This window comes from Candidatus Arthromitus sp. SFB-rat-Yit (assembly GCF_000283555.1).
In the GTDB taxonomy this organism is placed as follows: Bacteria; Bacillota; Clostridia; order Clostridiales; family Clostridiaceae; genus Dwaynesavagella.
The window spans coordinates 57,672-288,357 of the sequence record NC_016012.1; the positions used below are offsets into that span (position 1 = coordinate 57,672).

The 230,686-nt window shown below is 28.3% G+C and carries 191 protein-coding genes, 3 tRNA genes, 12 rRNA genes, 1 other RNA gene and 1 pseudogene (2 of these 208 only partly in view); 171 read left to right on the forward strand and 37 right to left on the reverse strand.

What is annotated here, in order from left to right; genetic code table 11:
• Together RATSFB_RS00270 and rrf (RATSFB_RS00275) are read left to right on the forward strand one after the other, a co-directional pair.
• A 23S ribosomal RNA gene (locus tag RATSFB_RS00270) occupies positions 1-1,182 on the forward strand; it begins 1,712 nt to the left of the window's first position.
• Positions 1,183-1,239: 57 nt separating this feature from the next.
• A 5S ribosomal RNA gene (gene rrf, locus RATSFB_RS00275) occupies positions 1,240-1,356 on the forward strand.
• A gap of 25 nt (positions 1,357-1,381) precedes the next feature.
• On the opposite strand, the gene RATSFB_RS00280 is transcribed toward rrf (RATSFB_RS00275), so the two are convergent.
• Positions 1,382-2,734 (reverse strand): lipid II:glycine glycyltransferase FemX, encoded by a 1,353-nt coding sequence (locus tag RATSFB_RS00280; protein ID WP_014094066.1) that lies wholly within the window; start codon positions 2,732-2,734, stop codon positions 1,382-1,384.
• A 116-nt stretch (positions 2,735-2,850) separates the two neighbouring features.
• On the opposite strand from RATSFB_RS00280, the gene rsmI reads away from it, so the two are divergent.
• Positions 2,851-3,681 carry a 16S rRNA (cytidine(1402)-2'-O)-methyltransferase gene (gene rsmI / locus RATSFB_RS00285; protein ID WP_014094067.1) on the forward strand — a complete coding sequence of 277 codons (831 nt, stop codon included), beginning with the start codon at positions 2,851-2,853 and terminating at the stop codon, positions 3,679-3,681.
• A 21-nt stretch (positions 3,682-3,702) separates the two neighbouring features.
• Here the strand turns inward: rsmI and RATSFB_RS00290 are convergent, their stop codons facing one another.
• The 4 genes from RATSFB_RS00290 to RATSFB_RS00305 form a co-directional block, all read right to left on the reverse strand.
• Entirely contained in the window at positions 3,703-3,945 is a 243-nt protein-coding gene (locus RATSFB_RS00290) for an AbrB/MazE/SpoVT family DNA-binding domain-containing protein (RefSeq protein WP_014094068.1), read from the reverse strand.
• Between the two features lie 420 nt (positions 3,946-4,365).
• Positions 4,366-5,103 (reverse strand): M15 family metallopeptidase, encoded by a 738-nt coding sequence (locus RATSFB_RS00295; protein WP_014094069.1) that lies wholly within the window; start codon positions 5,101-5,103, stop codon positions 4,366-4,368.
• A gap of 76 nt (positions 5,104-5,179) precedes the next feature.
• Positions 5,180-6,181, reverse strand: a complete 1,002-nt coding sequence (locus RATSFB_RS00300) for an LCP family protein (protein WP_014094070.1) — start codon at positions 6,179-6,181, stop codon at positions 5,180-5,182.
• Between the two features lie 73 nt (positions 6,182-6,254).
• Positions 6,255-7,304 (reverse strand): acyltransferase family protein, encoded by a 1,050-nt coding sequence (locus tag RATSFB_RS00305; RefSeq protein ID WP_014094071.1) that lies wholly within the window; start codon positions 7,302-7,304, stop codon positions 6,255-6,257.
• 170 nt (positions 7,305-7,474) lie between these two features.
• On the opposite strand from RATSFB_RS00305, the gene RATSFB_RS00310 reads away from it, so the two are divergent.
• From RATSFB_RS00310 to RATSFB_RS00320, 3 genes are read left to right on the forward strand one after another with little or no spacing between them, the layout of a single operon-like run.
• Positions 7,475-8,590 (forward strand): glycosyltransferase, encoded by a 1,116-nt coding sequence (locus RATSFB_RS00310; protein ID WP_014094072.1) that lies wholly within the window; start codon positions 7,475-7,477, stop codon positions 8,588-8,590.
• Positions 8,591-8,618: 28 nt separating this feature from the next.
• Positions 8,619-9,728: a glycosyltransferase family 4 protein gene (locus RATSFB_RS00315; RefSeq protein WP_014094073.1), complete on the forward strand. Its 1,110-nt coding sequence runs from the start codon at positions 8,619-8,621 to the stop codon at positions 9,726-9,728.
• 1 nt (position 9,729) lies between these two features.
• Positions 9,730-11,127 carry a hypothetical protein gene (locus RATSFB_RS00320; RefSeq protein WP_014094074.1) on the forward strand — a complete coding sequence of 466 codons (1,398 nt, stop codon included), beginning with the start codon at positions 9,730-9,732 and terminating at the stop codon, positions 11,125-11,127.
• Between the two features lie 42 nt (positions 11,128-11,169).
• On the opposite strand, the gene RATSFB_RS00325 is transcribed toward RATSFB_RS00320, so the two are convergent.
• Positions 11,170-12,102 carry a DUF4214 domain-containing protein gene (locus RATSFB_RS00325; protein WP_014094075.1) on the reverse strand — a complete coding sequence of 311 codons (933 nt, stop codon included), beginning with the start codon at positions 12,100-12,102 and terminating at the stop codon, positions 11,170-11,172.
• Between the two features lie 20 nt (positions 12,103-12,122).
• Positions 12,123-13,112, reverse strand: coding sequence for an LCP family protein (locus RATSFB_RS00330; protein WP_014094076.1), 990 nt, complete (start codon positions 13,110-13,112; stop codon positions 12,123-12,125).
• Between the two features lie 196 nt (positions 13,113-13,308).
• Here RATSFB_RS00330 and RATSFB_RS00335 point away from each other — a divergent pair, with 196 nt between their 5' ends.
• The 9 genes from RATSFB_RS00335 (at position 13,309) to RATSFB_RS00375 (ending at position 21,227) form a co-directional block, all read left to right on the forward strand.
• Positions 13,309-14,145, forward strand: coding sequence for a YihY/virulence factor BrkB family protein (locus RATSFB_RS00335; protein ID WP_242821403.1), 837 nt, complete (start codon positions 13,309-13,311; stop codon positions 14,143-14,145).
• A gap of 7 nt (positions 14,146-14,152) precedes the next feature.
• A complete protein-coding gene (locus RATSFB_RS00340; RefSeq protein ID WP_014094078.1) occupies positions 14,153-15,268 on the forward strand; it encodes a glycosyltransferase in 1,116 nt (371 codons plus the stop codon).
• A 16-nt stretch (positions 15,269-15,284) separates the two neighbouring features.
• Positions 15,285-16,577: a lipopolysaccharide biosynthesis protein gene (locus tag RATSFB_RS00345; RefSeq protein ID WP_014094079.1), complete on the forward strand. Its 1,293-nt coding sequence runs from the start codon at positions 15,285-15,287 to the stop codon at positions 16,575-16,577.
• A gap of 76 nt (positions 16,578-16,653) precedes the next feature.
• Positions 16,654-17,331, forward strand: coding sequence for a sugar transferase (locus tag RATSFB_RS00350; RefSeq protein ID WP_173362850.1), 678 nt, complete (start codon positions 16,654-16,656; stop codon positions 17,329-17,331).
• A 21-nt stretch (positions 17,332-17,352) separates the two neighbouring features.
• Positions 17,353-18,384, forward strand: coding sequence for a mannose-1-phosphate guanylyltransferase (locus RATSFB_RS00355; protein WP_014094081.1), 1,032 nt, complete (start codon positions 17,353-17,355; stop codon positions 18,382-18,384).
• A gap of 61 nt (positions 18,385-18,445) precedes the next feature.
• A complete protein-coding gene (locus RATSFB_RS00360; protein ID WP_014094082.1) occupies positions 18,446-19,297 on the forward strand; it encodes a glycosyltransferase family 2 protein in 852 nt (283 codons plus the stop codon).
• Positions 19,298-19,314: 17 nt separating this feature from the next.
• Entirely contained in the window at positions 19,315-20,178 is an 864-nt protein-coding gene (galU, locus tag RATSFB_RS00365) for a UTP--glucose-1-phosphate uridylyltransferase GalU (RefSeq protein WP_014094083.1), read from the forward strand.
• A 4-nt stretch (positions 20,179-20,182) separates the two neighbouring features.
• Entirely contained in the window at positions 20,183-20,776 is a 594-nt protein-coding gene (locus tag RATSFB_RS00370; protein WP_014094084.1) for a cysteine hydrolase family protein, read from the forward strand.
• 106 nt (positions 20,777-20,882) lie between these two features.
• A complete protein-coding gene (locus RATSFB_RS00375) occupies positions 20,883-21,227 on the forward strand; it encodes a single-stranded DNA-binding protein (RefSeq protein ID WP_014094085.1) in 345 nt (114 codons plus the stop codon).
• 77 nt (positions 21,228-21,304) lie between these two features.
• Here RATSFB_RS00375 and RATSFB_RS00380 read toward each other — a convergent pair whose 3' ends face one another.
• Positions 21,305-22,519, reverse strand: a complete 1,215-nt coding sequence (locus tag RATSFB_RS00380) for an FprA family A-type flavoprotein (RefSeq protein ID WP_014094086.1) — start codon at positions 22,517-22,519, stop codon at positions 21,305-21,307.
• 241 nt (positions 22,520-22,760) lie between these two features.
• Between RATSFB_RS00380 and RATSFB_RS00385 the strand changes: the two genes are divergently transcribed.
• From RATSFB_RS00385 to RATSFB_RS00530, 30 genes are all read left to right on the forward strand, one after another.
• Positions 22,761-23,111, forward strand: a complete 351-nt coding sequence (locus RATSFB_RS00385) for a DUF6514 family protein (protein ID WP_014094087.1) — start codon at positions 22,761-22,763, stop codon at positions 23,109-23,111.
• Positions 23,112-23,132: 21 nt separating this feature from the next.
• A complete protein-coding gene (acpS, locus tag RATSFB_RS00390) occupies positions 23,133-23,501 on the forward strand; it encodes a holo-ACP synthase (RefSeq protein WP_014094088.1) in 369 nt (122 codons plus the stop codon).
• An 82-nt stretch (positions 23,502-23,583) separates the two neighbouring features.
• A complete protein-coding gene (locus RATSFB_RS00395) occupies positions 23,584-24,192 on the forward strand; it encodes a germination lipoprotein GerS-related protein (protein WP_014094089.1) in 609 nt (202 codons plus the stop codon).
• Positions 24,193-24,214: 22 nt separating this feature from the next.
• On the forward strand, positions 24,215-25,363 hold the full coding sequence (alr, locus tag RATSFB_RS00400) for an alanine racemase (RefSeq protein WP_014094090.1): 1,149 nt from the start codon (positions 24,215-24,217) through the stop codon (positions 25,361-25,363).
• Between the two features lie 133 nt (positions 25,364-25,496).
• Complete coding sequence (locus RATSFB_RS00405; protein ID WP_014094091.1) at positions 25,497-25,784, forward strand: hypothetical protein; 288 nt, start codon at positions 25,497-25,499, stop codon at positions 25,782-25,784.
• Entirely contained in the window at positions 25,741-26,103 is a 363-nt protein-coding gene (locus tag RATSFB_RS00410) for a type II toxin-antitoxin system PemK/MazF family toxin (protein ID WP_014094092.1), read from the forward strand. Before RATSFB_RS00405 ends, RATSFB_RS00410 begins: the two co-directional genes overlap by 44 nt.
• Positions 26,104-26,167: 64 nt before the next feature.
• A complete protein-coding gene (locus RATSFB_RS00415) occupies positions 26,168-28,870 on the forward strand; it encodes an alpha-N-acetylglucosaminidase TIM-barrel domain-containing protein (protein ID WP_044035448.1) in 2,703 nt (900 codons plus the stop codon).
• 192 nt (positions 28,871-29,062) lie between these two features.
• Complete coding sequence (gene ftsE / locus RATSFB_RS00420; protein ID WP_014094094.1) at positions 29,063-29,740, forward strand: cell division ATP-binding protein FtsE; 678 nt, start codon at positions 29,063-29,065, stop codon at positions 29,738-29,740.
• Positions 29,740-30,630, forward strand: a complete 891-nt coding sequence (ftsX, locus tag RATSFB_RS00425) for a permease-like cell division protein FtsX (protein WP_014094095.1) — start codon at positions 29,740-29,742, stop codon at positions 30,628-30,630. The genes ftsE and ftsX overlap by 1 nt, the downstream gene beginning before the upstream one ends.
• A 78-nt stretch (positions 30,631-30,708) precedes the next feature.
• Complete coding sequence (locus tag RATSFB_RS00430; protein WP_014094096.1) at positions 30,709-32,019, forward strand: S41 family peptidase; 1,311 nt, start codon at positions 30,709-30,711, stop codon at positions 32,017-32,019.
• On the forward strand, positions 32,016-32,657 hold the full coding sequence (locus RATSFB_RS00435; protein ID WP_014094097.1) for a hypothetical protein: 642 nt from the start codon (positions 32,016-32,018) through the stop codon (positions 32,655-32,657). The genes RATSFB_RS00430 and RATSFB_RS00435 overlap by 4 nt, the downstream gene beginning before the upstream one ends.
• 10 nt (positions 32,658-32,667) lie before the next feature.
• Positions 32,668-34,650, forward strand: a complete 1,983-nt coding sequence (gene uvrB / locus RATSFB_RS00440; protein ID WP_014094098.1) for an excinuclease ABC subunit UvrB — start codon at positions 32,668-32,670, stop codon at positions 34,648-34,650.
• An 8-nt stretch (positions 34,651-34,658) separates the two neighbouring features.
• The gene (gene uvrA, locus RATSFB_RS00445) at positions 34,659-37,475 is read left to right on the forward strand and encodes an excinuclease ABC subunit UvrA (RefSeq protein WP_014094099.1); all 2,817 of its coding nucleotides are present in this window, start codon (positions 34,659-34,661) and stop codon (positions 37,473-37,475) included.
• A gap of 159 nt (positions 37,476-37,634) precedes the next feature.
• Positions 37,635-38,843, forward strand: coding sequence for an FtsW/RodA/SpoVE family cell cycle protein (locus RATSFB_RS00450; RefSeq protein WP_014094100.1), 1,209 nt, complete (start codon positions 37,635-37,637; stop codon positions 38,841-38,843).
• Complete coding sequence (locus RATSFB_RS00455) at positions 38,843-40,249, forward strand: peptidoglycan D,D-transpeptidase FtsI family protein (protein WP_014094101.1); 1,407 nt, start codon at positions 38,843-38,845, stop codon at positions 40,247-40,249. Before RATSFB_RS00450 ends, RATSFB_RS00455 begins: the two co-directional genes overlap by 1 nt.
• A gap of 26 nt (positions 40,250-40,275) precedes the next feature.
• Complete coding sequence (uvrC, locus tag RATSFB_RS00460) at positions 40,276-42,144, forward strand: excinuclease ABC subunit UvrC (RefSeq protein ID WP_044035450.1); 1,869 nt, start codon at positions 40,276-40,278, stop codon at positions 42,142-42,144.
• 19 nt (positions 42,145-42,163) lie between these two features.
• A complete protein-coding gene (gene murB, locus RATSFB_RS00465) occupies positions 42,164-43,084 on the forward strand; it encodes a UDP-N-acetylmuramate dehydrogenase (RefSeq protein WP_014094103.1) in 921 nt (306 codons plus the stop codon).
• 1 nt (position 43,085) lies between these two features.
• Entirely contained in the window at positions 43,086-43,949 is an 864-nt protein-coding gene (gene rapZ / locus RATSFB_RS00470; RefSeq protein WP_014094104.1) for an RNase adapter RapZ, read from the forward strand.
• A 30-nt stretch (positions 43,950-43,979) separates the two neighbouring features.
• Positions 43,980-44,972, forward strand: coding sequence for a gluconeogenesis factor YvcK family protein (locus RATSFB_RS00475; protein WP_014094105.1), 993 nt, complete (start codon positions 43,980-43,982; stop codon positions 44,970-44,972).
• 15 nt (positions 44,973-44,987) lie between these two features.
• Positions 44,988-45,890 carry a DNA-binding protein WhiA gene (gene whiA, locus RATSFB_RS00480; RefSeq protein WP_014094106.1) on the forward strand — a complete coding sequence of 301 codons (903 nt, stop codon included), beginning with the start codon at positions 44,988-44,990 and terminating at the stop codon, positions 45,888-45,890.
• Between the two features lie 33 nt (positions 45,891-45,923).
• Positions 45,924-46,802: a hypothetical protein gene (locus RATSFB_RS00485; RefSeq protein ID WP_014094107.1), complete on the forward strand. Its 879-nt coding sequence runs from the start codon at positions 45,924-45,926 to the stop codon at positions 46,800-46,802.
• Positions 46,803-46,915: 113 nt separating this feature from the next.
• Positions 46,916-48,757 carry an asparagine synthase (glutamine-hydrolyzing) gene (gene asnB, locus RATSFB_RS00490; protein ID WP_014094108.1) on the forward strand — a complete coding sequence of 614 codons (1,842 nt, stop codon included), beginning with the start codon at positions 46,916-46,918 and terminating at the stop codon, positions 48,755-48,757.
• A 101-nt stretch (positions 48,758-48,858) separates the two neighbouring features.
• Positions 48,859-52,407, forward strand: coding sequence for a DNA polymerase III subunit alpha (locus RATSFB_RS00495; RefSeq protein ID WP_014094109.1), 3,549 nt, complete (start codon positions 48,859-48,861; stop codon positions 52,405-52,407).
• Positions 52,408-52,435: 28 nt separating this feature from the next.
• Positions 52,436-53,395 carry a 6-phosphofructokinase gene (gene pfkA, locus RATSFB_RS00500; RefSeq protein WP_044035611.1) on the forward strand — a complete coding sequence of 320 codons (960 nt, stop codon included), beginning with the start codon at positions 52,436-52,438 and terminating at the stop codon, positions 53,393-53,395.
• 25 nt (positions 53,396-53,420) lie between these two features.
• Positions 53,421-54,842 carry a pyruvate kinase gene (gene pyk, locus RATSFB_RS00505; RefSeq protein WP_014094111.1) on the forward strand — a complete coding sequence of 474 codons (1,422 nt, stop codon included), beginning with the start codon at positions 53,421-53,423 and terminating at the stop codon, positions 54,840-54,842.
• Between the two features lie 182 nt (positions 54,843-55,024).
• Positions 55,025-56,395, forward strand: a complete 1,371-nt coding sequence (gene rlmD, locus RATSFB_RS00510) for a 23S rRNA (uracil(1939)-C(5))-methyltransferase RlmD (RefSeq protein WP_014094112.1) — start codon at positions 55,025-55,027, stop codon at positions 56,393-56,395.
• A 91-nt stretch (positions 56,396-56,486) separates the two neighbouring features.
• The gene (locus RATSFB_RS00515; RefSeq protein ID WP_014094113.1) at positions 56,487-56,837 is read left to right on the forward strand and encodes a hypothetical protein; all 351 of its coding nucleotides are present in this window, start codon (positions 56,487-56,489) and stop codon (positions 56,835-56,837) included.
• Positions 56,838-57,043: 206 nt separating this feature from the next.
• Positions 57,044-58,507, forward strand: coding sequence for a hypothetical protein (locus tag RATSFB_RS00520; RefSeq protein WP_014094114.1), 1,464 nt, complete (start codon positions 57,044-57,046; stop codon positions 58,505-58,507).
• A 69-nt stretch (positions 58,508-58,576) separates the two neighbouring features.
• Positions 58,577-59,290, forward strand: a complete 714-nt coding sequence (lepB, locus tag RATSFB_RS00525) for a signal peptidase I (protein ID WP_014094115.1) — start codon at positions 58,577-58,579, stop codon at positions 59,288-59,290.
• A gap of 85 nt (positions 59,291-59,375) precedes the next feature.
• Positions 59,376-61,454 carry a HelD family protein gene (locus tag RATSFB_RS00530; RefSeq protein ID WP_044035451.1) on the forward strand — a complete coding sequence of 693 codons (2,079 nt, stop codon included), beginning with the start codon at positions 59,376-59,378 and terminating at the stop codon, positions 61,452-61,454.
• Here RATSFB_RS00530 and RATSFB_RS00535 read toward each other — a convergent pair.
• Complete coding sequence (locus RATSFB_RS00535; protein WP_014094117.1) at positions 61,451-62,434, reverse strand: hypothetical protein; 984 nt, start codon at positions 62,432-62,434, stop codon at positions 61,451-61,453. The two genes, RATSFB_RS00530 and RATSFB_RS00535, sit on opposite strands and share 4 nt — an antisense overlap.
• Before the next feature lie 73 nt (positions 62,435-62,507).
• Positions 62,508-63,680 carry a cation diffusion facilitator family transporter gene (locus RATSFB_RS00540; RefSeq protein WP_014094118.1) on the reverse strand — a complete coding sequence of 391 codons (1,173 nt, stop codon included), beginning with the start codon at positions 63,678-63,680 and terminating at the stop codon, positions 62,508-62,510.
• A 147-nt stretch (positions 63,681-63,827) separates the two neighbouring features.
• On the opposite strand from RATSFB_RS00540, the gene RATSFB_RS00545 reads away from it, so the two are divergent.
• From RATSFB_RS00545 to RATSFB_RS00560, 4 genes are all read left to right on the forward strand, one after another.
• On the forward strand, positions 63,828-65,021 hold the full coding sequence (locus RATSFB_RS00545) for an aspartate kinase (RefSeq protein ID WP_014094119.1): 1,194 nt from the start codon (positions 63,828-63,830) through the stop codon (positions 65,019-65,021).
• A 14-nt stretch (positions 65,022-65,035) separates the two neighbouring features.
• A complete protein-coding gene (gene lysA, locus RATSFB_RS00550) occupies positions 65,036-66,316 on the forward strand; it encodes a diaminopimelate decarboxylase (RefSeq protein ID WP_014094120.1) in 1,281 nt (426 codons plus the stop codon).
• Positions 66,317-66,383: 67 nt separating this feature from the next.
• Positions 66,384-67,523: a hypothetical protein gene (locus tag RATSFB_RS00555; RefSeq protein ID WP_014094121.1), complete on the forward strand. Its 1,140-nt coding sequence runs from the start codon at positions 66,384-66,386 to the stop codon at positions 67,521-67,523.
• Between the two features lie 23 nt (positions 67,524-67,546).
• Complete coding sequence (locus RATSFB_RS00560) at positions 67,547-68,830, forward strand: M18 family aminopeptidase (protein WP_014094122.1); 1,284 nt, start codon at positions 67,547-67,549, stop codon at positions 68,828-68,830.
• Between the two features lie 9 nt (positions 68,831-68,839).
• Here the strand turns inward: RATSFB_RS00560 and ispF are convergent, their stop codons facing one another.
• Genes ispF through RATSFB_RS00575 form a run of 3 tightly spaced genes read right to left on the reverse strand, consistent with a single transcriptional unit; the run spans position 68,840 to position 71,053 of the window.
• Complete coding sequence (ispF, locus tag RATSFB_RS00565; RefSeq protein ID WP_014094123.1) at positions 68,840-69,325, reverse strand: 2-C-methyl-D-erythritol 2,4-cyclodiphosphate synthase; 486 nt, start codon at positions 69,323-69,325, stop codon at positions 68,840-68,842.
• A gap of 12 nt (positions 69,326-69,337) precedes the next feature.
• A complete protein-coding gene (locus RATSFB_RS00570) occupies positions 69,338-70,069 on the reverse strand; it encodes a pseudouridine synthase (protein WP_014094124.1) in 732 nt (243 codons plus the stop codon).
• A gap of 48 nt (positions 70,070-70,117) precedes the next feature.
• Complete coding sequence (locus RATSFB_RS00575) at positions 70,118-71,053, reverse strand: hypothetical protein (protein ID WP_014094125.1); 936 nt, start codon at positions 71,051-71,053, stop codon at positions 70,118-70,120.
• Positions 71,054-71,307: 254 nt separating this feature from the next.
• On the opposite strand from RATSFB_RS00575, the gene RATSFB_RS00580 reads away from it, so the two are divergent.
• On the forward strand, positions 71,308-72,060 hold the full coding sequence (locus RATSFB_RS00580; protein WP_044035456.1) for a DUF3298 and DUF4163 domain-containing protein: 753 nt from the start codon (positions 71,308-71,310) through the stop codon (positions 72,058-72,060).
• Positions 72,061-72,129: 69 nt separating this feature from the next.
• Positions 72,130-72,447, forward strand: a pseudogene (locus RATSFB_RS00585) (ArsC/Spx/MgsR family protein); the annotation flags it as partial.
• 18 nt (positions 72,448-72,465) lie between these two features.
• Here RATSFB_RS00585 and RATSFB_RS00590 read toward each other — a convergent pair.
• Both RATSFB_RS00590 and RATSFB_RS00595 read right to left on the reverse strand, forming a co-directional pair.
• Positions 72,466-73,095 (reverse strand): hypothetical protein, encoded by a 630-nt coding sequence (locus tag RATSFB_RS00590; RefSeq protein WP_014094128.1) that lies wholly within the window; start codon positions 73,093-73,095, stop codon positions 72,466-72,468.
• A gap of 113 nt (positions 73,096-73,208) precedes the next feature.
• Positions 73,209-73,568, reverse strand: coding sequence for a DUF1540 domain-containing protein (locus RATSFB_RS00595; protein WP_014094129.1), 360 nt, complete (start codon positions 73,566-73,568; stop codon positions 73,209-73,211).
• Between the two features lie 148 nt (positions 73,569-73,716).
• On the opposite strand from RATSFB_RS00595, the gene RATSFB_RS00600 reads away from it, so the two are divergent.
• The 11 genes from RATSFB_RS00600 to RATSFB_RS00645 all read left to right on the forward strand — a co-directional run bounded on the left by RATSFB_RS00600 (position 73,717) and on the right by RATSFB_RS00645 (position 83,925).
• Positions 73,717-74,565 (forward strand): YitT family protein, encoded by an 849-nt coding sequence (locus RATSFB_RS00600; RefSeq protein ID WP_014094130.1) that lies wholly within the window; start codon positions 73,717-73,719, stop codon positions 74,563-74,565.
• Positions 74,566-74,790: 225 nt separating this feature from the next.
• On the forward strand, positions 74,791-75,591 hold the full coding sequence (locus RATSFB_RS00605) for a DUF11 domain-containing protein (RefSeq protein ID WP_014094131.1): 801 nt from the start codon (positions 74,791-74,793) through the stop codon (positions 75,589-75,591).
• A 182-nt stretch (positions 75,592-75,773) separates the two neighbouring features.
• The gene (locus RATSFB_RS07375) at positions 75,774-75,938 is read left to right on the forward strand and encodes a hypothetical protein (RefSeq protein ID WP_173362852.1); all 165 of its coding nucleotides are present in this window, start codon (positions 75,774-75,776) and stop codon (positions 75,936-75,938) included.
• Between the two features lie 45 nt (positions 75,939-75,983).
• Positions 75,984-76,886 carry a hypothetical protein gene (locus RATSFB_RS00610; protein ID WP_014094132.1) on the forward strand — a complete coding sequence of 301 codons (903 nt, stop codon included), beginning with the start codon at positions 75,984-75,986 and terminating at the stop codon, positions 76,884-76,886.
• Between the two features lie 15 nt (positions 76,887-76,901).
• The gene (locus tag RATSFB_RS00615; protein ID WP_014094133.1) at positions 76,902-77,816 is read left to right on the forward strand and encodes a hypothetical protein; all 915 of its coding nucleotides are present in this window, start codon (positions 76,902-76,904) and stop codon (positions 77,814-77,816) included.
• Positions 77,817-77,890: 74 nt separating this feature from the next.
• Positions 77,891-78,910: a hypothetical protein gene (locus RATSFB_RS00620; RefSeq protein ID WP_044035458.1), complete on the forward strand. Its 1,020-nt coding sequence runs from the start codon at positions 77,891-77,893 to the stop codon at positions 78,908-78,910.
• Between the two features lie 185 nt (positions 78,911-79,095).
• Positions 79,096-80,415, forward strand: a complete 1,320-nt coding sequence (locus tag RATSFB_RS00625) for an efflux RND transporter periplasmic adaptor subunit (protein ID WP_014094135.1) — start codon at positions 79,096-79,098, stop codon at positions 80,413-80,415.
• Positions 80,412-81,071 (forward strand): ABC transporter ATP-binding protein, encoded by a 660-nt coding sequence (locus tag RATSFB_RS00630; RefSeq protein ID WP_014094136.1) that lies wholly within the window; start codon positions 80,412-80,414, stop codon positions 81,069-81,071. Before RATSFB_RS00625 ends, RATSFB_RS00630 begins: the two co-directional genes overlap by 4 nt.
• A 17-nt stretch (positions 81,072-81,088) precedes the next feature.
• Positions 81,089-82,267: an ABC transporter permease gene (locus RATSFB_RS00635; protein WP_014094137.1), complete on the forward strand. Its 1,179-nt coding sequence runs from the start codon at positions 81,089-81,091 to the stop codon at positions 82,265-82,267.
• A gap of 76 nt (positions 82,268-82,343) precedes the next feature.
• A complete protein-coding gene (locus tag RATSFB_RS00640; RefSeq protein WP_014094138.1) occupies positions 82,344-82,775 on the forward strand; it encodes a hypothetical protein in 432 nt (143 codons plus the stop codon).
• A 52-nt stretch (positions 82,776-82,827) separates the two neighbouring features.
• Positions 82,828-83,925, forward strand: coding sequence for a hypothetical protein (locus tag RATSFB_RS00645; RefSeq protein WP_014094139.1), 1,098 nt, complete (start codon positions 82,828-82,830; stop codon positions 83,923-83,925).
• 9 nt (positions 83,926-83,934) lie between these two features.
• Here the strand turns inward: RATSFB_RS00645 and RATSFB_RS00650 are convergent, their stop codons facing one another.
• Positions 83,935-84,357 carry a hypothetical protein gene (locus RATSFB_RS00650; protein ID WP_044035459.1) on the reverse strand — a complete coding sequence of 141 codons (423 nt, stop codon included), beginning with the start codon at positions 84,355-84,357 and terminating at the stop codon, positions 83,935-83,937.
• 211 nt (positions 84,358-84,568) lie between these two features.
• Here RATSFB_RS00650 and RATSFB_RS00655 point away from each other — a divergent pair.
• The 6 genes from RATSFB_RS00655 to RATSFB_RS00680 all read left to right on the forward strand — a co-directional run bounded on the left by RATSFB_RS00655 (position 84,569) and on the right by RATSFB_RS00680 (position 92,759).
• Positions 84,569-86,087 (forward strand): 16S ribosomal RNA (locus tag RATSFB_RS00655).
• A 184-nt stretch (positions 86,088-86,271) separates the two neighbouring features.
• Positions 86,272-89,165 (forward strand): 23S ribosomal RNA (locus RATSFB_RS00660).
• A gap of 57 nt (positions 89,166-89,222) precedes the next feature.
• Positions 89,223-89,339: ribosomal RNA gene (gene rrf / locus RATSFB_RS00665) — 5S ribosomal RNA — on the forward strand.
• A gap of 68 nt (positions 89,340-89,407) precedes the next feature.
• Positions 89,408-90,313, forward strand: a complete 906-nt coding sequence (locus RATSFB_RS00670; RefSeq protein ID WP_014094141.1) for a CPBP family glutamic-type intramembrane protease — start codon at positions 89,408-89,410, stop codon at positions 90,311-90,313.
• A gap of 255 nt (positions 90,314-90,568) precedes the next feature.
• Entirely contained in the window at positions 90,569-91,861 is a 1,293-nt protein-coding gene (locus RATSFB_RS00675; protein WP_014094142.1) for an alkaline phosphatase family protein, read from the forward strand.
• Position 91,862: 1 nt separating this feature from the next.
• Positions 91,863-92,759: a phosphatase PAP2 family protein gene (locus RATSFB_RS00680; RefSeq protein WP_014094143.1), complete on the forward strand. Its 897-nt coding sequence runs from the start codon at positions 91,863-91,865 to the stop codon at positions 92,757-92,759.
• A 32-nt stretch (positions 92,760-92,791) separates the two neighbouring features.
• On the opposite strand, the gene RATSFB_RS00685 is transcribed toward RATSFB_RS00680, so the two are convergent.
• From RATSFB_RS00685 to RATSFB_RS00695, 3 genes are read right to left on the reverse strand one after another with little or no spacing between them, the layout of a single operon-like run.
• A complete protein-coding gene (locus tag RATSFB_RS00685; protein ID WP_014094144.1) occupies positions 92,792-93,508 on the reverse strand; it encodes an amino acid ABC transporter ATP-binding protein in 717 nt (238 codons plus the stop codon).
• Positions 93,495-94,145 (reverse strand): amino acid ABC transporter permease, encoded by a 651-nt coding sequence (locus tag RATSFB_RS00690; protein WP_014094145.1) that lies wholly within the window; start codon positions 94,143-94,145, stop codon positions 93,495-93,497. The genes RATSFB_RS00685 and RATSFB_RS00690 overlap by 14 nt, the downstream gene beginning before the upstream one ends.
• Before the next feature lie 24 nt (positions 94,146-94,169).
• The gene (locus tag RATSFB_RS00695; protein ID WP_014094146.1) at positions 94,170-94,973 is read right to left on the reverse strand and encodes a transporter substrate-binding domain-containing protein; all 804 of its coding nucleotides are present in this window, start codon (positions 94,971-94,973) and stop codon (positions 94,170-94,172) included.
• Positions 94,974-95,141: 168 nt separating this feature from the next.
• Between RATSFB_RS00695 and RATSFB_RS00700 the strand changes: the two genes are divergently transcribed.
• Positions 95,142-95,825, forward strand: coding sequence for a hypothetical protein (locus RATSFB_RS00700; protein ID WP_014094147.1), 684 nt, complete (start codon positions 95,142-95,144; stop codon positions 95,823-95,825).
• Positions 95,826-95,854: 29 nt separating this feature from the next.
• Here the strand turns inward: RATSFB_RS00700 and cls are convergent, their stop codons facing one another.
• Entirely contained in the window at positions 95,855-97,321 is a 1,467-nt protein-coding gene (gene cls, locus RATSFB_RS00705; protein WP_014094148.1) for a cardiolipin synthase, read from the reverse strand.
• Between the two features lie 177 nt (positions 97,322-97,498).
• On the opposite strand from cls, the gene RATSFB_RS00710 reads away from it, so the two are divergent.
• Both RATSFB_RS00710 and RATSFB_RS00715 read left to right on the forward strand, forming a co-directional pair.
• Positions 97,499-97,753 carry a hypothetical protein gene (locus RATSFB_RS00710; protein ID WP_044035460.1) on the forward strand — a complete coding sequence of 85 codons (255 nt, stop codon included), beginning with the start codon at positions 97,499-97,501 and terminating at the stop codon, positions 97,751-97,753.
• 138 nt (positions 97,754-97,891) lie between these two features.
• Positions 97,892-101,758, forward strand: coding sequence for a glycoside hydrolase family 2 TIM barrel-domain containing protein (locus tag RATSFB_RS00715; RefSeq protein WP_014094149.1), 3,867 nt, complete (start codon positions 97,892-97,894; stop codon positions 101,756-101,758).
• 30 nt (positions 101,759-101,788) lie between these two features.
• Here the strand turns inward: RATSFB_RS00715 and RATSFB_RS00720 are convergent, their stop codons facing one another.
• The gene (locus RATSFB_RS00720; protein WP_371136978.1) at positions 101,789-102,346 is read right to left on the reverse strand and encodes a GNAT family N-acetyltransferase; all 558 of its coding nucleotides are present in this window, start codon (positions 102,344-102,346) and stop codon (positions 101,789-101,791) included.
• A 386-nt stretch (positions 102,347-102,732) separates the two neighbouring features.
• On the opposite strand from RATSFB_RS00720, the gene RATSFB_RS00725 reads away from it, so the two are divergent.
• The 17 genes from RATSFB_RS00725 (at position 102,733) to ssrA (ending at position 119,980) form a co-directional block, all read left to right on the forward strand.
• On the forward strand, positions 102,733-103,809 hold the full coding sequence (locus RATSFB_RS00725) for a BMP family lipoprotein (protein WP_014094151.1): 1,077 nt from the start codon (positions 102,733-102,735) through the stop codon (positions 103,807-103,809).
• Positions 103,810-103,893: 84 nt separating this feature from the next.
• Positions 103,894-105,408 carry an ABC transporter ATP-binding protein gene (locus RATSFB_RS00730; protein ID WP_014094152.1) on the forward strand — a complete coding sequence of 505 codons (1,515 nt, stop codon included), beginning with the start codon at positions 103,894-103,896 and terminating at the stop codon, positions 105,406-105,408.
• A complete protein-coding gene (locus tag RATSFB_RS00735) occupies positions 105,401-106,471 on the forward strand; it encodes an ABC transporter permease (RefSeq protein ID WP_014094153.1) in 1,071 nt (356 codons plus the stop codon). The genes RATSFB_RS00730 and RATSFB_RS00735 overlap by 8 nt, the downstream gene beginning before the upstream one ends.
• Before the next feature lie 44 nt (positions 106,472-106,515).
• Entirely contained in the window at positions 106,516-107,406 is an 891-nt protein-coding gene (locus RATSFB_RS00740) for an ABC transporter permease (protein ID WP_050982247.1), read from the forward strand.
• A 28-nt stretch (positions 107,407-107,434) separates the two neighbouring features.
• Positions 107,435-108,277, forward strand: a complete 843-nt coding sequence (locus tag RATSFB_RS00745; protein WP_014094155.1) for a hypothetical protein — start codon at positions 107,435-107,437, stop codon at positions 108,275-108,277.
• A 245-nt stretch (positions 108,278-108,522) separates the two neighbouring features.
• Positions 108,523-109,530: a type I glyceraldehyde-3-phosphate dehydrogenase gene (gap, locus tag RATSFB_RS00750; RefSeq protein ID WP_014094156.1), complete on the forward strand. Its 1,008-nt coding sequence runs from the start codon at positions 108,523-108,525 to the stop codon at positions 109,528-109,530.
• Positions 109,531-109,603: 73 nt separating this feature from the next.
• Complete coding sequence (locus tag RATSFB_RS00755; RefSeq protein WP_014094157.1) at positions 109,604-110,797, forward strand: phosphoglycerate kinase; 1,194 nt, start codon at positions 109,604-109,606, stop codon at positions 110,795-110,797.
• 17 nt (positions 110,798-110,814) lie between these two features.
• The gene (tpiA, locus tag RATSFB_RS00760; protein ID WP_044035464.1) at positions 110,815-111,561 is read left to right on the forward strand and encodes a triose-phosphate isomerase; all 747 of its coding nucleotides are present in this window, start codon (positions 110,815-110,817) and stop codon (positions 111,559-111,561) included.
• 13 nt (positions 111,562-111,574) lie between these two features.
• Positions 111,575-113,107, forward strand: coding sequence for a 2,3-bisphosphoglycerate-independent phosphoglycerate mutase (gpmI, locus tag RATSFB_RS00765; protein WP_014094159.1), 1,533 nt, complete (start codon positions 111,575-111,577; stop codon positions 113,105-113,107).
• 31 nt (positions 113,108-113,138) lie between these two features.
• Entirely contained in the window at positions 113,139-114,434 is a 1,296-nt protein-coding gene (gene eno, locus RATSFB_RS00770; RefSeq protein WP_014094160.1) for a phosphopyruvate hydratase, read from the forward strand.
• A gap of 219 nt (positions 114,435-114,653) precedes the next feature.
• Positions 114,654-115,490 (forward strand): shikimate dehydrogenase family protein, encoded by an 837-nt coding sequence (locus tag RATSFB_RS00775; protein WP_014094161.1) that lies wholly within the window; start codon positions 114,654-114,656, stop codon positions 115,488-115,490.
• On the forward strand, positions 115,491-115,922 hold the full coding sequence (gene aroQ, locus RATSFB_RS00780) for a type II 3-dehydroquinate dehydratase (RefSeq protein WP_014094162.1): 432 nt from the start codon (positions 115,491-115,493) through the stop codon (positions 115,920-115,922).
• Between the two features lie 9 nt (positions 115,923-115,931).
• The gene (locus RATSFB_RS00785; RefSeq protein ID WP_014094163.1) at positions 115,932-116,711 is read left to right on the forward strand and encodes a shikimate kinase; all 780 of its coding nucleotides are present in this window, start codon (positions 115,932-115,934) and stop codon (positions 116,709-116,711) included.
• A gap of 14 nt (positions 116,712-116,725) precedes the next feature.
• The gene (gene secG / locus RATSFB_RS00790) at positions 116,726-116,956 is read left to right on the forward strand and encodes a preprotein translocase subunit SecG (protein ID WP_014094164.1); all 231 of its coding nucleotides are present in this window, start codon (positions 116,726-116,728) and stop codon (positions 116,954-116,956) included.
• Positions 116,957-117,019: 63 nt separating this feature from the next.
• On the forward strand, positions 117,020-119,110 hold the full coding sequence (gene rnr / locus RATSFB_RS00795) for a ribonuclease R (RefSeq protein ID WP_014094165.1): 2,091 nt from the start codon (positions 117,020-117,022) through the stop codon (positions 119,108-119,110).
• Entirely contained in the window at positions 119,103-119,564 is a 462-nt protein-coding gene (smpB, locus tag RATSFB_RS00800; protein ID WP_014094166.1) for an SsrA-binding protein SmpB, read from the forward strand. Before rnr ends, smpB begins: the two co-directional genes overlap by 8 nt.
• Positions 119,565-119,620: 56 nt before the next feature.
• Positions 119,621-119,980, forward strand: a transfer-messenger RNA (tmRNA) gene (ssrA, locus tag RATSFB_RS07190).
• A 458-nt stretch (positions 119,981-120,438) separates the two neighbouring features.
• On the opposite strand, the gene RATSFB_RS00805 is transcribed toward ssrA, so the two are convergent.
• The 3 genes from RATSFB_RS00805 to RATSFB_RS07335 all read right to left on the reverse strand — a co-directional run bounded on the left by RATSFB_RS00805 (position 120,439) and on the right by RATSFB_RS07335 (position 122,036).
• The gene (locus RATSFB_RS00805; protein ID WP_014094167.1) at positions 120,439-121,224 is read right to left on the reverse strand and encodes a hypothetical protein; all 786 of its coding nucleotides are present in this window, start codon (positions 121,222-121,224) and stop codon (positions 120,439-120,441) included.
• A 5-nt stretch (positions 121,225-121,229) separates the two neighbouring features.
• Complete coding sequence (locus RATSFB_RS00810) at positions 121,230-121,565, reverse strand: PadR family transcriptional regulator (protein WP_014094168.1); 336 nt, start codon at positions 121,563-121,565, stop codon at positions 121,230-121,232.
• 276 nt (positions 121,566-121,841) lie between these two features.
• Positions 121,842-122,036 (reverse strand): hypothetical protein, encoded by a 195-nt coding sequence (locus RATSFB_RS07335; RefSeq protein WP_148267214.1) that lies wholly within the window; start codon positions 122,034-122,036, stop codon positions 121,842-121,844.
• Between the two features lie 342 nt (positions 122,037-122,378).
• Between RATSFB_RS07335 and RATSFB_RS07555 the strand changes: the two genes are divergently transcribed.
• The 12 genes from RATSFB_RS07555 (at position 122,379) to RATSFB_RS00865 (ending at position 140,405) form a co-directional block, all read left to right on the forward strand.
• Complete coding sequence (locus tag RATSFB_RS07555) at positions 122,379-122,558, forward strand: hypothetical protein (RefSeq protein ID WP_371136977.1); 180 nt, start codon at positions 122,379-122,381, stop codon at positions 122,556-122,558.
• Positions 122,555-123,208: a phage Gp37/Gp68 family protein gene (locus tag RATSFB_RS00815; RefSeq protein WP_014094170.1), complete on the forward strand. Its 654-nt coding sequence runs from the start codon at positions 122,555-122,557 to the stop codon at positions 123,206-123,208. Before RATSFB_RS07555 ends, RATSFB_RS00815 begins: the two co-directional genes overlap by 4 nt.
• A gap of 260 nt (positions 123,209-123,468) precedes the next feature.
• Entirely contained in the window at positions 123,469-129,285 is a 5,817-nt protein-coding gene (locus RATSFB_RS00820; protein WP_014094171.1) for a DUF4214 domain-containing protein, read from the forward strand.
• Positions 129,286-129,399: 114 nt separating this feature from the next.
• A complete protein-coding gene (locus tag RATSFB_RS00825) occupies positions 129,400-130,866 on the forward strand; it encodes an amino acid permease (protein ID WP_044035465.1) in 1,467 nt (488 codons plus the stop codon).
• A 395-nt stretch (positions 130,867-131,261) separates the two neighbouring features.
• The gene (locus tag RATSFB_RS00830; protein ID WP_014094173.1) at positions 131,262-131,753 is read left to right on the forward strand and encodes an acetyltransferase; all 492 of its coding nucleotides are present in this window, start codon (positions 131,262-131,264) and stop codon (positions 131,751-131,753) included.
• 69 nt (positions 131,754-131,822) lie between these two features.
• Positions 131,823-132,551, forward strand: a complete 729-nt coding sequence (locus tag RATSFB_RS00835; protein WP_014094174.1) for a DUF4097 family beta strand repeat-containing protein — start codon at positions 131,823-131,825, stop codon at positions 132,549-132,551.
• A 149-nt stretch (positions 132,552-132,700) separates the two neighbouring features.
• Positions 132,701-134,560 (forward strand): PTS mannitol transporter subunit IICBA, encoded by a 1,860-nt coding sequence (locus tag RATSFB_RS00840; RefSeq protein WP_014094175.1) that lies wholly within the window; start codon positions 132,701-132,703, stop codon positions 134,558-134,560.
• Between the two features lie 3 nt (positions 134,561-134,563).
• The gene (locus tag RATSFB_RS00845; protein WP_014094176.1) at positions 134,564-136,663 is read left to right on the forward strand and encodes a BglG family transcription antiterminator; all 2,100 of its coding nucleotides are present in this window, start codon (positions 134,564-134,566) and stop codon (positions 136,661-136,663) included.
• Between the two features lie 4 nt (positions 136,664-136,667).
• Positions 136,668-137,798, forward strand: coding sequence for a mannitol-1-phosphate 5-dehydrogenase (locus RATSFB_RS00850; protein WP_014094177.1), 1,131 nt, complete (start codon positions 136,668-136,670; stop codon positions 137,796-137,798).
• A gap of 93 nt (positions 137,799-137,891) precedes the next feature.
• A complete protein-coding gene (locus RATSFB_RS00855; protein WP_014094178.1) occupies positions 137,892-138,566 on the forward strand; it encodes an N-acetylmuramoyl-L-alanine amidase family protein in 675 nt (224 codons plus the stop codon).
• Between the two features lie 12 nt (positions 138,567-138,578).
• A complete protein-coding gene (locus RATSFB_RS00860; RefSeq protein ID WP_014094179.1) occupies positions 138,579-139,916 on the forward strand; it encodes an MATE family efflux transporter in 1,338 nt (445 codons plus the stop codon).
• Between the two features lie 204 nt (positions 139,917-140,120).
• The gene (locus tag RATSFB_RS00865; protein WP_014094180.1) at positions 140,121-140,405 is read left to right on the forward strand and encodes an ArsR/SmtB family transcription factor; all 285 of its coding nucleotides are present in this window, start codon (positions 140,121-140,123) and stop codon (positions 140,403-140,405) included.
• 209 nt (positions 140,406-140,614) lie between these two features.
• Here RATSFB_RS00865 and RATSFB_RS00870 read toward each other — a convergent pair whose 3' ends face one another.
• Both RATSFB_RS00870 and RATSFB_RS00875 read right to left on the reverse strand, forming a co-directional pair.
• Complete coding sequence (locus RATSFB_RS00870; RefSeq protein WP_014094181.1) at positions 140,615-141,289, reverse strand: hypothetical protein; 675 nt, start codon at positions 141,287-141,289, stop codon at positions 140,615-140,617.
• Between the two features lie 184 nt (positions 141,290-141,473).
• Positions 141,474-143,378, reverse strand: coding sequence for an NAD(+) synthase (locus RATSFB_RS00875; RefSeq protein ID WP_014094182.1), 1,905 nt, complete (start codon positions 143,376-143,378; stop codon positions 141,474-141,476).
• An 85-nt stretch (positions 143,379-143,463) separates the two neighbouring features.
• Here RATSFB_RS00875 and RATSFB_RS00880 point away from each other — a divergent pair, with 85 nt between their 5' ends.
• The 8 genes from RATSFB_RS00880 to RATSFB_RS00915 all read left to right on the forward strand — a co-directional run bounded on the left by RATSFB_RS00880 (position 143,464) and on the right by RATSFB_RS00915 (position 151,888).
• Entirely contained in the window at positions 143,464-144,159 is a 696-nt protein-coding gene (locus RATSFB_RS00880) for a uracil-DNA glycosylase (protein WP_014094183.1), read from the forward strand.
• A gap of 65 nt (positions 144,160-144,224) precedes the next feature.
• Positions 144,225-145,286 (forward strand): alanine racemase, encoded by a 1,062-nt coding sequence (locus RATSFB_RS00885; RefSeq protein ID WP_014094184.1) that lies wholly within the window; start codon positions 144,225-144,227, stop codon positions 145,284-145,286.
• Positions 145,287-145,291: 5 nt separating this feature from the next.
• Positions 145,292-145,906 (forward strand): hypothetical protein, encoded by a 615-nt coding sequence (locus RATSFB_RS00890; protein ID WP_044035466.1) that lies wholly within the window; start codon positions 145,292-145,294, stop codon positions 145,904-145,906.
• 65 nt (positions 145,907-145,971) lie between these two features.
• A complete protein-coding gene (gene dapF, locus RATSFB_RS00895; protein ID WP_014094186.1) occupies positions 145,972-146,805 on the forward strand; it encodes a diaminopimelate epimerase in 834 nt (277 codons plus the stop codon).
• The gene (locus tag RATSFB_RS00900; protein WP_014094187.1) at positions 146,805-147,527 is read left to right on the forward strand and encodes an SDR family NAD(P)-dependent oxidoreductase; all 723 of its coding nucleotides are present in this window, start codon (positions 146,805-146,807) and stop codon (positions 147,525-147,527) included. Before dapF ends, RATSFB_RS00900 begins: the two co-directional genes overlap by 1 nt.
• 75 nt (positions 147,528-147,602) lie before the next feature.
• Positions 147,603-148,307: a TraX family protein gene (locus RATSFB_RS00905; RefSeq protein ID WP_014094188.1), complete on the forward strand. Its 705-nt coding sequence runs from the start codon at positions 147,603-147,605 to the stop codon at positions 148,305-148,307.
• Positions 148,308-148,387: 80 nt separating this feature from the next.
• Positions 148,388-149,650, forward strand: coding sequence for an AAA family ATPase (locus RATSFB_RS00910; RefSeq protein ID WP_044035468.1), 1,263 nt, complete (start codon positions 148,388-148,390; stop codon positions 149,648-149,650).
• Between the two features lie 123 nt (positions 149,651-149,773).
• Complete coding sequence (locus RATSFB_RS00915; RefSeq protein ID WP_014094190.1) at positions 149,774-151,888, forward strand: hypothetical protein; 2,115 nt, start codon at positions 149,774-149,776, stop codon at positions 151,886-151,888.
• A gap of 30 nt (positions 151,889-151,918) precedes the next feature.
• Here RATSFB_RS00915 and RATSFB_RS00920 read toward each other — a convergent pair whose 3' ends face one another.
• Positions 151,919-153,286: an aldehyde dehydrogenase family protein gene (locus RATSFB_RS00920; RefSeq protein ID WP_014094191.1), complete on the reverse strand. Its 1,368-nt coding sequence runs from the start codon at positions 153,284-153,286 to the stop codon at positions 151,919-151,921.
• Positions 153,287-153,424: 138 nt separating this feature from the next.
• Between RATSFB_RS00920 and RATSFB_RS00925 the strand changes: the two genes are divergently transcribed.
• From RATSFB_RS00925 to RATSFB_RS00945, 5 genes are all read left to right on the forward strand, one after another.
• Positions 153,425-155,233: a glycoside hydrolase family 10 protein gene (locus RATSFB_RS00925; RefSeq protein WP_014094192.1), complete on the forward strand. Its 1,809-nt coding sequence runs from the start codon at positions 153,425-153,427 to the stop codon at positions 155,231-155,233.
• A 77-nt stretch (positions 155,234-155,310) separates the two neighbouring features.
• A complete protein-coding gene (gene nagB / locus RATSFB_RS00930) occupies positions 155,311-156,036 on the forward strand; it encodes a glucosamine-6-phosphate deaminase (RefSeq protein WP_014094193.1) in 726 nt (241 codons plus the stop codon).
• Positions 156,037-156,117: 81 nt separating this feature from the next.
• Positions 156,118-156,516, forward strand: coding sequence for a hypothetical protein (locus RATSFB_RS00935; protein ID WP_014094194.1), 399 nt, complete (start codon positions 156,118-156,120; stop codon positions 156,514-156,516).
• Between the two features lie 152 nt (positions 156,517-156,668).
• Positions 156,669-157,856: a hypothetical protein gene (locus RATSFB_RS00940; RefSeq protein WP_014094195.1), complete on the forward strand. Its 1,188-nt coding sequence runs from the start codon at positions 156,669-156,671 to the stop codon at positions 157,854-157,856.
• Between the two features lie 32 nt (positions 157,857-157,888).
• Positions 157,889-159,382: a beta-propeller domain-containing protein gene (locus RATSFB_RS00945; protein ID WP_014094196.1), complete on the forward strand. Its 1,494-nt coding sequence runs from the start codon at positions 157,889-157,891 to the stop codon at positions 159,380-159,382.
• 10 nt (positions 159,383-159,392) lie between these two features.
• Here RATSFB_RS00945 and speE read toward each other — a convergent pair whose 3' ends face one another.
• Positions 159,393-160,250 (reverse strand): polyamine aminopropyltransferase, encoded by an 858-nt coding sequence (gene speE, locus RATSFB_RS00950; protein WP_014094197.1) that lies wholly within the window; start codon positions 160,248-160,250, stop codon positions 159,393-159,395.
• A 12-nt stretch (positions 160,251-160,262) separates the two neighbouring features.
• Positions 160,263-160,667: an adenosylmethionine decarboxylase gene (speD, locus tag RATSFB_RS00955; protein ID WP_305803408.1), complete on the reverse strand. Its 405-nt coding sequence runs from the start codon at positions 160,665-160,667 to the stop codon at positions 160,263-160,265.
• Positions 160,668-160,974: 307 nt separating this feature from the next.
• On the opposite strand from speD, the gene RATSFB_RS00960 reads away from it, so the two are divergent.
• Both RATSFB_RS00960 and RATSFB_RS00965 read left to right on the forward strand, forming a co-directional pair.
• Positions 160,975-161,847, forward strand: coding sequence for a tRNA 2-thiocytidine(32) synthetase TtcA (locus RATSFB_RS00960; RefSeq protein WP_014094199.1), 873 nt, complete (start codon positions 160,975-160,977; stop codon positions 161,845-161,847).
• A 392-nt stretch (positions 161,848-162,239) separates the two neighbouring features.
• Positions 162,240-162,761, forward strand: a complete 522-nt coding sequence (locus RATSFB_RS00965) for a TetR/AcrR family transcriptional regulator (protein WP_014094200.1) — start codon at positions 162,240-162,242, stop codon at positions 162,759-162,761.
• Between the two features lie 12 nt (positions 162,762-162,773).
• Here the strand turns inward: RATSFB_RS00965 and RATSFB_RS00970 are convergent, their stop codons facing one another.
• Positions 162,774-163,361, reverse strand: a complete 588-nt coding sequence (locus RATSFB_RS00970) for a hypothetical protein (protein WP_014094201.1) — start codon at positions 163,359-163,361, stop codon at positions 162,774-162,776.
• A gap of 118 nt (positions 163,362-163,479) precedes the next feature.
• Between RATSFB_RS00970 and RATSFB_RS00975 the strand changes: the two genes are divergently transcribed.
• The 20 genes from RATSFB_RS00975 (at position 163,480) to lgt (ending at position 183,781) form a co-directional block, all read left to right on the forward strand.
• Positions 163,480-165,135, forward strand: a complete 1,656-nt coding sequence (locus RATSFB_RS00975; RefSeq protein ID WP_014094202.1) for a glutamine--tRNA ligase/YqeY domain fusion protein — start codon at positions 163,480-163,482, stop codon at positions 165,133-165,135.
• A 90-nt stretch (positions 165,136-165,225) separates the two neighbouring features.
• The gene (locus RATSFB_RS00980; protein ID WP_044035471.1) at positions 165,226-167,451 is read left to right on the forward strand and encodes an N-acetylmuramoyl-L-alanine amidase; all 2,226 of its coding nucleotides are present in this window, start codon (positions 165,226-165,228) and stop codon (positions 167,449-167,451) included.
• A 152-nt stretch (positions 167,452-167,603) separates the two neighbouring features.
• Positions 167,604-168,683: a LexA family protein gene (locus RATSFB_RS00985; protein ID WP_014094204.1), complete on the forward strand. Its 1,080-nt coding sequence runs from the start codon at positions 167,604-167,606 to the stop codon at positions 168,681-168,683.
• 76 nt (positions 168,684-168,759) lie between these two features.
• A complete protein-coding gene (locus tag RATSFB_RS07380) occupies positions 168,760-168,918 on the forward strand; it encodes a hypothetical protein (protein ID WP_173362853.1) in 159 nt (52 codons plus the stop codon).
• Positions 168,919-168,999: 81 nt separating this feature from the next.
• On the forward strand, positions 169,000-169,185 hold the full coding sequence (locus RATSFB_RS00990; RefSeq protein WP_044035472.1) for a DUF4250 domain-containing protein: 186 nt from the start codon (positions 169,000-169,002) through the stop codon (positions 169,183-169,185).
• 8 nt (positions 169,186-169,193) lie between these two features.
• A complete protein-coding gene (locus tag RATSFB_RS00995) occupies positions 169,194-171,422 on the forward strand; it encodes a heavy metal translocating P-type ATPase (RefSeq protein ID WP_014094206.1) in 2,229 nt (742 codons plus the stop codon).
• A gap of 17 nt (positions 171,423-171,439) precedes the next feature.
• Positions 171,440-171,967, forward strand: a complete 528-nt coding sequence (locus tag RATSFB_RS01000) for a thermonuclease family protein (protein WP_044035473.1) — start codon at positions 171,440-171,442, stop codon at positions 171,965-171,967.
• 15 nt (positions 171,968-171,982) lie between these two features.
• On the forward strand, positions 171,983-172,180 hold the full coding sequence (locus RATSFB_RS01005) for a heavy-metal-associated domain-containing protein (RefSeq protein WP_014094208.1): 198 nt from the start codon (positions 171,983-171,985) through the stop codon (positions 172,178-172,180).
• Positions 172,181-172,294: 114 nt separating this feature from the next.
• Positions 172,295-174,448 carry a hypothetical protein gene (locus RATSFB_RS01010; protein ID WP_014094209.1) on the forward strand — a complete coding sequence of 718 codons (2,154 nt, stop codon included), beginning with the start codon at positions 172,295-172,297 and terminating at the stop codon, positions 174,446-174,448.
• A 136-nt stretch (positions 174,449-174,584) separates the two neighbouring features.
• A complete protein-coding gene (locus RATSFB_RS01015) occupies positions 174,585-174,797 on the forward strand; it encodes a hypothetical protein (protein ID WP_044035474.1) in 213 nt (70 codons plus the stop codon).
• Positions 174,798-174,821: 24 nt separating this feature from the next.
• Positions 174,822-175,043 carry a hypothetical protein gene (locus RATSFB_RS01020; protein ID WP_044035475.1) on the forward strand — a complete coding sequence of 74 codons (222 nt, stop codon included), beginning with the start codon at positions 174,822-174,824 and terminating at the stop codon, positions 175,041-175,043.
• Positions 175,044-175,180: 137 nt separating this feature from the next.
• Positions 175,181-178,297 carry an isoleucine--tRNA ligase gene (gene ileS, locus RATSFB_RS01025; protein ID WP_014094210.1) on the forward strand — a complete coding sequence of 1,039 codons (3,117 nt, stop codon included), beginning with the start codon at positions 175,181-175,183 and terminating at the stop codon, positions 178,295-178,297.
• Positions 178,298-178,340: 43 nt separating this feature from the next.
• Positions 178,341-179,339: a LacI family DNA-binding transcriptional regulator gene (locus tag RATSFB_RS01030; protein WP_014094211.1), complete on the forward strand. Its 999-nt coding sequence runs from the start codon at positions 178,341-178,343 to the stop codon at positions 179,337-179,339.
• Between the two features lie 74 nt (positions 179,340-179,413).
• Positions 179,414-179,986: a nucleoside recognition domain-containing protein gene (locus tag RATSFB_RS01035; RefSeq protein WP_044035476.1), complete on the forward strand. Its 573-nt coding sequence runs from the start codon at positions 179,414-179,416 to the stop codon at positions 179,984-179,986.
• A 10-nt stretch (positions 179,987-179,996) separates the two neighbouring features.
• Entirely contained in the window at positions 179,997-180,521 is a 525-nt protein-coding gene (locus tag RATSFB_RS01040) for a spore maturation protein (protein WP_014094213.1), read from the forward strand.
• Positions 180,522-180,608: 87 nt separating this feature from the next.
• Positions 180,609-180,806: a hypothetical protein gene (locus RATSFB_RS01045; protein ID WP_044035477.1), complete on the forward strand. Its 198-nt coding sequence runs from the start codon at positions 180,609-180,611 to the stop codon at positions 180,804-180,806.
• Between the two features lie 2 nt (positions 180,807-180,808).
• Positions 180,809-181,441, forward strand: a complete 633-nt coding sequence (locus tag RATSFB_RS01050) for a hypothetical protein (RefSeq protein WP_014094214.1) — start codon at positions 180,809-180,811, stop codon at positions 181,439-181,441.
• Between the two features lie 19 nt (positions 181,442-181,460).
• On the forward strand, positions 181,461-181,586 hold the full coding sequence (locus RATSFB_RS07520; RefSeq protein WP_256359017.1) for a hypothetical protein: 126 nt from the start codon (positions 181,461-181,463) through the stop codon (positions 181,584-181,586).
• Positions 181,587-181,724: 138 nt separating this feature from the next.
• On the forward strand, positions 181,725-182,972 hold the full coding sequence (locus RATSFB_RS01055; protein WP_014094215.1) for an aminopeptidase P family protein: 1,248 nt from the start codon (positions 181,725-181,727) through the stop codon (positions 182,970-182,972).
• Positions 182,973-182,986: 14 nt separating this feature from the next.
• Complete coding sequence (gene lgt, locus RATSFB_RS01060; RefSeq protein WP_014094216.1) at positions 182,987-183,781, forward strand: prolipoprotein diacylglyceryl transferase; 795 nt, start codon at positions 182,987-182,989, stop codon at positions 183,779-183,781.
• A gap of 33 nt (positions 183,782-183,814) precedes the next feature.
• Here the strand turns inward: lgt and RATSFB_RS01065 are convergent, their stop codons facing one another.
• Both RATSFB_RS01065 and RATSFB_RS07155 read right to left on the reverse strand, forming a co-directional pair.
• Positions 183,815-184,432 (reverse strand): hypothetical protein, encoded by a 618-nt coding sequence (locus RATSFB_RS01065; protein WP_014094217.1) that lies wholly within the window; start codon positions 184,430-184,432, stop codon positions 183,815-183,817.
• A 115-nt stretch (positions 184,433-184,547) separates the two neighbouring features.
• Positions 184,548-185,411, reverse strand: a complete 864-nt coding sequence (locus RATSFB_RS07155) for a hypothetical protein (RefSeq protein WP_014094218.1) — start codon at positions 185,409-185,411, stop codon at positions 184,548-184,550.
• A gap of 192 nt (positions 185,412-185,603) precedes the next feature.
• Between RATSFB_RS07155 and RATSFB_RS01075 the strand changes: the two genes are divergently transcribed.
• The 9 genes from RATSFB_RS01075 (at position 185,604) to RATSFB_RS07385 (ending at position 194,367) form a co-directional block, all read left to right on the forward strand.
• Positions 185,604-186,725, forward strand: a complete 1,122-nt coding sequence (locus tag RATSFB_RS01075) for a 30S ribosomal protein S1 (protein ID WP_014094219.1) — start codon at positions 185,604-185,606, stop codon at positions 186,723-186,725.
• Between the two features lie 22 nt (positions 186,726-186,747).
• Positions 186,748-188,202 (forward strand): aminoacyl-histidine dipeptidase, encoded by a 1,455-nt coding sequence (locus RATSFB_RS01080; protein ID WP_014094220.1) that lies wholly within the window; start codon positions 186,748-186,750, stop codon positions 188,200-188,202.
• 37 nt (positions 188,203-188,239) lie between these two features.
• Entirely contained in the window at positions 188,240-189,040 is an 801-nt protein-coding gene (locus RATSFB_RS01085; RefSeq protein ID WP_014094221.1) for a rhomboid family intramembrane serine protease, read from the forward strand.
• Between the two features lie 84 nt (positions 189,041-189,124).
• On the forward strand, positions 189,125-189,592 hold the full coding sequence (locus RATSFB_RS01090; protein WP_014094222.1) for a TspO/MBR family protein: 468 nt from the start codon (positions 189,125-189,127) through the stop codon (positions 189,590-189,592).
• 30 nt (positions 189,593-189,622) lie between these two features.
• Entirely contained in the window at positions 189,623-190,780 is a 1,158-nt protein-coding gene (locus RATSFB_RS01095) for an amidohydrolase (protein ID WP_014094223.1), read from the forward strand.
• A gap of 74 nt (positions 190,781-190,854) precedes the next feature.
• Entirely contained in the window at positions 190,855-191,895 is a 1,041-nt protein-coding gene (locus tag RATSFB_RS01100) for an acyltransferase family protein (RefSeq protein ID WP_044035478.1), read from the forward strand.
• A gap of 343 nt (positions 191,896-192,238) precedes the next feature.
• Positions 192,239-192,400, forward strand: coding sequence for a hypothetical protein (locus tag RATSFB_RS07345; protein ID WP_158309317.1), 162 nt, complete (start codon positions 192,239-192,241; stop codon positions 192,398-192,400).
• A gap of 31 nt (positions 192,401-192,431) precedes the next feature.
• The gene (locus tag RATSFB_RS01105; protein WP_014094225.1) at positions 192,432-194,105 is read left to right on the forward strand and encodes a hypothetical protein; all 1,674 of its coding nucleotides are present in this window, start codon (positions 192,432-192,434) and stop codon (positions 194,103-194,105) included.
• Between the two features lie 97 nt (positions 194,106-194,202).
• Entirely contained in the window at positions 194,203-194,367 is a 165-nt protein-coding gene (locus RATSFB_RS07385) for a hypothetical protein (RefSeq protein ID WP_173362854.1), read from the forward strand.
• 35 nt (positions 194,368-194,402) lie between these two features.
• Here RATSFB_RS07385 and RATSFB_RS01110 read toward each other — a convergent pair whose 3' ends face one another.
• Positions 194,403-195,704, reverse strand: a complete 1,302-nt coding sequence (locus tag RATSFB_RS01110; protein WP_014094226.1) for a DNA recombination protein RmuC — start codon at positions 195,702-195,704, stop codon at positions 194,403-194,405.
• A gap of 49 nt (positions 195,705-195,753) precedes the next feature.
• On the opposite strand from RATSFB_RS01110, the gene polA reads away from it, so the two are divergent.
• The 8 genes from polA (at position 195,754) to RATSFB_RS01150 (ending at position 206,444) form a co-directional block, all read left to right on the forward strand.
• Positions 195,754-198,336, forward strand: coding sequence for a DNA polymerase I (polA, locus tag RATSFB_RS01115; RefSeq protein ID WP_014094227.1), 2,583 nt, complete (start codon positions 195,754-195,756; stop codon positions 198,334-198,336).
• Positions 198,337-198,349: 13 nt separating this feature from the next.
• On the forward strand, positions 198,350-198,943 hold the full coding sequence (gene coaE / locus RATSFB_RS01120; RefSeq protein WP_014094228.1) for a dephospho-CoA kinase: 594 nt from the start codon (positions 198,350-198,352) through the stop codon (positions 198,941-198,943).
• A 22-nt stretch (positions 198,944-198,965) separates the two neighbouring features.
• Positions 198,966-199,517: a lytic transglycosylase domain-containing protein gene (locus tag RATSFB_RS01125; RefSeq protein WP_014094229.1), complete on the forward strand. Its 552-nt coding sequence runs from the start codon at positions 198,966-198,968 to the stop codon at positions 199,515-199,517.
• A 58-nt stretch (positions 199,518-199,575) separates the two neighbouring features.
• Positions 199,576-199,663 (forward strand) — tRNA-Leu (locus RATSFB_RS01130).
• A 77-nt stretch (positions 199,664-199,740) separates the two neighbouring features.
• On the forward strand, positions 199,741-200,568 hold the full coding sequence (locus RATSFB_RS01135) for a class I mannose-6-phosphate isomerase (protein ID WP_014094230.1): 828 nt from the start codon (positions 199,741-199,743) through the stop codon (positions 200,566-200,568).
• A gap of 118 nt (positions 200,569-200,686) precedes the next feature.
• Positions 200,687-202,015, forward strand: coding sequence for a hypothetical protein (locus RATSFB_RS01140; RefSeq protein ID WP_014094231.1), 1,329 nt, complete (start codon positions 200,687-200,689; stop codon positions 202,013-202,015).
• Between the two features lie 3 nt (positions 202,016-202,018).
• On the forward strand, positions 202,019-204,745 hold the full coding sequence (locus tag RATSFB_RS01145; RefSeq protein ID WP_014094232.1) for a hypothetical protein: 2,727 nt from the start codon (positions 202,019-202,021) through the stop codon (positions 204,743-204,745).
• Between the two features lie 180 nt (positions 204,746-204,925).
• Positions 204,926-206,444, forward strand: a 16S ribosomal RNA gene (locus tag RATSFB_RS01150).
• Positions 206,445-206,508: 64 nt separating this feature from the next.
• Here RATSFB_RS01150 and RATSFB_RS01155 read toward each other — a convergent pair.
• Positions 206,509-206,583 (reverse strand) — tRNA-Asn (locus tag RATSFB_RS01155).
• 3 nt (positions 206,584-206,586) lie between these two features.
• Positions 206,587-206,703, reverse strand: a 5S ribosomal RNA gene (gene rrf, locus RATSFB_RS01160).
• Positions 206,704-206,820: 117 nt separating this feature from the next.
• Between rrf (RATSFB_RS01160) and RATSFB_RS01165 the strand changes: the two genes are divergently transcribed.
• The 12 genes from RATSFB_RS01165 (at position 206,821) to yedF (ending at position 220,706) form a co-directional block, all read left to right on the forward strand.
• Positions 206,821-209,714 (forward strand): 23S ribosomal RNA (locus RATSFB_RS01165).
• 57 nt (positions 209,715-209,771) lie between these two features.
• Positions 209,772-209,888 (forward strand): 5S ribosomal RNA (rrf, locus tag RATSFB_RS01170).
• Positions 209,889-209,891: 3 nt separating this feature from the next.
• Positions 209,892-209,966: transfer RNA gene (locus RATSFB_RS01175), tRNA-Asn, on the forward strand.
• Positions 209,967-210,048: 82 nt separating this feature from the next.
• Positions 210,049-211,567 (forward strand): 16S ribosomal RNA (locus tag RATSFB_RS01180).
• Between the two features lie 184 nt (positions 211,568-211,751).
• Positions 211,752-214,645 (forward strand): 23S ribosomal RNA (locus RATSFB_RS01185).
• Positions 214,646-214,702: 57 nt separating this feature from the next.
• A 5S ribosomal RNA gene (gene rrf / locus RATSFB_RS01190) occupies positions 214,703-214,819 on the forward strand.
• A 68-nt stretch (positions 214,820-214,887) separates the two neighbouring features.
• Positions 214,888-215,541 (forward strand): N-acetylmannosamine-6-phosphate 2-epimerase, encoded by a 654-nt coding sequence (locus RATSFB_RS01195; RefSeq protein WP_014094233.1) that lies wholly within the window; start codon positions 214,888-214,890, stop codon positions 215,539-215,541.
• 11 nt (positions 215,542-215,552) lie between these two features.
• Positions 215,553-216,386 carry a polysaccharide deacetylase family protein gene (locus tag RATSFB_RS01200; RefSeq protein WP_014094234.1) on the forward strand — a complete coding sequence of 278 codons (834 nt, stop codon included), beginning with the start codon at positions 215,553-215,555 and terminating at the stop codon, positions 216,384-216,386.
• Positions 216,387-216,469: 83 nt separating this feature from the next.
• Entirely contained in the window at positions 216,470-217,159 is a 690-nt protein-coding gene (locus RATSFB_RS01205) for a response regulator transcription factor (protein ID WP_014094235.1), read from the forward strand.
• Complete coding sequence (locus RATSFB_RS01210; protein WP_014094236.1) at positions 217,149-218,579, forward strand: HAMP domain-containing sensor histidine kinase; 1,431 nt, start codon at positions 217,149-217,151, stop codon at positions 218,577-218,579. The genes RATSFB_RS01205 and RATSFB_RS01210 overlap by 11 nt, the downstream gene beginning before the upstream one ends.
• Positions 218,580-218,592: 13 nt before the next feature.
• A complete protein-coding gene (locus RATSFB_RS01215) occupies positions 218,593-220,104 on the forward strand; it encodes a hypothetical protein (protein ID WP_014094237.1) in 1,512 nt (503 codons plus the stop codon).
• 23 nt (positions 220,105-220,127) lie between these two features.
• Positions 220,128-220,706, forward strand: a complete 579-nt coding sequence (gene yedF / locus RATSFB_RS01220; RefSeq protein ID WP_014094238.1) for a sulfurtransferase-like selenium metabolism protein YedF — start codon at positions 220,128-220,130, stop codon at positions 220,704-220,706.
• 35 nt (positions 220,707-220,741) lie between these two features.
• On the opposite strand, the gene RATSFB_RS01225 is transcribed toward yedF, so the two are convergent.
• A complete protein-coding gene (locus tag RATSFB_RS01225) occupies positions 220,742-221,356 on the reverse strand; it encodes a RusA family crossover junction endodeoxyribonuclease (protein ID WP_014094239.1) in 615 nt (204 codons plus the stop codon).
• Between the two features lie 128 nt (positions 221,357-221,484).
• Here RATSFB_RS01225 and tsaD point away from each other — a divergent pair, with 128 nt between their 5' ends.
• Genes tsaD through RATSFB_RS01240 form a run of 3 tightly spaced genes read left to right on the forward strand, consistent with a single transcriptional unit; the run spans position 221,485 to position 224,770 of the window.
• Entirely contained in the window at positions 221,485-222,489 is a 1,005-nt protein-coding gene (gene tsaD / locus RATSFB_RS01230) for a tRNA (adenosine(37)-N6)-threonylcarbamoyltransferase complex transferase subunit TsaD (protein WP_014094240.1), read from the forward strand.
• 17 nt (positions 222,490-222,506) lie between these two features.
• Positions 222,507-223,529 carry an alpha/beta hydrolase gene (locus RATSFB_RS01235; protein ID WP_014094241.1) on the forward strand — a complete coding sequence of 341 codons (1,023 nt, stop codon included), beginning with the start codon at positions 222,507-222,509 and terminating at the stop codon, positions 223,527-223,529.
• A gap of 14 nt (positions 223,530-223,543) precedes the next feature.
• Positions 223,544-224,770, forward strand: coding sequence for a S1C family serine protease (locus tag RATSFB_RS01240; protein ID WP_014094242.1), 1,227 nt, complete (start codon positions 223,544-223,546; stop codon positions 224,768-224,770).
• A 39-nt stretch (positions 224,771-224,809) separates the two neighbouring features.
• On the opposite strand, the gene RATSFB_RS01245 is transcribed toward RATSFB_RS01240, so the two are convergent.
• Positions 224,810-226,714: an ABC-F family ATP-binding cassette domain-containing protein gene (locus tag RATSFB_RS01245; RefSeq protein ID WP_014094243.1), complete on the reverse strand. Its 1,905-nt coding sequence runs from the start codon at positions 226,712-226,714 to the stop codon at positions 224,810-224,812.
• A gap of 176 nt (positions 226,715-226,890) precedes the next feature.
• On the opposite strand from RATSFB_RS01245, the gene RATSFB_RS01250 reads away from it, so the two are divergent.
• From RATSFB_RS01250 to RATSFB_RS01265, 4 genes are all read left to right on the forward strand, one after another.
• Complete coding sequence (locus RATSFB_RS01250; protein WP_014094244.1) at positions 226,891-227,559, forward strand: N-acetylmannosamine-6-phosphate 2-epimerase; 669 nt, start codon at positions 226,891-226,893, stop codon at positions 227,557-227,559.
• Positions 227,560-227,633: 74 nt separating this feature from the next.
• Positions 227,634-228,500, forward strand: coding sequence for an N-acetylneuraminate lyase (locus RATSFB_RS01255; protein WP_044035479.1), 867 nt, complete (start codon positions 227,634-227,636; stop codon positions 228,498-228,500).
• A 21-nt stretch (positions 228,501-228,521) separates the two neighbouring features.
• Entirely contained in the window at positions 228,522-229,979 is a 1,458-nt protein-coding gene (locus tag RATSFB_RS01260; RefSeq protein ID WP_014094246.1) for a sodium:solute symporter, read from the forward strand.
• A 109-nt stretch (positions 229,980-230,088) separates the two neighbouring features.
• A protein-coding gene (locus RATSFB_RS01265) for an ROK family protein (RefSeq protein WP_014094247.1) crosses the window boundary here: on the forward strand, positions 230,089-230,686 show its 5' portion. The gene runs 341 nt beyond the window's last position; the window shows 598 of its 939 coding nt (coding positions 1-598); the start codon lies at positions 230,089-230,091; its stop codon lies off the right edge, out of view.

Genomic DNA, 230,686 nt, shown 5'->3' on the forward strand with positions numbered 1-230,686 from the left:
AAGTTAGCGAGAAGGGGTGCCATAGAGATATGGTCGCAGAGAATAGGCCCAAGCAACTGTTTATCAAAAACACAGGTCTCTGCAAAAGCGAAAGCTTAAGTATAGGGGCTGACGCCTGCCCGGTGCTGGAAGGTTAAGGGGAGCTGTTATCGTAAGAGAAGCGGTGAACTTAAGCCCCAGTAAACGGCGGCCGTAACTATAACGGTCCTAAGGTAGCGAAATTCCTTGTCAGGTAAGTTCTGACCCGCACGAATGGCGTAATGACTTGGGCACTGTCTCAACTGCAAATCCGGCGAAATTGTAGTGCAAGTGAAGATGCTTGCTACCCGCGATTGGACGGAAAGACCCCGTAGAGCTTTACTGTAGTTTAGCATTGAGTTTTGGTAATATTTGTACAGGATAGGTGGGAGACTGGGAATCTAGATCGCCAGATTTAGAGGAGTCGATGTTGGGATACCACCCTGATATTACTGAAATTCTAACTGGAATCCATGAACTGGGTACAGGACACTGTTAGATGGGCAGTTTGACTGGGGCGGTCGCCTCCAAAAGAGTAACGGAGGCGTTCAAAGGTTTCTTCAGAAGGGATGGAAATCCTTCGTAGAGCGTAAAGGCATAAAGAAGCTTGACTGCGACACCTACAAGTGGAGCAGGTACGAAAGTAGGACTTAGTGATCCGGTGGTACCTCGTGGGAGGGCCATCGCTCAACGGATAAAAGCTACCTCGGGGATAACAGGCTGATCTCCCCCAAGAGTTCACATCGACGGGGAGGTTTGGCACCTCGATGTCGGCTCGTCGCATCCTGGGGCTGAAGTAGGTCCCAAGGGTTGGGCTGTTCGCCCATTAAAGCGGCACGCGAGCTGGGTTCAGAACGTCGTGAGACAGTTCGGTCCCTATCCGTCGCGGGCGCAGGAGATTTGAGAGGAGCTGTCCTTAGTACGAGAGGACCGGGATGGACTAACCAATGGTGAACCAGTTGTTCCGCCAGGAGCACGGCTGGGTAGCTAAGTTAGGAAGGGATAAACGCTGAAGGCATCTAAGCGTGAAGCCCACCTCAAGATAAGATCTCCCATAGCGTAAGCTAGTAAGACCCCTTGAAGAACACAAGGTTGATAGGTAAAAGGTGTAAGTATGGTAACATATTTAGCTGATTTATACTAATAGGTCGAGGGCTTGACCAAATACTTAGCAAGTTATTATTTATATACAATTTTGAGAGATTAAAATATTTCTCAGTATCTGGTGATTATAACGTGTAGGTAACACCCCTATCCATACCGAACAGGAAGGTTAAGCTACACTGTGCTGATGGTACTTTAGGGTTACCCCTATGGAAGAGTAAGTCATTGCCAGTTTGTTTCAGAAGTAAGAGCATCGCTCTTACTTCTTTTTGTTTTGGAATATAAAATTTCTTACATCTTTGAATTTTGGAAATATTTTTTTGAAAAATGTATATATATACTTATCTAAAATCAATGTATATTCACCTATAAATTCTACAAAATCACCATTAAACATTTTTTTAAATCTATATAATCCATATAGTGGATTATCTTCATTTAAATCTCCAGAAACACCTCTGAAATCGTATATAGAACAATTATTATCTATGCTATCTTTAATCATTTCGTATTGCATTAAGAAGTTTGGCATTGTATCTCTTAAAATATTGTGAGAGGCACCATATAAATACCAAGCTTTATTACCCCATGTTAAGTATATTGCTCCTGATAAGTATATTTCTTTGTTTTTGTATATGGAAATGGTGTTTAATTTGTTTTCAAGAGATGTTAATTGAAGTTCGTTATTTTTAATTTCTTTAGTCTTACTTTCTATTTTGGATTTAAGTTTAATAATTTTTTTCTCATCATTTTCACATTTTAGTGATTCTTGCAAATTATATAATTTTGAATGTGAATTATTTAAATTTAATTTACATTCATTTAATTTTTTATAGATATTTTTTTTATCAGCCTCATAAGAATATTTTACCAAATAAAGTTTACAGTAGGGATTTAAAGTTTTTAACATATTAAAAAAGTAATCTTTTTTTCTAACTATAAAATTATCACGCTTGCCTGTTATATCCATAAGCTCTTGAAAAATTTCAAGTTTATTTTCTTTTAATGTATCAAAAGTATAGCTTTCAACACTAAGTCCTCGTTCAATTCCAAGTTTTATGTTATATCTTGCTTTACTTGAAAATTTATTTAGGATATTTAGTTTAATTTCTTCATTTGTTTTATTTTCAGAGTTTGTATCCAGGTTTAGTCTAAATACAAAATTTGGTTGAATATTTTCAAAGTTTTTTGAGCTATTTTCAATATAACCAAGTTTTTTAAGATTTAATATTATATCTGCATTTTTTGTTACCTCATTAGTGTTTTCTTTAATGTGTATATCTGGATCTATTGTAATAAAAGCTATTTTATTTTTTTTAGCATATGAATTGAGATAAGAAGTAAATTCATCTAAAATTGAAAAGTTTGTATAATCACATATAAAACCACGAGGTATATATGCAATATTTTTATTTAATATTGGTAATTTTCTTATAAGCATAATACATGATAAAACAATATTATTTTTATTATCTAATCCTATTATTGATTTACTTGTCCACTCTTTTTTAAAACTTCCCCAATATGTAGTTTGAAAAATATGCCCTTTAGGAGAATTAAATGAAAATTTATTTAATTCTTCAGAGCTACCTTCTTTAAAGCTATAAGTCATTTAAGAACTCCTTCCAACTATACTCAGTTAATAGTATATAGTAAAAAAAAAACATTTTCAATAAAAGGGAATTATAATATAATCTTTATGAATTAATTTATATGAGAGGATTTTATATGGGTTTATATATAATAGGAACTCCAATAGGAAATATGAAAGATATTACTTATAGAGCTATAGAGATACTTAATGAATGTGATGTTATATTATGTGAAGATACAAGGTGTTCTCTTAAACTTTTAAATTATTATGGTATAAAGAAAAAGTTAATATCTTATCATAAGTTTAATGAATTTAAAATTTTAGATAGGATTATATTAGATATTAAATGTGGTAATAAATATGGAATTATAAGTGATGCGGGTATGCCTTGCATAAGTGATCCAGGTCAAATTCTCGTTAATAAATGTATAGAAGAAGGAATACATGTAGATGTTATACCGGGAGCTTGTGCGGTTATAAATGGGAAAATATTAAGTGGATTTTATAATGAGATGTTTACGTTTATAGGTTTTCTTCCAAAGGAATCTAAAAAGTTAAGAGATAAAATAAACTTAATTAAAAATATTAAAACAGTTCTTGTAATCTATGAATCGCCACATAGACTTATAAAGACTTTGAATATACTTGGAGATGAGTTTGGTAGGGAAACTTCTATATATATAGGAAGAGAATTGACAAAGATGTTTGAAGAGAATTTTAGAGGTACAATTGATGATTCAATAAAATATTTTTCAAATGACAAAATTAGGGGGGAATATGTAATTTGTATAGAAAATAATGAAAAGATTGAAGTCATAGAAGATATTCAAATAATAGAAGAGTTTATAAAAAATAGGAATCTAGGGATAACAAATAAAGATAATATAAATAAGATATGTAATGAATATGGTATAAAGAAAAATTATGTATATAAATTGGTTACAAAAGAAATCAACCTCACATAAATTTTAAAGTGAGGTTGTGTATCATACATTATTTATTTCTAATAAACAATTATTACATATATTTTTGTCCTTAAACGTAGTTATGTCTTTAGAGTTACCACAAAATACACACGCTGGTTCATATTTTTTAAGAATTATGTGATTTCTATCTACATATATTTCCAGTGAATCCTTCTCACCTATATCAAGTGTTCTTCTAAGTTCTATTGGAATAACAATACGTCCTAGTTCATCTACTTTTCTAACAACACCAGTTGATTTCATGTAAATCCTCCCAAACTAAATAATTTTTACCTATCAACTATAAACATAAATATACATTTTTTTAAAATAATTGTCAACATTTTACAATACAAAAAATGACAAAAAAAGACTATATCTTAAAGATATAGTCTTTTTAACATGATGAATGTTTAGATTTAACCTTAAAAGTTGTTCCTATAAAATTTTTGGAATGAGATATTGTAGATTCATCTAAAAATTCTTCAAATTCATTATCAACAACTATAGTTAAATCATTTACATTAACGATAATATCATTAGCATTTATTTGTTCATCCAGAACAATTGAAAAAGAAGGGCCTCCTCAGCCAAAGCCAGCCATATTAATCCGTATATATTTTTTAGATTTTTTTGATAATTGTGCTTTTAATAACTCACAAGTATCGTTAGAAATATTTATTTTCATTGCAATTCACCTCCCTTCATTTTAGTATTTATAATTTGAAGATATTCATTTATGCTGATATTAATTATAGGATAATTAGAATAATTAGCATCATCAAAATGCCACCATTCAGTATATATTGGTTTAAAACCATGTTTTATCATTATGTTTTTTAGGAGTTCTGCATTCTTTATTTGTATTTCAGATGCACCTATGTAACTCCTGTGAGCTCTATCTGAAAATTCGTCAAAACCAGTAGGCATATTTATTTCTATATCGTTTAAATCAGTCAGTGTAATATCAACAGCACATGCTCTATTATGATTAGATCCACCAGTATAGGGATTAGCTATATAGTTACTATTTGGAACTATATCCCATAATATTTTTTGTATATAAAAGGGTCTATATGCATCCCATATTTTTATTTTGTATCCAAGTGATTTGAATTCCTCTTGAGCATTTAATAATTTTTTAAGAGTATTTTCTTGTAGTATACATGCATCAGCATCATAAAGTACTGTATGTGTAAAATTATTTTTAGAGGCATATCTAATATCTAAACTCATGTCATGATGAAATGAATTCAATAGCTTAAGACCATTTATAGATACATCAAAATTATATAAAGATTCTGTTGTATTTTTAAAATTATTAATTGTAATCTTTTTATCAATTTGCGTTAATGAATCATATGTGTAATAAAGTCCTCCTCCTATAAGGAGAATACTAAATGATAGTATAAGTATAGACATTTTACCAATAAAATTCAATATTATCACCTACACATATTTTGCATAAAAAAAATAAAACTATGTAAATTACATAGCTTTATTTTTGATCTAATACATCATTGTAAATGTAATTTTTAAATTTATTTACAGTTGTTTCTTTATCGAAGGTTAGATACCAAATGCCGTCTATAATCCTACCCCCATCGTCATAATCTCCTTCAAATGGAATACGTGTTTGTTCTATTGTGTATTTGTTTAAAAGTAGATTAGCACCGAGTGAAAGTATTTTATTTAAAGATAAACTAGTTTCAATTGCATCTATATTCTTTTCTAATAACTTTGATAATTTTAATGGTGAAATAGATTGAGCTTTTTCAATCATTGCTAGTATTACTTTTCTTTGTCTTTCTGTTCTCTCGAAATCTCCATCACCAACATCTCTTATACGCGCATATGAAAGAGCTTGAATTCCAGAAACGGTTTGAACTCCAGACTCTTTTATTAAATGTTCTCCACTAATATTTAATAAACTTTGATTTTCCTGTATATATTTATTTAAATTATTTATTTCAGATTTTTTAATATCTAATTCAATTCCACCTAAATCATCTATAATAGTAGGTAAATTGAAAAAATCTACTGAAACATAATCTTCTACATTCATGTTAAAGGTATTGTTAATTGTTTTTAGAGATAATGCAGGTCCTCCATAAAAATATGCATGGTTTAATTTATCTTTTCCAATGCCATCTATGGTTATATAAATATCCCTCATAACAGATGTAAGTTTAATTTTTTTTCTTGATGTATCAATTGTAACAAGCATTATTGCATCAGATCTTGGTATTTCATTTTTATCCCTTCTATCTAATCCGAATACAGCAAAAGTTACGATTTTGTTATCTGAAAAATCTATATCTGTTGATGGATTGGATAATCCTATAGAATTTCTATCTAGTTGATTTTCTGGAGCAATTTTCGATAAAAGTTTTAAGCTCTTGCCTGTAAAAAATCCACCTACAAATAAAACAAAAACAATAATTAAGTATATTGATATACGGATCATCTTCTTAGTATCATTTGAAATATTATTAAACATTTGACTTACCTCTAATTAATCAATTAATTGTTAAAGTATATCACAAATAGATTAAAAATAAAAATTATATACTTTATATACCAAGTATAAATTTTCTTAATATCTTTGACTTCCTAAAAATTAATTTACTTATAATAATAGGAGAGAATCCAGCTAAGAATGATATTATAACTACAATATTATAATTTAAATTTAATAATTGAAGTAATAGTATTCTTACAAATATTTGAGCAAACCAAGATAACAAATATATGTCGAAACTGTATTTATTTAGAGTATTAAATACATTTGATATTAGCTTAATATCTCTAAATTTAAAAAATAATATACATATTGTATAGGAAACATATATTCCTAATAAACTTTTTAAAATAAATAAAATATTTGTTAAATATTTAGAAAATATATTCAATGAATTAAAATCAATGTTAAAATTCATTAAGAATATTATAAATGGTATCACTATAAATAGTTTATTTTTAAGTTTATTTATATTGATATTTAAAATTTTATCTCTGTAATTCATATACAAGGGGTGTATATATAAACCTATAAAGAAAAATATAGCATATTTTAATAAAGTAGATATACCTAAAATTTCTATATTGTATATATTGAGTATTGATGTAAAAAGTAGCAACGATAGAACTATGTATTTATTTATCTTTATTAATATTGGTGTAATTAAAAATATAAAAAATAGCACATATATAAACCAAAAAAATATTATAGGGTTGTTCCAAGGTAAAAATAATATATCTTTTATGATTTCTGATAATACTATAGGTCTTTCTGAAAATTTATTTAAAATAAGTTTTATGGGTATGGTTAAAGTGCTTATTATAAAGTATGGTATCATTAATCTCTTAAATTTAGAAAAGATAAATTCTTTATAACTTTTTAATGAATTTATTTTAAAGGCTTTATTTGCAAAAAAACCAGATATTATAAAAAAAAGTGGCATATGGAATGAATAAATAAGAGAATGAATGTAATTATATACTGGAATATTTATATCTTTGATGTATGGAAACGAATGACCTAGCACAACTAAAGTTATACCAATAGCTCTTAGATAATTGAATTCAGTTAGATTTTTATTTGATTGTTTTTCTGATATCATTAAAATGTCTCCTTTAAATTAATCACTTTAAACATAATGTTTATTTTAAACTAATTGGTTTATTTTTTGCATAAAATCATAAAAAATATTAGTATTTTTATGAAATTTAATTTATTTTTTATTATAATAGAGAATACTAGGATTAAATGGAAAAAAATAGGAGTGAATTTATGAATATTGCTTTAGTGCATGACTGGTTACCATTTATGGGAGGAGCTGAAAGAGTTATTACTAATTTTTTAGAATTATTCAAAAATGCTCCGATATATACAAGTGTTTATAATAAGGATAGGTTAGAGGGTATACTTAAGGATGCGAATATATATGGCTCCTTTCTGCAAAAATTCAGATCTGCACGTAAGGATCATAGAAAGTTTTTGCCATTAATGCCAACAGCGTTTGAAACATTTGATTTGAATAAATATGATGTCGTATTAAGTAGTAGCTCATCTTGTGCTAAAGGTATTGTAACAAATCCAAATACTTGCCATATTTGTTATTGTCATTCGCCTATGAGGTATGGATGGGAATTTTATTATGAATACATAGAAAATTCAGGTAAATTTAAAAGGTTCATTACAAAATATATAATGAACTATATGAGGATTTGGGATAATGTTTCGTCAGATAGGGTAGATTACTTTATTGCTAATTCTAAAAATGTAGCTAATAGAATTTGGAAACATTATAGACGAGATAGCGTTGTTATACATCCACCTGTAAGAAGTAGATTTTTTGAGGTGTGTGATAAAAAACAAGATTATTTTTTGATTGTATCAAGACTTCAAGAATATAAGAAGGTAGATTTAGCTATTGAAGTTTTTAATGAGCTTAATATGCCGTTAATAATTATAGGTGAGGGTCCGTTGAAAGAAAAATTAGTTAAGAAAGTTAAACATGATAATATAAAATTTCTAGGAAGGCAATCGGATGATGTTGTTAAAAAATATTATAGAGAGGCTAGAGCGTTTTTATTTCCAGGAGAAGAAGATTTTGGGATAACATCATTAGAGGCACAATGTAGTGGAACCCCAGTTATAGCATATGGAAAAGGAGGAGCTTTGGAAACTGTTGTTCATGAAAAAACAGGTTTGTTTTTTTATGATCAAACAATAAGTTCTCTAAAATCAGCTATAAATGAATTTTGTAAGATGGAATTTAATTCTGAAGAAATAAGGGTTCATGCCGAAAAATTTGATGAAGAAATTTTTAAGTTCAAGATAAGCAATTTTGTATATGATAAAGTAGAAGAATTTAAGAATAACAAAAAATGGATAGTTTTGTAAAAATATACATTAAATTGGGAGAAGACATATGATTTTATTTAATGCACTTCAAAAATCTATTAGTGCAGGTATTGGTAGATATAGCTTTGAATTATCTAAAGAGTTATATTTACAATTAAAAGATGACATTAAGATTATAGTACGAGAAGAGGATGTTAAAGATTATAGATTCGTTGACTCAAAATCCCTAATAATTTTCAGAAATATAAAAAACTCTAAAGATCGCAATTTATTTGAACAGATATATATACCGAAGCTTGTTTCTGAAAAATATAAAGGTAGTATAATACATTATCCAGACAGTATAGCTCCTTTATTTTTAAACAGTAGTAAAATAGTAATAACAGTACATGATTTAGCTTTTAAAATATTAACTGGTGTTTTTACTAATAAAACCTTGATTTGGAAAAATATTATGACCAATTTTTCAGTCAAAAAAGCTAATCGAATAATATCGATAACAAATTTTACAAAAAAAGAGTTGATTAAACATTACAGTGGTATAGATAAAAAAATAGATCTCGTTTACAATGGGTTTAATAGTTTGAGTAATAGTAATATATGCGATAAAAATATTTCTGATAAAATATTGAATTTAGGTACACAAAAATACATATTAACTGTCAGCACAATTTCCCCTCGAAAGAATATAGATACACTTATAAAAGCTTTTAATAAAATGGATGATATACAAAATATTAAATTAGTTATTGCTGGAGTTAATGGGTGGATGTATGAATATGTTCACAAATTAGTTTTAGAGTTAAATATTTCTGACAGAGTTATTTTTACGGGAAGAGTAAATGATGATGAGCTGAAATTTTTGTATAAAAATGCTAGTGTGTTTGTTTATCCATCTATTTATGAAGGATTTGGATTACCACCCCTTGAAGCTATGAGTTATGGGATTAGAACTATTGTTTCGGATGTAGAATGTCTTAGAGAGGTTTTAGGTGAATCGGTAGATTACTTTCCTTCAAAAGATTACATATATCTTTCCAAAATGTTAAATGAAATTTTAAAATTAAAGGATCAAAATAAATCTTATGATTATAGTTGTACGTTAAATAAATATTCATGGAGAAAATGTGCAAGTGATACAATTAAGGTGTATAATGAGGTTATGAAAGGGGTTTAAGATGTATTTTACGCTTATAGGAATAGTTGTTTTAATTATTACAGTATATTTGTTTTTATTTACAAGAACTAGAACGCTTTTCTATTTTACTTTTTTTATGTCAGCTTTTACAGCAACTAGCATGATAAATTTGACTAATTCAAGAAATTCTATACTTTGTTATTATATAGTTGGAAGTTTTTTTATTGTAAAGGTTATATATGAATTAATTATAAAGAGGTATACCTTAAAGAAGGTAAAGATATTAAATGGGTTATTTTATTTTATGGTATACGTTACTATATCGCTTGTATTACCAATTGTTTATTCAAAAAATACATTGGTATTTACACCTGATTCCCCATTTACATATATTTCATTTTCGATTCAAAATGTAACACAATATTTATATTTATTATTTGCATTTATTATATATATAGCAAGTTATATAGTGTTTACAAATGAAATTAAAGTTAATATGAAAAAAATAATTGATGTAACAGCTTTTACAATAATTATTTTAGGATTTTTACAATTTTTTACATATCATATATATTTTGATTTTTTATTTAGGACAAATTACGCTCATTTAGTACAGTATTTAGAAACTGGACTTACTCGTATCTCTTCTGTTACGAATGAGCCGTCTATGTTAGCGCTTTTCATAACTCCTATATGCGTTTATTATTTTGTAAATATAATAAATGGATTAAGAAAAAGGAAGTTATATAAATTTGATATAGCTATGTTTTTGATGATTATAATTACATCTTTATTAAATAGATCATCAAGTTTTTATTTAGCAATAGCTATAATATTTATTGTATTGATTATTGATTTATTGAAAGAGATTTTTAACAAGAAAAATAAAGAGTTCATACAGGAGGTATTAACTCTTAAAGTTTATAAATATGTAAAGAATAATAAGTTTAAAAGTATAATTTTAATTATTATTCTAATAGCTTTGTTATTTGTTTTGTTTAAGATAGTTGGGTATAGGTTTTTGATTTTAGCTCTTAAGTTATTGGGACTTGATGATTCGGGTAGTACAAGAATGGAATTATTTTCATATCATATGGGAATATTCTTGAAAAATTTATTTACAGGTGTTGGTTTCGGAACGTTACGTTCAAATGATTTATTATCTATGTGGTGTGCCCAAGTTGGCTTAATAGGTATGATTCCTATTATATATTATTTCACTTCAAGATTTATATATTTGTTTAGGAATAGAAATGAAGAAAATAATAGAAGTGTTTTTTATTTAATATTAACCAGTATAATAATTCTTGTAACATCTGTACCTGAGCCGTATTTTATTTATGTGTGGATATATATGGCATTGGGAGATAGTTTATATAACAAGAGAGATATTTCTAATAAAACTATAGACAAATTAAATCAGGAATTTAATAGTTAAAAAAATAGAAATGAGTTGAACTCATTTCTATTTTTTTATGCTCTAAAACTTTAAATTTAATTTATGAGATCTCTCTGATAATTCAGCTTCATTACATATTCTAAGTATTATTTGGGATTTAGCATCTTTATCATCCATTTTATCTTTTAAATCAATAAGCATATTTAACCAATAAGTATATCCGACTTGATCAGGATCTCTGTTAGCTATTATGGAATACATTGATGTTATAAATTCCTGATTAGATAGATTTCTATTTAAAAATTCTTTTTCATTTAAGATATTTAAAAGGAAATCACGAACAGAATATTCTTGTGAAATAAGTTTATTATACCAATAATTAAACCCATATTCTTCAGGAGTTCTTGAAAATGTTTTTTTATATACATCTGATATGAAAAGTTTAATATCATCATCACTATTAAATTCTTTAGTTTGTATATATGATATATTATTTTTAAATGGAATTTTATTTAATAGATTATCAACTAAAGTGGATCTTATATTTGGTAATCCAATAAATAGATCATTGTTTGTATTTATTATTTGTAGTGGTATTTTGCATTCTTTAAGGAGTTTTGCTTTTATCTTAATTAATTCACATTTTTCTACATTATTTTCTCCTGTGTTTATTCCTGTAAATGTTTCGAAGAATTTTAAAATCTTTGTATTATTATCGATATTTATAAAAGTACTACCAAATTCCACTTCATTATTTTTGAAATATTCACCTGGTTCTATATACAATATTTCTATTATGTTTGGGTTGAATTTAAATTCGAATGTAATGGTATACAACGAAGATATATTTTCTGAGTTTAATGAAATATAAAATTCTTTATTTATCTCTATAGTATTTATATTAGTTGTTAGCGTCAAAGTGTTTTCATTTTGTGCTGCATTAACTTTTACAGAATAGGTTAAAAATAACAGTGATATTGCTATGAAAAGATTTTTGTATATTTTCAAAATCATCCCAACCTTTTTAAAAATATTTACTTACAATTAGATTTATCTGAATCACCATATGGATGTATATCTTCAAATATATATTTTTGCATTATATCCCGAGTTTTTTCTTTATCATATTTTAAGTACCAAATATTATTAATTAAAGCACTATTGCAATCGCTATCCAGAGGAAAACGCATTTGTTCTATAGCGTTAATTTTATTAAAGACTATATTTTTTACTAAAGATAATGCTCTTGTTGTTGATATATTAGTTTCTATCAATTCAGGTCCCATATTTATAAATTTTAAATAATTATTATAAGGTATGGTTTTAGCTTTTTCATATAAAGATATGAGTATTTTTTGTTGTCTTTCGCTTCTTTCATAATCATCTCTTCCAACTTTTCTAATTCTCGCATAGGATAAAGTTTGTATACCATTTAATATTTGAAGACCATCATTTGTTATATAAGTTGGTTCCTTTGATTGAATGTGACTTATTTCTTGTATGCATTTATTTAAATAGGGTATTTCTTTAGATTTGATATCTATAGGTATTCCTCCAATCAAATCTATTATTTTTTGAACATTGTAGAAATTAATTGTTACATAATCTTTTATATTTAATCCATAATTTTTATTTAATGTTTTAATAGCAAGTTCATGCCCTCCAAAAGCATATGCATGGTTCAATTTATCATTTCCAAAACCATCAATTGATACTAAAGAATCTCTCATCAGAGAGTTTAATTTTATTTTTTTGTTTTGCTCATCTATTGTTATTATTGTTATTGAGTCTGATCTTTTAGGTTCATGTTCATATCTAAAATCTAAACCAAATAGAGCTATATTAGTAATTTTTTTATCGCTAAATTTATTTAAAATACTTTCTTCTATACCTAATAATTCATTATTAAATGAAACAATATTTTCTTTTTTAAGAAAAGTATTTTCGTAAAAATATGTAAAGTATCCTATAAAGCCGAGTAAAATCATGAAAACTAATAAGAATTTATATTTTAAGCTATACATATTAACACCCCGTAATTATTTATATAAGAAGTATTATGTTCAATAAATTTTATAAATATAATAAATAATATTATTAATAGTTATATAGAATTAAAATTTTATTTATTGTGGTATAATAAATATTCAGCATATCTTTATAGAAGTGGGTGAAATATTGAAAAAAATATTTAGGAAAATTATATTTTTTATATATATTTTGATAAAAAAAATGGATGATGATGAGTTAATAGCCCTTTCTTCGCAGTTATCATATAGTTTTGTTTTAGCTTTTTTCCCATTTTTGATTTTTTTGATGACAGTAATAGGATTTTTAAGATTAGATAGCCAACAAGTTTTAATATTTTTACAAACACTTCTGCCTGATGAAATTTACCTTTTAATTCACAATATTGTAAAATTTGTAATTGATTCAAGAGAAGGATCGTTATTATCTTTGAGCTTATTTTTAAGTATATGGTCTAGTTCGGCAGGCTTTAGAGCTATTATGAGAGGGCTTAATAAGGCTTATGATGTGGTTGATACAAGAAGTTATATTGTAAAGATAATACTTTCCATTATATATACTATAGGTCTTGTTTTATTGATTGTATTAATGTTAATACTAGTTGTATTTGGAGGTATAATTGGAGATTTATTTGTTAAATTCTTTGTTGATTATGTAGATGTCAATATAGTGTTGAAATCATGGTATTTAATTAGATATACGTTTATAATAACCTTAATGGTAACGGTTTTTGCCGTAATATATTATTATGTTCCAGTTGTTAAAGAAAAGAAACTTAGATGGGTGCTACCGGGAGCTATATTTACCACAATAGGATGGATAGTTATATCTATTGGATTTACATATTATGTAAACAATTTATATAATTTTTCAACTCTCTATGGTAGTATTGGAACAGTAATCGTTTTAATGATATGGCTTTTTTTAACGTCTATGATAATACTTTTAGGTGGAGAGATAAATGCTATACTAACTAATAAAAATTTGGAAATATTAAAGTTTAACAATACGAAAAAAATTTTAAATTAGTATAGGGGTGTCAAATCTGAAAAAGATTTTAATTTGTATTTATAATTTACAAGGTGGTGGAGCTGAAAGAGTTCTTATCAATTTATTGAATTCATTTGTAGATGAAAATTACGATGTAACACTTCTTGTTTTAAGAAAAGAAGGGATTTATTTAAATAAAATTCCAAGTAAAATCAAAGTTATATATGCATTTAAAACTTTATTTGGTAAGAAACTTGCAAACAAAGTTTTAGGTTTTTTAAGCTCGAAAATACTATATAAGATGTTTGTTAGAGAAAAATTTGATATTGAGATTTCATTTTTGGAAGGATTTGCAACTAAAGTTATAAGTGGATCGCTATCTAATAGCAAAAAAATAGCGTGGATTCATGCGGATTTTAGTAATTATCACTGGACAAATAAGATATTTTCTTATGAAAATGAAAAGAAGTTTTATAGTAAATTTGATAATATAGTTTGTGTTTCTAAGTTATGTGCTAAGTCTTTTACAGACAAATTTGGATTTAGAGATAAAATAAAAATCGTTTACAATTTATTAGATAAAAATTTAGAAAATTATACAAAATTTAAATTTAATAACGTATTTAATAAATATAAAACAACAAAAATAATATATGTTGGGAGAATTGAAAAAGAAAAGTCAGTAGGAAGGCTTATTGAATCTTTTGAGGAAATACTCTGTATGGGGTATAGTGATATAACTCTTTTCATTTTGGGAGATGGGTCATTGAAAAAATATTTAGAAGAGTATGTTTTTAAAAATAATTTAAGTAATAATATTAAGTTTATACCATTTAAAGAGGATGTTTATGATTATATATTATCGAGCGATTATGTAATAGTTCCATCATATTCTGAATCTTTTTCTTTAGTTTTAGCTGAATCATTATATTTAGGTAAAATATGTATAGCGACTGATACTGCTGGGGCTAGAGAAGTTTTAAAAAATGGGGAATATGGTATTATAGTTGATAATTCAAAAGAGGGGATTAAGTGTGGTATATTAAAGGTAATTAATAATCCAGAATTGAAAAACAGATATATTTCTAAAATGAATAAAGATAATTATGAGTTTAACAGGAAGAATGTACTTAATAAAATATTTGATATCATAAATTTTTAAACAAGGAATATTATAGATGAGTTTTGATTTTAAGAAGCTATTTGACAATAAGATTATAAAGAATTTTGTTATTGTATTTTTAGGAGATGGATTTTCATCCGTATTGACATTACTTAATTTAAGTATAATGATTAGAGTTTTGGGGTTAAATGTCAGCTCAAGTGTTAATTTAGTTATATCTTATGTATTGGTGTTTGATACAATATTTAATTTTCAGTCATTTAATTCAATAATTAAGTTTTTACCACAATATATAATATCAAATGATGTAAATAAGATTAAGCAATACATAAAACAGGGATTTATACTTGATATTGTAACAGCTATAATTTCATTTATATTTTGTAATTTATGTATAGCGATGGTATTTCGTATATTTAATTTAGATAAGAGTTTAATAAGATTGATTAATATATACTCATTTTCTATACTTTTTAATTTAACAGGTACTGGAATAGGTATAATTAGAGTATTTGATAAATTTAAGTATTCCACGTATATAAATGTGATTGTTAATTCGTTGAAATTTATTTTTTATGTATTATCGTTTTTTGTAAAGGTAGATATGTTATATTTTATATGGGTTGAACTCATATTTGGAATAGTTAATATGATTATGATATTAGCATTTACAAAATGGATACTTAATGTTACAAATATTAAATATATATTTAAAACTAAAGTTATATGGGATAAGGAATTTTTAAAATTTAATTTTTATTGTAATCTTATGACTACATTAGATGTTCCCATAAGTCACTTAACTCCCTTTATGATTAATAGATATATAGGTGTAGAATTTATAAGTGTTTATAAGCTTATTGAAAAAATAGGAGGAATTATTGCTAAAATTGCCTCTCCTTTAGTTAATATAATATACCCAGAAATAAGCACTAAAGTATCTGAAGGTAATATAAAAAGTTCTTTAAATTTAGTAAAAAAGTTATTTTTTTATATAATGTTATTTGGAGTAATAATTTTTATATTTTTAGGATTATCACATAAAATTTGGGTAAATATTCTAATATTAAATGGTGATAAATTTATAGTAAATATAATGTTTTATTTATCGTTTGTTATATTTAAATTTTCATTTGTAGGTATTTACCCTTTAGTTTTATCCTTGGGATGCATAAAATATAATGTGAATATTGTGTTGATTGCTAATTTAGTTTATTTGTTATGTATACCTATTTTGACAGGTTTATTTAATATAAATGGTATTATAATTGCACAGTTTATACAGGTTTCTCTTGTTATATTTATGCAGATTTTTATTATAAATAGAAAGTTAAAATTTAAGGTTTAATTTGCTTTGATAGACTACAAAAATATTATATGTTAAAATTATTTTATTAATTAAGGTATTAAATGGGGGATTGTATTTGGAAAATATATATTTATTAGATGTTAATATGGATACTCATTTTATACATATTTATAAAAAATATAAGAAGTCAATTGTTTATGAGATATTAAAGAGGTCTTTAGATATAGTTGTATCACTAATAGCTTTAATAATTTTATCTCCAATTTTTTTAGTTATAGCTATATTAATTAAATTAGATTCTAGAGGATCTGTTATATTTTCTCAGTTTAGGGTTGGTAAAAATGGTAGAATTTTTAAAATGTATAAATTTAGATCTATGGTTGAGAATGCAGAAGATATATTAAGGGAATTAAAAAATAAAAATGAAATGTCTGGTCCTATGTTTAAAATAAAACATGATCCAAGAGTTACGAAGATAGGTAGATTTATAAGGAAAACTAGCTTAGATGAATTGCCACAACTTATAAATGTTTTAAAAGGAGATATGTCATTAGTTGGACCAAGACCCAATTTACCAATAGAAGTTAAGGAATTTGAAAAATGGATGCTTGATAAGCTTGTTATTAGACCAGGATTAACATGTTTTTGGCAGACTATGGGGAGAAATACGATTGATTTTGTTGAATGGATGAAGTTAGATATTAAATATGTTCAAGAAAGAAATTTATTTTTAGACATAATTTTAATAATAAAGACGTTTAAAGTATTATTTGGGGATAAAACTGCAAGTTAATATAGGAGATGTTTAAAATATATGTTATGTGCTATTATAATGGCTGGTGGAAAAGGTACTCGATTTTGGCCACTATCCACAGAAGAAAAACCTAAACAATTTTTAAATCTTTTAGGTAATAGGACTATGATAAAAATGACATATGATAGAATAAGTAAGATTTTACCTAAAGATAGAATTTTTATTTCTACTACTTCAAAATATAAAGGTTTAGTTTTAGAACAGTTAAAGGATATTTCACCCCAAAATATAATAGTTGAACCTGAATCACGTAATACATCCGCATGTATTTGTTTATCTAACTTGTATGTAAAAAAGAAGTTTAATAATTGTAATGTTATAGTGTTACCTTCGGATCATTTAATAAATGATGAAAAAGTATTTGTAGATACTGTGTTAGAGGCTGATAAATTTTTATATAGTAATGATAAAAGTATTATTACCTTTGGAATTAAACCTGATAGACCAGAAACAGGGTATGGATATATAAATTATGATTTGGACAGTTCACTTAAGATAAATAAAGTTATTTCGTTTGTAGAAAAACCAAATTATACTACAGCTTTGAAATATTTGAATGAAGGGAATTATTACTGGAATAGTGGTATTTTTGTTTGGAATGTAAATTTGATTTTGAATTTAATAGACAAATATTTAAATAATACATATAAAGTTTTGAGTCCTATTTTAGAGCTTTCAGATTATGAATGTGAAAAATTTATAAATGAAAATTATAGATTAACAGATAATATTTCAATTGATTATGGTGTTATGGAAAAATATAGTAATATCTCTGTTATTGAAGGGGATTTTGGTTGGGATGATGTTGGAAGTTGGTCCAGTATTGATCGGTATAATAAGAAAGATTTAGATGGAAATATATTAAATTCATCAGGTGTTTTGATGAAATCTAATAATAATACTGTATTGATAAAAAAGAAGATTCTATTAAATAATGTTAGTGATTTAATAATTGTAGAAACGGATGAGTATATAGTAGTTTCATCTAAAGAACATGCTCAGGATATAAATCTTGCACGAGACTATATGTGATTTTAAGGGGGTTAGTTATTAAAATAATAATTACCCTTTTTTATTTTAAGGAGTGTATATTATGAAATTTTCTTTAATAATGGCTACATTAGGTAGAGTTGATGAGATAAAGGTGTTTTTAGATTCATTAGATCTACAAAATTACAAAGATTTTGAACTTATTATAGTAGATCAAAATGATGAAAATATTTTGGGAAATATGATATCGTTGTATAAGGAAAAGTTTTATATAAATCATATAAGAATAAAGGAGAAAGGATTATCTTTAGCAAGAAACATAGGTATTAAATATGCTACGGGAGATATTATTGCATTTCCGGATGATGACTGTATATATAGTTTGGGTATACTTAACTATATAAATAATTTTTTTAATAAAAATGAACACATAAATTTTCTTACTTTTAGATTAAGAGATAGAAGTACTGGTGAAGATGCAAATTTAAGATGGTATGATAGGGATATTGAAATAACTGATAAAAACATTTTCAGAACAGTTATAAGCCCGTCTATATTTGTGAAATTTAAAAATATAGATGATATATTTTTTGATGAAAATCTTGGTGTTGGAAGAAGGTATGGATCTGGTGAAGAAAGTGATATGGTTTTAGAGTTATTACATAGAGGTTATAAAGGTATGTTTCTAAATAATTTTATAGTATACCATCCTAATAAAAATGATTCTATTAATAAAACATATTCATATGGACTTGGGTATGGAGCTACATTAAAGAAACATGTTAAGTTGCGTAGAGGGAATGTTTTGATTTTTGATTATTTAATTAGAGATTCTATTTTAAAACCTATTTTTGGTATGGCTATTAGTGTGGTAAAATTCAATAGTGAGGGGTTTGTTTTGTATAAGGAGCGAATGAAATCAAGAATTAAGGGTTATTTAGAATATAAAATTTAATTAAGGAGTTATGTTATATGTCATTAATCAAAAAAGCTGTAATTCCAGTTGCGGGTTTTGGTACAAGATTTCTACCTGCAACAAAATCTATACCTAAAGAGATGATGCCAATTTTAGATAAACCAACTATACATTATATAGTACAAGAGGCAATTGATTCGGGTATTACAGATATATTGTTTGTTACAAGTAAACACAAAAAATGTATTGAAGATTATTTCGATAATTTTAGGGAATTAGAAGATATCTTAGAAATATCTAAAAATTATGAGATGCTCAATACTATTAGAGATATATCTAGTATGGCTAATATAAGTTTTGTTAGACAAAAAGAGCAGAAGGGATTAGGGCACGCTATATATCAGGCTAAGACTTTTGTAGGTTCTGATCCATTTTGTGTATTGCTTGGAGATGATTTGATTTGTAGTGATAAAAAACCTTGTTTAAAACAATTAATAGACGTATACGATGAGTATGGAGGAAGTGTATTAGGAGTTCAGGATGTTGATTTAAAAGATGTATCTAAGTATGGTATTATTGATGGAACAGAGGTTTGCGAAAATTTATATGAAGTTAAAAATTTAATTGAAAAGCCGTCTATTGAGGAGGCTCCAAGTAATAAGGCTATTCTTGGAAGATATGTAATAAGTCATAATATATTTAAATTTTTAGAACAGAGTTTAGTTGGTAAAAATGGTGAAATACAACTTACAGATTCTATATTAAAATTGGTTTCAAATGAGAATGTATATGCTTATAATTTTGAAGGTAATAGATATGATATAGGAAATAAACTTGGATATTTAAAAGCAATGATTGATTATGCATTGAAAGATGATAGTATAAATCAAGAATTAAGAGGGTATTTAAAAGAAAGGTAAATCTATGATTAATATAGAAACAGATAGTAAATTTATAGTTGATTATAATAAAAGTGTTTTAATAGTAATTGATATGATTAAAGGATTTACTGATGTAGGTAATTTAAATAGTAATTATATATCAAGTATAGCTTCTGATATAAAATATTATAGTAAAAAATTTTCAAATATTGTTGCTATAAATGATAGTCATAATATACATGATTGTGAATTTAACTTTTATCCACATCATTGTATAAAAGGAACAATAGAAAGCGAATTTTGTGATGAATTGAAGAGTATAGATTTTAACTATGTACTTTCTAAAAATTCAACTAATGCGTTTTTTTCGAATGGATTTTTAAGTGTGTTTAGTAATTATATAGAAAATGATTTTAACTTTGTGGTTGTGGGGTGTTGCGCAGATATATGTGTATTACAATTTTGTTTAACATTTAAGGCTTATTTAAATCACATAAATAAAAACCTTGATATAATAATTCCTGTTAATTTAATAGAAACATATGATGATATTAATCATCCAAGAGATGAGGTATTGAAAATTTCATTATATTTAATGAAAAATATGGGTATAGAGTTAATAGAAGTCGATATATAATTTTTTAATTATATACTTAAAAACACATTTAAAATTGTATAAACTTACCGAAATTAGAAATAATTCATATAAAAGGATTTATTTGTAATTAGGAGGAATATTTAAATTGAATAAGATATTGTTGGTTGGACGACTTGTTAAAGATCCTGAGCAACGAATTATTGAAGATTCTCAAAAAACTTTAATAAAGATAATTATAGCTGTAAATAGAGATTATAAAGAGCCTGATGGAGAAAGAAAAGCTGATTTTATACCAGTTTCTTTTTGGGGCAAAAAGGGAGATATTATTCTTAAACATCTTCATAAAGGAGATCTTATAAGTGTAGGTGGAAGACTTAGAATGGGATCTTATGTGGATAAAGATGGTAATAAGAAATATATAAGTGATGTTGTTGCTGAAGATTTTAAGTTTGTAAGGAATCAACATAAAGTTGAAATGAATGTTCAGTAAGAATATTAAACTTATTTTTAAATCTTGATATAAAAAGGGACTACTTTGTATGAAGTGGTCCCTTTTTATTTAAAATATTATTTATTTAGTGATGTGAGTAATTTTTCTTTAAATTTACGTCCAAAATTTTGTGCATCTTTCAATTCTTTTTCGCATGGTTTAAAGTTTATTTTAAGTGAAGGAGTTAAAAGGTTCATTTTTAATTCTTTAAGTCTAGATTCAGTATTAGGAATTCCTTCACCACTCCATCCATAGGAACCAAATACTGCTGCAATTTTACCACCATGAACTAATGGATTTAAATGTGTTAATAAATCACGAATTGGCTCGAGCATATCTGAATTTATTGTTGGAGTACCAAATAATATACCGTCTGCTGAGTTTATTTCATCTAATAAATAATTTTTGTCATGATTTATAACATCATAAATACTTAAGTCTATATCCCCATTTTCACATATGGATTTTGAAATTTCTTTAGCAAGTGTTTCTGTATACCCATATGCAGATACATAACATACAACAACTTTTGGTTTTTCATTTTTAGGTTGAGGAGTACTCCATTCCTTGTATAAAGATATTACTTTTTGTATATGTTTTCTTAAAACAGGTCCATGACCTGTACATACATAATTTATTTCTAGATCTTTAATTTTATCAAGTGCTTTAAGTACAAATGATTTAAATGGTCCAAATATGCAGTCATAGTAATATTTTAATGCATCCATATAATCTTCATAATTTTCAACTGAATCGTCAAAAATATTGTTTGTGCAATAATGAGCTCCGAATGAATCGCAAGTTATTAAAGTCTTTAATTCTTTAACATAAGTATATATAGTATCTGGCCAATGTAAAAATGGAGCAGATATAAATTCAAGAGTTTTATCCCCCAAAGATATTGATGAATTTTGAGTTGCTTCTATGTATTTAAAATCTTTATTAGCAACTTTTTTTAGATATTTTATAGCAGTTGGTGAAGCTACTATACTAATATTTGGACACAACTCTATCATTCTTTCAACAGATCCCGCGTGATCTGGCTCTGTGTGACTAACTACTAAATAATCTATTTTTTTCAGATCTATATTAGCTTCTTTTAATCTTTCTATATATTGATCAAAAAATTGAGATTTTACAGTTTCAAAAACTGCTGTTTTTTCACTTCCTATAATTACATATGAATTATAAGTTGTACCATAAGGAGTATTCATTATTATGTCAAATACTCTAAGTTCTGGGTCTAGAGCACCTACCCATAATAAATCGTTTTGGATTTTATAACTTTTCATATTTAAATCCTTTCTTATTTTTTAATTGTGATTATATTTAATATTATAAATTTTAAATAATATTTTAGTCAAAATAATATTTTTTAAATAAGATATAAAAATGAAAAAATAAATATAATATCGATAATTGTCGCATAAAATATTTATTTTTATATGAAAAATTTTGAAATAATGACAAATTACTAAAAAATATTGTGTTAAAATTTATTGTATTATATTATTTGTTAGGAAGGTATTAATTATGAGAGTAATTGAGGTATTGAAAGGAAGAGAGTATAGTTTAAGTGAAATAATAGAGTATTATTATAAAGTAGTTGAAAGTGAAATTGTAATGGATATTGGAGATAAAATAGATTCTAAACTTGTATATGGAATACAAATAGATAAGGTTTTGATTAAAAAAGATGGACAACAAGTAAGTGAGAGTGAAAAAGTTGAAATTATAAGTTGTAATTTGGAGTTTGTTAAAGAAATTTGCAGAACTTTACATAAACAATTAGTATCTCCATTCCATTTAATCGATGTTTTAGAAGATAATATAAGTTCTGTATTTAGAGAAAATTTTAAAATAAGATTTAAAGAAAAAGTTTAAAGAGAGTTTTGGTGTAAGAATTTGATAATAGGTATTGGATGCGATATTTTAGAAATATGTAGAGTAGAATCTCTTTTAGAGTATAAGGGATTTCTAAATAAGTATTTTACAGATAATGAAATATATATGTTTAATACTCAGAAGAATAAAAAAAAATATGTAAATAAGATAGCTTCTAACCTTTGTGTTAAAGAAGCATTTTTTAAATCTATATCATCATCCCATAAACTAAAAAATTTTAAATTTAAAGATGTAGAAGTTTTAAGGTATGAAGATGGAAGACCGTATTTAAATTTATTAAATGGTCTAAAACAACTGAATAATAACGTGAGTATAACTATATCAAATGAAAGAGATTACGTAGTATCATTCATTATTTTAGAAAATTAATTATAAAGAATATTAATAAGTAATAAAAAAAAATAGAGTGAATAAGTATTATCTATAAAATTTTAGAGAGGATGTACTTATTTTGAAAAAAATTATTGTATTTTTTATATTATTTCTGTTTATTGTAGTTTCTTGTAAAATTGAAAAAATAGAAAATCCTGAACAAGCCTTTGATTATGTTAAGGGAATTAAAAATTATGTTTCTGATGTAAGGATTACATTTAAAAATGAGAGAAGCGAAGAAAGTGTGTTCTTAAGGCAGTATAGTTGTTCTAATGGAAGTTATAGATTGGACTTGGAAGAGGATCGTATATACATATATAAAGATGATAAGATATTTGTGAAGGATCTAGAAAATAATAGGGAATATTTTTTAGACAAAAATTTTGATGAAGTGTATAAATATACTTTTCTAAATGAATATATAAAATTGATTTATTCAATGGATCAAGTAAAATATTTTAAGGAATCTTATGGAGAAGGGGATCAGATCAAGAGTTTTTACGGAGCTGAGGTCAATTTACCTATAAACAATTTAAATATAAATTCTGCTGTTTTGTATTTGGATATGGAAAAGTGCTCCCCTATTAAACTTGAAATATTTGATATTAATAAAGAGGTTAGGATTTTAGTAGAGTATTTAACTTTTGAAACTTTAGAAGATATTGATTTACAGTTGTTTGAATATTAGTTTATTGAGCTTAGGAGGAATTATGAGATTTGATTATAATGTTTATGCTGAAGTAAATTTGGATAATCTACTTGGAAATTTGAAATTCATTCAGGGTATGAATGAAGGGAAGAAAATTATGCCTGTTATTAAAGATGATGCATATGGTCATGGAATTGTGGAAATTGCCAATAAACTTATTGAAAACGGAATTGAAATATTATGCGTTAGCAATATAAATGAAGGTGTTTTATTAAGAGAATGTGGTATTAAAGCACAGATTCTAGTATTTGGAATCACTCCTGTAAATTATATTATGGATTTAATAGAGAATGATCTAACTCAAACAATTTCTAGTATTGAATATGCTGATATGATAATAGAACAATTATCAAGAATAAATAAGAGTTTAAAAGTACATATAAAGGTTGATACTGGAATGGGAAGAGTGGGATTAATTGCAAGTGATGAAAATTTTAAAATTGTAAATAATATATTAAGTAATCCTTTGATTGATATCCAAGGTGTATACTCTCATTTATCGGATGCTGGATCTGAAGATAGAAATTATACCATTAATCAATATAAATTATTTAAAATGTTTTGTAATAATTTAGCTCAATTCAAACTAAATATTAAGTATAAACATATATGCAATAGTGATGGAGGGTTAAATTATAAGTTTGATGATATTGAGTATATAAGACCAGGACTTCTATTATATGGCTATAGTAATAGTATGGGTAAAAATTATAAAAACCTTAAACCTGTCATGAATCTAAAAGCTAAAATTGTACATATAAAGAAGGTTAATAAAGGTGAATATATAGGATATGGTAAGGCATATAAAGTTAATAAGGAAAGCTACATTGCTACTTTAAATGTAGGGTATGGTCACGGTTATCCTAGATATTTGTCTAATACAGGAAGAGTAATAATTAATAATGAGTTTGCTAATATTGTTGGTAATGTATGCATGGATCATTGTATGATCGATATTACAAATACTAGTGGTATTAGGTTGTTTGATGATGTTATATTGATAGGAGATAATGAAAGAAGAAAAATAGATGCACATGAAATAGCAGGGTATGGTAATACTATTTGCTATGAGGTGCTATGTGGCATACGTAGGAAAGTTCCTAGAGTTTACTTAGAAAATAATAAGATAAAATATATTAGAGAAGGGTAGTATTAGAAATTTTATAATTGTAGATTTTTATAAAGTTGTAAAAAAATAGAATATATTATATAATCAGAGAAGTACGTAATTAGGTATATAATGAGCTATAATTGTAATTTATAATTATGGGGGTACTTCTAAAGTGAGTATATTTAAAAAACCATTCTCTAAGCCGCGATTGATTAACACTAAATTAAAACAAAAATGTAACATAAATTTAAGAAAAAGCATATTAATATTTATTAGAAACAGGAATTGGGAAACTGTAAGAAAAGGATATGAATATATGGGGGATATAAATATAGAATTATCTGAATGTGGATTTTTATCAGCTTTTGAAGAATTAGTTAAATATGAGATAAGGCTTTCGGAGAGTGATAGTTTAGATGACTACAATGGTAGTGAAAAGAGGGGACATATTTTATGCTGACTTAAGTCCTGTTATAGGGTCTGAGCAGGGAGGAATACGACCCGTTATAATAATTCAAAATGATATAGGAAATAGGTATAGTCCTACTGTCATAGTTGGAGCAATAACTTCTCAGATTAATAAAGCTAAGTTACCTACTCATGTTGAAATATCATCTGAAGAATATGGCTTAAATAAAGATTCTGTGGTGTTGCTAGAACAGATAAGGACTTTAGATAAAAAAAGACTTAAAGAAAAAATAGGGCGTATGACTAAAAATGATATGAAGAAGGTAGATAAGGCCTTATTTGTAAGTTTGGGATTGGATTTTAAAATATAAATTATAATATATTAATGGCATTTTTAAAATGCCATTAATGTTTTTTTGGAGAGAGATATATTTTATGAAAAACATTAAAAAAATTCTGCTTGTATCTTTAGCAATATTATTTATTTTATGTTTTGGGAGTTATATAACTTATAGCAAAAGTTTTGTTAATACTGATTACATACACGAATTTAAACAAGATATAAATAATTTATTAGATAATAACCTAGATACTTATTTTGTATTACCCGATTTTACCAATTATTTAGAGTTTAAATTAGAAAATCATAATGGTATAAAGGATATAGAATTAAATTTTGATAACACAAAATACGATTATAAGTATAAAATATACTCGAGTAATGATGGATATACTTATGATGAAGTTAAGTTTGAGAAAGAAATTATAAACTCAACTCTTGAGATAGCCCATACTAATATAATGGATGTTTTTATAAGACTTAGAATTTTGAGTAGCAACAGTAAGGATTATATACATATAAAAGATATAAGTTTTTTAGATGAAGATGGAAATAAGATTAATAATGTAGAGATAAAAAAAGAAGAGCCGATTATAAATGAATATAAATTTCAAAAAAAAAATGTGTATTATAAAGATGTTATAAACGGACTTATATCCAGAACTCTAGGAGAGGAATATGTTGAATTCTTTGATGTGTCATTTCTCCCAGATGATAGAGGTAATGATTATTTTGTCCTTTATACAGATAATGATAAAGTAATGCTTAAAGGGAATAATATAAATTCTATATGTGTTGCTCTTAATTATTATTTTGAACATTATTTAGAACAAACGTTTGAAAGATTTGGAGATTCTAAGATAAAGGCAATATTACCACTACCTAGAGTAGATAATAAAATAGAGAAAAATATAGATATGGAGTTTAGATATAATTATAATTATGTAGCTTATGGATATACAATGGCTTACTGGGATTTTAAGGATTGGGAAAGAGAAATTGATTGGATGTCTTTAAACGGATTTAATATGGCGTTAAATCTGGTTGGATATGAGGAAGTTGTGAGAAGGTTTTTAAGCGAATTTGGATTCAGTTTTTCAGAAATAGTAAATTATTTAACCTCTCCAATATATTTACCATGGCAATTTATGGGGAATATAAGTTCTATTGGAGGAGAGTTAACGCCTAAATGGTTTGAGGATAGAGCTAAACTTTCTATAGATATTCAAACAAGGATGATTGAATTTGGAATAGAACCTATACACCAGATGTTTATAGGGTATTTTCCATATAAAGAGAATAGTGGAGTTAATGTTATAAGAGGATCGTATTGGAGTAAGATAAAGGGACCAGATAGATTGGATTTTAATAATAATGATGTAGAATTTATTAGTAGTGTATATTATAAAAAACAAAAAGAATTATTTGGTGAATCTAAGTATTTTGCTGGTGATTTGTTTCATGAAGGGAATAATTTGTATGGATATGATCCTGTTGAATTATCAAATAAAGTTTTAAAACTTCTTATTGATAATAATGGAGAGAATTCTATATGGATTATACAGTCATGGTCCCATAGTCCTTCTTCGGAAACCATAGAGAATCTTAATAGAAATAATACTTTGATATTAGATTTACATTCTCAATTAAATACTCGTTGGAAGGGAATTTCTAAATTTAACAATATGTCGTGGAAAGATAGAGAATTTGACAGATCGAATTGGATATTTGGAGTGTTGAATAACTTTGGAGGAAGAAGTGGGTTATATGGTCATACAAGGCATTTATTAAATCAATTTTATGATGCAAAATATAATTCAAATTATTTGAAAGGGGTAGCTCATACATCTGAAGGCATTGGATTTAATAATTTTATTGATGAACTTGTAACTGAAATAATATTTTCAGATAAACTTGATATTGATGAATTTGTAAGTAGATATTTGAGAAATAGATATGGAAAGAGTGATAATGATTTATTGAAAGCATTTAATATTTTATTAGATACGGTATATAATCCTGTAATAAATATTTATCATGAAGGAGCATCAGAATCAGTTATAAATGCTAGACCTTCGTTAGATGTTAAGAGTGCGTCTAAGTGGGGATCTATTCATAAAAATTATAACTCAGAGAAATTAGAGGAGGCACTTAGAATTTATTTTTCAAAATATAATGAGTTTAAAGATAGTAAAGGATATATGACTGATTTAATTGATATAGCGAGTGAAGTTATAATTAATTTATCAAATGAGTATTATAAAAATTTGCAAGATTATTACAACAATGGGGAAATTGAATTTTTTAAATTAAACTCTCAAAGATTTTTAAATATGATCTTATTACAAGCAAATATATTGTATTATAATGAACGAAAAAGTCTTCAAAAATTAATTGATAAATTAGATGATTTAAACTATGATGACTATTTTGAGGATACATTAATAATTAATAAGAAAACAATATTAACTACGTGGTACGATAAACAGGTATCTGAAGATGACGGTCTTAGAGATTATGCAAATACTGATTTTTATGATATTGTAGGAACTTTATATTATAATAGATGGAAAAGATTTTTTGATAACATACAAGAAAATGCAGTAAATGGATTTTATGATGATTATAGATTTGATATTAAATGGATAAATGATGATGATTCTCTTAGATTTAGTAAGCCTGATAAATCCCTAAATAATCTGATAGAATTATTACTAGTTGAGATAAATATGCATAGAAATGATTTTTCATTTTTAGGAGATTTGATATATTCTATTAAAGATTTGGTGATAAATTGATTTTTAATATGTAAAAGGTAGATGGGAAGCTAATATAAGGTTTTATATTATTGGCTTCCCTTTTATTATTTTTGATTAAATATATTAATTTGAATGTGAAAATTTGAAATCTATTAGTATACAAATAAGGAAATGTAGTGTTAAAATTTATGTTATAATGTAACTTATAACACAAACATAGGAGAATTTGTTATGATTGATTTTATAAAAGTATCAAAAACATATGAAAAAAATGTAAAAGCTTTGATAGATGTTAGTGTATCTATAGAACAAGGTGAATTTGTTTTTTTAGTTGGATCAAGTGGAGCTGGTAAATCTACTTTTATAAAAATGATTTTAAGGGAGATAAAACCTACGAGTGGTAAGGTCATTATAAATAATAAGGATGTTGGTTTAATTAAAAGGAGGGATATACCTTATCATAGGAGAAGTATAGGTATGGTTTTTCAAGATTTTAAGTTAATATCTAATTTGAGTGTTTACGAGAATGTTGCTTTTGCTATGAGGGTTGTTGAATCTGATGAAAAAGAGATTAGAAAAAGGGTTCCTGTTGTTTTAAGTTTGGTTGGTCTTTCAGATAAATATAAAGTCTTTCCGCATGAATTATCTGGGGGGGAACAGCAGAGGGTATCTCTTGCAAGAGCAATGGTTAACAATCCGTCTATATTAATAGCAGATGAGCCTACAGGTAATTTAGATCCAGATACTTCTCTTGAAATAATGGCACTTCTTCAAGATATAAATAGAGGTGGCACTACAGTTCTTATGGCAACTCATGCTAAGGATATTGTAGATAGAATGAAAAGAAGGGTTGTTGCGATCGAAAGAGGAGTAGTTTTAAGAGATGAAAAGAGAGGGAAATACGAATAATGAAAGTTTCGAGTTTTAAAGGATTTACTATCGATGCTATTAAGAGTTTATTTAGAAATAAGACTATAAGTATAGCAACTATAGTTAATATAGTTGTTACGTTAACTATTTATGGTGTATTTTTGATACTTATGAATGTTATTGTTGCAAATGTAAATGATGTTGAATCTCGTCTTCAGCTCAAAGTTTATCTAAAGGATAATATAACCGTAGAACAACAACAACAAGTAAAGGATGCTATAAGTGGTATTGAGGGGATAGAAAGTGTTTATTACGAAAGTAAAGCGGAGGCACTTGTTAATTTTAAGAATCAACTTAGAGATTATGCGTGGATGATTGAGGGTTATGATGAAAATAATAACCCACTTCCAAGTTCTTATGTTGTTAAGATAAAATCGTCGAGTGTATCGGACCGTATAGAGAAAGCACTTCAAGGATTTGAAGGTATTGATGATATTGGAAGTGACAAGGTGCTTGTTAAAGAAGTTTCTAAAATATCTACATTTATTAGGATTGCGTGGATCGTTTTATCATTCATTTTAATATTAGTTTCACTGTTTTTGATAATGAATACAATTAAACTTACAATATATTCACGCAGGAAAGAAATATATATAATGAAATTTGTTGGAGCGACAGATTGGTTTATAAGATGGCCATTTGTAATAGAGGGTATTATCTTAGGAGTTATAGGATCTTTTATTTCTATTGGAATAATATATTATAGTTATTTTTATGTTTATAGTTTTTTGAATGGTAGAAATTTATTTTCCTATTTAATTTCTCCCAATGTGATTTTGATACAGTTAACTATTCATTTTTTCCTAATAGGTATATTAGTTGGTATTGTCGGAAGTATATTTTCGTTAAGAAAGTTTTTGAAGGTTTAGTTTAATGTTATAATTTGAATATTTAGGAATAAATAAGGGAATAAATAAAACTAGTTGTTAGTTGGTTTGGAGGAATTTATGAATATTAACAGTAATGACAAAGATATGTCGAATAATAAAGAAGATAAATTATTGAATTTTAAAAAGATATCAAAAGTATCTAATAATAGGTTTCTTATTATAATTTTTGTTGTGATAGTATTTTTGATTACTAATATTTTAAGTTATATAGTTGGTATAAATTTTTCCTCTGGACTTTATATAAACCAGGGAGGATTAAAATCATTCTCAGGGGATATAGCTGATTATAAAAAAATTATGTTTGTTAGAAATATTATAAATAAGACTTATAATCCTTATGATGGCGCTAATGCTTCGGATTTAGTAGATGGTGCCATAAAAGGTATGGTTGATTCACTTGGTGATCCATATACTGTTTATATGAATAAAGATGAATTTTCTGATTTTAATCTTAGAAGTAAGGGGAATTATGTTGGAATAGGCATACAGGTTGCTCCTAAAGAGGGTAAAATATCTGTAATATCAGTGTTTAAAAATTCTCCTGCAGAGAAGTCTGATATTAGGGATGGAGATTATATTATAAATGTTTCAAATGAAAATGTTGATGAGGATTGTATTGATAGAGCGATATCTCTTATAAAGGGTGAAGAAGGTACGAGTGTAAATTTGGTTATAGAGAGAGATGGAAAAGAACTAAATCTTAATGTATTAAGAGAAAAAATAGAGGTTATGCCAGTAGAATATGAGAAAGTTACAGAAGATATTTTATATATAAAAATAAATTCTTTTGATGAAAATTCTTCAAAAGGCGTTAATGAAGCTTTGTATAGTTCCGACTATAGAGGGATTATACTTGATTTAAGAGGTAATCCGGGAGGACTTCTAAATGAATGTGTTGATATAGCATCTCAGTTTATACCTGAAGGGGAAGTTATAGTTTCTATGGATGATAAGTATGGTAATAAAGAGGTTATTAAAGCGAAAAAAGGAGTGTCTGAGGATAAAAAAATTGTTGTACTTGGAGATTCTGGAAGTGCTTCGGCTTCAGAAGTTTTAATCGGTGCTCTTAAGGATCATAACAGAGCTGTTTTTGTTGGTGAAACAACGTTTGGCAAGGGATTGGTTCAGAGGGTATTTGAACTTGGTGATGGTAGTGGAGTTAAGGTTACGGTGTCTAAGTATTATACACCATCAGATGAATACATAAATAAGGTTGGAATAAATCCTGATGTTGAGGTTTTATACCCCCAAGATGAAATTATTAAACATAAACAAATAGCTAATGGGGATTCAAAAAAGATGAGAGAGCTAGATTATCAATATTTAAGGGCTTTAGAGATATTAAAGGAGAATATTAAAAGTCAATGATTTTGTATGTTTATTTAATATCTTTTATTTTGAATTTTATTAATATATGTAAAAATAATAAGGTGGGAATTTATTACCACCTTATTTTAATATGTAAAAATATATTATTAATAATTTTTTTGAATTTACTTTTTAAAGATATGATCAAAAGTATTGGTATTTATTATTTAGATGAGAAGGTTTTAATATTAATTTGTTTATTTAGTTTGTTAAATTATTTTTTGGTAGGTAGGTATATATGTATATCGTTTAGTGGGGTTATATGTTATTTGTTTTTAAAATTAATTGGATTTGATGTAGATACTAGTTTTATAATTTTACTCATTGGAGTCCTACATATATTTGAGGGTGTATTTATTTGTTTGAATTTTGAAAGCAATATTAATAAGCTTTATTTACCTATTTATTTTGGGGGTATTCATATAATATTTCTTATGTTTTTTAGAAGAAGTTATTTAAATAATTTTAAATATAGTAAATTTATATCCGGGTTATTCGTTTTTGTATATGGTGTGATTGTTATGATATTATATAAATTTATAGGAAATGTATTTTCGTTAATAATGATTTGTTTTCTTCATGAAGTTATGATTTTGTTAGAAAAGAGAGTTAATAAAGAGATTTGTAAGATTATTTAGGAGATATATAATGAAAAAGTTTAAGATAAATTCGAAATTTAAGCCTATGGGAGATCAGCCTCAAGCTATAAAAGAACTTGTAAATTCTATTAATTGTGGGAATAAATATCAAACTCTTTTAGGTGTTACTGGATCTGGAAAAACTTTCACTATGGCGAATGTTATAGAAAATCTTCAAAGACCTGCTTTGGTACTTGCTCATAATAAAATATTAGCTGCACAATTATGCACGGAATTTAGGGAGTTTTTTCCAGAAAATTCTGTTGAATATTTTGTATCTTATTATGATTATTACCAACCTGAGGCGTATGTTCCTCAAACAGATACATTAATAGAGAAGGATGCTTCTATTAATCAGGAGATAGATAAGTTAAGGCACTCTGCTACATCTTCTTTAATTGAGAGAAGAGATACTATAGTTGTGGCTTCGGTATCTTGTATATATGGTTTAGGGAATCCTTTGGAGTATAGGAAGCTTGTTGTTAATTTGAGAGTTGGTATGGTTCGTGATAGGGATGATATTGTACGCCAACTTGTTGAAATACAGTATGAAAGAAATGAAATAGATTTTGCTAGATGTACGTTTAGAGCTAAAGGTGATGTTCTTGATATTGTACCGGCATCTTCTTTTAATGTTGGTATTCGAGTTGAATTTTTTGGAGATGAGATAGAAAAAATAAGCGAATTTGATATTTTGACAGGAAAGGTTTTTTCAAAGTTAACACATATTTCAATATACCCAGCGACGCATTTCGCTACATCTAAGGATGCAATTGAAAATGCGATAAATGAAATAAATTTAGAGCTTTATGATAGAGTTAAGTATTTTAAAGAAAATGGTAAACTTTTAGAGGCTCAGCGGATTAAAGAGAGAGTTAATTATGACATTGAGATGATGAGAGAGATTGGATATTGCAGTGGTATTGAAAATTATTCTAGGATTTTAGATGGGAGAGAGAAGGGGAGTAAACCTTATACTTTATTTGATTACTTTCCGTCTGATTATTTGTTATTTATAGATGAATCTCATGTTACTATACCACAGATTAGGGCTATGTATGCTGGGGATAGGTCAAGAAAAGAATCCCTTGTTAATTATGGATTTAGACTTCCTTGTGCTTATGATAATCGTCCTCTTAAATTTGAGGAATTTGAAGAGAAGATAAACCAGGTGGTTTTTGTTTCAGCAACGCCTTCAGATTATGAGAAAGAGCATCAGGAAGTTATAGTAAATCAAATTATAAGACCTACAGGTCTTTTAGATCCTATAGTTGAGGTTAGACCTATTGAAAATCAGATAGATGATTTATATGGGGAAGTTATAAAAACTATAGAGAAAGGTTATAGGGTTTTAGTTACAACTTTAACTAAAAAAATGGCAGAACATTTAACTGATTATCTGAATGAGTTAAACATTAAAACTACATATATGCATTCAGATGTGAAAACCATAGATAGAATGGAGATAATAAGGGATTTAAGAAGTGGAGAATTCGATGTTTTGGTTGGTATAAATTTGTTAAGAGAGGGTCTTGATATACCTGAAGTATCCCTTGTATGCATTCTTGATGCTGATAAAGAAGGTTTTTTAAGATCTGAAACAAGTCTTATTCAAACGATAGGAAGAGCCGCAAGAAATGCAGAGAGTAGAGTTATATTATATGGTGATATTATAACAAAGTCTATGAAAAAAGCTATTGATGAAACAAAGAGAAGAAGAGATATACAAATGGAGCATAATAAAAAGCATGGCATAATTCCTAAAACTGTTATAAAGGGTATAAGAGAGGTGATACAAGCAACGAAGATATCCAATGAGGGAGTGAGTAAAAAGAAGGTCGATATAAATATTCCAAAAGATTTTGATGAGTGTATGAAACGAATTGATGTACTTGAGAAAGAGATGAAAAGATGTGCTAAGGAACTTGATTTTGAGCGCGCGATGGAACTTAGAGATGAGATAAGAGAAATTAAGAAAATTGTATTTATTTAGGAGGAATAATGGAATACATAGAGATAAAAGGTGCGAGGGTTAATAATTTAAAGAATTGTAGTGTTAAATTTCCAAGGAATAAACTTGTTGTATTTACTGGAGTTTCTGGATCGGGTAAAACTTCTTTAGCTTTTGATACTTTATATGCAGAAGGTCAGAGGAGATATGTTGAATCATTATCTACATATGCAAGGCAATTTCTAGGGCAGATGGATAAACCGGAGGTTGACTCTATAACAGGCTTATCTCCAGCCATATCTATTGATCAAAAAACAACCTCAAGGAATCCTAGATCTACAGTTGGTACGGTAACAGAAATATATGATTATTTAAGACTTTTATACTCGAGAGCTGGAACACCACATTGTTACAAATGTGGGAAGGAGATAAAACGTCAGACCATAGATCAAATAGTGGATAGTATAATGGATATTGGGGAAGGAAGTAAAATTCAAGTATTTTCCCCTATAGTAAAAAAACAAAAAGGAAAGCATGAGAAACTTATAGAGAATATTAAAATGCAGGGTTTTGTAAGAGTTCGCATAGATGGGGAAATTTATGATTTATCAGAAGAAGAGATAAACTTAAATAAGAATAAAAAGCATGATATAGATATTTTAGTTGATAGGATTGTTATTAAGAGTTCATCGAGAGGGAGAATTTTTGAATCTGTTGAGAGCAGTTTGAGGTTTTCTGATGGTATTGTAATTATTGATGTTATTGGTTTTGAGGAGATGCTTTTTTCTGAGAAATTTTCTTGTGTTGATTGTCAAATAAGCATATCAGAACTTGAGCCTCGTAGTTTTTCGTTTAATGCTCCTTTTGGGAAATGCGATGAGTGTGATGGAATTGGGAGAAAATTTGAGATAGATAAAAAATTACTTATAAATGAAGAGCTATCTATTTTGGGTGGATGTATAAATAGCATTGGAGAAAGTTCTTTAAAAGAAGGGAGTTGGTCTTTTAGTATATTTAAAGCTTTAAGTGAAAAATATGATTTTTCTTTACATGAACCATTTAAAAATCTAAGTGAAGATATAAAGGATATAATATTTAATGGAACAGAGGAGAAGATAAGCATTAAGTATGGAGAAGAAGGAAATACATATAATCATAGATTTGAAGGAATTATGAATGTATTAAAAAGAAGATATAGAGAGAGTTCTTCAAATCATGTAAAACAAGATATTGAAAGATATATGTCAAACAAAAATTGCGAGAAATGTAATGGTGCGAGACTAAGACCTGAGGTTTTAGCGGTTAAATTTAATGGTGTTAATATATATGAATTAACGTGTATGAGCATAGAGGATTCTATAAAATTTTTAGATGAAGTTGAGCTTAAAGGGAAAGATAAAGTTATAGCAGAACCTATAATTAATGAGATAAGAAGTAGATTGTCTTTTTTAAATAATGTCGGATTATCTTATTTGAATTTAGCGAGAACCGCATCAACTTTATCAGGTGGTGAATCTCAGAGGATAAGACTTGCTACCCAAATTGGATCGAGCCTTGTTGGTGTTTTATATGTTTTAGATGAACCGAGTATTGGGCTTCATCAAAGAGATAATGATAAGCTTATAGAAACGCTTAAGAGTTTGAGAGATATTGGAAACAGTGTTGTGGTTGTTGAACATGATGAAGATACTATAAGGGAAGCGGATTTTATAGTGGATATAGGTAAGTTTGCGGGAGATCAAGGTGGAGAAGTAGTTTATCAAGGGGATTATAATGGGATTTTAAGATCTTACGAATCTATAACAGGAGCGTATTTAAGAGGAGAGAAAACTATTCTAGTTCCTCAAAGTAGAAGAAGTGGTAATGGAAATTTCATAGAAGTTATAGGGTGTATTGAAAATAATTTAAAAGATATTTCTATAAATATACCTCTTGGAACATTAACATTAGTTACTGGAGTTTCTGGATCGGGAAAGAGTACTTTTGTAAATCAAATATTATATAAGGGGATAAATAGAGAGCTGAACAATTCGAAAGATAAGCCGGGAGCATTTAAGGAAATAAAAGGTATAGAGAATATAGATAAGATAATTGATATAGATCAATCTCCTATTGGTAGAACTCCAAGATCGAATCCGGCTACATATATAGGGGTATTCGATTACATAAGGGAATTATTTGCGACAACAAATGATTCAAAGGTTCGTGGGTATAAGCAAGGAAGGTTTAGTTTTAATGTTAAAGGCGGAAGATGTGAGGCTTGCCAAGGTGATGGAGTTATAAAAATAGAGATGCAATTTTTGTCAGATGTGTATGTTAATTGTGAAGTATGTAAAGGAAGTAGATATAATAAGGAAACTCTTGAGGTTAAATATAAAGATAAGAATATATCTGATGTTCTTAATATGACTGTATATGAAGCTATGGAATTTTTTGAGTCTATACCAAAGATATATAATAAGATAAAGACCCTAAATGATGTTGGATTATCGTATATAAAACTTGGTCAGAGCTCTACGACATTATCAGGTGGAGAAGCACAGAGAGTTAAACTTGCAAATGAGCTATCTAAAAAAAGTACGGGAAGGACGCTTTATATATTAGATGAACCTACAACAGGTCTTCATATATATGATGTAAGTAAGCTTGTAGAAATTTTACATATGCTAGTTAATAATGGGAATACTGTAATTGTTATCGAACATAATCTGGATGTTATAAAAAATGCAGATTATATTATTGATTTAGGTCCTGAGGGCGGATCTTTAGGAGGGAATGTTATAGCTAAGGGTAAGCCGGAAGAAATTTGTTTAGTTAAGGAATCTTATACAGGTAAATATTTAAGGAAATATTTAGATATTGAATAGGATTTTTATTATGAATTTTTGGGAATTAATTTCAAAGGGTATATCTATATGTAGTGTGTTTTTGCTTTTTTATATAGTTTTAACACTTATAAAGAATTACATATTCAATGATTTTTGATATTAGGATTTTTTATAAAATGCGGATCATAAGGAGTGAAAATGGTAGAAAATATAAATGAAAAGAAGTTATATTTTATATTAAATTTAGCTTTATCCCTTATAGTTTTTTTAAATTTATTTGTGGCAAAAAGGAGCTTAGATTTTTATCTATGCTTTATATCAATCTCATACATATCTATTATATTTATTGTTTATCTTTTTCAAAAAAATATATTTAAAAAAGTAGATAATTCGTTAAATTTAATTATAAATTTATTTGTGCTTCTTGGACTTACAATTATATATAGAATAAATCCAACGATGGCGTTTAAACAGTGCATATTATTTTTATTTGGATACATGGTTTATTTTATCGTTATGTTTTTTGTGAGGGATATGAATGAGTTTTTTAAGTTTAAATGGGTGTATTTTTGTTTAGCGCTTATATTTATGAGTATATCTTTTTTGTTTGGAAAGTACATAAATGGTTCGAAAAATTGGATTTCTTTATTTGGGATAACATTTCAACCATCTGAGTTTGGTAAAATTTTTATAATTTTATATCTATCTTCTGTGCTCAGAAATAATAGGGATAAGGTTGATAAATATATGGCTATATTCCTTATACTTTTTAGTTTGACTATTTTAACACTTCAGAGAGATTTGGGGACAGCTGTAATTGTATTTGTTTTGAGTATGCTTATGTATTATATAAGAACCTCTAAGTATAAATTTTTGATGTTTATAATTATATCAACTTTAATACTCGGGGTGCTTGCTTATATTAATTTTTCGCATGTTAGGGTTCGTATCCATGCTTGGTTAAATCCTGAAAGTGATCCTACTCGTACAACATATCAGGTACTACAAGGATTTTTTGCTATGGGATCAGGAGGATTTTTAGGAAGTGGATTATACAAAGGGAATTTAGAGCTTATACCTGTTAATTATACTGATTATATATTTGTGTCTATTGTGGAAGAACTTGGTATATTTACTGGATTATTAATTGTCTTCTTATATTTTTTATTCTTCGTTAAAGTTATGAAAAATAGTGTAAAGATGAAATCCAAAGATGAAAGTAAACTTATTATGATTGGGTTTAATGTAATAATTGCACTTCAGACTACAATTATTTTAGGAGGAGTTTTAAATTTAATACCTTTAACTGGAGTTACGTTACCATTTATAAGTTATGGAGGGAGTTCAATTATAAGTTTGTTTATTATGTTTGGGATTATGCAAAAAATATTAGAGGGGGATATTTGATGAATAAGAATTTGAAGATAATATCATTTATATTTTCATTTTTATTCTTGCTTATTATATCTTCTCTTATATATTTTTGGGTTTTTAAGTCTACATATTATGCAGAGCATGCATTAAATAAAAGATCATTTAATGAAAGGTTTAAATTTACTAGAGGTAGAATTTTAGATAGGGAAGGAAATGTTTTAGCTTATAGTGAGGAGAATGGACAAAAAAGGATTTATCCATATGGAGAGGCGTTATTTCATCCAATAGGATACGCGGATATTAAATATGGTATGTCTGGTATTGAAAATGAGATGGATGAGTATTTAAGAGAACCTAGAGGTTTTATAAGTGGAATTAAATCTTTTTTTGGTTATGAGGATACAAAGGGAAGTGATATTAAATTAACAATAAACAGTGAACTTCAAAGGTATGCATATGAAATTATTGGAGATAATAGGGGAGCTATTGTTGTTATGAATCCTAAAACTGGAGAAATTTATGCTCTTGTGAGTAAACCATCATTTGATCCAAATAATTTGAATGATATTTGGGAGGAGATTATGTCAAATGAGGATGCTCCATTATACAATAGAGCTATAAATGGAAAGTATCCACCAGGGTCTACTTTTAAAGTTTTAACATCATCTTTAGCTATAGAGAGTATTGATAATATACTTAATAGAAGATTTAAAGATCAAGGGTTTATTGATTTTAGTGATTCTAGTAGATTATATAATCAAAATGGTAAGGCGTTTGGAGAATTAAGTTTAAAAGATGCATTTATAAAATCTAGCAATGTTGTATTTGGAAATTTAGCCTTAGAGCTTGGAAATAATGAGCTTAAAAATTATGCTGAAAGATTTTATTTTAATAGGAATTTAAATTTAATGGGATTAAGTGTATCTAAAAGTTATTTTCCTAAATTAAATGAGAATGAGATTGGACTTATTGCTCAAACAGGAATTGGTCAAGGTCCAATATTGATAACTCCGATTAACCTTGCTTTAATATCAAGTACGATTGCAAATGATGGAATTATGATGAAGCCTTACATAGTGTCTGAAGTTTCAAATTCTTATGGTAATATTATAAATAAAAATGTGAAGAATATATTGTCAAAACCCATAAAGCGTAATACCTCATCTATTATATCCTCATATATGAGAGGTGTTGTTGAGAGCAATTTATCTCATATAAGTGAATTTTCAAATATTAAGGCGTGTGGTAAAACAGGAACTGCTGATTATAAAGATGGAGATGGTGATGGTATTCCTCATTCTTTGTTCATAGGTTTTGCTCCATATGATGATCCTAAGGTTTCTATATCGGTAATAGTTGAAGGTGGAGGAGAAGGTAGGGGAATTGCATCTGAGATTTCTTCTAAGGTAATGAAAAAGTCAATTGAATTAATTGGGTAATATATGAGTTTTGGGTGGTGTTCACGTTGTTTGATATAAAGTATAATATTAGTATTTTACCAGAATCTCCTGGTGTTTATATAATGAAAGATAAAGATGAGAATGTTATATATGTAGGTAAAGCTAAGAATTTAAGGAAAAGGGTTTCTCAATATTTTAGGAAAACTCAGAATCATTCAGAAAAGACAAGATCACTTGTGAAAAATATAATAGAATTTGAGTACATAGTAACCGAGAATGAAATAGAAGCATTGATATTAGAGGATAGTTTAATAAAGAAATATCAACCTAAGTATAATATTTTGCTAAAAGATGATAAAACATATCCATTTATAAAGATAACGATAAATGAAGATTTTCCGAGAGTGTTTTCAACAAAAAATTATATAAAAGATGGAAATTTATATTTTGGACCTTTTCCTTCCATAAATTCTGTTAATGAGATAATGTCGCTTATCCGAAGCTATTTTTTAGTAAGGAGCTGTAACATACATATAAAAGATGGAGTTAAATCGTGTAGACCATGTATTTATTATCAAACTAAGAAATGTAATGCTCCTTGTTATGGTCTTATATCTAAAGAAAAGTATGGTGAAATAATAAATGAAATTAGCGATATATTAAATGGTAAAAGTAAGGATTATATTTTGAATTTATTAAAAGAGCAAATGTTTAAACATTCTGAAAACTTGGAATATGAACAAGCGAGAGATATACGAGATAAAATAGAAGGAATAAAACTTATTTTTGAGAAGCAGAGTATTTTTTCTGGGGGAGAGAATTCTGAGGATTATATAAATATTTTTAGATATGATAATGAAGCATGTGTGCAGGTATTTTTTCTAAGGAATGGAAGAGTAGTTGGAAGAGAACATTTTGTATTTGAAAATATTATGGGTGATAATGATGAACATATAATTGAACAATTTATAAAGAGTTATTATGGGGGAACCGCTCAAATTCCAAGTTATATATATTCTCCAGAATTTTTAGATAAAGATAACATAGAAAAATGGATTAATATAAAGTCAAAGAGAAAAGTTTATTTTAAGACCCCAAAAGGTGGGGAGAAAAAAGAGCTTTTTGATTTAGTTAGAAAAAATGCAAGAGTTATGTTAGATAGGTTTAAAAAGAATAAATATTTATGCTCAGTTGATAGAGAAAGTGATTATTTAAATGAGCTTAAAGATATATTATGCATGAACTCTAAGATAGATAGAATTGAAGCTTATGATATTTCAAATATAAGTGGATTTGATTCAGTCGGGAGCATGGTTGTATTTAATAATGGAACGCCAAATAAAACTCAATATAGGAGATTTAAAATAAAGAGTGTACAAGGTCCTGATGATTATAAGAGTATGAAGGAAATAGTATCTAGGAGATTTGAACATGCTTTAAAAGAAATTAAGTGCATACAGGAAGGAGAGCTAGAGCATACTTATGGTAAGTTTTGCATATTTCCAGATTTGATATTAGTAGATGGTGGATGTGGACATATAAATGCTGTTGAGGAAGTGCTTAAAAGTTTTAATATAAACATAGCTGTTTGTGGCATGGTTAAAGATGATAAACACAGAACGAGAGGACTTATATATAAAAATCAAGAGTTAAATATCTCGAGCGAGCTTATTAAATTTATTACAAGGGTGCAAGATGAGGTACATAGATATGCCATAACTTATCATAGGAGTTTGAGAGATAAGAGGAGTTTAGGATCTATACTTGATGAGATACCTAATATTGGTAGTAAAAGAAGGAGGGACCTTTTGATGTATTTTAGTAGTGTTGAAGGTATTAAAAAAGCATCTATTGAGGATCTTTTAAAGGTTCCTAGTATGAACAGATCATCGAGTGAATCTATATTAAAATTTTTCAATAAGAGTAAGACTTAATTATAAGGGGAAATTCTGTATGTATGGTGATTATAAGGTTTTATTAGAACAATTAAAATTTATCTTATGTTCTGAAAATATAAAGATAGATGAATCAATGAAAAAGTATACGACGTTTAAATTAGGTGGAGCTTGTGATATTATGATTTTTCCATCAAGCGAAGAAGAACTTATAGAATCTATAAAATGTATTATAAAAAATAAGACTCCATATTTTGTGTTAGGACGTGGATCCAACCTTCTTGTTAAGGACAAGGGTATTAGAGGTGTTGTTGTTAATTTAACTAAGTTAAACAGGGTAAGTATAGAGAAAAATATAATAAGAGCTGAATCTGGGGCCAATTTATCAAATGTATCCATAATTGCAAAGGATAATTCTTTGTGTGGATTTTCTTTTGCTTGTGGAATACCTGGAACCATTGGTGGTGCTGTTAATATGAATGCAGGAGCATATGGTGGAGAAATGAGTCAAGTAGTAATTGGAGTTAAAGTTATTGATTTAAATGGAGAAGTATTTTATATACCAAGGGAAGAAATAGAGTTTGGATATAGAACAACTACAGTGATGGAAAGAAAATATATAGTTATAAGATGCGATATATCTTTGGAATATGGAAATAAAGAAGAAATTCATGATGAGATGAAAGATTTAATGCACAAAAGAAAAATGAAACAACCTATTGAGTATCCATCTGCAGGAAGTACTTTTAAACGTCCAGAGGGATATTTTGCAGGTAAGCTCATAGAAGATTGTGGATTTAGAGGATATATACACAAAAATGTAATGGTATCTGAAAAGCATTGTGGGTTTATTGTTACAAGAAATGAAAATGCTACAGCTAGTGAGGTTTTGGAACTTATCGATATAGTTAAAAATAGAGTATACGATAAATTTAATGTTATGTTAGATACGGAAGTTAGAATTATTGGAGAGGATTAAAATGGAAGTTATTATAGTTACAGGTCTTTCAGGGGCGGGGAAGACTCAAGTTATTAGAGAGTTTGAGGATTTAAATTATTTTTGTATTGACAATATGCCACCACAATTTGTACAAAAATTTGGTGAGTTGTGTAAACAAACAAATGGGAATGTTTCAAAACTTGCATTTGTTATAGATATACGTGGAAGGGAATTTTTTGATTATATAGATAATGTTTTAGAGTGGTTTGAAGAAAATTCTATAAACTATAAGATATTATTTTTAGATTGCTCAGACGAAATATTGATCAGAAGATTTAAGGAAACTAGAAGACTACATCCATTATCTTACGATGGTAAAATTTTAAATGGAATATTAAAAGAGAGGAAAAAACTAGAGTTTCTTAGGAAAAAAGCTAATTTAATTATGGATACTTCGAATTTGAAAGTACAGGAATTAAAAAAGAAAGTAAGAGATTTTATATGTGGAAATTATATAGATAGCGATTTTATAGTTCAAATAATTTCTTTTGGATATAAATATGGAATACCTTTAGAGTGCGATTTAACATTTGATGTTAGATTTATAGATAATCCTTTTTATATTGAGGAATTAAAAAAATTAACAGGTCTTGATAAAGAGGTTAAGGAGTTTGTTCTTAAAAATCCTGAATGTAGAGAATTTTTAGTAAAATTAGAAGATATTATAAAATTTTTATTACCCAATTATAAAAAAGAAGGTAAGAAACATTTGACAATTGGAATTGGGTGTACAGGAGGACAACATAGATCGGTTGCTGTATCAGAAGAGTTATATAATATTTTATATAACTATAGAAACTATAAAATAATTTTAGAGCATAAAGATATTATTAAAAATGTATAATTAAAACATAAAATTAGGAGATTTATTAAGGTGGAGTTATTTGATAAATTTTGCAATAATCCAAAAGTTGTAGTTATAGGAGGAGGTACAGGTATTCCGACAATTCTAAAAGGAATAAAAAAGTTTACTAAAAATATTACATCGGTAGTTACTGTTGCAGATGATGGTGGAGGATCTGGAATATTAAGAGATGAGTTGGGTATATTACCTCCTGGAGATATAAGAAATTGTTTGATAGCTCTTGCAAACACAGAACCTATAATGGAAGAACTCTTAAAATACAGATTTAGCGATGGGAATTTAAAGAACCAAAATTTTGGAAATTTATTTATAGCAGCTATGATAGGTATTACGAATAATTTTGAGAGTGCAGTGAAAGCTATGAGTGATGTTTTGGCTATAACAGGCAAGGTATTGCCTGTTACAAATGAGAACATAGTGCTTGAAGCTAAACTCCATAATGGAATTGTCGTAAGAGGAGAGTCAAAAATTCCTGAAGAAGTTATAAAGCACAATAGTCGAATTAAAGAGATATCTATAATACCTAGTGATGCAAAACCTATAGAAGATTGTATCGATGAGATATTGAATGCTGATGCAATTATTTTTGGACCAGGGAGTTTATATACAAGTATTTTACCTAATTTAAAGGTAAAAGAGATATGCGATTCCATAAATAAAAATAATGGGAAACATATTTATGTTTCAAATATTATGACGCAGCATGGTGAAACGGGAGGATATACATTATATGACCATGTTAAGAGTATATTTGATAATACAAATATTTTGAAACTAGATTATATTATTGTAAATAATGGTAAATTATCTAATGAATATGAAGATAGGTATAAAGTTAAAAATTCTGAGCTTGTATATTGTGATGATGAAAAATTTGAAGGTATGGATGTAAAAATAGTGAAGGATAATTTGATAAAGATAGAGAATGATTTTATAAGACACGATGAAGATAGGGTGTCTAGAATTATAATGAAGATTATTAATGATAATAATGAAATGTAATAAACAGGTGATAATTTGACTTTTTCATCTATTGTTAAAACTGAAATACTCGAGAATTGTTTTAAATCATATAAACAAGTAATTGGTGAAGTTATAGGTGTGATTTTAAGCACAAAATACGAGATGAAAGCTAATGAAATTATTTTTAGGATAGATAATCATCTTGTATTTGATCATTTGCAAAATATATTTAATATGATGGGAGGATTCGGATATAATTTAAATATATATAGTTTGAGTTCTAATATATACAAATTCAGGGATTATTATATATGTAAGCTGTTGAATTATTTAGATAGTAGGGATTTTAAAAATAGGATTAATCTTATTATTAATAATAAAATAATTGATGAAGTTTATTTTATTAGAGGATTATTTGTAATGTGTGGGAGTATTACTAATCCAAATAATAGCTATCATTTAGAATTTTGTGTTTATAATAATGATCTATCGTATTTCTTGGATTCATTATTAAATTATTTTGGAATTAGAAGCAAGATAATAAGTAGGAAAGACAGGTTTATTATATATGTTAAAGAATCAGAGAGTATATCTCAGTTTTTAAAAGTAATAGGCACTCATAGATCTGTTTTGGAGTTTGAAGATATTAGAGTAGTTAAGGAATACATTAATAATAAAAATAGGATTAAGAATTGTATTCAAGCAAATGAGGATAAATCTATAATAGCATCGGTAAGACAAGTTAGAGCTATTATGTATATTGATAAATATATTGGTTTGGATGGGTTGCCGGATAAACTTAGAGAAATCGCAAGGGTAAGATTGGAATATAAGGAAGTATCTCTTAGTGAACTTGGGAAATATTTGGATCCACCTATTGGGAAATCTGGAGTGCTACATAGATTAAATAAGATAGAGGAAATTTCTAAAGAATTAGAAGATAAATATGGTGTTTGAATTTTATTGTCAACTTGATTTTGGGGTGTAGTCATGGAAAAATTTAATATTACAGAGATAAGTTATAAAAATTATAATAGGTGTTTGAGAATTACAAATAATTTAATAGAAGTTATTGTTTTTATAGAAGATACTATACGGATTGTAAAGTATGGATATATAAATGGTAATAATCAATTTGAAGACGGTTTGATAGATAAGGATAGTAAAGAAATTATAGGTGGGCATAGTTTTAGTTATGTTCCACAGATAGATAAAAATGTTGATTTTATAGATAATCAAGGTATAACATATGAAACAATAGTAAATGGTGTTAGATTTATTCAAAATATAGAGAAATGGACTCAAATAAGAAGAGTGATTGAGATAATATTTGAGAAAAATTCTAGTAGAATTACTGTGATACATAAGATACTTTCTTTAAATGCATTTGATATAAACATAGCTATATGTTCAAATACTATAGTAAGAAATGGGGGAATAGAAGTTATTCCATTTGGGCGTGGGAGTAATAGAGATGTTCCTAATAAATCTCTGATTTTTTGGCCATACTCAAATCTTAAGGATTCTAGAGTATATCTTGGAGATAAGTATGTTGCTATGAAGGTTAATGAGAATATATACGACAGATTTAGAATGGGGATAAATACTGATTTAAAATATTTATTGTATTATAATAATAATGAAATGTTTATTAAAGAATTTAGTTTGATTGAGGGAGAGTATGAGTATCCAAATATGGGTTGTAAGTATGAATCGCTGATTACACCTAATTATTTAGAGATGAAGGTTAATTCTCCAATATATAGTTTAAGCACGAATAATTATATAATCCATACAGAAGTGTGGGATATTTACAGGGATATAAACTTAGATTTTATAGATAAATTTATAGATCAGTATAATAAATAAATTTTAAACCCTTTATTTAGTTTTAAATAAAGGGTTTTTCTGTATCAAAATTTAATTATGCCCATAACATAAAAACATCAATAAATTAAATTCTAATATATTAGGAGAAATATATGTGCGGAATAACAGGATTTTCCAATTTTAATAAAGATATAACAAGTGAATTTAACAATATAGTGATGATGAATGATTCTTTGTATCATAGAGGACCAGATGAATATGATTATTATAAACATAAAAATGTAGTTTTTGGACATAGGAGGTTATCTATAGTTGATCCTGATGGAGGCAAACAGCCAATGCAAAGGGTTGTTAATTTTCATAAGTATACAATTGTATATAATGGAGAAATTTATAACACTAATGAAATTAGAGATGATTTAATTGATAAAGGGTACAGGTTTTCTACTTATTCTGATACGGAAGTTGTTTTGATAAATTATATACACTATAAAGAAAATTGTGTGAGTAGGTTAAATGGAATATTTGCATTTTGTATTTTTGATGAGGATGAGAAATGTTTATTTATAGCTAGGGATCAGCTGGGGGTTAAACCTATTTTTTATAGTTTAAAAGGTGGATATTTGATTTTTGGATCCGAGATGAAGTCTTTATTAAAACATCCTAAGGTTAGTACTGATGTTTATCGTGAGGGTATACTTGATCTTTTAAGTTTAGGACCAAGCAGAAGTCCTGGAGAAGGTATATTTAGAGATATAAAAGAGGTTCCACCAGCACACTATTTATGTGTATATGAAGATAAAGTAATTCTTAAAGAATACTGGAATCTTGAATCAAAAGAGCATAACTTGACTCTTGAAGATACCAAAGAAAAATTATCTGTAATGCTTGAGAAGGTTATAAAGAATCAAATGGTATCAGATAGGGGTATTTTCTCTTTTTTGTCAGGAGGTATAGACTCATCTCTTATATCTGCTATAGTGTCTAAGGAGCTTAGAGAAAAAGGGGAGATTTTAGATACATTTACAGTAGATTATGTTGATTATGATAAGGATTTTAAAGGTAATGAGTTTGAGGTTACAAGTGATAAATATTTTGTTAAACTCGCTAATGAATCTATAAAATCAAATAATAGAATCATTACAATTAAGAATGAAGATTTATTTTATGCACTTGAGAGGGGACTTTATGCAAGTGATATTCCTTCTATGGCTGATATTGATATTTCCTTATATTTGTTTTGTAATGTGATTAAAAATTATGGAACTGTTGGATTGTCTGGTGAGTGTGCAGATGAAATATTTGGAGGATATCCTTGGTATTTAAATGATGAGGATTTAAAATTAAATAATTTCCCTTGGAATAGATTCTCAAACATAAGAAAAGAACTTTTTAATGATAAGATTAAAAGTTTAGATTTTGATTCTCATGTTGAAAATAGAATAAATGAAACACTTAAAAGTGTTCAATTTTTAGATAGCGATAGTGAGTTTGATAAAAAAATAAGGAAAATGACTACACTAAATGTAAAATGGTTTATGGTAACTTTATTGAATCGAAAAGATAGGATGAGTATGGCAAATAGTTTAGAGATAAGAGTTCCTTTCGCAGATAGAGAGCTTGTTGAGTTTTCCTATAACATTCCAGCTAAATTTAAATTTTTAAATGGGCGTGAAAAGGGGATATTAAGAGAGGCGAGCAGAAAATTTTTGCCATACTCTATAATTGATAGAAAGAAGAGTCCTTATCCTAAAACTCAGAGCAACATATATAGAGATCTTATTATGAAAGAATTATCGAGAATTTTAGATAATAAATCTAATCCTATTTTTGAAATTATAGATGAAAAAAGTGTAAGAAGGTTAATTGAAAGTAAAGGAGATTCTTATACAAAACCTTGGTTTGGTCAACTTATGAGAGGTCCACAGCTCATGGCTTATTTAATACAAATCAATATGTGGCTTAAAAAATATAATATAAATTTATATATATAGATTTATACCCAAATGAATTATTATTTTCATTTGGGTTTTTTAATTTTTATTAGATGTGGTAAAATTCAAGTATATATTATTATTTAATAAGGAAATTTAATATGAATGATTTTGTTCATTTACATGTACATTCAGAATTTAGTTTATTGGATTCTTCGTGCAAGATTAGGAATTTAGTTGAACGAGCGAAAGAACTTGACATGACGTCTATTGCTATAACAGATCATGGGGTTATGTATGGATGCTTAGAGTTTTATAAAGTGTGTAAAATGTATGGAATTAAACCAATAATTGGGTGTGAAATTTATGTTGCAAATAAATCTATGGATATAAAAAATCCTGATGTAGATAATTTTACTACTCATTTGGTTCTTCTTGTAAAAAATGAGATTGGATATAGAAATCTTTTGAAAATAGTTAGTGATTCTTTTATTCGTGGTTTTTATTATAAGCCGAGGGTTGATATTGAATATTTGAGAAATAATTCAGATGGTTTAATTGCTCTTAGTGCTTGTTTAAGTGGGGGGGTTTCTAAATATATTTTAAAAAATGATATAAATGGTGCGAAAAATTTAACACTTACATATAAAGAAATATTTAAGGATGATTTTTATTTAGAAATTCAAGATCATGGCATAGATGATCAAAAAAAAGTTAATAGTATGCTTTTAAAGTTTTCATCGGAACTTAATATAAAATATGTTGTGACAAATGATGTTCACTATATTAAAAAGGATGATGCAAGTGCTCATGATGTGCTCATTTGTATTCAAACGGGAAGCAATGTAGATGAAGAGAAAAGGATGAAATATCATGGAGATCAATTTTATTTAAAATCGAAAGAGGAGATGTATGATACATTCTTTAGTTATAAAGAAGGGCTTTTAAACACTCTTGAAATACGTGATAAGTGTAATTTTGAGTATAAATTCAATGAAAATATACCTCCTAAATATATTATGGATAATTCTCTTGATCCATTTGAGTATTTAAAAAGATTGTGTTATTTTGGGCTTATAAATAAATATGATGAATTTTCAAATGAGAGTGAATTATTTAAAAGTGAAGATATTTTAAATGATTATAAGTTCAAAGTTTTGAAAGAAGAAATTGATAAAAACATAAAATATGATAAGAAAAAATTATTAGATAGGGTTAATTATGAGCTTGATTTGATAAATTCTATGGGATTTGTTGATTATTTTTTAATTGTATGGGATTTTATGAAATTTTGTATGGAAAAATCTATACCTACGGGACCTGGGAGAGGTAGTGTTGCTGGATCTATTGTTGCGTATGTTCTTAATATAACAAAAGTTGATCCTATAAAATATGGATTAATATTTGAGAGATTTTTAAATCCTGAGAGGATTTCCATGCCTGATATAGACTCTGATTTTTGTAATGAGAGAAGAGAGGAGGTTATACGGTATGTGAGGGAGAAATATGGAGAAAATAACGTATCGAATATTATAACTTTTGGTACGATGGCAGCAAAGGCTTGCATTAGGGATGTAGGAAGAGCTATGAACTATTCTTATTCTGAAGTTGATAAGATAGCTAAGATGGTTCCTAATATGCTAAATATAACCATAGATTTAGCGCTTCTTTATAATAAAGAGTTAAATGATTTATATAACGAAGATATTAGAGTTAAGAAATTAATTGATATATCAAAGAGGCTTGAAGGACTTCCAAGACATACGTCTATTCATGCTGCGGGTGTTATTATAAGTCCGTATAAACTTATGGATTTAATACCTGTGAAAAAAGATGGAGATATGCTTGTAACACAATTTCCTATGTCAAACCTTGAGGAACTTGGACTACTTAAAATGGACTTTTTAGGTCTTAGAACTCTAACTGTTATAAATGATTGTATTAAGATTATTCATAAGAATAAAGGTACAAAGATAGATTTAGATAAAATTGATTTTGATGATCGAAATGTATTTAATATGATTGGAGAGGGAAAAACTTGTGGTGTTTTCCAGCTAGAATCATCAGGAATGACTAGCTTTATGAAGGATTTAAAACCAAGCTCTATTGAAGATATAATAGCAGGTATTAGTTTATATAGACCAGGACCTATGGATGAGATACCAAATTACATAAAAAATAAAAATAATATTAAAGGTATAAAATATTTAACAAAAGAACTTGAGGATATATTAAACGTTACATATGGAGTTATCGTTTATCAGGAACAAGTAATGGAGATTGTTCAAAAATTATCAGGATATTCTTTAGGAAGAAGCGATATTGTACGTCGTGCTATGGCTAAAAAAAAGCACGAGGAGATGGAAAAAGAGAGAAAGAAATTTGTATATGGAAATAAAGATGGGGATGAAATAATAAATGGATGTATAAATAATGGAATTGATGAGAAGGTCGCTCATAAAATTTTTGACCAAATGGTAGATTTTGCATCTTATGCATTTAATAAGAGTCATGCTGCGGCATATGCACTTATTGCGTATGAAACTGCATATTTAATGAGGTATTATAAATCTGAGTATATATGTGCGCTCCTAAATAGTGTTATAAATAATATGGACAAGGTTTGTTATTACATAAAATTTGGAGAAGGAATGAATATAAAGATTTTTCCTCCTTGTGTAAATAATAGTCATAATAAATTTATAGTTGATGGGGAAGATATATATTTTGGATTATCAGCTATTAAAAATTTAGGTGAAGGTGCATGTGAAAAAATTGTTTATTATAGAGAAAAATATGGAAAGTTTAAAGATGAGTATGATTTTTTAAAAGCTTGTGTGAAATGTTCAATTAATAAAAGAGGGATAGAGAGTATTATAAAATCAGGAGCTTTAGATGTCTTTAATGTTTCAAGATCTCACCTTCTTATGAATTTTGAAAAAATAATAGATGGAATGCAAAAAGAATTTCGGGAAAATTTAGAAGGTCAAATGGATTTATTTAGTTTGATAGAAGATGAAGAAAATAAATTATTTAAATTCAATAATTTAAATAACTGCGATATTTCTTATGATGATAGTGAAAAGAATCTTTTATTTGAAAAAGAGGTTTTAGGTATATACATTTCGGGACATCCTATACACAAGCACAAAGAAATCTTACATAAGGTTTGTACGAATTCTATTTCTGATTTTTATGATGACAATATGGAGATTAATGATGGGGATGAAGTTATAATAGGAGGATTAGTAAGAGAATTTAAGAAAATTATAACTAAAAATAATTCTATAATGTGTTTTTTATATATTGAAGATAAGTATTCTTCGATAGAATGTGTTGTGTTTCCGAAGATATATGGGAAACGTAGTTATTTAATAAATGATAATAATATTGTTATAATAAAAGGTGTATTCAAAAAAAATGGAGATGCATTTAATGTTATAGTAAATGAAATAATAGGGATTGAAGAGTACGATAGATTTAAACTTTATATTCTGTGCGATGGTTTAAAAGAGGTAACACATTCTTTTAACAAGGCTAAGGATATTTTAATTGGTAATAAGGGACATGTTGATGTTAATTTGTACTCTTTAGATAGAAAGAAAGTTTTTAGGGTAAATGATTATAGTGTTAATTTAAGTAATAGTCTTATTTGTGAATTGAACAAAGCTTTTTCACAGAAATTTGTGAAGGTGATTATTACTAAATAAATGTTTATATATTGGAGGTTTAATTATGATAAAAAAGATAGCGATATTAACAAGTGGTGGAGATGCTCCTGGAATGAACGCAGCTGTAAGATCAGTTGTGAGATATGCATTGAGTAGAGGTATAGAGGTTCTTGGTATACATAGAGGATACCATGGACTTTTACATGGTGAGATAGAATCTCTAACTAGAAAATCTGTTTCTGATATTATAGATAGGGGAGGAACTTTTTTAAAGACCGCAAGATGTCTTGAATTTAAGCAAGAAGAGGTTAGAGCTCAGGCATATGAAATATTAAAAAGTCATAATGTTGATGGACTTGTGGTTGTAGGTGGTGATGGATCATTTACAGGAGCACATTTATTATCAAAATTTGGTATGTCCACAGTAGGTATACCAGGGACTATAGATAATGATCTTCCTTATACAGATTATACAATTGGATTTGATACAGCGCTCAATACTATATTAGATGCTGTCAGAAAATTAAGGGATACATCCAGTTCTCATGAAAGAGTTAGTATTGTTGAAGTTATGGGAAGAAATTGTGGAGATTTAGCATTATATTCTGCTCTTGCAGGTGGTGCTGAGGCTGTAATTGTACCAGAATATCCGTTTAATCGTGAAGAATTATGCAATGTCATAGTGGAATCTAAGAAAAATAAAAAGCTTCATAGTTTAATAATTTTAGCAGAAGGAGCAGGCGAGGCTGAGGAACTTAGAAGGTATATACAACAAAAAATAGGACTTGATACTAGAGCTACAGTTCTTGGGCATATACAACGTGGAGGTATACCAACTGGTCGTGATAGAGTTTTAGCATCTGTAATGGGTAGAAAAGCTGTAGATACTCTTTTGAATAATGGAATTTGTGCAAAAGTTATAGGCGTTAGAGAAAATGAAGTATTTGATATGGATATAGAAGAAGCTTTAAAAGTTGAGAAAAAATTCAATAAAGATTTATATGATCTTGTTAATAAATTAGCTTAATTTAAAATTTGTGAGGTGTATTTCAGTGAGAAAGACAAAAATAGTGTGTACAATAGGTCCTGCTAGTGAAAAATACGAAATATTAAAAGAACTTATTGAAAAGGGTATGAATGTTATGAGACTTAATTTTTCTCATGGCGATTTTGAGGAACATGGAAGCAGAATAAAATTAGTTAGAGAAATTAGCGAAGAACTAAATAAAAATGTAGGAATAATGCTTGATACAAAAGGACCTGAAATTAGGACTAAGAAATTTGAAGGAAAGGTTTTACTAAATCAAGGAGAGGAATTTATTATATATACAAAAGAAGATGTGGTTGGAGATTCAACTAGATGCTCTGTTACTTATGAAGATCTTTATAAAGATGTAGAAGTTGGAGGGAAAATACTTATAGATGATGGTTTGGTAGCCCTTGAAATCAAAAACATAGAGGAAGGTAAGATAACTTGTGTTGTTTTAAATTCTGGAGAGGTTTCAAGTAATAAGGGAGTTAATTTACCAAAATCTAAGATAAAATTACCTGCACTTACGGATAAAGATAAGAAGGATTTGTTATTTGGTATAGAAAATGATGTTGAATATGTGGCAGCTTCTTTTATAAGAAAAGCGGATGATGTTATAAAAATTAGAGAATTTTTAAATTCAAACGGAGGAGACTTTATAAAAATAATATCTAAGATAGAGAATCAGGAAGGGCTTGATAATATAGATGAAATAATAGATAGCTCTGATGGAATAATGGTTGCTAGAGGTGATTTAGGAGTTGAGATTCCTATTGAAAATTTACCACATTGGCAAAAGTTAATTATAAAGAAATGTAATGATAAAGGAAAATTTGTTATAACTGCAACTCAAATGCTTGATTCTATGATAAGGAATCCAAGGCCTACGAGAGCTGAAGCTTCAGACGTTGCAAATGCTATACATGATGGTAGTGATGCTGTTATGTTAAGTGGGGAAACAGCAAATGGGAAATATCCTGTAGAATCTTATGAAATAATGGATAAAATTATAATTACAACTGAGCAAAGTTTGGATTATGAAGGAAAACTCCAAAGGAAATTATCAAAAATAGAGTATAAAGATGTTCCTAATACGATCGCATTATTTTCTTGTACTACGGCAAATGAAGTTGGTGCAAAAGCTATACTTGCCTGTACAAAATCAGGTGCTACAGCACAGTTTGTATCTAGATTTAGGCCGGAGTGTCCAATTATTTCTATAACACAAACTAAAAAAGTAGCGAGGATGTTATCGATTTATTGGGGGGTATATACTCAAACAATAAGTGAAACGATTGATAATACAGATATGTTAATCGATTTATCAGTAGATAAAGCGAAAAAAGAGTATAGTTTTAAAAATGGGGATTTAATAGTTGTTTCAGCGAGTGTTCCTGCAAATTTCAAGGGTCATACTAATATGCTCAAAGTTCATGAAGTTTAAAAATTTACTAAAAATTAATATATATATAATAAGAAATTAACAAATTATTTATTTGTTAGGTATATAGTAGTAAGATAGGTTTTACAAATTAAATGTATTTTTATTGGGTAAACTGATTCAAAAAAACATCAGTATCTTTTGATACTGATGTTTTTTTGGTTAAGGAGGAAAAGGTTTTAGGTATGGTAGATGTTGGTAATAAGTACATAGTAAAAATTGAGGGTTATGATAGTCAGGGAAATGGTGTTTCACACATAGATAATTTGGTTGTTTTTATACCTAATACTATAGAGGGAGAGATTGTTGAAGTATGTATAGATAAGGTAAGTAAAAATTTTTTAAGAGGTAAGGTAATTGAATTGCTTTCTGTATCTGAATCGAGAGTGCTACCTGTATGCAGTATATATGAGAAGTGTGGCGGATGTAATGTTCAACACATGAATTATAGAGAGCAAGTTAGATTTAAGGAAAATAAAATAATAAATACGCTTGAGAAAATAGGGAATATAGAAGGCGTTAAGATAGAAAAGTTTTATGGAATGTCTATTCCGTATGAATATAGAAATAAGGTACAGGTTCCGTTTGGATTAAGTGATCTTGGAGTTAAGGCTGGTTTTTATGAAAAAAATACTCACAATATTATAAATATGGATTTTTGCAATATACAATTTCGTGAAGGAAGCGATATTGTTAATGAAACTCGTGAATACATAAAGAAAAATAATATAAAGCCTTATGATGAGAGTGTTCATAATAAAAAGGGTTGTGATTATGGACTTGTAAGACATTTACTCATACGAAAAGGATATAACACGAATGAAATTATGATTGTAATTGTGCTAACAAAAGATGATCAAGAATTTCTAAATGGATATGTAGAGTTTATATTAAGTAAATTTAAAGATATAAAAACAATAGTAGTTAATGTGAATGATGAAATAACAAATGTTATCCTTGGGAAATACGAGAGGGTATTATATGGAGATGGATATATAAGAGATAAAATAAATGATTTTGTATTTAGAATTCAGAGTAAATCATTTTTTCAGGTTAATACAAAACAAGCTGAGAAATTGTATTTAGCAGCTATTGAAATGTGTGATTTAAAATTTGGGGATACGCTTTTGGATGCTTATTGTGGGATTGGAACTATAGGAATATGTGCAAGTAGGAAAATAAAACAGGTTTATGGTATAGAAGAAGTTAAAGAGAGTATAGTTGATGCTAATGAAAATAAGCGTATAAACAATATTAAAAATATAGAGTTTATAGAAGGTAAAGTTGAAGAAGAAATATTTAATTTAGTAAATAGTGGAGTTAATATAAGTGCTGTTGTTTTAGATCCTCCAAGGAAGGGTGTAAAGGAAAATGTTTTACATAAGCTTAGAAGTATTAATTGTAAAAAAATAGTTTATATATCTTGTGATGTGGCAACTCTCTCGAGAGATGCGAAAATACTCACATCTCTTGGATATAAAGTCGATAAAGTTAGAGGTGTTGATATGTTTTGTCAAACTTATCATGTTGAAACTATAGTTAGATTCACTTTGTAAATATAGTTGAGATTGCATGTAAAGTGTGTTAACATTATTAACGAATTGTAAATTAATTTACTATAGTTTAAGTTTAATTTTGAGGAAAAAGATGGAATCAAAAAATAGAAATGGGTTTAAAAAGTTTGGCAGAAAAATTTTAGCTTTATCGATGTTTGCTGGAGTATCTTTTTGTGCGTTTGGGAGTAACGAAGCAAATGCTATAAATCCACCAAGACCTACAAATCCTGGAAAACCATTGGGGGGGACTTCCCCTAGTAACTCTTTAGGATCACCGTCAGGTAGAGTAAATTCTTCTGGAACAGGAAATTTTGGTCTTGATTTTTCTACGATAAATGTACCAGGTGGAGGTAATATTGGACCTTATGGTCGACTTAATAATCCTGAGTTGCTTGGATGGAAATTAGGAGAAAGATTGCAAAATTTTATAATTAAGCAATAATTATTATAAAATAGTAGGGTATTTTATAATTTACATATAGAATTTTAAATTAAGGGAGATATTTTTCTCTCTTAATTTTTTATTTGAAGGTGAAATGTGTTTTAATACAATATTTTCTATTTGTAAAAAAATTTATTTAAGGTAATAATAAGATAAAGGTAATAGTTTAGATAAGTTAATAATTTTGAAAGGTAGAAGTATGGGATATGGATAGAAAAAATTGTGATGATGTGAATATAAACGTAGAAGATTACAGTACTGATAAATTATTAGATTTTTTAAATGAGAGTGATACATATTTTATAAAGGATAATAATAGCGGAATTATTGGAAATAAAAAAACCGGTGTTATGATAGATAAGAGGACAGGTCAGAAAATTTATGATAATAAAGAGGGTTTTGAAGTTAAAAATTGTTCAGATAATATAAAGTATGATTTTTTAGATTATACGGCTTCTATAAAAATGCTTAATATTTCTGATTTGAAAAATTTTAAAGATAATTTAAATGAAAATTTAAATAAAAATGAAAAAGATACGGATACAAGTAAGCATGCTTCCCCTAAAGATACTAAGGAAAAGGTTAATTTTAATAGAGATAATTTAAAGAAATTATTATTAAATAAAGTAAAAAAAGTTAATGTCAAAGATGAGGATAATTCTAAAAAATTAGATATTCAGGAAATTGAAAGTAAGGTAAATGAATTAAATAATTTTAGTTTTAATGAAGAGAAGATTTCAGATGATCATAAAGAAGATGAAAAATTGATAAGTAATGATTTAAGTGATGAGGAGCTACTTAAGAAAATAAATTCTAAATTTAGTAATGCTGAGAATGAAATTTCAGATGTTAAAGTTCAAAATTCACCTTTGGATGATTATAATTTTTATTCCTTTGAGGAGTTTGAAAACCAAAATTCTCATGAGAAAATTTCTGATGGAGTTGTAGAAGTTAAAAGTGAGAAAAAAGAAGTTAGTGAGCTTGATAAATTTAAGAGCATTATGGATTTTGAAGATTATCTGATGATTATGAAAAGCGATGAAGAAATTTTAAAATCTCCGTTCTCAGATGAAAAAATCGAAGCTCCTAAGGTTGTTGTTAATGAAGATCCTGAAGGAGATTCATTTAATCCATTTGATACATTGTTTGAGGTTGAGGAAATTGAAAATCATTATGTAAATAATGAAAATACAATTGAAGAGGGAATGATTCCTGAGCTCAATTTAAATGAAACTATGAGTAAAAAGGTAAGCATAAGAGAAGTAATCAAAAATAAGCAGAAGAAGAAGCAAGATAAGAAGGAGATGCAGGAGAGGTTATTCTTTGAAACATTAGATGAAAGAATAGATCAGTTTAAGAACTTTAAGGAAAATAATTTAGATTCACAAGCAATCTTAAATGCTATTAATATGGATTTAAATAAAATAAACTCTGCAATTAAAGTTGAATTTAATAGTTTAAGCAAGAAAAGGAATGCAAGATCAAAAGATAGATCACAGAAGAAGGTTTTAAATTCTAAAGATGATAAATTTTCACTTCAAAATTTGCTTGAGGAGATTTATGAAGAAAAAGGCGATGAAGCTAAGGGTATTGATACAAATGAGTTAGATATAGATGCTATAAAAAAGGATTTAGCTAATAATGAGAACACAAAACAAATAGTAAATTAAAAATTGGGTTTAAATTTGTATAAATATTTACTATAATAGTTTTAATGCTAAAAATGAGAGGACCAGTTTATGGGAAAATATAAAGATGATAAAGAAAATATTTTTGATAAAAATGAATTTTATAAAGATGAAGATGAAAATGAAGATGATGAAGATGAATTGGTTGATGAATATGCCTACCTTTTAGAGGATGAAAAAGAGGATAATACTAGTTATGAAAAACAACCTCTACCTAAGAGGGCTAAAAATAGAAGGCATAGAGGTAGGCTTTTATCGACTATTTTAGAGTGGTTTATAACAATAGTTGCCGCTTTGTTGATATCTTTTTTAATAAACAAATTTTTGATATTTAAAGTTTATATACCTTCAGAGTCTATGTATCCGACTTTAATGGTTAAGGATCAATTGTTTGTAACTAAGATGTATAACAAGGATTCGATATCACGTGGAGATGTACTTGTATTTTATTCAGAAGAATTCAAGGAGTTGCTCATAAAGAGGGTTATAGGGCTTCCTGGAGATGATATAGTTGTTAAAGCGTCTGGGGAAGTGATTGTAAATGGGGAAGTACTTAAAGAAGATTATGTTGTTCAAAAAGATGAGACTGCTATATTTGATTTAAATTTTAAAGTTCCTGATAATGAGTATTTCTTCCTTGGAGATAACAGGGCGAATTCTTTAGATAGTAGGTATTGGAATGATCCTTATATAAGTTTTGAGGATATACGAGGAGAGGCAAGGATTATTGTTTATCCATTTAATAGGATTAGGTTATTGAGATAATTTTTGGTCGTTCTTTTAAATTGTGCCTTAAGAAGGTATAATTAGAAGAACGATTTTATTTTTTAAAGAGGTGGATTTTAGGGGTATGGATGTAAAATTAGATTATGAAATTGAGAAGAAATATTTAGATAATGTACTTGGTTATTTAAATGATAAGTTAAGTGAGTATGTAGAAAATAGAAAAAATATATCAGATTCTATTGTTGATTATAGGAAGAAATTTATAGAGGAATATAGAGATGATGATGATAAAATAATAGATTACTTCGATCATGAAAATTATAAGAATGAACAGATATTTATGCTTGTTGAAAAAAAGATCAAGGAGATACTCTATCTAAAAAAAACTCCTTACTTTGGGAAGATTGTTATAAGTGAGGATGGGGAAGAGGAAAAATTTTATATAGGATCTTATGGATTTGATATTGGATTAGAACTCCCTTTAATAATTGATTGGAGAGCACCTATGGCTTCTTTATTTTATCAAGGGAGGATCGGAGAACTTAGCTATAAGATACCATCTGGAGAGGAGATTTGTGTTTCTTTAAATGAGAGAATACAATTTTTGATTAGAGATGGTAAAATAATTTCGATGTTTGATTCGGATATAGATATTAAGGATGAATTTTTAAAAGAGATGCTATCTTTAAAATCCTCAAATAAATTAAAAAATATAGTTCAAACTATTCAGGTTAACCAAGATAAAATAATAAGGGAAGATAGAAACAAATCAATTGTGATAAATGGTGTAGCAGGAAGTGGGAAAACTTCTGTAGCACTTCATAGAATAGCTTATCTTTTATATAATTTTAGAGATTATTTTGAAGATAGAGTTCTAATATTGTGTCCAAATAAAATTTTTATGGAATATATATCTGCAGTTCTTCCATCTCTTGGAGAATATGGAGGAGTACATAGTTATACAAGTGAAGATTTTATTTACTTAAGCACTGGTGGAAATTTAAATTTTAATTCTTATGATTCTCATATGGAAAAGATATTAAATGATAAAGAATATCTAGATGAATTCAAATTTAAGGGAAGTTATGAGATGAAGTGTGAGATAGATAAATTTATCTCATATGTTGAGGAGAATATAAATCTCGGAGGAGATATTTATTTTAGAGATGAACTTATTATAAATTATGAAGAGTTAAATAGATTATTTTACGAATCTTTTAAGAGTCGTTCTATAGATGTAAGAATAAATCTGATAAAAAAGAGAATATTTGATAAGATAAATAAAGTTAGAAACACATTTGTGCGTCAAATAAAGGATAAGTATAAGAGCATGAATACCGATTCGGATATGGAAAATTATTATGATATGCTTATGAGAAATGAAATATATGATGTGGTAAGAGATAGTAGTGATATAAAATCATCGTTGCATTATTTGAAATTAGAATCACCCTATGAATTATATAGAGAATTTTATGAGAGTTATTTTTCAAAGGATTTGGTTAATTTAGATTTTGGGGATTTAATACTTATAAAATATATAGATATTAATATTTATAGACCTAAGAAAGATCGTGAATATAGACTTGTTGTAATTGATGAAGGTCAAGATTTTTCGTATATGTTTTATCAAGTTATAAAGATGTATACTGAGTCACCATCTTATTTAATAGTTGGAGATTTAAATCAAAGCATTATAAAATTTGAGGATAATTTTACTCATAGCACTCGTATATTTGAAAATAAAAAAGATTTTGAAATGCTTGATTCTTATAGATCGACTAAAAATATAATCGATTATTCTTTGAAATATTTAAATGATCGAATTTCTGTAAATTCAATAAGAGATGGGGAAGATGTTACATATTTTGAATGTGAGTATGATGATATAAAGAAAATATTGATTGAAGCTATAAATAATTTAAAATCCAAGAATATAGGGATAATTGTTTTAGATAAAAGAATGATAAATAAAGTACATGATATGATAAAATCTAATTTTTATATAAAGACGATTACAGATGAGGATCATGTTTATAGTGATAATGGAATATTTTTGACTACTGTATATTTTTCAAAGGGACTTGAGTTTGATTCTGTTATAGTTATTGATTCAGGGTTTGAGGATAATATTTTATATATAATGCTAACAAGAGCAATGCATGATGCTATTCATATAAAGATAAAAAATGTAATACCTTAGAGTATTACATTTTTTATTGTATTATCTATTAAATTTATAAATTTATCTTTAACAATACAATCTTTAAAATGATTATTTAATATGAGGTGTTTATCTTTAATTTCCTTACATATTAGATTAAAAATTTTAAGATGATTGTTAAGCTCTTTTTTCATAGATAGTAGTTCTTCGTTTTTAAAATCTACGAGAAAATCTTTATCGTGTATTTGAATTCCTGGTATTTTATCATTAAATAATATGTTATTTGAAATTATGCATAAGTTTAAACTTGGGACTTTTATGTGATCTATTGAGTTATCTAGAGAGTTTTTATAAATCTCATAACATAGATTTAAATTATTTGATTTGTTTAGTATCTCATCGATTAATAAATTTTTAAATATAGAGAAGTTGTCATTTAATATAAATAATTTGTTTTCCAGGGAGGGTAATTGACTTGAAAATGATTTAAAACCATTTATCCCACTTGATGAAATTAAAAACTCTAAATTAGTTTTGTTATTTTCATATTGTATATTTTTAAATGTATTATTTAATAATTCATCTTTAAAATTTTGAAGTTTATTTATATTCAGATATTTTGAGAGGGTTTTGGATATTAGTTTAAACATAGTATATATTTTATTTATCCACTCATTTAGAGTTATTAATAAAATCTCAAAATCTTCTTTTGTTTTTATTATATTGTAATTTTCCTTGTAATTAACAAATGAGTCTAGTTCAAGTAAATGAGCATCTTTACTTATAAAATTTGAAGTGCTTATCGATACATTTAAATCGGGAAGAATAATTTTGCATATGTGATTATTTATTAGTTTATCGTATAAATATAATTTTGGTGTTTTAAGATTATAGAGTTTATGGGAAATTATATTTAGAGATATATTTTTAATGTGATTATTTTTTGATTTTAAGTAAATTTTATTTTCATAATTGTCGCTTAAATTATTCAAGAATGATCTGTTTACATAGAATGTCAAGATATGATACCTCTTATAAAATTAATTACAATATTATAATAGTAAATAAAAAAAATAAGGTGTTTTAAACACCTTAATTAAATGTATTATTTTTAAATATTTTGCAATCAAAGTCCTTATATTCATTTAGTACAAGCCGTTTACATTTATCTATGATATCAAAGTCAATTTTATTGTAAAATTCTTTTTTTAATTTAATTTCAAATAAAATAGTATCTCTTCCATTTTCATTTATTATCCTAAAATCTATAATTCTGCTTATCTCAATTACATTTTCCTTAATAATAGATTTAACTTTATCATATATCTCAAGCGTTTTTTTGTTATATATATCTATTGGGTCTATATGTATAACGAGATGTATCATCATACTTTGTTCAATATCTTTCTCTATAGTATCTATTAGTGAGTGTACATCTACTAGAGTTAAATTAGAGGGTACTTCTGCATGTATGGATGCGATAGTTTTGTTCGGACCATAATTATGGACGATTAGGTCGTGTAATCCTAAAATATTTTCATAGTTTAATATCTTTTTTTTCAGTTCTTTAACAATCTCATCGCTAGGAGCTTCTCCAAGAAGAGAACTCACGGTTTCTTTTATGAGTAAAATTCCAGAATAAATTATAAATATCGATATAATAATTCCGGCATATCCGTCTAAGGATATTTTTGTAAAGTTTGACAATATAAGAGATATGCTTAAAATTGTTGTTGTTAAAGCATCGTAAAATGCATCAACAGATGTTGCCTTAAGTGATTTTGAATTTATTTTTTTAGATATCTTAAGATTTATAAAAGCGATCCATATTTTTATAAAAATTGAGATTATTAAAATTATAAATAGAATTATGTTAAAATGTGTATTTTCTTTGCTTACTATCTTTTCGATAGATGATTTTATAAAAGTAATTCCAATGAATATTACGAGGAATGAAACTATGAGAGATGATATATATTCATACCTACCATGACCTTGAGGATGCTCTTTATCAGCAGGTTTCATAGAAAATTTGAATGCTATAAGATTTATTATAGATGATGCAGAATCAGAAAGATTGTTAAATGCATCAGCTGTTATTGAAATACTTTTTAATATTAATCCTATGAATAATTTTATTAAAAATAAAATTAAGTTTAAAACTATGCTTATTAAGCTACATAAAAGACCATAAGAAGAACGAACTTTTGGATCTTTAACATTTTGATAATCTTTTATAAATGTTTTAAATAAGAAGTTTAACATGTTAGACCTTCCTAAAATTTTATTTATATTAAAGTATAACACTATATAGATTTTCCTTAAATAAAAAATTATTGACTAATATTGTTAAGAGAATATAACATTAAATTAAAAATATTTCTGAAGATGTTATTTTAAGGAGTGTATTGTGTGTCTATAGTTGTACAAAAGTATGGGGGAAGTTCCGTAAGTACGATTGAGAAAATTAAAAATATAGCGAAAAGTATAATAAAACGTGTAGAAAGTGGAAATAAAGTTGTTGTTGTTGTTTCTGCTATGGGAGATACTACAGATGATTTGTTTTCTATGGCTAAAGAGATTTGTGAAAATCCAAATAAAAGAGAGTTGGATTCGCTTTTGTCAACTGGGGAGATAGTTTCTAGTTCTCTTTTAAGTATGGCCATAAATTCATTTGGATATGATGCTATAAGCTTAAATTCATTCCAGATACAGTTGAAAACTTCTGGGTCACATGGTAAATCATTGATTGAAGATATTAATCATGAAAAGATAGTTGAGCATTTAAATCAAGACAAGATAGTTATTATAGCTGGGTTTCAAGGTGTAAATGATAAAGGGGATGTAACGACTCTTGGACGTGGGGGGTCAGATACGACTGCAGTAGCACTTGCAGCAAAATTGAAATGTGATTGTGAAATTTACACGGATGTTGATGGAATATATAGCGTTGATCCTAGAGATTATAAAGATGCAAAAAAAATTCCAGTGATAGATTATGAAGAAATTTTGGAATTATCTAGTCTTGGGGCTAAGGTTATGCATTCGAGAAGCGTTGAGCTTGCACAGAAGTATAAAATTAAGGTTTATGTTGGAAGAAGTTTGGGTGATATGAATGGAACTTATATAATGGAGGTTAAAAATATGGATATGGAGATTAAACCCGTAACAGGAATTGCAACAAGTGATGAAGACATAGCATTGAGTATAAAGAATATGAACAATGATATTAATTTGATTTCATCTATTTTTAATGAAGTTGGACTCAAAAATATAAATGTGGATATGATAAGTCAAACAACCCCTATTAATTCCAAGGTGAATTTATCTTTTACAATTCCAAGTGAAGATTTATTTGAGTGCAGAGAGGTTTTGAGTAAATATGTGAATGATATAACAATAGATGAAGGAATTTGTAAATTTTCTGTTGTAGGTATTGGAATGAGATCAACATCTGGAGTTGCAGCTAGATTATTTAAGATATTTAGTGAAAATGATATAGAAATAAAAATGATAACTACATCTGAGATTAGAATAACATGTGCAATAAATAAGAAAGATAAACTTAGGGCTATTAGTTTTGTAGCAAAAGAATTTAATTTATAAGGTTGGGATAATAAGTGAAGTTGCATGGTTCTCTAAATATAATAGGGAATGATCTTTATATAGGGGATATAAAGATTTCTGATATATCAAATAAGTTTGGTACTCCTTGCTACATAATGGATGAGAACTTAATAAGAGATAATATAAATAGGTTTAAAAAATCTATTGGAGAAGGCAATAGGGTTGTTTATGCTGGAAAAACTTTTTTAAATACTCATATGGTAAATATATTAAAAGATGAGAACGTAGGGCTTGATGTTGTTTCTGATGGTGAACTCTATATAGCATTTAATTGTGGATTTGATATGAAAAACATTATTTTTCATGGGAATAATAAAAGTTATGATGAAATTAAAATGGGAGTTGAATTTGGAGTTGGAAGATTTGTTTGTGATTCAGAAGATGAAATTTTAGAAATTTACAAAGTTTCAAAAAAGTTAAATAAGAAAAGCAAAGTATTTTTAAGGATAAATCCAGGGATAGATGCACATACGCATGATTATATAAAGACAGCTTGCATAGATTCAAAATTCGGTATATACAAAGATGTAGATAAAATATTAGAAATACTAAACAAGTATAACGGGTGTGAAAATTTAGAAATAGTTGGATTTCACTGTCATATAGGATCACAGATATTTTCAAAAGATGCATATATAGATGAAGTAGATGAAATATTTGGTTTGATGAATGAAATGAAAGTATATGGATTTGAATTTAGAGAGGTAAATTTAGGTGGAGGATTTGGAATTTATTATACAAAAGAAGATTCTCCAATTGGAATTGAGGATATTGTGAAAATTATTTTAAATAGGGTTTATTATAATTCTAATAAATTTAATTTAATTATTCCGAGAGTTTACATAGAACCAGGTAGAAGTATAACAGGAAATGCAGGAACGACTATATATAAGGTTGGAATTGTAAAGGAAATCGAAGGAGTTAGAAATTATGTATCTGTGGATGGTGGAATGACAGATAACATAAGAAATGCACTTTATAATGCAAATTATGAATGTATAATTGCAAATAAAGCTTCCGGGAGTAGAGATTATAGAGCGAGAATAAGTGGGAAATGCTGTGAATCTGGAGATGTTTTAATAAATGATACTCTTATACAAATTCCTGAGAAAGGAGATATTCTAGCTATTTTTTCAACAGGGGCTTATTGTCACTCTATGAGTAGTAATTATAATAAAATAACGAGAGCGCCAGTTGTATTTTTTTATAATAATGAAGTGACTCTCAGGAGTAGGAGAGAAAGTCTTTCTGATTTAATAAGATTAGATATTTAAATGAATAATTTTACTATATTTTCAAATAATAGAATAAGGTTTTAAAATTATTTTTTAAGGAGAAAAAATGATTAAACTTATTATATTTGATGAGGCTAGCGAGATAGTAAATATAGAGAAGTTTTTAAGAGATGATGTATGTGTTGTTGGTTATTTAAAGAGTGATACGAGTTATTTTGATGAGTGTATAAATGGTATTAAAATTTATAATTTAAATGATTTACCTAATATTTTATCAGAGCTTGAGTTTGATTATATTTTGGTAAATAGCAGGAGATATAGCGTAATTTATGATAAGATAAGGGAGATGAATATTAATCCAGGATGCATATTAGATGTATCATTCTTTTTTTATGATTTAATAAGTAGTGAGATTAAAGATAAGCTTTCATATTTTAAAAGAGTAGAGAGTTTAAATTTTGATATTGTATTTATGGGGAGAAATTATATAAAAGATAGGTTTATTTATGATCAATTTAATAATTGTATGAATATGTCTAATATTTTTTCAGATGTGCATTATGATTATCATCTTTTATACTCTCTTATAAAAAGTAACAAAATACATAACTATACTAAGATAGGGATTTTTACGAATTATTCTATGATTTATGAAAATATAGACTTAAAGGATGATAAATACGATTTTATTAAAATATTTGAGGATATATTTTCTGTACATAATAGTGTGAGTACGAGAAATACTTTTTCAGCTTTTTGTTATAAAAATTTTAAAAATAATATGATCAAGGTATTTAAAAAATTTAATTTAGATGATATTGTATTTGGTGATAATTTTGATATATCTTTTTTTGAAGATGAAAAGATTAAGTACGAAACTCAAATAGAAACTATAAATCATAAAGAAGCTAGTATTATAGCATTTAAGATGAATAAGAACATAATAACTCAAACCATAAAGATACTTAAGGATCGTGGCATAGATGTATTTTTTATAGTACCTCCAGTACATAGATTGTATAGAACGTATATAAATAAAACTCTCCAAAAAGAATTTTATATGATTTTAAATAAAAGTTTAAATGATAAGTTATGTATATTAGATTATTTTGATAGAGAATTTGATGATAGTTATTTTTCTTCACCATGTAATTTAAATTATAATGGATGTAGAGAATTTTTAAAAATTCTAAGAAAAGATATGAATAATAAATTTTTAGATATTACGGTTTGTAATAATTTATAGTCGTTTGAAGAGGAAGAGAAATTATGAAAAATAAAATTATGGAGAGATCAATTGATTTATGTAACTTTCTAGATATAAGTGGTGTTAGCGTTTATCATGCTACTCAAAATATATGCAATAGGTTATTGGAAGCTGGTTTTGAGGAAGTTTTATATGGGGATAATTGGAAATGGAAAGAAAAAGGATTTATTAGGTTTAATAATTCGGCTGTATTTGCTTTTTTATTAAATAAAGAGAGAATAAAAGATGGAATTAAGTTTATATTATCTCATTTAGATTCCCCTTCTCTTAAGATAAAGACGGGAAGTGACATTTTAAATAGAGAGGGTATTTTATATTTAAATGTGGAAGTGTATGGTGGTGCTATATTAAATACTTGGCTTGATAGAGGATTATCTATTGCGGGTAGAGTTTTTATAAAGAGCGAAGATCATAAATTTAAGGAAGTTATGATCGATTTTAAGGATGATATAGCATTTATACCTAATTGTCCAATTCATTTAAATAGAGATATAAACTCAGGGTTTTCATTAAATAAGCAAACTCATATGCTTCCTATAGTTCTTACTAATTATTCGTGTGATGGTGCATCTTTAAGAGGTATGATATCTTCATATTTAGGAGTATGTAAAGATGATATTTTAGATTTTGATCTATATTTATACGATACTCAAAAAGCAAGCATAATTGGTTTTAATAAGGAATTTATACAGAGCAAGAAAATAGATGATTTAGCTATGAGTGAGGCTAGTTTATATGCATTTATAAATTCTGGGGATTCCACAAATAAGTTTATTTGTATGTTTGATGGAGAGGAAATAGGAAGTTCCATGATCGAAGGGGCGTACTCGAATACGTTATTAAATATATTAAACAGGTTATATGAATCTATGGATATATCGAATGAGGATAAACTCATATCACTTAACAATAGTTTTGTGATTTCTGCAGACATGGCTCATGCATATAATTCGAGTTATAATGAAAAGTTTGATGAAAATAATAAGTGTGTTATAAATAAAGGAATAGTTATAAAGAGTAACTCAAACAGGAGTTATGTTACAACGGGAGAGAGCTCATCTTATATAAAATCTCTATGCAATAAAATTAAAATACCTTATCAGGTATATTATAATAGGTCGGATATACAAGGAGGATCAACGCTTGGTCCAATAGTTACAAAGTATTTATCTATAAAAGGTGTTGATATAGGAAATCCCATGTTTGCTATGCATTCTTGTAGAGAAACTTCTGGGGTTAGTGATCATTATTATATCTGCGAATTGTTTATGGAATATTTTAAATAAAAGAGGGGCTTATTGCCCCTCTTTTATTTTATTTAAAAGACATACAGCTTGACACGCAATACCTTTTTCTTTCCCCGTGAAACCTAATCTTTCTTCAGTTGTTGCTTTTATTGAGATTTTTGAAATTTCTATTTCAAGTACTTCAGATAAAGTTTTTCTCATTTTGTATATGTAAGGACTTATTTTTGGTCTTTGACAAATTATTATGCTATCTATATTTGATATTTCATATTTTTCATTTTTCATAAGTTCTCGTGTTTTTCTAAGTAATTCAAGAGAGCTTATATTTTTAAATTCATCATTTGTATCTGGAAAATATGTTCCTATATCGTAAAGTCCACATGCACCAAGTATTGAGTCTATTATAGCGTGAATTAAACAATCTCCATCGGAATGAGCTACAAGACCTTTTTCGTGAGGTATATTAACCCCCCCTAAAATAAGGTCACAATCATAATCTAATTTATGTACATCATATCCAATACCTATTCTCAAAGCTATTCCCCCTTAAATTCCTATCAATTCAAATAGTTTATTTAGTTCATCATTTGTTAAATGTCTGTATTTTCCAATCTTTAAATCCCCTAGTTTAATATTTAAAATTCTAGTTCTCTTTAAATATGAAACTTTATAATCAAGTGATTCGCACATACGTCTGATTTGTCTATTAAGCCCTTGAGTTAATATTATCCTAAATGTAAATTCATTTAATTTCCATATTTTACAAGGTTTAGTTATTTGGTTTAATATTTTTATGCCGGATCTCATTTTTGATAGGAAATCTTCGGTAATTTCTTTATTTACACGGACTAGATATTCTTTTTCATGATTGTTTTCTGATCTCAAAATTTTGTTTACAATATCCCCATTGTTTGTAAGAAGTATTAACCCATGAGAGTTTTTATCAAGCCTTCCTATTGGGAAAATTCTTTTTGGATAATTTATAAAGTCTATTATATTTGACTTATCTTTCCTATAAGTTGTTGAAGTTATACCAAGAGGCTTATTAAAAGCAATATATACAAAATCAACTTGGCTTTCAATTTCTTTTAGCTTCGAATTTTCTTTTATGTATATCTTATCATATGAGTTAACAATTGATCCAAGTGTTGCAGGGTGGTTATTTATAAAAACTTTATTTTGTTTAATGAGTTCATCAGCGACTCTTCTTGAACAATATCCATACTTAGATAAAAATTTATTAATTCTTAGTTTTTCTTGATTTAAAATTTTATCCACATCTAAACTCCTTAAAAAACACTAAGCCTATTTTATCATAGAATATTATTAAGTACTATTTATTTTTATTAAATTTCCAGAGTTATTTATAATAATGTTTAATGGTATATCTTTTAGTGATTCTTTTAACTTAATAAAGTATTTTGAGTGTAGAGGAGGACCTATTATATATATTTTTACTTCTTCTCCTGGTTTTAATATTTTGTTCTCTATACCGTAATTTATAAATGATGGAATAGAGTGATTTATTTTTTTAATTATTTGTTTATTTTGTTTGATCATTTTTTGTGCTGATTTTGTTTTGGGCATATAAGAGAGTATATAACCGTTATAATTCATTTTCATATGCATTGTTAAATTCATTTCCATGATGATATAGTTATTTGGGATATTAAATATCATGAAATATGTAATTATTAATGAAAATACGATTAAATAGATTTTATATTTAAAACTTAATGAGAATCTATTTTTGTTTTTGTAAATAAATAGTTCTCCCTTTTTATGTTTAATTTTCCTTTTGACAAAAATATTTAAATGTTCATCTAAGATTACAGAATGTTTTTGATTTTTTTCAATGATAATGCTTAAACATTCTCTGTTTTCATCTACCATTGAAAGCTTTGAATTATTGAATAAATAAAATGATAGGTGTGAGCAACTTTTATCAGTAAAAAGAATTACATAGAGCTTTATAAGTTCTATATTTTTTTTGTATATATAAAGATTGTGTTTGTTTGATGTATTTTCTTTTATTATCTTAAATAATATGGAGTTATTTATTTTATATATTTTGTTATTCTTTAAATATATTGATATATTTTTAGATAGTATTAAGCATTTACATTTTTCTAAGGATGATATATTATTTAAGTTATTAAAATCTATATTTTTTAGATATATACTTTGACTTAAGAATGCATAGAGATCTTTTAAAATGTTATATTTTGGGTTGTATTTATTCAAATTAATAATATCATTCATAAAACTATCCTCTATGGTAAACAAATCTACCAGATGTTTAAAAATTTTAATATAATTCCATTATTAAGGATTATTTTTCTATATAAAATAGTTTTTTATACCATTTAATAATGATTAAAAAGATAAATAAATATTAAAGATTTTGTTTATTATAATTAATATTAGTCAAAAATAGATATAAAGCATTTAATTTTTGGGGTTATTATAAATAGCTATTTAAGTTTTGGAAATTTTTCAAAAGGAGGAGAAATGGTTTGGAAAGTAAGAGTTTAAAAAGAAATGTGCTTTTAATCATAGGAAGTGTATTGTTATTTTTGATATTGAGTTTTTCACAGGATATTGTTCAAGCTATAAAATTTAATAGTGATAATATAAACGTAAAAACTTTGGAGATCAAAGAGGATTTAAATGGGATTAATTTTGATTTAAAGTATCCAGAAATTGAGTATGCAGATAAGTCTGTGAAAGATAAGATAAATACATCCTTAAAGGATCAAATTTTGGAGTTTAAACAGTATATAGAAGATATATATAAAGAATTTATTTCATCTGTGCCTAAGGAATTAGTGGAGAATTCTTTATCTTCAAAATTTATTGGGATGTCTGATTTTGAATATGAAATTGTAGATTGTATTTTATCTGTAAGACTTAATTTAATACAATTTACTGGTGGAGCCCATCCTATGACTTATAGAAGAGATTTTAATTTTGATCTAAGGACTGGAAATGTTTTGAAATTTGGAGATCTTTTTAATGAAGAAGGTAAGAAGACATATAAAGATAAGGTTGATTCGTTTATTAAAAATATTATAAATAATAATCCAGATGATTATTTTCCAAATGAATTTAAAGGTATTGGGGATAATGTTCAATATTATTTAACCAAAGATAATATTGTGATATTTTATCAATTGTATGAATTAGCACCATATTCTTCAGGTATACCTGAATTTAAAATACCTTATAGTTTATTTGAGGGTGATATAAAAATAAATCCTTCGAATTAGTAAGTAAATATTAGAGGTGAACAAATGAAAGCATTATTTTTAGATTATTCTAAGTGAACAAGTGTAAGAAAGGCCAAGGATTGGCTTGTTAAAAATAATATAGAAGTTGATTTTAGATCTCTTATTTCAAATACTCCAACTAAAGATGAAATTTTAGGTTGGGTATCGAAGTATAACGTTGATATAAATAAGTTTTTTAATGTCAATGGTAAGATATTTAAGGAAAACAAACTTAAAGATAAGATAAATGATTTGTCACTGGAAGAGCGTGCAAATATGTTATCAGAAGAGGGAATGCTTATTAAAAGACCTATATATATTGGTGAAGACTTTATATTATTCGGTTTCAAAGAGCAGGAATGGGAGAGTAATATATTAAAAAAATAAAGCTATGATTTCATAGCTTTATTTTTGTTTTTTGGGAGTAATATCTGAGAATTCAGATATTTTGAAACATTCTCCTGTATTTTCTATTGATAAGGTTTGCTTTAGGAGTTGAGTATATCCATCCGTATGTAATGATTTATATGTAATTTCATAGTTATAAAGAGTTTTAGATATTTTTTTTGGTTTAGATATTGTAAAAGATTGTATTATATTTTGATTTTGTTCAATGAACCATGATGGATTATCTTTGAATAAATTCTTAAGCTGATTTTTTAAATTATCATTTGAAATTATAAATAATAAAGTTCCATTCTTCTCTTTTATTCCGTTTGCCCAGAGTGTTGCCACTTCATCTTTATTTAATATTTTTACAAAATTTGAAGATTGTTCCCAAAGGGTATTTCTAAAACTTAAATTCTCAATTATTTTTAGATATATTTTTTTAATGTTTTCAAGTGTTATAAGTGGATCATCAGAGGATTCAGATTCCTCAACATTTTGTGGTTGATCCATAACTTGAGGAGGTTCTTCAATTATTGAAACCTCACAAGAATTTTTAATTTTCTTTTTGTTAGTTAAAGAGTATACTGGATTTACATTACACAAAGTATACATAACGATCATAGCAGATAAAATGAGCTTCTTCATTAATATGTACTCCTTTATAATTATGTTTTAATTTAGTTTTTCTATAAAATCAATAATTATTCTTTAAAAGATTTTTTTAAAAATAAAAACAACACACCATAAGTATGTTGTTTTTATTTACAAAAAGTATTACAATAAGTAAAGTTTGAGTTTGCGGCATCACTGCCTATAATATTTATACTTTGGGAGGAGCACATACCTGATTCGTTGAATTTGCAAGCTTTCGCATCGCACTCAATTTCTGGATACATAACTATACCAGAGTTTGTAAAAAATTGTTTAATTTCTCCGTTTATATTTAAATTAGATAAGGAGTTTATAGTGTTTTCTAAATTTTTTTCTTGAAATGTTGAGCAATGAGTATCTGGAGTTATGGATGCGTTTAATCCACTTATATGAATTTTATTTGCAGTACACATATTATTGGTATAATGGACGCAATTGTTTGCAGAGCAACTCAGGGAACCATTCATTATATATCACCTCTAATAAAAATATATTTTTTAGTATTATTAACTTATTTTCAAATAATATTCTAATTATTATTAACAAAATTAATAATAATCAAACAATTCAATATGTTTAAATAAATAATTATGAATTATAAGGTAGGAGAATTTAATGAGGATCAAGACTATATTTTATGAATTATGTATAATATGTTTTGCTTGTTTTTTGATATCTGTAGGGTTAAATTTATTTTTAGCTGATGCTAAACTTGTAAGTGGAGGACTTACTGGTATAGCTATGCTTATAGAATATATGACAGGTTTAAATTCAGGTATATTATATTTAATTTTAAATCTTCCTTTATTTATTTTGAGTTATTTTAAAGTTTCATTAAAATTTACTATATATTCCGTGATTGGTACTACTTTATTGTCTACATTTTTATATTTGACAAGTCCGCTCAAATCTGTACTTAATATAAATGATGTATTTTTAAGTGGGGTAATTGGAGGAGTTATAACAGCTATTGGGTATTCTCTTATGTTTAGGGTTAGAGCTACAACTGGTGGAATAGACATATTAGCTGTTATAATAAGGAAGAAAAACCCTGCCAAAAATATTGGAGATATTACATTTACAGTTAATTTAATTATAGTTATAGTTTCTATATTTTTATTGAAAAATATAGCAAATTCACTATACTCCCTAATATCTATGTTTGTTACTTCTACAGTTGTAAATAAGATGATATTTGGATTTAATAAGAAGTATTTAGTACTTATAATAACTAAATCTCCTGATCAAATAACTGAGTATATTTTAAATTTTATAAAAAGGGGGGTAACTTCTATAGAAGCTGAGGGATGCTATACAAAAGATAAGCAGAATATACTTTATACTGTTCTAGATATTAACCAGTATGTAAGTTTGAGAAGAAGGATACACAATTTTGATCCTAATGCATTTTTGTCTGCCATTGAAACAAAGAGTGTTACGGGTAATGGATTTAATGAGATATAAAACGAAGTTTGTAACGATTTAAAATTATTCTCATATATTAGAATTAAAAAATATTTTATAAGTTATGAATATTTTTAAAAAGTATGAGGATGCAAATATAAAATAGTTAAAATATTAGGGCAATGATCAAATATATAGAAGATGCTTCCAAATACGGGAGCATCTTATTTTTTTATCATGGTTTAGATTTACACATAAATTATTAATTTAAAAGGAGATTTTAAATTGGAAAATAGAGCTGCAACAAATACGAATTTTATATTGAATTTTATATTGTTTACACAATCTTATAATTTGCCAAATGAGCTTATACTTGATAATACAGGCTTTTATTATGCTTATGATCCATCTAAAACCTTAGTTGATAATAGTCTTATCAATTTATCGATTGGTAACGAAGGGGTTTTTATGATACTCAAAGCTTTAAATACAAATAAAACACTTACTATTAATTTATCAAATACTTCAACTCAGATAACTAATTATAATTTAAATTATAAATGTTTGGATACTCCATATGGATTTAAATTGTCAGATGTTATAAATAATTTAGGAATGGATTTTAATGATATTAGTATGAATTTCAAAGATGGGACTGGAGTAGGAGATGCAAATCTATCATTAACTCAAACAGGATTTTTTGTATTAAATGATGGTAATAGAACAGTTACATTTAATTTTATTATAGAAAATAATGGAAGCGAGGTTGCAAGAAAAGTATTATTTAAAGACATTTTGCCTGATGGAGTTAGTCTGAAACTTTCAGGTGTTTATATAAATTCAGTTTATGCGAGTAGTAGTGATGTGAAGCTTAATTCTAAGAGTTTGTTTGTTAAACTTCCTGATATAGAGATTGGAGAAACGCTTACACTTACAATTGTTTGTGCACTAAATGGTGAACCGTGTAATGAGTTTAACGTTGGAGTTATAAGTTATGTTTCAAAAGTAATTCAAGATGCAACTACTGCACAAACAGCTGATATAACAATTAAACAAATTACTAGTAATTCCAAGGAAATACAATAGTTAATAAAGTCATTTATAATTTAGTAACATTTAATAATGGATAAACATATATTTAAAATAAAAACTTAATAATTTTATTTTAGTATGTGGGTACGAAAAATAATTAATTTAATTAAAATAATAAATCTTAAAGTGCCTTTGAATTAGGGCACTTTTTTAAAAATTAAAATGGGAGCGATATTATGGATAATAATGTTTTTAAAAGAGTTAATAGAGAGGTATTTGATAATGAGGTTCCATTTTCAATATATGAAATTGAAAAAATTATTTTAGGAGATAATTTAAGTTCAAATTTTAGAGGAGGAAATGGAAGTTATTATAAAATAGAGGAAATTTTAGATAAGTAGAATGATTAAATTAAATTTATAAATTTATGTTATGAGGTTATTAAAATGGAGCAAGATAAGTTAAAAGATATAGATATAAATGAATTTAAGAATAATGGTGATTTTAGAGTAAATGCTAATATCACTGATGTAAAACTTGATATTAAGTTGGTTCATCCTTCAAATAATTTTTTTGGAATAAGTAACCAGCTTATTTTAGATAATTTAGGTAATGTGTATATATTAAAACCTCAAGGTACAAATACTTTGGATAACGGAGCATTTTCTCCTCCGCTTAATATAGAAGGACTTTTAGTAGATATTAACACGGTTAATGATGATAAAATGTTAGAACTTGATTTAGAAGCATCATCAAGTGATATTTCTGATTTAAATAAATGCATGGATACTCCATATGGATTTAAGTTATCTCAAGTTATGAATAATATAGGAGATATGAGTACACTTAATATTACAAATGGAACAAATGGAGATGCACAATTAACAGATACTATAATTAAAACAGGTGCACGTTTAATTATTAATCAGAGAGCTTTTTCAATAATAAGAGGAAATACAAAATATTTTTTATTTAATTTTAATATTAAAAATGTTGGGGAATTCATTGCTCAAAAGGTACTGTTTAAAGATATTATCCCAAATGGTTTAACTTTATGTAATAGAGGGATGTATATTAAAAACAATAATTCTCAGATGGTTAGAATATCTAGGGATAATTATACAATAAATGGAAGAGAATTATTGTTAACACTTCAAAATATCGATGAAAATGATGTTGTTTCTCTGGTTTTGGTCTGTTTTGAAAATTCATGTAATGACTCCAAGAATTTTAATGTCGGATGCATAAGTTATGTTTCTTATTATGGAGTTAATGATGAAACAAATACAACTAGTTCTAGAACTTTAGTTATAAATGATATTAGCAATACTAAAAAAATTTTCGGGTAAAGGAGTAATTCAAATATGAATGATTTCGTAGAAACTGAATCAGAGATTACTCCGCATTATTTACAAGGTAATGAAAATTTAAATAATAATACTAATCAAGATAATAAAAAATATGTAATTTATTTGGTTAACAAAGCTCCTGGTGAAAACTCAGAGATAATTAATGACCTTATTTTAGATAACTGGGGAGATTATTACTATGATTATAGATCTACAGAATTAAACTCAGTAGTTGAACCGCTTAGGTTTAATTCTAATGGATTTTCATTTATATTATCTTCTTTGAATGATGATAGATATGTAAAAATTAATTTATATAAAACTCATCAAGATAGAAATGAGAATTTAATTCCTCCAAGAGATTTAAATAAAAGATATTTATATATTGATATTTCAAATGGATTTAAGCTATCTCAAATTATGAATAATCTCTTAGATATTGACCAAATATCTTTAGATGGTAAATTAAATGGAGAAAATTTTGATAATATATCTGAACCAGAACTTACAATAACTCAAAAAATAAATTTAGAACGTTATGATTCATTTAATCGTGTAACTTTCATATTTAATATATCAAGTTTGAGTGTTCCAGCTAAAATAGTTTTACCGGCAAGAAGGGTTTTATTTAAGGATATACTTCCACAGGGTGTTTTATTTAAAGGTGTTCTTTTAAATGGTAAGCATTATGATGATGAATGTATTAATTTAAATGGTCGGAGATTATTCATAAAATTACCCGTTATAAAAGATGGAGAAAGTATTGAAATTAGCATTGTGTGTTTAATAGATAAAGTAAGAGATACCGGTTTAAATGTAGGTGCATTAACCTACGTTTCTAATAATTTATTAAATAAGCAAGATAATACATTAACAACAAATGTTTATACTCTTTTAAGTAATGCATTAAATTTAGAAGATATGATTTAAATTAAGTAACTTTTTTATTTTATTCTCATATAGTCTAAGTAAGATGGTTTATTATTTTTCTAAGGACGGAGTTTATGGATACGAATAAAATTAATGATATTAATAATGTTATGAAAATTTGTGATGAATCTTTTGAAATTGAAGGAGATTCGTTTACTTTTTTAAACATTCAAAACATTATGGAAGAAAGTCAAAATTTAAATCATGTTAATTCAGATGAATGTAGTATATGTTTTGATGTAAATTGTGATTTTAAAGAGGATAAAATTGATGTAAATTGCGATGATTCCAGTTTATTTGAAGATAAAAAATGTCTTGATATACAAAAATATTTTTTGGAAATAAACTTGAAAAAATCAGGAGAGAATCCTTACAGTATTGCAAACAACTTAATATTAGATAGTTGTGGGAATTATAGTTGTGATATTAATCAATTTTTATTAGATGGTATGAAATTTTTTCCAAATATATATAAGAAGGGAATACTTGAAAATATATATTCGATAAATAGTGATAGACATTTAGAATTTAGTTTGTGTGATATTTCAAATAATCATGTTGATTTTAAAGATGAGGAGAGGGCGGATACATCTTATGGATTTAAGTTATCTCAAATCATATCAAATTTAGGAGATTTATCACAAATCGATAAAAATTTAAATATTAACGAACTTGGAGAGATAAAATTCACTCAAAATGCTGTTATATTTAGTAAATGTAACCGAAAGCATATAATTTTTAGCTTTAAACTTAAAAACGTTGGGAATACTACTTCAAGTAAAATATTATTTAAAGATGTATTTCCAAGAAGTGTTAATATTTATGAAAATGCCATTTTCGTAAATGGGAAATATATAAATAAAGAAAGTATTAGTATATGCGGAAGAAGAGTTGTTATAAAATTTGATGATCTTTGTGCAGGTGAGGAAATTGACATTATAATGGTTGGTTCATTTAGAGAAGATTGTGATTCTATAAATTGTGGTGTAATTAGTTACGTTGATGGATTTAAGGAAAGTAATGGTATTAAGGTAATGAGTATTGTTCAAATTTTAAGTAACATTAAAACCTTGAAATTAAAAGGATGTAATTAATTACATCCTTTTTTGTATTTACATAAAAATATTTTAAACAGGGGAAAATAAATGTAACTAAGTAAATATAACTACTTATTAATATAGTGTGAATAAACTTATTATCAGAATAATTAACCAATTATTTGAAAATAATAAGTGAGTGTATAAATAGTATCAACTACATTTGTTAGGAGGATATATACATGATTTTAAAGAGAAATAGTTCTACCTTATTTGTAGTTTTTTTATTAATTTTTTCAGCTCTTATAGTTTTATTTTTATCGTCTAAAGTAGTTAAAGGTATAAAGTTTAAAAATGAAATAAATGTAAGGGTTTGTAAAGTTCAATCGGGGAATGTTCAAGAACAAATAGATGTTAAAGTATTTATAAAATCTAAAAATTATAAAGAATATTATGGCAATCAACTGAGGGTTAAAAAGTTGTATGTTAGGCATGGAGATTATGTTGAGAAGGGGCAAAAACTCCTATCTTTTGATAACAATGATATTATGACTCAGTATACTCAAGCAAAGATACAACTTGAGAATGCTATGTTGCAAAAAAATCAGATGATTATAACAAGAGATAATTTTAAAAAACAAAGGATAGCTATACAGGAAGAAATAAATAGACTTAGGGAGAGTCAAGAAGATAATGAAAGTTTTATTGCAGAGCTTGAGGAATCTTTTGAAGATAAAAAAGCTATTTCTTCAAAAAATAGTTTAACATTATCTGATTATAGCGATGAGATTGATAAGCTTGTAAAAGAGAGCGAAGGATTAAGAAAGATTTCATTAGAGCTAGAGAGACAAATGGATAATATACCTGAGATTACAGATGATCAAATAAAACTTTTGGATAATGCCATAGTTTTGGCAGAGAGCAGTTTAAAAAATATTTCAGATAAGATTGAAATTTCTAAAGATATAACAGCCGATTTTAGTGGAGTTATAACTAGTGTAAAAATAAATGAGGGAAGTTATACTCAACCGGGATCTGTTATATTGGTTCTTCAGGATCTTCAAAATGTAAAAGGAATTTCTCTAATTCCACAACAAAATATTTCGAGCGTGAAGATTGGTCAGGAGATTGTGATAAATGACCCTATTGGAGTTTATAATGGGAAAATAATCTCTATAAGTGATTTGGCGGTAAATTCTAATAGTTATTTAAATATTGTTAGTGAAGATATGAGGGATAATTATTTGGTTGCTGATATTGAGATATTAAATCCTAATGATAAGTTGAAGGTTGATTTTGATTTAAATGGGAAAATAAATTTAGACAACACCACGGATATTTTGAGGATACCTATAGAATGTGTGTTGTACGATGAATCTAATACTCCGTATGTTTTTATAGTTAAGAATGATATTGCATATAAAAATACAATATATCCTGGTAGGGTTTTTAATAATTACATAGAGATTGTTGGGGGATTAACTTTAAATGATAGTATAATTTTAAATCCTCCGAAAAATTTATCTAACAGCTCAAAGGTAAAGGTTGTATCAAATAAATGATAAATTTTAGTAACATAACAAAGTTTTATAAAAAGAGAAATTTAGAATATAGGGCTTTATATGATGTATCTTTTGATATAAATCCTGGAGATTACATCTTTATATGTGGAGATAGAGGATCTGGTAAAACTACGTTATTAAATATTTTGGGATGTGTTAGTGATTTTGATTATGGGAAGTATACATTTTATGGAATAGATATAGGAAGCAAAAATGATAGAGAATTATCTAAACTTAGAAATGAAAGATTTTGTTTTATACCTGAGGGAGATAGTTTAATACCTGAACTTAATTTATTTGAAAATGTTAGTATACCACTTTTATATTCAAAAATTTCGAGGGAAGAAAAGAGAAGTAGAGTACTTAAATATTTATCTATGCTATCTATAGATAAATATAAATATTTACATATTGATTCCCTTTGTATGAGAGATAGGAAAATGATATGCATAGCAAGAGCCCTTGTTGGAGGTGGAGATATCATTATAGCAGATGAACTTTTTGAGTATTTAGATGAAAGTGATTGTGAAATTATATTTAATATTTTATTTGGCTTAAATAAAAAAGGGGCTACTTTAATAATAAGCGGTAACAAACTCAATAAATACTCTTATGGAAGTAGGATTATAAACTTGAGGGATGGAATGAAGGTATAAAAATAGGAGAGATATATGTGATTATTGATCATATTAATTTATCTTTAAAGTTAATTTTTAAAAATAAATTTAGAATGCTTACATCAATAATTGGAATAATTACAGGGTTTATTTTACTTATAATTTCTTTTTCATTGTTAAAAATTGGGGAGATTAAGTTAACATCTAGCACAGATAAGATAGGAAAAAATATTATTAAAATAAATGTAATAAATTCTGAAAAATGTTTTAAAAATTACTTTAATTTTGATGATATAAAGTTTTTGAAGGATTCAAATTTGTCTATAAATTCAATTTCTCCAGAGCTTTATTTTAAAGGGATTGTAAATAATGAATTCTGTGATTTATCATCTTATATTATAGGTGGAACTGAAGATTATAAAGATTTTATGATGATGGATATGGTAAACGGAAGATTCTTTTCAGAACATGAGTGTTTAAATAAGGAAAATGTAATAATAATCGACAATGTTACAAGTAATAATCTATTTGGAACAGAAGATTCTATAGATAAAGAAGTTTATATAGGGCAATGCCCATCTAAATTGTATAAATATAGAGTAATTGGAGTTATTAAACATCCATCCAATATATGGAAAGATAATGAAAATACATTATCTTTTTCAGTAGTGCCTATTTCAACATACATAAAAAATTTTAACCAAGATCCATTTTTTGAGTATTTATATATTTCTCTGAAGAGTAAACAAGATATGAATTTAATTGGGGAATCAATAATTAATTTTTTGAAGGTTAAAAATAACATTAGAAAAGATATATATAAACTTGAAAACTTTTTAAGGTTAGAAGATAAAATATATGAAGTAAATAATTTAATAACAAAAATAGTAAAGATAACCGGATATATATTTATTTTCATAAGCGGAATTATAATAACAAATGTAATGATTTTTAATATTTATAGTAGAAAAAATGAAATAAGCATTAGGAAAATATGCGGTGCGAATAAATATGATATATTTATTCAATTTATACGAGAATCTTTTATATTGTCCTTAATAGGGGGGATATTTGGGGTTTTATTAGGAAGTATGGTAACTATTTTTTTATCAAGTGTGATAAATGAAAATTTAAGTACTAATTTTATAAATTTGTTTAAAATTCTGATAATTTCTTTAGTTACAGGAGTTATATTTGCTATATTTCCAGCTATTAAGAGTTGTAATCCAAATTAACAGATATTTTTAATAATGAATAAAAAACTATTAAATAGGTATAATAAGATATATTTATTTTAGGGGGAATGTTACTTTGTTATATAATGATGAATTTAATAATCATATTTCAACTGAAACAGGGAATTTAGATAATGCATATTTTGGGAATACTATAGGTGATATCAATGCTTCTCAAGACAGCATCTCAAACATTGTGCAGTATTACAATAATCGTGAATCTTATCTAAAGAATTTAGCAAGTAATTTTTCAGGGAATAATTCAGGTATAGAGAATCAAATAATTGATTTATTCAATAATGTTAGAAGTGTTTTAGAAAATAGAGATTTAAATCTTATGAAAAATTCTATAAATTCTATTTCTCAAGGAAGAGAGAATGCTATTAGATTTATAAATGATCAGAATAATTATTTAGATGAAAGCACAAAGCAAATTATGAATGTAATAATAGATGAGTATTCTAATCATTTAAATTATTTAAATAAGGCTATTGAATTTTTAGAATAATTAACTTAATAAATATTTTTACTACTGTTTAAGTTTTAAGAGGGAGATTATAGTGAACCATATAGTTAGTAGACGTAACAATACTTCGACTGTTTATATATTATTCATATCATATTTTATATTTTTATTAACTACACTTTTGGGAATAACACAACATAGTGTTAGGGAGAATTTGAATTTTTTGCAAGATAAGTACAATGAAATTAATGATAAGTATAATTATTTAATAAATAATATGTCTGTGGGAAATATAGAGGAGAATAATAGGGAAGTTATTTATTTAGATGAAATGAGGAATGAGATACTTGATAGCGTAGGTAAGGAAGGAGAATTTTGGAAGGCTGAGCTAAAAAATATAATATTACAAAAAGAGAAATTATTATCAGAGAATTTTATGAATAAAAAAGATGAACTTCATAATAAAAGTTACTTACATTTAAAAAATGAAATTGATGAGTATAATTTGTATTATAGCTTAGGTAAGAAACCTTTAGATTATCTAGATGGATTCTTTATAAGATATTTTCTCTTTCTTTTTAATAGCTTAGGTCATCAAATATTCTTAACTTGTATAGTTTTAGGAGTATGCTATTTATATATAAGTGATGTAAAATACATAGGATTTTCAAAAACGATGTTCGTTAGTTGTATACCTATATTGTGTATACAAATATTTAGTCTAATTTGTTGCATAGCATTAGATGACAAAACAGATATATACTACCCAGTTAGAATTGTGCAGGATTTTAATATTTATAATTTCAATAACAATGTATCAGCTGTAAATGACATTATTCCTCTACACATTGCTATTTTTAGAGTTTTGTTATTGGAAGTATTATATATAGCCTTTATTGTTAGTTTTATAAAAATAATTGATTTAATATTTACAAAGTATTATATGAAAATTATTGGAGCATTTATTTTTTTATTCAGTATGTTTGGTATGTTATATACTAGATATTCAAGTATATCATTTCTATCCTACGGTAAATTTTTAAATATAGTTAGAGGGTACGAAGCTATTTATAATGAAAACATGTATTTGAGTATAAATTTCTTATTCATATTTGTATTCTTTATCTTAATAGTTTTAAGTTTTATATATTTCTTAAAAAAATATTTTTTAAATGACGAATACATAGTATAGAAAATCAAATTAACTGGTGTATATGAAATTTATATTGCAGTCTTTTACCCATCCAGTTAGCTTATTTTTATCTTGATTGATTATTAAAATTTCATACCATAATACATCCATTATGTATATTTTTGAAATTATATTTAATCTGGAATTTTTAGATAAGTCCAATATTTTTGGAGAAAAATCAAATGGTGCCAGTCTTATTGGTGTAATATTTTTAATATATACATTTTTTATATTTAATGGTATTGGTTTAAGTTCAAGGTTTTTAATATGATTCATATTGTCGTAAATATTTTTTGAATCATTGATTTTTTTTAGTAATAAATGATTTTGTTTAGTTAAATATAAAATTTTTATTTTTTGTTTTTCGATTTTATTAAAAAGATATAAAATCATTACAGATATTGATATAATTAAGATAATAAATATTTTCATATTCTGAACCTCGAGATTAATTTTTATATAAATATATTGAATTAAAAATAGAAATATGAAAAAAAATAAAAAAAGTATTGACATAGGGGAGGTAAGTTTGGTACTATGAGTTAGTTGGCTGGTAGAAGCCGAGAGATATTAGATAGATCATTGACAATTGAATAGGGAAGAGGAAACGAGAAAGTCAACGTTAATTTTGAGAGAATGAGAGAAGGATAAGAGTTTGATCCTGGCTCAGGACGAACGCTGGCGGCGTGCCTAACACATGCAAGTTGAGCGGAGGTAGATGGAGCTTGCTCTATGTACCTTAGCAGCGAACGGGTGAGTAACACGTAGATAATCTGTCCTATATTGGGGGATAGCCCGATGAAAGTTGGATTAATACCGCATACAGCTATATAGTTGCATGATTATATAGTGAAAGATTTATTGATATAGGAGGAGTCTGCGGCACATTAGCTAGTAGGTGAGGTAAGAGCTTACCTAGGCGACGATGTGTAGCCGGTCTGAGAGGATGAACGGCCACAATGGAACTGAGACACGGTCCATACTCCTACGGGAGGCAGCAGTGGGGAATATTGCACAATGGGGGAAACCCTGATGCAGCAACGCCGCGTGAGTGAAGAAGGTTTTCGGATTGTAAAGCTCTGTTAGCAGGGAAGAGGAAGGACGGTACCTGCAGAGGAAGCCACGGCTAACTACGTGCCAGCAGCCGCGGTAATACGTAGGTGGCAAGCGTTGTTCGGAATAACTGGGCGTAAAGGATGCGTAGGCGGTTAAATAAGTTATATGTTAAATATATAGGCTTAACCTGTAGAAAGCATATAAAACTGTTTAACTAGAGTGCAGGAGAGGTAAGTGGAATTCCTAGTGTAGCGGTGAAATGCGTAGAGATTAGGAAGAACACCAGTGGCGAAGGCGACTTACTGGACTGTAACTGACGCTGAGGCATGAGAGCATGGGGAGCAAACAGGATTAGATACCCTGGTAGTCCATGCTGTAAACGATGGGTACTAGGTGTGGGTTGTGAATAACAATCCGTGCCGTCGCAAACGCAATAAGTACCCCGCCTGAGGAGTACGATCGCAAGATTAAAACTCAAAGGAATTGACGGGGACCCGCACAAGCAGCGGAGCATGTGGTTTAATTCGAAGCAACGCGAAGAACCTTACCTAAACTTGACATACCTTGAATTACCTTGTAATGAGGGAAGCTCGCAAGAGCAAGGATACAGGTGGTGCATGGTTGTCGTCAGCTCGTGTCGTGAGATGTTGGGTTAAGTCCCGCAACGAGCGCAACCCTTGTTGTTAATTGCTAACAGGTTAAGCTGAGCACTTTAGCGAGACAGCCTAGGTTAACTAGGAGGAAGGTGGGGATGACGTCAAATCATCATGCCCCTTACGTTTAGGGCTACACACGTGCTACAATGGTGAGAACAAAGAGAAGCAAGCTAGCGATAGTGAGCAAAACTTATAAAACTCATCTCAGTTCGGATTGCAGGCTGAAACTCGCCTGTATGAAGATGGAGTTGCTAGTAATCGCGAATCAGAATGTCGCGGTGAATACGTTCCCGGGTCTTGTACACACCGCCCGTCACACCATGAGAGTTGGCAACACCCGAAACCTGTGGGCTAACCGAAAGGAGGCAGCAGTCTAAGGTGGGGTCAGTGATTGGGGTGAAGTCGTAACAAGGTAGCCGTAGGAGAACCTGCGGCTGGATCACCTCCTTTCTAAGGAAATGAAAGAGAGAACTTTTTCCTATTCAATTGTGAGTGACCTAATAATATAGAGGTTACTTAATAAAAGAAATAAAGATCTTTGAAAATTGTATATAAATAGTAAATAATGCGAAAGGTAGCAAGTTAAATTATTAGCAATAGTAATTTAAGAGCTGGAAAAAATATATAACAAATAGGTCAAGCTACTAAGAGCGCACAGAGGATGACTTGGCATCAGGAGCTGATGAAGGACGTGATAAGCTGCGATAAGCTACGGGTAGACGCAAATAGTTATTGATCCGTAGATTTCCGAATGGGGGAACCCACATAGTGAGAGACTATGTATCTAGTAATGAATAAATAGTTATTAGAGGGTAGACGCAGGGAACTGAAACATCTAAGTACCTGTAGGAAGAGAAAGAAATATCGATTCCCTAAGTAGCGGCGAGCGAAAGGGGAAGAGCCCAAACCCAAGGAAACTTGGGGGTTGAGGGAGTCTATAATTGAGAGAGTAAGTTAGATGAATATAGATGGAAATCTAAGCCAAAGAGTGTAAAAGCCACGTAATTTAAAACTGAAATTGAGAGGGACTTACCCAGAGTACCACGAGACACGAGAAACCTTGTGGGAAGCAGGGTGGACCACCACCCAAGGCTAAATACTACCTGATGACCGATAGTGGAGTAGTACCGTGAGGGAAAGGTGAAAAGAACCCCGGAAGGGGAGTGAAATAGAACCTGAAACTGTGTGCTTACAACCGCTCAGAGCACGTAATATGTGTGATGAGGTGCTTTTTGTAGAACGAGCCAACGAGTTACGATGTGTAGCGAGATTAAGGTCTTAAGGACTGGAGTCGAAGAGAAATCGAGTGTTAATAGCGCGAATAGTTGCATGTTGTAGACCCGAAACCGGGTGACCTATCCATGATCAGGTTGAAGCGAAGGTAAAACTTCGTGGAGGACCGAACCACGTTGGTGTTGAAAAACCATGGGATGAATTGTGGATAGCGGAGAAATTCCAATCGAACTCGGAGATAGCTGGTTCTCCCCGAAATAGCTTTAGGGCTAGCGTTAATTTATAGAATATAGGAGGTAGAGCACTAAATGGGCTAGGGGCCGTAAGGTTACCGAACCTTATTAAACTCCGAATGCCTATATTTGTTTATTAGCAGTCAGTCTAAGAGTGATAAGATTCTTGGACAAAAGGGAAAAAGCCCAGATCACCAGCTAAGGTCCCAAAGTATGAGTTAAGTGGTAAAGGATGTGGAGATTCTAAGACAACTAGGATGTTGGCTTAGAAGCAGCCATTCATTTAAAGAGTGCGTAATAGCTCACTAGTCGAGAGTTTCTGCGCCGAAGATAAACGGGGCTAAAACTCATCACCGAAGCTGTGGAATGGAAACATTGGTAGGGGAGCGTTGTATAAGAGCTGAAGCTAAAGCGAGAGCAATAGTGGATTTTATACAAGAGAGAATGTTGGCATAAGTAGCGAGAATTAGGTGAGAATCCTAATGGTCGAAAGCCTAAGGTTTCCTGGGGAAGGTTCGTCCGCCCAGGGTAAGTCGGGACCTAAGCTGAGGTCGAAAGGCGTAAGTGATGGACAATCGGTAGAGATTCCGATACCACTAATTATTGATTGATCGATGGAGGGAAGCAGAAGGATAGGATAGCCAACAGATGGAGGTTGGTCTAAGAGAAGAGATAGCATATAGAGGAAAATCCATATATGTGTTTAAGTTGATTCTTTATGGGGAGACGAATGAGTCGAAGTATCTGATTTCACACTGACGAGAAAAACTTCTAGGTAGATAATTAGTGCCCGTACCACAAACCGACACAGGTAGGCGAGGTGAGAATCCAAAGACCAGCGGAAGAATTGCAGTTAAGGAACTCGGCAAATTGACCCCGTAAGTTAGCGAGAAGGGGTGCCATAGAGATATGGTCGCAGAGAATAGGCCCAAGCAACTGTTTATCAAAAACACAGGTCTCTGCAAAAGCGAAAGCTTAAGTATAGGGGCTGACGCCTGCCCGGTGCTGGAAGGTTAAGGGGAGCTGTTATCGTAAGAGAAGCGGTGAACTTAAGCCCCAGTAAACGGCGGCCGTAACTATAACGGTCCTAAGGTAGCGAAATTCCTTGTCAGGTAAGTTCTGACCCGCACGAATGGCGTAATGACTTGGGCACTGTCTCAACTGCAAATCCGGCGAAATTGTAGTGCAAGTGAAGATGCTTGCTACCCGCGATTGGACGGAAAGACCCCGTAGAGCTTTACTGTAGTTTAGCATTGAGTTTTGGTAATATTTGTACAGGATAGGTGGGAGACTGGGAATCTAGATCGCCAGATTTAGAGGAGTCGATGTTGGGATACCACCCTGATATTACTGAAATTCTAACTGGAATCCATGAACTGGGTACAGGACACTGTTAGATGGGCAGTTTGACTGGGGCGGTCGCCTCCAAAAGAGTAACGGAGGCGTTCAAAGGTTTCTTCAGAAGGGATGGAAATCCTTCGTAGAGCGTAAAGGCATAAAGAAGCTTGACTGCGACACCTACAAGTGGAGCAGGTACGAAAGTAGGACTTAGTGATCCGGTGGTACCTCGTGGGAGGGCCATCGCTCAACGGATAAAAGCTACCTCGGGGATAACAGGCTGATCTCCCCCAAGAGTTCACATCGACGGGGAGGTTTGGCACCTCGATGTCGGCTCGTCGCATCCTGGGGCTGAAGTAGGTCCCAAGGGTTGGGCTGTTCGCCCATTAAAGCGGCACGCGAGCTGGGTTCAGAACGTCGTGAGACAGTTCGGTCCCTATCCGTCGCGGGCGCAGGAGATTTGAGAGGAGCTGTCCTTAGTACGAGAGGACCGGGATGGACTAACCAATGGTGAACCAGTTGTTCCGCCAGGAGCACGGCTGGGTAGCTAAGTTAGGAAGGGATAAACGCTGAAGGCATCTAAGCGTGAAGCCCACCTCAAGATAAGATCTCCCATAGCGTAAGCTAGTAAGACCCCTTGAAGAACACAAGGTTGATAGGTAAAAGGTGTAAGTATGGTAACATATTTAGCTGATTTATACTAATAGGTCGAGGGCTTGACCAAATACTTAGCAAGTTATTATTTATATACAATTTTGAGAGATTAAAATATTTCTCAGTATCTGGTGATTATAACGTGTAGGTAACACCCCTATCCATACCGAACAGGAAGGTTAAGCTACACTGTGCTGATGGTACTTTAGGGTTACCCCTATGGAAGAGTAAGTCATTGCCAGTTTGTTTCAGAAGTAAGAGCATCGCTCTTACTTCTTTTTGTTTACTTACTATATATTATTTGGAGGAATTATGTTAAATTATAATTTAAATCATAATAATATGGATTTTAATTCAAATAATATTGGAACTGATGAGAGTAAATTTAAACCTAGGTTTTATGTTGTATTCATTATAGTACTGAGTATATATTATTTTTTTTCTCCAATATTGTCACAGATTATTAGTAATTTTCTAAAAAGTAAGTTTAATTTTAATGAATTAAATTTATTATATGAATTATTTTATAAATTGTTTTTACCTAATTTTTCTATTTTATTAATATTAATTATTTATATATTGGTGATTGAAGAGAGAAAATTAAATTTTCTATTTGTAGGAATTAAGGAAAATTTTTTATTTTCTAATATAAAGGGTTTGATACTATCAATAATTTTTTTATTTTTGTTGGTATCTGTATTTATTATAAAAGATAAGGTTTTATTTTTAAAATTTAATACTGAAATTAGTTTTATAAATCTTTTACAGCTTTTAGTAGTATTTATATTTGTTTATATACAAACATTTTTTTTAGAGATTTTATATAAATCTTGGCTTATTAATATACTTAATTTTAGATATAATATTTATTTATCTTTATTTTTGGCTTCTTTACTTTATACTTTTATATATTTTATAAATTATCAAAGAGTAGGAATATATTTGATTTATATTTTTGTTTTTAATATATTTTTATCAATTATATTTTTGATGTACAAAAATATAATTATCACAGTTTCATTGCATGCAACCTATAAATTTTTCAAGCAGTATGTACTATCAATAGAAGATAAACCAATAAAATTAAATTCTATTTTTTATACAGGGATGGATTCAAATAATTTCATTTATAATATTGAAAATAGCAAATATTCTTTAATTATAATTATTATTTTAACAATTATCGTATTTATATTGTATAATTCTAAGAAAAAATAATTAATATTTGTAGAAATTTTAAATTTTTTAGTTTTTAATTATATTTTGAATAGTTGAATTTTGTAGTAATATATGGTATAAATAAAGTGTGCTCTATAAAAATTATAGAGCATAAGATGTGTTGAATTCATAATCCCAAAGGATAGATACATCTGAAAATTCCCCTCTCTACCACATTTTTGTGGTAGAGCCCCCAATTTGTATTAATTTTATATATGATTTTTGACTTTTATATTTTAAAAAAGGTGATTAGTTATGAAGCAATATCTCTTAGTTGTTTTCGTTAATTCTTTAATAAGTAGAGATTATGATATGCTGAAAGAATTTGAAAATTTTAATTATATTATTTCCAAAGGTTCAGTTGTTAGAAAGGTTAAAAATCAGTATCCTAATTTTAAAAATCCAGTTAATACAACAATTCTTACTGGAGAATTTCCCGAAAAACATGGAATTTATTTTAATAATTATAATGTTAAAGTTAGGAAATATAGGCATAAAGAGTATGAAGATATTCAATCTCCAAATATATTAGATTTATTTAAGAGTGAAGGTAATAATGTTAGTTTGATTTCTTGGCCTAATATGGGTTATAGTAATTTTAAATATAATTTTTCTGATATTAATAATAGTGTAAATATAAAGGATTTATTTAGGGGAATTGTAAAAGGTTCTTCTTTTTATATGCTTAAAAATATATTTAAATATTCGAGTGTATTGAGAGTTGGGATACAACCAGATTCTGATAATTTTTCTTCCATTTTAGCGATGGAGATTTTAGAAAGTAAAAAATCTAATGTTATATTTATGAATCTTGATCATCTGGACTATGTAAGACAGAGATATGGAATGAATTGTGAAAAAAATTCACTAGATGCATTAAGGAATATTGATCGTAAGCTAGGGGATTTACTCGTATGGTGTGATAATAAAAATATATTAAATAATTTAACGATATCATTAGTATCAGGAGGAGGTCCATGTGAATGTAAATATATAATAAATATTAATTATATATTTCTTAAGAATGGATTAATAAGTGTTAATAAAAGAGGAAGAATTAATAATTACATAGCTTATGCACATTGTGAAGGTGGAAGTGCATTTATATATTTAAAACAACCAAATAATATAAATGATTACGGTAAAGTTAAAGTGTTTTTAGATGATATAATGAAAAAATATAGTAATTATATTAAAGCTGTTTATGAAGTATCTGAGTATGAAAGGTTTGATTTAGATGAATTTTCCTTCAGAATACAAGGAAATATTTTCTGTATTTTTAGTGAGGAACTAAATAAAAGTGAATTTATAGATGATATGACACAATCTCTATATATTAGTGATAGGATTAATAAATCATTTTATGGATATTCTAATGACTATGAGAATTCTCAAGGGATATTTATTAACCATGGTTATAGAATTAAAAAAGGTGTTGAATTAAATGAATGTAGTTTAGTGGATATTGCACCTACTATAGCTTCATTCATGAAACTTGATTTTAGAAGTAGTGGTAGGATAATTAAAGATATTCTGGAGGAGCATTGATTTGGAATTAATACATTTTTTACAGAGTTTTTCCTCTGATATATTAAATTTTATTATGCTGATTATAACATCATTAGGAAGTTTTTATATCCCAGTATTTGTTATATGTATTATTTATTGGTGTTATAATAAGGATATAGGATTTAAGCTTGCTATTATTATGTCATGTTCAGGAGTTTTGAATAATATTGTTAAAAACTTAGTGCAGTCGCCTCGTCCTATTGGAGTTGATGGTATAGAGTCGGTTGGAGAGTTTTCAGCTACAGGTTATTCTTTTCCAAGTGGGCATACACAAAATATAACGGTTTTTGGTACAAGTTTATCTATATTTACAAGAAGCAAGATGGTATTTTTTATAAGTATTATTGTTATATTTTTAGTTGGATTATCGAGAATATATTTGGGTCTTCATTGGCCTATAGATGTTTTAGGTGGAATTATATTAGCTATTATAGTTTCTATAATTTTAAATGAAGTGTTAATAAAACTTGATATATTTAAGACTAATATATTTATAGGAAGTTTGGTTTTAATATTATTTTTAGGGATATTCCTTGTTGGTAATAATGTTATAGGAGTTGATTATTATAAAACTATGGGAATATTTATAGGAGTTTTTTTGGGGCATTTATTTGAATATAGATATGTGAATTTTTCTCCTGAAGCAAGTAATGTAGATAATGTAATGAAGATTATAATAGGTGCATCTACAACAATACTATTATTTGTAGTTCTTAATTACATATTTAAAATGTTTTATTTACCATTATTTTTTTATGTTATAAAGTATCTAATATTAGGATTTTGGATGTTTGGAGCTATTCCTCTTATTTTCAAATTAAGTAATCTTTATTATAAGGAAGCTTATGAAATAACAAATACTAAATATAGAAAATAAAAACAGCTTAGAAATTTGTTCTAAGCTGTTTTTTATAATACCTTACTTAAAAATTCTTTAGCACGATCGCTTTTTGTATTATTGAAAAATTCGTTTGGTGAATTTTCTTCGATTATTTTTCCATCATCCATGAAAACTATTTTATTTGATACCTCTTTTGCAAAGTTTATTTCATGGGTAACTATAACCATAGTCATACCTTCATTAGCAAGTTCACGCATGACGTAAAGAACTTCTTTAACCATTTCTGGATCTAATGCAGAAGTAGGTTCATCAAATAATAATACATTTGGTTTATTTGCAAGAGATCTTGCTATTGCAATTCTTTGTTTTTGCCCACCAGATAATTTTGATGGATAAATATCTTTTTTGTCGACTAATCCTACTTTTTCAAGTAAATTTATTGCTAGTTTATTGGCTTCTTCTCTAGGTATATTTTTAACCTTAATAGGTCCTAAGGTTATATTTTCAAGCACAGTCATATGTGGAAATAAGTTAAAGTGTTGAAAAACCATTCCCATATTTTCTCTAATTTTATTTATATTAGTTTTTTGTATATTAGTATTTTGAAAAATAATTTCTCCACTAGTGGGTATTTCTAGTAAATTCATACATCTTAGTAAAGTGCTCTTTCCAGAACCGCTTGGACCAATAATAGATATGACATCACCTTTTTTTATGTTGTATGAAATATCTTTAAGTACATGATGTTTGCCAAAATATTTATTTAAATTTTTAATTTGAATCATTATCTCTATTTAATTTCCTTTCAAAATAATGTATAAATTTTGATAAAGTAAATGTTATTACTAAATATATTAGTGCAGCAACTAATAGAGGTTCTAAAGTTAAATAAGTTAAACTCCTTATTTGGTTTGCTTTGTACATTAAATCTGCAAGACCTATATAAGAAACAATTGCTGACTCCTTTATAAGTACTACAAATTCATTTGCAAGTGCTGGTAGTATATTTTTAATAGCTTGGGGAATTATAATAAGTTTCATTGCAGTAAATTGATTCATTCCGAGGCTTTTAGCAGCTTCCATTTGCCCTTTATTTATAGATACTATACCAGCTCTCATTATTTCAGCTATATAGGCAGCACTATTTAATGAAAGTGCAATAGAGGCTGATGTAAGTTCTGTCATATTAATTTTTAAACCATAATGTATAATAATTAATTGAACAATTAGTGGGGTTCCACGAATAATTTCAATATATATAGATCCTATTGTTCGTAATATTTTATATTTTGAAATTTTTAGTATACATAGTATAAGACCAATTATACTTCCGAATATTATTGTAATTAAAGCTAAAAGTAAAGTTATTTTAACTCCGTCTAAAAAGAATGGATAATATTTTATTAAAAAATTGAAATTCAAAAATTGTTACCTCCATTTTATATTTTACTTATTGAGTTTTTCAGCAAGTTCAATTGAATTGTTGAATAATTCGTTGATTTTATTATCTTTAATTAATCTTGTGATCGTTTTATTTATTTCATTTACTAAATCTTTATTACCTTTTTTTATACCAACAGCAGATCCTTGAATTTTATTGTTTAAACTTGGGTCATTCACTATAAATAATTCAGGATTTCTTTTTTGATATTGAAGAGCAACAGGAGTTTCTATTAATAGTGCATCAACTTTTTTAGATAATAATTCAAGAATTAGCTCAGGTATTCTCAATAATGTTTTGATTTCTGAATTTTTTAAATTATCTTGAGCAAGTCTATCTTGAATACTACCAAGTTGTACACCTACAGTTAAATTCTTTAGATCATCTATAGATTTAATGTTGGGATTTAGCGTAATTATAACATTTTCAGCTGTATAGTATATTTCTGAGAAATCTATACTTTGTTTTCTTTCCTCGGTTGGAGATATTCCAGATAATATAAAGTCTACATTATTTGAATTTAATGCATCTAATAATCCTGAGAAGTCTAGATTTTTAATAACGAGTTCTACTCCTAAATCTTTTGCAATTTCTTTTGCAATTTCTATATCAAATCCTACTATTTGTTCATTTCCATTTTCATCTATAAAAGGGAATTCATATGGAGGGTAATCTGCAGAAGTACCTAGTGTTATTTTTCCACTTTGTTTTATTGATTCTAATTTATTTGTATTTGAGTTACAGGATACAAAAAATAGTGGTAATATGAGAATTGAAAATAAACTAATTAGCATTTTATTTAATTTCATTTTTAATAACTCTCCTTAAATAATTTTAATAATAATGTATAATTATACATTATTTCATATTTTGTATTCAATTAAAATATTTTTATGTAATAAATGCTGTATAAGCTTAAAATATATATGTTATAATATTTATTACATAATTTTAAGAAATTTTAATAGGGGAAGTTTATGAGTTATTTATTGCGATTTAAGAGGAACAAAAAGGAAATAATTTGGACTTTTATTATTGTATGTGGTATAGTGTGTCTTTCGGCGTTTATGTTTTTGTATAATAGGTACATAATATATGTTAAGAATATGGAAGCTTCACAAATAAATTTAACTAATCATTTAAATTATACATACAAAGATAAATTTTATGGTGATATTGATGTTGATTACGATATCAATTCTAATACATATATTGGGACTGTTGATTTTTACATTCCAAATGAAACATATACATTTAATTTATCTTCCAGAGGGCATATTATAGGAGATGGTTATCTTCATAATAATAAGGATAATTTAATGAGTCAAAGGTTTGCGAGGCAATTAAAAGAAAGTTTAGAGCAAGATCTAAAGAATGAATTTCCAGAAATATTTAAAATATATACAGAAATGCAAATTTTAAAAGGAAAGTATGATCACAAGGCTTTTTATAATAAAAATATCGATGAACCGCATATTGTACATATATATTTAAATACAAAATTTATAATGTCTAAGAAGAGATTCGATGAAATTGTAAAGAATATAAAAAATGTTTTAATAGAGAGTGGATATACAAATTTAAATAATGTACATGTTAATTATATGGTTAGGAAAGAAGCTCCTGTACGTTATTATTCTCCAATAGATTTTAGTAATTAGAATAGAGCAGATATTATCTGCTCTATTTTTTATAGAAGGGATGAAAACAATCTTGATATATTTTCATAGAATTTTTGATATATTGATATATTTTCAAATGACTCTATATTTGCAAGTGTGCTATTTTTTATATCCTCTTCAAAGATAGATATAAATTTATCACAAATATTGTGGTCATATATTATTAAATTCATTTCATAGTTAAGTTCGAAGCTTCTTATGTCCATATTGGTGCTTCCAACAGTTACGATATAATCATCAACTATTATAAATTTGGAGTGTATAAATGAATTTTTATCATAAAAATACACTTTACACCCTATGTTTGAAAGTTCTCTTAGATATGTTTTCGATGCATAATAAACTAGTTTATGGTCAGGTTTTCCAGGAAATATTATGCTTATTTCAACACCAGATAATATTGAAATTTTTAATATATCAAGAAATCCAGCAGATGGTATAAAATATGGAGTACAAATTCTAATATTTTTTTTAGCTATGCTTATGAGTTTTATTATGGGGAGTATCATATTATCTTTTGATAAATTAGGGCCACTTCTTATTATTTGGGTTAAGAGTATATTGTTTTCTTTAGGTTTTGGGAAATAGTTTGATATATCATTTGTTATATCATCTTTTGAATAATTTTTATCTTTTAGTTTCATAAGATTTGTATAATCATCTATAAATACATCTTGTATTGCAAGAGAGCATTCTCCTTTTATCATTAAATGAGTATCTCTCCAATTTCCAATAGACGATCTCCCAAGATATTCATCTCCAATATTGATTCCACCAGTAAAACTAGTTATTCCATCTATTATAACTATTTTTCTATGGTTTCTATAATTTATTTGAGTATTTATCAGCTTTAAAAATGGTGTTGACATATAGGAATAAAATAATACTTTTATTCCATTTTGTTTTAAATCATTTATATATTTTTTAGATAATTTATGGCATCCTATTTTATCTAATATGAATCTTACTTTTACCCCTTCATTTGATTTTCTAATGAGTATGTTTTTTATTTCATTTCCAATATGGTCATCTCTAACTATAAAATATTCCATATGTATGTGATGTTTTGCAGCGTTAAGTTCATTTTTTAATGAATCAAATTTTTGTATACCATTTGAAAATATTTCAATTTTTGAATATTTAGTTATTGGAAATACATTAATTTTAGAAACTAGATCTATTGTTTGTATAATTTCATCATAATCATTATTTTTGGGTATGAGCTCTATAACAGATTCATTCGATGAATAATCAAACAAATGAAGTTTATATAATAAATTATTTTTTAAATAAGGTCTTTGTATGTCTTTGCCGAGAAATAGGTAAAATATAAATCCTATAGGACCGAAAAAAATCAATGTTAAAATCCATATTAAGCTTTTTTCAGGAGGGCGTCTTTCGTTTATTATTACAAAAAATATTATTGATAAATTTATTATGAGGAAAGAAATCATAATTAAATTTAGATAATTCATATTAATCTCCTTAATCATAAATAAAAAAGTAATGACATTAATCAATAAATATTTTATACTTAAATTTAAGTTTTAAATATATTATTATTAAGTATATTTATAAAATATTTGTAACATAATTTATAATATATCAGAACTTAGGGTGAAAATATTTTTTAATAATAGGGGGGTAATATTATGAAAAAAATGAATAAGGGAACTGCTATTGCGGCGATATCAGCAATAGGTATAGCATCAGTTGTAACTATAGCAGGAGTTGTATCTAAAACTCTAAAAAGAAATTTAATTAGAGATTTAAATGACTCTGATTTTAAAAATTTTAATTCGTATGGTGATTGTCGTTGTTCAAATCACAATGTAAAAGATGATTCTTATGATGAGGTTTTAAGATACCGCAAAGGAAGATATTATCAGAAAATGGGAATTTATTAATAAAAGTACTTGCATGTGCAAGTACTTTTTGTTTTTTAAGTAATAAAAAATAGTAGAGTGAGGTAAGCTAACCACATGCTTAGTTTTGTTATTTTGGGAAGGTGAATTTTGTTAAGTGTAAAGATAATGTTATATAAAATGTTTAAACTATTTATACTACCGCTTGGTTTTATAATAATCGGTATTTCTATATTTGTAGCTATAAATAGAGAAGTTAAAGGAGTAGTTAGTTTAAATAGTTTTGTTAAGGAGTTTCCTAAAGTTTATGCTGATTTTAATGAATGGGATGATAGAGTTGATGTGTTTCATATAAATAGGGAAATTGCTAGGAGTTTCTTTTTGCCCTATCCTAATCGTGAAATTTTGTTATCAGATGTAAAGAAAGATCCATTAAATAGTGTGAAAATAAAAGATAGTGACAATATTAAAGTATTAAATGGAAAATGGAAATTTTCACTTGATTATGCACCTAAGTATAGGAATTTGGATTTTTATAAACAGGATTATGATGTATCTAATTGGGGAGATATAAATGTACCTAGTAATTGGCAAATGGAAGGATATGATTTTCCTATATATGTAAATTTTAAGTATCCCTGGACTGGGTTTGAAAATTTGGAATTTTATAAAGCCCCTAAGAAATTTAATCCTATTGGTAATTATAGAAGAGATTTTTTTGTAGATGAATCTTGGCTTAATGATAAAGTGTATATATCATTTCAAGGAGTTGAATCGTGTTTTTATTTATGGATAAATGGGGAATTTGTTGGATATAGTGAAGATAGTTTTTCTCCGAGCGAATTTGATATCACAGATTTTTTAGTAAGTGGTAAAAATTACATATCTGTTCAAGTTTTTAGATGGTGTGATGGAAGTTTTCTTGAAGATCAGGATTTTATTCGTTTAAGTGGGATTTTTAGGGACGTATTTTTGTATAGAACACCTAAGATACATATTGCTGATTTTGAAGTTATAACTAATGCTGATGATGATTTAAAGAATTTTGATTTAATATTAAATGTAAATTTGATAAATTACCTTAATGAGAATAGAAATTATAGCATATCTACTGTTTTATTTGATGAAAAATGGAATTTAATAAGTAGTATTGAGAATATGGGGAATTTTGATAATAGTTATACGTATAAGGATGCAATAAAAGGAAATTTTAATTTATGTTTGAATATAAAAGAGCCTAAGAAATGGTCTGCAGAGGAACCTAATTTATATAACTTAGTTATTTCTCTTAAAAATGATTTACTTAATGAGACGCAATCAATACATACGAGAGTTGGATTTAGAACTTTTGAGATAAAAGGGAATAAAATGTATATAAATGGAAAGCCGATTTTGTTCAAAGGAGTAAATAGGCATGAAACACATCCAACAAAAGGTAGGGCATTATCGACTTTAGATATGGAATTTGATGTAAAAGAGATTAAGAGAAATAATATAAATTCTGTGAGAACTTCTCACTATCCTACCCATCCTTATTTTATTTCTTTATGTAATGAATATGGAGTTTATGTAATTGATGAGGGAAATATAGAAGCACACGGTGTTGAGGGTGAAATACCTGGAGATAAGGAAATATGGAGAGGGGCATGCTTTGATAGAATTAATTCACTTGTAGAGAGGGATAAAAATAATCCTAGTGTTTTGATATGGTCTCTTGGAAATGAAAGTGGAGGTGGGAGTATATTTAGAGATTTATATAATTATGTAAATCTAAGAGATGGAAGTAGAATTATTCATTATGAAGGCGAGAGAGATAAATATTATGCAAGTGATGTTGTAAGTAAGATGTATGTAAGAATAAATGATATTGAAAAACAGAGTAAATATATTCCAAATAAACCTTATATTTTATGTGAATATGCCCATTCCATGGGAAATAGTGGTGGGAGTTTAGATAAATATATCGAAAAATTTGAAAGCATTGATAACGTTCAAGGAGGATTTATATGGGATTTCATAGATCAAGGTGTTTATAGGGAAACTCCATGTATAGGAACCTTTATTACTCCTTGTAATATGTTTCACGGTGAATTTGAGGGATACATAGAAGATGGATATAAGGGGAACGGATATAAAGGAGTAATATTATATGATAATACTAAAAATTTAAAGTTTGATGAATTTACTATAGATCTTAAGGTAAAACCGAGTATATACGAAGGGGAAGGGTGTGTTTATCTAAAGAAAGGAAATGAGTTTGGAGTAAGGGAAATTACGAATTATAATAAATCTAATAATCGAGTTGTTGAATTTTATGTAAGAGATAATTCGGGAATATTTGATACAATTATATTTATAACACCTGAAGATTGGGTTAATAATTTTCATAATGTGACTGCTACATATAAAGATAATGTTATGAGATTATTTATAGATGATAATTTGGTTGGAGAGAAAATTTTTAATTATAATATAGCGTATTTTAAAGATAGAATACAAGTTGGAGGGAATAATAGTTATACACATTATGAGGGTATTAATGGAGTGATAGATGAAGTTAAACTATTTTCTAAGGGAATGGATATAGAATATTTGAGAAATAAGAATTTTTATAACATTGATGCTACGAGAATAATATTTAATGATTTTGATAATAAAAGAAATATGATTAAAAAGAAGGTACATTCACAGAGATATTTAGCAACAGGAGGAGATTTTAATGATTCTCCAAATGATTCTGCATTTTGTGCTAATGGTATATTATTGGCATCCAGGAAACTTAAACCACAAGTTACCGAGGTTAAGCATGCATATCAAAATATAGATATAAGAGATTATGATATTTTAAATGGTAAGATTCTCATTAGAAATAAAAATCTATTTAAGAATTTAAAGGATTACATGCTGAAATGGAATTATTTAGTTGATGGTAAAGTAGTGCAAGGAGATATGGCTATAGTTAATGTAGAACCTATGAGTGAAATTGTATTTAATATACATGATATTGAAAAGATCAATAATTTAAATGGTAATGAGTTTTTCTTAAATATTGGATTTGTATTAAATGAGGGTACAAATTGGGCGAATAGAGGGTTTGAAATATCAAATAATCAATTTAAAATAAATTTGGATAATTCACTTTGTGAAGTAAATGTAAATAGTAAGAAGATTCAAAATTTCATAGTAAACGATTTAGAGGATAAATTTGAAGTTAAATCTGAGGAATATTATATTGTTTTTAACAAAGCATCAGGAAATCTTAAGCATTATAGATATAAAAACGATGATTTAATAAATTCAGAGTTATTAATTGATTTTTGGAATCCACTAAATGATAATGAAAGATTATTCAACATATACGATAAAGTAGTATTTTGGAAAAATATTTCTAAGATAAATGCAAATAATAATTATAATGTTTCATATGAAAATGGATGTATAGTAATAAGGTTTTATAGATTAATATATGATTTAAATAATTCAGTTCTTATTACAACATATAGGATAAATGAATATGGAGAAATTAGTATAGATTTGTATATGGAGTTATTAAAATATGGGATACCTCACGCCAGATCAGTTGGATTTAAGGTATTTATACCAACTAATTTTAAAAATATACAGTATTATGGAAGAGGACCATTAGAAAATTATAATGATAGGAATAAAGGGAGTAATCTTGGCGAGTATAAGAGTAACATAAATAATCAATTTACGGATTATATGACTCCTCAAAGAACTGGGAATATAACAGATATTAGGTGGATAGATTTCTATAGGAATGATGGTGTAGGAATTCGGATTGAAAATATTCATGAATTTATTCAAATCAATGCCAGTTCTTATATTGATGATGAATTTGAAAAGAAGCATTCATATCAAATGAGTAAATATTCTTCAATTATAGTGAATGTTAGATCGAAAGATTATGGAAGTACATTTGAGAGTTTTGAGGATGAATGTATTAATTATATTGATAAAAATCATATATATAGTTTTTTGTTTAAATTATCACCTGTGTTTATTAATAATATATCAATTAATTAGGAATATAATTAAAAATAAAAGAACCTTGATTTAAATCAAGGTTCTTTTATTTTTAATTAAACATTTATTTGTTTTAATATATATAAGCTCTTTTTGATTTAAAAATTTTGACTTAGTTAAATAGTATACTTGTGTTAATTTACTACAATTTGGTAATGAGCCAATAAAATTGAACATCATAATATTTAATAATATGTGTTTTGATACTGAATTTGAATCTTCAACAAGAGAATATATTTTATCTATATTTGTATTGTTGAATACATAATTTAAAGTATGAAATATAGCTTCTTTCATAAAATTATTATTTCTGTAATATTTTATAATAAAATATCCAAGTTCATTAATTAAATTTTCATGTATATATCTAGGTATAATAGATATAAAACCAATTGGAGATAAATCCTTTTTTAATTTAATCACAAAATATCCCAATGAATTAAAGCAACGTATTTTATCGTTATGTAGAATAAATTTATTAATTTGATATTGAGATGCATTCTTAGGTACAAGAGTATTAAAATCATAATCAATATTTTTTAATATATAGGTTAAACTTTTTTCACAAATAGGTTCTATAATTAAAATTTGTAGTTTGAATAATTATCATAATTAATCCTCAAAGGTATTATGAATATATATTCACAATACTTAATTATAATCAATATTTTATTATGTACTAATGTAATAACTATATTATAAAAAAAAACAAAAATCAATTTTAAAATTTATAAAATATAAATATTTTTTTAATATATAGGAGAAATATTTTACACATTATTAAAGTAAAACGTTTTCAAAATATTAGATTTTGATTATATAGAAGATCTAAACAGAGTTATTTATTACTTTGATAAAATAAAAAATAATTTTTATAGAAATTAATGAAAAAATATGAGTTGATATAACTTATTGTGATATAATCAGTTTGGAGTGATTAAAAAAATTTAATTATCTTGGAGGTTATAAAAATTATGAAAAAGAGAAAACTTTTTCCTATGTTCATTTCTATAGCTGCTTCAATTTTTTTCTTAGTAGGTTGTAATTCTATTTCATCTACTCAAGAAAATACTTCTAACAACTCGGATTCTGGACAAGTAGTTGAGGGGAGGAAATTAATAGTTGGTATGATTACTGACGAAGGATCTCTTGGCGATAAATCTTTTAATGATATAACTTATAAGGGGCTGACAAAGGCTAAAGAAGATTTTGGAATTGATCTTCAGGTATTGGAACCTAAGCAGAATACAGATTTCATACCTTATATGGAGAGGTTATCAAAAAATAGCGATTTGGTTGTAGGTGTTGGATATAAGTTAAAGGAAGTTATTAGTGATGCATCTAAAAAGAATTCTAAAGTTAATTATGTTATGATAGATGATGTAGTAGAAGGGGATAATGTGTACAATATTAACTTTAAAGAAGAAGAAGGGTCGTTTTTAGCTGGGGTTTTAGCCGGTATGATGACAAAAACTAATAAAATTGGTTTTATTGGAGGAACTGATTCTCCATTAATTAAAAAATTTGAAGTTGGTTTTATTGCTGGAGTTAAGAGTGTTAATCCAGAAGCAGGAAAACTTTTAGAGGATGGCAATACTTCTAGATATGCAGGTACATTCTCGGATGTGTCTAAAGGTTATGAAATAGGTAAGTCTCTTTTTGATGATGGTGTCGATATAGTATATCATGCTGCTGGAGCTGTTGGTATAGGTATGTTTAGGGCTGCAAAGGAAACTGGAAATTATTGTATTGGTGTAGATCAAGATCAAACACTTACGCTTCCTGAATATGAAGATGTAATACTTACTTCGATGATTAAAAAATTAGATATTGCTGTATATGATGTTGTAAGGAAAACTTTGGAGAATGGATTTGTTGCTACTACAGTTGAATTAGGATTAAAAGATGGAGCTGTATCTTTAGTTGAGAATAAAAACGGAAAGGTTACTCAACAAGTATTAGATAAGGTTGAAGAGTATAGTAATAAGATAAAAAATGGAGAAATAGTTGTACCTAAAACTATTGAAGAACTTAAAAATTTTAATATATAATTTTGATCGGTTTAAAGCTACTTTTATAAGAAGAGAATAGTTTTTTTATAATAGTGGCTTTTTTTTATTAAGGGAGAATGATCTATGAAAGTTGTTGAGATGAAAAATATAACTAAAAGATTTCCTGGTATGATTGCTAATAAAAATATAAATTTTGACTTAAGGAAACAAGAGGTACATGTTCTTCTTGGAGAAAACGGGGCAGGAAAGACAACTCTTATGAATATCTTATATGGTATTTATAATCAAGATGAAGGGGATATTTTTATAAATGGTGAAAAAACAAAAATAAGTACACCTAAAGATGCTATATCTAAGGGTATTGGTATGGTTCATCAACATTTTATGTTAGTACATAATTTTACTGTTGCAGAAAATATAGTTCTTGGACATGAACCTACTAAATTTAAATTTATATTTGATAAGAGTTCTGTAAATGAGAAAGTTGAAAAATTAATTGATAAATATGATTTTAATATAGATCTAAATAGTAAAATACATGATATATCTGTGGGTCAACAACAGAAAGTAGAAATTTTGAAGATGCTTTATAGAGGAGCAGATATAATAATACTTGATGAACCAACTGCTGTATTAACTCCTGATGAGATAAAAGAGTTGGGAGATATTATGAATAATCTTGTTAATGAAGGCAAATCTATTATACTTATTACTCATAAATTAAAAGAGGTTATGAGTATGAGTGATAGAGTAACAATTATAAGAAAGGGAGAACTTATTGATACATTAAATACAGAAGATACATCTATAGAAGAACTTGCAAATCTTATGGTGGGAAGACAGGTTGATTTAAATGTGTATACTGAAAAGTCAAAGGAATTTGGAAATGTATTAAGTATTCGAAATTTAATGGCAAAAGATAATAGAGGTATAGATGCGATTAAGGGTTTAAATTTAGATGTCAAGTATGGAGAAATATTTGGAATTATTGGAGTTGATGGTAACGGACAAAGTGAACTCGTAGAAGTTTTAACTGGTATAAGGAAATGTTGTGGAGGTGAGATATTATTTAATGGAGAGGATATTAAAAATTTATCAGCAAAGGATATTATAAATAAAAATGTAGTGAGTATACCAGAGGATAGGCATAAGACGGGATTAGTACTTCAACATTCTTTGTATGAAAATTCGATTTTAGGAATGCAACACTTAAGTAAATTTTCAAAAGGGATTTTTCTTGATTATAAGAAAATAAGAGATCATGCAAAAAGAATTATAGAGGAATTTGACGTGAGAACTATAAGTGATAGTGTGAATGCTTCAATTTTATCTGGAGGTAATCAGCAAAAATTTATAATAGGTAGAGAAATTTATAAAAATCCCAAACTTATAATAGCAGTGCAACCAACTAGAGGGCTCGATGTAGGATCTATTGAATATATTCATAAGAGGCTTATAGAGGAAAGAAATAATGGCAAAGCTATTTTATTGATATCATTAGAACTTGATGAAATATTAAGTTTATCTGATAGGATAGGAGTTATATATAATGGGAATATTCCTAGAGTTTTAGATAGGAAAGAAGCAGATGAGAATAAGATCGGAATATTGATGGCTGGAGGTGTGTTTGGTGGGTGAAAATGCTAAAATTAATAATGTGTTCAAGTCTATTATTTTCTCTTTATTATCTATAGTCATATCGATATTTATAGCTATTTTCTTTGTGATGTGGTCTAAACAAAGTGGATTTATGGAATCAGTTACATTACTTTTAAAATCTTTTTGGGATGGTAGTTTTGGAAGTTTATTTAGTTTATCTGAGACCTTAGTGTATACAACAATCTATATATTTACCGGACTTGCTCATTTGGTTGCGTTTAAAACAAATTTATTTAATATAGGTGTTGAAGGACAATTTATGATGGGTATTTTGGCTGCTGTAATAATTGGAGTAATACCGGGGATACCTATGTTTATACATTTGATCTTAATTATTCTAGGAGGAACGATAGCTGGATCTTTATGGGCATTTATACCTGCGTATTTAAAGGTAAAATTAAATTCAAATGAAGTTGTTAATACTATAATGATGAATTTTATAGCTATGAACGTTTTGAATTTGTGTATAAGTACTTTTTTGAAAGAACCGGGATATGAATCAAGCTATCAAATTAGTGAATCATCAATGTTGCCAAGACTATTCAGTGATGCATCATTTAGGGCTAATTATGGATTAATTATAGGTATTGTGCTTATTGTAATTGTATATTTTTTTATAAATAATACACGTGTTGGATATGAACTTAGAAGTGTTGGATATAATAAGTATGCATCCGAATATGGTGGGATTAATATTAAAAAATCTATAATAATTTCTATGGTAATATCTGGACTTATAGCTGGATTGGGAGGATCTATATTTGTTTCAGGAATTCAGCATAGAGTACCTAAACTTTTTAATTTTTTAAATTATGGTTTTGATGGTATAGCTGTAACTTTAGTTGCTAGGAATAATCCCATAGCAATAGTTTTAACATCTTTATTGTTCGGTGCATTAAATGCATCTGCTTTAGAATTGCAGTTTAATGGGATACCTAAAGATATTATTTTTTTGGTGCAGGCAGTTATAATCTTGTTTATAGCAGGTGAATATGTATTTAAATATCTTACTAATAGGTTTAAGAAAAGGGGTGTAAAATAGTGGGAAATACATATTTTTTAGACTTTATATTTATCGTAGCTACAATGCTTAGATTTGCGACTCCACTAATATTTGCATCTATAGGAGCGGTTTTTTCTGAAAAATCTGGAGTTGTAAATATAGGAATAGAAGGAATGATGATAATGGGAGCTTTTTTTGGAGTTTGGGGAACCCATATATCGGGAAGTTCTGTTGTAGGAATTTTGATGGCTTGTTTGTTTGCTGGTATTACAGCAGCTATACATGGGGTATTGAGTATATTTTTAAGAGCAAATCAAATCATATCGGGAATTGGTATAAATTTGTTTGCGACATCTATAACAAGTTATTTAATACAAGTTTTATTTGGGTCCCAGGGACAAACGGATACAGTTAAAGTAGTACCGTATCCTAAAGAAATGTTTGAGAATATACCTATTGTAGGCAAATTATTATCTGAATTAAATTGGTTTGTAATAGGTGCGATTGTAGTTGTTGTATTATCATGGTTTATTTTATATAAGACTAGCATAGGATATAGGATTAGAGCAGTTGGTGAACATCCGAAAGCTGCAGATACCTTAGGAATAAATGTTTATAAAGTTAGATTTGTGTGTGTGGTGTTATCAGGAGTTTTGGCAGGTATTGGTGGAGCTGCACTATCTATTGCTAATATAAATTTGTTTAGAGTTGGCATGGTTAATGGAAGAGGATATATAGCATTGGCTGCTATGATATTTGGTAATTGGAAACCACATACAACTTTTATTGCATGTATGATTTTTTCTTTATCACAAACATTTGAGATATTATCTCAAAAATTTTTAGTTAATGTACCTACAGAGATATATTATATGTTACCGTATATATTGACCATGGTTGCACTTGTGTTTTTTGTAAGAAAGAGTAGTTCTCCACTATCTTTGGGAGAATTCTATGAAAAGGGTAAAAGATGATTTTATAATCGATAGAAGGGACTAATTTATGAGAAGATTATATGTATTTATTTTTATGGCAATATTTTTAATTATGAGTTCTTGTAGTTCTAATAAATACAGAGTTGTTTATGTTTATAGTGATGAATTTAAAAGTCTTGCTGAATATAGTTTTAAATATAATATGGAAAAGTCACTTGATAATTTTAAAACTTTAAATATAACTAGCGATGAAAAATTTGTAGAATATTTCGATAAATTACTATCTAAAAAGAAAAATAATAACAATGTTTACATTATATCTAAAAAGTTTTCGAATATAGATATTTCGGATAAAGTAAAAAAATTGGTTTATATAAATAGTGAAAATGTAAATACAAATAACTTATTAATAAATCAGAAATCCGTAGCTTATATATTAGGAGTAATAAGTGGAGTTGTAACGAGAAAAAATAGTATATCTATTCTTTATTCAGAGGATTATGTTGACTATAAAGAGATTATGGATTCATTTGTTGCTGGAATTAAGGAAGTTAATCTAAGAGCGTATGATTTATTATCAGATTTAGAAAATGTTAAGTATGTAACAACTAGTAATATTGATGAAGTGCAATCATTTATAAGTAGTAACAATAGCGATATTATATTTAATATATCTAAAGAAGTGATTGATGTTAATGATAAGTTTTTGTTTAATCTTAATATGGATGATATTTCCAAGGATTTATTAACTGTTTTATATGACTATGAAGGTTTTATAAATATGATTGAAGGCGATGAAATTACTGATTATTCAATTGGAGTTAAAGAAGGAAATATAAAGTTTAATTTAAGTAATATGTCTAAAGAATTAGTTGATGTGTTTAATAAGTATTTAAGTAATATTGTTTAATTAATAAAATAAGGTTCTATAGTATATCTATAGAACCTTATTTTATTATATAAAAAATTGTTATTTGTTAAAAAATAATTATTTAAAAAATTAATTTTATGTTTTATAATTTGTATTAGATAGTTATTTAAAAATAAATTAAGATTTAGTTATTTTTTAATACGTTAATTAAATAACGAAGAATATTTTTAATTAATCAGTTAAAGATATTAATATATTTAATTAGAAATTTAGGAGGAATTCTAATGATTAAAATAGGGATTAATGGTTTTGGAAGAATAGGAAGAAATGTATTTAAGGCTTTACTTGAAAATTATGGTAATGAATTACAAGTAGTTGCTATAAATGATTTAACTAATTCTAAGACTTTAGCACATTTGTTAAAATATGATTCTCTTTTTGGAAAATTTGAAGGTACAGTTGAAGTTAAGGAAGATTCTATTGTTGTAAATGGGAATGAAGTAAAAATATTTGCAGAAAGAGAACCAGCTAATATTCCTTGGTCTAGTGTTGGGTGTGAAATAGTAATTGAATCCACAGGATTCTTTACTGATGCAGAAAAGGCCAAAGTTCATATAAGTGGAAGTGTTAAAAAAGTTTTAATTTCTGCTCCAGCAAAAAATGAAGATATAACAATAGTTATGGGGGTTAATAACGATAAGTATGATCCTGTGAAGCATAATATAATTTCAAATGCTTCGTGTACTACAAATTGTTTAGCTCCATTTGCAAAGGTTCTTCATGAGAATTTTGGGATAGTTAAAGGACTTATGACAACAGTTCATTCTTATACAAATGACCAAAAAATATTGGATGCACCGCATAGTGATTTGAGAAGAGCTCGAGCTGCTGCTGAGTCTATGATACCTACAACAACAGGAGCTGCAAAAGCCGTTGCCTTAGTATTACCAGAGCTTAAAGGTAAATTAAATGGATTTGCGTTGAGAGTTCCAACTCCAACAGTTTCATGCACTGATTTGGTTGCTGAGCTTTCAAGAGAAGTTACTGTTGAGGAAGTCAATGCTGCATTTAAAAAAGCATCAGAAACAAATTTAAAAGGAATTTTAGGATATGAAGAAGAGCCACTTGTATCTATGGATTACAGACAAGATAAGAGGAGCTCAATAATTGATGCTCCATGCACAATGGTTATAGAAGGCAATATGGTTAAAGTTGTTTCTTGGTATGATAATGAATGGGGATACTCAAACAGATTAGCAGATTTAGCACAAATGGTTGCTAAAAGCTTATAAGATATTGTATTTAAAGGTTGGTTTTATTTAAGATCAACCTTTATTAATAATTAAAATGTTTAGGGGGAAAAGTATGACATTTAATAAAAAAAGTATAGAAGATGTTCAATTAAATGGTAAAAGGGTTTTGATTAGATGTGATTTTAATGTTCCTATAGTAGACGGAAAAATAACTGATGAAAATAGATTATTAGGGGCTCTTGACACAATTAAGTATGCCTATAAAAATGGTGGGAAGGTTATACTTTGCTCTCATCTAGGTAAGGTTAAAGGTCCTGATAAGTCAATGAGTTTAAAAATTGTTGCCTCAAGACTTTCAGAGCTTTTAGGAGTTAACGTAGAATTCTTACAAAGTGATTTGGTTGTTGATGACGATGTTAGAAGAAAAGTTGGTGAAATGAATAATGGAGATATAGCTCTTCTTGAGAACACAAGATTTAGAGCGGAAGAAGGTAAGTGCGAAGATGGTTTTTCGAAGGATTTAGCATCTATTTGCGATATATTTGTAAATGACGCTTTTGGTACTGCCCATAGAGCGCACTGTTCTACAGTTGGTGTAGCTAAGTTTGTAGATACTGCAGTTTGTGGATTTTTAATACAAAAAGAACTAGGATTTTTAGGTGGAGCTATTGAAAATCCTAAAAAGCCATTTTTAGCTGTTCTTGGAGGGGCTAAAGTTTCTGATAAGATAAATGTTATAAATAATTTATTAGATAAAGTTGACACTTTGGTAATAGGCGGAGGCATGGCTTATACATTCTTAAAAGCACAAGGTTATTCAGTTGGAATAAGCTTAGTTGAGGAAGATAAGTTAGAGTATGCAAAAGATATGTTAAATAAAGCTAAGGAAAAGAATGTTAGCTTATTACTTCCTATAGATCATGTTATAGCTGATAAGTTTTCAAATGATGCAACTAGAAGAGTTACTAATGATGAAAATATAGAAGATGGATTTATGGGATTAGATATTGGAGAAAAAACAAGTAAATTATTCGGAGATGCATTGAAAAATGCTAAAACTATAATTTGGAATGGTCCTATGGGTGTTTTTGAATTTTCTAACTTTAATAAGGGAACAATGGAAGTTGCTAAGGCTATGGCAGAATCTGATGCTACAACAATAATAGGTGGAGGAGATTCAGCTGCAGCTGTTAATATTTTAGGTTTTGGAGATAAAATGACTCATATATCTACAGGTGGAGGAGCGTCTCTTGAATTATTAGAAGGTAAGGTTTTACCTGGAATTGATATTTTAAATAATAAATAATGAAGTAGGTGTCTTTTTTGAGAAAGAATGTAATAATGGGAAATTGGAAAATGCATTTCACAGTTGAGGAAACAGATAAATTTTTAAATAAATTAATTCCGAAAGTTAAAGATGCTAAAACTGAGGTTGTTGTATGTGTCCCATTTACCTCTCTTGCATTAGCTTCAAATACACTTAGTGGATCAAACATAAAGTTAGGAGCTCAAAATGTACACTTTGAAGAGCAGGGAGCATTTACCGGTGAAATTTCTCCAAATATGCTTAAAAGTGTAGGAGTTTCTCATGTTTTAATAGGACATAGTGAAAGAAGGATTTACTTTGGAGAGAGTGATGAAACTGTTAATAAAAAAATTCATACTTGCTTAAAACATGGATTTGTTCCAGTTTTGTGTGTTGGAGAGAGTTTGAAGGAAAAAGAAGATGGTGATATGGAAAATATCCTAACAAATCAAATTAAAAATGCATTTTTAAATATATCAAGTGAAGATGCAAGCAAAGTTGTAATTGCGTATGAGCCAATCTGGGCTATTGGAACTGGTAAAACGGCTACAAGTATTGACGCTGATAATACAATTTCTTTCATAAGAAAGGTTGTAAGCAGTATTTATAATAAGGAAATATCTGAAAATATGATCATGCTATATGGTGGTTCAGTTAAGCCAAATACTATAAAGGAACAAATGTCTATGGAGAATATAGACGGTGCTTTAGTTGGTGGAGCTTCTATAGTTGTTGAAGATTTTGAGAGGATTGTTAATTTTTAGGAGGAGCTTCATAGTGAATAAGAATTTATGTGTTCTATTAATTTTAGATGGATTTGGTATATCTAAAGATTTATTTGGAAATTCCATAGCTAAGGCTAAAACGGATAATATAGATAGAATTAATGCTATATATCCAAATATTGGTTTACATGCAAGTGGTATGAACGTTGGATTACCAGATGGTCAAATGGGGAATTCAGAGGTTGGTCATTTAAATATAGGTACAGGAAGAATAATTTATCAAGAACTAACAAGGATAACAAAATCTATAAATGATGGAGATTTTTTCAAAAATGAAAAGTTAATAAAAGTGATGGATAATTGTATTAAAAACGATACAAACCTTCATGTTATGGGACTTGCATCAGATGGAGGGGTTCATGCTCATTATGATCATTTAAAAGCTGTTCTAAAGCTTGCAAAAGAGAAAAATGTAAAGAAAACTTATATACATTTATTTACTGATGGAAGAGATGTTTCTCCAACTTCAGGCCATATGTATATTAAAAATATTAAAGATTATATCAATCAAATATCTTATGGAATTATTTCAACTATCTCAGGAAGATATTACACAATGGATAGAGATAAAAGATGGGATAGAGTACAAAAGGCTTATGATGCTATAGTTCGTGGTATTGGAGAGGACAGAATTCATAAAGATCCAGTTGATGTTTTAAAATCATATTATAATGACGGAATAACAGATGAATTTGTACCACCAACTTTGATAGAACCAAATGGAAATATTAAAGATAAAGATTCATGCATTTTTGTTAATTTTAGGCCAGATAGAGCTAGAGAGTTAACTTATGCTATAGTTGATAAAGGGTTTAAAGAATTTGATGTTGAAAATTTAGATATTAATTTTTTATGTATGACTATGTATGATAAGAAACTTAATAATGTTTTAGTAGCATTTGAACCTGAAGTTTACCCAAATACGCTAGGAGAGTATTTGAGTAATCAGAACAAGAAACAATTAAGAATCGCAGAAACTGAGAAGTATGCACATGTTACGTTTTTCTTCAATGGTGGAATTGAACAGTCGTACAACGGAGAGGATAGAATTTTAATACCTTCTCCTAATGTTAAAACATATGATTTGAAACCTGAGATGAGTTTACCTGAGCTTACAGATACATTGATTCAATCAATAGAATCTGATAAATATGATTTTATAGTTTGTAATATAGCAAATCCTGATATGGTTGGGCATACAGGGAATTTTGAAGCTACTATTAAAGCTATTGAATCTGTTGATTTAGCTGTTGGTAAAATATCTGATAAGATTTTAAGTCTTGGACACAAATTATTTATTACGGCTGATCATGGAAATGCTGAATGTATGGTTGATGAAAATGGTGGACCTATGACTGCCCATACCTGTAATAAAGTTCCATTTATATACGTTTCAGGAGATTATGAAAGTATAGAAATAAAAGAAAGTGGAAAACTTGCAGATATAGCACCAACGATTCTAAATGTTATGGGATTAGATGTTCCACCAGAAATTACTGGGGAAAATTTAATAACAAAAAAATAATTAAAATAGGAAATTATGGAGGGTATTATTAATGAAAAATTATGTAGAAATTGTCAATATTCATGCTAGACAAATATTGGATTCAAGAGCTTTTCCTACTGTAGAGGTTGAGGTTACTCTTGAAGATGGAACAGTTGGAAGAGCTTCAGTACCATCAGGAGCGTCCACTGGTGAATATGAAGCTGTTGAGTTGAGAGATGGAGATAAGAAAAATTACTCAGGTAAGAGTGTTTTAAATGCCGTGAATAATGTTAACACAGTTATATCTCAAGCTTTAGTAGGATTAAATATATTTGATCAAGTTAAAATAGATAAAACAATGATAGATCTTGATGGAACTGATAATAAAGGAAAATTGGGAGCTAATGCAACGCTTGGAGTATCCCTTGCTTGTGCTAAGGCAGCAGCTGAGCATTTAGGTGTATCTCTTTATCAATATATTGGTGGATGTAATGCTAAGGCATTGCCAGTACCTATGATGAATATAATAAATGGCGGTAAACATGCTGATAACAATGTAGATTTACAAGAATTTATGATAATGCCAGTTGGAGCAGGAACTTTCTCTGAGGCATTACAAATGTGTTCTGAAATTTATCATTCACTTAAAAAATTACTTCATGATAAAGGTTTATCAACAGCTGTTGGAGATGAAGGTGGATTTGCACCAGATTTGAAATCAAATGAAGAAGCGATACAAATAATATTGGAAGCTACAAGAAATGCTGGATATAAGCCGGGTGAGCAAATATTTATCGCACTTGATCCAGCTTCATCAGAATTCTTCGAAGATGGAAACTATAATTTAGCAGGAGAGGGAAGAGTATTAAGTCCTGCAGAAATGGCTGATTTCTATGTTGATTTAGCTAATAAGTACCCAATTATTTCTATTGAAGATGGTATGGCTGAAAATGACTGGGAAGGATGGAGCATATTAACTAATAAATTAGGAGATAGAGTTCAACTTGTTGGAGATGATTTATTTGTTACTAATGTTAAAAGATTAAGCATGGGAATAAATAAGGGAGTTGGAAATTCTATACTTATAAAAGTTAATCAAATTGGAACTTTAACTGAAACGTTAAATTCTATTGAAATGGCTCAAAGAGCTGGATATACTGCAGTTGTTTCTCACAGATCTGGTGAAACTGAAGATACAACTATAGCTGATTTAGTTGTTGCAGTTAATGCAGGACAAATAAAAACTGGAGCTCCTGCAAGAAGTGAGAGAGTTGCTAAATATAATCAATTATTAAGAATTGAGGAAGAACTTGGATCAATGGGAGAATATAGAGGGGCAAATGCTTTCTATAATTTAAAAAAATAATTTAGTGGGGTTTATGACCCCACATTTTTATTATAGATATCATTTGTATCGAGAAATTTATATATTGAATAAAAACATATATAAATAGTTATAATTTTCATAGATATCAATAGGAATTTTAATTGCTATTTATTTTAATTGTTATTTATGATATTATTTTTTTAAGATATTAAAATATTTGTAATATAAGTATGATAGTATTTTTATAGGGAGAACATAATGAACTTTATGATTAATTATGAACAATATTCTGTTATAGGAGACCCTATACAATGTAGTGTTTCCCCATTTATACATAGAACTATTTTTAATTATTTTAATGAGGAGTATAAAATGTATTCTAAGCTCAAGATTACTTCTGACGGGCTAGTATATAATTTTAGTTTGCTAAAGAGTAATTTTCAAGGATTTAACATAACTTCTCCTCACAAGATTAACATAATAAAGTATTTAGATGAATTGGACGATTTTTCGAAACAAGTAGGGTGTGTAAATACTGTTAAGGTTTCAAATGGTAAAGCTGTGGGATATAACACTGATGTTTATGGTTTTTTAAAAGGTCTTGGAGATTACAAAGATAAGATTAGTGGAAATGATATATTGGTTTTGGGAAGTGGTGCAACTTCTAGGATAGTTATAAGCTCTTTGATTGATTTAGGGGCAAATGTATATGTTTGTGCAAGGAATCTTGAAAAATTAAATGCTCTTAAGAAGTTAATGTATGAGATACATGATGGTTATGAGATTAATACTGAAATATTAGATAAGGTGCAAGGTACATATTTTGGAGTGGTAAATACAATAAATTTAACGAGTAATTTTGATTTGTGCGGAGTGGATATTTCAAACTTTGTTTATGATGTTAATTATAATGTTGGATATATTACAAATTTTTTGAGCAAATTTTCGAATGAAAATTTAACTCTTATTGATGGTCGAGATATGGTTTTTTATCAAGCAATAAAATCTCAAGAAATTTGGAGAGGGTGTAAAATAGATCAAGAGGATGTTTCGAATATATATAAAGAATTCATAAAGATTTTCTTGGAGGAGTAATTGAAAAAGGTACTTATTATAAATGGACCTAATTTAAATTTTTTGGGTAGGCGTCAAAATTATATTTATGGAAATGAAACTTTATATGAAATAAATGAGTATATAAAATCAGAAGGAGAGAAGATTTCTATTTCTGTTGATTTTTATCAAAGCAATCATGAAGGGGATATTATAGATAAAATTTATAATGAATGTGAAAATTATGATGGCTTTGTGATAAATGCAGGAGCATTTACTCATTATAGTTATGCTATATATGATGCTATATTATCGGTAGATAAGATATTTATAGAGGTTCATTTATCTAATGTATTTTCAAGGGATGATTTTAGAAAAAAGAGTGTTATAGCTGGAGCGTGTTTTGGGCAAATTTGTGGATTTGGTAAGAACTCGTATGTTTTAGCACTTTATGCTTTAATAGAAATATTTTAGAGGTTTGGAATGGATTTAGAGGATTACAGGAGTAAAATTGTTAATTGTGATTATAGGATTTTGAAGGTACTTGAACAGAGGTACAACTGGGTTCTTAAGGTTTCCAATTATAAGGAAAAGAATAGAAAGCCGATTCTTGATAAGAAAAGAGAAGAAGGGATTAGAGCTGATTTTTTAAAAAATATGAGTCATACATATTTTAAGAGATATCACGAAGAAGAATTTATAAAGATTATAAATGCAATAATGGAAGTCAGTCGTGATATACAGTATAGGAAAATTTATAAAAAAAATATTGTGCTTATTGGTTTTATGGGATGTGGTAAGACTACACTTGGTAGGATACTTGCAAGAAAGATAGGTGTCAAGTTTTTAGATACAGATTATCAGATTGAGAAAAGGCTTATGATGAAAGTGGGAGAAATATTCTCAACTCTTGGTGAAGAATATTTTAGAAAAGTTGAGAGTGATGTGATTAAAAATATAGCTAATGGATTCCATGGAGTAGTTTCAACTGGTGGGGGTAGCGTTCTTAATAAATCAAATGTTAAATATTTAAAGTCGTCTGGGAAATTGATTTACTTAAGATCTTCTGCAGAAAATATATTTTATAATTTGAAGAGGAGTACTAAAGAGAGACCTCTTCTTAAACAAAATTTAAATATAAATTATATACAAAAATTTATAAAATCTAGACATGAGATTTATAATAAAGTTAAGGATTATGAGATAAATGTAGACAATATGTCTATGGATAAAATAATTCATTATATATATAGAATAATGTAGGAGGGGGTTTTAAAATGCAAACAGTTCTTTATGTAATTCAGTTTATACTTGTAATTGGTATTTTGATTATAGTATTAATGCAACCAAGTAAAGCTGATGGTCTTAAGGGATTTATGACAGGATCTCAAGAAACATTTTTTAATAAAAATAAGTCTAAGACGAGGGAGGCAAAGCTTGTTAAGATAACTTATTTATTAGCTATATTATTTGGATTAAATACAATTTTGATCAATATTATATTATAAAATTTTAAGACTTTATTTAGATTTTTGGATTTAAATAAAGTTTTTTTGTTTGTGGAGGAAATTATGATTGAAAAAATATTGAAGTGTATTTATATAGATAATTTAAAATTAAATTATAAAGAGATGTTAAAGAAGTTTAAGGTTTCTGATTTGAAACTGTTTAATAAGAGTTTGGATAAACTTAAGCATGATAATATTATTTTTAAGGATAAAAATGGGAGGTTTGTAAAGAGTAATAGAGATGATATTTATTTTGGAGTATATGATGGGACGAAGAAGGGATTTGGATTTTTGCTTCTTGAGGGTGAAAATGACATTTTTATATCTAGGACTTCATCAAATGGGTGTATGGATAAGGATAGCGTAATTGTTAAAGTTATAGAGGATAAGTCTAGAAGTAATCGTAAAATTGGAGAAGTTATTTATGTAATTGATCGTTATAATAAAGAAATAATTGGAGAGTATCAAGATTTAAAATCCTTTGGGTTTGTTGTTCCGAGGAATTACAATATTAACTATGATATTTATATACCAAAGAAGTATAGGATGGGTGCTAAGAATGGAGATGTTGTTTCTGTTAAGATAACTAAGTATCCAATTTTGGGAAAAAAACCTGAGGGAATAGTAAATGAAATACTTGGAAATAAGAATAGAAAAGATATAAATATGCGTGTTCTTATGAAAAAGTATAATTTGAAAGAAGACTTTCCCAAAGATGTTTTAAATGAAGCTAAGAGTTTTCGTATGAGGGTTAAAGAAGATGATTTTACAAATAGAAGAGATCTTAGAAATTTATCGATTGTTACGATTGATGGAAGTGATGCGAAAGATTTAGATGATGCCGTATATGTTAAAAAAGATGGGGAGAATTATAAATTATCTGTACATATAGCTGATGTTTCCCATTATGTAAAATATGGAAGTAAGCTTGATCGTGAAGCTCTAAAAAGGGGTACTTCTGTTTATTTAATAGATAAAGTTATACCCATGCTTCCTAAAGAGTTATCGAATGATTTGTGTTCTTTAAATTCTGGAACAGATAAGCTTACTTTAAGCTGTGAGATGGTTATAAATAGTTTTGGGGAAGTAATTTCTTATGATATATTTGAGAGTGTGATAAGAACTAAGTATAGGTTAACCTATGATAATGTTCAGGATATAATAGATGGTAAAACGCATGAGTTTTCTGATATACATGATATGATTTTTAATATGAAAGATTTGGCTGAGATATTAAATGAAAAAAGAGAGCGTAGAGGATCTATTAATTTTGATTTTCCAGAATGCAAAATATCTTTGAATGAGGATGGGGATATTTTGGATATAAGTGCTTTTGTGCGTAAATTTTCTCACAAAATAATAGAAGAGTTTATGCTTTTGTGTAATGAAACTATTGCAGAACATATGTTTTTTTTGAATTATCCATTTCCATATAGAATACATGAAGAACCGGATATGGAAAAGATTATGAATTTAATAAATATACTTCATAATTTAAATTATAATCTAAGAGTTAATGATAAGGTTTATTCAAACCAAATACAGAAGGTACTTTCTCATTTCAAAGGTAGAGATGAGGAGATGTTTTTGAGCAAATTTATTTTAAGGAGCATGTCAAAAGCTAGATATTTAAAAGAGTGTATGGGACATTTTGGGCTTTCGACTAAATATTATTGTCATTTTACATCTCCGATTCGAAGGTATCCTGATTTGGTTGCCCATAGGATTATAAAATTATCTCTAAAGGGAAGCATAGGAGATAAACTTCTTAAAAATTTATCTGAAGAGGTTTCTGTTTGTTGTGAAAATTCATCACTTAGAGAGAGGGAAGCGGAGGAATCAGAAAGAGAATTATATGATATTAAGAAGGCTGAATTTATGAAGGATAAAATAGGTGAGGAGTATACGGGAATAATATCATCTATAACGAGTTTTGGTTTTTTTGTTGATCTCCCAAATACTATAAGAGGGCTTGTTCATATTAATGATATGAATGATGACATTTATCATTTTGATGAAGAGAATATTTCTTTAATTGGGGAATGTAATAAAAATGTGTTTAAGATTGGTATGATGGTTCATGTAAAAGTTTTAAATGTTATTTTAGAAAACAATGAAATTTATTTTGGTTTAGTAGGTGAAAATCATGAGTAAAAAATCAAATGTAATATCTCAAAATAAGAAAGCATTTCACGATTATTTTATTGAGGAGAATTATGAGGCTGGAATTGTTTTGGTTGGAACTGAGGTTAAATCTATAAGGTCTCATGGAGCTAACTTAAAAGATAGTTACGGAGTTTTTAAAAATAGGGAGTTATATATAATAAACATGCATATAAGTCCCTATGAAAAGGGAAATATATTTAATAGAGATCCACTTCGTGATAGAAAGTTATTACTTCATAAAAAGGAGTTATCAGATCTTTTTATAAAAAAGAATCAGGAAGGGTATTCTCTTATACCTATTTCTCTTTATCTTAAAGATGGTATTATAAAGGTAAATTTGGGCCTTTGTCGTGGTAAGAAAAATTATGATAAAAGGGATTCGATGCTTGAGCGTGAACACAGAAGAGATATAGATAGGGCTATGAAAGAGAAATATAGGTAGCTTGTTGAAAAAATATTTTTAAGGTGGTATACTGATTTAAGGATAATTTTTATCAAGGGGGCGTATTTTGGTTTCGACGGGGGTACTGGAGTATTTAGATAGCGAGTAGAGTTTTAGTGGATTCTCTTTAAAAATTTACTAAAAAAAGTAAACGACAAAAATTATTCTTTACAAGCTGCTTAATTAATAGCTAGCTTCATCTAGTTTGCGAGTCCTACGGCGCAAATATAGGTGTCAAATTTAAGTAGGGAAACGAGCCTTAAAAAGCTTTGATTAAGGAACGGGATTTATGAAGCTACTTTGTACAAATTTTGTTTATGGAAGTTGTATAAAGGAATTTAAAACATAAACTGCACTCGGAGAGATTTAAATATGACTACTTTCGGACAGGGGTTCAACTCCCCTCGCCTCCACCATAACATCTACCATCTATTGATAAAAGTAATTTTGTCAGCAGGTGGTTTTTTGTTTGTCCAAAAGTCCAGTTATACTAGGCTTTCCTGCGTTTGTGGGATTTGCGTTGTAGCAATCAATAGTTGGTGTTTTCATAGAGGGTTTTTAGAGGACGCTTGACACGAAGCATAGCGGTTTTCGGGGCAGCCGCAGGGGCAAATCGTTAAAAGAAAGGTAATCGTTAAAAGTTGCACCGAAAATCAGGCTATCTTTTAACGATACATCGACCCGTTAAAAATAAGGGTTCAGGCAAAGAAAAACAGCCCACCGATTGGCGAGCAGGATGCCTTGATTTAGCAATGTTAATGTGTATAAAAAAGACACCCCCTTCGGAGTGTCTATAAGAGCAGTTACTTATATTCCATGTGGGATGATTATAGTTATGTCAATCCCGTTACATTTTGTTCATTTCAAAATAATATTAAATTGGTTTCCGCGTACTTTTCCAAGTATTCCAAATGCCTGTGGCTATTTCTATGATGGCAATGACGATAATTACGACAGAAGTAATCAATGCGCCTATGCCTATATATCGTAGAATGTCAGCCCCACCAGCTATTGTGCTCATATATTCGAGAAATTCAGTGCTTATCAAATCCGGCCAATTCAAGGCAGAAATAACAACGCCTGCCCATACGACATTGTAGATTGCGTTTATTACGCAAAGCGGAATATTCCATTTTGCCCAATACAACCTAAAGCCATTTACAATGAACCCTAAAACCCCAAGCATAACGAGATACGGTATAAACCTCTCCAATGCGGCCTGTGAAAGAGGAGTGATAATGTCCGCACCGCGCACAAATATAAAGAACGATTCTTCACGAATAATCATAGCGATAAATAGCACGGGGAGAAATACCGATATAATCATTCCCGCGATAGATGAGGAGCGCGAGATTTTAATACCCGTCGGCAATTGAGGTAAATCTTCGGGCTTCCACTCTTGTTTATAACCGCATTTTTCGGCAATTACAAAACCTACCGTAATCCATAGCGCAGTTTGCAGTGCCCCCTCAAACGCCATGGCAATACCGCTTGAGATAATCTGAACTATTGAGCCAGATGACAGAGCTAAAACCACTCCTATACAGCCGCAAACGACTGCTACAATTGCCGTCACCGCTTCACGCTTGATTTCACCGCGCTCATTCTCTGGCAAGCGGCGTGTAACATCATAAATATAACGCTCAATCATTTCATTCATTTCGGTTAATCCTTTCCCAACAGATTTTCCATTTCACAGGTCATGCGCCGCCATTCATCTCGCAACTGCGCGTGGAGCACCCGGCCTCGGTCGATGAGTGTATAGTATTTACGCGGACGGCTTTCGGCGGTGTCCCATTGGCTTTGTAATAAGCCCTGTGACTCTAAACGCCGTAGTAATGGATAGAGTGTATTGGCTTCAATGCGGATGCCCTGTTTTTCCATGTCCTGCAACAGCTCATATCCATATTTAGGTTGATTTATGCTGCTCAATACGGCGAGGACAAGCGTGCCTCGTCGCAAATCGACAATTAAGCCTTGAAGCAGTTCATCTTCCGACATTAGCATCACCTCCGGCTTTTATTATACTGTGCTACACACACTATTATAAATAACTTATTATGAGGTTTCCTATAATATTTATATTTTCCTTACACGCCTTTTTACATAGCTTCCGTGCGGTCATTCTTGGCAAAGAAAAACAGCCCGCCGATTGGCGAGCCGGATACCTTGGCAACCTTACAACCTTGACCGAGAAAGCCGTATGATTATTGGGTTTTTTATATGATTTAAGGTTGCCAATACCCTTGATGGATTGATAACCTTGATTTGGCGTTGTTAAGCCGTGACTTCCGAGTCGTTCTTGAACCTGAATGTCATTATGCCGTCACGGTAGACCGTCACTTGGTCGATTACGGCAAGCCACAGCTTTTCGTCGAACTCGTCGATGGCAATTGGGCGGCTCTTGATGTCTTTGATGAAACCCTCGATAATCTTTGCCTTGCCGAGGCGCTCCCGTTTGTCGGTCTCCAATTCATCAACTTGTTCGGAAGCCCTACGATGTCGGTTGAGGTAGGCGTTATTGCTCTCCGACCATTCCGTCTGATTGACAGCAGTTCAAGCATTTTCGTAAATTGCCTTTCGGGATAGCTCGGTGACAACCTCAATCTCACGGAACAATTTTGCGAGTTCCGCATCAATCGCCGTCGTATCACAAAGGACGTTTTGAGCAAGGCGGCAGTCCTCAATCAGACCATCGCGGTCATGCATCAGGTGGCTAAAAGCTGTTAAGAACCTTTCCTTTTGCTTTCAAGTCCGCTTGATGACTTACAAGGGGTGCTGTTAAAGCAATATGCTGGCTAAACAATAGATTTTTTGACGCTTTATGAAGAGCACAGCGTTGACCGCCCATATATCAAGAAAAATTATAAAGAAGTCTTACGCATGATGTTTGAGATGGGATTGATTAGTGCCGTAAATCCAAAGACCAACAAACCTCCTCGAAAAGGTTCGTTTTCGGATGAAATGCGTATAACTTTTGGAGGTGCTGTATGAGAACCACTAAGATAGAATGGACTGACAGGACGTGGAATCCAGTAACGGGCTGCACAAAGTTTTCAACTGGATGCGCTCATTGCTATGCGGAAACAATGGTAAACAGGCTTCGAGCTATGGGCGTTGCAAAGTATGCTAACGGATTTATGCCGACAATGCATGAGGCTTCGTTATACGAACCCATTAAGTGGAAACAACCCCATACCATATTTGTTTGCTCAATGGCCGACCTTTTTCACGATGAAGTGCCACTCGATTTTATTGATAGTGTTATGAATACGATAAGGCAAACACCACGTCATCGTTATCAAATCCTTACAAAACGTGCAGAACGAATGGCTGAGTATTTTACGCGGACTGATATCCCCCAAAATGTGTGGCTCGGAGTAACAGTAGAATCGTCGTCGGTTAAACATCGCATCGAATCGCTCCGCCCTTTGCAAGCCTCCGTTCGATTCCTTTCATGTGAGCCTTTGGTAGAAGATATAGGTGAACTCGACCTTGCGGATGCAGAAGAGCAAGGTGCAGCATTCTTCTTCAAACAGTGGGGCACTTGGGGTTCAGACGGAGTCAAGCGTAATAAGAAAGCTAACGGTAAAGCACTCGATGGCAAAATTATTCAAATGATGCCACAATTGAACATGCGCTAACTTAAACACGTTTTACGAGTTTGAAAATTACAGCAAACGTGTTTTTATAGAAAAGGGATATTGAAGGGTTGGTAATCCATGTAATATACTTTGTGAAGTTAATGACTATAATAAAGAATATTATTTATAAAATAGGTTAACTATATTTTATAAATATTAATTAATAGTGAATAAAATAAACAAAATAACCAATAATAATAATTGTTTATTAAGAATTTAAAATAATTTTCTTTACATAACTAAAAAAGGAGGAAAGAAGATTGGGGAAAACGGTTAGAAGGTCCAAATGGCTTTCATTATTTTTATGTTTTATATTCGTTTTTGAGTTTTTGGTTTTTAATTCAAATATAAACGTAAAAGAAGTTAAGGCACAAGAGAGAGCTGCAATACTTGATATAAATTCTATCAGAGTAATAAATTTTGATTTATCAATCAAAAATCAAGAAGCTATATTTGATTTTAATAATTTTTTAGGGAGTGGAGACAAAATTGAGGAATTTAAACTTAAAAAGGTTGAAGGCAGTAAAAAAACAGATATAGCAACAAGTGTCGTAGATGATACTAAAAGAAAGTGGAAAGCAAAATTCATTCCAATTAATGGGGATACTTATTTGATAGAGATGCTTGCAAATATTGGGGGAGCTCAGAAGAAATTAATTCAAGAGATTTTTTATAACGATTGGAGTTATGGAAAAGAGCCAATAATGAAATATACTCAAAAAAATAATAAGTATATTGCAGAAGCTGAACTTAATCATAGTTTTATAGATTCTTTCAATGATAATGAAGTAGCAACTATACGTATTGCAGGATTCTCAGTTATTAATAAAACTATTAAAGAGATTAAAGATGCTAAGTATAAAATTAGTGTAGAAGATGATAGAGACATATTGGGGAATAATAATGGATTTAATTTTTACTTTGATATTTTAGATAGAAGATATCACTGGAAATTATTTACAACTATTACTGGAGGCAAACATGACTTTGGTACGGTTGTAATTGATTTAGAGTCTGTAGGATTTAAAAATAATACAGATAATATTGATTTTAAGATTAAGTTTAAAGAACATACAACACTTAAAGATAAGACGTTTAATACAAATGATGTGTTTAGAATACCAGATTCTAGATATTCTTCATTTAGAGGAACTTATAATACTACTAAAAAAGATGTAACATTTGAGGATGTAAATTTAGGCTTAGGTGGTAAGGTTACGATTAGAATTGATCCAAATGATGAAACTAAGCAAAAATTAGAAGGTTTTTTTAGTTTGTTTGTTCCTGGAGAAATGGAGAGATTAAATTGTGATATTAGAAGTGTTACTGGAGAAGGGAATATTATTAACGTAGATTTGGAACCTATGAAGGCTTTTATACCTAAGATTGATCCAAAGAATAAACTTTATATTTATGAATTAAGTGATAGTTATTCTAAAGGAACTAAGCTTGGAGAGAAAACGTCTGGAGTGGGTTGGCAAGATTTTAATGAAATTAGATTGAGTAAGAGCTTTGAAAAAGGAAAAAGTTATTTAGTTGAATTTACAAATGGTACTAAAACAATTTCTAGCTCTTTTGTATATACTCCAATGGAGTTCACAGCATCAGATATGACAGAAACATCCGTAAAATTAAATTGGGCATATCCAAATGGATACAGACCAGTATCTGGTGATAGAGTTGAAATATTTTTGAGAGATAAAGGTAGTAATGGAACTTTTTCTGTAACTCCAAAGAAAACGTTATCTCACGGATCTAATAGTGTTAATCTTTCGAATACAACTTCAACTGTTATAACAGGAATAGCACCAAGTACCCTATATGAGGCAAAAATTGTTTTATATAATCAAAGGGGAGTTATAGATAGTTTTGTAGAGTTTAATACAAAGCATTTTGGACTTATGAATTTTATTGAAGTTGAGGGAGCTCAGTATAATGATACTTTCCATAGTGAGGCTTTACCACGTAATAGAAAGGTTAATATAAAGTGGGATTTTCAGCCTTCAAATATGCAGTTTAGTGAAGGTGATAAGGTTGAAATTTTTATAAAACCGAATGGTAATGCTTCTTTTTCAGGTTATCCAATGAATAATCAGTATTATTCTAATCCAGCGTTTACCGCTACACAGAATTTAAGTAATGTTAAAAAAGCTGAAATTACTATTCCTAGTTGGGTAAAAAATTACCATGTAGATTTGATTTACACAATAGGTGGTAAGCAGATAATAACTAGTAAAGATCAAGGACAAAATGGTGAAAATGCTTATAATAGAAGAACTGTATACGCATCACCCGGAATGCCGCCAATGCTAGAGGTTAAGGATGTTAATCAAACTTCAGCAAAGGTTTCATGGAAAGTAGACCCAGGAAATGAGGATGGTCAATACGAAGCATATAGACCAGAAGAAGGACATTTAGTTAGATTTCATTTAAAAAAGGTTGCTTCTACTAGTACAGCGACAAATACTTTTGATGATGATATGAAAGTAAAAGAATTTGTTTATGGTACAGATTGGAATTATACTGAGGAATATCAAGACTTTGATTTAACTGATCTTGAACCTGATCAGTGGTATAGATTGAGGATACAACATGTGATACAAAAAGATGGGGATTTTGGAGAGAGTGGTGAAAAGTATTCATCTAACTTTTTTAATTTCAAAACAGAGGCATTTAGTATAAAAACACTCACAGCAGAGAACCAAACAGATGATGCATCAAAAGTAAAACTTACATGGGAAACTCAAGGTGATGTTGAGTTTGGATCAGAAGATAAACTTGAAGTATTTTTGAAAGATAGTACTAGTTCAGAGTACCCAGAAACGCCTATAAGCGGTTTGAATTTAACACCAGGAACCTCAAAAGAAGCAACAATAGAAGTTCCAAATTTTAATACTTTGTATAACGCAAAAGTTGAGTATACGTTAAAAGGTAAAAAGATTAGTAAGTATGTTTTAGTTCAAGTTAATGCAGAATTGAGAGTTGAAGTTTCTGATATAAAGAGTAGTAATTCTAGAAATAGTAATAACTGGACTGCGAAAGTTAAATGGACTTATCCAAATGGATATAAAGAAAGTTCTAGACCAAATGATAAAGTTAAATTAACAGTTACAAAACAGGCGAATTCTTCTAGAACTTCGGGTTTACCAAATAATGAAGAAATAGCAGTTACGACAAGTGAAAAAGAGATAACAGGACTTGAGGAAAATGCGATCTATGATGTTACTCTTGCATTCCTAAATGGACAAAATAAAACTGAAGTTTATACCGTGTCAACTAACTTTAAAGCAACCAATGATCTACAAATTGTAGGACTTAATACATCAAATGTTAAAACTAAAACAGGTACTATAAATTGGAGCTTTGCACCAACTGAAAAAGAGTTTACTGATGGTGATAAGGTAGAAGTATTTATAAAGGATAGTTCTAAAAAGTCAAGGAGTGGAGATGATCTTACAAATTTCACTAAGATTTATACCATGAATCATGGAAGTAGTTCTAGAAGTGTAGATGAAGGTATTGTAGAACTTGCAGATGATCCACAGCACTCACAGCATGTTGAGAAAACAGGTCCTATTAAAGATTTTAAATCTCTAGATTTAAAGAATCTAGGGACTAATAAAGAGTACACTCTAAAAGTTAAATACACTATGAATGTAGCATCAACTGTATCAGAGCAAGGAATAGATGCTCAAAATGGAACACCTAAAACTTCAGAAGCAGAAGTAGTCCTTAAAACAAAAGTTGATGAGCTTAAAGCAACGGTTTATGTATCAAATCAAACTTCAGCAACCTTTGGATGGGAGTATCCGCCAGAGTATCAGCTTCAGGATGGAGATAAAATAGAAATCTTTGTTAAAGAAATTCAAAATGAAAGCCAGCAAACAAGGGATAATGGAATTACCACAGATTATGGTTCTGCACTTCTTACTTTAACTCATGCAGCAAACGTTAATGAAGATAAAGGCAAGTATGATATGAACGAGGTTACAGCAGTTGATGTATCAGGATTAACTCCAGAGAGGAAATATAAATCAAAAATTAAATTTACAATGGGTACTGGAGATGATGCTTATTCTATAGAAAAAGAAGTTGATATATCAACAAAATCATTTGAAATAAAATCATTTGAGATGGATAGCTATCAAGAATACGATATACTTGTTAACTGGGCTATAGAACCTGAAGGAATGAAATTTAACCCAGCAGATACATTGAAGATATTCGTAAAGCTTGCAAGTGAAAATGACTATCCAAGTGATCCAGAATATAGTTTATCTTATGAAGAAAATCAAGCAGGTAAGAGCATAGAGAATACGTTTAGCGATTATGTACTTGCGAAATCTCTTGGAGTAGATCAGAAAATGAAACTAGAGTATAAAGTTGGAGATAGAACTTATGAAAAAGAATTGGAGTTTAATAATAAGATAAACCCAATGAAGGCAGAAGCAACTGAAGTTAATGAAACGAGAGCTTTAGTAAGTATTACTCTTCCAGATAACTATGAATTTGTTAATGGCGATAAGTTGTTAATATATGCAAAAGATGAATTTTCTGATGGAGAAGTAATAGATGATTATAATTTAGTATTTGAGGGAGTTCAATCAGATGACAATAACATATCTGATATGACTTTAATTGAACTTAGCTATTTACTTCCTGAAGCGAGATATGACATGGCAGTTGCACTTGATTTAGAAGATGGTCAGGTAGATCCTGTTACATTTGATTTGACAACAGGAGCACTTAGTCTTTCTGATATAAAACTTGAGCAGCTTAAATATAACGATGCACTTATATCATGGAATTATGGTAAAAATAAGGTAGATTTCTTTGAAGATTCTGATTATAGCATGACAGATAAATTAATAATAGCTCATAAAGAATCAGATGGAACACCAATGCCTAATGATATTAACTTATTAAAACAATTATCAAATACAGAATATTTGGGAGAAAAAATTAGCTCTGTATCTGATGCGAGTATAAAAATTGAAGACCCATCAAAAGATTATGACGTTGCTGTTTGTTATGACCTCGGCGGACTTTTATATATGAAAACATTTAAGGCATCATATTTATCAGCATCAATTGATGAGTCTCAAATAACAAAAGATGGGGCAAAAATTACATGGAAATATCCAAGTAATATAACTTTTGGAGATAGTGATAAAACAGAAGTATTTGTAAGAAAAACAGATGAAACAAATTACCCAGATTCACCTTCTTTAACATCAAGTGGATCAGGAACAACATCAGGAGAATTAACAGGATTAGAAGGTGGAATATCTTATACAGCAAAAGTTCAAATAACTAAAGAAGGACTTCAAATAGATCCATTTGAAGTAACTTTTGAAACTGAGAAAGCATTTGAAGAAGAAATAATAATTGAAGAAATACCTAGTGATATTCAAGGAACTTCAGCAGAGTTTATAATACCAGTAGAACTCCCAGTTGATACAGGAGGAACTATTATGCTTAGTATGGGAGATGAAGCTTATCAAGGATTCACAGCTACATTTAATGCGGATGGATCAGGATTTACAATAGCACCAACAATACCGAAGAAAAAGTACACTAATATTGAATTGGAAATTCCACTTGAAGATGGATATACTCATAAAATTGTAATTCCTGAGTTTACAACTCAGCCTGAAGATGTAGCACAAGATTGGTTAAGTAACGCATATTGGTTTGCATTTGAGAGATTCCCAGATGAGGAAGGATACAATTATTGGTATGCTCATAGGATGAAACCAAAAACATTAAATGGTGAGTATTTCCTCAAAAATTTAATGTTCGCAGAAGATGAGTTTACAAATAGAAACTTATCAGATAATGATCTTATAGCAGCTTTATATCAAATAGTTGTTAACAGGGAATACGATCAAGGAGGACTTGAATTCTGGATAGGAATATATAACGAGAATCTCCAGAATGCTCAAGGAAATAAAAAGCTTGCACAAGAAGTTTTGGTTGATAGAATGGTTCACGAGCCTGAATTTGGAAAGCTTTGTGATAAAGTTGGAATATTCTGGAGACAAATGGACCAAGATGCAGCAGGAGTAGTTGCATAAAATAAAAGTGGTAGAAAGTTTCTACCACTTTTTTATATATATAAATTACTCTTTTTAAACTGTGAATTTTATATTATAATGTGATTGGTTGAACATAAAAGGAGAGTTTAATTTATTATGAACAATAGAAAACAAATATCTAAAATCGCATTACTTCTTATGACATTCTCTGCAATTTTTAATTTCTCAAATATAATAAATAATAGCATACAAATAGGACTTGCTAACATATCCGGATATTTATTCTCAACTATAGTTTATTTTATTCCGATTACATTTATGGTAGCTGAATTTGTATCTATAAATAAAGAAAGTGAATCAGGTATACATAGTTGGATAAAAACGTCTTTGGGAGATAAATGGGCTTTCTTGGGTGCTTGGTCTTACTTTTTTGCAAATTTATTTTATTTTACATCGCTAATTCCAAACACTTTAATATATGCATCATACACTTTTTTTGGAAGAAACCTCTTTGAAGGAAATAGTAAGAGTACTCTTGTTTTAGCTATATCTAGTGTTGTACTTTTCTGGATTGGAACTTATATATCAATAAGAGGAGTAAAAGTTTTATCAAAGGTTACAAACATTGCAGGTGTGGCAAAAATGCTAATGGGAATTTTGTTTATAATATTAGCTTTTGTGTTTGTATTTGCAATGAAAAAACCCCCAGCACAAGAGTTTACGGTTGAAACACTTACTCCAAAATTTGACTGGACATTTTTCATGGTTATGGCATGGATACTCCAATCACTTGGGGGATCTGAAAGCACTGGGGTATATGTTAAGGATACAAAAGGAGGAATAAAGTCCTTTATAAAGACAATAATTACAGCTGTTATTTTAGTTGGGGGAATTTATACATTAGCGTGCGTTGCTATAGGACTTGTAGTTCCGAGAGAAGTTTTAGAAAATAATTATTCAAATGGAATATTTAATGTCTTTTCTATTTTAGGAGGACATTTTGGGATATCAAATATAATAATGAATAGATTCATAGGTCTAATACTTTTGTTATCCAATCTTGGATCACTTGTTATATGGACATCTGTCCCTGTTAAAGCTCTGTTTTCTGAAATACCTGAGGGAGTGTTTGGAACTTGGGTTGCTAAGACTGATGAACTTGGAACTCCATATAATGCATTGAAAGCTCAGGCTATTATAGTTACGATTTTACTACTCATACCGGGGATTGGTATTGGATCACTTGAGAGTTTCCTTGAAACAGTTATAAATATGACGGCTGCGACTTATCTCATCCCTATACTTTTCTTACTTATTGCATATATTGTTTTAAGACTTAAGAAGAATAATATTGATAGAGAGTTTAAGATGGGAAATAGAGGATTTGGAATATTTATGGGAATAATATTATTTTTCATATTAATATTTGTTATATTCATGTCTATATTCCCAGAACCATCTTTAATTATTGATGCTATGAATGGAATTATACCAGATGGGGAAGGAAATCCTATACTTATATGTGCATATAAAGTTTTGGGTCTTTTTATATTTATATGGTTTGCACTTATATGTTGGGGTAGACATTCTAAAAATAAATTTAATAAAGGTAAAAATTAAAAAGCTATGGTGATTTTTTCATAGCTTTATTTGTTTTTAAATTAAAAATAATTTAAAATAGTGTATTAAATTAGGTTAATTAGGAAATGAATAGATTTAAGGACTAGGAGAGAGTTATGAGTAGAAAAATTATACTTAATTTAGCTATGAGCCTTGATGTATATATTGATAAAGAAAATGGAGATTATGTAATATTCATTTTATAGATGGAGATATAGTTGATTAGTATATTATAGAAATTATACTAGTTATACTTTGGAAGGGTAAGAGATTTTTTATTCAGAAAAATTATATTTCTCTCAAATTAAAATTAATTAAGTATTTTGTTGATGGTGGAATTTTGATATTAGAATATGTAAGGTGTTAAATAATTTTTAGAAAGGAAGCTTGTTTAATTGTTAAGAAGAGCAACTATTCAAGATTTGCATAAAATAGAATATGTTTTTGAGGAAGCATTAGAAGAAATGAGACAAAATGGATGTGATGACTTTCAAATTGAATATCTAGGAGAGGATGCTTTTAAATATGGAATAGAAAACGGGTATATTTATTTAAAAGGTATAGGCACGGATATAGGAGGTTTTATATTTATAAGTAGTAACGAAATATTGAATTCATCTCATATAAAATGGAGTAAGAATGTAACAGGTACCTCTTTTCATAGTATAACTATTAATAAAGATTATAAAGATAGAGGAATTGAAGAAGAATTAATATTTCTTGTGGAAGATATATCAAGAAAGTATAGATTAAATTATGTTAGAGGATGTGTATGTGAATTAAATACACATACATTAAATGTAATGGATAAACTTAATTATAGATTTGTTGGATATATTAAGGAAAATATAAAATATCCTTTTCGCTGTTATGAAAAAGTTTTGTAAAACCTGTTGAAATATTTCAATAGGTTTTTTTATATGATAAAATGGTATTAGATAAGGAGGGGTTACATTATGTCTACTATTTATATAACAATACTTCTCATTTTAATTTTATGTTTTATATTTAGGGATATAATATTTAAGGTATTAAAAGGAGAGAAAAGCAATTTTTACAAATCAAAGAATGTAAAAACACAGGAATATAATATACGTGAGGTAGAAGGTAAAAATATATTTATAGATACATTAGATACAGATGTAAAGATATTGGGAGATGAAAATGTACAAAATATTATTATACAAGTTAGTTACCTAGTTGATAAATTTTCTTATGAGATATCACATGATCAAAATAGTATAAAGATAATTAGGAATAATAAAAAGAACTTTAAAGAAATAGGGAACTGTGGACGCATTTTAATAAGAGTACCTATGAATAAAAATTTAAGCAATATTGAACTATTAGTTAACAATGGAGATATTGAAATATATGATATACATTTAAATGTTTTAAATGTTGAGTGCGGAAATGGTGCCTTAAAACTCGATTCGGGCAAAATAAAAAGTGTAAATATTTTAAAATCTAATGGAGATGTTTCTTTATTACATTTATTTAGTGATTTTATAGATCTTGATATTAAAAATGGTAATGGTGATTTTGTTGATGTGTATTCTGAAAAAGTTCATGTAAATGTTTTAAATGGAGATTTTATATATGTAAATGCAGATGAAAATTATAAGATACAGGATTTAAATGTCAACGTAGAGAATGGTAAGAAGAAATTAAATGTAAATCATTAATAAAAATAGTGCGTTTCGCACTATTTTTTTTATATCATATAAATGTCAACATTATTGATGACATTTAGGAAACTTGTTTTAATTGAAATAGTTTAAAATAAATTACTATAATTATTATAAATAATTATGGTATTAGAAGGAGAAGTTGAATGGGAAATATTAAAAATAATGTTCAAAAGTTTGGTAAGTTTTTAAGTGGTATGGTAATGCCAAATATTGGAGCATTTATTGCTTGGGGTATTATAACTGCATTTTTTATTCCATCAGGTTGGATTCCTAACGAAACTCTTGGAAATTTAGTTGACCCAATGCTCAAGTATTTATTGCCTCTTTTAATTGGGTATACTGGTGGACGAGTTGTTGGAGGCGATAGAGGAGGAGTTATTGGAGCAATATCAACGAGTGGAGTTATAGTTGGATCAGATATACCGATGTTTATTGGTGCTATGGTTGTAGGTCCTATTAGTGGATTTGTTATTAAGAAATTTGATAAATATGTAGAAGATAAAATTCCTTCAGGATTTGAGATGCTTGTAAATAATTTTTCCGTAGGGATATTAGGAGTAATACTTGCTATATTATCGTTTCTTTTTATAGGACCTGTTATAACAACTTTGACAGGATTTTTGTCAATTGGAGTTTATACTATAATTAATAAAGGATTACTTCCTTTTGTATCTATATTTGTTGAACCTGCAAAAATTTTATTTTTAAATAATGCTATAAATCATGGTATATTAGGTCCTATAGGTCTTAATCAAGTTCAAGAAACTGGAAAGTCTATATTATTTTTATTAGAATCAAATCCAGGACCAGGTCTTGGAGTTATACTAGCATATTTTATATTTAGTAAAGGTATGGTTAAACAATCGGCAGCTGGTTCAGCTATTATTCATTTATTTGGAGGAATTCATGAGATATACTTTCCTTATATATTAATGAATCCTATGTTAATACTTAGTGTTATACTTGGAGGATTTTCTGGAGTTTTAGTTTTTTCCCTATTTTCAGTAGGTCTTGTTGCTACACCATCACCTGGAAGTATATTTTCAATACTTTTTTTGGCAGCAAAAGGGGATGCCCTAAAAATACTTTTAGGGATAATAGTATCAACTATTGTTTCATTTGTAGTTAGTGGATTTTTTATCAAAAGAACATCTGAGGAAGATTTGAATAAGGCAAAATCAGGAGTAGGAGAATTGAAAAGTAATTTAAATCTACAAGAATATAAAGCAATCGATTTTTCAAATATAAATAAAATTGTGTTTTCTTGTGATGCAGGTATGGGATCTAGTGCTATGGGAGCATCAAAATTTAGAAATAGACTTAAAAAAGAGGGAATTAAGATAGATGTAGAGTATTCTTCTGTAGATAATATACCAAGAGATACGCAGATTGTTGTAACTCATGAAAATCTTAAGGACAGAGTTTTAAATACAAATAAAAATATAAATGTTATAGGAATACAAAATTTTCTTAATGACCCAAATATTGAAAATTTGTTTAAAAATATTTTAGAGAGTGGAACAAAAAATGAAAAATTCGGGAACGATCCTTTAAATAAAGAAAATAACAAAAATCAATATGATATTTTTAATGAAAACAATATTATTTTAAATGCTTCAGTTGATACAAAAGAAGAAGCGATTGAAATTGTTGGAAGACTTTTAGTTAAAAATGGATATGTTAAAGAAGAATATGTAAGTGGAATGCTTAGGCGTGAATCCCTAGTATCAACTTATATTGGTATGGGAGTTGCAATACCACATGGAGAAAATGATGTTAAAAGTAGCATTATAAGAAGTGGTATAGTATTTATGCAAGTTAAAGATGGAGTTTTATTTGGAGATGAAAAGGCTTATTTGATAGTTGGTATTGCTGGGGTTGGAGATGATCATATAAGAATACTTTCAAATCTTGCTGAAATTATTGGTGATGAAGAAAATTTAAAAAGACTTAAGGAAAGCAACAACAAGAAAGAGATATTAGATATAATTTTAAGAGAGTAGTAAATGGGCAAGATAAAGATAACTTTTAGACAAAAACAAATAATATTAATACTTATTGAAAATTTTAAAAAACCTAAAAGAATAAAAGATATATCAGAAGAGTTAAATGTGAGTTCCCGAACTATTATTAGGGAACTCTATGTTATAGATAAATTTTTCGATGAAAGAAATATATTGTTTGTTAAAAAAAGTGGGGTTGGTATATTTTTAGAGGGAGATTATGAAAGAATAAATAAATTAAGGGAAGAGTTGAATTTAGAGAATTCTTTAAGTAAATATTCAAGAAATGATAGAGTAATGTTCATACTTGAAAATATTTTATATTCACAAACTAAGAGTAATTTATTTTTAAATAAATTTAAGATATCTTATTCTACATTTTCAAAAGATTTAGAGTACATAAAAAGCAAGATTTTAATCAAGTTTAATTTAAAACTTATAACTAAAAAAGGGTTAGGCATGTATATAGAAGGAAGCGAAGAGAAGTTAAGAGAGCTCTCTTCTCATTTGTTCCGTGAAAAGTTTTCAGGTAGAAATTTATATTTAATGCTTATAAGTTCTTCTTATAATTTACAGCATGACTTTCTAAAAGTTCCCGATAATCATTTGAAAATTATAAATAATATAGTGGAAGAAACATTTCAACTATTTAATATAAAGTTATTACAAAAAGCCTATACATCCATTATGGTGCATCTTATTATTACCTTTTGCAGAATTAAAGAGTCTTATAACTGTGAATTTTCACGATATAAAATAGAGGAGTTTAAAGATAGTATAGAATTTAATATATCAAAAGTGATGTTAAATAAAATTGGAGAAGAATTTGGACTTTTTGTAGATGATTTTGATATTTGTTATATATCAATGCATCTCAAGGCGAATAATATATGTGGATATTATGGAGAATATGGTTATGATTTTAATTTTGATCGTTTAGACAAGATTAAAATTTCGGGAGATATTGTAGGTAAGGTTCAAAAGATTCTTGGAATATCTCTTATGGATTCAAGCGACCTTATAAAAAATTTAAGTATTCATCTTGGTCCTGCTATAAGCAGGTTATTTATGAATATGAACATTAGAAACTCTTTTTTAGAAATGATAAAAAGTGAGTATAGGGAAATATTTGATGCAACAAAGAAGGCGTGTTCAGTTTTAGAAAATATAATATTTAAGGAAGTCCCTGAGAGTGAAGTTGGATATATAACGATGTATATAGCTGCAGCATATGAAAAGAAGCTTCAATCAAAATTTAAATATAGGATTTTAATATATTCAGAGGGGGAAAGAGGAGTTTCTTATTTTTTAAATAATAGAATAAAAAAAGAGTTTCCAAACATAGTTATTGTAAATACTATTGATTCTTTTGATTTGCTTAAAATTTCATACGATAGAAATATAGATTTTATTATTTCGACAAGTGATATAAAAGATGATATGAATTATGTAAAAGTTGGAGTGAATCTAAGTATAAGCGATATACTTGCTATAAATGATAAGATAAAAAATATATTTAAGTTAAAGTGTAAGGATCTTAAATCATTTGGGAATAAAAATAAATCATTAGATATAGAGGGTATTTCTTATTTGGGAAATATAGTTAGATTTATAGAAGATAATTTTAAGATAGGAGAAATTGAAACATTTGGATCAATTCAAAATATAATTAAGGATTTTACAAATAAAACTCTTTCGTATAATAGAGAGGAAATATTTGATGAAATATTAAAAAAAGAGATGACTTTAAGCTCTTACGTAAAAGATCTTGGTATAATAATTCTTCATACAATAAGCAAATTTTCAAGAGAAATATTCATAGGGAGTTATATATTAAATGAGGAAATATCATTTTGTAATGGAAAATTAAATCTCATTTTTTATTTTATTATACCAGAAGCTATAAATACAAAAGTTTTAAGAGGGGTTATAGGAGAGTTAACTTCAAATTTAGTTAAGGATTATACTTTCATAGATATTTTGAAAAAACGAGATATAATACCTATTAAAGAGTATATAAAAAATATATTATCTATTTATTATGTTGAAGAATTAAAAAGAATTATAGATAAATTTGAAAATGGCGTTATAAAGGAGATGTAGAGTTATGAAAAGAGCAGTGCAGTTTGGTGCAGGAAACATAGGTAGAGGATTTATTGGGTATCTTTTGAGTAAATCTTCTTACAGCGTTTTGTTTGTTGATGTAAACAAAAATGTAATAGATAAGATAAATAGAGAAGAGAGTTATAGGGTTAAGGTTACAGACAATGTAAAAAGTGAAGAATTTGTTAAGAATATACGAGGTATGTATTCTTATGATGAAAATCTTATAGATGAGATTTCAAAGGCAGATATAATAACAACAGCAGTTGGAGTATTAATTTTACCTAAAATAGCTGAACTTATATCAAAAGGTATAGTTAAAAGGATTGAAAATGGAAATAAATCACATCTTAATATAATTGCATGTGAAAATTCTGTGAATGCAACAGATGTTTTAAAGAATGAAGTTTTTAAATACCTCACTGAAACTCATATAAATCAAATAAAAGATTTTATTGGTTTTCCAAATTGTTCTGTTGATAGAATTGTTCCTCCATGTGATGGAGATTCTATAGATGTAAGTGTTGAGGAATTTTTCGAGTGGAATGTTGAAAATGATAAGATAGTAGGAAATTTAAATATAAATGGAATGAATAAAGTATGTAATTTACATTCATATATAGAACGAAAATTATTTACATTAAACACAGCTCATTCAATGATAGCTTATTTAGGATTTAATAAGGGATATGAAACAATATTTGATAGTATAAATGACCCTTATATTTATAAAAATGTTTATAATGCTATGATTGAGAGTGGAGAGGGTCTTATATTAAAACACTCTTTTGATAGAGAAGATCATATGAAATATATAGATAAAATAATTAATAGGTTTAAGAACCCGTATTTGATTGATTCTGTGATTAGGGTTGGAAGAGAACCTATGAGAAAATTATCAAGGGATGATAGATTTATAAAACCTATATTAACATCAAGTAGTTATGGGAAAGAAGTAGACTCATTGTGTTTCGGGGCTTCATATGCTCTTAAATTCATAACAGATAAAGATGAAAATAGTTTAAAAATGAAATCTATTATAGAAGAAAAAGGAATAAGAGATGCTATAGTTTACATTTGTGGAATTGAAGATAAAAATATAATAGATAAGATTGTAAATTATTATAATAATTAAAAAATGGAGTTAATTAATAACTCCATTTTTTTTGCCTTAATAATATGTTTATAGTATTATTATTTTGTTATTGTAATTTTAGGTGAGGAATATATGAAAAAGTTAATTTTAGTAGTAGTATTTATTTCTCTAATTTTGGGCGTAACATCTCTATTTAAATACTCTCTGAGCACTAAAGAGCTAGAAGGAGTTTCACTTAAGAAAGTAGTAGTTATAGATGCAGGACATGGAGGATTTGATACTGGATCTATAGGATATAGTAAGACAAAAGAGAAGGATATAACTCTAAGTATTGCATTAAATCTTGGTGAAAAACTTAATGAGGATGGATTTATTGTTTATTATACAAGAGATAAGGACGTTTCTTTAGGTAAAAATGAACGTGATGATTTGAACGTAAGAATTAAAATGATAAATAGTTTAAAGCCAGATATATTTTTGTCTATACACTTAAATGGAAGTGATTATAAAAGTGCTAAAGGAATTGAAACATACACAAGAGAGTCAGATGATAAAAGTTATTTACTTGGAGAATCTATACAAGATGAATTGTCATCTGTAGAGTATACGACTGATAGAGGGGTAAAAACAACAAAGGATAGGAAACTTGCGATTTTAGATAGAACAAAACATGTAGGAATATTACTTGAGCTTGGATTTATAACTAATAAAAGTGATGAAGAATATTTAGTTTCAAAAAGTGGACAAAATACTGTGATTGAGTGTATATTATCAGGGATTTCTACTTATTTTAATAAAATTTTATAATGAGGTTATGTTATGAAAAAGATGGACTTTTTAAATAGTGATTTAAAGAAAATATTTATTAGCTATTTAATACCTGGTATTCTTTCTTCTTTAGCGGTTTCTCTTTATATATTTGTTGATACTATGTTTGTTGGTATAGGTGTAGGTAGAGATGGACTTACAGCTCTTAATGTAACAGTACCCATTTTTACATTATTTACATCATTATACCTATGTATAGGTATAGGTGGTGCGAATATATTTTCTTTAGATAAAGCAAGTGGAGGGAAAAACTGTAATAAGATATTTAGTATTTCAGTCTTGTTTACAACGTGTATTGGAATTTTAATATCGATTCTTGGGATTTTATTTATTGATCCAATAGGTATGTTTTTGGGAGCAACACAGGATATAATACATTTATTTAGGGATTATTTTGGAATACTTGTAGGATTTACTTGGGCATTTTTAATATCAGGGGTAATTGGATGTTTTATAAGAAATGATGGCGCACCAAAACTTGTTATGGTTGCAACGATTGTTGCGAATATTACAAATGTAATTTTAGATTATATATTTATTTTCGAGTTTAATATGGGAATTAGGGGAGCTGTAATAGCAACTGTAATTTCTCCAATTGTAAATATACTTATATTAAGCACTCATTTTTTAAAAAAGAACAACACTTTAAAATTTTGTATATTGAGGTTTGATCATAAATTATTAGGTAAAATTTTAAATAATGGATTTGGAACTTTTCTTCTTGAAATAAGTAGAGGAGTTAGTATATTTATATTTAATAACATTCTTGTAAGGCTAGGTGGTAATATATATGTTGCAGCATATGGAATAATATTAAATGTGTCATATGTTATAATCTGTATATTCTCTGGGATAGCGCAAAGTACACAACCTATAGTTAGTATGAATTATGGACATGGATTGATTGAAAGGGCTAAAAAGGTGTTTAGGTATGGATTTGTGACCTCTGTTTTTATAGGAATAGTATCTTTTTTAATTTCACTTATATTTTCTGAAAATATCTCATCATTATTTATAAATAATGATTTTGAATTATTATCGATAACAACTCAAGGAATGAAGATTTATTTTATAGGATGTATATTTATGGCATTTAATATTGTAACTATTTACTTTTTTCAATCTATACATGAGTCACAGAAATCTATATTGATTTCGTTATGTTCTGGAGTATTTTTTATAATACTTGGATTTTTGATTCTAATCCCAATGTTTAAAATTAATGGAGTTTGGTTTGTATATCCATTTTCAGAATTTTTAGGGTGTTTGGTATGTTTATTAATTCTAAAAAAGAGTAAAATTCAAAATAAAAAGGAGCTCATTCAATAGATATGAGCCCTTTTTTATTATACTAAATTTTTAAAAAATTTTAATATTATTAACTAATTGTGGAAAAATATTGTATAAACTATTAAATTAAAGTTATAAACTGTTATTATGAATATATATTCATTTACAAACATATATCTTATATTATATTATTAATATGATAAGTTACAAAATTTAGGAAAATGAAAGAGGAATAATAGCTTTATGATTATCGCGAATATTAAAGAAGTAGCAGAAATTTTAAGAGTCTTGTCTAATGAAAATAGACTTAATATAGTGTGTTATCTTTTAGAAAGACCAATGACAGTAAGTGAACTTCATAGTAAACTAAATCATGTAACCCAATCAGCATTATCTCAGCATTTATCAACGCTTAAGGCGCATAAAATATTGATTTCTAACAAATCAGGACTTGCGATTACATACTCGATAAATGATCAAAATTTGGGTAAATTAATACAGGTATTAAAAGAAAATTATGGATATTAATATTCATTATTGTTAAGTTACAGATTATAGATAGAGGTAAAATATTTATGATATATAGAAGTTTTGGAAGTTTATTTATAGTTAATAATATTTAAGGCATGTAGATTATTTTTTAAAATATACATGCCTTATTTTTTATAATAAATTTAAGTATGAGTGATTATGAATAAAATAAATAATGGAGACCTTTTGAGGGGTCTCCTATTTTTTTAGTCATTCCAGAAATTTGATTTAAAACATTGACCATTTTGGCAAGGTTCATTTTGTGGGTTAGTATTACAAACATTTTGTATATATCCATAACTTTGATTTGGATAACCATCTTGAAGTTCTTGAATATTATTACAACATCTATTATTATTTTGAGGATTATATTCAGTATTTTGATTAAATGGTGTAAAGTTGTTACAAGGATACTCAACTGTATATTCACAACTACTACATTGAGTATTAGTACAATCGTAAGAATCTGAATGGTTTTGATTATAGCAGCATGAATTTGTTGATTGATTATATAAATCTGGAACATAAGTTGTAGCTTCCATTAGTGTTTGATATGGTGTAGTTGCAACTATTTTATATTTTTTACAACCAGAAGTCCTGTTTAAAAATAGGTTAAATTCATACATTCCTCTGCAATTTGAAGTTGTGCAAGCTATGCGTTTGTATTCACAACTGCAACTACTTTTCTCGAATAGTTGAAGTGATGCATAAGGTATAGATGATCCAGTGGATGAGTTTAAAACTTCTCCTTTTATGATTAATTTTTTGTATTGACATATTGGAACATTAACCCTAATATTACAACTATTTTGTGCAGTTCCTGGAGTTACATTTACATTAACAGAACCTGAAATTGTATTTTGATTGCAACAATTATACATTTTAAATCCTCCGTGTATATAAAAATTTTTATCAAACTCTCATGTGAAAGTTTTGAATTGTTTTTATAAAATATAGTATTCATTTTTATATATTTGTGTTAATTAAATATAAGAAAATATTAAATATTTTTTTAAAAGATGTTAGAATCATTAAAATTAAAGAGAAAGTCTAATGACTTTCTCTTTAATCTATAAATGAATTGTATGAAGAGTCTGAACTCATTTTAAAATCTCCTCTTGGAGAGAGTGATATTTCAGTTATTTTTGGACCATCAGGCATAGCTGAGCGTTTAAATTGATTTTGGAAAAATCTTTTTATGAAAATATTAAGGGAATTTTTTATTACATCATAAGGATATGTGGATTTAAATGCGTGTAAAGCTAGAAACTCTATTTTTTTAAACGATGCATTGTTTTTTAAAAATTGATATAGGAAAAAGTCGTGTAACTCATATGGTCCTATGATATTTTCTGTTTTTTGAATAATTTTATCGTATTTATCTGTAGGAAGAAGCTCTGGAGATATCGGAGTATTTATTATATCTATAAGTATGTTTTTGGTACTTTCAGATACGTTATAATTTTCATAATAGTGTTTAAGTAAATGTTTTATTAATGTTTTTGGAATGGAGGAGTTTATGTTATACATACTCATATGATCTCCGTTATAAGTAGAAAATCCTAGAGCTATTTCAGATAAATCACCTGTACCTAAAAGTATTGCTCCTTCTTTATTTGATAAATCCATAAGTATTTGTGTGCGTTCCCTTGCTTGAGAATTTTCATATGTAACATCAAAAATATTTTCATCATGATTGATATCCTTAAAATGCTGTCTAACTGAATTTGTTATATCTATAGATTTAAGTGTTACATTTAATTCTTTGCATAGGCTTATTGCATTATTTTTGGTTTTATTTGATGTTCCAAATCCAGGCATTGTTACAGCAATTATATTTTTAGTATCTATGTGCATAAGATTAAAGGCATTATATGATGAAATGAGTGCAAGTGTTGAGTCCAAACCCCCACTTATACCAAGAATAATTTTAGAACTATTTACATGGGATAGTCTTTTCTCAAGAGAGCATTTCTGCATAATAAATATTTCCTCAAACAATTCCTTGTTTTTTTCTTGATTTTCGTATATAAAGGGATTTAAGTTTATTTTCCTATCAAATTTTCCATATGAAATATCATCAAATGGTATATTGATTATTTTAATATCTTGGTTATGGTATTTAAATGAATCTCTAAATGTTATGTTATTAACACGAGATGTATTTAAATATTCTATATCGATTATCCCTGAGCATACAGTATTTTCAAATAAGAATCTATCACTTTCTTTAATAAGATCACCATTTTCGTATATAGCATTGTAAGATGAGAAAACGAGATCTGTTGTTGATTCAGATGGACTTGAGTTTGCGTATAAGTATGCTGCGTTTATTTTTGAACTATGATATTTAATGAGGTTTTTTCTGTATTCGTGTTTGAAATTTGTTTCGTTTGATGCAGATAAATTACATATTATGTTTGCTCCATTTATTGATAGGTAGGAGCTTTTTGGTATTGGTGCCCAAAGATCTTCACAAATTTCTATTCCTATTTTGATATCTTTGTAACAAAACAAAATATCTGTTCCAAAGTATGTTTTATCTCCCATGAATGAAACTTCGGTACATTTTATAAATCCTTCTGTAAAATATCTTTTTTCATAAAATTCTTGGTAATTTGGGAGATATGTTTTTGGAACGATACCTAGAAGTATTCCTTTATGAATTATAAATGCTGAGTTAAAAAGAGAGTTATTATGCTCAAAAATACACCCAACGATAATTAAAATATCTTTATCTTGAGAAAAATTTAAAATTTCTTTGATACCTTCATAACTTTTTTCAAGGGTAGTTCTTTTTAAGAACATATCAAAACAGGAGTATGATGTTACTGAGAGTTCTGGAAATAAGATGAGTTTTGATTTGTCACGTAATGCTTCATTTATGCACTTTTTGATATTCGATACATTGTGAGAAATATCACATACCTTTGTATTTATACTTGATGTACTAACTCGTATAAAATTCATTTAATTCACTCCTTGAAATTAAAATATATAGTTTTTATACTAAAACTATATGGTGATAAATTTTATTTAGATTGGAGGGATTTATTTGGATTTATTAGAAGAATTTGATATTTTTAGTGTTAAAGATACGTTTAGAGAAATTATAATAAAAGAAAGTCATCATGAATATTTTAAAAGATTGATGAATGATTTAAAAGATGAATATAAAAATAATACTATTTTCCCTAAAAAGCTTGATGTGTTTAATGCTTTTAAATATAGGGATATTAATGATATAAAGTGCGTTATAATTGGACAAGATCCTTATTATAAGAAAAACGAAGCACATGGATTATCTTTCTCTATTTGTGATAAAGATTTAAAAATACCGAGTTCTTTAAGAAATATTTTTAAGGAACTTAAAGATGATTTGGGAATAAATGCTCCATGTCATGGGAATTTAAGTTCATGGTGTGAAGAGGGAGTACTTCTTATAAATTCTATATTAACTGTGCGTGAGGGATTTCCTAATTCTCATAAGGATATTGGGTGGGATATATTTACAAATAATATTATAAAAAAATTATCTGAATTTAGGAGTAATTTAGTTTTTATATTATGGGGTAATTTTGCAATAAAAAAGGAAATTTTAATAAATCATAAGAAACATTTAATAATAAAGTCATCTCATCCGAGTGGACTTTCAGCTCATAGGGGATTTTTTAAATCTAAGCCATTTTCAAGAACTAATAGTTATTTGAAAGAACATTCACTCGGTGAGATTGAATGGAAAATAAATTAAGTATGGGATTATAAAAACACTCTTGATGAAATAATATAAAAAAATATTGGGAGATATGATTTTAAGTGGAAGATTTATATTTAGAAGTTAATTTATCTAACATAGATAAAAATATTGGTATAATTAGAAATATTTTGGGGAATAAAAAACTCATAGCAGTTGTTAAAGGGGATGCATATGGACTTGGTATACATAAAATATGTGATTTTATTAAGGCAAAAGTAGATTTATTTGGTGTTTCAGATCTTTGTGAAGGTATAATACTTTATAATATGGGGATTGAAAATGAAATTTTAATATTAACTCCAATTATCAAAGAGGAATATTTCAAACACCCGCTTATAGAGAAATTTACTATAACTATAGATAATAAGGAAATTTTAAATTTTATACCTGAATATATTAATATAAATGCTCATGTATATGTGTGTACTGGAATGAATAGAAAAGGTATAAAAATTGAAGAATTACATGAATTTATAAAATACATAGAAAATAATTATAATAATATAAATATAACAGGGATATATACTCATTTGCATAATACAAAAGATGAAAATTATACATTAAAACAAATAGAAATGTTTGAGAATGTTGTATCTAAGTATAAAGGTAAATATTTGATACATGCTTTAAATTCAAAGGGATTTATAAATAAAAATATTAGGAATAGAGCAAATTTTTGCGATGGAGTAAGGGTTGGGAATTTGTTATATGGATATGATGGTGCATGTTTAGGAATATCTAAGAGCTTTGATTATTACTCAAAAGTTATATCATCTTATATGGTTAAAAAAGGAGAATTTATTGGATATGGGAATAAGGTTAAATTAAAAAAAGATACAAATATTTGTATACTTGGGATTGGTAATATACATCATATAGGATTTTATAGAGATTTTAGAAAAAATTTTATATATGATTTTTTGAGATTTATATATAGATATTTTATTAAGCCATGCGAAATATATAAGGGGGATAAGAAGGTCAAAATGCTTGGAACGAGCAATATGAATTTAACGCTTGTTGATGGAGAGGGACTTGAGGTGGGTGATTATCTAAGAGTGTGCATATCTCCTATACTTGGAGATAGTTCTATACATAAAAAATATATAAATAAGGAGTGAATGTTTTGTCTACATATTTGTTTAATAATAAAAGGGATCGAGAAACCAATAAATTGATGGGAGTAGTTATATTTTTAATTTTATCTTTAGTATTTACAATAGTGATTTCGTTATCTATATTTTTAGTTTATTTTGATGATTATATGAGCATACAAAAGCAATATTCTATACTTGAAGAAAAACTTCAAAAGATAAGTGTTGAGAATTATGAGAAGAACAGTTATTATAATCGTTTGAATGATGAACTTAATCAAGCTAAGAATGAAGTGAGTAAACTTACGTTAGAGAAAGATATATCTGATAAGAATATTAAGTTGGTTGAATATTTTATAAATGCTGTTAATTCTGGTAATTCAAAAGATATAAATAGATTTTTGGACGCTAGTAAAAATAATTCTTTTACTATACCTAAAAATTATGTATTTCCACAGGATATGGAAGCTGGAAGATTTGTGTTGAATGATGATTTAAAAAGTGGTAGTGTTACATATTTTTATACAGAAGCTGGTAAGCGTACGGATAAATATGTGTTTAATATGATTTTGAAAAATAATGTCTGGTATATAGAAAATTTTAATTTAATTGAGTATGCTCTTGAAAAGGAAGCTTTGGAATATTGATAAATCGCCATTAGGACTTTTATAATGGCGTTTTTTTGTTATAATTTTTTAAAGGAGGTAATGTTATGAGGAAGTTTTTTAAATATGAAGCTCTAGGAAATGATTACATAGTCATTGATCCAAAAAATTTTGATATTACGATGAATTCAGAAAATATAGTTAAAATTTGTCATAGAAATTTTGGATGTGGATCTGATGGAATATTGTATGGTCCAATTTTTAAGGAAGATAAGATATTTTTGAAAATATTTAATCCTGACGGCAGCGAAGCTGAGAAAAGTGGAAACGGGATAAGAATATTTTCAAAATATTTAAAAGATGAGGGATATATAAAAGATGAAAGTTTTAAACTTCAAACAAAAGGGGGAGAGGTTTTAATTAAATATTTAAATAATGATGGGAGCGTTATAAAAGTATCTATGGGTAAAGTATCTTTCAATTCAAGAGATATTGGAGTTAATGGGGATGAAAGAGAAGTTATAGAGGAGTATATACATGTGATCGATAGAAAATTTAATATAACTTCTTTAAGTATTGGTAATCCACATACAGTTTGTATATTTGATAAGCTAGATGATGAAAGCATACATAAATATGGGAAATATATTGAAAACCATGAAATGTTTATAAATAGAACTAATGTTCAATTTGTGGAAGTAATTGATAGAAATACTATTAAAATAAAAATACATGAAAGAGGTGCGGGGTATACACTAGCGTCTGGCTCAAGTAGTTGTGCTGCTGCAAGTGTTTGTTATAAATTATCTTTAGTGGATTCAGATATTTTAGTTAAGTGTGATGGAGGAGATATCAGAGTTCAGATTGATGATGATGGAGAAGTGTTTATGACAGGGGAAGTTTCTAGAGTTTATGACGGTGTTCTTAGGATGAATTTATAATGGAGTTTGATTTTTGTGGGAAAACTGTTTTAGTTACGGGGTATTTCAGTGATATAGGGTATAGTATATGCGATATGTATCTTAAGAATAATGCAAAGGTAATATCAACATATAATAAAACTTATGAAGAGAATAGGGTTAATAGTGGTATAGAATTATTTTATTTAGATTTGGAAAATTTAGAGAGTATATATAAATTTATAAATAATCTTAAGGATAGAGGTATATTCAAGATAGATATACTTGTTAATAACATAGGGGTTTGTGATATAAATCCACTAATATTTCAAAATGATCATAAAATTATATCTATAATGAATGTGAATTTGACTAATACTATAATTTTAACAAAACATATTTTAAAAGATTTTATGATTGAGAACGGGAGAGTAATAAATATATCATCAATTTGGGGTAGAGTTGGAGCATCTTGCGAGATTGCATATTCATCATCAAAAGGCGGCATTAATTTATTTACAAAATCATTATCACAAGAGATGAAATCAAGAGATATAAAGGTTATAGGTATATCACCTGGGTTTATTAAAACAAAAATGAACAAGAATTTATCAGAAGAAGATATTAAAGTTATTATAGATGAAATTCCTCTTAGATTACTTGGTGAAGTTTATCATATAGTTGATGGAGTTAAGTTTTTTTCGAGCGATTATTCAAACTTAAGTGGAGAAATTATAAATATAGATGGAGGATGGATTTTATAGGGGTGTTTTATTTTGTATATTAAAATGTTAAAATAATTTTAACATTTTAATACTTTATTATTAGGAGGATTTTTAATGAGTGCATTTGCGTTAAAATCGATAGCATTTGTTTTAATGGTTCTTGATCATATTTTTTATTACATAAAAGACACACCGATAATATTTACATATTTAGGGCGTATTGTTGCACCCATATATTTTTATCTTTTAGTTGAGAGTTTTTTTCATACAAGAAATAGAAAGAAATTTACCATACGTTTGTTTAGTTTTGCGTTTATAGTCATGTTTGTTATAAATTTTATGTTTAAGCAACCAATGAACATATTTTTATCTATGGCATTGGGAGTTTGTATGTTAAATTTAATTGAGTTTATTAAAAATAATAAAGGGAATATATGGAAAATATTGATTTCATGTATTGGCATAATTCTTATAATATGTATATCTTTATATACGGAAGCGACTTATTTGGGAATTGGTATGATGCTTATATTTTATTTCTTTAGAGATAAGAAATTTTGGATGATACTTTCCTACATTGTACTCTCGTTAATTGATATACCATTTTTAATAGGCATACCTAATTTTATCAAATACATTTTTTTAATAAATTATCAATGGATGATGGTATTTGCAATTATACCTATTATGTTATATAACGGCAAACCAGGTCTTAGAAATAATTTTTTCAAGTATTTTTTCTACATAGCATACCCTGTTCATTTAATAATTATTTTGATAATTGGAAATACAATTAATCCTTATTTAGAGTATTTTTAATTTAAATAAAACATCTTATATGATACAATTTATATAACGATTAAGAGAGTAAATATATTTGGGAAAGGTTTTGTTTGATCATGAAGCATAGGTATAGAATTAATATGCAAAATATAGACAATTTAGATGATTTACAGATAGATATAGCACCTTTTACTATTTTTACTGGTGATAATAACAGTGGTAAAAGTACTGTTATGAATATATTGTATGGTGTGGGTGCGTTATCTAAAGATATAATAAAAAATGGTGACACGAATTCAAAAGAATATTCTGTGTGTATGGATTACATAAGAGATTTAAAGGAAAATAGAGAAGGATGTATAGATAGAGAAATAGGAAATATTTTTTGTGATTTTTTTAATGTATCTTTGGTAAAAAATAAGGAAGAGTTTTTCAATAAGATATTTAATGTAAGTATTGAAAATAATTATAAGAGATTTGAAGACTCTAATATTTTTTTATCTGATTATAGAATCTTTCCAAAGGTTTATATATCTGTTGACGATTTTTGTGATGAGATTATAATTGAAGGGGATTATGTAAGAATACCTTCTAATTTTTTTGAAGATGAAGATTATATACTAAAGCTTATATGTAACAAAGTAATTGAGGATGGATTTAGCGATACGAATTCATCTAATTCTATTTTTATACCTTCAGGAAGAAGTACTTTTTTATGTTATCCTAGTATATTTAAAACCATAAAGTATCAAAATCTAAGTACGGATGATTTTATAAATCGTGTTGAGAATCTTGAGTGTGTAGAAGATGGTGTATACTCAAGTATATGTAACTTTATAGAGAGAGATATAGTTAAAGGTGTTTTTACCAATGATTCATATAAGTGTAGTTTAAACGGAATAGAAATACCAATTAGTATGGCATCTGACTCCATAAGAGAAATTGCATCTATTGTGTTATTTTTAAAATCAAAAGATAGGATCACTTCATTTTTTATAGAGGAAATTGAAAGTCATATTGATCTAAGGTTACAGAGGAGTATTGTAAGTGCTATTGTTAGAATAATAAATGCAGGTACAAAGATATTCATGTCAACTAATAGTCATGTTATATTAGATCAAATATGTAATTTTATATTGCTCAATAATTTAAATAGAAATAAGATTGAGGGATTTGGATATATAATAAATGATGTTTTAAATTCAAATGATGTAAGTATATATGAGTTTAACTATGGAGAGGACAATAGAGTTTTTGTAAATAAAATTAATGTGGATTATAATGGATTCAGGATAGATATGAGAGAAGAGGTTCTTGAAGACATATCAAAAGAGAATTTACAACTTAAGTTTGAGATGTTTGATAATAATGGAAGATAAGGCTATCTTTTTAGATAGCCTTATTTTTTTAACTTTTAATATTAAATATTAAATAATAGAAAAAATAATTAATATATGGTAAAATTTATTAACAATAATGATAGAATTGTGGAGATAAATTTTATGGGAAAGTATAATTTGAAATTGTTTAATAGTGATACGAAAGGTTGTAACAATGAGGGGAAGATTGAAAATGTTGTATTATTGCACCCTTTAGTTCAGATTAAAGAGAATAATATTTATATTTCATATAAAGAACATGATTTAAAAATGTGTGGACTTACACATATAGATAGGATTGAAATATATAAGGGTTCTTATTTTATTTGTAGCAGAGATAATGTTTCAAATTATCACATAAAATTTCCGTATTTTTCTTCTGATGGTATTTATGAAATAAGGACTATATTTTCAAATAAGGATAACACAATTAAGAAATATTGTATTAGTTCTTTTGAGTTTTTTGGATTTAAAAGAGAAGCAAAGTGTAGTAATTTAAATATAAATCTAACTCATCAAGGGAAAAATTTAAATATAACTTTTTCTAAAAAAATTGGATATATTGATTTATCAAATATAATCCTGCCAGATATAAAATTACTAGATTCAAGTGGTAAAGAAATTGAAAAGCTTGTATCTAAATTACATATAAAGGGAAATGAAATTGAGGTTTTATTTTTAGATGTATTTAATGATAATAAAACAAATAAGCTCCTTCCGAATGAGGTTTATACTTTTAAAATAAGTAGTATTTTAGGAGAATTGTGTTCCTCCTTTTCTTTTGAATATGAAAGTTTAGACGTGAAATTATTTAGTGTAGTTGATAAGGTATATGTTGAGGAGTTATCCCATAGAGAAGATGGTTTATCTATTATTAAGTTGTTTATTAAACTTAACAACTTGATAAATGTGGATAGTTACGAGTATATGATATGTAATGTATGGAACAAATTTTTGTATCTCAAATCATCAGATGGAGAAAAAAATGATACTTTAGTATTTGAATGTATAATTAAAGAAGATAAGGGATGCTTTGAGTTTAACCTTTTTAATGGAAGTAAGTTAAATAATATAATATTTGATTATGATTTTTCTTGCGAGGAAAATTATCGCATAGATGAGAGGAAATATGGAGATTTAAATTATATTAAAAAAGATAAAAATAAATATGATTTTATATTTAAAAGTGAATGTAAGCATTTAGAAGAAGGAATTAAATATTTTAAATTTCAAAATCTAGAAGGAGAGCCATTAAATATTTATATAGAAGGAATTAAGTTAAGTGGGGGTGAATTTTTATTTAAAGATATTAATCTTTCAAATAAATTTAGTGAAATTTATGGTTTAGATATAGGGAAATCGAGAATGCAATTATTTGGTATATCTAATTCTATAGGGATTAAGTTTGTAAATTTTGGTTATGAATGTAGTTTTGATAATACAAAGATAATTCTAAATGCAATTAATGATAATTTCATCCATGGTAAGGCGTTATTTAAAAATGGGCGGGAAGAGAGATTTGATATACAAGATAGAAATAGTGAGATTAGAGTTTACAACAAATTAGATAATCAGATTATATATCTTAAATGTTACGATAAGAATAATAGGGTATATTATTCAACGCTTAGCCTTTATAATGATGAGATGGAAGCGTATATAAATAACTCGATTATCGAGAGGGTTTATCTAGGTGTATCAAATGAACTATTTATTATAAGTAAAAGTTTATTTAATGATTTTGAGGGTAATTTTGAAGCTATGATCATATCTAAAAATGGAGATGTTATAAATTCTATAAAAGTAAATGGTGATGAAAACTTCAAGATGTGTTTTAGAAATATTGATTTGGAGGAAAGTGATTTATACTATCTAAAGGTAAAAGGAAATGAGAGATTTAAAACTTATTCCATATTTATAAGATCTTTAATATCTAAGGGTAACATTTATATAAGGGATTTAAATAATGAAGAGATAAATCTTTTGTCACTTAATTTTAAAAAGGATTTTGTATTAAATATAAGTTTGTTTATTGTGATTTATGGAAAGAGATATATGATTATGGAAGGTGAGTGTAATTTTAATACTCATGTATTTAAAGAGAATATTTTTAATAAGTTTATGTTTAATGGTAATGAGTATATATTTTCATATAAAATGGGAGATAAATTACATGATATACAATTTACATATATAGGAGATGGTAGAGAGGAATATATTTATGACCTTAATTATTAAAAATAAATAGAGGGGGATGTAATAATCCCTTTATTTATTTTTTAAAAGAAGCTTTAAAAATTTTAAATTATAGTTTTTGTTATTCGGGTATCTTGATTTTATATCTATCTTGTTTGATTTTATAAGCAAACTTTTATTGTAAGTAAAAGTATCAAACGAATATTTTCTATGATAATATCCTATTCCGCTATTCTTGATCCCACCAAACGGAAGGTTATTTTCACAGATATGAACGAGTGTATCGTTTATGCATCCTCCTCCAAAATGTATGTTTAAAAATCTGTTTATTATAGTTTTATTACTTGTAAATAAATAGAGTGCAAGAGGGGGTGGACTGCATTTTAGTGAATGTATTAAACCATCTAAAATATCGTAATATTTAATTTGGAGTATCGGACCAAATATTTCATGTGGAATAATTTCTTCTTTATCTATGAGTGTTGGAGAAATTTTTAGCTTATCTTTTGAGTATTCTCCACCAAATATGATTTCCTCTCTATTATCCTCAATGATTTTAATTAATCTTAAAAAATGAGATTCATTTATAATTTTTGAATAATGCTTAAAATTCAGTGGATTTTCAGAGTATAAGTCTTTAATATAAAATATCATTCTATCTATGAACTTATCTTTAATTTTACTATTTACGTACAAAATATCTGGAGCTAAACACGTTTGACCTGAATTTAAAAATTTTCCATGAATAATTCTTTTGCACGAGGTATCTATTTCACAATCACTATGAACTATACAAGGATTTTTCCCACCGAGTTCGAGTGTTACAGGTATTAAATTCTTAGATGCTTTTTCGTAAACAAGTTTTCCAAAATTTGGATTACCTGTTGCAAATATGTAATCAAAATCTAAATCTAGAAGTTTGTTTATCTCATATTCATCTTTAGATATAGTGAATACATAGCATTTTTCAAATACTTCTTTGATTATTTTTTCTATTAGTTTGTTTGTATTTGGATTTAGAGTATGGAGCTTTAGTATACAAGTATTACCTGAGGCGAGTGCTCCTATAAGAGGCATTAGTGAAATATATAGAGGGTAGTTCCAACATGAGATAATTAAACAAACTCCGTAAGGTTTTTTGTGTATATAGGCTTTGCTTTTAAAGTTAATTATGGAGGTTCTAACTCTTTTTGGTTTTGATAATGAGCGTAGATTTTTAATAAAGTAATTTATTTCATTAATGCAGTGTGAAAATTCTGATACAAATGAATCTTCTTCTGATTTTCCTAAATCTTTATGGAGAGCTGTATAAATTTCATATTCATTTTTCAATAATTCTTTTTTTAATTTTGTTAGATTTATGATTCTAAAATTTACTGAAATAGTTGCATCAGAATTAAAGAATTCCTTTTGTGCGTAGAAAATTTTTTCTATACTCATGATATCCTCCGTTTTCTTAATATACCTTAATTTTAAATTAAGTGAATAAAAATTAAAAGATTTTATTTATGGAATAATTGGAACTGATTTGGAGGAAACTACATCATGAATTTTAATTGGTGATTAGGTGATATTGTGATGAAAGTTATGATTAGATTTTTATTGTTTTTTATGATTTTATCTGGAGCTATAGGATGTAAGGTTTATGCGAATGAAGAATTTATAGATGATCCATTGGAGGAAATTTTATATAAATTTGATAAGGTAAATGAGAATGGTGAGGTTATTTATGATAAGAAGTCTCCTATAACAGTTGATGGTAAAAAGATAAAGTTAAAGAAGATATATGATTCAGATAAGGAGATGTTTAGGGGGACGTGGATAGCTACTATATCTAATATAAATTTTCCAAGTAGAAGAGATATGAATTTTGATGAGCTTAAAGGTGAGTTTGATTCTATGTTAAATAGAGTTAAAGAACTTAATTTGAATGCAATTTTTTTTCAAGTTAGTCCAGAGCTAGATGCTTTTTATGAATCATCTTTTAGGCCATGGTCTAAGTATCTTTCAGGAGAACAAGGGAAAGCTCCTTCATATGTAAATGAGGGTAAGGATTTTTTAAAGTATGCTATTTCTGAAACTAGAAAAAGGGGTATTGAGTTTCATGCGTGGTTTAATCCTTATAGAGTCACAAAAGATCCTATTATAAATAGTACAAAAGAAGATATATTACAAACACTACATGAAAATAATTTTGCAAGAATTAACAAAGATTTAGTTTATTTGTTTCAAGGTAAATTGTTCTTAGACCCTGGGAGATATGAAGTTATGGAATTTGTGAAAAACACTATACATGAATTCATAACTAAATATGATGTTGATGGTATACATTTTGATGATTATTTTTACCCTTATGGTTCTCAAACTATAAATGGTGTTAGCTATAAATTTGGAGATATGAATGAAGATTTAAAAACATTTGAGGAAAATAATAGAAGTATAACTGATATAAAAGATTGGAGAAGAGATAACGTAAGCATTTTAATAAAGGAAATTTCATCTATAATAAACCATCATAATTACATAAATGGTAAGAGTGTTCAATGGGGTATTTCTCCTTTTGGTATATATGCACATAAAGGGGAGGAATTTAAAGATGGAGTAAAGACTGGTAATTTATTAAATGGATCTAATACTCCATATGGTTCTTTATCTAGTTATAGAGATATTTATGCAGATACACTAAGGTGGATAAATAATAATTTTATAGATTATGTAATTCCTCAAATATATTGGACTTTTGGGAAAAATGAGGCACCATATGAGGAACTTATAAATTTTTGGAGTGAAGCTGTTAAAGGTAAGAGGTGTCAATTATACATAGGACATGGAAATTATTGTGTAAGGGAAGCTAAGGGAGATAAAAATTGGAATAATCCTTATGAAATAACTAATCAAATTAAATTCAATTCTAATTATGATGAAATACTTGGGAGTGTTTTTTTTAGTATTAAAGATTTATATAAGAGATTGGATTTTCCAGATAAAAGAGAAGAAGTTTATAGAAAATATATAAACCTATTAGAAAGGGAAATAGTTAAATATAAGGCTGTTGTACCTAGTAAACCTTGGCTTGATTCTAGAGATACATCAGAGGTTTTAGATCTTCGTGTATTAAGAAGTGATGAAAATAAACATTATTTATTTTTTAAAGATAAAATATCAAACGATAGTAAATTTTATATAGTTTATGGTTTTGAAAGTGAAGATAAAATTGATTTGAAAGATAGTAAAAATATATTGGGTATTTATGGTAGAGATTATAGCAAAGAGGATCAACATGTTATAGTTGAAAATTTGGGAGATAATATTAAACTTTTTGTTGTAACTGTTCAGGATAACTCTGGAACTGAAAGTTCAGGAGTGAAATATATATTTAAAATATGATAAAGAATAATTTCTAAATACGTGTTAAAATAAAAAATGAAACTTTTTATTTTATGACTTAACATGGAGGGATAATAATGAATACCATAATATTTAAAAACTCAGATGAGGCATGTAAAAAAGCGAGCGATATGATATGTTCTGTAGTAAAAGAAAAGAATGATGCGTTACTCGGTCTAGCAACAGGTGGAACAATGGAAAATGTATATAAATACATTGTAGAAGAGTATAAAAATAAGAAAGTAGATTTTAAAAGTATTAGAACTATTAATTTAGATGAGTATGTTGGGTTAAATGGAGATCACCCTCAAAGCTATAGAAAATACATGGATGATCGTTTTTTTAATCACGTTAATATATTAAAAGAAAATACGTATGTTCCAGTTACAACTGGTGATATAAATAAAGAACTTTTAAGGATTAAGGATATAATAGATGGTAATAAGGGAGCTGATGTACAGTTATTAGGTGTTGGTATAAATGGACATATTGCATTTAATGAACCTTGTGATCGCTTAAATGCAAGTGTAAGTGTTGTCGATTTGGATGAAGGAACTATAAAAGCAAATTCTAGGTATTTTTCTAGCATAGATGAGGTTCCTAAGAAGGCAGTAAGCCTTGGTATAGGAGATATATTAAAAGCTAAAAAAATAATTTTATTGGCTTTTGGTTGTGAGAAAGCAAATGCGATCAGAGAGCTTTTGAAGAATGATTTTATTACAACTAAGGTTCCATGTACATTTTTAAAAGCTCATAATGATGTTACCGTTATTATTGATGAGGCTTTGTCAAAAGAACTTTAAAATTATTTTAATTAAAAATAGGTTTAAACTTTCTGAAATTGTAAATAATTAACATATACAATATTTGTTGGGGGTTAAAAAATGTTTTTATCATTATTTACAGATAGAGAAAGAGATTTATTTTATACTTTATCTCTTCATTTAATTGAGAGTGATGGTATTATAACAGGGGAAGAGAAAACTATGCTCGAGGGTTTTAAACTTGAGAGTGGTAGAAAACTTGAGAGAATACATGGAACTCCTAATGAAATTATAAGTGAACTTAGTTTAAGTAGTGATAAGATTAAAAATTGTATATTACTTGAGCTTATATACGTAGCTCTATCAGATAATAATTATACAGAAAATGAGAGATCTATAATTTCTAAAGTTGTAAGTGAGTTTGATATATGTGACTCTAAGTTTAGAGAAATTTTTGATTGGGTTACAAATTTAAAGGGAATGTATTCAAAAATACTTGAGTTAGTTAATGTAAGGTAGTTTTTTAAACTACCTATTTTTATTTTTTAGGATATTTTAACAAAAAAAACTAAATGCTTGCTCATAAATTACTAAAATTTGAGCAAAATAGAATTAAGATGAAATGAATGAAAAATATATACTATAAAAAATTCAGATTTGGAGGAACAGATATGAGTAATTTGAGATTAAATAAGATTACTTTGTTGTTGTTATTAATTTTGGCATTAAGTTTGAAGAGTGTTGAGGGATCGAAAGCTATAGAGGTTTTTAATAATGAATCAGTAGAAGAATCTGGAAGCTTTGTATTTAAAGAGTTAGATGAGGTAAAAGATATATATAGTGATATATTAATAGATAGAATAACCAATGATAAAAATGTGATAACAGGTAAGACGTTTAAAAATTCTATAGTAAAGTTTAATATAAATAATGTTGAATATGTTTCAAACACTGATGATGATGGAAACTTTGTTGTTTTAGTTGAAGAGGGTTTGCTTATTGATATTGATCAAATACGCGTTAAGGTATGTGATTATTTAGATAATGAGTTATCTAATTTATCTTTGGTTGTTCATGATATTTTGCCTCCTGTTGATCCAAAGATTGATGGGATTGTTAATAATTCAGATTTTAAAGTTATGGGAAGTGGAGAGCCTAATTCTATTGTAAAATTAATTATTGGTGATAAGGAGTTTTTAGGATACATATTAAATGATGGAAATTTTGAAATTGAGGTTGGAGATTCTCTAAGGGATGTTGATAAATTTAGATTGATTTCTTATGATTATTTCAATAATTATTCAAATTTAGTTGAGAAATATGTGGAGGATGTTATAGCTCCAGAAAAGCCTACTATAACAAATATTGATTTTATTAATAATCTTGTGTATGGAAATGGAGAAGCTAATTGTGAGGTTGTGGTCAGCTTTGACGGTAAAAGCTATAAATCTTATATAGATGAAAATGGATATTTCTATATTCATGATGATGAAGGATTGCTTGAAAATACTGAACATATAAAAATTCATGTTGTTGATTTGAATGGTAATAGTTCTGAGGAGGTATTATTTGGACTTGAAAAGAAGAATGTGGGTGTTGTAACGCTTAGGAGTTTAGATCCAAATAATGAGATTATAAAAGATGCTATGATAAGATTAAATGGATGTGATGATTATTTACATAATGAGGATAGAGTATTTAACTTAAATAGTGAAGGTAATCTTATCATAGAAGATATACCTTTTGGGGAGTATGAACTTTTAATAAGATATAGGACGGTTAATAATCAATTAGAAGAAAATCTTGTTAATATAAGTTTAAATGAAGAAAACTCTGATATAGAAATTTTGATTGATTAATTTTTAAATTTAGATATGAGGGAATCGAATTAATGAAGATATTTAAGAGATGGTTTATCCTTAATATTGTTTTTATAATATTTATAATCCCTTTAAAAATGGTTTGTGCTTATGAAAAGAGTAGCACAAAAGAAGAGAGAATATATACTATAAATGATGATTATGTTTATAGTTTATCTAAAGATGGAATAGAGATTATAGATATAAATGATTATGAAGATATGAATTTTGTTTGTAGATTAAAAGGGTATAATATGGAAAATAATAATCTTTATATTTATAACGATAGGTTATTTATTAGTGGAATTGAAAGTTATGAGGATAAGTCATATATAAAAACGGTTGTGTATGATATTTATGATAAGAAAAACCCTATTAAACTTAAGGAGTTTAAATTTGAAGGATATGAGTATTTGTTTATCAAAAACGATGGAATTGTTTATTTAGTTATTCAAGAATCAGATAGTAAGGGTAGAATTATTTCTATAGATTCAAGTAAAGAAGATATAGATTTAAATGTAGATTATTTTGAAGGTGGAGAAATTAGCTTTATATATTCATCAGATGATAATTTATACGTTATTTGTAATGAAGACATGATTGGAAGATATTTTACAACTATACATAAATTTGATATAAGCGAAGATATTAAATATGTAAATAAAATTTCATTTGATGGTATTATATACAATGATAAATTTATACATGAGTATGATGGCAATTTAAGAGTGCTTGTGAAATGTGAAAATTTTAAAAATAAGATATATATTTTAGATAAGGATTTTAGAGATGCAAAGTGTGTAGATGTTATACTTGAGAATGAAAATATAAATAATGTATATTTTGATAAAGAAATGTGTTATATATCTGGATTTTTAAAGGAAGGATATTTTTCTATATATAATTTAAAACATAGTAATCCGAAGGAAATGGGACGAATAAAATTAACATCTTCTTCTGATTACATATATAAACTTAGTGAGGATAAATTTATAGTTGTGGGAAATGAACATAGAACAGATACATATAAAAATATGCAGAGTGATAAGGTATTTGAAGTAGTTAAGAATACGGGAATAAAAATTAATTTAATAGATGTCTTGGATAAGAATAATCCTAAAATATTTGATGAGTACTTTATAAAGGGGAAGGAAGTTTGTTTATCAGAATTTTTGGATGAAGAAAAGATGTTATTTTCCAAAGATAAAAACATATTAGCTTTTACATTAGATATATCTGGTTATACCATGGATATGGATATAAATACAGCTATGGAAGTAAATTCGGATTTCAATTGTGAAGGATTATCTAGAGGAGTTTATGTTTTTGATCTACATGATAAAGATAAAATATTTTTGAAGTTTATGGTGGAATGTGGGGATGAGTTGTTTGAAAATAAGAATGTAGAGGGGATAAAAATATATAACGAAGATATATTTATATTTTTAGATAATTGTTTTAAGGTATTTAATTTAGAAGGGAAATTGTTAGGAGAATATACATTCATAAAAAAGGAAACAAAATAATTGTTTCCTTTTATTTATTTTTACCCTCATTTATTATGTCACGAACATAGTTTGGTAAAACAAAACTAGCTTTATGAAGTTCGGTATTATAGTAATTTGTCTTAATGTTATTTAAATTCCATTTAGGAATATTGTCATTTATTGGATTTATAGATTTTGAGGCAAATCCAAACAACCAATGACCGGATGGATAAGTTGGTATAAATGATTGATAATATTTAAGTATTGGGAAGATTTTATTAATTTTTGATGCAGATCTTTTAAGCTCTTTTATATTAAATGGATAATAAGGACTTTCACTTTGATTTACAAGAATACCATCATCTCTAAGAATTCTATAGCAATTACTGTAGAATTCTAAACTAAACAATCCTTCTCCAGGACCTATAGGATCAGTAGAATCTACTATTATGAGGTCATATGATTTATCTGGAGAATTCTTAACAAATTCTATTCCATCTTCAAATAACAGCTTAACTTTACTATTTCCTTTAAGAGAGCAGGAAACATTTGGAAATAGTTCGAGAGAAACATTTACAACCTCTTCATCTATTTCAACCATAGTAATGGAGTTTATATTTTTATATCTACACAGTTCTCTAACTGTTCCTCCATCACCACCTCCAATAACAAGCACATCTTTAATATTAGGATTACTAGCCATTGGGGTGTGAACTATCATTTCATGGTATATGAATTCATCTTTTTCAGTTATCATCATAATATCATCGATAACTAAATAATTTCCAAATAAATTATTGTTATAAACGTCTATAGTTTGAAATTTACTCTTTTTATGACAAAGATGTTTATCAGCTCTATATGATATTTTAACATCATCGTCATATTTTTCTGTGAACCAATTCATTGTAAAAACCTCCTAAATATTAGGCTTGTGGTATATAGTATTTGCATTGAAGTTTCCGTGTTTAGCTATTTTTTGAGTAAGCCCTCTAGGAATCTCAGTAGATTCGCTTATATCAGCTAAAAGTTTTTCTTCTAAATAATCGAATCCAACCCATGGATCTATAGTTCCACAAGTAAATAAATCAACAGCAGCATAGCCGTATTCAGGCCATGTGTGAATTGTTAAGTGGGATTCAGAAATTATAACTGCACCGCTTACGCCATAAGGGTTAAAATGATGAAAGCAACTTTCGACTATTGTAGCCCCCATTTTAATAGCAGATTCTTTCATGTAAGTCTCGATAAGTTTTGGATCTTTTAAAATCTCATTATTACAATTATAATATTCGACTAAAATATGACGACCTAATGCATTAATAGTATGCACTTCACACCCTCCCTTGAGATACAAAAGTTTACTTAATAAACATATAAAGTTTAGTATAATTAAACTTTATATCATAAAAATTTAAGCCACTATAATATCTAATTAAGCTTAATTAAATACAATAATGACTTATATAAATTATCTAGAAATGACAATATATTAAACTTTAACTTGCAATATATCTAACTTAAAATATATAATAAATTTATTTCATAGTCAATAAAAAAATAAACTATTTGTTTATGTAAATTTACTGATTTATTATTCTTATATCGTAAATATGGGGAGAAAGTTTAATATGAATTATGAAAAAGATAGCATAGCTTCTCATTGTGAGAGTCACTTACCAATTTTTGAAAAAAAGAGCGTTAAAGAGATTGAGAAAAGTATTATAAAGAGATATAGAAAAAGAATATGGACTAAGTTTACAAAAGCTATAAATGATTATAATTTAGTAGAAGATGGAGATAGAATTGCTATTGCTATATCTGGAGGAAAAGATTCTCTTCTTTTAGCAAAATTATTTCAAGAGCTTAAGAGGCATGGGAGGAATAATTTTGAATTAGAGTTTATAACCATGGATCCTGGATATCACAAACATATACGTATGCTACTTGAAGAAAATTGTAAACACTTAGAAATACCACTTAAGATATTTGATTCAAATGTGTTTACTGTTGTTGATAAGATAGCAAGAGATTATCCGTGTTATATGTGTGCACGTATGAGAAGAGGATTTTTATATGCAAAAGCCAAGGAATTGAATTGTAATAAACTTGCACTTGGACATCATTTTAATGATGTTATAGAAACAACACTTTTAAATGTGTTTTATTCGGGTAATTTTAAAACCATGTTACCTAAATTAAAAGCTGATAATTTTAAGGATATAGAATTAATTAGACCTATGTATTATATAGAGGAGCAATCTATAATTACATTCATAAAAAATTCAGGATTAATGGCACTTAATTGTGCTTGCATGGTTGCGGCTAAACGCATAGGTAATAAGAGATATGAAATAAAAGATCTAATAACTAGTATGAAGAAAAATTATAAGTATGTAGATAAGTCTATATTTGCAGCAGCACAAAATGTAAATATGGATTCCATACTTGGATGGGTTAAAGATGGGAAAAATGTTTCATACCTAGATAAATATGGGGAATGATAAGCTTAAAATATGACTTTTTATAATAAAATTTATTAACTTATTTATTTTTAATAATAATTTTACTTAATTTTATTTGAATATTATTATATAATAAGATATGAAATTAATATTTTTTATTGATATAGTGATAGATATTACTACAAAATTGAAATAATTTTAAAAATAAATTTTTAAAATTTAATAAAGATATTTATAAAATTATAAATTAATTATATAATGTTATAGGAATTTATTTTACAAAACTTTGTAATTTGAAATTTTTATGATTATCAATTAATTTTACTTATTTAATAATATGGTTTAATTATTGTTAGGGTAAGTTTTGATTATGACTTTTTATTCTTACAAGGAAGGAGATAACTATTTTTATGAATAGTTTTAAAATTTAGATGCCAAAATCGGTTCTATGTGATAAAAAAGAAATTTGTGAAAGAGTTAAGAATTTATTTCTTGTAAATGGATACTCAGGGGTAGATATAAAGACTATTGCTCAAAAATGCAAAATGGCAGTAGGTACATTTTATAATTACTATGAAAATAAGGAAGAAATATTTTGTGAGGTTATAAGTAATAGTTGGAATTTATTTTTACAAACTCTGAAAAAAAGAAATGATTTATCGAGCTTTATAAAAGAGAGTTATTATTATATTAAGAGTAATAAAGGATTTGGATTAACATTTAAAACTATACCAATTGATAAGGCTACGAACGTAAATAGGCTGTATGAAAATATTATAAGTGATGTTGAACTACTTATTGTTAAAGTTATAGATGTAAAGTACAAAGATATTGCGAAAAGAATAGCCTTATCATTATTCATGTCTATAATACTCTTTATAGATTCTTATGAATTTAGTGATGATGATAATATTAAGTTTATTTGTAATCTATTTTTGCATTATGAAAAGTAGAAGGAACAGGCATTATTTTGCCTGTTCCTTGTGTTTAAAGAAATATATTACACAAAATATAATACTACCTACTGTATTTGCTATTATATCTGTCATTGTATCAAGTAGGCTGTTATTTTGAGTATTTAACAATAATATTTTATCTACTGAAAATTCGTATATTTCCCATAAAACTCCACATAATGCTGCAAATCCTAACATTATAAAAATTATGAATCCTGATCTTAAATTACTTATGTCTAAGTTTGATTTATAACAAAAATGTTTTATGATTGGTATTGATATTACGGAACACATAACTCCGGAGAATAGATGTAGATAAAAATCGAAGTTTGGTAATATCGAGTAAAAATTTAGCGTAGTTCCTAAAAAAATAGAAATGAAGATTTGAAATTGAAGTATATTTATTTCAAATTTGATGAAATTAATATTACATATTCTGATAAATAATATTGAAATTATTGACGCAATCAACAATGATTTTCCACCATATATCAAATTATCGTCATTTAATATTAAAGATAAGATTATGGATATTATCGATAATATTAAATTTATTAATTCAAATGATGTTAATCTTAAATCCTTTTTGATGTGCACTATGTTGATTCTCCTTTATATACTTATATATTTTTTAATATTAGAATTGTACACTAAAGATTTTAAATATGCTATAGTTAATATAGATAAGTAAAATAAGGTTTAGGGAGGGTTTTATATGATTAATGAGAATAAAGTATCGAATTTTATAAGAAATATAATAATTGATGATATTAAAAATGGAAAAAATAATTCAATAATAACTAGGTTTCCGCCAGAACCAAATGGTTATTTACATATAGGTCATGCTAAATCTTTGGAGATAAATTTTTCTTTGGCATATGAATTTAACGGAAAGGTTAATTTGAGATTTGATGATACAAATCCTGTTAAGGAAGATACGGAATATGTTGAATCGATAAAAAAGGATATTGAGTGGCTTGGATATAAATGGGATAAAATGATTTTTGCATCTGATTATTTTGAGATTATGTATGAGAAGGCAATACTCCTTATAAAAAAGGGATTGGCATATGTTTGTGATTTAAGTGGAGAGGAAATTAAAAAATATAGAGGAACTCTTCAAGAGCCTGGAGTTGAATCACCATATAGGAATAGATCGGTTGAGGAGAATTTGGATTTATTTTATAAAATGAGAAATGCAGAATTTAAAGATGGGGAGAAGGTTCTTAGAGCAAAGATCGATATGTTATCTAGCAATATTAATATGAGGGATCCTATAATATATAGAATTTCTCACACATCTCATCATAATACGGGGAATAAGTGGTGCATTTATCCTATGTATGATTTTGCTCACCCTATTGAAGATGCTATAGAAGGTATTACGTATTCCATATGCACACTTGAATTTGAAGATCATAGACCTCTTTATGATTGGTTTGTGAACGCTTGTGAGATGGAGAATATTCCAAGACAAATAGAATTTGCAAGACTTAATTTAACAAATACTGTTATGAGTAAAAGAAAGCTTAAGGCTTTAGTTGATAATAATATTGTAGATGGTTGGGATGATCCTAGAATGCCTACTATATCAGGATTTAGGAGGAGGGGATTTACTCCTGAGTCAATAAGGAATTTTTGTCGTGCCATAGGCGTATCAAAAGCGAATAGTCTGGTTGATTACCAAATGCTTGAGTATTTTTTGAGAGAAGACTTAAATCTTAAATGCAAGAGAATAATGGCTGTTATTGATCCTATTAAAGTTGTTATTACAAATTATGAAGAGGGAAAAGTTGAGGAATTATTTATAGATAATAATAAAGATGATGAGTCTATGGGTATGAGAAAAATAACATTTTCAAAATATATATACATCGATAGAGATGATTTTATGGAGAATCCTCCCCCTAAATATTTTAGACTGTTTAAAGGAAATGAAGTTAGACTTAAAGGTGCTTATTTTATAAAGTGTAATGATGTGATAAAAGATGAAAATGGAAAAATATTAGAGCTTCATTGTACCTATGATCCAGAAACTAAAAGTGGAAGTGGATTTACTGGAAGAAAGGTTAAAGGTACGATTCATTTTATTGATTCAACAACAGCTATGAAAGCTCAGTTTAGATTATTTAAACCTCTCCTTCTAGATGAAGAAAATACTTCTGATAATTTTTTAGATAATATAAATAAGGATTCTTTGGAAATATTTGATGGTTTTATTGAAAATAATGCAAGAGATAGCGTACCTTATGAAAAATATCAGATATTTAGACATGGATATTTTTCTGTTGATCCTAAGTATACAACGCAAGATAAGCTTGTATTCAATAGAGTTACTCCTCTTAAAAGTTCGTTTAAATTAGATAAATAAATTTATTTTAAAGTAGCTTAATTAAAGAATAGTTTTTCAAAAAGTGTTAAACCTATAGTTAATATTAGTTTCTTTTGTAGGTGATTTGTTTTGAAGAAGTGTTTTAAGCTACTTTTATTTTTTTTGTGTATATTGTCTCAGATTTTATTTGTACATAAGAATATTATAGCTAAAGAAATTAAATATGAGATGAGAGGGGCATACTTAAATTTAGATTTTATTGATTTAAGTGGAGAATTTGAATTAAGCGATTTTAAAAATTATATAACAAAATCATATGATGATTTTAAAGATAGTGGATTTAACACTATATTTGTTGATATATCTTGGTTTATTGATTTAAATATCACAGATAAATTTAACAATTTACATAAAAATGCATTAGAAATCATCGTAAAAGAGGGAGCTATACGCTCTTTAGATATTCATGGTAGTTTTTCAGATTTTCATCTAAAAGGTATTGAGATGGGAAATTTAGAAGAGTACTTAATTTCTCTTAGCGATAAATCGTTTATAAAAGATAAGATGGATTACATTATAAAGTTTAACGATGAGTATTATTTGGATCCAGGTATTCATGAAGTTAGAGATTATATTATAGGTGTGATTGTAGATATTGGAACTAAATATAAATTTGATGGAATTTATTTAGATGGAATTATTTATCCAAGAAATATAGAGAAGTATACTTTTAATGATTCTTATAGTTTTAATATATATAATGAAGATAAACTTTCAAAGGATAATTTTAGACGACAAAATGTAAATGATTTTGTGAAAGTTTTGGGGGATAAATTTAAAAGTTATAAAAATGAGCTTAAGTTTGGGATGGGAGTTAATTATATTTGGAGAACATTTAATGATGATTTAAATGGAATAAATTATGAAGGTTATTCCGATTATGATAAGGGAGCATTTGATTCTCTTAATATTGGAAAGATGGGATATGTTAATTACATAGTTATAAAAATTGATAACAAAATACAAGAAGTTTCGGATATAGAAAATGTCATATCTTGGTGGGAGAAAAAATTTAGAACTTATTTAATTGATGTGTTTGTTCAAGGTGAAGATAATATTTTAGATGTTATAACAACAGTGAGAAATAATAATTTTATAAATGGGTTTTTATATAAAAAATTTGAAATAATAAATGATATTAGAGGTCTTATGCCAACAAAAGCGATTGTTCCAAGATTTAAATCTTTTGATAGCTACTATACTTTATGTGATTTTAAAGTAACTCCTAAATTAAAAGGGGATAAGATAGAATTCAATATTTTAGATGAGGGGTATGAGAATACTAAAAATATTTTAGTTTACAAATTTCCATATGATGATTTAGATATAGAAAATGGAAATTATATAAAAGATATATTACCAAGTGATGGACGTAGTACTATTATAACATTAAACAAGGAAGATGGAGTTTATGCAATAACCAAATTAAATTATAATTCGGTAGAAAATAGAATTATTTGTGCTTTTATTGTGAATGAGGAATTTGGTCTTATAGAAGAGCGTTTTTTAGACGATAAGCCTAAAATCATAAATAGTAATATAGAGTTTGTGGCAAAGTCTTATAATAAAAATAATGAGTTTAAATTTGTATTAGAAAAAGATGGGGATAAAGTATTAGAGAGAGATTTTGATAAAGAGGGAGTATACAAATTTATTCCAGATGATAGCGGTGTATATAGGTTAAATGTAATAATTAGTAATTCTAAAGATAGGAAAAATGTTTTGAAGTCTTATTTAAGTTTTGAAGTTAAAGATAAGTATATAGTAGTACTTGATGCTGGACATGGAGGAGATGAACCCGGAGCTAAAACAGGCGAAAATATATTAGAGAAGGATATAAATCTTTCTATTTGTAAATATTCAACTGATTTATTAAGTAATAATGACAAAGTTTCTGTAATAAATACACGAATAAATGATATTAAGATAGATTTGAGTGATAGGGTTAAATTATGCTCTTTTTTAGGTGGAGATATATTTATATCTATTCATCAGAACGCATTTGATAATGAAACTGCAAATGGAATTGAGAGTTACCATTATTTTAAAGAAAATGATAGTAAGGGTTTATGTAATTTAATTCAAAAAAATTTAATTGATAATACCAGTGCTTTTGACAGGGGGGTAAAAACTTCGAATTTTGTCGTATTAAGAGAGAATATTGTCCCATCGGTTTTGGTAGAATGTGGATTTATTACAAATAAAAATGAGTCTAAGAATTTGATAGATGATGTGTATCAAAAGAATATATCTGAGGCTATATGTAAAAGTATAGTATCTTATTTTGAAATTTAAAAAGTTTATTTGATAGGCGTTTTTTTAAAACGTCTATTTTTATTTCGAAAAATATAAAAAAATGTCAAAAAATGAAATATACTTTTATCGAAAAATATATTATAATTAACTTCGAATTTAGTTGAAATTTTTAATTTAGGAGAATAGTTAAAATGGTAGTAGTTTCTTTAGATATGTTTTTAAATAGTATTCAAGATAATTTTGTGAAATATAGAAATGATAAATTCTGTGTAGTTAGAGGTAAAGAAAATTCTGGAAAAACAACGGCTGCAATTTTTAAAGCACTATATTTGAAAAGAAATTATTGTTTTGATTTAAATGATAAAATATTATTTTTATCAAGTGAAAATAAAATTGGACAAGTTGTAGATATATTTAACTATATAAATAGAAGTGATTTATATAAATCTATAATACCCTCTGATGATATTGAAGTGCATATTTTAACTATTGATCAATTGAATTATTTAACTATTGGAACAATTTATACTCATATAATAATCGATAATGTTGAAAAATTTACAAAAAGTGATGAGATATATAAAGTTTTTAATATGTTTAAAAACCTATCTTATTCTAAGGTTTGTCTTATACAGGATTCAAATGAAAGTATAGATGAAGTTAATGAGATTGTTGAGTATTTAAGAAGAATTATTAAATCTAGGGAAGTTTTGTATAAATTTAGGTATGTGATAGAAGAAGATGATCAAGATGAATTTACTCAAATAGATATATCTCCTGAAGTAAAATATTTAAATTATACATATAAAGATTACGTTGATTTTAATACTAAAGAGGTGTTTGGATATTACACAAATTCTAAATCTATATACAAAGATATGGGAACTTTCTTGTATGATTTGAGTTATGAGAGCAAAGATATATTTTTAATAGATAGATATTTAAATATAAAAGGTACAATTAAAATATTAAAAGATTGGATACCATATAAAGAAGGATTATATTTTGTTGAGATAGATGATGAAGGTATGAGTAAATATGATCTGTTTATAGGAGATATGGTTTTGATAGATTCTGATTGCAAAATAAATGAGGGTGATGTAGTTGTGGTATTGAAGGAAAATCATCTTTATGCAAGAAAATATACAAAAATAGGGAATGCTGTTAAGTTTGTAGCTAATTATACAATTTTTAATGATATATATTTAACTGATTGTGTTAAGATAGTTGGAAAGGTACTGGCTTATATAAGAAAATATAATAATTTTTAACTAATGATATGTACATAATTATTTTATGTTATAATATGGTATAAAATTTTTTAGATTAATATTTTGAGGTGGTTTTGTGAAGTATTTTAAATTAGGATTACTTGCTGTTACCCTATCATTGACAGCTCTTGTTATTGCACTTGATAAGAAGGAAAATAGGAAAAATGTAAATAAATCATGCAGTGAAATGGATGAGGATGTTTGCGAATCTTGTAGTTCAGTAATCATGGAATAATAATATTAGATATAACAAGTGAGAACTTCCTTAATTTATTTATAAGGGGTTCTTAATTTTTTAGATAAAGGTGAGATGAAAATGGATTTTTTAAAAATGGATAAAAATATGTTTTTTAGTATTGTTAATATGAAACTCAGAGATGAGTTTGATAGTATAGAAGAGTTTTGTAGTTATTATGATATTGATCTTGAGGATATTAAAGAGAAAATGAATTCTTTTAATATGAAATATTATAGCGATATAAATCAAATTAAAATGTTATAGGGGGAATTATGGAAAAAGTACTGAAAATAACAGGAATGACTTGTGCTGCGTGTTCATCATCGATTGAAAAGTCACTTTCTAGGAAGAAGGGAGTAAATAGTGCTGTAGTTAATTTATCAACTGAGAAGTTAACTATAAATTTTAATGAAGAGGATATAACTATTAATCAAATTGAGGCTTATATAGTTAAACTTGGTTATGGTATTGATAAATCATTAGATGATAATTATTATGAGCGTGAAAGTGATTTCATAAGAAAAATGATGATAAGATTTATTTTATCTATTGTGTTTACCATACCTCTTCTTTATATATCAATGGCCCACATGTTTTCTTATAAAGTAATAGATTTTTTCGATCATATGAAAAACCCTCTTAATTTCACAATTATTCAATTAATTCTTGTCATACCTGTTATGCTCACAGGTTTTCCATTTTTTAAAAAAGGTATCAAAAGTCTTATTTCCCTTAAGCCCAATATGGATAGTTTAATAACTATAGGTACATTTGCGGCATTTTTATATTCACTTTATGAAACTATAGGAGTTATATTGGGAGATCATAGTAAAGCAATGAATTTGTATTATGAGTCTTCTGCGACGATATTAACTTTAATTACTTTTGGTAAGTATTTAGAAGGTATAACTAAGGGTAAAACTTCAAAAGCTATAAAGAAATTAATGGGACTATCGCCTAAGACAGCTTTAATTGAGAGAGATGGAAATGAGGTTGAGGTAAGTATTGATGAAGTTAAGGTTTCAGATATAGTTATTGTAAAGTCTGGAGATAAGTTTCCAGTTGATGGTGAAATAATATATGGAAGTTGTCTAGTTGACGAGTCTATGCTTACAGGTGAAAGTATACCTGTGCAGAAGAAAAAATCAGATAGTGTAATAGGTGCAAGTATCAATAAAAATGGGTTTGTAAAATATAGGGCTACGAAGGTAGGGGATAATACTACATTATCCCAAATAATTAAGCTTGTTGAAGAAGCGCAAAATAATAAGCCTAAGATTTCAAAGCTTGCAGATACTGTATCTTATTATTTTGTACCAACAATTATATTAATTGCTACGATATCTTTTATATTTTGGATAATTTATATGAAAAACTTTGGTTTTGCATTTTCTATATTTGTATCGGTTTTAGTAATAGCGTGTCCATGTGCATTAGGACTTGCGACTCCGACATCTATAATGGTTTCAACGGGAATTGGTGCAGAAAATGGTATACTCATAAAGTCTGGAGAAGCACTTGAAGATGCACATAAAATAAATGTTGTAGTTTTAGATAAAACAGGTACTATAACTGAAGGAAAACCTAAAGTAACAGATTTAATAATAGATAAAGATGTATTTGAAAATGATGAAGATATGATAAAATATGTAACTAGTATAGAGAAAGGATCCGAGCATCCTTTAGGAGATGCTATTTTAGAGTATGGAAGAGAGAAAAATGTAGGAACTTTAAATGTAGAAAATTTTAAAGCTATAGAGGGAATGGGAGTATATGGGGAAGTCAATGGAAGGAAAATATTTATAGGTAATAAAAAACTCCTAGATGTTAATCATATAAGTACAGATAAATTTAAGGATGTAAGTGATAACTTATCAATGCATGGTAAAACTACTATGTTTGTTGTTATGGACGGAGTTGTTGGAGGAGTTTTTAGTGTTTCTGATACGGTTAAAAAAAGTTCCAAAGAGGCAATCTCGAGGCTTAAATCTATGGGGATAAAAGTAATTATGCTAACTGGAGATAATTCTAAAACGGCGATTGCTATAGGAAAACAAGTTGGCGTTGATGATGTGATTTCAGATGTATTGCCTAAAGATAAATCACATGAAGTTCAAAAGCTTAAGGATATGGGGTGTAAGGTTTGTATGGTTGGAGATGGTATTAATGATGCCCCTGCTCTTATGAATGCAAATATTGGTATAGCGATTGGATCTGGAACTGATATAGCAATTGAATCATCTTCTGTAATTTTGATGAAGAGTGATTTAATGGATATTCCAAAGTTTTTAAAGCTTTCAAAGAATACCATAGGAAATATAAAACAAAATCTATTTTGGGCATTTTTGTATAATGTGATTGGGATACCTATAGCTATGGGAGTATTTTATTTGTTTGGAGGAATTCTTCTAAATCCAATGATCGCAGCTATTGCTATGAGTTTCAGTTCTGTATCTGTTGTAATAAATGCATTGAGACTTAAATTTATAAAACTGATCTAAATTTAGGGGGTTTTTAATTGAAATTTAAGTTTGTATATTTCTTTACTCTATTATTTATTTTAGGAAGTTCTGTCATGGCTTGTTCTATTAAGGATGATAAAAAAATATATGAAGTTAAGCTTAATAAGGTTGTAGATGGGAATACAATAAAAGTTATAATAAATGAAGAATTAAAAGATGTGAGATTAATTCTCGTTGATTCTCCAGAACTTAGAGGTAATTACCCTTTTAGTGTTGAAGCAAAAAAATATTTAAATGATAAATTATTAAATGTTGATTATGTTTATTTAGAGTTAGATGGTGAAGAGGTAGATAAGTATGGCAAGATATGGGCCTATGTTTGGTATTATAATGATCAGGGTAAACTTGAGATGGTAAATGAGGATATTATAGAGGATGGATATGGAAGAGTTGCTTATGTATTTGATTCTGCTAAATATTTAGATAGACTTAATTCATCTCAAAAAAGAGCTAAGGAGAGAGGAAATGGAATATGGAGTATAGATGGATATGTTACAGAAAGAGGGTATAAGAGATCAAAATGAAGGGATGTTTATTAAATGAAAAAAATATATATAAGTGGTATGAAGTGTTCTCATTGTGAGAAAAAAGTTAGAAATGCTTTAGAGGAAATAGGAGCAACCGATATACATGTTGATTTATCTAAAAAAATAGTTACGTGTAATACGGATAAGTCGTATGATGAAATATCGGATATAATAGGTGAATATGGATTCGATGTGGATAATGTAGAATAATATTTTATATAAACTGATAATTTTATAAGAGTTTTTCTTATAAATTGTCAGTTTTTTTATATTTTATATGAGAATTTATTAGTGTAGAATTATTGAAGGGGGGAGTTGAAATAAGTGAATCGAAGAAGGTTGTATTATACATCATTTGGTATTGTTTCTTTAGTGTTTTTTATTACAATCTTTTTATTACAGATTTATTTTAAATATGGAGATGTAAGTCCGGTTAGTGGGAGGATTAGTGAATTTAAGGAAAATATAAATTTAATTGATAAAATTTATCTTGATTGGTGGGATTCTTCTATAAAAAAGATATCATCTCAGGGTGTTAAGGATATTTATGAACTCAAAAATACATATGAAAATTTAAATATTGTAATAAGCGATAGTTCTATTTTAAACGATATTATTTTAAGTGAAATAATTATAGATAGAAAACCGCTTGAAGAGTATTCGTATGAAGTTATAAATTCAAAGGATGGAAAGAGGATATTTAAGATAAGATTAGAGGAACTCGATGATTCTTCGACTAATAAGATTACAAAAGTAGTTAATATATACAATAGATATAATAATACATTTTATAATGTAGAGATTGATTCTTTTGAGTTTAGATTTAATTTGTCTAAGGATTCTGACTTTATATATTTAAATTTTGAAAATTATATATCAAACTTCTATGATAATGAGTTTAAAATAGAGGGTAATTATTACAGTGATTCTAATGAAAATTTAATTTATAATTTTGGGCATATAAATAAAAATATAAAGATTCCTATTATAAGTTCGTTAAGTGCTCAGATTGACGATAGTACTAAAAATTTGTTTTTTAAAGATAACATCAATTTTACTATTTATAATAGATTTCATACTCCTGTTATAACTTTTAGTGTTAATTCTTCAGGAGATTTAAAAATACTTAATACATATAGTTTGTCTAATGTTTATGAAAGTGAATTGAAGAATCAGGTTTTTATATTTGATTCTAAGGATGATAATATTTTTAAGATTGATAAAAGAGAAGATGGGTCGGTTGATATTATAAATTTAATTGATAACTATAAATTATATTTTGATGAAAATTTAATGAAAACATATAGGGTATATGAAGAAGAAGGTGGAAGTTCGGGTGTAAATTTTAGAATGTATAGAGATATGCGTGTAGGAAGTTATGTGTTTACCCCGAATAAGACATTTGATATATATAAATTTTATGATATTAATGAAAATAAATTTTTGTCTTATGATAAATTAAGTAATATGTTTATTTTAAATAGTAATCCTTCAAATTTCATATTGACACCTGAAAATAATTTGTTTGATATATTGAATAGGGTGTTTATGAAAAAAAACAAATCGAAAGATAAGGGTTATTATTATGTTGGAGATAATGAATTTCAAAATGGAGACATATTTAGATTTAATGATATGGCATCTTCTACTTTTAAGAAAGTTAGTTATGATGAAATAAAGGAAGAAATGGTTTCCTCAAACTATATTCAGGTAATGTTTAAAAATAAGGAAACAGGTGAATTTTTAAATGTGGATCTAAATGGTGGAAACGCAATTAATGGAGTTTTATATAATGATTCTTATCTAAATGGGTATTTTAATTATGAAAAGGGAATGAATGATTTATCCAAATTCATCTTTGAGATAAGACCTTCGAATAATGAAGAGTTTACGACATTTAATTTATATAATAAATTAATTGGAACTTCTGTAGCTGCAGAATATGGGATTTTAGATAACAAACTAGTTTTTGATAAGACTAAGGATAATAAGCTTAGGTTTGTTATTGAAAAGAATGATGGACGAGATGATGAGTTTAAGATAAAAGATGATTATGGAAGCTATTTATCTTTTAAGTCTTCAGATGATTTTGCTTGGGTAACATCTTCTGGATTTATGAAAAGATTTTTTAATATACAAGATGAGTTTGATGTGTTTGAGATTTATATGATTGATTTTAAAGAAAGTAATAACGTGAATTCGGGGGATTACGTATCTATATCATCTAAAGGAGTTGATGATAAATACTTTTTAGATAAAATAACTGTGAATAATAAACAAACTGAATCTAAAAGTATTGATGAATATATTGTGTTTAGAAATAAAGAATTTATATTTTTAGAAGGGGATTCACTTCTTGAGGATATGATTGCAATTAATAGTTTCAGAGATGTACGAGGTATAAATATTTCTATGGTTCCAACTAATAATACGGAGAATAAAGGATATAGGTTCAATATATTAAATGGGATTTATTAGATAAATTTTAACAAAAATTACAAAAAGGTTAAAAAGTATTGAATGGAAATATGAATTATTATATAATATTGTTAATATATCGTAAATAATGATTTCTTAAATATTAATAGATTATGAGGTAGGAGGGGTTACTTTAATGCTTGGAAAAGGAATTAGTATGAGTACAGTTGTAACAAGTATACTTTTAGGAACTACAGCTATTGTAGGTCTTAGTGTGGGTCTTGGAATTGAAAATAACAAGAGTGCATTAAGAGATAGTGAGCTAGATGATTTAAAAAGACAAATAAAGATTGTTGAAGATATAACTAAAGATATAAACGTAAGACCACCGAACGGATTCATTAATTAATATAAATTTGGGGGGTGAAAATATATGCAAATTCGTTATTGTTTAGTAGGAGTCGGTGTTGTTGGTGCTTTATCTCTAACTGCTGCTTTAGCTGGAGTTGGAATATCAAATCAGAGTAAATTAGATGAGATAGGTAGAAAAAAATTAGAGCTTAGTTCTAAGGAGGGTGTTTATCCACAACCTGAGTCTAGAGTTTTAAAATCTCCATCTTCTCCAGCATATCCATCGCCTGGATATGAGAATTAAATAGTTGTAAAATGCGTACATAATTGACAATTTTTGAGTATGAATTTATAATTTTAAAAAATAATGTAAAATACTTCACTTTGTTTTAGAGTGAAGTATTTTTAATTTTAATATTTAAATATTAGCTTGGAGGGTTTATGTATAAAAAGGTCGAATCTAATGTTCCTATGAATCAAATAGATAAACACATATTAGATTTTTGGGAAAAGAACAATATTGTTAAAAAGAACTTTGATAGGAATGAATATGGCGAATATTTTAGTTTTTATGACGGTCCACCAACAGCTAACGGTAAACCTCATATAGGTCATGTTATAACAAGAGTTATAAAAGATATCATACCTAGATATAAGGTTATGAAGGGTTATAGAGTTTTGAGAAAGGCTGGATGGGATACTCATGGACTTCCTGTTGAACTTGAAATTGAAAAGAAGCTTTCTATTTCAGGAAAGAAAGAAATAGAAGATTTTGGAGTAAGTAAGTTTGTATCGGAGTGCAAAAATAACGTATTTAAATATGTTGAAATGTGGGAAGAAATGTCTAAAAAGATTGGATACTGGGTAGATATGGAAAGCCCATATGTAACGTATCACAACAATTACATAGAGTCTGTTTGGTGGGCACTCAAAACAATGTGGGATAAAGATTTGCTTTATAAGGGTCATAAGATTCTTCCGTATTGTTCAAGATGTGGAACGGGTTTATCTTCTCATGAGGTTGCTCAAGGGTATAAAGATATTAAAGACAATACGGTAGTTGCTAAATTTAAGGTTCAAGGATTTGACAATAAGTACATATTAGCTTGGACAACTACTCCATGGACTCTTCCATCTAATACGGCTCTTGCGATTAATAGAGCTTATACATATGTTGAGGTTCTTGTAGATGGTGAAATTTATATACTTGCTAAGGATCTTTTAAAAATTTTAGGTGATATAGAATATGAAATAATAAATGAGTTTAAGGGAGATAAACTTGAAGGGACTCATTATGATCAATTATTTGATTATATAAAACCAGAAGAAAATGGTTTTTATGTAGTTCATGCAGATTATGTAACATTATCTGATGGAACTGGTATTGTACATATTGCTCCTGCGTTTGGAGAAGATGATAACAAGGTAGGTCAAAAATATAATTTGCCTTTTATAAATCCTGTAGATCTTCAGGGTAAGTTTACGGATGAGGTAAGCGATTTTAAGGGAATGTTTGTAAAAGATTGTGACATTAAGATAATAAAACTTTTAGAAGAAAGAGAAATGCTTTTTAAAAGTGAGAAATATACGCACTCATACCCTCATTGCTGGAGATGTGATACTCCTCTTTTATATTATCCTAAAGATAGCTGGTATATTAAAACGACTTCAATTAAGGAAAATTTACTTAAAAATAATGATAAAGTTTCATGGTATCCAGATAATATAAGGACGGGAAGGTTCGGAAATTTTTTAGAAAACGTAATAGATTGGAGTATATCAAGAGATAGATATTGGGGAACTCCACTCCCTATTTGGGAATGTGAGTGTTTGCATAGAGAGTGTATTGGATCTATAGAGGAATTGAAGGAAAAAGGAATAAATGTTTTAGAAGATATAGAGCTTCATAAGCCTTTTATAGATGAAGTTAAACTTAAATGTGAAAAGTGCGGGGGAGAGATGACTCGCACAAAGGAAGTTATAGACTGTTGGTTTGATTCAGGAAGTATGCCGTTTGCTCAGTATCATTATCCTTTTGAAAACAAAGAATTATTTGAGAAGAATTTCCCAGCACAGTTTATTTCAGAAGCGGTTGATCAAACAAGAGGATGGTTTTATACGCTTATGGCAATATCTACTGCTATTTTTGATAGAAATCCATTTGAAAATTGTATAGTTTTAGGGCATGTTTTAGATAAACATGGTAAGAAGATGTCTAAACATTTGGGTAATGTTGTTGATCCTAATGAGGTTATTGATTCTCAAGGTGCTGATGCTGTTAGATGGCATTTTTATACATCGAGTTATCCGTGGCTTCCATCTAGATTTTCTGAAAATGATGTAAAAGAGGTTCATAGGAGATTTTTATCTACATATTGGAATGTGTATTCTTTTTATGTGCTTTATGCAAATTTAGATAAGTTTAATCCGAATAATTATAAAGATTATACTGTTTCAAACATTATGGATAAATGGATATTGTCAAAATTAAATACTTTGATTAAAGATGTAGATGAAATGCTTTCGTCTTATAAAATAACTAATGCAGCTTATAAGATTGAAACGTTCGTTGATGAGCTTTCTAATTGGTATATAAGACGTAATAGATCGAGGTATTGGACAAATGGTTTTGATGAAGATAAGATAAGTGCTTTTATGACGCTTTATTTAGTAATTGTTGATTTATCAAAAATACTTGCACCATTTATACCTTTTGTAACTGAAGAAATTTATCAAAATCTTGTTAAAAATCTTGATGAAAATTCAAGAGAGAGCATACATTTATGTAATTTTCCAGAGTGTAGGTATGATTTAATAGATAAAGATCTTGAAAGTGATATGGATCTTGCGTATAAAATAGTTAAACTTGGAAGAAGTGCGAGAAATAATGCTAATATTAAAAATAGGCAACCACTCCAGAAGATACTTGTGAGTGGAGAGAATTTAGAGAATTATTATCACTCTATTATAAAAGATGAGCTTAATATAAAAGAGATAGAATTTAATTCTGATATAAGTAAATATGTAAGTTTTAATCTTAAACCGAATCTGCCAGTACTTGGGAAAGAGTATGGAAGATATATTCCAAAAATAAAAGAGTTTTTATCAAACAGTAATCAAATGGAATTGGCCTTAAATCTTAAAGCAGGTGAAAGCGTAGAAGTTTCTATATTAGATAAGAGTATTTTGTTAAATAAAGATAATGTTTTAATTACAATGGATGGATTAGAGGGTTATGCATTTTCTGGAGAAGGAACTATTGGAGTTGTGCTTGATACTAATATCACAGATACTTTAAGAGAAGAAGGATTCGTACGTGAAATAATAAGTAAGATTCAAAATTTAAGGAAAGAAAAGGGATTTGAGGTAAGCGATAAGATTAAAATTTATGTAAAAGATAGTTTTAATTTGGTAAGTATAATCGATAAATATAGGGAGATTATACAGAAAGAAACATTAACTACTAATATTTATTTTAATGATGAAATATTAAATTTAAATTATGTAGAGTTAAATATTAATAAAGAAATACTAGTTTTAGATATTGTAAGAGTATAAAATTTTTAGAAAGGATTTAGTTACCCAGTGTAGCGATTGTATTATGGCTATTTCAATTAAAGATGTTGCGAAGGAAGCGGGGGTATCTATTGCAACTGTTTCAAGAGTTTTAAATGGAATTGAAGTTGTTAATGAAGATACTCAAAAAAGAGTAAAAGAAGCAGTAGCTAAATTAGGATATAGGCCAAATATTATAGCGAGAAGTTTGAAAACACAAAGGACGAGGACAGTCGGTATTTTAATCCCTGATATATCCAATTCATTATATCCAGAGATAGTTAGAGGAATTGAAGATGTTTCTAATATTTACAATTATAATATAATACTTTGTAATTCAGATTTAAATTTGGATAAAGAAAAGGAGTACATTTATATTCTTCGAGAGAAAATGGTTGATGGTATTCTATTTATGAGTAATTCTCTTGAAGATGAGGTTTTGGATATTATACAGAAGTTAGATATGAAAACAGTTTTAATAGAAACAAATGTTTGTAATAAAAATATTCCTAATATAACAATAGATAATATTAAGGCATCAAGTGAGGCGGTAAATAAACTTATATCAAATGGTAGAAGAAGAATATTATATATAGGGGATCATAAGGATACGTTAAACGCATCTGCATATAGATACAAGGGGTATGTTAAAGCGTTAGAAGAAAATGGAATTAAAATAGATGATGAACTTATATGTTATTGTAAGCCATTTTTGAATAATGGATATGAATATATACAAAAGAAAATTAAGGAAGGCGTTTTATTTGATGGGGTATTTTGTACTTGCGATGAACTTGCTATAGGGGCTATTAATGCACTTCGTGAAAATAGAGTTGATATTCCAGAAGAATGTGAAATTATAGGATTCAATAATATTTTAATGTCAGCAGCATTTTCTCCGAAACTCACAACGATTGATACATCGAGCTATGATTTGGGTTCTATTGGTATGAGAACTCTTATAAAGATAATTAATAATGAACAAATAAATAACTTTAATTATGTAGTTCCATATAATTTAATAGAGAGGGAGAGTACAAGGTAATTGTACTCTTCTTTTTTTAACATAAAAACTTAATAAGAAAAATAAAATTATCTTAAAAAGAGCGAGGTGATTATTTGATAAATTATATTTGGTTTTTCATGATAGGATCAGGTCTTATTTATTCATTGGTAGGAAATAACGGAGATAAGATAAGTAAATCTATTTTAGATTCTACATCATCAACTGTAACACTTATTATATCCCTTGTAGGTGTTATGTGTTTGTGGTGTGGAATTATGAAAATAGCAGAAGAGAGTGGAATTACAAAAAAACTTGCAAATTTGTTGAAACCAATACTTAAGATTTTATTTAAAGAAAAGAATAATGAGAGAGTGATGGGACATGTTGTGATGAATTTAACTGCAAATATATTAGGACTTGGAAATGCAGCAACACCATTTGGAATTAAAGCTATGGAGGAGCTTGATGTTGTAAATGAAAATAAAAATGTGGCATCTAATGATATGGCTTTATTTCTGGTATTAAATGCTAATTGCATACAATTATTTCCAACGACGATTCTTTCTGTAAGAAGTATTGCTGGTTCTGTGGATCATGGTGGGGTTATTTTGGGAATTTTTATAACCACGTTTTTAACTAGTATCATATCGATAATTATATGCAAGCTACTTCAGAGAATATTTTAGGAGTGATTTAATGAATTTTTTATCATCATCGTTTATTCCGTTTATAATATTATTTATTGTTTTATATGGAATAATTAAGAAGGTTAAGGTTTATGAGGTGTTTGTTGAGGGAGCCAAAGATGGTTTGAATATTTGTAAAAACATATTTCCATATCTTTTGTGCATGCTTCTTGCTATAAAAGTTTTTAGAGATTCAGGTATGCTTGATTACATAGTAAATTTTATTAGACCTTTTCTTGACATGATTGGAATACCAGCTGAGGTTGTGACGCAGATTTTTGTGAAACCATTATCAGGAAGTGGAGCACTTGGAATATATACAGATAACATTAAGACATTTGGAGCAGACTCATATTTGGGAGTGTTGTCATCTGTGCTTATGGGCTCTACGGAAACTATATTTTATACAATAGCACTTTATTTTGGGAGTGTAAAAATTAAAAAAATAAGGCATACGTTATGGACAGCTATATTTTCTGAAATAATAGGAGTTATTATTGCGGTAAATGTAACTAAAATAATATTTTTTAATTAAACATAAAAAATAAATAAATTACATAAATTTAAGTAGGGTTTTTTAATATTGTACCAATGAAAATTAAGTTTAAGGAGATGTATTCCTTTGAAGGTAATAAAAAGTTTTCTTATGATAGTTGGATTACTTACCTGTTTTGTTGGTGTCGAACCTGTACAAGATTTTTTGATAGGGACTAGAAAACTTGTTTTAACCTTTATTATAAAGGTATTTCAAACTACAATTTCCTGTTTTTTGTTTTTAACTATGACTTCGTTTGCTATTAATGGATTTTTGGGGGCTTAGTTATGAAGAATTCAGAATTAGAAGTAATTAGAAATTATGATTATGATAAGAGTGTAGATTTAAAAAGAGAAAATGTGAAAAAGAAATATTTAGTTGGATTTTGTTTGTTTATTACTGTATTTTTATTTATATTTGGTGTAGTGTTTTTTGTAAAAAATAAAATAGATAATTATAAAAATTTGGGAGAAGATTTAAATTTTCAGAGGCAAAAAATTATTGAGGAACGTATGATTATGGAGAAGACGTTAAAAGAGGAAAGAGATAAACTTTTATCTCTTCAAATAGAATATGAGGATAAAAATAGGGAATTAGACGATAAATTAAAATATGTTAATGAAAAACAGGTAGAATTTGATACAGAGCTTAAGAAGGTTTATGAGCTTCGAGATATACTTAAGAATCAATTGGTTCAAATATATGATTTTAATATAGATAGAATTTATGAATCGACAAATGAGATAGATGGGTTAGATAAATTTACAGATGATGATAATGTAGAAAATCCTATACATACAAGTACTATTTTAGGAAAAGATGAGAATGAACCAACTGAGTATGTGGAAGATAGAATACTTGGAATTGCACATCCAGATTGGTTTATAAAATTTGATTCATTGGGAGAATTTAGATATTAATTATTAAGGTGATTTATTGATGAGTATAAAAGATATAAAAAATGATATTGAACAAGGCCTGCGTGAGATGAGTGCAAAAGAGAGATTACAATTTTATGTTACAGTTGGCATAGGAATATTCTTTATATTGGCGGTTATATTTTAAGGGCAATATTTATTGCCCTTAAATTTTTTATAAAAATATTTACTTCATTATAAATAGTTACTATGTTTTGAGGTAGGAAATAGGTTATTATATTTTGTGTGATGTTATTTCAAATTTTTATTAGGAGGAGTTTATTATATGGAAAATATTTATCTTTCAAGGAGAAAGAAGCTTTCATCTAATATGAGAAATGGTGATATGTGTATTATTTTTTCAGGGAAAGAAGTTAGAATAAGCAGAGATGAGTATTATGATTTTAATGTAGATAAGAATTTTTATTATCTTACGGGTGTTAAAGATAAGGGTATTATATTATTTTTAAGGAAGATAAATGGGGATGTTAAATCTACGCTTTTTATAGAGGATAGAGCGGAGGATATGGTTAAATGGATCGGTAAAACAATATTAAAAGATGAGGCAATTTCTATAAGTGGTGTCGATGAAGTTTTATACATAGATGAGTTTTATTCGTTTTTAAATAATATAATTCTATCAGAAGAATCACCTACTGTGTATTTTGATTTTGATAGGGATGATCATAGACATTCTTATATATATTCTGAGGAGTGCGCAAATAAATTAAGAGTGAAGTATCCACATGTAAATATAAAAAATATTTATTCTCACATTAAAAATTTGAGAGTTATAAAAGATGATTATGAAATATCAAAAATTAGAGAAGCTATTGATATAACAAAATTGGGTATTTTAAATATAATGAGGAATTTAAAGCCTAATATGTATGAGTATCAAATAGAGTCTTATTTTGATTACATGATAAAGTATAGTGGAGCAAGTGGATATGCATTTAAATCTATTGTTGCATCTGGAGATAATGCTGTAATACTCCATTACATAGAAAATAACAGTAAAATTAAAGATGGTGATTTAGTTTTATTTGATCTTGGAGCGGAGAAGGATTTTTATAGAGCGGATATATCTAGAACTTTTCCGTCAAATGGGAAATTTACAGATAGGCAAAAGGAAATATACTCTATAGTTTTAGAAGCTCAGCTTAGAGTTATTGATGCGATTTGTCCTGGAGTTTCTCAAAGTGATTTAAATGAAATTGCAAAAGAACATTTATATTTAGGGCTTAAAAGGATAGGAAAGATATCAAATAGAGATGAGTTATCTAATTATTATTATCATGGGATAGGTCATTTGCTTGGTCTTGATACTCATGATGTTGGTGGAAGAGATTTTGTATATAAAGAAGGAATGGTTGTAACTGTTGAGCCAGGGCTTTATCTAAAAGATGAAGGTATAGGAATTAGAATAGAAGATGATATTTTGGTGACAAAAGATGGGCATGAGGTTTTATCAGAAGGTATAATTAAAACTGTTGATGAGATTGAAAAATTTATGGGAGAAAATTGTAATTAACTAATGGAGGTAAGATGGATAAGATAGCATTTCCTAATCTTGGATTGGAATTTATGGTAAATAAGATTGCTTTTTCTATTTTTGGTGTAGATATTGCTTGGTATGCTATTATAATTACAATTGGTATTATAGTGGCTATGATAATTTCATATAGAAATGCAAAGAGTATTGGGTTAGATACTGAAAGATTTATGGATATGTTTTTTTATATGATAGTGTTTGGGGTAATAGGTGCGAGAATTTATTATGTGATATTTAATTTTAGTTTATATAAAGATAATCTTTTAAGTGTGTTTAATATAAGAGAAGGCGGAATTGCAATTTATGGTGCGGTATTATTCGGGGCACTTACGGTGTTTATTTATACTAAGATAAAGAAACAGAATTTTTTAGATTGTACAGATTGTATAGTTCCAGGGCTTGCAATTGCTCAAGGTATAGGAAGATGGGGTAATTTTATAAATCAAGAGGCATATGGTTATGAGACAAATTCACTCTTTGGTATGAGTATTAATGAAGGAAATAGAATTATAACAGTTCATCCGACTTTTTTGTATGAGAGCGTACTTAATATATTTGTGTTTATTGTTCTTATTATATTTTTTAACAAGTATAGGAAAAATTCTGGAGAGGTAACGTGTATATACGGAGTGCTCTATGGAATTGGAAGATTTTTTATAGAGGGAATGAGAACAGATAGTTTATATTTAGGAGCGTTTCGCGTATCGCAGATTGTATCGCTTGTATTTGTTGTAATTGGTATAGGATTATTTATGTATTTAAGATCTAATAATAAGATTAAAGAATAGCTCGCGCGTGTGAGCTATTCTTATTTTTTTGAATTATTTTACTTGAGTTATAGTTGTGTTTCCGTTTAAATTTTTAACTTGAAATTTTACAGTTGATGTTTTTTTGCCTGATGTTTTACTACCAGATGTTTTTTTTGATGAAGTAGCAAGTTGTTTTTCAAGTGTTTTCATTTGAGTTTGTGGGGCTGGATGCACTGTAACATCACTACCAGTAGTAGTAACTTTTTTTGCAGTATATACTCCATCTTGAACTTTATGTTCATTAGTGTGTTTATCAAATGCTTTGTTATCTACTTGTGTTTGGTTTTTAGGCATTCCTTGGAATGGTGTTCCGTTTGATGTAACTTTTCCAGAGTTTATTGCTCCTGTAGATCCAGTTAATCCTCTTGAAGTATTAGTTTTTGATCCATCTTTGTGAGTTTTCGTGTTGTTGGAAAATGCACTGTTATTTACTAATGATACAGTTTTAGGTGTTCCAAGGTATGATGTTCCAGTTGATGTGGATCTTCCAGTTAAAATATTTCTAAGTCCCCCAAAAATTCTCATCATTGCATTAGTTTCTTGAGCCTTTGACATGGTAGCTGCTCCTATACCTATAGCTGATACTGCTGCTAGGGTAAGTGCTATTCTCTTTTTAGCGTTTTTTTTCATAAATTATTCTCCTTTTATTTTTGGTTACCTTTATATTATCGTTTAGTAAATATTTGAGTTTGATATGAAGTTTGAAATTTATGTTAGAATAGTTCGTGTATGGATAGAAATATTTTTATTTTTTCAGATTTAAACTTTTAGAATCTTCAAGGCGTCTATCTTCAGCTCTTTTCTCTAAAGTGTTTAGCTTACTTTTAAGACCTTCATATTCTGGGAAGAATTTTTTATCATCTCTTCCTGTTGTTTCGGCACTTTTTAAAGTTTGATTGTTGCTACTTGGAGTTTGAGTTTCTTTATCTGTTTTTATAAGAGTTTGAGTGCTGTTATCTACTTTTGTAGGTGTTTGAGTGCTTTTTGTATTATTAGATTTAACTTCTGTAGAACTTGCATTGAATTTTTTAACAAGTGATTTTACGTATCCAGGAGTTTGAGTTTCCTTGTCTGTTTTTATAGGAGTTTGAGTGCTGTTATCTACTTTTGTAGGTGTTTGAGTACTTTTATCTACCTTTGTAGGAGTTTGAGTGCTTTTTGTATTATTAGATTTAACTTCTGTAGAAAGTGCATTGAATTTTGCAATAAGTGATTTTACGTGTCCAGGAGTTTGAGTTGCCTTATCGGATGTTGCGTTTGTTTGAGTTTTAACTGATACAGATGAACCCGTTTGTGTTCCTATTGAAGTTGTATTAACTGTTTGTGTTGATTTATTGGATGTATTAGGTGTTTGAGTTCCAACAGTTTTATTTTTAGATGTTACATTGAAGGCTTTGTTATTTACAAGTGATCTGTTCCCTGGTATTCCTTGGAAAGTTAGCCCGTTTGATACTTGTCTTCCAGGTTTTATAGTACTAAGTCCTCCTAGTATTCTAAGTGCTTTTGCTTCTTTTATATTTGATAAAACTACTGATCCTACACCTATAGCTGATATTGCCGCTAGAGTAAGTGCTATTGCTTTTGATGAATTTTTAATCTTTTTGTTCATAAAGATTCTCCTTTTTTATTGCGCTTACTCTCATATTATCGTTGCGTAAATATTTGGGATTAACGTTTATGTTATAAAATAAAATGTTTAAATTGTTTTATTTTATTTTTTATAGTGATAAAATAAGATATATGTTTCTTTAGGAGGTGCAAATAAGTATTTATAGATAGGTATTTATAAGTACAGTTTGTTATGGATAGGGATAATAAAATCATGGAAGAATCGTTAAATTTTAAAAAAATAAAAAAGGGATCAATATTAAAAGGGGAAGTTATATCATCATATAAAGATGAGGTTGTTGTTAATATAAATTATTTTTGTGATGGTATAATAAAGAGAGATGAGCTTTTAGGTGAAGATTATGAAAAAGGAAGTAGCATAGATGTTTATGTTGTATCTCTTGACGATGGTTTTGGTAATATAGTACTTTCTGAGAAAAAGGCGAGTTATATAAATGCTTTAAATAAACTTAAGTTTATATTGAAAAGTGGAGATAAGGTTTCTGTTTATATTAAAGACAGGGTTAACTCTGGACTTATTTGTGAATATAAGGGAATTCGAGGATTTATACCTGGATCTAGAGTGTCGACACATAAAGTTAATTTAAACGATTATATAGGTAAAAATTTAGAGGTTATACTTATAGAGCTCGATTTAAATAAAAATAGAGTTATATTTTCAGCCAAAGAAATCGAAATGGATAGGGAAGCCAAAGAGAGGGCTAAATTTTTGGAATCATTAAATGTTGGAGATAAGTTTTTAGGTAGGGTTAAGAGTGTAAAAGATTTTGGGGCTTTTATAGATATTTCAGGAGTTCAGGCATTTATACATAAATCAGAAGTTTCAAATAAACATAATTTTGATATTAATAGTATACTAAAAGTATCTGAAAAGGTTAGTGTTTCTGTATTAGAAGTCGATAAAGAAAATAATAAGATATATTTAACCATGAAAGAAAGTAACTATAATCCTTATTTAGAATATAAAAATGATTTTATCGAAGGTAACATATATGATGTAGTTGTGGTTAAAATATTAAGTTATGGTCTTATAGTATCTTTAAATGATTATCTTACAGGGTTTATTCACGTAAGTGAGATTTCGGATGAACATGTAAATTTAAATAAATTGTTTAAAATAGGAGATAGTATAAGAGCAAAAATAATATGTAAAGATGATCAGGAAAATAAAATATCTCTAAGTTGTAGGGATACAGATGAATGCACAAAAAATGAAAGTGGATATATTGATGAAAATCCACAAAATGATACTTTAGGGGAAGTTTTTAAAGATATATTTTTAAAATTAAGATAATAGGAAAGAGGAAGTTATTATTATGAGTAGGGTTTTAGATAATATTGAACCAAGAGAAGTTTTTAAGTATTTTGAAGATATAAGTATGATACCAAGACCTTCTAACGATGAAAAAAGAATAAGTGATTATTTGATGAATTTTGCAAAAGAGTTAGGGATAGAAGTTGTTCAAGATGAGAGTCTTAATATATATATGAGAAAACCTGCAACGAAAGGTTATGAAAATGGTAAAACAGTAATACTTCAAGGTCATATGGATATGGTTTGTGAGAAAAATGAGGGAATAGAGCATGACTTTTATAAAGATCCATTGAAGATTAGAGTTATTGGAGATAAGATTTATGCAACTGATACAACTCTTGGTGCCGATAACGGTATAGCTGTTGCATATATTATGGCTATAATGGCATCTAAAGATATTGATCATCCAGAATTAGAAGCTCTCATAACTGTTGGAGAGGAAACTAGTATGGTTGGGGCTAAAAATTTTAATCCTGAATTTTTTAGAGGTAAATATTTAATTAATATAGATTCTGTTGATGATTCTAATCTTTTAGTTAGTTGTGCAGGTGGTATGCGTACAACTGTTATGAAGAAAGTTACAACTGAAGAAGCAAAGGGTGTAGTTATAAGTATAAAAGTTAGAGGGCTTAAAGGTGGACATTCTGGAGTTGATATAAATAAAGAGAGAGGAAATGCAAACAAAATTTTATCAAGAATTTTGATAAATGTTGAAAAAAATTATTCTAATATAAATATTGTATCCATATCTGGAGGAGCAAAGGATAATGCTATTCCAAGGGAAGCTACATGTGAAATTAGGGTTGATCTTGAGGATATAGATAATGCAATACTTTCTATAAAATCTGCAGAGGATGTTATTAGAGGTGAGCTTGAGGGAGAAGAAGATTTTTATGTAGAGGTTTCTAAAAGAGATGTTCCATCAAGGGAAGATATGATAAGTACTAGAGATTCAAAAGATTTAATAGAACTTATGTATTTAATGCCAAATGGTATTATATCAAGCTCCGTTGATATAGAAGGATTGGTTGTAACATCAAATAATTTTGGAGTTATAGAGTATGATGGAGAAACAGTTATACTTAAAAATGCAGTTAGGAGTTCTATAGGATCTGCGATGTATAATGTCGCACGTAGTATAGATGTACTTAGTAGAGCGTTTAGGGCAGTTGTAAAAGAATCTGATCCATATCCTGGATGGAAATATGATAAAGAATCAAACTTGCGTGAAATATCACAAGAGGCATATAGAGAAATATTTGGAGAAGAAATGGGAATTTATGCAATTCATGCTGGTGTTGAATGTGGTATCATAAAGGAAAAATTACCTGAGTTAGATATGGTATCTTTTGGACCGCTTGTTAAAGATAATCATACACCAGGAGAATGGGTTTCAATATCTTCTTCAAATAAGGTGTGGATTTTATTAAAAGGAATATTGAAAAAAATAAAATAGTAATATTAGTTAAGATAGTAAAAGTGGAGGATTTTTAATGAAGACTTCAAGAATTAAGGATAGGCGAGAAAAATTTGGCATTAAAGATTTAATGTTTATAATTTCTATAGCAAATGTATTAGTTTATATTTTATCAATTTTTGGAAATATGAATTTATCGTTGGCTCTTGCACTTATTCCAGAGAAAGTTTTACAAGGAGAAATTTGGAGGCTTGTAAGTTATATTTTTATACCTCCAACATTTGATCCTATTTTCTTTATATTTGTAGTATATTTTTATGTTTTTATAGGACGTGAACTTGAAAAATATTGGGGTACATTTAAATTTAATATATATTATTTTACAGGAGTGATAATAATATCCTTAGTATCTATGATATTTAGAGTGCCTGTTGTTAGTGTTTCGAATTTAAATATGTCATTATTTTTAGCTTATGCACTTTTGAATTCTGAACATTTAGTTTATTTGTTTATGGTTATTCCGATTAAGATGAAATATATTGCAATAGTTTTTGGAACACTACTAGTATATGAATTTATAAATGCAAGTTTTTGGCAGCTTAAAATTATAGTATTAGCACCTATTATTAATCTTCTTATATTTTTTGTGCCACATTTTATTAAGAAAACATCTAGTAATGTTAGTGCAAGAAGGCGTGCGCAAGAATTTGAAAGTAAAGTTTTAAAGTTTGAAAAAAAGGAATCTTTTGCACATAAGTGCTATATTTGTGGAAAAACTGATAAAAGTGATGAGAATATGGACTTTAGATATTGTTCGAAGTGCAATGGTGAGTATGAATATTGTAGTGATCATATTTTTGATCATGAACATAAATAAAAAATAACCGGATATGATTCGGTTATTTTTTTATGTAAATTTATCATAATATAATAATATAAGTATAAATATAGGGGGATTTTGATGAGATTAAAATTTAAAAATATAAGAGTTCTAATATTTGCACTTATATTTAATTTTTTGGGAGGGTATATATCAAGTGTTTTATCAGGAGATCTTAAACTTATATATGATTCTTTGAAAAAACCGTCATTTTCTGTTCCGAGTAATTTATTTCCTATAGTTTGGGGAATACTTTATTTGCTAATTGCTATAGCAGTGTATTTGAATTATAAAAATGGTGGAAGGAATTTTATTTCATATATTTTTTCCATGCTTATTAATTTTTCTTGGAGTATTGTGTTTTTTGCACAAAGATTATATGGTATAGGATTTTTTATTATATTATTTCTTATTGTATTTTCTATATATTTAGGTATAAAATATTTTAAAAATTCAAAAATTGCATCCTTTATTATGTTTATATATATAATTTGGTTAACTTATGCAGGGGTCCTTAATTATTTTATATGGATGTATAATGAGATGTAGATGTATTATGTTTTGATAGGAGTTTGGTTTATGTTAATAAGAAATGGTAAAATTTATACTATGAGCGATCAAGGGATATTAGATAATGGAGATATTAGAATTGAAAATGGAAAGATAGTAGAAATAGGTAAAGGATTGAAAGTACATAATGAAGAAGAAGTTATAGAATTAAATTCTGAGTTTGTATATCCTGGATTTATTGATTCACATTGTCATATGGGATTGTATGAATGGGGTATGGGATTTGAAGGTGCGGATGGAAATGAGATGACAGATCCTATAACACCTCAAATGAGATCAATCGATGCTATAAATCCATTTGATGAATGTTTTAAATACGCAAGAGAAGGTGGGGTTACAACTGTAGTATCAGGACCTGGGAGTGCTAATGTTTGTGGAGGAGTGTTTGGGGCTTTTAAGACTTATGGAGAGTGTATTGATGAAATGGTAGTTAAAAATCCCATAGGGATGAAAGTTGCTTTTGGAGAAAATCCAAAAAGAGTATATAATTCAAAATCTAAAATGCCTATGACTAGAATGGGTACAGCAGCTCTTTTAAGAACACTTATAGTTAATTCTATAAATTATTTAAATAAGAAGAAAGATGCGGAGAAGGAAAATAAGTTTTTTGATATTAACTTAAAATATGAAGCTATGATACCTGTTTTAAATAAAGAAATACCACTTAAAGCTCACTGTCATAGGGCAGATGATATTTTAACAGCTATAAGGATTGCAAAAGAATTTAATCTTAATTTGACACTTGATCATTGTACTGAGGGTCATTTGGTATCAAAATACATAAAGGATTCTGGATATCCAGCAATTGTAGGTCCAACCATGACTATGGCATCTAAGATAGAACTTAATAATAAAACGTTTGATACACCTAGTGTGTTAATTAATGAGGGTATAAAAGTTGCAATAACAACCGATCATCCAGTAATAGAGCAACAATATCTTCCATTATGTGCAGGACTTGCAATGAAAGATACTGGACTTAGCGAAATGGATGCGTTACGTGCAATAACTATTAATCCAGCTGAGATAGTTAATATACATGATAGAGTTGGAAGTATTGAAACTGGAAAAGATGCTGATATAGTTATATTTGATAAGAGTGCTTTAATATCGGATTCAAAATGTTTATATACAATAATTGATGGAAAGATAGTTTATAGTGTGTAATAATTGGAAATAAAAAATGTAATACTAAGTTTGTATTACATTTTTTACTATGTTAAGATTAGGAATGATTTTTGTTGAAACGTATTGATTTTATAGATGTATTTAAGGGAATTGGAATATTTTTTGTGATACTTGGACACATGCCAATTAAACCTGAACTATTTTCGTATGTGTTCTCTTTTCAGTTATCCGTATTCTTTTTTGTTGGTGGGTTTTTATATAGAGATGCACATTATATAAATTCATTTTGGGATTATTTAAGTAAGAAGTTTAAGGGCATAATTATTCCATACATTATTCTTAGTGTAATATCTATGGTTATTTATATTTTGTATAATAATTATTTGGGCATGGAGTATGATATTTTAGATATTTTAGAAACTATATTATTATCAAAGAGAAATGAAATTTATATAAATGTTCCATTATGGTTTTTAACATCATTTTTTACTGTTGAGATACTCTATTATATATTGAAATGTTTTTTCAATAATTATTTTATCTCGTTTATAATCCTTATTTTTGGTTTTATTGGAGTGGTTATTTTTCGAACAACAGGATCTTTGAATACATTGTTCTTTAGTTTTGATGCATCGTTGTATTTTATAATTTATTATTTTATTGGGGATTTATTTGGAGGGGTAAATAAGTATTCAAATAGAAATTATAAGTATTTTTTCAAAAATTTGTTTCCTATATTCGTTATCTCAATTGTTATAAATGTGATGAATCTATTAGGGAAGATAGAACATGCGGATATTATTTATTATGATTTTGGATTTATAATTGCTTTAATATCATATTTATTTCATGTATTTATAAGTTTAACAGGTGTTTTTACATATTTGTATTTATCATATATTTTTAGGTGGGTTGGAGCAATAAAGTTCATTGGTAAAAATTCATTATATTATTTTGCATTTCATATGCCGCTATATCGAATTTTATACAATGAGGGGATATTTGATATTTTAATTGGGAAGTATTTGCCTAGTGATATTGATTTAAATTTACTTGGTATCATTTATACTATAATAATTATTTTGATTTTGACAGGTCCAGTTTTTTTAATAAATTTGTATAAGAGTTTAATATATAAAATTAAAACATCATGATAAATTAAATAATTATGTTGAATAAAAATGAATTTAATTTTATTTATCTTTTCTTTTGACTATGTTATAATACTTTCCAAGAGACTTAAGTGTTTTTTTGTTAATTTTAGATTATGCATTTAGTTTGACCATATGGGAGTAAAGTTTGTACTCTTAAGGCATCGAACTACATTTTATAACTAAGATTTATGGTTCATACATTAACTCATTTTATGTATTAAAACAAATTGCCCCTTGCCATTAGAAACTTTTAGTAGTTTGTGATAATAATACATATGAGTTTGAAAATTCCTTTGAAACATTCAAGGAGTTTTTTGTTTTTATAGGTAAAAGATTTAAAAATTTGGATAATAAAAATTCAGATTATAAAAAATTAAATATTGATAATATCTTTAATTATTGCAATCACAATAATATTGATGTACAACTATTTTTAAATTTTGAAAATAAATACACTACAGATAAAGTAGGATATGGTAATATAACATTAAATGTGTTAAATTAATTTTAAATATAGAAAAGGCATTTTACATATTATGTTTAGATTCAATATAAGTGAGGAAATTATTTTTAAATTAGAAAATAGGGATTTTGGGGAAGAAATATCTGGAGAAGATAGTTTTTTTGAAGAATTATTAACGAAGCTAAATGATGAAAAAATTTTTATATGTTATGGACTTTCAAATGAATTGAGAGAGAGGTTTTGTTTTAGAATTATATACAAGTATTTTAATGATAGATACGTAAGAGATCTAAATATAGGTGTTTTTAAAATATCTAGTGTTAGTGAGTTTGAAGAAATTTATTTAGAAAATGAGTTTCAGATTTTTTATTTTTATGATTTTTTTGGAAGTATAAAATTTAATGATATAAAATTTGAAAGTTATTTAAATAGGATAAAAAATTCTAACAATAAGATGTTAGTAGTTAATACTAGGAGTTTTTTGAAAAAGGAAATTGTAGAGAGTAAAAATTCTCTATATATAGAGGATTTAGAATTTTATAAAGATAAAATTGAAAAATTTTTAAATATAAATTGTGATATTACTAACTATTATGATTTGGATTTGGAATATCAAGACTTTGATTATATAGACAAGCTTGTTTTATTTTATGTATTTATAAACTTTTCTTGTGATGTTAATAAATGGATTGGTGTAATGGAAAAATATTTAGTACATAGAGAAATTTTTAATGATCATAGTGAGTTTAAGGAAATGTTACTTAATTCCTTTAGAAAACTAGAAGATTCGTTTATAAATATTTATTACAATAAGAAATTTAATATAAAGAATCCTATAGTATATAATTTCATATTAAGCAAGTTGAAAAATGATATCGATGTTATAAAAGATTTGTTTAATAACATTTATGGATATGAAGACTTATATTCTATATGTAACATATTGAGTCAAAACAGGGTAAAACTATGTTATACCTTAGATGAGTATGAAAATAATTTGAAAAGTAATTTATGTAATATAGTTTTTGGGAGTAATTATGTAGATGTTATTTCAATAATTAAAACAGTGTTTATGACTTTTTATGTATTGGATTTATGGGATATAGATATAATAGAGGATTTGAATTTAAAAATAACTTATTCTAAACTTAATATAGATGGTGCGATAGATTACTTTTTTTCTATAAGTGGAAATATGGAGTTTATGATTAAAAATGAAATATTTAAAAATAAACTTTTAGATTTGATATATAAATATGAGATGGAAGCTAGTTCTGAGTTTTATAACTATAGTTTTAAATATTATTTATTTGCAAGCGAGTTTTACAAGTTATATGGTAATATAGATAATGATGAATTAACGGATTTGAAATACAGGTTTAATGTATTAATAAGTATAGTTTTAAATAACATAAATTCTTATTTTAATATTGAATATTTTAATATTGGTAGTGAAATAAGAGATTCTCTATCTGATTTAAAAGAGCTTATTAGAAAATATGATGTGAGGTTTATATTTGGTATAAATGTATATGAAGTCTTTAATTTTATAGAGGATAAGTTATTGGAGCTTATATATAATGTTGATAATTTTATACCAAAAGATATGAATGATTATTATAATTTAAAATATTTTGGTAATGAGCTTGAGAGGAATGAAGGTTTTATAGAAGAGGTATTTCATAACATAAATATGAAGGGTGTTATTGAAAGAATAAATGAAAAAATTTGTTTATTTGAAGCATAAAATAACAAATTTTTTAAAGAGTATATAGTATAATAATTCCAAGGCAAGTTAAGATTAGTTGTATTTTTAAGTTATTATGATTTTAAGGGGTGTCTATGTGAACAATAACGACATAATAAACAATAATATTGATGTTATTATAAGAGGCATTTGTTGTTATGATTGTAAAAATAGAGGAGAATGTAACGAGTGCGAGATATATGGGAAGATCCCAAATAGCATTTTAAAAGAGCAGGAGGATTGTTCTTTTTTTCATAGCTAATTAAATATAACATGAGTATTTGATTACTCATGTTATTATTCAGTATAAGAAATAGATTCAATGTCCTTAAGTTTACTTTGTATTTTCTTAGTTTTATTATCAGATAAAGAAGTTAAATCATTACTCACTTGTTCCAGTTTATTTTTTGCTTTTTCTAGTATATTTGAAAAGCTATCAAATTCTTTTTTAACCTCTCCTAGTACTTTCCAGACTTTACTTGAATGTTTTTCGATTGATATTGTTTTAAATGCTAAGTTTAGGCTGCTTAACATAGCGTATAGTGTTGTTGGACCTGTTATTATTATTTTATATTCTCTTTGTATAAATTCTATTAAGTTAATTCTTTTTGATATTTCGGAGTAGAGGCTTTCTATAGGTAAAAATAATATTGCAAAGTCAGTTGTGTTATCTAGATCTATGTATTTTTCGTGTATATCTTTTGAAAATTTTTTTATAGATGTTTCTAAAAGTTTTGAATATTTTTCTATATTATCTTTGTCAGAAGATTCATACGATTCCACAAGTTTTGAGTAATTGTCTAGAGGGAATTTTGAGTCTATTGGAAGAAGTAGCTCTTTTCCTGAATTTTTTGAAGGAATTTTAAGTGCAAATTCAACACGATCTTTGGAATTATGTTTCGTAATAACGTTCTTAATATACTGGTTTTCATTTAATGTTTGAGAAATAAGGTTTTCTAACTGATATTCTCCAATTATTCCACGTGTTTTTACGTTTGATAAAATTTTTCTAAGATCGTTTATAGATAAAAATAGTGTATTTATTTCTCCTATGCCCTTATATAAAATCTCTAAACGATTACTAACTATTTCAAATGATTTTGACAACCTATTATCAAGAGTTTTTTGTAATTTTTCATCGACTGTGTCACGCATAATGTCTAATTTTTTTTCTGTAGATGAGATTAAATTATTTTGTGTTTCGGTGATATTCTTAAGTTGTTTTTCAAGAGAATTAGAGATTTTTTCAAATGATTTTGAAAGTTCATCTCTATTCATTTTAGATTCTAAAATTGATTGTTTTTTGAGAGAATCTAAAGATGTAGTTAGGTTCGTATTAACTTCATTTAAACGATTTGTAAGTAAATCTATTAAAGATATAAACTGTGTTTGGATTTCATTTCTTAAATTTTTTTCATATAATGTTAAGGTTTTATTTAACTTATTATTTATGTTATTTATTGAATGATCTATATTTATAATATTGTTTAATAAATTGTTTGATTGAAATTTGCTTATGTATTCCCTGAAGCATAGTATGAGGAATATATTTAAAAAAATTATTATCAATAGGGAAGCAATTATAATAGTATTTATCATGAATTAATCTCCTTTTAAAATAAATTTTAATTTTTAGAGAGGTGTAGATATGGAAAGGGTTTTGATATTAGATAGCAATAGCATTTTAAATAGAGCCTTTTATGCTCTTCCACTTCTTAGTTGTTCTGAAGGAATACATACTAATGGAATTCTTGGATATTTAACAATGTTTTTTAAAATGCAAGAAGAATTTAACGCTACATATGTAATTGCAACTTTTGATCGTAAAGCTAAGACATTTAGGCATTTAGAGTATGAAAATTATAAAGCTGGTAGAAAATCTATGCCTAATGAACTATTTGAGCAGATTGAACCATTAAAAGAAATATTAAGAGCAATGAATATAAATATTTTTGAGCTTGATGGATTTGAGGCAGATGATTTAATTGGGACATTGTCAAGGATATATGAAGAAAATGGATTTGAACCTATAATAGTTACGGGTGATAAAGATGCACTCCAGCTTAGCTCCTCCATAACCAAAGTAATTATAACAAAAAAAGGTATAACAGATAAAGAAGTTTATGATGAAAAAAAGATGATCGAAGTATATGGGGTAACTCCGATTGAGTTTATAGATGTTAAAGCTATTATGGGTGATAAATCAGATAACATTCCTGGGGTTCCTGGTATTGGAGAGAAGGGTGCAACTTCCTTAATAAAAGAGTTTAAAAGTATAGAAAATTTATATAAAAACTTAGAAAATTTAAAAGAGGGAAAGATTAAAAAAAATCTTATAAATGGTATGGAGTTGGCTTTCTTATCAAAAAAATTAAGTAAGATAAATAGATTTGTACCGATTGAATTCTCTATTGAAGATATAAAAGCTTATGGAGAGTTAGATTCATTAGAAGTATATGAATTATATAATAAATATGAATTAAAATCACTTTTAAATAAAATAGATATAAATAGTAATGAGGGATATGAGAAGGATATACTTTTTGATGAGGTTTCTACTTTAGGGTATTTAAGAGGTTTAATAAATAAAATTTATGGATCTGATAAGAATTTATATATTTATTGTAAGGTTTTAGGAAGTAAAGTCTCTGAAATTCGTTTAGGTGATACATATATTAATTTTGATAATGAAAATTATATAATAAAAGAGAAGTTTATATCTGAAAATTTTGATGAGGTAAGCAGGATTTTTTCATCTAAGAATAAGAAGATATGTTTTGATTCAAAGATGATATATAAAGTTATGTTCAAAAATTCAAAAGAAGTAAATAATATGGTCTTTGATTTAGTTATAGGGGATTATTTACTAAATCCAGGTAAGGAGTGTACAATTCTAAGTTTATGTAGTGATTATGTTTCGGTATATTTAGATAGGGATAAAGAGTATTTAGGGATTTCGTTTTTTGAGAAAATTTATGAAATTATTTTAGGTAAAATAAAAAATAGTAATATGATGAAACTTTATTTTGAAATTGAACATCCTTTATCATTAATTTTAGCTAGTATTGAATTATATGGATTTAGAGTGTCTATCAAGATGCTTGAGGAATTGAGGGAAAAGTTTGATATAAAGATAAAAGAGCACTCTGATAAAATATATAATTTATCAGGTGAAGTATTTAATATTAATTCGCCAAAGCAACTAGGAAAGATATTATTTGAAAAATTAGATTTACCGATTATAAAGAAAACTAAAACAGGATACTCAACTAATGCTGAGGTTTTAGAAGCTTTAATAGATAAGCATGAGATTATAGAAGAAATTATAAATTATAGGCAAATAACAAAACTTCAATCAACTTACATACTTGGACTTATGGATGTAATAGATGATGATCTTAAGGTTCATACATCATTCAATCAAACTTTGACAACTACAGGAAGATTATCAAGTGTAGAACCAAATCTTCAGAATATACCTGTTAAATATCCTTTAGGACGTGAAATAAGGAAAGCGTTTGTTGCTGAGGAAAATAGTTACATATTATCTGCTGATTATTCTCAAATTGAACTTAGAATGCTTGCACATATATCTGGAGATGAGATTATAATAAAAGCATTTAGAGAAAATTTGGATATTCATAGAATGACTGCATCAGAAATTTTTTCAGTCGATGAAAATGATGTTACAAGTGAGATGAGAAATAGGTGTAAGGCTGTTAATTTCGGAATTATATATGGAATAAGTGATTTTGCTCTATCTAATGATTTAAAAATATCTAGAAAAGAAGCTCGAGAGTATATGGATAAATATTTTAATAGATATGTTGGTGTTAAAAAATATTTAGATGAAATTATAGTTAAGGGTAAGGAAGATGGGTTTGTTACAACTATTTTTAATAGAAGAAGAGATATTCCTGAGATAAGATCATCAAATAAAATTATAAAATCTCTTGGAGAAAGACTTGCTATGAATACACCTATACAAGGTAGTGCGGCTGACATAATAAAACTTGCTATGATAAAGGTTTATAATAGATTAAATGAAGAAAATCTGAAATCTAAAATAATACTTCAGGTTCATGATGAGCTTGTTTTGAATGTGTATGAAGATGAACTTGAGAAGGTATCTTTAATAGTTAAGGAAGAAATGGAATTGTGTTATGAGGATATAAGTGTTCCACTTAGAGTGAATTTATCTTATGGTAAAAACTGGTTTGAAGCAAAGTAGTGGAGGAAGTTAATTGAAAAAGATAGGATTAACTGGAGGAATAGCTACAGGGAAGAGTACAGTAGTTAAAATGCTGATTAAAAAAGGATTCAAAATTATAGATTCAGATAAAATTGTGAGTTTTATATTAAATAATAATAAAGAAGTTTTATTATATATAAAAGAGAAATTTGGAAGCAAGTTTATTTGTGATAATAAAATTTTAAGACGGGAATTTGGTGAATATATTTTCTCAAATGATTGTGATAGGTTGAAATATGAAAATTTTATAATGCCTAAAATCTTAAAATGTATAGATGAGGAATTTAAATTTCATGAAGAGAATAATGAGCGTATTTGTATATTAGATGCACCAGTTTTAATTGAAAAGAATATCCATCTTTTTATGGATTATGTTGTATTAATATGGGCAAAGAGAGAGCAACAGATAAGTAGAATTATGCATAGAGATGGTTTGAATAAAGAAAATGCAATTAGAAGGATAAATGCTCAAATGGATATTGATATAAAAAAGAGGTTTGCTGATTACATAATTGATAATTCGAAGGAAGAAGAGCTCTTGGAGGATCAAATAAATAACTTATGTTTATTTTTAAATAAACTCTGATTTGAATGGTGGTACAATCAAAATGGTAAAAATAAGAAATATTATTTTAGTTTTAATAGGTATTGCATTAACTTTTCTTATTTCCATAAATGTTTTAAAATCTATATATACAGTTAAGTATTATAATTATATTGAGAAGTATTCTGCCATGTATGATTTGGATAAGTATTTAGTTATGTCTGTTATAAAAGCTGAGAGTAATTTTAATGAGTATGCAGTATCTAAAAAAGATGCACGGGGGTTAATGCAAATAACGCCTCTAACTGCTAATTGGATAGCAGAACAAATAAATTTAATAGAATTTTCTTTAGATAAGTTAAACGATCCTGAAACTAGTATATTTATGGGATGTTGGTATTTAAATAATTTAAGGAAAGAATTTAATGATGATTACATTTTAATTTTATCTGCATATAATGCAGGAAGGGGAAATGTAAATAAATGGTTAAAAAATAAGGAGTTTTCTAGAGATGGTAAAAAATTAGATTATATACCTTTTAAGGAAACTGAATTGTACATAAAGAAGATAAAATTGAATTATAATATTTATAAATATTTATATAAAGATAAATAGTAATGTAATTGACAAATAATAATATTATAATTATAATTTTATATGTATTTATATATTTGCAGGTATGCTGAAATTGGCAGACAGGCTAGATTGAGGGTCTAGTGTGCGATATGCACGTATGGGTTCAAGTCCCTTTACCTGCACCATTTTTAAATAGCGATTGTATTATTACATCGCTATTTTATTTTTTATATATTAGATTAATTAAGGCGGTGTTTGCTATATGAGTAAAATATTGAAATTAAAACCTTTTTATATGGGAAAAATATGGGGATATGAAAAGTGGATTTTATCAACACACAAAAATGGTATTTCTTTTGTTGAAAATGATGAGAGAAATTTATTAGAATGCATTGGTAAAGAATTATCAATTTTAATAAAAGAGATAAAGGCTAATAGTAGTTTATCTGTTCAAGTTCATCCAACGGATGATTATTCAAAAAAATATGAAAATGATTTTGGTAAAACAGAGTGTTGGTACATATTAGATACCGATGAAAATGCAACTCTTATTTGTGGTTTGAAAGATGGTGTGAGTAAGGAAGCATTTAAAAATGCATTAAAGTGTTCAAACTTAGAGAGTTTATTGAAAAGGATTCATATTAAGAAGGGGGATATGATATATATACCAGCTGGTACTGTTCATGCTATAGAAGGTGGTATAAAGATACTTGAGATACAGCAATGTAGTGATGTAACTTATAGAATATATGATTGGGGGAGAGATAGAGAAATTCATGTAGATAAGGCTATGGATGTTATAAACTTCAATAATGATACAAACTTTGGTAGAATAGAGAACTTCAATAAACTTGAATCTCCTTATTTCATAGTTGAAAAATTAAATATTTATGGTGAATACATATATAATTATAATGAAAATTATTGTGTGTATATATGTTTAAATGGAAATGGAACTATAGAAGATGAGTATGGAAATTTGATAAACATATGTGAATTAGATACAATATATGTTTATAAAAACACTAAATGTAAAATTAATGGTAATTTAGAAATGTTAAGAGTTATAGATAAAATCACCAAAGTTTAAGTGATTTTATCTATAAATATTATATTAAAAGTATTGGATTATATAAAAATAAAGTTATAATATTTTTTAAATTTGGTATAATTTACTTAATACATTAGGCTTTTAGGGTGATGTTTTAATGGAGGAGATTAGATATAAGTATAATAAGTACATAGATAATGAATTGAAAAATAAAATTTCAAATTTAAAGGTGGATGCTTTTGATTTCAAAGATATTAAGTTTACCTATAATATAAGAATATATACGGTGTTTGAAAAACTTTCTGAGATTTTACCTTATGAAGAAGAAGGAATTGAATTTTTGGACAAAATGATAGGTTATATCAAGAGTTTAGATTTGAATTCCGTCGTTAAATTATGTGATGATTATGAGTTTAGATTTTTTAAACTCTATGATTATTTAATTGATAATTTAAATCAAAATTTTTTAAATCAAGCTTTATTTAATCTATTTAGAGATGTTTTATTAAACACTAAAACTATCAATGGCGTAAATTTATCTTTATTTATTTTAAGCATTTTTAATCCTGAAGGATTGTATGAAATATGTTTTAATGATATACAAAGCAATATAGATTATTTAGAAATCGTACCATTTTTAGCATCAGATAAGAATTACTTTACTAATGAATATTTTTTTGCACTTAATTGTTTTTATCAAGGTAAAAATATAAACTATATTTTAGGTGAATTTAAAAAAAATAATATTAAAAGTTTAAATGTGCTATTATTTGTATTTTATTTATATGGTAATGATTTTCATGATTTTAACAACAAGAATTTAATTGATTTTAACGTTTTAAATTATTTAAGACTTATAAGATATAAGTTAAATTTGAATTTTAAGAAGAGTATTTGTGTAAATAGAGATAGATATTTTAAAATATTTAAAAGGGTTGAGTCTTCTATAGAAAGTTTTAAATATTTGATAAGAGATAAAGATATTTATCATGATATTAAATATATACATATTTATTTAAAATTGTTTGGGAAAGAAAGTAATATTTTAAATAGTGATGTTCAAAATTTTATAAAAAGAGAACTTATAGATGGAATTGAAAGTTTTGATGTTAAAAAATGCAAGTATATATTTGAAATATATAACATTCTAGATATAAATATTTTGAATGTTATCGGAGATTTGTTTATTAAATATTATGAAAATCTTAGATTCGTTAATTTAATATTTAGAGTGATTATAGAATATAAGTATGCAATGCATGTGATTAAATATTTTGAAGATACATTTTATATAAGTAAATTAATAAGAGATACAAAAAGTATTACAACTGTATTAAGAGCACTAATTTTGATATACGAAAAAAATGTGGTGGATGGTGAGACGGGATTAAAAATTATAAAAAGCTTGATTGTTGATAAGTATTTATATGTTAAATACAATGAATACATAAAATACTTTGTTATTAAGGTTATAGAAAGTAGGTAATATATGTCATATATAGGGTATTCTGATAAATTACCTGTATTTACAAAAATAATCTCTTTAATTAGTAAAGACAAAGAAAGTGATACTTTAAATAATAGAAATTACTCTAAATATTACAATAAAATCTGCGATTATTTGAACTTAAAGATACATGAAAATGATTTAATCTACTTTATACAATCGAATAAATTTCCAATTATTAAAACGGAATTGTTAATTTATAATTTAAACAATTTAATAAAGAAAAATATAGAGAATAAGCAAAGATTACATAAATTTATTTCAAATAATATTCATTTATTTAGCCAAAATGAAATTTTATCCATCATAGCTTTATTATTTGACGATTTTCTGGAATATTATGAATCTTGTATTTTTGCTAGTAATAATTTTTATATTTCATTATTTGGTATTTTTGTTTCTTCAAATGACGATGAATTTTTACATTCGATAAGTGTTATTTTAAAAGATACTGTAATGCAAGCAAATGAATTTTATTTTTTGATTTTATTTTTATCAGAGGTTGTTGATTTTGCTATTTATCATAAGTATTTGAAGTTTTTTGTTGACTATTATTTATTTTACAGAGAATCGAAATTACAAAATAATAATCATTTATGTGTAGTTATATACGAAATCTTTAGAATAGATTGTTTTTTTTCATCTATGTGGGAAGTTGAGCGTAAGAAATTAGTAAAAAATAGAGATTTCGTAGTAAATTTATTAAATCTATTAATTTTATATCATCAAGAATCTGCTTATGATATTTTAACTAAGCATGGTATGGATTGTATTGAAGAGTATTTTGAATTAATGTATCAATTATTGATTTGTTTGTTTGAATTTGAAGTTGATGAATCAGAATATAAGATTTCTTTAAATATTTATGAGTATATTATACTTGATTACTTAGAGTTTGATAGTGAATCAATTAAAAGGCTGAAAAATATTTTATTTTCTATATTATCTCAATGCTTAAATAATACATCTATATATTGTCGAGAAAAACTAGATATATATGATTATAATAAAAAAGTTATTTTATTTTATTTACTTAAAAAAGATTATATTTCTCTATTTGAAGAAGTGATTAAACTTGAATCAGTTAGTTATGAGTTTATGATTACTGTTTTAAAACTTATTTTTTCTGAAACACATGATAATCGATTAGCTTATTTATTGAGATTCAATAATCTTTTACTTAATAATAAAAGATTATTGAATAATAATGAAGTTAATAATGTTTTTAATTATATTTTATGGATATTGAATGATATTTTAAAATCAGATAATGATATTAAAAAAATGTCGCCGATTATACTAACAGTTTTTAAATATTCAACTTTCACAAATGATAATATCTATGAATTAATAAATAAAATATTTGACATTAAATTTAAAATTGAAAATTACTTACCATTTGAGGGTAAATCATTTTTGGATAAATTGATAGAAAATGATGGGGTAACTTATCGTAGACTTGATAGGGAATATATATATATTAAAAATATATTTATTAGGTATAGTAATGAGGTTTTAAATGAAAGAGATAAGCTTATATCTTATTTGGAGAATTATCTTTTATGTAAAAATGAAAAAAGTAAAGAGTATAGAATTAAATATTATGAATATATATTAAATTTAAAATATTTTGATTTATATAAATTTGAAGTTAGAAATTATTTTAGTTATAAGAAACATATATATGGAAAACTGAAAAGTGAGATTGATTTTTTAATTTATGATTCTGCTAATGAAGAAGGACTTAAATTAGGTATTATATTATCCTTGTTATTTAAATGTAAAAAATATTTTCATGTATATGGTAAAATAATAAATAAGGTAAATTGGGGAGATATTTATTATGAGATATATAATATTTATGGAAATAAAATATTAAAGCTTGATGAGCTTGAAAATCATAGCTGTTATATTTTTAGAGTTAAATTTAAATTAAGGTCGATTTATGGAGATAAGAGATTTAAAAACCTTAAAATAAGGAATTCCATTATAAAAGATATAGTATTTGAAGATTTAAAAACATTTACTGGGAAACTCAATTCTTACTTATTTATATATAGTATAATTTTTTCTAATTATTATTCTGATAAAACAAGTAGTATAAATATATTGACGCTGAATTTAAGGAGTATAGTTAAACTTATAAATGAAGATTTAAATAATGAGATAATATTTGATAGTTATATATATTATAAATTTATGTTTTATATTTCCATGTATTGTCATAATATTGTATCTTACACTCAAATACAAACATTAGATTATATAAAAGAAAATCTTAAAAATAAATTTTCGGATATGAATAGTTGTATAGAATTTAAAGAAATCGAAATTAACAATAAAATAAAAACAAGTCGACATATAAGTATGGAATACGAAAAGATTATATCTTTTATAGATATAATTATAAATGGAGTAAAGACAAGCGAATATTATAATGAAATTTTCTACACAGAAGATATAGATTTGATTACAAGCATATTAAATTCTGAAACAAAGTTTTATAATAAAGAAATGGAACTAATTTATAGATATATAAAAATTACAAATTTTAATACTTTAAATGATATATATTTATATAGTTTAAATAAACCTATTATAGCTAAAGTGTTTATCAAATTATTAAATAATTACCCAAAAGTGTTACGGAAAACACTAAATAGTGATAAAAATTTTTCTATTTATAAGAAAATAGTAGAAATTATATAAAGTATAATTTCTACTAAAAATTTTCAAAAGAATTTTAAAAAGATATTGACCTATTTAATTAAATCTGATATACTTATGGAAGTAGAGTAGAAATAAATAAATTCAAAGAAGATAGATCATTGACAATTGAATAGGGAAGAGGAAACGAGAAAGTCAACGTTAATTTTGAGAGAATGAGAGAAGGATAAGAGTTTGATCCTGGCTCAGGACGAACGCTGGCGGCGTGCCTAACACATGCAAGTTGAGCGGAGGTAGATGGAGCTTGCTCTATGTACCTTAGCAGCGAACGGGTGAGTAACACGTAGATAATCTGTCCTATATTGGGGGATAGCCCGATGAAAGTTGGATTAATACCGCATACAGCTATATAGTTGCATGATTATATAGTGAAAGATTTATTGATATAGGAGGAGTCTGCGGCACATTAGCTAGTAGGTGAGGTAAGAGCTTACCTAGGCGACGATGTGTAGCCGGTCTGAGAGGATGAACGGCCACAATGGAACTGAGACACGGTCCATACTCCTACGGGAGGCAGCAGTGGGGAATATTGCACAATGGGGGAAACCCTGATGCAGCAACGCCGCGTGAGTGAAGAAGGTTTTCGGATTGTAAAGCTCTGTTAGCAGGGAAGAGGAAGGACGGTACCTGCAGAGGAAGCCACGGCTAACTACGTGCCAGCAGCCGCGGTAATACGTAGGTGGCAAGCGTTGTTCGGAATAACTGGGCGTAAAGGATGCGTAGGCGGTTAAATAAGTTATATGTTAAATATATAGGCTTAACCTGTAGAAAGCATATAAAACTGTTTAACTAGAGTGCAGGAGAGGTAAGTGGAATTCCTAGTGTAGCGGTGAAATGCGTAGAGATTAGGAAGAACACCAGTGGCGAAGGCGACTTACTGGACTGTAACTGACGCTGAGGCATGAGAGCATGGGGAGCAAACAGGATTAGATACCCTGGTAGTCCATGCTGTAAACGATGGGTACTAGGTGTGGGTTGTGAATAACAATCCGTGCCGTCGCAAACGCAATAAGTACCCCGCCTGAGGAGTACGATCGCAAGATTAAAACTCAAAGGAATTGACGGGGACCCGCACAAGCAGCGGAGCATGTGGTTTAATTCGAAGCAACGCGAAGAACCTTACCTAAACTTGACATACCTTGAATTACCTTGTAATGAGGGAAGCTCGCAAGAGCAAGGATACAGGTGGTGCATGGTTGTCGTCAGCTCGTGTCGTGAGATGTTGGGTTAAGTCCCGCAACGAGCGCAACCCTTGTTGTTAATTGCTAACAGGTTAAGCTGAGCACTTTAGCGAGACAGCCTAGGTTAACTAGGAGGAAGGTGGGGATGACGTCAAATCATCATGCCCCTTACGTTTAGGGCTACACACGTGCTACAATGGTGAGAACAAAGAGAAGCAAGCTAGCGATAGTGAGCAAAACTTATAAAACTCATCTCAGTTCGGATTGCAGGCTGAAACTCGCCTGTATGAAGATGGAGTTGCTAGTAATCGCGAATCAGAATGTCGCGGTGAATACGTTCCCGGGTCTTGTACACACCGCCCGTCACACCATGAGAGTTGGCAACACCCGAAACCTGTGGGCTAACCGAAAGGAGGCAGCAGTCTAAGGTGGGGTCAGTGATTGGGGTGAAGTCGTAACAAGGTAGCCGTAGGAGAACCTGCGGCTGGATCACCTCCTTTCTAAGGAAATGAAAGAGAGAACTTTTCCCTATTCAATTGTCAATGATCTATCTTCTTTAATAATTGGCTCCGCGGAGAGGACTCGAACCTCCAACCTATCGGTTAACAGCCGAGTGCTCCACCATTGAGCTACCGCGGAACAAACTGGCAATGACTTACTCTTCCATAGGGGTAACCCTAAAGTACCATCAGCACAGTGTAGCTTAACCTTCCTGTTCGGTATGGATAGGGGTGTTACCTACACGTTATAATCACCAGATACTGAGAAATATTTTAATCTCTCAAAATTGTATATAAATAGTAAATAATGCGAAAGGTAGCAAGTTAAATTATTAGCAATAGTAATTTAAGAGCTGGAAAAAATATATAACAAATAGGTCAAGCTACTAAGAGCGCACAGAGGATGACTTGGCATCAGGAGCTGATGAAGGACGTGATAAGCTGCGATAAGCTACGGGTAGACGCAAATAGTTATTGATCCGTAGATTTCCGAATGGGGGAACCCACATAGTGAGAGACTATGTATCTAGTAATGAATAAATAGTTATTAGAGGGTAGACGCAGGGAACTGAAACATCTAAGTACCTGTAGGAAGAGAAAGAAATATCGATTCCCTAAGTAGCGGCGAGCGAAAGGGGAAGAGCCCAAACCCAAGGAAACTTGGGGGTTGAGGGAGTCTATAATTGAGAGAGTAAGTTAGATGAATATAGATGGAAATCTAAGCCAAAGAGTGTAAAAGCCACGTAATTTAAAACTGAAATTGAGAGGGACTTACCCAGAGTACCACGAGACACGAGAAACCTTGTGGGAAGCAGGGTGGACCACCACCCAAGGCTAAATACTACCTGATGACCGATAGTGGAGTAGTACCGTGAGGGAAAGGTGAAAAGAACCCCGGAAGGGGAGTGAAATAGAACCTGAAACTGTGTGCTTACAACCGCTCAGAGCACGTAATATGTGTGATGAGGTGCTTTTTGTAGAACGAGCCAACGAGTTACGATGTGTAGCGAGATTAAGGTCTTAAGGACTGGAGTCGAAGAGAAATCGAGTGTTAATAGCGCGAATAGTTGCATGTTGTAGACCCGAAACCGGGTGACCTATCCATGATCAGGTTGAAGCGAAGGTAAAACTTCGTGGAGGACCGAACCACGTTGGTGTTGAAAAACCATGGGATGAATTGTGGATAGCGGAGAAATTCCAATCGAACTCGGAGATAGCTGGTTCTCCCCGAAATAGCTTTAGGGCTAGCGTTAATTTATAGAATATAGGAGGTAGAGCACTAAATGGGCTAGGGGCCGTAAGGTTACCGAACCTTATTAAACTCCGAATGCCTATATTTGTTTATTAGCAGTCAGTCTAAGAGTGATAAGATTCTTGGACAAAAGGGAAAAAGCCCAGATCACCAGCTAAGGTCCCAAAGTATGAGTTAAGTGGTAAAGGATGTGGAGATTCTAAGACAACTAGGATGTTGGCTTAGAAGCAGCCATTCATTTAAAGAGTGCGTAATAGCTCACTAGTCGAGAGTTTCTGCGCCGAAGATAAACGGGGCTAAAACTCATCACCGAAGCTGTGGAATGGAAACATTGGTAGGGGAGCGTTGTATAAGAGCTGAAGCTAAAGCGAGAGCAATAGTGGATTTTATACAAGAGAGAATGTTGGCATAAGTAGCGAGAATTAGGTGAGAATCCTAATGGTCGAAAGCCTAAGGTTTCCTGGGGAAGGTTCGTCCGCCCAGGGTAAGTCGGGACCTAAGCTGAGGTCGAAAGGCGTAAGTGATGGACAATCGGTAGAGATTCCGATACCACTAATTATTGATTGATCGATGGAGGGAAGCAGAAGGATAGGATAGCCAACAGATGGAGGTTGGTCTAAGAGAAGAGATAGCATATAGAGGAAAATCCATATATGTGTTTAAGTTGATTCTTTATGGGGAGACGAATGAGTCGAAGTATCTGATTTCACACTGACGAGAAAAACTTCTAGGTAGATAATTAGTGCCCGTACCACAAACCGACACAGGTAGGCGAGGTGAGAATCCAAAGACCAGCGGAAGAATTGCAGTTAAGGAACTCGGCAAATTGACCCCGTAAGTTAGCGAGAAGGGGTGCCATAGAGATATGGTCGCAGAGAATAGGCCCAAGCAACTGTTTATCAAAAACACAGGTCTCTGCAAAAGCGAAAGCTTAAGTATAGGGGCTGACGCCTGCCCGGTGCTGGAAGGTTAAGGGGAGCTGTTATCGTAAGAGAAGCGGTGAACTTAAGCCCCAGTAAACGGCGGCCGTAACTATAACGGTCCTAAGGTAGCGAAATTCCTTGTCAGGTAAGTTCTGACCCGCACGAATGGCGTAATGACTTGGGCACTGTCTCAACTGCAAATCCGGCGAAATTGTAGTGCAAGTGAAGATGCTTGCTACCCGCGATTGGACGGAAAGACCCCGTAGAGCTTTACTGTAGTTTAGCATTGAGTTTTGGTAATATTTGTACAGGATAGGTGGGAGACTGGGAATCTAGATCGCCAGATTTAGAGGAGTCGATGTTGGGATACCACCCTGATATTACTGAAATTCTAACTGGAATCCATGAACTGGGTACAGGACACTGTTAGATGGGCAGTTTGACTGGGGCGGTCGCCTCCAAAAGAGTAACGGAGGCGTTCAAAGGTTTCTTCAGAAGGGATGGAAATCCTTCGTAGAGCGTAAAGGCATAAAGAAGCTTGACTGCGACACCTACAAGTGGAGCAGGTACGAAAGTAGGACTTAGTGATCCGGTGGTACCTCGTGGGAGGGCCATCGCTCAACGGATAAAAGCTACCTCGGGGATAACAGGCTGATCTCCCCCAAGAGTTCACATCGACGGGGAGGTTTGGCACCTCGATGTCGGCTCGTCGCATCCTGGGGCTGAAGTAGGTCCCAAGGGTTGGGCTGTTCGCCCATTAAAGCGGCACGCGAGCTGGGTTCAGAACGTCGTGAGACAGTTCGGTCCCTATCCGTCGCGGGCGCAGGAGATTTGAGAGGAGCTGTCCTTAGTACGAGAGGACCGGGATGGACTAACCAATGGTGAACCAGTTGTTCCGCCAGGAGCACGGCTGGGTAGCTAAGTTAGGAAGGGATAAACGCTGAAGGCATCTAAGCGTGAAGCCCACCTCAAGATAAGATCTCCCATAGCGTAAGCTAGTAAGACCCCTTGAAGAACACAAGGTTGATAGGTAAAAGGTGTAAGTATGGTAACATATTTAGCTGATTTATACTAATAGGTCGAGGGCTTGACCAAATACTTAGCAAGTTATTATTTATATACAATTTTGAGAGATTAAAATATTTCTCAGTATCTGGTGATTATAACGTGTAGGTAACACCCCTATCCATACCGAACAGGAAGGTTAAGCTACACTGTGCTGATGGTACTTTAGGGTTACCCCTATGGAAGAGTAAGTCATTGCCAGTTTGTTCCGCGGTAGCTCAATGGTGGAGCACTCGGCTGTTAACCGATAGGTTGGAGGTTCGAGTCCTCTCCGCGGAGCCAATTATTAAAGAAGATAGATCATTGACAATTGAATAGGGAAGAGGAAACGAGAAAGTCAACGTTAATTTTGAGAGAATGAGAGAAGGATAAGAGTTTGATCCTGGCTCAGGACGAACGCTGGCGGCGTGCCTAACACATGCAAGTTGAGCGGAGGTAGATGGAGCTTGCTCTATGTACCTTAGCAGCGAACGGGTGAGTAACACGTAGATAATCTGTCCTATATTGGGGGATAGCCCGATGAAAGTTGGATTAATACCGCATACAGCTATATAGTTGCATGATTATATAGTGAAAGATTTATTGATATAGGAGGAGTCTGCGGCACATTAGCTAGTAGGTGAGGTAAGAGCTTACCTAGGCGACGATGTGTAGCCGGTCTGAGAGGATGAACGGCCACAATGGAACTGAGACACGGTCCATACTCCTACGGGAGGCAGCAGTGGGGAATATTGCACAATGGGGGAAACCCTGATGCAGCAACGCCGCGTGAGTGAAGAAGGTTTTCGGATTGTAAAGCTCTGTTAGCAGGGAAGAGGAAGGACGGTACCTGCAGAGGAAGCCACGGCTAACTACGTGCCAGCAGCCGCGGTAATACGTAGGTGGCAAGCGTTGTTCGGAATAACTGGGCGTAAAGGATGCGTAGGCGGTTAAATAAGTTATATGTTAAATATATAGGCTTAACCTGTAGAAAGCATATAAAACTGTTTAACTAGAGTGCAGGAGAGGTAAGTGGAATTCCTAGTGTAGCGGTGAAATGCGTAGAGATTAGGAAGAACACCAGTGGCGAAGGCGACTTACTGGACTGTAACTGACGCTGAGGCATGAGAGCATGGGGAGCAAACAGGATTAGATACCCTGGTAGTCCATGCTGTAAACGATGGGTACTAGGTGTGGGTTGTGAATAACAATCCGTGCCGTCGCAAACGCAATAAGTACCCCGCCTGAGGAGTACGATCGCAAGATTAAAACTCAAAGGAATTGACGGGGACCCGCACAAGCAGCGGAGCATGTGGTTTAATTCGAAGCAACGCGAAGAACCTTACCTAAACTTGACATACCTTGAATTACCTTGTAATGAGGGAAGCTCGCAAGAGCAAGGATACAGGTGGTGCATGGTTGTCGTCAGCTCGTGTCGTGAGATGTTGGGTTAAGTCCCGCAACGAGCGCAACCCTTGTTGTTAATTGCTAACAGGTTAAGCTGAGCACTTTAGCGAGACAGCCTAGGTTAACTAGGAGGAAGGTGGGGATGACGTCAAATCATCATGCCCCTTACGTTTAGGGCTACACACGTGCTACAATGGTGAGAACAAAGAGAAGCAAGCTAGCGATAGTGAGCAAAACTTATAAAACTCATCTCAGTTCGGATTGCAGGCTGAAACTCGCCTGTATGAAGATGGAGTTGCTAGTAATCGCGAATCAGAATGTCGCGGTGAATACGTTCCCGGGTCTTGTACACACCGCCCGTCACACCATGAGAGTTGGCAACACCCGAAACCTGTGGGCTAACCGAAAGGAGGCAGCAGTCTAAGGTGGGGTCAGTGATTGGGGTGAAGTCGTAACAAGGTAGCCGTAGGAGAACCTGCGGCTGGATCACCTCCTTTCTAAGGAAATGAAAGAGAGAACTTTTTCCTATTCAATTGTGAGTGACCTAATAATATAGAGGTTACTTAATAAAAGAAATAAAGATCTTTGAAAATTGTATATAAATAGTAAATAATGCGAAAGGTAGCAAGTTAAATTATTAGCAATAGTAATTTAAGAGCTGGAAAAAATATATAACAAATAGGTCAAGCTACTAAGAGCGCACAGAGGATGACTTGGCATCAGGAGCTGATGAAGGACGTGATAAGCTGCGATAAGCTACGGGTAGACGCAAATAGTTATTGATCCGTAGATTTCCGAATGGGGGAACCCACATAGTGAGAGACTATGTATCTAGTAATGAATAAATAGTTATTAGAGGGTAGACGCAGGGAACTGAAACATCTAAGTACCTGTAGGAAGAGAAAGAAATATCGATTCCCTAAGTAGCGGCGAGCGAAAGGGGAAGAGCCCAAACCCAAGGAAACTTGGGGGTTGAGGGAGTCTATAATTGAGAGAGTAAGTTAGATGAATATAGATGGAAATCTAAGCCAAAGAGTGTAAAAGCCACGTAATTTAAAACTGAAATTGAGAGGGACTTACCCAGAGTACCACGAGACACGAGAAACCTTGTGGGAAGCAGGGTGGACCACCACCCAAGGCTAAATACTACCTGATGACCGATAGTGGAGTAGTACCGTGAGGGAAAGGTGAAAAGAACCCCGGAAGGGGAGTGAAATAGAACCTGAAACTGTGTGCTTACAACCGCTCAGAGCACGTAATATGTGTGATGAGGTGCTTTTTGTAGAACGAGCCAACGAGTTACGATGTGTAGCGAGATTAAGGTCTTAAGGACTGGAGTCGAAGAGAAATCGAGTGTTAATAGCGCGAATAGTTGCATGTTGTAGACCCGAAACCGGGTGACCTATCCATGATCAGGTTGAAGCGAAGGTAAAACTTCGTGGAGGACCGAACCACGTTGGTGTTGAAAAACCATGGGATGAATTGTGGATAGCGGAGAAATTCCAATCGAACTCGGAGATAGCTGGTTCTCCCCGAAATAGCTTTAGGGCTAGCGTTAATTTATAGAATATAGGAGGTAGAGCACTAAATGGGCTAGGGGCCGTAAGGTTACCGAACCTTATTAAACTCCGAATGCCTATATTTGTTTATTAGCAGTCAGTCTAAGAGTGATAAGATTCTTGGACAAAAGGGAAAAAGCCCAGATCACCAGCTAAGGTCCCAAAGTATGAGTTAAGTGGTAAAGGATGTGGAGATTCTAAGACAACTAGGATGTTGGCTTAGAAGCAGCCATTCATTTAAAGAGTGCGTAATAGCTCACTAGTCGAGAGTTTCTGCGCCGAAGATAAACGGGGCTAAAACTCATCACCGAAGCTGTGGAATGGAAACATTGGTAGGGGAGCGTTGTATAAGAGCTGAAGCTAAAGCGAGAGCAATAGTGGATTTTATACAAGAGAGAATGTTGGCATAAGTAGCGAGAATTAGGTGAGAATCCTAATGGTCGAAAGCCTAAGGTTTCCTGGGGAAGGTTCGTCCGCCCAGGGTAAGTCGGGACCTAAGCTGAGGTCGAAAGGCGTAAGTGATGGACAATCGGTAGAGATTCCGATACCACTAATTATTGATTGATCGATGGAGGGAAGCAGAAGGATAGGATAGCCAACAGATGGAGGTTGGTCTAAGAGAAGAGATAGCATATAGAGGAAAATCCATATATGTGTTTAAGTTGATTCTTTATGGGGAGACGAATGAGTCGAAGTATCTGATTTCACACTGACGAGAAAAACTTCTAGGTAGATAATTAGTGCCCGTACCACAAACCGACACAGGTAGGCGAGGTGAGAATCCAAAGACCAGCGGAAGAATTGCAGTTAAGGAACTCGGCAAATTGACCCCGTAAGTTAGCGAGAAGGGGTGCCATAGAGATATGGTCGCAGAGAATAGGCCCAAGCAACTGTTTATCAAAAACACAGGTCTCTGCAAAAGCGAAAGCTTAAGTATAGGGGCTGACGCCTGCCCGGTGCTGGAAGGTTAAGGGGAGCTGTTATCGTAAGAGAAGCGGTGAACTTAAGCCCCAGTAAACGGCGGCCGTAACTATAACGGTCCTAAGGTAGCGAAATTCCTTGTCAGGTAAGTTCTGACCCGCACGAATGGCGTAATGACTTGGGCACTGTCTCAACTGCAAATCCGGCGAAATTGTAGTGCAAGTGAAGATGCTTGCTACCCGCGATTGGACGGAAAGACCCCGTAGAGCTTTACTGTAGTTTAGCATTGAGTTTTGGTAATATTTGTACAGGATAGGTGGGAGACTGGGAATCTAGATCGCCAGATTTAGAGGAGTCGATGTTGGGATACCACCCTGATATTACTGAAATTCTAACTGGAATCCATGAACTGGGTACAGGACACTGTTAGATGGGCAGTTTGACTGGGGCGGTCGCCTCCAAAAGAGTAACGGAGGCGTTCAAAGGTTTCTTCAGAAGGGATGGAAATCCTTCGTAGAGCGTAAAGGCATAAAGAAGCTTGACTGCGACACCTACAAGTGGAGCAGGTACGAAAGTAGGACTTAGTGATCCGGTGGTACCTCGTGGGAGGGCCATCGCTCAACGGATAAAAGCTACCTCGGGGATAACAGGCTGATCTCCCCCAAGAGTTCACATCGACGGGGAGGTTTGGCACCTCGATGTCGGCTCGTCGCATCCTGGGGCTGAAGTAGGTCCCAAGGGTTGGGCTGTTCGCCCATTAAAGCGGCACGCGAGCTGGGTTCAGAACGTCGTGAGACAGTTCGGTCCCTATCCGTCGCGGGCGCAGGAGATTTGAGAGGAGCTGTCCTTAGTACGAGAGGACCGGGATGGACTAACCAATGGTGAACCAGTTGTTCCGCCAGGAGCACGGCTGGGTAGCTAAGTTAGGAAGGGATAAACGCTGAAGGCATCTAAGCGTGAAGCCCACCTCAAGATAAGATCTCCCATAGCGTAAGCTAGTAAGACCCCTTGAAGAACACAAGGTTGATAGGTAAAAGGTGTAAGTATGGTAACATATTTAGCTGATTTATACTAATAGGTCGAGGGCTTGACCAAATACTTAGCAAGTTATTATTTATATACAATTTTGAGAGATTAAAATATTTCTCAGTATCTGGTGATTATAACGTGTAGGTAACACCCCTATCCATACCGAACAGGAAGGTTAAGCTACACTGTGCTGATGGTACTTTAGGGTTACCCCTATGGAAGAGTAAGTCATTGCCAGTTTGTTTCAGAAGTAAGAGCATCGCTCTTACTTCTTTTTGTTTACTTACTATATATTATTTGGAGGAATTATGGATAATTTTTTAGGACAAGGCCTGATATTGTCTTTAGATTATTTTTATGATAACATTAACTCTTATATATTGAATAAGTTACTATTGAATATAAATAATTCTTTTACTAATGTAACAGCTATTAAAACTAGTTATTTAAATCTTATTTTAGAACTTAAGTATTCTACTGATTTACCTATTATAGGCTGTATTAATAAAGTTTATCCAGATACTATTGTTAATCTTACCCCAACTATTAATGATATTTATGAACTTGCAAAAGTAGGAGTGAACATTGTTTATTTAGACGCATCTACTAAAATGAGAGCAAATTCTATGACTATACATGAGTTTTATTATAAAATTAAGTTGTTGTTTCCTGAACTCTATTTTATTGGTGTCGTTTATACATTGGAAGATATAAAGAATATATCTTCTTTGAAATTTGATGCTATATGTATAAGAGATAATTATTCTATAATTAGTAATGTAACTAATTATGTTAGTAGTGATGTACCACTTATTTTTGATTCTGTTGTTACAGACAATTTACTGATTGATGATAAGTATATTGAATTATTTGATTCTGGGATTAATAATATAATTATTAATTCTAAAATTATTACCCCTAAACATCAATTACAAGAATTTATAGAAAATGTATTTAATTAGGAGTGTTTTATATGAAAATAAAAATATTAGTTAATAGTATTGTAGTTGCATTATTTTTTATTTGTTTTTCTGTTTCAGTTAATGGGGCAAATATGATAAGTAATTTTATTTATAGTCCAAAAGATATTATGGAAGGTCAAAATACAACAATTGAGGGTGGAAGATATTCTTATGATTCTATGAAAGTACAGAAGAATTTATTTAATAAAGAAACGATAAATAATGGTGAAAAAACAATATTTTTAACTTTTGATGATGGACCATCAATAAATAATACACCAAAAGTATTAGAGATACTTAAAAATTATGATGTTAAAGCAACTTTTTTTGTACTTGGTGTAAATTTAGATAGAGGGGAAAAATATGCAGATATTTTAAGAAAGATTGTAAATGATGGACATGCAATAGGAAATCATGGATATAGTCATAATTACTCATATTTATATCCTGACAGAGTTATAAGCTATGAGAATCTTATGGAAGATATGAATAAATCCCTTAATGTTATGAAAAGTATATTGGGTGAAGATTTTAATACTAGAGTTTTAAGGTTACCAGGTGGACTTAGATCTTGGAAGAAACAAGATGAAACACTTGCCAAATTAAATGATGAGAATTATTCAGTTATTGAGTGGAATGCTATGAGTGGAGATGCTGAGAATAGGAATATTCAAGATCCTGAGATTTTAGTTCAAAGAGCTATTAATACTGCAGGTAACTCAAAATGCGTTGTTATGTTAATGCATGATTTTGCATCAAACGCTGGTGAAGTATCGTATAAAGCATTACCTAAGATTATCGATTATTTTAAGGAAAATGGGTATCAATTTAGAACTCTCCAATAATAAAAAAGTGATAAGATGTTTTGTTCTTATCACTTTTTTTTGATATAATTAATTTTATTATATAGTGTCACAGGGGTAAAAAAATGGAAAAGAAAATTTTGTTAGTGGAGAATGAAGTAAGTATTAGACAGTTTTTAAAGATAAATTTTGATAGAGAAGGGTTTCATGTTATTGAGGCAGATAGAGGAGATACTGCTATTGAGATTGCTTTACTTGAAAAACCACAGGTTGTATTGTTGGATGTAGGACTTGAGGGAGATATGGATGGGTTTCAAGTATGTTCAAATTTAAGAAAGCATTTTCCAAAGATGGGAATAATTATGTTAACTGCTAGGTCTCAAGAAATGGAAAGAGTTATGGGACTTGAATTTGGAGCAGATGATTATGTAGTAAAGCCATTTAATCCTTTAGAGGTTATGCTTAGGGTTAAAGCACTTATTCGTAGAATAGATGAAAAGTTTAATAATGATATGATAATTAATGGACCATTTAAATTAGATTTATATTCTCAAAAAATATATAAGAATGATAAGGAAATTGATGTAACACCTAAGGAATATATGTTATTTAAGATATTTGTAGAAAATCCAGGGAAAGCATTGAGTCGTGATGAGCTTATGAATATGATATGGGGATACAATTATTTTGGAGATTTAAAGATTGTTGATGTTAACATACGTAGACTTAGGTCGAAAATTGAGGATGAGTCCTCAAAACCTAAGTACATAGAAACTGTTTGGGGAACAGGTTATCGCTGGAATAATGAAAAGTAATTTTATAAAAAAGATATTTGTAAGCTCAAGTATAAGATATAGTATTATAAAGAGTTCTATAAGTGTTTTTTTATTTATAATACTGGTTTTATCATTAAGTATATCTTACTATGTACGTAAAGCATATTACGATACTATAAGTGATAATTTATCTAGTCAAATAATTAAGGCTGTTGAAAATTATCAGAGTAATTATAAAAATTCATCACTTGAAACAAATATACTTTTAGATTTAGATAATTTTATAAGTTCTACAAGTGCTCAGGTTCAAGTTATAGATTTAGATGGGCAGGTTTTAATGGATACTATAGGTGTTACATATGATGAACCAATAGATACTTATGATTTTAAAACTGCAATATTTGGAGGGTTAGGTCAATGGATTGGAAAAGTATCTTATAGTAATTCAAAAGTAATGAGTGTATCCTATCCTATTGAAAATTATGATCAAGTTATTGGAGTACTTAGGTTTACTGTGTCGCTTGATTATGCAAATAAAAATATTACTAAAATAATATTTACGTTTATTTTAGCTGTTATTATAGCACTTATATTTTATATAATAATAATAGGTTTAGTTACGGAAAAAATTATACAACCAATAAAGACTCTTACAAATATTGCAAAAAAGATGGCGGTTGGGGATTTGGGTGTTAGATGTAGGAATTTGCCTAAAAATGAAGTTGGTGCACTTGGAGATACGCTAAATTATATGGCAGATGAGATATCTAAAAAAGATCAATTAAAGAATGAATTTATATCTACAGTATCACATGAACTTAGAACACCTCTTACTTCAATTAAAGGATGGGCAATAACGCTCCAATATGATAAGGTTAATGATCCAGATTTATTAAATGGATTAAAAATTATAGAAGGTGAAACTGAAAGACTTTCAAGCATGGTTGAGGAACTTTTAGATTTTTCAAAATTTATATCTCAAAAAGTTACATTAAAATTTGAGAAAATATATATAAAAAACATACATGAATACATAATTAATTACATAAAGCCTCGGGAAGATAGGGAAAAATTTAAATTTATAATTGATGATATAGATGAAGATATAGCATTAATATCATTGAATGTAGATTTTAATAGGATAAAACAAGTTTTAGTTAATGTTTTGGATAACGCCATAAAATTTATAAAGGAAAATGGGGAAATAACATTAAGGTATTTAGTTGATAAGAATAAAAATATTATCTATTTAGAGATAATTGATAATGGAATAGGTATACCTAGTGAAGAGCTTTCAAGAGTTAAGGAAAAATTCTTTAAGGGTAAGAGTAGTAAATCTAAGAACGGATTGGGTTTATCAATAAGTGATGAAATTATGAAACTTCATGGTGGAGAGCTTTTAATAGATAGTGTATATGGAGAATGGACTAAGGTAACTTTGGTCTTACCCATGGAATAGATAAGGGGATAATATGAAATTTAGGAAAATTATTAAGTTTAATTTTATATTACTTTTCATGTATTTAATGATTAATGTTATGTCATGCTCTACTTTTAATGCGAGTTTAGACAGTTTGCTTGTAGCACCTCGTGTTGATAATATTTTAGTTAAGGGAACATGGAATCTAGATAATTTTTATTATATGTATAATAAAAACAAGGAAACCACACCTAAAATTCCTTCAGATAGTTATTTGTTTATATCTGATAATTATTTAAGAATTAATGATTTATTGTTTGAGTATGATACGTTTAAAGTGAAGACATTTATGCTTAGTGACTACATGAGAGTTAAATTTAAAATAGATGATTTTTCATTTTTAAATCTTGAGGATAAGAAGGTAAATATTTTTACAATACAAGATGAAGATAAGAATATGCATGAATTTATAAAGTATGATGATGATACGATCTTATTTTATTATGATGATGATATTATGTATTCATTTAAAAGGATTAGTAACAAGATAGATAATGAGATTGAAGGATTTGTTAAGGAGAATTTTAAAAATAATATAATTATAAATGACAATAAGAATATAGAAGATGTTGGATTTTTAATATCATTTAGATCAGATAGGAAAGTTACGGATTATGCTATTCCTAAAAATATGTATGCTAGTGTATGGATATATCAAAAAAATGATGGGACATATGATTATTATATGTTTGATAATATAGTTTTACCTAAGGATGATAAAATACTAAATATTAGTGTTGAATCAAGTCAGAAGAATAATTTATATGAAAAAATATTAATTAGTGATTCATCCTCCGATAATTTATTTACTTTGGATGGAACTAATAATATGAATGAGGAATTTATAAATCAATTTATAGATATAACGTATGTAAATGAGAATTATATTGGTATAAACTATGATCAGAATATAGATTATTTAGGGAATATTAATATAGATAAATGTGCTATGTTATCTATTGATGATCCGACTATTGAGAGAAGACTTAAATTTTCAGATATATTTCAAAAGAGTGTGAAAATATTTTATGATAGTCACTATAAGTTTATAAACTTACTTAAAAAAGGTAGTTTTGAATTTTATGACACGGAACCCAGAGAGGATAGTTTTAGGCTTGAGAGGTATGGAGGAGATTGGTTTTTAAAAGGAAGAGTTAATACAAAATTACCAAGTGTCACACTTAAACCGCTTGATTTTGATATAGAAATATTACCTAATAAAAAACTTGTTAGTGAAAATAATATATCTGCAAATCTTGGACAAATAAAATTAAGAAACCCAGAGGCGAGGGATGCATTTATATCACCAAATAAAGATCTTATAGTTATTTTGACCTCTACAACTATGGGTGTTTATAAAATTGTTGGAGATAAGATAAGTAATAATGCAATATTAGAGCTTCCAATAGATGCAACTGATAATGTTATATTAAGTGAATGGTATACTGGAGATAAGGCAATAGAAGTAAATTCATTACTTGGAGAGTCAAAATTTAGGAGATAAAATAAATATCGGAGTGGTTTTAAATGATAGAATTAAATTTAAGAGGGAAGAACTGTCCTATTCCATTAGTTGAGATGAGGAAATTCATTAATAATAATAAAAATGTAGATTTTAAGATAATACTTAATAATGAGGCATCATTTACTAGCATTAAGAAATTTCTTGAAAATAATAAGATAAACTATTCATCTAATAAAACAGGTAGTGATTTTATATTTGAGGTTATTTTTGATGGAAATGAGAAATTATCTAAAAATAATTTTCAAATAAATAATTTTACAATACTTGTTATGAGTGAACTTTTTGGAAATGGAGAAAATGATTTTTCAAAGGCACTTATGAAATCCTATTTCTATGCATTAAGCGAGAGTATAACCCTTCCGAGTAATATCGTATTTATAAATTCGGGAGTTAAACTTCTTATAGATGAAAATATAATTAGAAATATAGATTTATTAAGAGAAAAGGGAGTAAGTATATATTATTGTGGAACTTGTATAGATTATTATGGAATTAAGGATAAGGTAAGAACTGAAGAAATAATAAATATGTATTTTATAGTTGATGTATTAAATAATAGTGATAATGTTATTAGAATATAAAAAAGTTTTAAGCAAGGATATTAATTTATCTTTGCTTAAATTGTTTTTTTAAGACATTTTTTGCATAGAATTAAGTTTGAGTTTGATATTTTTACAAAGTCATTAGTTTTTATTATATTTTCACATACATGACAAATTAAGTCATTGTTATTTGATTGTATATCACTTCTTTCTTGAGATATTCTTTTAGATTTAGATTTAGTATATATAACCTTATTTAAAGGAATAGATCTTTTTTTAATACTTATATCTATATCAAATATATGATTTTCGAAAAGAATTAGCTCAAATCTAGGGTTTTCTCTATCATAAAATTCTTCTATAAATAATTTTGTTATTTGAGAATCATTCAGTATTATACCGCTTTTTTCAATTCCATCACAAATACTCTTTGTTATGTTGTTTGTATCTGGATGTTTCTTTTCATATTTGTAAAAAACTTTAAGAATTGCTGTTAAAGACGTATTAAAAATTAAATTTGGATACTTTTTTTTAATTTCATATGCTATATGTTCCTCATAGATTCCGTATCTATCATAATAATTTCCTGTATTATTTGGAAGTATGTATCTTCCATATTTTGAATTTAATTTAAAATTTGATTTAGATATAGGAGTACCTAAAACTGTTATGCTAACTATATTATCCATATATTCTCCTTTAATAAAAGATTTAGAATAATTAATTTGATAATAAAAAAATTTTTAATTATAATATTAATATAGGATATAATAAAAATTGGAAATTTTCAAATTTTATATTTTAGAGAGGGCAACTAATGAAGGATATGCTAGTTTTATCAATAGAAACAAGTTGTGATGAAACGTCTATTGCAGTAGTTAAGAATGGAAGAGATATATTGTCAAATAAAATTTTATCTCAGATAGATATACATAATGAATTTGGTGGAGTTGTTCCTGAAATTGCATCAAGGAAGCATTTAGAAGTTATAAATATGGTTTTAGATGAAGCTTTAAAAGAGGCAAATATAAAATTAGATGATATAGATTTAATAGCTTCTACATATGGACCTGGACTTGTAGGGGCGTTATTAGTTGGACTTCAATATGCAAAAGGATTGAGTTATGCTTTAAATAAGGATTTTATTGGAGTAAATCATATAGAAGGTCATATAAGTTCTTGTTATTTGGAGCATAAGGAGTTAGAGCCTCCTTTTATGAGTTTAGTTGTATCTGGAGGACACACCATGATATTAAATGTAAAAGATTATGGAGTTTATGAAAAAATAGCTGAAACTCGTGATGATGCAATTGGGGAGGTTTTTGATAAAGTTGCAAGAAAACTTGGATTATCTTATCCAGGAGGTCCTAACATAGAGAGGCTTGCAAAACTTGGAGATGAGGATGCAATTAAATTTCCTCAAAGTAGATTTGAAGATGATACTTTGGATTTTTCATATAGTGGGATTAAATCTTCAGTACTTAATTATATAAATCAGTGTAATTCAAAGGGTATTTATATAAATAAGGAAGATGTATGTGCTTCTTTTCAAAAGACTTCTATTGATATGTTGATTAAAAATGTTGAAAAAGCTTTTGATAAATATGGTGGGAAAAAACTTTGTATTGTTGGGGGGGTTTCTTCTAATAATTATTTAAGGAATAAATTTTTAAGTTATTTTAAGGATATTGAGATATACTATCCAAGTAAAGAGTTATGTACAGATAATGGGGCAATGATTGCATCTGCTGCTTATTACTCATTTTTAAGGAATGGAAGAAGTGAATATACTCTTAATGCATCATCTAATTTAAAATTTTAGAGATAAGGTAATAAAGTATGAAGTTTATAGAGCATTCAAATTCTGTATATAAAAGCAATAAAAAATTTATAAGCCCCAAACAAAAAAAAATTAGGAGAATTATTCTAGAGCTTAGTATTTTTATTATAATATTAACTATTTTACTAGGTATTTTAAGTGAGGTTATACAGAGTAATAATCTTATTTCATCATTAAGAAAATCTCATAGGCTTAGTGGATATGGTAAATATAAAGTAGCTTACGCAGTATCTGGAAGTGGAGATAATTTAGTGTTATTTGAGTCTGATATAGGAGAAACACTTCTTGAATGGAATCCAATAGTTAGGGAATCTATAAGTGGTGTCAGAATGCTTTATTATGATAGATTTGGATATGGTGGAAGTGAAAAGTATAAAGAAAAGTTATCGATAGAAACACAGGTGGATATTTTAAATAATCTTGTGGATAATACGGGATATGATGGTAAACAAATACTTGTTAGCGAAGGATATGGTTCTCTTATACATATGGAATATTTGGATAAATATAAGGATAAAGTAGGAGGAGTTATATTTATCAATCCCACTATATTTAATTATAGTGGGATTAACGGTTTAAAGAAAATAGAGAATGAATTAGTGAGTTTATACTTTAGGATAATTTCGATGCTTAATATTCCGAAATTATTGGATAAAATTTCTTTTCTGAATAACAAATTTATAGATTTATATAGGGAATTGGCTATTTCGAGAAATTTGGATAATTATTTAAGTAGAATGATGAGTAGGGATTACTATAATACGATTCATAGTGAATCTAGAATTATGAATAGGTATTTATCAAATGTAGATTTATCTAAATTTGGTCAATATGATTTACCTGTAATAGTTGTGGAGTCAGAAAGTAATAGAAATCCTGAATATGAAAATATGCTGAAGAGTCACTTTAGTAATTTAGAGATAATATATTTTGAAACAACTGAGAATTTTACATATAATAATTCAGAGTATTTGAGAAATTTAATTAGAAATGTCAATTTAAGATTAATGGAAAATAATTAAAGAGGAGTTAATTTATGGATAATAATTTTGATGAAAGAGAGTATAGTACTTCATCTAAAGATGAAAAAGATACTATTTCTGAAGAAAGTAATGAAATAGTATTAAGAAGTAAGGAAACAAGAAAAGATAAACGTAGTTTTAGTTCTAGTTTTGTTATTTGTTTAGTTATTATATGTTTTGTGTGTAGTTCTGTATTTGGGAGTGCAATTACATTATATTTAGCTCCGAAATTTGCTTTTTTTCAAAAAACGCCACTTTATAGTCAAATAGGAGTAAGCAAGACTCAGTATATTGGTCCTACATATTTTTCTGAAGATAAGGATGTATTAAGTGTAACAGAGATTGTAAAGAGAGTTGGTCCAGCAGTAGTGGGTGTTAGTACGAAATCAATTGTTAATAGAGGATTCTTTGGATTACAACAACAAGAGGGAATAGGATCTGGATTTATTATAAATGAAGAAGGACATATCTTAACAAATTATCATGTTGTTGAAGGAGTTCAAACTGTAAAAATAATATTTTATGATGGCGTAGAAACAGATGGAAAAGTTATAAATTATGATGAATTAAATGATATTGCTTTGATTAAACTTACAGATCCAACAGTTATGGTTCCAGCAACAGTTTCACTTGGAAATTCCGATGAATTATTGGTTGGAGAATCTGTTGTTGCTATAGGATCACCACTTGGAAAAGAATTTATAGGAACAACTACTAAAGGTATAGTAAGTGCACTTGATAGAGATATTACAATTGACGGTAAAACCTTAAAGTTACTTCAAACTGATACAGCAATAAACCCAGGAAATAGTGGTGGACCACTTATAAATTCAAGGGGAGAGGTTATAGGGATAAACACAGCAAAATTTGATAATACTGGAACAACAAGTGTTGAAGGAATTGGTTTTGCAATACCTATAAATCAAGCTAAACAAAAATTAGATGAATTATCGAAACCTATTTTAAGAATTGGGATTAAAGGTAGAGTTATTGATCAGAGTATGTCTAATAATTTAAATTTGCCTCAAGGAATATATGTAGTTGAAGTTGAAAGTTTTTCGAATGCAGAGAGAGCTGGTATAAAATCTGGAGATGTTATTTTAAAATTTGGTGGAAGGGATGTTAAGACATTTGAAGATATAAATAGTGTAAAAGTTAATCATAATGCAGGAGATACTATTAGGGTTGTTGTTTATAGAAATGGGGCTAATCAAGATATTGATTTGATATTAAATGAATAGAAAAGGCATAGTACATTTGTACTATGCTTTTAAATTTTTTTAAATTAAGTTTTCCCACTCTTCATAAAGAGATGATAATATTTGTTTAAGAGAATTTATTTCCTTATTTATTTCGTTTAATTTTTCATAATTTGAGTAGATTTCTTTAAGAGTTAGCTTTTCTTGAAGAAATGAAATTTTTTCCTCAGTTTTATTGATTTCACTTTCGACTTTGAAGATTTTTCTTGTTATATCTTTTCCTTTTTTACTCTTTTCATGAACTCGATTCTTATTTTTTGATTTTGTTTTACCGTATCTTGAATTAATAGTTTCTTCTATTAGTTTTAGGGAATCTTCCTTACTCAATAAATTTTGTTTTGATATATAATAATCGTAATTTCCTAAGTATTCTATTAAGGAATTATTTTTAAATTCATATATTATGCTAGCAACTTTATTTAAGAAATATCTATCATGGGATATGATAAGACATGTTCCTTCAAAATTAATTATAGCATCTTCTAATATTTCTCTTGTATATATATCTAAATGATTTGTTGGCTCATCCATAAATAACACATTCGATTTAGATAATATTATTTTTAAAAGACTTAATCTACATTTTTCTCCCCCACTTAAAAGAGAAATTTCTTTATGTATGTCGTCATCTTTAAATAAAAAATTTGATAAATGGCGTCTTATAACTTGTGTTGTTATATTAGGGAATGAATCTCTAATTTCTTCAAATATAGTCTTATTTTTATTTAAATCCGATTGTTCTTGATCATAATATGTAATGTTTAGTCCACTCCCATAAATTATTTCTCCAGAAGTTTGATGTATTTTTTTGCATAGTATTTTAAAGAAAGTGGATTTACCTATTCCATTTTCTCCTATGAATGCTATTTTTTGATTTTTTGTAACACATAAATTTATATTTTCAAATAGTTTTCGATCATCATAATATTTTGTTAAATTTTTTACTAGTAAAATATCATTTCCTGTTTTTTCAGATAATTCAAATTCTATATTCTTTATTTTATTCGATAGTTCAGGTTTATCAATTAAACTGATTTTATTTAATCTTTTTTCACGGCTATCAGCTGCTTTAATTCTTTTTTTACTATAACATGCCCTATAGTTTTTAATAATTTCAAGTTCTTTATTAATAAATTTTTGTTGAAGATTATATTTGTTTATTAAATTTTCTATATGTATTTTTTTTAGATTTATAAATTTTGTGTAGTTTGAGTTAAATGTAAGTATTTGTTTATTTTCAAGCTCAAAAATATGAGTAACTATTTTATCAAGGAAGTATCTATCATGTGATACTACTATAATTGTACCTTTATAATTTTTTAAATAATTTTCAAACCATTCGATAGAGTCGAGATCTAGGTGATTTGTCGGCTCATCAAGAAGAAGTATATCTGGCTTTTTTAATAACAATTTAGCTAAATCAAGTCTTTTCTTTTCACCGCCGCTTAAATGTTTGGATGATTCATGCATTCTTTGATTATCAAATTTTAAATAATTGAGAATTTTTATTGTTTCAGTTTTGTATGTATATCCACCACTATTATTAAATTTATTCATCAAATCTGTATATTCAATTATTAAATCCTCATTTTGATTATTTTCAAGCATTGACTCTAAATTTTTTAATCTGTTTTCCATTTTTATAAGGTTATCAAATACATTTAAAGCATTTTCATATATGGACAAATTGGGATTTAAGTTAGAGTTTTGATTTAAATATCCAATAGTTTTATTTTTATTTATAAATATTTCACCAGAATCATAAGGTATTTCTTTTGTTAGTATTTTTAATAGTGTTGATTTACCACCACCATTTTGCCCAATTAATCCAATTTTATCACCTTCATTGATATTGAATGAAATATCTGAGAGTATTTTCTTAATACCATAACTTTTATAAATGTTTTTAAAGCTTATTATAAGCATGGTTTCACCTACAATTATATAAATTTTAGCAAACTAGATTATAATAAATTTATATATAATTTAAAATATACATTGCTTAAAAATTATATTATCTGTTATTATATCTCTATAGTAATGTTTAATTATATCAGTAAAAGTATTTATATGCAATTTTGATGAAAGGGTAGTGTAGATTTATGCTAGATAAAATAAAAGGAGGACTTGTAATATCTTGTCAGGCTTTACCAGATGAGCCGTTGCATAGTCCGTTTATTATGGGGAGAATGGCACTTGCAGCAAAAGAAGCAGGGGCAATAGGTATACGAGCACAGGGAGTTTCTGACATAATAGAGATTAAAAGAGTAACTGATTTACCTGTAATTGGAATTATAAAAAGGGATTATGAAGGTTCGGAAGTGTATATAACTCCTACAATGAAAGAGGTTAATGAACTTTTAAGTTCTGGATGTGATATGATAGCATTAGATGCAACAAATAGAGTAAGACCTAATTGTGAAAAACTTAAAGATTTAATTTTAAGTATTAAAAGAGAAAATATTTTAGTTATGGCTGATATTTCAAATTATGAGGAAGGAGTTATGGCTGAGGAGCTTGGATGTGATTGTGTATCTACAACATTATCTGGATATACATCGTATACACAAAGAGAAGATGAACCAGATTTAGAATTAATGAAAAAACTTGTTAGAGATTTGAAAATACCAGTAATTGCTGAAGGAAGGATAAATACCCCGGAAGATTTAAAAAGTGTGTATGATATAGGGATACATTCAGCTGTGGTTGGATCAGCAATAACAAGACCGCAACTAATAGCTAAAAGATTCATTGATGTTATAAATAAGTGAATCTGATAAATTTAGTGTTATATTTTATTGTTTTATTATTATTTGAAAACGTTTTATTAAGTGAGGTTTTATTTATGAAAGGTATTTATTCAGCTCTTTTAACTTCTTTTGATAAAGAAGGAAATATTAATGAGAAGGGTATAAGGGAACTTGTTAGGCACAATATAGATTGTGTTAAGGTTGATGGTATTTATGTTAATGGTAGCACTGGAGAGAACTTCATGTTATCAACAGAAGAGAAGAAGAAGATATTTCAAATTGTAAAAGATGAGGCTGATGGTAAGATTAAATTGATTGCCCAAATTGGTTCTATAAATTTAAAAGAGAGTATTGAGCTTGGAAATTATGCAACAGAATTAGGATATGACTCATTAAGTGCCGTAACACCATTTTATTACAAATTTACATTTGAAGAGATAAAAGATTATTATAACACTATAATAAAAGAAACTCAAAATAACATGATAATATATTCTATACCATATTTAACAGGAGTTGATATGGGACTTGATAATTTTGGGGAGCTTTTTAAAAATCCTAAAATAATAGGAGTTAAGTTTACAAATCCAGATTTTTATTTACTTGAGAGGATTATATATACATTTCCAGATAAATTAGTTTATTCGGGATTTGATGAAATGCTTCTACCTGCTGCAGTAGTTGGAGTAGATGGAGCAATAGGATCAACATTTAATGTAAATGGAAGAAGAGCTAAGGAAATATTTGATTTAGTTAGTAAAGGAAAATTAAAAGAGGCAAGGGAATTACAAAGTATTACAAATAATTTAATTACAGAAATTTTAAACAACGGATTATATCAAACAATTAAATTAATATTAGAAGAGTTTGGTGTAAATGCTGGTTATTGCAAGAGACCTTTTAGAGAGTCAACTGATGAAATGAAGAAAAATGCGAAAGAAATATTTAATAAGTATTTTTAATTATGAGGAATTGGATTAATTATGGGATTTAGTTTAATAGATTTTGGAGTGCTAATTGTTTATCTTATAATAGTTCTATTTATTGGTCTTTACTTTTCAAAAAAAGATATGAATGGTAAGGAATTTTTTAAAGGGGATGGCACAATACCTTGGTGGGTTACATCAGTATCAATATTTGCAACACTTTTAAGCCCTATATCATTTTTATCATTAGTTGGTAATTCCTATAATGGGACATGGATCTTATGGTTTGCACAACTTGGGGTATTTATAGCAATACCACTTACAATAAGACTATTTTTGCCAGTATTTAGTAGGCTCAATATAGATACGGCATATCATTATTTAGAGATAAGATATAAAAGTAAGGGATTACGTGTTATAGGGGCTGTTATATTTATTATTTATCAAATAGGTAGAATGTCTATAATAATGTACTTACCATCGATAGTTTTATCAAGATTATCTAACATAAATGTAAACATATTCATAATACTTATGGGAGTTATTGCAATTATATATTCATATTCTGGAGGTATAAAATCTGTTTTATGGACTGATTTTATACAGGGGGTAATTTTAATTTTAGGAGTTATTGGAACATTTATATTTATATTATTTAAACTAGAAGGTGGTTTTGGTGATATAGCAGGTGTGCTATTTAATGAACAAAAGTTTATATCAAGTAGTGATGTGTTGTTTGACCCAAATTTGCTTAAAACTAGTGTATTTATGCTTATTGTTGGAGGAGGATTAAATACATTTTCTTCATATATATCTAGTCAAGATGTTGTTCAAAGATTTACAACAACAACGGATATAAAAAAATTGAAGAAAATGACGTATGCAAATGGAATATTATCTATTGCTGCGGCTACTATATTTTATTTAATAGGTACGGCGTTATTTGTATTTTATAGACAAAATCCAAGTCTTTTGGTAGATACTGCTCAAGATCAAATTTATGCCTCATTCATAGCTTATCAATTACCAGTAGGTATAACAGGATTGTTATTAGCTGCTATATATGCTGCATCTCAATCTACTTTATCTACAGGATTAAATTCAGTTGCAACAAGTTGGACACTTGATATACAAAATTATATAACTAAAGGGCTGAGTTTTAAAACTCAAACTAAAATTGCTCAATTAGTTTCATTGGTTGTTGGTGTTGTATCTGTAATTGTTGCTATGATTCTTGCGACAAGTGAAATTAATTCGGCGTATGAGTGGTTTAATGGATTTGTTGGTGCAGTTCTTGGAGTTTTGGCAGGAATATTTGTACTTGGAATTGCGTGCAAAAATGCAACAAAATTATCTGCATATATAGGATTTATTACAGCTACGATAATCGTACTTTCACTTAAATATATGAATTTAAATATTGATGTTTCTATATGGTCATATTCGCTTATAAGTATAGTTGTTACAGTTGTAGTTGGATATATAGTTAGTTTATTTTGTCGTAAAAATAAATAAAAATAAAATTTTATGGATATTCTCTTGATATTAGAATATCCATTTTATTATTTACTAAAAAATTTTTAGAGAGTATACTAAAAAATAATTAAATTGGAGGTAATTAGTTATGGAATTGAGGTATTGTTTATCATTTGATATAGGGGGAACTTTTATAAAGTATGCTATTATTGATAATAAAGGAATGATTTATAAAAAAGATAAAATTAATACTCCATCATATCCAGCGAAAGAAACTATACCAAATACGCTTATAGATATATTTAATAAATTAAAATCAGAATTTAATATTGATTGTATAGGAGTATCTACAGCAGGGCAAGTTGATGTTGATAAATGTGAAATAAAGTATGCAACAAATAGTATACCAGGGTATATTGGTACGAATTTTAGAGAGTGTATAGGAAAGAGATTTAATATACCTGTATTTGCTGACAATGATGTTAATTCAGCAGCTATTGGTGAAATGTGGCTTGGAAATGGTAGAGGAGTTAAAAATTTTTTATGTATGACTTTAGGAACAGGAGTTGGAGGGGCTATTATAATAGATAATAAGTTACATCGTGGTAATAATTATTCGGCAGGTGAGATTGGACATTTTATTATCTTTCCTAATGGATATAAGTGTAGTTGTGGATTAAATGGATGTTATGAGAGATATGCATCTACATCAGCATTAATTAGAATTTATAAAGAAGAATTGATTA

What these genes read in the sequence shown, in the direction of transcription:
- RATSFB_RS00280 (WP_014094066.1), bottom strand. Translation starts at nt 2,734, where the DNA reads ATGACTTATAGCTTTAAAGAAGGTAGCTCTGAAGAATTAAATAAATTT.
- rsmI (WP_014094067.1), top strand. Translation starts at nt 2,851, where the DNA reads ATGGGTTTATATATAATAGGAACTCCAATAGGAAATATGAAAGATATT.
- RATSFB_RS00290 (WP_014094068.1), bottom strand. Translation starts at nt 3,945, where the DNA reads ATGAAATCAACTGGTGTTGTTAGAAAAGTAGATGAACTAGGACGTATT.
- RATSFB_RS00295 (WP_014094069.1), bottom strand. Translation starts at nt 5,103, where the DNA reads ATGTCTATACTTATACTATCATTTAGTATTCTCCTTATAGGAGGAGGA.
- RATSFB_RS00300 (WP_014094070.1), bottom strand. Translation starts at nt 6,181, where the DNA reads ATGTTTAATAATATTTCAAATGATACTAAGAAGATGATCCGTATATCA.
- RATSFB_RS00305 (WP_014094071.1), bottom strand. Translation starts at nt 7,304, where the DNA reads ATGATATCAGAAAAACAATCAAATAAAAATCTAACTGAATTCAATTAT.
- RATSFB_RS00310 (WP_014094072.1), top strand. Translation starts at nt 7,475, where the DNA reads ATGAATATTGCTTTAGTGCATGACTGGTTACCATTTATGGGAGGAGCT.
- RATSFB_RS00315 (WP_014094073.1), top strand. Translation starts at nt 8,619, where the DNA reads ATGATTTTATTTAATGCACTTCAAAAATCTATTAGTGCAGGTATTGGT.
- RATSFB_RS00320 (WP_014094074.1), top strand. Translation starts at nt 9,730, where the DNA reads ATGTATTTTACGCTTATAGGAATAGTTGTTTTAATTATTACAGTATAT.
- RATSFB_RS00325 (WP_014094075.1), bottom strand. Translation starts at nt 12,102, where the DNA reads ATGATTTTGAAAATATACAAAAATCTTTTCATAGCAATATCACTGTTA.
- RATSFB_RS00330 (WP_014094076.1), bottom strand. Translation starts at nt 13,112, where the DNA reads ATGTATAGCTTAAAATATAAATTCTTATTAGTTTTCATGATTTTACTC.
- RATSFB_RS00345 (WP_014094079.1), top strand. Translation starts at nt 15,285, where the DNA reads ATGAGTTTTGATTTTAAGAAGCTATTTGACAATAAGATTATAAAGAAT.
- RATSFB_RS00355 (WP_014094081.1), top strand. Translation starts at nt 17,353, where the DNA reads ATGTTATGTGCTATTATAATGGCTGGTGGAAAAGGTACTCGATTTTGG.
- RATSFB_RS00360 (WP_014094082.1), top strand. Translation starts at nt 18,446, where the DNA reads ATGAAATTTTCTTTAATAATGGCTACATTAGGTAGAGTTGATGAGATA.
- galU (WP_014094083.1), top strand. Translation starts at nt 19,315, where the DNA reads ATGTCATTAATCAAAAAAGCTGTAATTCCAGTTGCGGGTTTTGGTACA.
- RATSFB_RS00370 (WP_014094084.1), top strand. Translation starts at nt 20,183, where the DNA reads ATGATTAATATAGAAACAGATAGTAAATTTATAGTTGATTATAATAAA.
- RATSFB_RS00380 (WP_014094086.1), bottom strand. Translation starts at nt 22,519, where the DNA reads ATGAAAAGTTATAAAATCCAAAACGATTTATTATGGGTAGGTGCTCTA.
- RATSFB_RS00385 (WP_014094087.1), top strand. Translation starts at nt 22,761, where the DNA reads ATGAGAGTAATTGAGGTATTGAAAGGAAGAGAGTATAGTTTAAGTGAA.
- alr (WP_014094090.1), top strand. Translation starts at nt 24,215, where the DNA reads ATGAGATTTGATTATAATGTTTATGCTGAAGTAAATTTGGATAATCTA.
- RATSFB_RS00410 (WP_014094092.1), top strand. Translation starts at nt 25,741, where the DNA reads ATGACTACAATGGTAGTGAAAAGAGGGGACATATTTTATGCTGACTTA.
- RATSFB_RS00415 (WP_044035448.1), top strand. Translation starts at nt 26,168, where the DNA reads ATGAAAAACATTAAAAAAATTCTGCTTGTATCTTTAGCAATATTATTT.
- ftsE (WP_014094094.1), top strand. Translation starts at nt 29,063, where the DNA reads ATGATTGATTTTATAAAAGTATCAAAAACATATGAAAAAAATGTAAAA.
- ftsX (WP_014094095.1), top strand. Translation starts at nt 29,740, where the DNA reads ATGAAAGTTTCGAGTTTTAAAGGATTTACTATCGATGCTATTAAGAGT.
- RATSFB_RS00430 (WP_014094096.1), top strand. Translation starts at nt 30,709, where the DNA reads ATGAATATTAACAGTAATGACAAAGATATGTCGAATAATAAAGAAGAT.
- RATSFB_RS00435 (WP_014094097.1), top strand. Translation starts at nt 32,016, where the DNA reads ATGATTTTGTATGTTTATTTAATATCTTTTATTTTGAATTTTATTAAT.
- uvrB (WP_014094098.1), top strand. Translation starts at nt 32,668, where the DNA reads ATGAAAAAGTTTAAGATAAATTCGAAATTTAAGCCTATGGGAGATCAG.
- uvrA (WP_014094099.1), top strand. Translation starts at nt 34,659, where the DNA reads ATGGAATACATAGAGATAAAAGGTGCGAGGGTTAATAATTTAAAGAAT.
- RATSFB_RS00450 (WP_014094100.1), top strand. Translation starts at nt 37,635, where the DNA reads ATGGTAGAAAATATAAATGAAAAGAAGTTATATTTTATATTAAATTTA.
- RATSFB_RS00455 (WP_014094101.1), top strand. Translation starts at nt 38,843, where the DNA reads ATGAATAAGAATTTGAAGATAATATCATTTATATTTTCATTTTTATTC.
- murB (WP_014094103.1), top strand. Translation starts at nt 42,164, where the DNA reads ATGTATGGTGATTATAAGGTTTTATTAGAACAATTAAAATTTATCTTA.
- rapZ (WP_014094104.1), top strand. Translation starts at nt 43,086, where the DNA reads ATGGAAGTTATTATAGTTACAGGTCTTTCAGGGGCGGGGAAGACTCAA.
- RATSFB_RS00485 (WP_014094107.1), top strand. Translation starts at nt 45,924, where the DNA reads ATGGAAAAATTTAATATTACAGAGATAAGTTATAAAAATTATAATAGG.
- asnB (WP_014094108.1), top strand. Translation starts at nt 46,916, where the DNA reads ATGTGCGGAATAACAGGATTTTCCAATTTTAATAAAGATATAACAAGT.
- RATSFB_RS00495 (WP_014094109.1), top strand. Translation starts at nt 48,859, where the DNA reads ATGAATGATTTTGTTCATTTACATGTACATTCAGAATTTAGTTTATTG.
- rlmD (WP_014094112.1), top strand. Translation starts at nt 55,025, where the DNA reads ATGGTAGATGTTGGTAATAAGTACATAGTAAAAATTGAGGGTTATGAT.
- RATSFB_RS00515 (WP_014094113.1), top strand. Translation starts at nt 56,487, where the DNA reads ATGGAATCAAAAAATAGAAATGGGTTTAAAAAGTTTGGCAGAAAAATT.
- RATSFB_RS00520 (WP_014094114.1), top strand. Translation starts at nt 57,044, where the DNA reads ATGGATAGAAAAAATTGTGATGATGTGAATATAAACGTAGAAGATTAC.
- lepB (WP_014094115.1), top strand. Translation starts at nt 58,577, where the DNA reads ATGGGAAAATATAAAGATGATAAAGAAAATATTTTTGATAAAAATGAA.
- RATSFB_RS00530 (WP_044035451.1), top strand. Translation starts at nt 59,376, where the DNA reads ATGGATGTAAAATTAGATTATGAAATTGAGAAGAAATATTTAGATAAT.
- RATSFB_RS00540 (WP_014094118.1), bottom strand. Translation starts at nt 63,680, where the DNA reads ATGTTAAACTTCTTATTTAAAACATTTATAAAAGATTATCAAAATGTT.
- RATSFB_RS00555 (WP_014094121.1), top strand. Translation starts at nt 66,384, where the DNA reads ATGATTAAACTTATTATATTTGATGAGGCTAGCGAGATAGTAAATATA.
- RATSFB_RS00560 (WP_014094122.1), top strand. Translation starts at nt 67,547, where the DNA reads ATGAAAAATAAAATTATGGAGAGATCAATTGATTTATGTAACTTTCTA.
- RATSFB_RS00575 (WP_014094125.1), bottom strand. Translation starts at nt 71,053, where the DNA reads ATGAATGATATTATTAATTTGAATAAATACAACCCAAAATATAACATT.
- RATSFB_RS00590 (WP_014094128.1), bottom strand. Translation starts at nt 73,095, where the DNA reads ATGAAGAAGCTCATTTTATCTGCTATGATCGTTATGTATACTTTGTGT.
- RATSFB_RS00595 (WP_014094129.1), bottom strand. Translation starts at nt 73,568, where the DNA reads ATGAATGGTTCCCTGAGTTGCTCTGCAAACAATTGCGTCCATTATACC.
- RATSFB_RS00600 (WP_014094130.1), top strand. Translation starts at nt 73,717, where the DNA reads ATGAGGATCAAGACTATATTTTATGAATTATGTATAATATGTTTTGCT.
- RATSFB_RS07375 (WP_173362852.1), top strand. Translation starts at nt 75,774, where the DNA reads ATGGATAATAATGTTTTTAAAAGAGTTAATAGAGAGGTATTTGATAAT.
- RATSFB_RS00610 (WP_014094132.1), top strand. Translation starts at nt 75,984, where the DNA reads ATGGAGCAAGATAAGTTAAAAGATATAGATATAAATGAATTTAAGAAT.
- RATSFB_RS00615 (WP_014094133.1), top strand. Translation starts at nt 76,902, where the DNA reads ATGAATGATTTCGTAGAAACTGAATCAGAGATTACTCCGCATTATTTA.
- RATSFB_RS00620 (WP_044035458.1), top strand. Translation starts at nt 77,891, where the DNA reads ATGGATACGAATAAAATTAATGATATTAATAATGTTATGAAAATTTGT.
- RATSFB_RS00625 (WP_014094135.1), top strand. Translation starts at nt 79,096, where the DNA reads ATGATTTTAAAGAGAAATAGTTCTACCTTATTTGTAGTTTTTTTATTA.
- RATSFB_RS00630 (WP_014094136.1), top strand. Translation starts at nt 80,412, where the DNA reads ATGATAAATTTTAGTAACATAACAAAGTTTTATAAAAAGAGAAATTTA.
- RATSFB_RS00650 (WP_044035459.1), bottom strand. Translation starts at nt 84,357, where the DNA reads ATGAAAATATTTATTATCTTAATTATATCAATATCTGTAATGATTTTA.
- RATSFB_RS00670 (WP_014094141.1), top strand. Translation starts at nt 89,408, where the DNA reads ATGTTAAATTATAATTTAAATCATAATAATATGGATTTTAATTCAAAT.
- RATSFB_RS00675 (WP_014094142.1), top strand. Translation starts at nt 90,569, where the DNA reads ATGAAGCAATATCTCTTAGTTGTTTTCGTTAATTCTTTAATAAGTAGA.
- RATSFB_RS00685 (WP_014094144.1), bottom strand. Translation starts at nt 93,508, where the DNA reads ATGATTCAAATTAAAAATTTAAATAAATATTTTGGCAAACATCATGTA.
- RATSFB_RS00695 (WP_014094146.1), bottom strand. Translation starts at nt 94,973, where the DNA reads ATGAAATTAAATAAAATGCTAATTAGTTTATTTTCAATTCTCATATTA.
- RATSFB_RS00700 (WP_014094147.1), top strand. Translation starts at nt 95,142, where the DNA reads ATGAGTTATTTATTGCGATTTAAGAGGAACAAAAAGGAAATAATTTGG.
- cls (WP_014094148.1), bottom strand. Translation starts at nt 97,321, where the DNA reads ATGAATTATCTAAATTTAATTATGATTTCTTTCCTCATAATAAATTTA.
- RATSFB_RS00710 (WP_044035460.1), top strand. Translation starts at nt 97,499, where the DNA reads ATGAAAAAAATGAATAAGGGAACTGCTATTGCGGCGATATCAGCAATA.
- RATSFB_RS00715 (WP_014094149.1), top strand. Translation starts at nt 97,892, where the DNA reads ATGTTTAAACTATTTATACTACCGCTTGGTTTTATAATAATCGGTATT.
- RATSFB_RS00725 (WP_014094151.1), top strand. Translation starts at nt 102,733, where the DNA reads ATGAAAAAGAGAAAACTTTTTCCTATGTTCATTTCTATAGCTGCTTCA.
- RATSFB_RS00730 (WP_014094152.1), top strand. Translation starts at nt 103,894, where the DNA reads ATGAAAGTTGTTGAGATGAAAAATATAACTAAAAGATTTCCTGGTATG.
- RATSFB_RS00740 (WP_050982247.1), top strand. Translation starts at nt 106,516, where the DNA reads ATGCTTAGATTTGCGACTCCACTAATATTTGCATCTATAGGAGCGGTT.
- RATSFB_RS00745 (WP_014094155.1), top strand. Translation starts at nt 107,435, where the DNA reads ATGAGAAGATTATATGTATTTATTTTTATGGCAATATTTTTAATTATG.
- gap (WP_014094156.1), top strand. Translation starts at nt 108,523, where the DNA reads ATGATTAAAATAGGGATTAATGGTTTTGGAAGAATAGGAAGAAATGTA.
- RATSFB_RS00755 (WP_014094157.1), top strand. Translation starts at nt 109,604, where the DNA reads ATGACATTTAATAAAAAAAGTATAGAAGATGTTCAATTAAATGGTAAA.
- eno (WP_014094160.1), top strand. Translation starts at nt 113,139, where the DNA reads ATGAAAAATTATGTAGAAATTGTCAATATTCATGCTAGACAAATATTG.
- RATSFB_RS00775 (WP_014094161.1), top strand. Translation starts at nt 114,654, where the DNA reads ATGAACTTTATGATTAATTATGAACAATATTCTGTTATAGGAGACCCT.
- RATSFB_RS00785 (WP_014094163.1), top strand. Translation starts at nt 115,932, where the DNA reads ATGGATTTAGAGGATTACAGGAGTAAAATTGTTAATTGTGATTATAGG.
- secG (WP_014094164.1), top strand. Translation starts at nt 116,726, where the DNA reads ATGCAAACAGTTCTTTATGTAATTCAGTTTATACTTGTAATTGGTATT.
- rnr (WP_014094165.1), top strand. Translation starts at nt 117,020, where the DNA reads ATGATTGAAAAAATATTGAAGTGTATTTATATAGATAATTTAAAATTA.
- smpB (WP_014094166.1), top strand. Translation starts at nt 119,103, where the DNA reads ATGAGTAAAAAATCAAATGTAATATCTCAAAATAAGAAAGCATTTCAC.
- RATSFB_RS00805 (WP_014094167.1), bottom strand. Translation starts at nt 121,224, where the DNA reads ATGAATGAAATGATTGAGCGTTATATTTATGATGTTACACGCCGCTTG.
- RATSFB_RS00810 (WP_014094168.1), bottom strand. Translation starts at nt 121,565, where the DNA reads ATGTCGGAAGATGAACTGCTTCAAGGCTTAATTGTCGATTTGCGACGA.
- RATSFB_RS00815 (WP_014094170.1), top strand. Translation starts at nt 122,555, where the DNA reads ATGAGAACCACTAAGATAGAATGGACTGACAGGACGTGGAATCCAGTA.
- RATSFB_RS00835 (WP_014094174.1), top strand. Translation starts at nt 131,823, where the DNA reads ATGTCTACTATTTATATAACAATACTTCTCATTTTAATTTTATGTTTT.
- RATSFB_RS00840 (WP_014094175.1), top strand. Translation starts at nt 132,701, where the DNA reads ATGGGAAATATTAAAAATAATGTTCAAAAGTTTGGTAAGTTTTTAAGT.
- RATSFB_RS00845 (WP_014094176.1), top strand. Translation starts at nt 134,564, where the DNA reads ATGGGCAAGATAAAGATAACTTTTAGACAAAAACAAATAATATTAATA.
- RATSFB_RS00850 (WP_014094177.1), top strand. Translation starts at nt 136,668, where the DNA reads ATGAAAAGAGCAGTGCAGTTTGGTGCAGGAAACATAGGTAGAGGATTT.
- RATSFB_RS00855 (WP_014094178.1), top strand. Translation starts at nt 137,892, where the DNA reads ATGAAAAAGTTAATTTTAGTAGTAGTATTTATTTCTCTAATTTTGGGC.
- RATSFB_RS00860 (WP_014094179.1), top strand. Translation starts at nt 138,579, where the DNA reads ATGAAAAAGATGGACTTTTTAAATAGTGATTTAAAGAAAATATTTATT.
- RATSFB_RS00865 (WP_014094180.1), top strand. Translation starts at nt 140,121, where the DNA reads ATGATTATCGCGAATATTAAAGAAGTAGCAGAAATTTTAAGAGTCTTG.
- RATSFB_RS00870 (WP_014094181.1), bottom strand. Translation starts at nt 141,289, where the DNA reads ATGTATAATTGTTGCAATCAAAATACAATTTCAGGTTCTGTTAATGTA.
- RATSFB_RS00875 (WP_014094182.1), bottom strand. Translation starts at nt 143,378, where the DNA reads ATGAATTTTATACGAGTTAGTACATCAAGTATAAATACAAAGGTATGT.
- dapF (WP_014094186.1), top strand. Translation starts at nt 145,972, where the DNA reads ATGAGGAAGTTTTTTAAATATGAAGCTCTAGGAAATGATTACATAGTC.
- RATSFB_RS00900 (WP_014094187.1), top strand. Translation starts at nt 146,805, where the DNA reads ATGGAGTTTGATTTTTGTGGGAAAACTGTTTTAGTTACGGGGTATTTC.
- RATSFB_RS00905 (WP_014094188.1), top strand. Translation starts at nt 147,603, where the DNA reads ATGAGTGCATTTGCGTTAAAATCGATAGCATTTGTTTTAATGGTTCTT.
- RATSFB_RS00910 (WP_044035468.1), top strand. Translation starts at nt 148,388, where the DNA reads ATGAAGCATAGGTATAGAATTAATATGCAAAATATAGACAATTTAGAT.
- RATSFB_RS00915 (WP_014094190.1), top strand. Translation starts at nt 149,774, where the DNA reads ATGGGAAAGTATAATTTGAAATTGTTTAATAGTGATACGAAAGGTTGT.
- RATSFB_RS00920 (WP_014094191.1), bottom strand. Translation starts at nt 153,286, where the DNA reads ATGAGTATAGAAAAAATTTTCTACGCACAAAAGGAATTCTTTAATTCT.
- RATSFB_RS00925 (WP_014094192.1), top strand. Translation starts at nt 153,425, where the DNA reads ATGAAAGTTATGATTAGATTTTTATTGTTTTTTATGATTTTATCTGGA.
- nagB (WP_014094193.1), top strand. Translation starts at nt 155,311, where the DNA reads ATGAATACCATAATATTTAAAAACTCAGATGAGGCATGTAAAAAAGCG.
- RATSFB_RS00935 (WP_014094194.1), top strand. Translation starts at nt 156,118, where the DNA reads ATGTTTTTATCATTATTTACAGATAGAGAAAGAGATTTATTTTATACT.
- RATSFB_RS00940 (WP_014094195.1), top strand. Translation starts at nt 156,669, where the DNA reads ATGAGTAATTTGAGATTAAATAAGATTACTTTGTTGTTGTTATTAATT.
- RATSFB_RS00945 (WP_014094196.1), top strand. Translation starts at nt 157,889, where the DNA reads ATGAAGATATTTAAGAGATGGTTTATCCTTAATATTGTTTTTATAATA.
- speE (WP_014094197.1), bottom strand. Translation starts at nt 160,250, where the DNA reads ATGAATTGGTTCACAGAAAAATATGACGATGATGTTAAAATATCATAT.
- RATSFB_RS00960 (WP_014094199.1), top strand. Translation starts at nt 160,975, where the DNA reads ATGAATTATGAAAAAGATAGCATAGCTTCTCATTGTGAGAGTCACTTA.
- RATSFB_RS00965 (WP_014094200.1), top strand. Translation starts at nt 162,240, where the DNA reads ATGCCAAAATCGGTTCTATGTGATAAAAAAGAAATTTGTGAAAGAGTT.
- RATSFB_RS00975 (WP_014094202.1), top strand. Translation starts at nt 163,480, where the DNA reads ATGATTAATGAGAATAAAGTATCGAATTTTATAAGAAATATAATAATT.
- RATSFB_RS00985 (WP_014094204.1), top strand. Translation starts at nt 167,604, where the DNA reads ATGGTAGTAGTTTCTTTAGATATGTTTTTAAATAGTATTCAAGATAAT.
- RATSFB_RS00990 (WP_044035472.1), top strand. Translation starts at nt 169,000, where the DNA reads ATGGATTTTTTAAAAATGGATAAAAATATGTTTTTTAGTATTGTTAAT.
- RATSFB_RS00995 (WP_014094206.1), top strand. Translation starts at nt 169,194, where the DNA reads ATGGAAAAAGTACTGAAAATAACAGGAATGACTTGTGCTGCGTGTTCA.
- RATSFB_RS01005 (WP_014094208.1), top strand. Translation starts at nt 171,983, where the DNA reads ATGAAAAAAATATATATAAGTGGTATGAAGTGTTCTCATTGTGAGAAA.
- RATSFB_RS01015 (WP_044035474.1), top strand. Translation starts at nt 174,585, where the DNA reads ATGCTTGGAAAAGGAATTAGTATGAGTACAGTTGTAACAAGTATACTT.
- RATSFB_RS01020 (WP_044035475.1), top strand. Translation starts at nt 174,822, where the DNA reads ATGCAAATTCGTTATTGTTTAGTAGGAGTCGGTGTTGTTGGTGCTTTA.
- ileS (WP_014094210.1), top strand. Translation starts at nt 175,181, where the DNA reads ATGTATAAAAAGGTCGAATCTAATGTTCCTATGAATCAAATAGATAAA.
- RATSFB_RS01030 (WP_014094211.1), top strand. Translation starts at nt 178,341, where the DNA reads ATGGCTATTTCAATTAAAGATGTTGCGAAGGAAGCGGGGGTATCTATT.
- RATSFB_RS01040 (WP_014094213.1), top strand. Translation starts at nt 179,997, where the DNA reads ATGAATTTTTTATCATCATCGTTTATTCCGTTTATAATATTATTTATT.
- RATSFB_RS01050 (WP_014094214.1), top strand. Translation starts at nt 180,809, where the DNA reads ATGAAGAATTCAGAATTAGAAGTAATTAGAAATTATGATTATGATAAG.
- RATSFB_RS07520 (WP_256359017.1), top strand. Translation starts at nt 181,461, where the DNA reads ATGAGTATAAAAGATATAAAAAATGATATTGAACAAGGCCTGCGTGAG.
- RATSFB_RS01055 (WP_014094215.1), top strand. Translation starts at nt 181,725, where the DNA reads ATGGAAAATATTTATCTTTCAAGGAGAAAGAAGCTTTCATCTAATATG.
- lgt (WP_014094216.1), top strand. Translation starts at nt 182,987, where the DNA reads ATGGATAAGATAGCATTTCCTAATCTTGGATTGGAATTTATGGTAAAT.
- RATSFB_RS01065 (WP_014094217.1), bottom strand. Translation starts at nt 184,432, where the DNA reads ATGAAAAAAAACGCTAAAAAGAGAATAGCACTTACCCTAGCAGCAGTA.
- RATSFB_RS07155 (WP_014094218.1), bottom strand. Translation starts at nt 185,411, where the DNA reads ATGAACAAAAAGATTAAAAATTCATCAAAAGCAATAGCACTTACTCTA.
- RATSFB_RS01075 (WP_014094219.1), top strand. Translation starts at nt 185,604, where the DNA reads ATGGATAGGGATAATAAAATCATGGAAGAATCGTTAAATTTTAAAAAA.
- RATSFB_RS01080 (WP_014094220.1), top strand. Translation starts at nt 186,748, where the DNA reads ATGAGTAGGGTTTTAGATAATATTGAACCAAGAGAAGTTTTTAAGTAT.
- RATSFB_RS01085 (WP_014094221.1), top strand. Translation starts at nt 188,240, where the DNA reads ATGAAGACTTCAAGAATTAAGGATAGGCGAGAAAAATTTGGCATTAAA.
- RATSFB_RS01090 (WP_014094222.1), top strand. Translation starts at nt 189,125, where the DNA reads ATGAGATTAAAATTTAAAAATATAAGAGTTCTAATATTTGCACTTATA.
- RATSFB_RS01095 (WP_014094223.1), top strand. Translation starts at nt 189,623, where the DNA reads ATGTTAATAAGAAATGGTAAAATTTATACTATGAGCGATCAAGGGATA.
- RATSFB_RS01105 (WP_014094225.1), top strand. Translation starts at nt 192,432, where the DNA reads ATGTTTAGATTCAATATAAGTGAGGAAATTATTTTTAAATTAGAAAAT.
- RATSFB_RS01110 (WP_014094226.1), bottom strand. Translation starts at nt 195,704, where the DNA reads ATGATAAATACTATTATAATTGCTTCCCTATTGATAATAATTTTTTTA.
- polA (WP_014094227.1), top strand. Translation starts at nt 195,754, where the DNA reads ATGGAAAGGGTTTTGATATTAGATAGCAATAGCATTTTAAATAGAGCC.
- RATSFB_RS01125 (WP_014094229.1), top strand. Translation starts at nt 198,966, where the DNA reads ATGGTAAAAATAAGAAATATTATTTTAGTTTTAATAGGTATTGCATTA.
- RATSFB_RS01135 (WP_014094230.1), top strand. Translation starts at nt 199,741, where the DNA reads ATGAGTAAAATATTGAAATTAAAACCTTTTTATATGGGAAAAATATGG.
- RATSFB_RS01140 (WP_014094231.1), top strand. Translation starts at nt 200,687, where the DNA reads ATGGAGGAGATTAGATATAAGTATAATAAGTACATAGATAATGAATTG.
- RATSFB_RS01145 (WP_014094232.1), top strand. Translation starts at nt 202,019, where the DNA reads ATGTCATATATAGGGTATTCTGATAAATTACCTGTATTTACAAAAATA.
- RATSFB_RS01195 (WP_014094233.1), top strand. Translation starts at nt 214,888, where the DNA reads ATGGATAATTTTTTAGGACAAGGCCTGATATTGTCTTTAGATTATTTT.
- RATSFB_RS01200 (WP_014094234.1), top strand. Translation starts at nt 215,553, where the DNA reads ATGAAAATAAAAATATTAGTTAATAGTATTGTAGTTGCATTATTTTTT.
- RATSFB_RS01205 (WP_014094235.1), top strand. Translation starts at nt 216,470, where the DNA reads ATGGAAAAGAAAATTTTGTTAGTGGAGAATGAAGTAAGTATTAGACAG.
- RATSFB_RS01210 (WP_014094236.1), top strand. Translation starts at nt 217,149, where the DNA reads ATGAAAAGTAATTTTATAAAAAAGATATTTGTAAGCTCAAGTATAAGA.
- RATSFB_RS01215 (WP_014094237.1), top strand. Translation starts at nt 218,593, where the DNA reads ATGAAATTTAGGAAAATTATTAAGTTTAATTTTATATTACTTTTCATG.
- yedF (WP_014094238.1), top strand. Translation starts at nt 220,128, where the DNA reads ATGATAGAATTAAATTTAAGAGGGAAGAACTGTCCTATTCCATTAGTT.
- RATSFB_RS01225 (WP_014094239.1), bottom strand. Translation starts at nt 221,356, where the DNA reads ATGGATAATATAGTTAGCATAACAGTTTTAGGTACTCCTATATCTAAA.
- tsaD (WP_014094240.1), top strand. Translation starts at nt 221,485, where the DNA reads ATGAAGGATATGCTAGTTTTATCAATAGAAACAAGTTGTGATGAAACG.
- RATSFB_RS01235 (WP_014094241.1), top strand. Translation starts at nt 222,507, where the DNA reads ATGAAGTTTATAGAGCATTCAAATTCTGTATATAAAAGCAATAAAAAA.
- RATSFB_RS01240 (WP_014094242.1), top strand. Translation starts at nt 223,544, where the DNA reads ATGGATAATAATTTTGATGAAAGAGAGTATAGTACTTCATCTAAAGAT.
- RATSFB_RS01245 (WP_014094243.1), bottom strand. Translation starts at nt 226,714, where the DNA reads ATGCTTATAATAAGCTTTAAAAACATTTATAAAAGTTATGGTATTAAG.
- RATSFB_RS01250 (WP_014094244.1), top strand. Translation starts at nt 226,891, where the DNA reads ATGCTAGATAAAATAAAAGGAGGACTTGTAATATCTTGTCAGGCTTTA.
- RATSFB_RS01255 (WP_044035479.1), top strand. Translation starts at nt 227,634, where the DNA reads ATGAAAGGTATTTATTCAGCTCTTTTAACTTCTTTTGATAAAGAAGGA.
- RATSFB_RS01260 (WP_014094246.1), top strand. Translation starts at nt 228,522, where the DNA reads ATGGGATTTAGTTTAATAGATTTTGGAGTGCTAATTGTTTATCTTATA.